A 226,413-nucleotide genomic window follows, 5' to 3' on the forward strand; every position below is an offset into this window, starting at 1 on the left:
ACCAGGAAGCGGCCGTCGTCGGACCAATGCAGCGCCGGTGCGCCCTCGGGCAGCCTGGGCTCGTAGGGCGTGGCGGGGCGCGCCGGCAGCGGCATCGGTTTGGCCGGATTGGTCTTGATGATCGCGTAGACCACCAGGCCGGTGACGGCGATGATCAGCAGGGAGATGGCGAGTTCCATGGCGGGCTTGTTTATCTAAAGGCCGACATCTTAACGCATGCCCTTGGCCTGATACACAATTTTGCCGCCCACCATAGTCTGCAGCACCTTGATGTTGGCGATATCCTCGGCCGGGATGGTGAAGAAGTTCCGGTCCAATACGATCATGTCGGCCAGCTTGCCCGGCTCCAGCGATCCGGTCAGCGCCTCCTGGCGCAGCGTGTAGGCGGCGTTGAGCGTGATCGCGCGCAGCACGGCGGCGCGCGGCATGCCGGGTTGCGTGCCCAGCGTGCCGGCGTATTCCTTGCCGGCGTTGGGCGCGGCGGTGCGGGTCACGCCGACCTTCAGCGCGAACCATTCGTCCAGTGGATCGACGGGCCAGTCGCTGCCGAAGGCGATGCGCGCGCCGGCGTCGAGCAGCGGCGCCTGCGGCTCGACGAGGGCGTAGCGCTGTGGGCCCATGTAGTCCTTCAGCGCACCCACGGTGTCCGGCGCCGGCTTCGCCCACTGGAAGGACAGCACCGGCGTCACATCCAGTTTGGCGAAGCGCGGGTAGTCGGCAGGAGCGACGATTTCGTCGTGCGCCAGCGCGGGACGCACGTCCTTGCCGGCCGCTGTGGAGCGCAGGTATTCGATGGCGTCCAGCGATTCGCGCACCGCGCGGTCGCCGTCGACGTGGATGTGCGGATCGATGTGGGCATTGGCCAGTTCGGCCAGCGTGGCCTTCAACGCGTCGGGCGCGAAGTAGCTGGCCGGGCCGGTGCTGGGGCCGGGCTGCCAGTCCGGCTTGTCCGCCGTGCCCTTGTTGACCAGGTAGGGCTCCAGCATGGCGCCGGTGAAGGCCGGCGCCGAGATCACGCCGTCCATGAACAGCTTGGCGTGGCGCACCTGCATCGACGGCGCCGCCGTCGTCGGGCCCTGGTCGAACTGCTTCTGCTGCTTGAGCAGATCGGCCACCGCGCTTTGCGGCGTGGCGCCTTTATCCAGATCGATCAGCACCGCGAAGTGCGCGCGCGCTGTCAGCTTGCCCTGCTTGTGCAGGTCGGCGAAGGCGGTCATGGTTTCGGGATCGGTGTAGGCGTCGAGGAAGCTGGTGATGCCCTGCTTGCGCATCGCCGCCAGCGCCGCCTTGGACGCGGCCAGGTTCTCGGCCACCGTCAGCGGCGGCAGCAGGTTCATCGCCATGTCCTGCGCGGCGTCCTCCAGCAGGCCGGTGGCGTCGCCCTTGGCGTCGCGGGTGATCTTGCCGCCGGCGGGATCGGGCGTGTCGCGCTTGATGCCGGCCAGCTGCACGGCCTTGGAGTTCAACAGCGCCGAGTGGCCGAAGGAGGAGCGCACGATGACGGGGCGTTCGGTCTTCAGCGCGTCGAGCGTGGCGGCGGTGGTCTCTACGCCGTCGGGCAGCATCCCTTGCTGGAACCAGTTCACCACCACCAGCCAGCGCTTGGCGTCGGACTTCTTGTCCTTGTCCAGGCAGGCCTGGATGCGCGACTGGAACTGGGCCACCGTCAGCGCCTCGTAATCGAGGCTGCAGTTGAGCAGGCGGCTGCCGCCCGATTGCGGATGCATATGGCCGTCGATCAGGCCGGGCATCAGCATGCGGCCGTGCAGGTCGATGACCTTGGTTTTACTGCCGGTGAGCGGCTTGGCGCCGGCGTTGTCGCCCACGTAGACGATGCGGCCGGCGCGCACGGCCAGCGCCTGCCGCACGCTGTCTTTTGCGTCGACGGTGTAGACGTAGCCGTTGCGGTAGATGGTGTCGGCCGGCGCTTCGGCGCCCTGCGCGGATGCCGCCAATGTCAGCGCCACTGCGGCGACGTATCTGTTCATGCGTTCCCCTGTTTTATGCGGCTCCCATCACTTTGGCGCGCGGCGCCAGCGGCAGGAACGCCAGCAGGTTCCCCGCCAGGACCAGCGCCAGCCCGGCCAGGGCCGTCGGCGTCCAATGGTAGCCTTCGTAGATCGTTGAAATGGTCAGTGCCACGATGGGGAATAATACCGTGGAATAGGCCGCGCGGTCCGGCCCGATGCGGCCGACCAGCAACAGGTAGGCGGTGAAGCCGATCACCGAGCCGGGGATCGCCAGGTACAGCAGGGCGCCGACATAGCGCGCGCTGGGGGCCAGCGCGAACGGCATGCCCAGCGCCAGCGCCGCCACGCCCAGCGTGGTGGAGCCGATCAGCATGGCCCAGGTGTTGGTCAGCCACGGCGTCAGGCCCAGCGACTGCATGCGGCTCGACAGCAGGTTCCCGCAGGAGAAGCACAGCGTGCCGCCCAGCGTCAGCGCGAGGCCCATCATCACCTTGCTGTCGTTCCAGTGGCCGGCCATCTGCGGCGAAAACAGCAGCACGATGCCGGTCAGGCCGAGCAGGGCGCCCGTCATCACCTGCCGGCGTATCGGCCGGCCGAGGAAGATGCGGCCGTTGATGGCGTTCCAGATCGGCGCGGTGGAGAACACCACCGCTTCCAGGCCGCTGGTGATCCACTGGCTGGCGTAGTAGAAGCACAGGAAGTTCAGGCAAAACAGCGCCAGGCCCTGGGCGAACAGGTAGCGCCACGCCTGGCGCGGCGGCCACCACGGCTTGCGGGTGACCAGCAAAAATCCCATCAGCACGGCGGCGGCCAGCCAGAAGCGGTAGGCGATCGACACCGGCGCCGGCACCACGCCGATCTGGAAGGTGATGGCGATCCAGGTCGTACCCCAGATCAGGACAGTGAGCAGGTAGAGGAAGATATTCATGCCGCCAGCATGCCGCGCGCGCGGCGCGGGCGCTTGTCTGGAATTGCGCAAATCGGCGGGCCGCCGGCGGAGAGGGCGTGCTCCATGCTAGACTTTATGCATGTCAGCCAACCCGCCCAACGCCGCCGCCGATGCCAACGGCGGCTTCCCCGTGCACGCTCGCGGCAGCGCCGGCGCCACGGCCGCGCCCCTGGTCCGGCCGCCGGACGGGCTGATTTCGCACGCCGTGTTCCGTACCATGTCCGAAACCGATGCGGTGCTGGAGCGCTTCGCGTGGCTGGGCGACGAGCTGGCGGTGGCGATCTGGCGCCGCGACACCGAGGTCGCCGAGACCAGCTACAGCAAGCCTGGCCACCACACGCTGTCCTACTACATGGGCGGCGGCTACCGCACGGAGCGCGACGAGCTGCCCGGCCTGTACGGCGCGCCGGAGCGTCTGTGCACGCTGCCGGACTGGCACGAGTCCAGCTGGACGGTGCGCGGGCCGCTGCGCTTCCTGCATGTCTACTTCCTGCCCGAGCATTTCACGCGCCGCGCCGTGGTGGAGCTGGATCGCGAACCGCGCGAGATCACGCTGGCCGACCGCACCTACTTCGAGGATGAACGCATCGGCCGCCTGTGCGCGGGGCTGGCGAACATGTCGTGGGAAGGCGCGGACGGCCAGCTGCGCGCCAACGAGACGGCGCACGAGACCCTGAGCCACCTGCTGCTGTCGCAATCGATGCCGCAGCACCAGCAGCGCGTGCGCGGCGGCCTGGCGCCGGTGGTGCGGCGCCGGCTGGCCGACTACATCGAGGCGAATCTGGCGCGGAACATCTCGCTGGGCATGCTGGCGCAGCTGGCGTGCATGTCGGAGTACCACCTGGCGCGCATGTTCAGGATCTCGTTCGGCATGCCGCCGTCGGCGTGGATCGCCGCGCGCCGCGTGGAACATGCGCGCCGGCTGCTGAAGACCACCGATCAGCCCTTGCAGCAGATCGCCGACGCCTGCGGCTACGCGGACCTGAGCCACTTCAGCCACCGTTTCCGCGACGCGGTCGGCGCGCCGCCCAGCCGTTATCGCGTCATCGTTACGGCCTAGGCTGTTCGAACGAGAAACCGGGCGCGTACAGATGGTAGCCGTCGAAGTCCTGCTTGCCGATGTCCGCCCCCTGGCCGCGCGCGATCGCGTAGGCCATGCTGAAGTGGAAGTAGAAGTTGGGCAGGATGTACAGGTTCAGATATTCGTCCGCCGGCAGCTCGATGTCGGCGAAGCCCGCGCGGTCGCGGCACTGGCGGTCGGCCGGGCCTTCGAACCGCCGCGGCGGAATCGCGGCGATGTAGGCCATGGTCTCCTCGACCTGCCTGGCCAGCGCCGCGAAGGACGGCTCCGCGCCATCGAAGCTGACCGGCGGCAGGCCGGCCAACGGGCAGCAGCCGCGCAGCGCGAAGTTGCAGGTGGCCCGCACCTGCGAGGCGAACGGCAGCATCCCGGCGTGCAGCCGGGCGCCGAGGATTTCCGGCCGGCCCTTCACTTTCTCGATGATGCCAGCCAGCTGGCCGAGATAGCGTATAAAAATAGTTGATGCGTGCATGGCGTGTCCTGGATGGGGGCGGAAAAGATGCCGCCGAGTTTAACTCAGCTGTTCAATCATCCCCGCGCGTGGCCCGAGCACAATGGAAATGCGCGTCGATATTGATTTCGCTTATACGTCGCGGCGTCCGATTGCGCTAGTCTGGCGGCTCGTCCTGTAGCGGGAGGTCCGTCATGTCCACCAAAAAGAAACACACCAAGCTTCCACTTAAACCGACCGACAAAGCCAACCCTGGCTTGCTGGATGCGATATTCGCGTCGGCGACTGAATATGCGATTATCACCACCGATCCCCAAGGGGCTATCGTCTCCTGGAACAGAGGGGCGGAACTGGTGTTTGGCTATATGCCCGAGGAGATTGTCGGCAAGCCGCTGGCGCTCCTCTTTACGTCGGAAGACAACGCCAACGGCGTGCCCATGCGGGAGCTGGAAAACGCCCGCGATATCGGCCGAAGCGACGATGTCCGCTGGCACCGCCGCAAGGATGGCACCGTTTTTTGGGCCGATGGCGTGATGACCCCTATCCTGAATTTCAACGGCGAGATCACGGGATACCTGAAAATTCTTCGTGACGAAACCGAGCGCAGGCGCGTTGAAACGGAGCGCGCGCAAATGGCGCGGATCGATCTGTTGACCGGTGTCGGCAACCGCGCGGAACTGGAGGAGCGCCTGAGCGAAATGTCGGCGGCGGCGCTTCGCAACGGCAATCTGCTGCTGATTCATATGATGGACCTGAACAACTTCAAGCAGATCAACGACCGCTGGGGCCATCAGGCCGGGGACAGGCTGTTGCAGCGGGTGGCGCGCTCGGTGCGCGAGGTCATCCGCGACTCCGACTTCGTCGCGCGCCTGGGCGGTGACGAATTTGTCGTGTTGCAGGCCAATGTGCAGACACCAGAAACCGGCGCCAGCCTGGCGACCAAACTGATCGAGACGCTGTCCAATCCCATTCAAATCGACGGCCATGAAGTGGTCATCGGCGTCAGCATTGGCATCTCGGTCTTTCCGGACGACGCCAGCGATCAGGATGAACTGATGCGCAAGGCTGATCTCGCCCTTTACAAAATCAAGAATGAACGCAGCCACGGGGGCTACCATTATTACTCCAGGCAGCTCGACGCCGAGGCGCACAACAAGGCCCAGCTGATCGCCAGCCTGAAGCGGTCGGTGAAGGCGCGCGCGTTCCGGCTGGACTACCAGCCGCAAGTCGATACGCGCAGCGAGAACATCGTGGGGGTCGAGGCCTTGCTGCGTTGCCAGGACGCGGCGCTGGCGAGCCATCCCATCGAGGAGATCATCGCGCTGGCGATCGACTCGGGCCAGATGTTGGAGCTCAGCTTGTGGATCTTGACGGAGGCGTGCGCGCAGTCCGCAAAATGGCAGGCTCAAGGCCTGACCGACTTTAAAATGTGCGTCAACCTGTGTCCGCGCGAGCTGCTCTATGCCGAACTGTCCGATCATATCGAGCGCCTCCTGAGGGATAACAAGCTGGACGGTGAAAACATCGAGATCGAGATCACGGAGAATCAGGCCGTCGAGAGCGATGGGCCGGGATCGACGATGCTGGCGCGCTTGCGCTCGTTGGGCGTCACGATCGCCATCGATGATTTCGGAACCGGCTATTCGTCCCTCAGCAAACTGCGCGGGCTGCCGATAGACAGGGTCAAACTTGACCGTTCCTTCCTGGAGCGCATTCCCGCGGACCAGGACAGCTGCGCGGTCGTCAGCGCCATCATCGCGCTGGCCCATACGCTGCGGCTGAAGATCGTCGTCGAAGGGGTGGAGTCGCCGGAGCAGGTATCGTTTTTCAGGCGCGAAGGCTGCGAGATCTTGCAGGGTAATTTTTTCAGCAAGCCGCTGCCGGCCGAGGCCATGTCGAAACTGCTGAAATTCCCGGCCCGGGATTGATGCTATTTGGCGGAGAGCAGTCGCGCGATGTTCTGCGCGCGGAACGCCTCGACCACAAAATCGATAAAGACCCGGGTCTTCGCCGGCAGCAGCTTCTGGCTGGTGAAGTACAGGGAGACCGCTCCGACGTCGCCGTACCAGTTCGGCAGCAGGCGCACCAGCGCGCCGCTTTCCAGGTGCGGCGCGGCGTGCGGCACCGGTATCAGCCCGACCCCGAGGCCCAGCACCACGGCGCGGCTGAGCGCATCCGGATCGTTGACCAGCATGATGGCCCGCTGCTTCGCCGCGACCTCGGCGCCGGCGTGGTTGCGCATGACCTGCGTGCGCAAACGGCCCGTCAGCGGCGAACGTATCACCACGTTGGGGAACTCGGCAAGTCCGGATGGATCCTTGGGACTGCGCTTGCCCTGCAATAGCGCCGGCGCGGCCACCGCGATCAAATGGATGCGCGCCAGTTCGCGCGCCACCATCCCCGGCGGCAGCTCGAAGCCGGCGCCGATGGCGGCGTCGAAGCCGCCGGCGATCAGGTCCAGCGGACGGCTGTCGAACACCCAGTCCGGCACCACGCCCGGATACCGTTCGAGGAACGCCGGCATCAGCGGCAGCAGGTAGTCCATGCCGAACCCCGGCGCGGCGCTCAGCTTCAACACGCCGGCCGGTTGCCCGGCGTTGACCTTGATGTCGGCGATCGCGCCCTGGATGCTGTCGAGGCCACCCTGCACCGATTGCTGAAAACGTTCGCCCGCTTCGCTCAGCGTCAGGCCGCGCGTGCTGCGCATGAACAGCTGCACGCCCAGATTACGCTCCAGCAGGGCGACGTTGCGGCTCACCGCCGCCGGCGTCAAACCGAGACGGCGGGCCGCCGCCGAAAAGCTTCCGCTCTCGGCGCTGCGCACGAACGATTCCAGGTTGGCCAGGGTTTCCATGACTTCGCCTTCAAGTGTTGATTGAAACTGATTATAGCTGGTTGTGACTAACGCTAGAAGCTGACCAGCCCTACACTTCAACTCAGCAAACAGTTTATACACTTAACCTTTAAAGGAAACATCATGTCTACTATCGGCATCATTGGCTCGGGCGCCCTCGGCTCCAACTTCGCTCGCATCCTCGCCAAACAGGGCATCCCCGCCACCATCTCCAACAGCCGCGGGCCGGCCTCGCTGGCCGACCTGGTGAAGGAGCTGGGACCGTCCATCAAGGCGGGTACGGTGGAAGAGGCGGCAAGCGCGGACATCGTGCTGGTCGCGGTGCGCTGGGTCGACGCGGAGAAGGTGCTGGGCAGCCTGCCGGCGTGGAATGGCCGCATCGTGATCGACGGCACCAACCCGGTGGAGTTCTTCGATCCCGCGACGTCGCCTGACGCGAACGACACCAGCAATCCGCTGGCGGCCTACGGGATCAAGGCGGTCGACCTGGGCGGCAAGCACTCCAGCCAGGTGATCCAGCAGTTCGTGCCCGGCGCGCGCGTGGTGAAGGCCTTCAACCATAACGACGTCAACGTGCTGAAGGAGCCGGAGACGGCCGGCGGCAAGCGCGTGCTGTTCTACTCGGGCGACGACGCAGGCGCCAAGGCTGAGGTGCGCGCCATCATGGACGGCGCCGGCTTCTTCCCGGTCGACCTGGGCGCGCTGGATGTGGGTGGCCCGCTGGCATCGCTGCCTTTCGGCCCGCTGTCGACGCACAACCTCGTGCGCGTCTAGGCGCTTACTCCATCTCGCTGATCATGGCGACGATCTCGTCGCCGTAGGAGGCGAGCTTCTTCTCGCCGACGCCGGAGATGCCGCGCAGGTCGGACAAGGTGGTGGGACGCGCCTTGGCGATCTCGCGCAGCGTGGCGTCGTTGAAGATGATGTAGGCCGCCACGTCGTGCGCGCGCGCGGTCTCCACGCGCCACCAGCGCAGCTTGTCGAAGATGGCCTGCTCGCGCGGCGACAGGTCGCTCTCCACATAGCCTTTCGAGGCGCGGCTGGCGCTCTTTTGCTTGACCGGCTTCTGGTATTGGCGCAGCTGCACTTTCTGCCCGCCCTTGAGCACCGGACGCGCGGCGTCGGTCAGCTTCAGCGAGCTGTATTGTTCATGGTCCACCGTCACCAGCCCGAGCGCGATCACCTGGCGCAGGATGGCGCGCCATTCCTGCTCGCTGCGGTCGGCGCCGATGCCGAACACCGACAGCGAATCGTGGTGCCAGGTCTTGATGCGGTCCGTCTCCACGCCGCGCAGCACCTCGATCACGTGGCCGGCCGCGAAGCGCTGGTCGACGCGGTACACCGCCGACAGCAGCTTCTGCACCGGCACCGTGCCGTCGAAGGACACCGGCGGGATCAAACAGGTGTCGCAATTGCCGCAAGGGCCGGAGGCTTCGCCGAAGTAGTCCAGCAGGCGCACGCGCCGGCAGCTCAGCGTCTCGCACAGGCCCAGCATCGCATCGAGCTTGTTGCCCAGCACCCGCTTGAAGGTCTCGTCGGCTTCCGACTCGTCGATCATCCGGCGCTGCAGCACCACGTCCTGCAGGCCGTAGGCCATCCAGGCGCTGGACGGCTCGCCGTCGCGGCCCGCGCGGCCGGTCTCCTGGTAGTAGCCCTCGATGCTCTTGGGGAGGTCCAGGTGGCAGACGAAGCGCACATTGGGTTTGTCGATGCCCATGCCGAAGGCGATGGTGGCGCACATGACGATGTTCTCTTCGCGCAGGAACTTGGCCTGGTTGGCCGCGCGCTTGGCGTGGTCCATGCCGGCGTGGTAGGCCATGGCGCGCACGCCGTTCTCGTTGAGGAACTCGGCGGTCTCCTCGACCTTCTTGCGCGACAGGCAGTAGACGATGCCGCAGTCGCCGCCATGCTCGGTGGTGATGAAGTCCAGCAGCTGCTTGCGGCCGTTGGCCTTCTCGACGATCTGGTAGCGGATGTTGGGCCGGTCGAACGAGGACACGAACTGCATCGCGTCGCCCAGCTGCAGGCGGTGGATGATTTCGGCGCGGGTCTGCGGATCGGCGGTCGCGGTCAGCGCGATGCGCGGCACGTTGGGGAACTGCTCGTGCAGCACCGACAGCTTGATGTACTCGGGCCGGAAGTCGTGGCCCCATTGCGACACGCAGTGCGCCTCGTCGATAGCGAACAGCGCGATCTTCGACGCCTGGAACAGGTTCAGGCAGCGTTCCGTCATCAGGCGCTCGGGCGCCACGTAGACCAGGTCGATCTCGCCGGTGCGTACCAGGCGCTCGATGCGGCTCGCTTCCTCGTAAGTCTGGGTGGAGTTGAGGAAGGCGGCGCGCACGCCCACCTCGGCCAGCGCGTCCACCTGGTCCTGCATCAGCGCGATCAGCGGCGAGACGACCACGCCGACCCCGTCGCGCACCAGCGCGGGAATCTGGTAGCACAGCGACTTGCCGCCGCCGGTGGGCATCAGGACCAGCGCGTCGCCGCCACCGCTGACATGGCCGACGATCTCCGCCTGCTGGCCGCGGAAGGCTGGGTAGCCGAACACGGTCTGCAGCAGATGAAGGGCGCGCTCGTTATTTTCCTGATGATCCATTTCTACTACTCGTTTCTACTGCAAAGTTGTTAGTCGGCCCAGACGATCATACCGGTGTAGCCGGTGACCAGCACCATCAGGCCGAAGGCGATGCGATACCACGCGAACGCGGTGAAGGTGTGCGAGCTGATATAGCGCAGCAGCCAGCGCACGCACAGGAAGGCGGACACGAAGGCCGCCACGGTGCCGATCGAGAACAGCGGCAGGTCGGAGGCCGACAGCAGCGCGCGTTCCTTGTACAGCGAATACACGGTGGCGCCCAGCAGCGTGGGGATCGCCAGGAAGAACGAGAACTCGGTCGCCACCTTGCGCGACAGGCCGAAGATCATGCTGCCCATGATGGTGGCGCCGGAGCGGCTGGTGCCGGGGATCAGCGCGAACGCCTGGGCGATGCCGATCTTGAGCGCGTCCGCCGGCGTGATGTCGTCCACCGAGTTGATGCGGGCCATGGCCGGATTGGCCTTCTCGCGCTTCTCCACCCACAGGATCACCAAGGCGCCGACGATGAAGGCCAGCGCCACCGGCACCGGCGCGAACAGCTTGGCCTTGATGGCCTTGTTGAACAGCACGCCCAGCACGGCGGCCGGCATGAAGGCGATCAACACGTTGATGGCGAAGCGCTGCTGCTTCGGGTCGCCCAGGCCGGTCAGCACGGCGGCGATGCGCGCGCGGTACTCCCAGCAGACGGCGAAGATGGCGCCCGCCTGGATGACGATCTCGAACACTTTCATCTTTTCTTCCATGCCGTGGAAGCCCAGCAGGTGTTCGGCCAGAATCAAATGGCCGGTCGACGAAATCGGCAGGAATTCCGTGAAACCTTCAACCAGGCCCATGATCAGGGCTTTGAGAGCGAGAACGATATCCATGAAGTAAGTAGTTAGTTGGTGGGAAAAGGGGGCGCTGTCATAGCGCCGGGGTCGAAGCTTACCATGTTCGCCGGCTCCGATTCTGAATCTCACTCAAGCGTAATGCGGTTTTCGGCGGCCCAACGAAAAAACGCCCCGGAGCGGGGCGTTGAAAGGAAGGTATTTCGACCCGGCTTACCAGCTGGCCTTGAGCGTGTATTTGCCGCTGGTGGCGCCGGTGCCGCCGCCGTAGTAGATGACCTTGGCGTACAGCGTGCCGGCGGTGCCGTAGCTGACGCTGTCGGCGGCGCCGGTGCCGTTGACGCTGGACGCGACCTTGGTGCCGGCGCTGTTGTACAGCTCCAGGTCGTAGTCCGAGCTGGCGTTCGGCGCCAGCGTCAGGGCCAGCGTTTTGCCGGTCGGCAGCACGATCTTGTAGTAGTCGACGTCGGTCGAGGCGCTCATCGTGCCGTTGACGGTGGTGCCGGTGGTGGTGATGGCCTGCGCGGTGGCGGTGGTGTTGTTGCTCTCGACCTCGCTGATGGTCGGGCCGCTGACCACCGACGACAGGATGTTCTGCGCCTCGAACTTGGCCTGGAAGGTGTTGGCGTAGCTCAGGTCGGACGGGAACAAGGTCTTGGCCGCGTTGACGATGGCGGTGGCCATGGCCGGCATCTTGATGTTGCTGCCCAGGCCGAAGTGCGCCTCCAGGATGATCTGGTCGATGTTGGCGCGCGGCTTGCCGGCGGCGATCAGCGCCACCATGGACTGGTACAGCGGCGCCGACCACAATTCATCGGACTGGAAGCTCACGCCGCCCTCGGTCACCGACTGGTGCGCGCCGTAGGTCTTGCTGGCGTTGTACTTGGCGTCGGTGCGGTTGAGCAGGCGGCCGTCCCAGCAGGCGCCGTGGCCGTCCCAGCTGAAGGCCCACTCGGGGTGGTAGATCTTGCCGTTCGGCGTGCTGTAGGAGTAGGACGCGGCCCAGTAGTCGCCGAAGCCTTCGCCCATGGCGCCGGTGTCGCCGCCGCTCCAGCTGCTGTCGATGTTGGCCTGGATGCCGTGGCCGTACTCGTGCAGGATCACGTCGGCGTCCTCGCTGTCGTTGACGCAGCCGTGGCCGAAGGCCAGGTAGTCCGAGCCGGCCGCGCCGCCGCTGTAGTGCGAGTTGTCGTCGCCGTTGACGCCGTTGGTGTCCACGTCCAGCGGGCGGTTGATGATGGACTTGGTGCCGGTGAAGCCCAGCGACTGGATGTAGCGCTGGCTCTGGTCCAGGTGGAAGTAGACGTTGGTGTCGTCGAAGGCATCGTTGCCGCGCTTGGCCGTCCACACGCCGTTGCTGGTGGTGCTGGGCGCGGTGTTCGGGGCTTCGATGTCCTTGATGTTGACGAACGGGCCGCTCAGTTTGTAGACGCCGCTGGTCACCGTCAGGTCGCGCAGGGTCTTGGTCGAGTAGGCGGCGTCGAAGGCGGAGGCGGGCGAGGTGTCGGTCAGGGCGTCGGTGTTGAGCACGGTGCGCGGATCGGGATCGAAGGCGTAGCCGGAACCGTTGATGCCGGACGGCGTGGCGGTGGCCACGGCGCCGGCCTGCGCGCTCAGGCGCGGACGCGCGGCCAGGTTGTCGTTGACGGCCTTGGTGGCGGCGCGGCGGTCCAGCACCGGGCCGGCCAGTTCGGCGCGCGCGTCCAGCGAGCGCTTGCCGCGGCGCGGCAGCGAGGTGGAATAGGAACCGATCACCGTGCCGTCGTGCGCGTTCAGGAACTGCACGAAGCCGCCGGTCGGCATCTGCGCCTCGATACGCACCTTGCGCGCCAGCTGCACGCCGTCCTTGGTGGGCACCCACACCAGCTCGGACGACGGCGCGGCCACCAGCGGATGCTGCACCTTCATGTTGGTCCAGGCCTTGTCCAGCGCTTGGTCCTCGCTAATCTGGGCCTGGTTGTACAGCTGGTTGACGGCGCTGGCGTCCACCTTGTCGGAGATGTGGCGGGTCTCGTTGAAGATCTTTTGCAACTGGCCGTTCTTGCCGATGGAGACGATGATCTCGGCCCGGTCCACGGGCAGGCCGCGCAGCATCTGCTGGTAGTGGTAGTGCTTGCCGGTGAGCGACTCCTGCACCTTCACCAGCCCCAGGTTGTTCAACGAGGCGGGCAGGCCGTAGCGGCTGGCGTTCTGGCGCAGCACCTCGTCGGCCGAGGTGGCGGCGGTGGCGGAGAACAGCGTGAGGTTGTCAACGGAATAGCTGTCGGCGTGCGCGGAACCCGCGTAGGCCAGCACGATCAGGGATGCAAGTAGGGGACGGGCGAATGGGCGCATGCTGCATGGACTCCTGTAAAGATCGGGTTGATGGGTCTGCCAGACGAGTATAGCCACGGCTTTTTGCCGTTTGTAAAATCACGCCTTTTTAGACATTTTGCGGAGTTCTGTTAAAAATGAGACATGGCGGCGCGGCGCGGGCGGCGCTAAGATGGCTCCCAAATATCCGACGAAAGGAAGCGCATGGCCAGGTTGTTTATTTCGCTGTTGACGGTTGTACTGGCCGCGTTGGCGTCCGGCTGCGCGCTGGCGCAGGTGCCCGGGCCGATCGAGGATGTGGAGCCGGAAGTGACGCGGCAGGTGGCCGCCGCCGTCGCGGCGATGGCGGCCGATCCTGCGGCGGCGGAGGCGCCGCTGCTGCGCGCCTGTCCGGCGAAGGCAGCGCCGCCGTTGGAGCTGCTGCAACGCACGGTCGACGGCGAGGAGCGCAGCTACCTGTACCGCGTGCGCTGCGGCAAGGCGCTGCTGGTGTCGGCCACCATCGGAAAAAACCGCGCCATCAAGCACTTGCATTTGAAAACTGAATAAACTGTTTACCAAACCAGCGGGCCGACGAGGCCGTCTTGGACTGTGATATCTTTAATGCAAAGAAATGGTTTGCGTTGGCTGCGAGCCAATCTGGCAGTGGTCGTTTGCGCCAGCAAGCTATCCGCGCTGCGCGCTCCGGCCGGCGCTTACTTTTTGAGTTAGGTCTGCTCCATGCCCCCACGCTCTTTTTCATCTTTGGTAATCTGCGCTGTCCTGGCGGTTGCCGGATGTGCGCCTGCGCCGCACCGGGTTACCTTGGTTCCTGAAATTCGCGGCACATTGATAGTCGGGACGTCGCCTGTGCCAAACGTGGCGGTTCTCGTCGGCACAAGCTCAGAATCCTCGGCTCCCTGCAAAGATGCATCCGTGGTGACCACAACCAACGAGCGGGGAGAGTTCGTTGTCCCCACCAGGCAGGACACCGAACTGTTCTATTCTTTTCTGAACCCGCCAAGCACCATGCGGCGACTTACCAATCTTTGCTTTCAGACGCAAGGAGAACCGGTCTTCTTTGGCGGACAGTTCGTCACCCAACTCAGCGCACCTTCCCAACTTGCCATCGTGTGCAATCCTGCTTTACCTAAACAGCGTTCTCCCATGTTTGTCGAACAAATATGCCGATAGTCCGCCGATGGCGCTATGGGTTGGTTTAGACTTTTTCCTTCCAAAATAAGATCAGTTTAGACTTTGTCCTGAATTTCATGGACTGGTTTAGATCGCGCCTGCAGAATTTCAGACTCATTTGGACCCAGGCGGACTTATTTAGACTGAATTAGACGGAGTTGGGATTTGGAATACCCCAGCAGGCATTCGCCTTCGTTATTTGTACATCGGCCCGGCGGTGACGAACGGGCCGCCCTGGTAGATGGTCGGGGCGTCGTCCGGCAAGGGGTAGGCCGCGCTGTCGGGGAAGTTGGCGGCGAATTCGCTGGAGCTGTGCTTGGGCACATAGCCCAGGTGCGCGGCGTGCTTGTTGTCCCACCATTTGGTCGGATTGTCCGAGGTGCCGAAGGTGATCGTGTGGCCCACGCGCGGCGTGAACAGCGAGCAGCGTATCAGTTCCACCAGATCGTCGTAGGCCAGGTAGGTGACCATCATGCGGCTGTTCTTCGGCTCCGGGAAGGAGGAGCCGATGCGCAGGCACACGGTCTCGGTGCCGAAGCGGTCGTAGTAGTAGCGCGACAGCGCCTCGCCGAACGCTTTCGACACGCCATAGAAGCCGTCGGGCCGCAGCGGCATGCCGGCGTCCACCAGCTGCGTGGTCTCGTAGAAGCCCACCACGTGGCTGGAGCTGGCGTAGATCACGCGCTTGACGCCGCACTTGTGCACCGCCTCGTACAGGTGGTGCAGGCCGAGGATGTTGGCGTTCATGATCGGCTCGAACTTGTCCTCGACCGAGATGCCGCCGAAGTGCAGCACCGCGTCCACGCCTTCCATCATCGCCAGCACGGCGTCGCGGTCGCCCAGGTCGCCGATGACGATTTCCTCGCCCTCGCGCGCCGGGCCGAGGTCCTTGACGTCGTTCAGGCGCACCACGTCGGCCCAGGCCTTGGCGCGCTCGCGCAGAATGGTGCCCAGGCCGCCGCCGGCGCCGGTGAGGAGTAAACGTTTGAAAGGCTTTGCGTGGGAGGTCTCGGTCATTTTTTTTCAGAAATGTAGTTAAACGTTTAACCTGAAGTATAGCGGATATATTGGCAGGCTCAAACATGAACGCTGAAATTTAAACAGGAAGGCACAATGACCATGATGAAGACCTCGCTGGCCCTGGCCGCGGCGCTGCTGCCGCTGCTGGCCGGCGCGCAGGATGCGCAGATCGAAAGCAAAGTCGCCGCGCTGATGCGGCGGATGACCGTGGCCGAGAAGGTCGGCCAATTGCACCAGATATCCGGCAGCCTGAACACCGGCCCGGCCAGCGGCGAGGACGCCCGGACGCAGGCCGATATCCGCAGCGGCAAGGTCGGCTCCATGCTCAACGTGAAAGGCGTGGCCGATACGTGCGCGATGCAGGCGCTGGCGCTGCAATCGCGCCTGCACATTCCGCTGCTGTTCGGGCAGGACGTGATCCACGGCTACCACACCGTGTTCCCGGTGCCGCTGGGCGAGTCGGCGTCGTGGGACATGGAGGCGATCGAGCAGTCGGCCCGCATCGCCGCGCGCGAGGCTTCCGCAGCCGGCATCCACTGGACCTTCGCGCCGATGGTCGACATCGCACGCGATCCGCGCTGGGGGCGCGTGATGGAAGGGGCCGGCGAGGATGCCTTCCTCGGCTCGGCCATCGCGCGCGCGCGGGTGCACGGCTTCCAGGGCAAGCGGTTGGGCGCGACCGATGCCGTGATGGCCACCGCCAAGCACTTCGCCGCCTATGGCGCGGCGATCGCGGGCCGCGACTACAACGCGGTCGACATGAGCCAGCAGCAGCTGTTCGAGGTCTACCTGCCGCCGTTCAAGGCCGCGCTGGACGCGGGCGCGGCGACGTTCATGAACTCCTTCAATACGCTCAACGGCGTGCCGGCCACCGGCAACAGCTTCCTGCAGCGCGATGTCCTCAAGGGCCGCTGGAACTTCAAGGGCTTCGTGGTCAGCGACTGGGGCTCGGTGCGCGAGATGGTGGCGCACGGCTACGCCGCCGACCTGGCCGACGCCTCGGTCAAAGCCATCAACGCCGGCAGCGACATGGACATGGAGAGCTACGCCCACCTCAATCACCTTGAGCAGTCGATCAAATCCGGCAAGGTGAAAATGAAGACGCTGGACGACGCCGTGCGTCGCATCCTGTACAAGAAGTTCGAGCTTGGCCTGTTCGACGATCCCTACCGCTTCGCTGACGCCGCGCGCGAGAAGGCCGTGCTGGCCGATCCGTCGCACCGCGCCGTCGCGCTGGACGTGGCGCAGAAATCGCTGGTGCTGCTGAAGAACCAGGGCGGCACACTGCCGCTGTCGCGCGACGCGCAGCGCATCGCGGTCATCGGCCCGCTGGCCGACGCGCAGCGCGACCTGGAAGGCGGCTGGGTGGTGGAGGGCGACCGCGCGCGCGTGGTCAGCATCCTCGAAGGCATCCGCGACCACGCGGGCAAGGCGCAGGTCAGCTACGCGCAGGCTTGCGGCGCGGGCTGCACCGGCACCGAGGGCTTTGCCGAAGCCGTCGCCACGGCGGCCATGGCGGACGTGGTCGTGCTGGCCGTCGGCGAGACCTGGGACCTGAGCGGCGAGGCCAAGTCCCGCACCGACATCACGCTGCCCGGCCATCAGGAGCAGCTGTTCGCCGCGCTCAAGGCCACCGGCAAGCCGGTCGTGGTGGTGATGCTGGCCGGCCGTCCGCTGGTGTTCAACACCATCGCCGACCAGGCGGACGCCATCGTCTACGCCTGGTTCCCCGGCAGCGAGGGCGGCAACGCGGTCGCCAATGTGCTGTTCGGCGACTACAACCCGTCCGGCAAACTGCCGATCACCTTCCCGCGCAGCGTCGGCCAGATTCCGCTGTCGTACGCGCAGCCCAGCACCGGCCGGCCCGTCACCGACGAGAAGGATGTGGTCTACAAATCGGGCTATATCGATTCGGTCAACAGCCCGCGCTACGCCTTCGGGCATGGCCTCAGCTACACGACGTTCAAATATTCGGGCCTGACGATCAGCAGCGCGGAGATGTCGCCGTCGCAGAAGGTCACGCTGTCGTTCGACCTGGCCAACACCGGCAAGGCCGAGGGCACCGAGATCGTGCAGCTGTACCTGCGCGACATGGTGGCCTCGGTGGCGCGGCCGATGAAGGAGTTGAAGGGCTTCCAGAAGATCCATCTGCGGCCGGGCGAGCAGCGCCGCGTGAGCTTCACCATCGACCGCGAGCTGCTGTCGTTCTTCAACAGCCAGCTGGTGTGGGGCGCCGAAGCGGGCGACTTCAAGCTGATGGTCGGCGGCGCCTCCGACGATATCCGCCTGGAGGGTGCGCTCAAGCTGCTGCGATAAGCGGCGTCAATCCAGCGAGCGGCGCATCTCGTCGATTTCGTCCTTCAGCCAGGCGCGCAGGCGGGCGATCTTGGCCGTGCCCTCCTTGCTGCGGTTGACCACCAGCCGGTAGCCGCGCGGGTAGGGCGCGCAGCGGCAGGCGAGCATCTTCAGCGCGCCGGTGCGGAGGTCTTCGTAGGCGATGGCGTAGGACACGAGGCTGATGCCCTGTCCCGCCAGCGCCGCCTGCGCCAGCACGGCGAAGTTGCTGTAGCTGCGGGAGAAGTCGTATTTCCCCTTTAGGATATGGTTCTCGCGCAGCAGATGTATCCACTCCTCGGTGCTGTGCTCATGCAGCAGCGGGAAGCGCTGCAGGTCGGCCAAGGTCAGCGCCTGCTGGCCGGGCGCCAGCAACGACGGGCTGTAGACCGCCACCAGCCGTTCGCGGAACAGCAGCTCCGGGTCGCCGTCCTCGATGGCATGGAAGCGCAGCGCGGCGTCGGTGCTGCCGTCCTCCATGTCGGCCAGGCGGTCGCTGGAATCGATGCGGATGTCGAGCTCCGGATACAGCTTGGTGAAGCGGTGGATGCGCGGCACCAGCCACTTGATCGCCAGCGAATGGGTGGTGGAGATGCGCAGGATTTTTTCCTCGTCGCCGTCCTGCAGCGCCGTCACCTTGGCGCGCAGCTCGCCCAGCACGCGCGCCACCGTCACCGCCAGTTCCTGTCCCTTGTCGGTCAGCGCGATGTGGCGCGGGTGGCGCGTGAACAGTTCGAAGCCGACCGCCGCCTCCAGCTGCTTGACCTGCAGGCTGATGGCCGCCGGCGTCTTGTGCAGCTCCTGGGCGGCCAGCTTGAAGCTGCCCCAGCGGGCGGCGCAATCGAAGTCGATCAGGCCGGAGAGTGAGCGCAGCGGTTTGGTCATAGGCTAAGTTTTCCTTATGCATGGTTCGAAAATTACTCGTTTGATCACGAGCGCATGCGGGAGGAAAATATACCTCATGCGCTGATAAAACTCCATGCACAAGAATTTATCGACATCGGCGCGCCATTCGACAAGGAGGTTGCCATGTTCCAGACCCACGCCATCACCCCGTTATGCATCCGCAAGCCGGCCACGCCACGCAGCGTGTCGGCGCCGGAATTCTGGGCGGAGCTGAAGCGCATGCTGGCGCAGATGGCGCTGCGGCGCTGATCCGGCCGGGCGCGGCGGCCGCGCAACAGCCAGCGACGATGGCAGCAGCTTTGTACAAGTTGCGCGGCATTGCGCAATTGTGTGGCCGGCGCCGGCGTGACAATCGGTGTTCCACTACAAAAACCAAGGGGACACCATGAACCACCTACGCATCACGGCGGCGCTGGCAGCGCTGCTGGCAGCGGGCGCCGCCAGCGCCGACAATATCTCGCTGCGCCTGTCCTATGCCGATGGCCGCAACGGCGCCGTGTTCAGCGCGCGCCACGCGGAAATCGGCAGCTTCGCCCTGACGCCGGACGTGCGCAGCCAAGCGGCCGGCGCGCAGTGGCGCGTGGTCGCGCGCGATGCGCAGGGCGCCATCCTGCACGAGGTCACGGTGGCGGGCAGCCAGCAGCGCCACGTCGAGGTCTTCAACCCGCGCACCGGCGCCATCGACATTTCCGAAACCGTGCGCCAGCCAACCGGCTCGTTCGAAGTCTCGATGCCCTTCGACAGCGCCACCGCCACCATCGAGGTGCTGCCGGCGCAGGGCGCCAGCGCCAAGGGCATGAGCGCCGCCGTAGCCGCCGCGCCGCTGGCGAGCTTCGACCGCGCCGCGCTGGCGAAGCTGGCTGGCGCATCGCGCAGCGCGCGCGCCGCCGCCCTGACGCCGGCGGCCACCGCCACCACCATCGTCAGCACCGGCCCCGCCGCCGCGCGCATGGACTACGTGTTCGTCGGCGACGGCTACACGGCGGCGGAAATGGACAAGTGGCATACGGATGCGCAGAAGGTCATCGACGGCTTCCTGGCCGATCCGCTGTTCGCCGCCAACCGCGCCAACATGAACGTGCGGCGGGTGGATGTGGCCAGCAACCAGTCCGGCGTGGATGAACCGGACAAGGGCATCTACCGCGACACCGCGATGGACGCCGCCTTCAACTGCTACAACATCGACCGCCTGCTGTGCGTGGACAACGACAAGGTGCAGGACATCGTCGGCTCGGTGCTGGCGCCGGACGAACGGGACGTGATCATCGTGGTCGCCAACTCCACGCGCTACGGCGGCTCCGGCGGGCAGGTCGCCACGCTGTCGATGGCGACGCAATCGATCGAGATCGCGCTGCACGAGATCGGCCACACGGCGTTCGGGCTGGCCGACGAATACGACTACGGCACCTGCAGCCTGAATGGCGAGCCGGCCGAGCCGGACGTGACGATGAACGGCACCCGCAGCGTCAAGTGGCGCGGCCTGATCGCGGCCAGCACGCCGGTGCCGACCAGCGCGGGCGCGTACCCGAACGGCACGGTGGGCGTGTTCCAGGGCGCGCAATACTGCGCCAGCGGCAAATACCGTCCGACCGAGAACTCGCGCATGCGGATGCTGGGTTATCCGTGGCACGCGGTCAACGAAGGGGCGGCGACCAAGGTGTTCGCGCAGTACACCGGCGGGGGCGGCATCACGCAGACCGGCGTGCTCGCCAACGGCGGCACCGCCTACGCGCCGAGCGCCTCGCCCGGGTGGGTGCAGGCGGCGGCCGGCGCCTTCACGCTGAACCTGAGCGGGAAGGTGGGCACCAACTTCCAGGTCTCGCTGTATCAGTGGGGCGCCAACGGCTGGGCGCAAGTGGCCGCCAGCCAGGGCACGTCGCCGAACAAGACGCTGACCTACAACGCCCCGGCCGGCTACTACTACGCGATGATCAGCGCCGTGACCGGCAGCGGCGCCTACTCGCTGACCTATAGCTACGCCAAGCCTTAGCGAGGGGTGGTAGCGTCCGCCGGGTCGCCCAGCGATGGAGTGGTCGACTCGGCGGGCGTTCCACAAAACTATCGCTGCTTAAATTTGCGGCACTTTGAGCGTTGTGCGAAAATGAAGCATGGTTACCTCGAAATCAAAAGCCAAGCCAGCGCATGAGCTTGTCCCCGATGTCAAGCGCAACGGGGTGAGTTCTTCCGCCCCCGCGAAAGCGGCGAATCCTTACGCGATATCGGATAAGGCCGCCGCCCGGGCTGTGCGTCGCTCGGGCATCGTTACAGCCGGTGGCAAACTCTCTCGTGTCTACAAATGATTGAAGGTCGTTTGCTCGTCGCGTATCACGGTTGCGATATCACGACGAGAGACGATTTAGTCAGCGGCAAGCTTGCACATCTCGACCTCAGCAAGAATCCCTATGATTGGTTGGGACCGGGGGCCTATTTCTTTGAAGGGGACGCCGAGCGAGCATTAATGTTTGCCAACGCATCTCACAACAATCCCATGAAGATGTACACCGCAAGACCAATTGGCACGCCTGCGGTTGTGGGCGCAGTTCTTAGCGTTCAGCGCTGGCTGGATATGACGACTCAAGAAGGCATTCATGAGTTCACCCTTGCGTATCCGGCGTTACTTTCCGGTTTGGCGGCGACAGGTAGTCCTGTGCCGAAGAACGCCGCCGCAAGTGAAGACGACGCTGACATCATTCTGCGAAAACTCGACAATGCGGTATTCACTTTCATCCACGACATCCGGGAAAATAGTTCGCCCCCTTCGCCATCATTTCAAGCGGTACGTGGAGCTTTTTATCAGGGCGCCGAGGTAGCACCGAAGTCAGGTTTTCGCGTTGGCACTCATGTTCAGATAGCTCTGCGTGACAACGACTGCGTGGAAGGCTGGTTTCTCGCCAGAGGAGACAGGTTGCTGACCGAAGCGCAATACCTTGAGGCGGTGGAAAGGCGTGAGCAAATGGCGAGGACTCGCAAGCCCAGGGGGCGCGTGTAAAGCAGTTAAATTATTTCTGGACTGTTGGCTTCGACTTGGGCTGGGGGGATCGCGCTCCAACTCATCCAGCCAGCGGATCGCCTGTTCGCCGTTGGCGTCGCATATTTTGGCCGGCATATGCGGCACTGGAAGAGAGGGAGTTAGAAAAGCACGAAGGCGTTGCGTTAGCTCGCTGGTTTTGCGGTCCAGATGGCCTCTTCGACGATGAAGTTCGGGCTTCCGGTCTTGAATAGCTCTGGCTTCCCTCGAACGGAAATGCGGGGACGATGGGTTTCTTCGATGTCGAATATTAGCAAGCTGCCAAATACACTGGTAGCGCGCAAGGCGGCTAGCGATGTGCGTGTCGACAGCTCTTGAGTGAATCGTGTAGCCGCAGCTTTCTTTGACCGAGCATTAAATTTTCGAGCTATCGTATCTGGCCCAAGCAACCAGTTGTGCTCATCCCCAGGTTGTAGAGTTTCGCTGCCGTCTTCATACTGCCTCAATACGGCGCTAAACAACTGAAGCTGCGAGTGGCCCATATCTTCAACGCTGCCAGGATATGGGTAGGGATTCGGAGCCTTGCCCGCATACCGTTTCAACGTGCCGTGCACCCGACATTCGGCATCGAGTGCGTGTCTAGGGGGGACATTCCTGCTTGGCCAGACGGTTCCCTCGACTTCCTGGAGTGCATATGCACCATTCCGGCTGTCGCCGCTCGAATAGAATTCGTAGGCCATCCGAAGAAGCTCTCGAAGTATCGCCGCGAGGTACTCGTCTTTAAGCTTTTTTTCCACCAACGGGAAGGTTTTCTGCAGTCCTTCAAACGCTTCTCTAAGGGCTTCCTTCTGGTCTACATTAGAGTCGTCGAAAGATTTGAACCGATTGGGACTCTGTAATAGGACAGACACGAGAGTATCGTGATATTCAGAAAAGCGCGTGGGGCGGTAACGAAAACTCATAGTCAGATGTGCGTGTTAGCTTAAGGCATCGGGAAGCGTAGCGCACTCCAGTTCTTCAAGCCAGCGAATGGCATATTCTCGATGCGATCCACACATATCTTCAGACGGTTGCAGTCCACCGCAAAACGCCGGCCGCTCCGGCTTGCCGAAGACGCCGCATCGATTGTCGTCGCCGAGCTGGATACACCGGACACCGGCGGGCTTCCCGTTTGGCATACCCGGTATCGGACTCGTAATCGAAGGAGCGATGCAGCACGCTCCGCAGTTGTCGCGGCAGTTCATGACGGTGGTTTTCATAGGGGCGTTATTTTACGCCCCTTTTTCCGCCGCCAGCCATTTCGCGATCACCGCCGCCACCCACGGGCCGTCGTCCAGCGGCAGGTCGTGGCCGGCGCTGGGGTGCACCATCAGCGGCGCGTCCCATGCCTGCGCCAGCCGCAGCGAGCAGCCATGGTCCACCAGCTGGTCGCCGGCGCCGGCCAGGATCAGCAGCGGCACCGCAGGCCGGGCGGACGGCGCGCGGAAGCGGGCGGCGGACCACAGCTGCCGCAGCGCGTTGGCGCGCGTGACCGGGAACTCGCGCTGGTAGGCCAGCCAGCGTTGCAGCAGTTCCTCGCGTCCGGCGTCGTCGCCGCCACGGCTGGTCAGGCGCAGGATCAGGCGCTCCTGCCGCTCGACGCCGCCGCGCAGCATCAGGTTGACGATGGCCGGATAGTTCCGCCAGCGCAGCCGCTGGTGGAAGCGGCTGTACGGCCGCATGCTGGTGTTGATCAGCACGCAACGCTCCACTTCGTCGGGATAGCGGCTGCACCACTCCACCGCCGCCATGCCGCCCAGCGACAGCGCCAGCAGCGAGTAGGGCGGTTCGACGCCGCGCGCGCGCAGGTCGCGCCGGCAGAACTCCACCATCTGCGCCACCCGCGTGGCGCTGCGCAGCGCGTGGCGCTCGCCGTTGCCGGGCAGGTCGGGCGTGACGATGGCGGCGTCCGGCAGCGCGGCGGCCAGTTGGCCGGGGAAGCCGCCCCAGTGGCGCTGTTCGCGCATCAGGCCGCGCAGCAGGACCCAGCGGCTCATGCGTCGTACCACTGCGCCAGCGCGCGCCGGTGCTGGACCTTGCGCGCCATCCCCTCCGGCATCCAGCGCCCGTGGCTGTTGGCCGCGCGCATCAGGAAGTCGAACCAGATCAGGTGGCGCCGCAGCACCCGCTGCAGCCGGTGCCGGGCGGTCGGGTTGAAGATGGCGATGCGGTCGAAGATCTGGCGCGGATTCTTCTTCACCCACAGCCACGAGCCCATCTCCAGCGTCAGCGGCAGGAACACGCGCTCGCTGTAGCTGGTGCCGTTCAGGTACAGGTAGTCCCACAGGTCGCCGTGCGTGCGGTACTGGCGGCTCTGCGGCTCGAACACGTAGTTGTGGTTGGGGTAGCTCTGGCTGAACAGCTGCTCCAGCGCGCCAATGTCGGCCAGGTGCGGGATGGGCGCGGTGGTGTGCGCGTGCGGGAACCAGATGCGGTCGCGCAGGCCGAAGCCGGAGTGGCAGTCGAGCGCCATGCTGAACTGGCGCGACAGCAGTTCGCGCTCGACCAGTTCGCACACGGCCTGGCTTTCCGCCTCCATCGGCGCGCCGGCCTTGCCGCGATACCACGGCAGGTGGTGGCTGATGCGCTGCCCGCCCAGCATGAACGGCACCTTGTCGACCGCGCTCAAGGGCGCGTTGCGCATCAGGTCCACGCCCTGCGGATTGCAGCGCGTGGCCTGCCACATGCCGCCCGGGTTCACCAGCGGCATGAACACCAGCCGCATCGATTCGAGCTGCTGGTGCAGCGTGTTGTCCCAGCGCAGCCGCGCCAGCAGGCTTTCCATGAACGACAGGATGACCTGGGTGCCGATGCGCTCGAGGCCGTGGATGCCGCCGAAGAAGCCCAGCGCCGGCACGTCCGGACTGGGGTTGCCGAGCGCGATGGTGTAGACCGGGAACTGGCGGCCATCCATCGCCACCGTGCAGGAGGTGCCGACCTCCAGATGCCGCCCGCCTTCGTCGATCAGGCGTTTCAGGGTGATCAGCTCAGGCAGGTTCTTCTCGGGCATGGAGGCGGACGCGGATGGGTGTGACCGACAGTGTAGCCCACTCCCACACGGTTGGCGACGAGTTAAAAGTTGTTTTGTATTTAATGTTATGCTCTTGGGAACATCGTGGCATCAGATCGAATCGGGAGACTTACGCATGACAGCAGGTACAGCATTTCGCAACACCGTCGCCGGCGCCGTGCTGGCGCTGGCCAGCGCCGCGGCGATGGCCGCAGGCGGCATCTCCAACTTCACGCCGTCCGAGCAAATCTCGGTCGGCACCATGTCCATCCTGGCCGCGCCGGTGGTCAGCGTGGCCGCTTCGGCCAAGGGCGATTCCGGGCCGGCCGCCGGGTCGATGGCGGTGGTGATCGGCGGCGCCTACGTCGTCAGCGGCGTCGGGCAGAGCGTGGCGGACGGCGTCGAGGTCGTGCTGACGTCGGTCAGCTCGGCGGGCAAGCTGTCGGTCAAGCTGGCCGGCAAGACGGTCGACGCGATCGGCCTGTCGGTGGGCACCGCGGTGCAGGTGGTGTCGGAAACCACCGGCACCCTGCTGGTCGCCTCGGGCAAGGTGGTGGCCTTCATTCCGAACGCGTTGGGCGAGGCGCTGCTGTCGCAAAAACGCCTGCCGCCGCAATGAGCGCGCGGGCCTTGTTGGGCGCGGCCGGCGTGATCGCCATGCTGGCCGCCGCGCCGGCGCACGCCGGGCGCTCGTGCGAGGAGCATCCGGTGACGCAGGCCGCGCTGACCGACGCGCTGGTCACCGGCCAGTCGCTGCAGGCCGCGCTGGACGCCACCGGCAGCGAGGTGGCGATGATCGCGCGCCAGGGCCAGGACCTGTCCAAGTACGGCTTGAAGTACAGCCACGCCGGCCTGGCCTTCCGCAGCGCGCCGGGACAGCCGTGGCGCGTGTACGAACTGCTCAACGAATGCGGCACCGCCGATTCCGCGCTGTGGGTCGACGGCCTGGCGAACTTCTTCCTGGAGAATCCGTTCACGCTGGACGCGCTGGTGATCGTGCCGCCGCCGAAGATCGCCGCCAAGCTGGGCGAGATCCTGCGCGACCCGGCCACGCTGCACGGCTTCCACGGCAGCCATTACAGCATGGTGGCCTATCCGTTCTCGACCAAGTACCAGAACTCCAACCAGTGGGTGCTGGAGGTGATGGCCTCGGCCGAGGCCACGGACTTCCGCATCCGCACGCGCGAGCAGGCGCAGTCGTGGCTGAAGATGGCCGGCTACACGCCGACCGAGATGCACATCGGCCCGCTGACGCGGCTGGGCGGGCGCGTGTTCAAGGCCAACATCGCCTTCGACGACCATCCGAACGCGCTGCGCTTCTCCGACCGCATCAACGCGGTGACGGTCGATTCGATGCTGGCCTTCCTGCGCGGGCGCGAGGACGGCTGGCGGGTGCAGGAGCTCAAGGGCCGCCGCTGACGCCATACAGGTCGCGGCACACCAGCGCGACCTGGTCGCGCAGCCAGCGCTGGGCCGGATGCGCGTCGTTGCGGCGGTGCCAGTGCAGCACGAAGGGCACCGGCTCCAGGTCGAGCTCCGGCGGCAGCGGCAGCACCGCCAGCGCGCGGGCCATGCCGCTGGCGCGCACCACGCCCTCCATCAATGTCGCCAGCAGGTCGCCGCCGGCGACGACGGCCGGCGCCGCGTACATCTGCGGCAGCGTCACGGCGACCTGGCGCCGGCGCCGCAACTGCGCCAGCTTGACGTCGACGTGGCCGACGCCATCGCCCTCGGGCGACACCAGCAGGTGCCGGCAGTCCAGGAAGCGCTTGAGCGTCAGCTTCTTGTCCGCCAGCGGATGGCCCTTGCGCGCCACGCACACGAAGCGCTCCTCGAACAGCGGCAGGGTGGGGATGCGCGGCGTGCTGCCGCCCGGCACACCAACCGCGGCGTCGGCCTCGCCGGCGTCGAGCAACGCCAGCGCGTCCTCGCGCGCGCTGAAGGACTTGATCCGCAGCGTGACGCCGGGCGCCTTGTGCGCCAGGCGCGCCAGCAACGCCGGCAGCATGACGACGGCCGGATGGTCGGACAGCGCCAGCGTGAAGCGCACCGCCGCGCGCGACGGCTCGAAGGCCTGCGTGAACGCCAGCGTGCGCTGGATGCTGGCCAGCGCCTCGCCCAGCGGCGCCGCCAGTTCCAGTGCGCGCGGCGTCGGCTGCAGTCCGCTGGCGCTGCGCACGAACAGATCGTCCTTCAGCAGCAGGCGCAGGCGCGCCAGCGCCGCGCTCATGGCGGGCTGGGTGCGGCCGATCCGCACGCCGGCGCGCGTGACGTTGCGCTCGCAGATCAGCGCGTCGAAGGCCACCAGCAGGTTGAGGTCTATGCCATGTAAATCCATGCGGTGGATGATACTGCATATCCATTATCGATTGGACTTGCGTGGGGGCGGATTGCTACAGTGGCCGGGTCATCCACCGATACGAAAGCCCACCATGACCATGCAGGACAACGGCCTGACCACGGCCCAGCAGCAAGCCATCGAAACGCTGTACCGCGCCTTCAACGAGCGCAATCCCGACCTGCTCGACCAGGCGCTGACGCCGGACTGGCAGGACACGCCGCTCGGCCCCGGCCAGCAGCCCGGCCTGGCCGGCATGAAGCCGGTGGTCGCGATGTTCGGCGCCGCCTTCCCGGACGTGCACATCGCCATTCTCGACATCTTCGGCCGCGACGGCCGCGCCGCCGTGCGCGCGCGGATCACCGGCACCCACCGCGGCGAGTTTTTCGGCATCGCCCCTACCAATCAGCCTATTGCAATTGCGATCCATGAGTTTCATTATCTGGGGGCGGACCGCATTACGCACACCTGGCACCTGGAAGACTGGTTCGGCATGTTGAACCAGATCGGCGCCTGGCCCCCTGTTCAATAACTTTTTTAGGGAATTTTATGACCACTATCGCGATCGTGTACTTCAGCGGCTACGGCCACACCGTCAAACAGGCAGAAGCCGTGCAGGCTGGCGCGGCCGGCGTCTCCGGCGCGGAGGCGACGCTGTACCGCATCGACCAGAACGGCGATTTGACCGAGGATGCGATGGCCGCCATCGCCAAGGCCGATGCCGTCATCTACGGCAGCCCGACCTACATGGGCGGCCCGGCATGGCAGTTCAAGAAGTTCGCCGACAAGTCGTCGGCCGCGTGGTTCGGCCAGAACTGGAAGAACAAGGTGGCCGCCGGCTTCACCAACTCGGCCTCGACCAACGGCGACAAGTTCTCCACCATCCAGTATTTCTGGACGCTGGCCATGCAGCACAGCCAGATCTGGATCGGCACCGGCGTGCTGCCGTCGAACAAGAAGGAGCACGGCCCGGCCGACGTCAACTGGACCGCCGGCTTTGCCGGCGCGCTGGCGATTTCGCCGTCGGACGCCTCGCCCGAGGAAGCGCCGCGCAGCGGCGACCTGGAGACCGCCCGCCTGCTGGGCAAGCGCGTGGCCGAACTGGCGGCGCGCCTGGCCTGACCGGCCGGCTCGGTTTATTGCTTGTAGATCCCGGCACCAACCAGGTAGTCGTCGACTTTTTCGACGTAGCTCGATTTCTCTTCGATGCCCTTGGTGACCGGGTTGGGCCACTTGTAGTCGAACCATCCCTGGTTCTTCGCCTTGGCGGTCTGGATCAGGCCCTTGATGATGTAGGTGCCTTCGGCGTCGCGCATGTCGATCAGGTTCTTGCCGACCATCTTGGAGGCGTTGCCGTTGCCGATGGCCAGGCTGACGCCGTTCAGATCGTAGACGAAGATGTACAGGTTGCGGTCGACGAACTGGCCTTTGGAATTGTTGAATTCGGCGAACGCCTTTTCCTTGCCGTTGGCCTTGATGTAGGCGACGGCCTTCTTGACCAGCGCGACGCAGTCTTCCGCGTTGGCGCGGTCGTTGGCGGCATAGGCGCTGGTGGCCAGCAGCGCGGTCATCACCAGCAGCAAAATTTTGGAAATAAACTGTTTCATGGTGGTCTCCGTTATGGGTTTCTGTCAGGAACGATACTATGAATTGCGATCCGAAAAACCCTTGATCTGGATCAAAAACAACTTCATCTATTCAAGTTAGTCCTTCAGAACCACTTCTTTTGCAGCGCAGCAAACGTGCCATTGGCCTTGATGGCCTCCAGCCCCTTGCGGAAACGCTCGACCAGCACATCGTCGGTCTGCGGGCCGAAGGCCATGTAGCTGCCGCCGCTGCCCAGCTCGGTCAACTGCAGCGCCCGCACCAGGGTCTTGGACAGTTCGCCGCCATCGCGCCGCACGATGTCCGCCGCCACCAAGTCGCTCATCGCCCACAGGTCGACGCGTCCCAGCTTCAGTTTTTCGTAGTTGGTTTTTGGCTGGGCGTTGCCATGCAGCTGGCGGCCCTTGACGAAGCCCTTCGACTCCAGATATTGCTCGCGCGCGTCGCCGTTGATGGTGGCGATCTTGTAGCGCAGGGCGTCGCCGAGATTGTCGAGCTTGATGTGGCGTTCGCGCAAGGCGTACAGATAGGAGCTGTCGGGCGGGGAAACCACGCCGACCCATTTGAACAGGTGCTCGCGCTCGGGCGTGCGCATGATCGAGAAGATCAGTACGTTTTCCTTGTGCAAGGCCGTCGCGTAGGCGCGCGCCCAGGGCATGACCTGGATGTCGGCCGGCACGTCGATTTCCTTGAGGACGGCCTCGACGACCTCGGTGCTGAAGCCGGTGACCTTGCCGTTCTCCCAAAAATTGACGGGGCGGTTTTCCTCGGTGACGCAGGTGACCGTGGTGGTGGCGTGCGCGATGGCCGACGCCCATATCAGCCCCATCCACAGCAGCAAGCGCAGCATCTTCATTCCCTGGTGGTCCCCCCGGTCCGGCGTCAAGGACTTGTGCGCCTGGAGGCCATTATACGCAGGTTTAATTGCCGCAACATGCGACGGCAACCCGCTCGCGCAGCCTCACAACAGCCACGCGCCTTGACGTTGCCCGCCCTTGCGCTTATATTAATGACTTATAAGTAAGTTAAATCGGGTACACCCATGCAAGCCCCTCAAGACACGAAGCCACGCTGGGAGCGGCGCAAGGATGCGCGGCCGCAGGAATTGCTGGCGGCGGCGCTGGACCAGTTCGTCGAGCGCGGCTATGCCGGCACGCGCCTGGAGGACGTGGCCAAGCGCGCCGGCGTGTCCAAGGGCACGCTGTACCTGTATTTCGCCAACAAGGAAGAACTGTTCAAGGCCGTGGTGCGCGAGAACATCGTGCACGCCATCGGCGAGGCCGAGCAGGAGGCGGCCGGCTTCGACGGCCCCAGCGCCGCGCTGCTGCGCGCCATCCTGATGAAGTGGTGGCACCAGATCTGCGCCACCCACCTGGCCGGCATCACCAAGCTGATGCTTGCCGAAGGCAACAACTTCCCCGAGCTGGCGCAGTTCTACAACAACGACGTGGTCGCCCGCGGCAACGCCCTGATCGCCAGCGTGCTGGTGCGCGGCATCGCGCGCGGCGAGTTCCGCCCGGTCGACCCGGCCGTCATGACGCCGGTGCTGGTGGCGCCGGTGCTGATGCTGATGATGTGGACCCACTCCTTCATGCCCACCTGCGAGATGCCGCCGATCGACCCGGCCGCCTTCATGGACACGCTGATCGACGTCACCCTGCGCGGCCTGGAAGTGCCCGCGCCGTGAGCCGTCCGCCCCATGCACTGCGTCAAACTTGCCAATTTGGTAGGTTCAACCCCCTTAAACTGCAGACTGTCGCAATTTCCCGCGAACCCGCCGTCATATCGTTAATATGTGCCTCGATGCCAGTTCAACGATAAAATGACGGATTATTTAATCCCGACCCGAGTCATAAGATGAATATCGAACAAGCCCGCTTCAACATGATCGAACAGCAAATCCGCCCTTGGGACGTCCTCGACACGAGTGTGCTGGACCTGCTGCTGGTGGTCAAACGCGAGAATTTCGTGCCGGCCGCCCACAAGGCGCTGGCGTTTGCCGACACCGAAATCCCGCTGCCGGGCGGCGTCGCCATGCTGAACCCGAAGGTGGAGGCGCGCCTGCTGCAGGACGTCAACGTCAAGAAGCATGAGAACGTGCTGGAAATCGGCGCCGGCTCCGGCTACATGGCGGCGCTGCTGGCCCACAAGGGCCGCCACGTGACGGCGGTGGAAGTGTCGCCCGAGCTCAAGGCGCTGGCGGAAAAGAATTTGGCCGACAACGGCGTCACCAACGTGACGGTGGAACTGGGCAACGGCGCCCAGGGCTGGAGCCAGGGCGCGCCGTTCGACGTCATCGTCGTGACCGGTTCGCTGCCGGTGCTGCCGGAAGCGCTGTTGCAACAATTGAAAGTGGGCGGCCGTCTGGCGGCCATCATCGGCCAGTCGCCGGCGATGAAGGCGCAGCTGATCACCCGCACCGGCGAGGCGGGCTACGACACGCGCACGCTGTTTGAAACCGACGTCAAGCCGCTGGCCTCGGCCGTGCAGCCGTCGCAGTTCAAGTTTTAAGCGGACCGGCCATGCAGCAGATCACCGCTCTGGAACTGGCCGACTGGCTGGCGGACGATGCGCGGCCCAGCCCGATGTTGCTGGACGTGCGCGAGAACTGGGAATTCGAGACCTGCCGCATCGACGGTTCGGTGCAGATCCCGATGAACACCATACCGGCGCGCATCGACGACCTGGATGAGGATGCGGCCATCGTCTGCATCTGCCACCACGGCGCGCGCAGCCTGCAGGTGGCCGCCTTCCTGGAGCGTAACGGCTTCGGCAAGATGATCAACCTGACCGGCGGCATCCACGCCTGGGCGCTGCAAGTCGACGGCACGATGGCCAAGTATTGAGTGTCGCGAAGTTCAAGACCAGCGCGGCGCCAAGGTAGTGTGTTTTTGATTTGATCAACTTTTTTGATGACTCCAACGGAGAATGCAATGCAGAGACCCCTTATCGCCGTGCTGATCACCAGCGCCTTCTTGACGCTCAACGCACAGGCGGCCGACCTGATCCAGGTATATCAGCAAGCGCTGGCCAACGACGCCACGTACGCCGGCGCGCGCTCGTCGCTGACCGCGGGCCAGGAACGGATCACTCAGGGGCGCTCCGGCCTGCTGCCGAACATCGCGGCCAGCGGCAGCAACACGCGCAACAGCGGCGATGTCTCCCAGTTTCTGGGCGGTAGCTACACGCCGAAGGCCGACGTCGACAGCCACAGCAACTCCTACACCGTGCAACTGAGCCAGCCGCTGTTCAACTGGGGCAACTGGCAGACCTACCAGCAAAGCAAGCTGGCGCAGGCCACCGCCGAAGCCACCTTCGCCCAGGCCCAGCAGGACCTGATCACGCGCGTGGCGCAAGCCTACTTCGACGTGCTGACCGCGCAGGACAACCTGACCTCGACCCAGGCGCAGAAGGTGGCCACCACCGAACAGCTGGCCTCGGCCAAGCGCAACTTCGAGGTCGGCACCCAGACCATCACCGACACCCACGAGGCGCAGGCCGCGTACGACCTGGTGGTGGCGCAGGAGTTCGCCGCCATCAACGACCTGGACAACAAGCGCACCGCGCTGCAGGTGATCATCGGCCAGGCGCCGGGCGAACTGGCGCCGCTGCGCACCGGCGTGACCATCAGCGCGCCGTCGCCGGCCGCGGTGGAGCCGTGGGTCAGCTCGGCCGAGAACCAGAACTACGCCGTCGTGGCCGCCAAGCTGAACGTGGAGATCGCCAAGCGCGAAATCGAGCGCAACCGCGCCGGCCACATGCCGACCGCCAACCTGATCGCCAGCACCACGCACCAGACCACCACCGGCCAGCAGCGCACCAACAACAACGCCATCGGCGTCAGCTGGAACGTGCCGATCTTCAGCGGCTTCGCCGTCACCAGCAAGGTGCGCGAAACCATCGCGCTGGAGGACAAGGCCCGCAACGACCTGGAGGCGACCAAGCGCGCCGCCTCGCAGAACGCCCGCTCGGCCTACCTGGGCATGAACAGCGGCCTGGCGCAGGTCAAGGCGCTGGAGGCGGCCGAGGTGTCGAGCAAATCCTCGCTCGATTCGAACAAGCTGGGCTACCAGGTCGGCGTGCGTATCAACATCGACGTGCTGAATGCCCAGAAGCTGCTGTACTCGACCCAGAAGGACCTGGCCAAGGCCCGCTACGACACCATCATGAACGGCCTGCGCCTGAAGTCGGCCGCCGGCTCGCTGAAGGAAGACGACCTGGCGCCGATCAACGCCCTGCTGGCGCACTAAGCCGCGCCGGGCTCGACGCACAGACGCCGGCGATGCGCCGGCGTTTTTTTTCGTCCTATCGCGTGGACGGGAATGGCGGGAGCTTGTACCATCCGGCACATCGTTATTAAATAAATAAAACACCGCCGCCATGTCGACCGCCCCCCTTGCCCTGCGCAGCGCCGCAGGCACCATACTGACCTTGCTCATCGCGTTTGCCGCGTCGGTCGGCATCGCCGGCGCCATCGCCTATTTCGCGGTGAGCACCATGCCCTGCGAGTGGTTCGGCTCGTCGTTCGAGGGCGGCTGCGGCTACGGCGCGCTGTGGATGTGCATAGCCGGCGGCCTGGCGCTGAGCGTGGTGTTGTTCCTGGGTTTTGTGGTGGTGTACTTCAGGCGGCGCAGCGCGCCCGCGGTGGTGTTGTCCGAGCAGGAGCGGGCGGATGCGCCGCGCCTGCTGGCGTGGTGGCGCGCGGTGTTCGCGTTGATGCTGGTGGCCCATGTGCTGCCACTGCTGCCCATGCTGGGGAGCGGCTATTCGGCGTCGCTCGATTTGGTTCTGTGGTGGCTGGGCATGCCTCTGCTGTTGGCCAACGCCGTGTTGGTGTACCTGGTCGCCAAACTGTACAACCAGCAGCCGGCCGTGCTGGCGCTGGCGTGCGGGCGGGTGGGCGGATCGGCGCCGTCGGCGTGTTCATCTTCCTGCACACCGCCGGCGCACGCAAGCCGGCCAGCACGGTTCGGGGTTAAAGCCCCGCGCCCTGGCCGTCGAAACTGCGTTCGATCAGTTCGATCTTGTAGCCGTCCGGATCGGTGACGAAGGCGATCACCGTCTTGCCGCCCTTGACCGGGCCCGGCTCGCGCGTGACGGCGCCGCCGTTGGCCTTGACCGCGTTGCAGGCGCCGACGATGTCGTCGGCCGAGATGGCGATGTGGCCGTAGGCCGTGCCCAGCTCGTAGCTGGTCTGGCCGTAGTTGTAGGTCAGCTCCAGCTCGGCGTGCTCCGGGTTGGCGCCGTAGCCGAGGAAGGCCAGCGTGTACTGGTACTCGGGATTGTCGCTGGTGCGCAGCAGCTTCATGCCGAGCACCTTGGTGTAGAAATCGATCGAGCGCTGGAGGTCGCCGACTCGCAGCATGGTGTGCAGAATACGCATCGTGGTCTTTCGTGGGAACGGAGAAACCCGAATTCTATGCGTTTTGCCGCAACCCTGCTCAGCTCTCGAGCCGCGCGTCCAGCGTGATGTGGGTGTTGAGCAGCTTGGACACCGGACAGTTCTGCTTGGCCTTGAGGGCCGCCTCCTCGAATTTCCGCTGGTCGGCGCCGGCGATTCTGGCCACCAGGTTCAGGTGGACTTCGGTGATGGCGAAGTTGCCGTCCACCTTATCCAACGTGACGGTGGCCGTGGTGCTCAGATTCTGCGCGGTCATGCCCGCTTCGGCCAGGATGCCGGACAGGGCCATGGTGAAGCAGCCCGCGTGCGCTGCGCCGATCAGCTCCTCCGGATTGGTGCCGGGGCCGTCCTCGAAGCGCGCGTGGAAGCCGTACTGGACGTTGTCCATGGCGCCGCTCTGCGTGGAAATCTTGCCGCCGCCGTCCTTCAGGCCGCCGCTCCATACTGCCGAACCCGTGTGTTTGCTGCTCATGATGTTGACTCCTTGTTTGCCTGCGGTTGTGGTGGCGGAAGGCGCCGCGCGCCAGATGATGTTGCCGGCGTCGTCCGCCACCAGCGGCGCGCCTGGTTGGTTGACCGGCGCCTGGGGGCGGCGGCATGCGTGCGTGGTTCCCGCTCAGTCGCGCTTGCTGCCCGGCTGCGGCTGGGCGGTGCCGGCGCGCGGACCGGGCGCGCGCGCCTGCTGCACGCCGGGCTGGTTGTGCAGGTCGGTGTCGACCAGGCCGCGCTCGATGTCGCTGGCGGCCTGCCGCATGACGCTGCGCGGCTTGGGGGGCTGGGCGTCCGGCGCCTCGTCGCGCTCGTGCGGCATGCGCTTGGCGCCGTCGTTCCTGACCTGGGCTTTGGTGTTGACGTGAGCGTCTTTCATGGCGGCCTCCTGTTCCTGTGGCTGCAACCATCTTAACCAGTTGTTTTTACCACGGTCGCCACATTGAATTTTGACAACTACCAGGCGAAGTCGTTTATCATTTGGACACTTTTTCCACGCCATTAACGATCAGGATGTTTGCATGAGCACTGCCGTGAACCAGGAACACGACGCCCACGCGCCGTCGGCCAACTGCCCCAATTGCGAGGCGGTGGTCAGCGGCCACTTCTGCGCCAACTGCGGCCAGGAAGCCATCCTGCACCACGCCAGCACGCGCGAATTCCTGCATGAGTTCATCGGCCACTACGTGGCGCTGGAGGGCAAGCTGTGGGGCACGGTGATGCGCCTGCTGTTCCGGCCCGGGGCGCTGACCCTGGAATACATCCGCGGCCGCCGCGTGCGCTTCGTGCAGCCGCTGCGCCTGTACCTCACGCTGAGCCTGGTGTTCTTCGCGCTGATGAAGCTCACCAGCGGCTTCGATCCGGGCACGGAGGACAAGGAAAGCGAGCCCGAGACCGAGGTGGCCTCGGCGACGGCGGAGGCGGCGCCGCCGCTCAAGCCGCTCACGAAGGAAGAACAGCGCGGCAAGGCCGCCGCCGAAGCGGCGATCGGCGCGATGCAGGAAGACTTCAAGCAGGAGGAAGCCGCCGTTGCCGCGGAGCGCAGCAAGAGCAAGAACAATCTCAACTTCGGCATGTTGGACAAGGACGGCGACTTCCTCAACCGCTGGCCCACGCTCAAGCATAAATGGCAGGCCTTCGAAGACCTGCCCGGCGACCAGAAGGGCACGGTCTTCACGGCGGGCTTCTACCACTACGCGCCGTATGCGATCTTCTGCCTGATGCCGGTGTTCGCGCTGATGCTCAAGGTGCTGTACCTCGGCTCGGGCAAGCGCTTCGGCGAGCACCTGCTGTTCGCGCTGCACAGCAACGCCTTCGCCTTCTTCATCTACAGCGTGATCCTGGTGATGCCGTTCGGCTTCGTCAATTTCGTGCTGTGGTGCTGGCTGCTGGGCTACCTGCCGTGGGCCATGCGGCGCGTGTACGGCGGCAGCCGCTGGGGCGTGTTCCTGCGCTGGGGTACCCTGATGACGTTCTACTCGATCGCCATCGGCGTGGCGGTGCTCCTGTCGATGATGGCGGGGATCATGAGCGTCGGCGCCCACTGAGCCGCCACCGGGGTCCTTGCAGTCTGGCGGCGCGCACACTATACTGCGCAAAATACTGTTTAAACGTACAGTCGTGAGGCGGGCGGGCGATGGCACAAGCCTGCGTTATGGGTTACCCTGCTGCGTGTCGCCGACCTCACCCCTTAGCCGAGATTTTTATGACCGCCACGCACGCCGTATATCAAACCATCGCACTGGTCGTGCGCCAGAACACCGACGGCATCGCCGAATCGGTGCGCAGCGTGGTCGACCTGCTGCAGCGGGACGGCTACACGGCGGTGTTCGAGGAGCAGACCGCCGCCCATCTCGGCTTCGCGATGGACCGGGTGCGGGTGATGAGCGCCACCGAAATCGGCGCCCACTGCGACGCCGCCATCGTCATGGGCGGCGACGGCACCATGCTCGGCATCGCGCGCCAGCTGGCGCCGTTCGACGTGCCGCTGATCGGCGTCAACCAGGGCCGCCTGGGCTTCATGACCGACATCCCGCTCGACGCCATGCTCGACGTGCTGCCCAAGATCCTGGCCGGCCGCTACAAGGCCGAGCGCCGCACGCTGCTCGAAGGGCGCGTGGTGCGCAACGGCGAAACCATCCACGTCGGGCTGGCCGTCAACGACGTCGTGGTCTCGCGCGGCGCCGGCGCCGGCATGGCCGAGCTGCGGGTCGACGTCGACGGCCACTTCATGTACAACCAGCGCTCCGACGGCTTGATCATCTCCACGCCCACCGGCTCCACCGCCTACGCGCTGTCGGCCGGCGGTCCGCTGCTGCATCCGAGCCTGGGCGGCGTGGTGCTGGTGCCGATCGCGCCGCACGCGCTGTCGAACCGGCCCATCGTGCTGCCCGAGTCCAGCGAGATCGTGGTGGAGATCGTGCGCGGGCGCGACATCAGCGTCAACTTCGACATGCAGACCTTCGCCAGCCTGACGGCGCAGGACCAGATCTTCATCCAGCGTTCGCCGCACTCGATCACCTTCCTGCACCCGGAAGGCTGGAGCTACTACAACACGCTGCGCGAAAAGCTGCACTGGAACGAACATCCTTCCGTTGAAGGCAAACTCAATTAACCTCACCAGGCTTCCATGCTCCGCACCTTGTCCATCCGCGATTTCGTCATCGTCGACACCATCGAACTGGAATTCTCCGCAGGCTTCACCGTCTTCACCGGCGAGACCGGCGCCGGCAAATCGATCCTGATCGACGCGCTGACGCTGGCGCTGGGCGGGCGCGGCGACGCCAGCGTGGTGCGCGAGGGCGCGGCCAAGGCCGACATCACGGCGGACTTCGCGCCCAGCGAGCAGGCGCGCGACTGGCTGGCCGCCAACGAGTTCGCGGCGGAGGAGGGCGGCGCGCTGCTGCGCCGCGTGATCGACAACGCCGGCCGCAGCAAGGCCTACATCAACGGCATCGCGGCGACGGCGGCGCAGCTGCGCGAGATCGGCGACATGCTGGTCGACATCCACGGCCAGCACGCGCACCAGTCGCTGATGAAGACCGAGGCGCAGCGCGTGCTGCTCGACGGCCAGGCCGGCGCCGGCGGCGACGTCAAGGCGGTGACGCTGGCCTACAAGGCATGGCGCGCGCTGGCGCGGCAGCTGGAGGAGTTCGAGACCAACGCCGCCAACGTGCTGTATGAGCGCGAGCGGCTGGAGTGGCAGGTCAACGAGCTGGAAAAGCTGGCGGTCAAGCCGGGCGAGTGGGCCGAGGTGACCAATGAGCAGAGCCGCCTGTCGCACGCGGCCAGCCTGCTGGAGGGCGCGCAGGAGGCGCTGGCGGTGATCTCGGAGGCGGAGGAGCATCCGATCCTGTCGCAGCTGTCGTCGCTGAATCAGAAGCTGGGCAAGCTGGCCGGCATCGACACCGGCCTGCAGGCCATCGTCGACTTGATCGAGCCGGCGCGCATCCAGCTGCAGGAGGCCGTGTATGCGCTCAACGATTATCTCGACCGGGTCGACCTCGATCCCGCGCGCCTGCGCAGCGTGGAGGCGCGGATGGACGCGATCCATTCGGCGGCGCGCAAGTTCCGCGTCACCGAGGAGCAGCTGCCGGAGGAGCATGCCAAGCTGGCCGAGCGCCTGTCGCGGATCGCCGACGCCAGCGATATCGAAGGCTTGCGCAAGCAGGAGGAAAAACTCAAGGCCGCGTACATGGAGCAGGCGCGGCGCCTGTCCGCCACGCGCGCCACGGCGGCCCGCCAGCTGAGCGACGCCGTCACCAAGGCGATGCAGGAACTGAACATGACGGGCGGCCGTTTCGAAGTCGCGCTCAACGCCGGCGAGCCTGGCGCGCATGGGCTGGAGCAGGTCGAGTTCCTGGTGGCCGGCCACGCGGGCGTGGCGCCTCGCTCGCTGGCCAAGGTGGCGTCGGGCGGCGAGCTGGCGCGCATCTCGCTGGCCATTTCCGTGATCACCTCGAACGCCACCACCACGCCGACACTGATCTTCGATGAAGTCGACAGCGGCATCGGCGGCGGCGTGGCCGAGGTGGTGGGGCGCCTGCTGCGCCGCCTGGGCCAGGAGCGACAGGTGCTGTGCGTGACGCACTTGCCGCAGGTGGCCAGCCAGGCCGGCCAGCACTTCCAGGTGGCCAAGGGCACGCTGGAAAACGGCAAGACCGCCTCGCGCATCGACGTGCTGGACGCCAAGGCCCGCGTCGAGGAAGTGGCGCGCATGCTGGGCGGCCTGGAAATCACCGCCACCACCCGCAAGCACGCGCGCGAGCTGCTGGCCTCATGACGATGCCCTGGTGGGCGTCATTGTTCATCGTCGCGCCGCTGGGCATGGCCTGGTACGGTGTGCTGCTGGCGACAAAGCGGGCCAGGTTGGAGCGGGACGGCGTCGCCGCGGAGGCAACCGTCACCCGCCTGTACCAAACCGATGACGGCTGGAGGGTGGATTTCAGCTATACGCCGGCGGGCGCCACGAAGGCGATCAAATGCAGCGACGACATCGTGTTCTATCATCCGGATCCCGGCCCCGCCGTCGGCTCCCGCGTCAAGATCCTGTATTTGGCCGCCAGGCCGCGCGCAGCCTGCCTGACCATTCCCTGGGCGCCGGCCTGACTATAATGGCGGCATGACCTCATTCAACCTCTCTTGCAAACGCGCGGCGCGACAGTTCATCCTGCTGGCCGCAGCCAGCCAATGCGCGCTGGCGACCGAACCAATCCAGCCGGCGGCCACCGCGCCATCGGACGAATCGGCGGCGATACGCCACCATCATTTCAAGCGCCTCAACGAGCGCCTGACCGTGGAGCCGGCGGTGCTGGAAGGCCGCTGCCGCTACGAGTCCGACATCGCCACGCCGCCGCCGTTGAACCGCGTCGCGCTGACCTTCGACGACGGCCCCACCGCGCCCGGCACCGAGAACATCCTGGAAGTGCTGAAGAAGTACAAGATCCACGCGACCTTCTTCATGATCGGCGAGAAGGCGCAGCAGTACCCCGAGCTGGTGGCCAAGGTGCGCGCGGCCGGGCATGACGTGGTGGCCAATCATTCGTGGAGCCATCCCAACTTCCACGACATCGACCCCGCCCGTCAGGCCGGCGAAGTGCTGCGCACCGACAGCCTGACCGGCGCGGAAGGCCCCAAGCTGTTCCGCTACCCCTACGGCAATTCGACCTGCGAGACCAACCAGCTGGTGCGCGAGCATGGCTACAAGATCGTCGGCTGGCACATCGACTCCTGCGACTGGGCCTACGACCGCACCGGCGCCATCGACGCGCGCGAGGCGATTTCCTGCGGCGTGCCGCGCCAGTTCCAGAACGACTACGTGGGCCACGTGCTGGCGGCGGCCAGGGCGCGCCGCGGCGGCATCATCCTGATGCACGAGATCCACCCGAACACGCTCAAGAGCCTGGACGCCATCGTGGCCGGCCTGCTGGCGGGCGGCTTCGAGTTCGGCATGGTCACCGACGCCGATTTCCAACCATCGCTGCGCTAGGCTATCTATAATGGCAAGCTGTCCTATACACGCTGCCATCGGCCGACATGACCTTCTTAAAAGAACCTCCCCACAAGCACGGCACCGTTGGCCGTAGCGCCATCGTGCTGGTCAACCTGGGCACGCCCGACGCGCCCACCCGCCCGGCGGTGCGCCGCTACCTGAAGGAATTCCTGTCCGATCCGCGCGTGGTGGAGATCCCGCGCGCCGTGTGGTGGTTCATCCTCAACCTGATCATCCTGCCGTTCCGCTCCGGCCAGTCGGCGAAAAAATACGCGTCGATCTGGACCCGCGACGGCTCGCCGCTGAAGGTGCACACCGCCGCCCAGGCCCTGCTGCTGCGCGGCGCGCTCGGCGAACGCGGCCACCAGAACCTGACCGTGGCCATGGCCATGCGCTACGGCTCGCCGTCGCTGCCCGAGGTGCTGGCCAAGCTCAAGGCCGACGGCGTCGGGCGCATCGTCGTGCTGCCCGCTTATCCGCAGTATTCCGGCACCACCACCGGCTCCATCTACGACGCCGTGTTCGACCACTACCGCGCGGTGCGCAACATCCCCGAGCTGCGCTTCGTGCGCAACTACCACGACCACGACGGCTACATCCGCGCGCTGCGCGATTCGGTGCAGGCGCACTGGGACGCCCACGGCCGCCCGGACAAGCTGGTGCTGAGCTTCCACGGCGTGCCCAAGCGCACGCTGATGCTGGGCGACCCCTACCACTGCGAATGCCTGAAGACCGCGCGCCTGCTGGCCGCCGCGCTGAAGCTGACGCCGGATCAATACCTGGTCACCTTCCAGTCGCGCTTCGGCAAGGCCGAGTGGCTGCAGCCCTACACCGCGCCCACCATCGCCCAGCTGGCGCGCGACGGCGTCCAGCGCGTGGATGTGCTGTGCCCCGGCTTCACCAGCGACTGCCTGGAAACGCTGGAGGAAATCGCGATGGAGGTGCGGCACGACTTCGAGCAGGCCGGCGGCAAAGAGTTCCACTACATCCCCTGCCTGAACGAAACCCCGGCCTGGATCGCCGCCATGGCGGAGATTGCCGAGCAGCACATGATCGGCTGGCCCACCCAGATGGCGCCGGCGCAGCACGATGAATTGAGGAAAGACGCGGAAACCGGCCGCGCAGCCGCCCTCAAACTGGGCGCCGCCGACTGAAAAGAGGCAAACTTGCCACAACTACCCGCTTACGCCATCATCAGCACTTGCGGTCGGTGAGTGCCAGCCTGTTAAAATAGCCGATTGACGGGATCGGCTGCGTAGCAGATCCATGCCGTCGCCAGGACGATGTAGACCAGGATGGATGCTGCGATCAGTGGCAACTTCATGATGGATGCACTCCCTGAAAACCTGCCGCGACGGTTGTCTTTAGTACATCTTAGACGCTGCGCTGCAAAAGAGTAGAGCCTGCACAGACGAAGTTTTGTAACGCTTGATACATCAGGCCGCTTGCGGGGCAGCGGCGGCAAATGGCGCTCGGAATAACCCTTGAAAACGTAGGTTATCGCCCCATTTGCTGCTGGTGCAGTAAGAAAAGTAATGTCAAACAAATACGATAGTAGGAGTCTATAGATGCAAGATCAGGAAAACCAAGCCGTACCTAATCCAGAGGCGGCCGCAGCCGCTGCGTCGGCCCCGCCATCGAATCCTGACCAGCCTACGCTGGAGGAGCAGCTGTCGGCCACCGAAGCGAAACTGGCCGAGATGCACGACGCCTTCATGCGCGCCAAGGCCGACGGCGAGAACATCCGTCGCCGCGCCCAGGAAGACGTGGCCAAGGCCCACAAATTCGCCGTCGAGAGCTTCGCCGAGGCCATGGTGCCGGTCAAGGACAGCCTGGAAATGGCGCTCAAGGTGGAAACCCCGTCGGTCGAGTCGCTGAAGGAAGGCGTGGAAATGACGCTCAAGCAGCTGTCCTCGGCGTTCGAGAAGAACCGTCTGCTGGAAATCTTGCCGGCCCAGGGCGAGAAGCTGGACCCGAACAAGCACCAGGCCGTCGCCGTGGTGCCTGCCGACCAGGAAGCCAATACGGTAGTTTCCGTACTGCAAAAAGGCTATATGATCGCGGACCGCCTGCTGCGTCCCGCCATCGTGACCGCGGCACAGGCAAAGTAAATTTCGCCGAACTAAGCACTTGAAAACATACAGCTTTTCCACATATTAGTACCATCTGAACTTTAGCAAATAAGGAAGAAAAATCATGGGTAGAATTATCGGTATCGATCTGGGAACCACGAATTCCTGCGTTTCCATCATGGAAAATGGTCAGCCAAAGGTAATCGAAAACGCCGAAGGCGCGCGCACGACGCCCTCGATCATTGCTTACCAAGAAGATGGTGAAATCCTCGTCGGCTCGCCGGCCAAGCGCCAGGCGGTGACCAATCCGAAAAACACGCTGTTCGCCGTCAAGCGCCTCATCGGCCGCAAGTTCGACGAAAAAGAAGTGCAGAAGGACATCGGCCTGATGCCTTACTCGATCATGAAAGCCGACAACGGCGACGCATGGATCGGCGTACGCGACAAGAAACTGGCTCCGCCGCAAATCTCGGCTGAAGTGCTGCGCAAGATGAAGAAGACGGCGGAAGACTACCTCGGCGAGGAAGTCACCGAAGCCGTCATCACCGTGCCTGCGTACTTCAACGACTCGCAGCGCCAGGCGACCAAGGACGCCGGCCGCATCGCGGGCCTGGACGTCAAGCGCATCATCAACGAACCAACCGCCGCCGCGCTGGCATTCGGCCTGGACAAGACCGACAAGGGCGACCGCAAGATCGCCGTGTATGACCTGGGCGGCGGTACCTTCGACGTGTCGATCATCGAGATCGCCGACGTCGATGGCGAAAAACAATTCGAAGTGCTGTCGACCAACGGCGACACCTTCCTGGGCGGCGAAGACTTCGACCAGCGCATCATCGATTACATCATCGACGAGTTCAAGAAGATCAACGGCCTGGACCTGAAAAAAGATCCGATCGCCCTGCAGCGCATCAAGGCTTCGGCCGAGCGCGCGAAGATCGAACTGTCGTCGTCGCAGCAGACCGAGATCAACGAGCCGTACATCGCCATGGCGAACGGCGCGCCGGTCCACCTGACGCTGAAGATGACCCGCGCCAAGCTGGAATCGCTGGTGGAAGAGCTGATCAACGCCACCATCGAGCCATGCCGCACCGCGATCAAGGACGCCGGCGTCAAGGTCTCCGACATCGACGACATCATCCTGGTCGGCGGTATGACCCGTATGCCGAAGGTGCAGGAAAAAGTGAAGGAGTTCTTCGGCAAGGACCCGCGCAAGGACGTGAACCCGGACGAAGCCGTCGCCGTGGGCGCCGCGATCCAGGGCTCCGTGCTGTCGGGCGAGCGCAAGGACTTGCTGCTGCTGGACGTGACGCCTCTGTCGCTGGGTATCGAAACCCTGGGTGGCGTGATGACCAAGATGATCCACAAGAACACCACGATTCCTACCAAGTTCTCGCAAGTGTTCTCGACCGCCGACGACAACCAGCCTGCGGTGACCATCAAGGTCTACCAGGGCGAGCGTGAAATCGCGGCCGGCAACAAGGGCCTGGGCGAATTCAATCTGGAAGGCATCCCGCCGGCGGCACGCGGCACGCCACAGATCGAAGTGACCTTCGACATCGACGCCAACGGCATTCTGCACGTCGGCGCGAAAGACAAGGCCACCGGCAAAGAGAACAAGATCACGATCAAGGCCAACTCCGGCCTGACCGAAGCCGAGATCCAGAAGATGGTGAAGGACGCCGAAGTCAACGCCGAGGAAGACAAGAAAGTGAAAGAGCTGGCCGAGTCGCGCAACCAGGCCGACGCGCTGGTGCACTCGACCCGCAAGTCGCTGACCGAATACGGCGACAAGCTGGAAGCGGGCGAGAAGGAAAAGATCGAAGCGGCGATCACCGACCTGGAAGGTTCGATCAAGGCCGGCGACAAGGCCGAGATCGACGCCAAGGTGGCCGCGCTGTCGACCGCTTCGCAGAAGCTGGGCGAGAAGATGTACGCTGACATGCAGGCGCAGCAAGCCGCTGCCGGTGGTGGCGCCGAAGGCGGCGCTGGCCACCAGGGCGCGGGCGCCGAGCAGGCCAAGCCACAGGACGACGTGGTGGACGCCGACTTCAAAGAAGTCAAAGACAGCAAGTAATCCGGTGTCGTTCCCGCAGGCGCGGGAATGGCCAGCCGAGCCGTGCGGCCGTGCAAACGGCACCGGCTCGGCTTTTTAGCATAAACAGTACATCAGTATAAATACAGCAAGGTGCCGACAATATGGCAAAGCGAGATTTCTACGAGACACTTGGTGTCGCCAAAAACGCGTCGGAAGACGAGATCAAGAAGTCGTATCGCAAACTGGCGATGAAATACCATCCGGACCGCAATCCGGATAGCAAAGAGTCGGAAGAAAAATTCAAGGAAGTCAAAGAAGCCTACGAGATGCTGACCAATCCGGAGAAGCGCGAGGCGTATGACCGCTACGGTCACGCCGGCGTCGATCCGAACATGGGCGGAGGCGGCGGCTTCGGTGGCGGCGCGGGCGGCTTCGGCGACGCCTTCGGCGACATCTTCGGCGACATCTTCGGTGGCGGCCGCGGCCGCAGCCAGGGCCCGCAGGTGTACCGCGGCGCAGACTTGCGCTACAACCTGGAGATCACGCTGGAGCAGGCCGCGCACGGCTTCGACACCACCATCCGCGTGCCGTCCTGGGACAAGTGCGACACCTGCCACGGTACCGGCGCCAAGCCCGGCACCTCGCCGGTGACGTGCTCGACCTGCGCCGGCCACGGCCAGGTGCGTATGCAGCAGGGCTTCTTCAGCATCCAGCAGACCTGCCCGAAGTGCCACGGCACCGGCAAGATCATTCCGGAGCCATGCGCCGCATGCTCGGGCCAGGGCCGCATCAAGCGCAACAAGACGCTGGAAGTGAAGATCCCGGTCGGCATCGACAACGGCATGCGTATCCGCTCGTCGGGCAACGGCGAGCCGGGCACCAACGGCGGGCCGTCGGGCGATTTGTATGTGGAGATCCACATCAAGCCGCACAGCGTGTTCCAGCGCGAGGGCGACGACCTGCATTGCGAGATGCCGATCTCCTTCGCCAAGGCGGCCTTGGGCGGCGACATCGAGGTGCCGACATTGTCTGGTAAAGTGTCGTTCACGATCCCCGAAGGCACCCAGTCGGGCAAGACCTTCCGCCTCAAGGGCAAGGGCATCAAGGGCGTGCGTTCCGGCTTCGCGGGCGACCTGTTCTGCCACGTGGCGGTCGAGACCCCGGTCAAGCTGACCGAGAAGCAGAAGGACATGCTGCGCGATTTCGAGAAGCTGACCACCGAGGGCGGCGCCAAGCACAGCCCGCAAAGCAAGACCTGGCGCGACAAGGTGAAGGATTTTTTTGAGTAGCCAGTTGAGTAACTGCGACGTCACGCAGTCTTGGTAATATCGGACCGCCGCGCCACCTTTCCGGGTGGACCGGCGGTCTTCTTATGTACGAGAGGAGCATCATGAGTGATCTGGACAACAGCAATTCCCCGTTGCGCGACCTGCTGGACAACAACCGCCGCTGGGCCGAATCGGAAGTCGAGCGCGACCCGGACTTCTTCAACCGCCTGGCGCAGCAAGCCTCGCCGGAATACCTGTGGATAGGCTGCTCGGACAGCCGGGTGCCGGCGAACGAGCTGCTGGGCCTGGCGCCTGGCGACGTTTTCGTCCACCGCAACATCGCCAACGTGGTGGTGCATTCGGACCTGAACGCGCTGTCGGTGCTGCAGTTCGCGATCGACGTGCTGAAGGTGAAGCACGTGATCATCGTCGGCCACTACGGCTGCAAGGGCGTGCACGCGGCGATGACCGGCACGCGCGTCGGCCTGGCCGACAACTGGCTGCGCCACGTGCAGGACGTGCATCAGAAGCACGAGCGCTACCTGGGCGACGTCCTGACCAGCAAGCTGCGCGCCGAGCGCATGTGCGAGCTCAACGTGGTGGAGCAGGTCTCCAACGTCTGCCAGACCACCATCGTGCAGGACGCATGGGACCGTGGCCAGGATGTCACGGTGCACGGCTGGGTCTACGGCCTGAAGGACGGCAAGCTGCACGACCTGGAAATGACCGTCGCCGCCGCCCACGAACTGGCGCCACGCGTGGCCAAGCGCCTGGGCGTGTACGAGGCGGACCTGGGCTGACCAGCGTTGCCGCTGGCGGAGAGGCCGCTTTGTGCCGTAGAATGGATTGATTCTTGCTTGCAGTAAGGCCATGAACTCTCTTCCATACTCCGCATGACGACCATGAAACACCTACGTATCGTGGTCGTCAACACCATCATCCTCGCCGGCGACGAGGATGACGAGGCGCTGCGCGCGCAGGCCGAGCGGGCCCGCGCGCTGCGCATCGGCCTGCTGGAGGCGGGCTACGACATCGTCGCCTCGCTGCCGCCGGACATGTACCTGCCCGAGCGCATCGCCCAGCTGCAGCCCGACATGATCATCGTCGACGCCGAATCCGACGCGCGCGACGTGCTGGAGCACATCGTCATCGCCACCCGCGACGAGCGCCGCCCCATCGTCATGTTCACCGAGAGCGACGACACCGAGAGCATGGAGGCCGCCATGGCGGCCGGCGTGTCGGCCTACATCGTGGCCGGCCTGCAGAGCGACCGCATCAAGCCGGTGCTGCAGGTGGCGCTGGCGCGCTTCAAGCGCGAGCAGAAGCTGCTGGACGAACTGTCCGACACCAAGAGCAAGCTGGCCGAGCGCAAGATCATCGAGCGCGCCAAGGGCCTGTTAATGGAGCGCCAACGTTTCAGCGAAGAGCAGGCCTACCAAAAGCTGCGCAGCATGGCCATGAGCAAGAACCTCAAGCTGTCCGAGGTGGCCCAGCGCATCATCGACGTCGAAGATTTATTGGGCTGACGCCCGTCCAAAATGATGCACCGCGCAATCGCGGTGCGTTTTCTGCGCCATCACACGGCGCTCCGATCCGCCCCATCCCCCTGGCTTTCCCCTGCAAACTTGCTGGCATGGACATTGCATAGCCTGTAAGCAAGCGCAACGGTGCGCTTGATGTACCTCGCCAACGGCGGTGAGGTCCACCAGACAACGACGTCTACACACGTGAATCCGTTCACGCTGGGTAGACTTTTTTTTTGCCGTTTTGTTCTGCTGACTACATAAGGGATTTGCGATGGAATATGAAAAGCCACGAGCAGGGAACGACCTGCCATCCGATGCGAACGTTGTGAACACCAAGCGTCGGCAGATCATTCATGGCGCAGGTCTTGTAGCGGGGGGAAGCATGTTGGGATTGGCAACGGGTGGCGTGTGGGCGGCGGGTTCGGACAAGCCGGAGAAGGAAGAAATCAAGATCGGCTTCATTCCGCTGACCGACTGCGCGTCGGTGGTGATGGCCTCGGTGCTGGGCTTCGACAAGAAGTACGGCGTCAAGTTCGTGCTGAGCAAGGAGGCCTCGTGGGCCGGCGTGCGCGACAAGCTGGCCAACGGCGACCTGGACGCGGCCCATGTGCTGTACGGCCTGCTGTACGGCGTGCAGATGGGGATCGGCGGCCAGAAGAAGGACATGGCGGTGCTCATGGGCCTGAACAACAACGGCCAGGCCATCACGCTGTCGAAGAAGCTGGCCGACAAGGGCGCGGTGGACGGCGCCTCGCTGGCCAAGCTGATGCAGACCGACAAGCGCGAATACACCTTCGCCCAGACCTTCCCGACCGGCACCCACGCGATGTGGCTGTACTACTGGCTGGCCGCCAACGGCATCAACCCGATGAAGGACGCCAAGGTCATCACCGTGCCGCCGCCGCAGATGGTGGCCAATATGCGGGTCGGGAACATGGACGGCTTCTGCGTGGGCGAGCCGTGGGGCCACCGCGCCATCATGGACGGCGTGGGCATCACCGCCACCACCACCCAGGACATCTGGAAGGACCACCCGGAGAAGGTGCTCGGCTCGACGCTGGAATTCGCCAAGAAGCACCCGAACACCTGCCGCGCGATGATGGCCGCCATCCTCGACGCCGGCAAATGGATCGACGCCTCGCTGGCCAACAAGAACAAGATGGCCGAGGTGATCGCCGACAAATCCTACGTCAACACCAGCAAGGACGCGATCGACCAGCGCATCATGGGCCGCTACCAGAATGGCTTGGGCAAGACCTGGGACGACCAGAACTACATGAAGTTCTACAACGACGGCGCGGTCAACTTCCCGTATCTGTCGGACGGCATGTGGTTCATGACGCAGCACCGCCGCTGGGGCCTGCTGAAGGACGATCCGGATTACCTGGCCGTGGCCACCGCGGTCAACCAGATCGATTTGTACAAGGACGCCGCGGCGATGACCAAGACACCGGTGCCGAAAAGCCCGCTGCGCACGTCGAAGCTGATGGATGGTTCCGTTTGGGACGGCAAGAACCCGAAAGCGTTCGCCGCCTCGTTCAAGATCAAAGCCTGATGAGGGAATGCCATGAACGCCATGCTCCAACCTGAAAGCGCCGCGCCGGTCGCGGCACCGGCACCGGGCGCGGTGCGCCGTCCGCGCCGCCCGCTGGCCGCCAACGCGTCGACGCGCGCGCGGCAGCAGGTATCGGCCACCGCGATGAAGATCGTCGCGCCATTGCTGGGCGCCGCGCTGCTGGTGCTGGTCTGGCAGATCATCACCATCAACAACAGCAGCTTTCCGACTCCGCTGGTGACCCTGCAGGAAGCGGTCAAGCTGTTCTCCGATCCGTTCTACAGCAAAAGCCCGAACGACCAGGGCATAGGCTGGAACGTGCTCGCCTCGCTGCAGCGCGTTGCGGTGGGCTTCGGGCTGGCCGCGCTGGTCGGCATCCCGCTGGGCTTCGTGATCGGCCGCGTGCAGTTCATCGGCAGCATGTTCGGACCGATCATCAGTTTGCTCAAGCCGGTGTCGCCGCTGGCCTGGCTGCCTATCGGCCTGCTGGTGTTCAAGTCCGCCAACCCGGCCGCCATCTGGTCGATTTTCATCTGCTCGATCTGGCCGATGATCATCAACACCGCCGTCGGTGTGCAGCGCGTGCCGCAGGATTACATGAACGTGGCGCGGGTGCTCAATCTGACGGAGTGGAAGGTGCTGACCAAGATCCTGCTGCCGTCCGCGCTGCCCTACATCCTGACCGGCGTGCGGCTGTCGATCGGCACCGCGTGGCTGGTGATCGTCGCGGCCGAGATGCTGACCGGCGGCGTGGGCATCGGCTTCTGGGTGTGGGACGAGTGGAACAACCTCAATGTCCCGCACATCATCATCGCCATCGTCGCCATCGGCGTGGTCGGGCTGCTGCTGGAGCAGGCGCTGATGGCGCTGGCCCGGGCCTTCACCTACGAACAAGTATCCAACTAAAGGAGCGCGATCATGGACGAGCCAAAATTCATCGATATCGAAGGCGTGGAGATGGTGTTCCACACCCGGAAGGGCGTATTCCACGCGCTGCGCGAGATCGACCTGACGGTGCGCAAGGGAGAGTTCATCACGCTGATCGGCCACTCGGGCTGCGGCAAGTCGACCTTGCTCAACCTGATCGCCGGCCTGCTCAAGCCCACCGACGGCGTGCTGTTGTGCGCCAACCGCGAGATCGCCGGGCCGTCGCCGGAGCGCTCGGTGGTGTTCCAGAACCACTCGCTGCTGCCCTGGCTGACCTGCTACGAGAACATCCACCTCGGCGTGGAGCGCGTGTTCGGCAAGACCGAAACGCGCAACCAGCTGCGCGAGCGCACCTTGCAGGCCTTGGCGCTGGTCGGGTTGACGGCGGCGGAGGGCAAGCGTCCGCATGAGATCTCGGGCGGCATGAAGCAGCGCGTCGGCATCGCCCGCGCGCTGGCGATGGAGCCGAAGGTGCTGCTGATGGACGAGCCGTTCGGCGCGCTCGACGCGCTGACGCGCGCGCACCTGCAGGACGAGCTGCTGAAGATCGTCGCCGCCACCAAGTCGACCGTGGTGATGGTCACGCACGACGTGGACGAGGCGGTGCTGCTGTCCGACCGCATCGTGATGATGACCAACGGCCCGGCCGCCACCATCGGCGAAATCGTCGACGTGCGGCTGGATCGTCCGCGCGACCGCGTGGCGCTGGCGCAGGACGCGCGCTACGGCGAGTACCGTACGGCGGTGCTGGAGTTCTTGTACCGCAAACAGGCGCATCCCGCGAAGGAAGCCGCTTGATGGATATGACCACGCCCCCACTGGCGCCGGAGAGCGCCGCCAACAAAGCGCTGTCCGGTGAAGTGTTCGGCGCGTTGATCAATCTGTCGGGCCGCCGGCGTTTTCTCTCGCAGCGCATCGTGCTGTATGCGCTGCTGGCGTCGCAAGGGCAGGAGGACGCCGCCGCCATCGCGCAGGAGGCGCTGGCGGTGTTCCGTGGCGCGAACAAGTCCCTGCTGGCCGAGAAGGATGGGCTGCCGGGCGTGTTCTGTTCCGAGCTGAGGGAGGCTTACTTCGGCAAGCTGGATGGCGACCGGCAGATCACCGCCTTCGCCGACCTGGGCGAGCGCACCCTGAAGTCGATCGCACTGGGATCGCCGCAGACGCCGGAGCTGCTGGCGGAGCTGGTGCGCATCACCACGCCGACGCTGGCGATCCTCAACACCATCACCAGCATCTACGAAGAGCAGGCAAAGAAGCACGCCCGCATGGTGCGCAAGCAGCTGCGCGGCGTGATCACCGATATCGATACCATCAATCGCCAGGCGCGGATGGTGGCCTTCAACGCGCGCATCGTCGCGGCGAGGGCTGGGCACGCGGGCAAGGAATTCTCGGTGGTGGCGGGCGTGCTATCCAACATCACCGGCGAGATTGATGAAATGGTCAACGCGGCGCTGGCCGCGGCAGGATAAGGAGAACATCATGGGCAGCGTAACCCTGGTAGGCGCCGGTCCCGGCGACCCGGAACTGTTGACGTTGAAGGCCGTCCGCGCCATCGAGCGGGCCGACGTGGTGCTGATCGACGACCTGGTCAACCCGGAGATACTCGGCTTCGCGCCATCGACGGCGCGGGTGATCCAGGTCGGCAAGCGAGGCGGCTGTGCATCCACGCCGCAGGAATTCATCGAACGGCTGATGATCGCCGAAGCGCGCGCGGGGAATCGTGTGGTGCGCCTGAAGGGCGGCGATCCGTACATGTTCGGCCGGGGAGGCGAGGAGCGGGCATCGTTGCGTGCGCACGGCATCGAGGTCGACGTGGTGCCGGGCATCAGCAGCGGCCTGGCCGCGCCGGCCAGCATCGGCATCCCGCTGACGCACCGCTCGTGGAGCCAGGGCGTGACCTTCGTCACAGGCCACGGCAAGGACGCGGAATCCGAGCCCGAATGGAAAGCGCTGGCGCAGAGTGGCCTGACATTGGTGATCTACATGGGTGTGGCGCGCGTGGACGCGATCCAGGCCGGCCTGCTGGCGGGTGGCGCGGCGCCCGATACGCCGGTGGCGGTGGTGCAATCGGCCACGCGCGACAACCAGCGCCAGTTGATCACCACCCTGGGCCAGCTGCCGCAAGCGCTGCGCGCTAGCGGCTTGGGCAGCCCAAGCATCATCGTCGTCGGCGACGTGGTGCGCTGCGCGGACGACTACGCTGGGGCAGACCTCGATGGAGGCCAGTCATTTGCCGTCGTATATGGCTCTTAAAATATTGACGAAATATCGGTGTGAGCCCATCGGCCCAACACTAGTCATCAGCGTTTCAATGTGTGGACCATCGTAGGCCAGGATGACTACTTTGTTCTTTAACTCCGCCCTGGTGCTGCCGTCTAAAACAGAATTGAAGGAGACACTGCGAGCCAATGGCGGCTGGATGCGCCCTGCGGCAGCCTGGTTCCTGCTATCGACCTTGATGATATGACCACCGACCTGTATCCAATGCTCCGCGCGGAGAATGGCTCTCTTTTTCGCTGCCATCTCAATCGCGCAGAGGATCAGTGATTTGACGGGGCGCGATTGGTACTGTTCCACCATCGGCACAAGGGTGGAGTTGAAGTCTACAAATCCAATATCCGTGGCGTGCTTTGCGAACAGCGGCAGAGGAATCCAGCCGCGCGAGCCGGCGGCCGCCACGTTGAACGAGCCGTTGAGCGAGAATCTTTCGTCAAGCCGATTCGAACTACCCTGCTGGTTATCCAACCGCGCTTGTAGAGCGCCAGGGATGCGCGCCAGCGCCTTGGCCAGGCGCTCGTCGCCCGGGCCATCCTTCGGCTTATCGAGAAAGAACTTCAGCACCAGGCCACGGGCGCCGGCGTCGGCGATGGCGTTAATTCCATTCGCCAGTACGTTTCGATCCAGCGGTATGGCCCCGAACTTTGCTTCGCTCTGTGCATCGATGAATACGACGATAAAGTCCTCGTCAAATGAATGAGGCTTCGCCATCGCTGGCGCCAAAGCCGCCATGAAAACCAGGCAGCCCAGCATTCGGATGGCAAATGGACGGGTAGGAGTCATGGCCCAGCATATGTCAGTGTTGAAAAATCGTCAACGCACCGTTGGCGCGCACCGATAGCGTGCAATCGTGCACCGCAACATGGCGTGGTGGCGGCGCAGTCCCGGTCCGCTGCGGCCTTCTCCCCCTGTAAACACGTGGCGAAGGGCCTGGCACAGCTCTTGCAATACAGAGGCTAAGGGATCAACGGCGATCCCCCCGAATACATCAGCCGACCCAATGACGGGTTGGCAGGACAACGGCGTCCGCCCAACCCGGTCTTAGGTGACCTTGGTTGCGCGGGCGCCTTTTTGTTTTCTGAACGGGATAAAAAAATGGCCACCAAAGCTACCAGCATCAAGCTCTTTTCGATCTCAACGCCGCAGATGCGGGCGTTCCACCTGACCTGGATGGCGTTCTTCGTCTGCTTCTTCGCGTGGTTCGCCTGCGCGCCGCTGATGCCGGTGATTAAAGGTGAATTCGGCCTGAGCGTCGCTCAGATCGCGAACATCAATATCGCCGCAGTCGCCATCACCATCCTCGTGCGGCTGGTGGTCGGCCCGCTGTGCGATCACTTCGGTCCGCGCAAAACCTATACCGGCTTGCTGCTGCTCGGTTCCATCCCGGTGATCGGCGTGGCCTTCGCGCAGAGCTACGAGAGCTTCCTGTTCTTCCGCCTCGGGATCGGCGCGGCCGGCGCCAGCTTCGTCATCACGCAGTACCACACGTCGGTGATGTTCGCGCCTAAAGTGGTGGGCACCGCCAACGCCGCAGCAGCAGGTTGGGGCAATGCCGGCGGCGGCGTGGCGCAAGCCACCATGCCGCTGCTGATGACCGCCATGATCATGCTGGGCGTGAGCGAAACCTACGGCTGGCGCGCCGCGCTGATCGTACCGGGCGTACTGATGATCATCATGGCCGGCGTCTACTACCGCTTTACGCAGGACTGCCCGCAAGGGAACTTCACCGAACTGCGCGCAGCCGGCATCGCCATCGACGGCGGCGCAAAAAAAGGCGGCTGGGAGAGCTTCAAGCTGGCATCGATCAACTACCGCGTGTGGATGCTGTTCATCACCTACGGCGCCTGCTTCGGCATCGAGATCTTCATCCACAACATCGCCGCGATCTACTACGTCGACCACTTCAAATTGACGCTGCCGCAGGCCGGCATGGCGGCGGGCAGCTTCGGCCTGCTGGCGTTGTTCGCCCGTGCGCTGGGCGGCTGGGTGTCGGACAAATTCGCCGCCGCCGGCAACCTGAATAACCGCGTCACGCTGCTGTTCGTGCTGATGCTGGGCGAAGGCGCCGGCCTGCTGATGTTCGCCAACGCCGGCACCGCCGCGCTGGCGATCGGCGCCATGCTGGTGTTCGGCCTGTTCACCCACATGGCCTGCGGCGCCACCTACGCCATCGTGCCGTTCGTCGACAAGCGCGCCCTGGGCGGCGTGGCAGGCATCATCGGCGCGGGCGGCAACGTCGGCGCCGTGGCCGCGGGCTTCCTGATGAAGGGCCTGGGCAATGTGCAGCAAACCCTGAGCATCCTGGGCATCGTTGTCGCCGCATCCGCGCTGTGTGCACTGGCCGCCCGCTTTAGCAGCAGCGCCGTCGAAGAAACCGCAACCGCCGCCAAGCTGGCCGCCTAAGAGGACATCATGAAGATCATCGTTATCGGCCACGGCATGGTTGGCCACAAATTCCTGGAAAGCCTGGCCAACAGCGGCGCCCCCAACCTGCAGGTGACGGTGCTGTGCGAAGAGCCGCGTCCCGCCTACGACCGCGTGCACCTGTCCGAATTCTTCTCCGGTAAATCGGCGGAAGACCTGTCGCTGGTGAAGCCTGGCTTCTTCGAGCGCGACGACATGGTGCTGCGCCTGAACACCCGCGCCACCCAGATCGACACCGCCGCCAAGACCGTCACCACGGCCGACGGCAATGTGCTGGACTACGACAAGCTGGTGATCGCCACCGGCTCCTTCCCGTTCGTGCCGCCGCTGCCAGGCAAGGAGCGCAAGGACTGCTTCGTCTACCGCACCATCGAAGACCTGGAAGCGATGCTCGAATGCGGCAAGCGCTCCAAGACCGGCGTCGTCATCGGCGGCGGCCTGCTGGGCCTCGAATGCGCCAAGGCGCTGCGCGACATGAACCTGGACACCCACGTGGTCGAATTCTCGCCGCGCCTGATGGCGGTGCAGGTGGACGACGGCGGCGCGCGCGTGCTGCGCCGGAAGATCGAAGAACTGGGCGTGACCGTCCACACGGGTAAAAACACCACCGCCATCGTCGACGGCGTCGACGGCACCCACCGCATGGAGTTCGCCGACGGCGGCCACCTGGACGCCGACATGATTGTGTTCTCGGCAGGTATCCGCCCGCGCGACATGCTGGCCCGCGAGAGCGGCCTGGCCATCGGCCCGCGCGGCGGCATCGAGATCAACAACAACTGCGTCACCTCCAACCCGGACGTCTACGCCATCGGCGAATGCGCGCTGTGGGGCGGCTTGATCTTCGGCCTGGTGGCGCCGGGCTACGAGATGGCGCGCGTCGCGGCCAAGCACATACTGGGCGAGGTGGCGGAATTCTCCGGCGCCGACATGAGCACCAAGCTGAAACTGATGGGCGTGGACGTGGCCAGCATCGGCGACCCGCACGGCAAGGTCGAAGGCAGCCGCTCCTACCAGTTCACCGATGAGCGCAAGCAGATCTACAAGAAGATCGTGGTCTCCGACTGCGGCAAGTACCTGCTGGGCGGCGTGATGGTGGGCGACGCCAGCGAATACGGCACGCTGCTGCAGATGATGCTGAACAAAATCGAGCTGCCGGAATCGCCGGAGTTCCTGATCCTGCCGCAGTCGGACGGCGCGGCCAAGCCTGGCCTGGGCGTGGACGCGCTGCCTGAGAGCGCGCAGATCTGCTCCTGCAACGACGTGTCGAAAGGCGCGTTGTGCGGCGCGGTGGCCGGTGGCGCCACCACCATCGGCGAACTGAAAAGCTGCACCAACGCCGGCACCTCCTGCGGCGGCTGCGTGCCGCTGGTGACGCAGGTGATGAAGGCCGAGATGAAGAAGCTCGGCATGGCCGTCAACAACCACGTGTGCGAACACTTCGCTTACTCGCGCCAGGAGCTGTTCCACCTGATCAAAGTCGGCCAGATCAAGACCTTCGGCGACCTGCTGGCCAAGCATGGCAAGGGCCTGGGCTGCGATGTCTGCAAACCGCTGGCTGCCAGCATCCTGGCCTCGGTGTGGAACGACTTCGTGCTGAAGAAGGAGCACGCCAGCCTGCAGGACACCAATGACTACTTCCTCGGCAATATCCAGAAGGACGGCACCTACTCGGTGGTGCCGCGCATGCCGGGCGGCGAAGTCACCGCCGATGGCTTGATCGCGGTCGGCATGGTGGCCAAGAAGTACCAGCTGTATACCAAGATCACCGGCGGCGCCCGCGTCGATTTGTTCGGCGCGCGCGTCGAGCAGCTGCCGCTGATCTGGGAAGAGCTGATCGCCGCCGGCTTCGAATCCGGCCACGCCTACGGCAAGTCGCTACGCACGGTGAAGTCGTGCGTCGGTTCCACCTGGTGCCGTTACGGCGTCGACGACTCCATCGGCCTGGCGATCGAACTGGAAAACCGTTACAAGGGCCTGCGCACGCCGCACAAGATCAAGTTCGGCGTATCCGGCTGCACCCGCGAGTGCGCCGAGGCGCAGGGCAAGGACGTCGGCGTGATCGCCACCGAAAAGGGCTGGAACCTTTACGTATGCGGCAACGGCGGCATGAAGCCACGCCACGCCGAACTGCTGGCGACGGACCTGGACAAGGCCACGCTGGTCAAGTACATCGACCGCTTCCTGATGTTCTACACCCGCACCGGCGACCGCCTGCAGCGCACCAGCGTGTGGCGCGAGAACCTGGAAGGCGGTTTGGATTACCTGAAGCAGGTCGTCGTCAACGACAAGCTGGGCATCGGCGCCGAACTGGAAGCCGACATGCAGCACGTGGTCGACACCTATGCGTGCGAGTGGAAGGAAGCAGTCGAGAATCCTGAAACCCGCAAGCGCTTCCGCCACTTCGTCAACAGCGAGAAGGGCGACGAGAACGTGTTGTTCATGGAAGAACGCGGACAGATTCGTCCGGCCACCGTGGAAGAGCGCAAGCGCGTGATTCCGATCGTAGTCAAGGCAGCTTGAGGAGAACATTATGCATCGCGATATTCAAACCGATAACTGGATCGCCGTCTGCAACCTGGACGAGATCGTGCCCAACACCGGCGTATGCGCCCTGTTGAACCAGCAGCAGGTCGCCGTGTTCCATGTGGACGACGGCAGCGCGCGCGTGTTCGCCATCGATAACTACGATCCGAATTCCGAGGCGGCCGTGCTGTCGCGCGGCCTGGTGGGCAACCTGGGTGAGCGCATCGTGGTCGCCTCGCCGATCTACAAGCAGCACTTCGACCTGCAAACGGGCGAGTGCCTGGAGGCGCCGCACCATTCGGTCGGCACCTATCCCGCCCGCATCGACGGCGGCAAAGTCTGGGTCGGCCTGTGAAACCCGCGCTGGTCGTGATCGGCAACGGCATGGCCGGCATGCGTACGGTGGAGGAGCTGTACAAGCTGGCGCCGGACATGTACGACATCACCGTGTTCGGCGCCGAGCCGCATGGTAACTACAACCGCATCCTGCTGTCGCCTGTACTGGCGGGCGAGAAGAGCATGGAAGACATCATGCTCAACACGCGCGAGTGGTACGTCCAGCATGGCATCACGCTGCACGCGGGCGATCCGGTCGAGCACATCGACCGCCGCAAGCGCATCGTGCGCGCCCGTTCCGGGCTCGAAGTGCGCTACGACCGGCTGCTGATCGCCACCGGCTCCAAGCCCTTCATCATTCCCGTGCCGGGCCACCTGCTTCCCGGCGTGTTGGCATTCCGCGACATCCAGGACGTGGAGAGCATGCTGGCGATGGCCCGCAATCACCGCCACGCGGTGGTGATCGGCGGCGGCCTGCTGGGCCTTGAGGCGGCCAACGGCCTGCAACGGCAAGGCATGTCCGTCACCGTGGTTCACGTGACCGACGCGCTGATGAACCAGCAGCTCGACAAGCCCGCCGCGCTGCTGCTGCAAAAGGCGCTGGAAGCGAAGGGCCTGAAGTTCATGATGAACGCGCAGACCGCCGAAATCGTCGGCCCGGACCGCGCGCGCGCGGTGCGCTTCAAGGACGGCAGCGAGATCCCGGCCGACCTGGTGGTGATGACCGCCGGCGTGCGTCCCAACATCGACCTGGCCAAGTCCGCGGGCCTGCACTGCGAACGCGCCATCGTGGTTGACGACACGCTGCAAACCTACGATCCGCGCGTGTACGCCGTCGGCGAATGCGTGCAGCACCGCAGCGCCACCTTCGGCCTGGTGGCGCCGATCTGGGACCAGGCGCGCGTCTGCGGCGCCCACCTGGCCGGCGCCGGCGTGCGCCGCTATGTGCAGCAAACGTCGCCCACCCGTCTGAAAGTGACCGGCGTGGACCTGTACTCGGTCGGTGACTTCATCGGCGGCGAGGGCAGCGAAGACCTGGTGCTGCGCGACGCGCGGCGCGGCGTCTACAAGCGGCTGGTGCTGAAGGATGGCCGTGTCACCGGCGCCGTGCTGTATGGCGACGTGAAGGACGGCCCGTGGTACTTCAACCTGATTCAAAACCGCACCGACATTACGCCGATCCGGCAAAACCTGTTGTTTGGCGAAGCGCTGTCCGCGCGCGCCGCATGATTTGAGCGAGAAGCATCTTGAACCTGTCCACCGACCATCTTGCAGTACGCACCACCTGCGCCTATTGCGGCGTAGGTTGCGGTGTGCAGGCCACGCCCAAGGCCGACGGCACGATCGCCATCGCCGGCGACAAGCTGCATCCCGCGAACAAGGGACGCCTGTGCGTCAAGGGTTCCGCGCTGGGCGAGACGATCGGCCTCGAAGGCCGCCTGCTGTATCCGCAGGTGCGCGATGCGGACGGCCTGCGCCGCGTGTCGTGGGACGCCGCGCTGGACAAGGTCGCCGGCGCCTGGCGCTCCATCATCGCCGAGCATGGCCCGGACGCGGTGGCGCTGTACGTCTCCGGCCAGCTGCTGACCGAGGACTACTACGTCGCCAACAAACTGATGAAGGGCTACATCGGCAGCGCCAACATCGACACCAACTCGCGCCTGTGCATGTCGTCGGCGGTGGCCGGCTACAAGCGCGCCTTCGGCGAGGATCTGGTGCCGCTCTGCTACGACGACCTGGAATTGGCGGACATGGTGGTGCTGGTCGGCTCCAACACCGCGTGGTGCCATCCCATCCTGTTCCAGCGCATCCTCAAGGCCAAGGAAAGCCGGCCGGAGATGAAGATCGTGGTCATCGATCCGCGCCGCACCGCCACCTGCGAGCTGGCCGACCTGCACCTGCCGGTCAAGGCGGGCACCGACGTGTGGCTGTTTAATGGCTTGCTGAGCTACCTGGCGCGCATCGGCGCGGTCGATCCTGAGTTCATCGGCCATCACACCAACGGCCTGGATGCGGCGCTGGACACGGCCAACATCGATTGCAGCGATCCCGCCGCCGTGGCGAAGATCTGCCGCATCGAACTGCCGGTGCTGATGGAGTTCTACGAATCCTTCGCCACCACGCGCAAGACCATCACCGCTTTCTCGATGGGCGTGAACCAGTCGTCGGCAGGCACCGACAAGGTCAACGCCATCATCAACTGCCATTTGATCGGTGGCCGTATCGGCAAGCCGGGCATGGGGCCGTTCTCGATCACCGGCCAGCCCAACGCCATGGGCGGGCGCGAAGTGGGCGGCCTGGCCAACATGCTGGCCGCGCATATGGACCTGGACCGCGCCGACCACCGCGAGGTGGTGCAGACCTTCTGGGACTCTCCTTCCATCGCCGCCAGGCCTGGGCTGAAGGCGGTCGACCTGTTCCGGGCGATCGAAGAGGGCAAGGTCAAGGCGGTGTGGGTGATCGCCACCAATCCGATGGTCAGCCTGCCGGATGCGGACCAGGTACGGCGCGCGCTGGAGAAGTGCGAGCTGGTGGTCGCCACCGACATCATGCAGAACACCGACACCAACGCCTACGCCGACGTGCTGCTGCCGGCGCTGGGCTGGGGCGAGAAGGACGGCACCGTCACCAATTCCGAACGCCGCGTATCGCGCCAGCGCGCTTTCCTGCCCGCGCCGGGCGAGACGCTGCCCGACTGGAAGATCCTGTCGCTGTTCGCGCAGCGCATGGGTTTCGGCGGTTTCGACTTCAGCGGCGCCCAGGACGTGTTCGACGAACATGCGCGCCTGAGCGGCTTCCGCAACGCCGTCGGCGATGTGCCGCGCGCGTTCGACATGTCCGGCCTGGCCGGCCTCGATCAGCGCGCGTACGACGAACTGGAACCGACCCAGTGGCCGGTGCGCCGCGCCGCTTCCGGCGAACTGCAGGTCGAAGCGCGCCTGTTCAAGGACAACGTCTTCGCGCACGCCGACGGCAAGGCGCGCTTCATCGCCACCGCCACGCGCGCGCCGGCCAACGCCGTCTGCGAGGACTTCCCGCTTTCGCTCAACACCGGCCGCGTGCGCGACCAGTGGCACACCATGACGCGCACCGGCAAATCCGCCACGCTGGCCGACCACATCGCCGAATCCTTCGTCGATATCCATCCGCAGGACGCGCTGCTGCACGGCGTGCGCGAGGGCGAACTGGCGCGCGTGAGCTCCCAGTGGGGCGCGATGGTGGCGCGCGTGCAGCACGGCGGCGGCATCCCGCGCGGCAGCGTGTTCATTCCCATCCACTGGTCGGGCCAGACCTCGTCCGACGCGCGCGTGGGCGCGCTGGTCAATCCGGTGGTCGATCCCGTCTCCGGCGAGCCGGAGTTCAAGCACACGCCGGTACGCATCGAGCAGTTCCGCGTGAACTGGCATGGCTTCATCCTGAGCCGCACCGAGATGAGCCTCGACAGCGTGGCCCACTGGACCCGCATCCAGGGCCGCGAATTCGCCCGCTACGAACTGGCCGGCCGCAACACCATCAGGGACTTCGGCGCCTGGGCGCGCGAGCTGCTGGGCGTGGCCGACCTGGACGCCGACTGGCTCGAATACGAGGACCGCACCGCCGGCGTGTATCGCGCCGTGCACGTGGTGAACGACCGCATCGAGCAATGCATCTTCCTGTCGCCGCGCCAGGACATGCCGTCGCGCGCCTGGCTGGCCAGCCTGTTCGTCAAGGCGGAGCTCAGCGAGATCGATCGCGTCGGCCTGCTGGTCGGCATGCCGGTCGAGAAGGGCGCGGACACCGGCCCCACCGTGTGCTCCTGCTTCGGCGTGGGCCGCAACACGATCTGCGGCGCCATCGTCGAAAAAGACCTGAAGACGGTGGCCGAGGTGACGGCCTGCCTGAAGGCCGGCGGCAATTGCGGCTCTTGTGTACCGGAAATCAAAAAGATTCTTGTGCAAACCCGTGTGGAGGCTGAGGAAGAAAGGTTGTAAACATGGTAAATTAGACTATCGATCGCTTGATCATGACCACAGAGAGCGAACATGTCTATCCGTGAAAACTTCTCCGATGCCGATATGGACCAGTGGCTCAACGAGAACCGAGTCACTGAAATCGAATGCCTGGTGCCCGACCTGACGGGTGTGGCGCGCGGGAAGATCCTGCCGCGCGCCAAATTCACCCAGGAGCGCGGCATGCGCATCCCCGAGGCGGTGCTGGGCATGACCGTCACCGGCAACTACCCGACCGAGAACGCGGCCTACGACCGCGCCATCTCCTCCACCGACCGCGACATGATCCTGCGCGCGGACCCCGGCAGCATCACCAAGGTCCCCTGGGCCATCGACCCCACCGCGCAGGTCATCCACGACTGCTACTTCGCGGACGGCACGTTGGTCGATTTCGCGCCACGCTCGGTGCTGCGGCGCGTGCTCAAGCTGTACGCGGAGCGCGGCTGGAAGCCGGTGGTGGGGCCGGAACTGGAGTTCTACCTGACCGAAAAGAACATCGATCCCGACCTGCCGCTGAAGGCGCCGGTGGGCCGCAGCGGCCGCGCGGAGACCAGCCGCCAGGTCTACAGCATCGACGCCGTCAACGAATTCGATCCGCTGTTCGAGGATATCTACGACTACTGCGCGCTGATGAACCTCGACGTCGACACGCTGATCCACGAAACCGGCGCCGGCCAGATGGGCCTGAACTTCCAGCACGGCGACCCGCTGGCGCTGGCCGACAACGTCTTCTACTTCAAGCGCACCTTGCGCGAGGCGGCGCTCAAGCACGACATGTACGCCACCTTCATGGCCAAGCCGATGGCGGGCGAGCCGGGATCGGCGATGCATGTGCACCAGAGCGTGAGCGACGCCGCCACCGGCCGCAACATCTTCAGCGCGGCGGACGGTTCGCCGTCGGCCCACTTCCGCCACTACATCGGCGGCCTGCAGCGCTACACGCCGGCGGTGATGGCGATCATGGCGCCGTATGTGAATTCCTACCGACGCATCGTGCGCCACACGGCCGCGCCGATCAACATCCAGTGGGGCATCGACAACCGCACCGTGGGCTTCCGCATTCCGATCTCCGGCGTCGAGCAGCGGCGGGTGGAGAACCGCATCATCGGCGCGGACGCCAATCCCTACCTGGCGATGGCGGTCACGCTGGCCTGCGGCTATCTCGGCCTGGTGGACCAACTGGAGCCGACGCCGATGACCACCGCCAGCGCCTACGACCATGTGTTCGAGCTGCCGCAAGGGCTGCCGCAGGCGCTGGAGCTGCTGCGGCGCGAGGACCGGCTGCGCGATGTGCTGGGCGAGCGCTTCATCGACGTCTACACGGCCATCAAGGAACTGGAGCACCAGGAGTTCATGACCGTCATCAGCCCGTGGGAGCGGGAACACCTGCTGTTGCATGTGTGATTTCGTCATTTATAATCACGGGTTCGACTAAGCGCGCGGCCTGCGGTCGGCCCGTATCCCAGTATATTATTAATATCATTTATATTTTAATAACATGACCCAAGAGCGAGAACCCTTTCTGCTGATCCGCAACCTGGTGAAGGAATTCGACGGCGTCCGTGCCGTCAACGATGTGTCGGTGGCGATCAACAAGGGCGAGATCTTCGCGCTGCTGGGGAGTTCCGGCTGCGGCAAGTCCACGCTGCTGCGGATGCTGGCCGGTTTCGAAACGCCGACCCAGGGCCAGATCACGCTGGGAGGCAAGGACATCGTCGGCGTGCCGCCGTACGAGCGCCCGATCAACATGATGTTCCAGTCGTATGCGTTGTTCCCGCACTTGTCTGTTTGGGACAACATCGCCTTCGGCCTGCGCCGCGACGGCCTGCATCGGGACGAAATCGCCGCGCGCGTGGAGCAGATGCTGTCGCTGGTGCAGCTCACCGCCTACGGCAAGCGCAAGCCGCACCAGCTGTCCGGCGGCCAGCAGCAGCGCGTGGCGCTGGCGCGCAGCCTGGCCAAGCGTCCGCAGTTGCTGCTGCTGGACGAGCCGCTGGGCGCATTGGACAAGAAGCTGCGCGAACGCACGCAGATGGAACTGGTCGGCATCATCGAGGAAGTGGGCGTGACCTGCGTGATGGTCACGCACGACCAGGACGAGGCGATGAGCATGGCGACCCGCATCGCCGTGATGAGCGAAGGCCGCATCCTGCAGGTGGGCGCGCCGGGCGAAATCTACGAAACGCCGAACTGCCGCTTCGTGGCGGACTTCATCGGCAGCGTCAACATGTTCGAGGGCAGCGTGACGGTCGATGAGCCGGACCACGTCATCATCGACTCGCCTGAATGCCGCCACTACGTCACCCACGGCATCACCGGCACGGTGGGCATGCCGGTGTCGGTGGCGGTGCGGCCCGAGAAAATCGCCGTGCAGGCCGAGGCGCCGACTGCGGCGCAGCGCGCCAAGGCCAGCGAGGACGGCTACAACTGCGTGCAGGGCGTGATCACGGCCATGGCGTACTTCGGCAACGAGACGCTGTACCACGTGCGCCTCGACAGCGGCGCGACGCTCAAGGTCTCGCGCACCAACGCCGCGCGCCACGAGGAATCGGCGCTCAAGCGCGACCAGCGCGTCCACGCCTGGTGGGACGGCGCCGACGTCGTCGTGCTGACCAGCTAAGGCGGAGCGCAGCCATGAAAATTCTCAAGTACCTGCTGGGCGGGCGTTGGCTCTCCGGCCGCAATCTGGTGATCGCCGTGCCTTTCCTGTGGCTGACGATGGCCTTCCTGGTGCCGTTCCTGATCGTGATGCGCATCAGCTTCACCGAGGCCGACGCCGGCGGCAATCCCTTCGGCACGCTGATGACGATAGTGGACGGCGCCGTCACGTTCAAGATCAAGGTGGCCAACTACCTGTTCATCGCTCAGGACGACCTGTATGCGATCACCTACCTGAACTCCCTCAAGTTCGCCGCCATCACGGCATCGCTGTGCCTCATCATCGGCTACCCGTTCGCCTACTTCATGGCGCGCGCCAGGCCGACGGTGCGCCCGGTCCTGCTGATGCTGGTGATGATGCCGTTCTGGACCTCCTTCCTGCTGCGGATCTACGCGTGGAAGGGCATCCTGGCCAACAACGGCATCCTGAACCACTTCCTGATCAGCATAGGCGCGATCAGCGAGCCGCTGCACCTGATGAACACGCAGTTCTCGCTCATCATCGGCATGGTGTACGCCTACCTGCCGTTCATGATCCTGCCGCTGTACGCCAACCTGGTGAAGATGGACCTGCGCTTCCTGGAGGCTGCGGCCGATTTGGGCGCGACGCCGATGCAGGCGTTCTGGCGCGTCACGGTGCCGCTGTCGAAGTCGGGCATCGTCGCCGGCACCATGCTGGTGTTCATCCCTGCGGTGGGCGAGTATGTGATCCCGGAGCTGCTGGGCGGCCCGGAAACGCTGATGATCGGCCGCCAGCTGTGGGACGAATTCTTCACCAATAACGACTGGCCGCTGGCGTCCGCAGTGACGGTGGTGGTGATCCTGTTGATCCTGGTGCCTATGGCGATCTTCAATAAATACAAGGCAGAGCAGGAGGCCCGTCCATGAAAGGACATACCAATTTCGTGCAGCGCTGGTTCGGGCGCGGCTGGCTGTCGATGGGTTACCTGTTCCTCTACCTGCCCATCGTGGTGCTGGTGGTGTTCTCGTTTAACAGCTCGCGCCAGGACATGGTGTGGAGCGGCTTCTCGACGCAGTGGTACGAGGCGCTGATGAACGATTCGGAGATCATCAGCGGCTTCGGCCTGTCGCTGCGCATCGCGCTGCTGACCGCCTGCAGCTCGGTGATACTGGGGACGTTCGCCGCGTTTGTGCTGAACCGCTACCAGCGCTTCGCCGGCCGCACGCTGTTCTCGGGCATGGTCAGCGCGCCGCTGGTGATGCCGGAGGTGATCATCGGCCTGTCGCTGCTGCTGATGCTGGTGTCGGTGCAGAAGGCGTTCGGCTTCCCGGAGCGCGGCCTGATGACGATCTGGCTGGGCCACACGCTGCTCGGCATGGCCTACGCGGCGGTGGTGGTGCAGTCGCGCCTCCAGGAGATGAACAAGTCGCTGGAGGAAGCGGCGATGGACCTCGGCTGCCGTCCCTTCCAGGTGTTCTTCCTGGTGACGCTGCCGAACATCACGCAGGCATTGGGCTCCGCGTGGCTGCTGACGTTTACGCTGTCGCTGGATGACGTGGTGCTGTCGGCCTTCCTGTCCGGCCCCGGCTCGTCGACGATGCCGATCGTGATCTTCTCGCGCGCCCGCCTGGGCCTGGACCCGCGCGTGAACGCGGTGGCCGCGTTGACCATCCTGGTGGTGTCGATCGGCGTGATCGGATCGAGCCTCTACATGGCGCGCAACGAGCGCCTGCGCCAGAAGCAGGTCGCCGCCGCAGCCAAGGGTTAATCCACGTAGCCCTGTTTGTACTCCCACCAGGCGCAGGCGACGAAGATCGCCGCGCCGCACCACAGCACCGCCGGTAGCGCATTGATGCCGGCGGTCTGCATCAACAGGCCTGTCAAGAGCGGCCCGCCGCTGCTGGTGATCCCCCAGCTTGCATTGACCACCGCGCTCGCCGCGACCAGCGATTGCCCCTGGAAGCGCGCGCCGCACGCCACCAGCGACAGCATGTAGATCGCCCCCGCCGCCGCGCCCAGCATCAGCAGCAGTATCCACCACAGCCACGGCGTGCCCGCCGCGAAAGGCAGCAGCGGCAGCAGCACGCACACCGCGATGCCGCAGCCGGTGTGCACACGCCGCCGTCCCACATGGTCGGCCAGCCAGCCGAAGGCGAATTGCAGCGCGGTGTCGCCGACCAGCACCACGGTGGCCGATAGCAGCGCCAGTTCCGTGACGATGCCCTGCCGGATCGCGTACAGCGGCAGCAGGCTCAATGCCAGCGTGTCGAACAGCGCGAAGAAGGCCGCGCCGACGGCGATCATCGGCATGCGCGGCAGCACCGCGCGCCAGGAGACGTGCGGCTCGTCCTCCTCAACCTGGCCGTCGTTGGAGATCAGCGCCATGCCGGGCAGCGCAAGCAGGAACAGCGCGCCGCAGGCGGCGAACGGCCACGCCACCTTGCCTTCCAGCCCGGCCACCAGCGCGGGGCCTATCAGCTGGAACAGCGTGAACGCCGTGGTGTACATGGCCACCACGCGGCCGCGCGAATTGACCGGCGCAAGGTGGTTGACCCACGCCTCGCCGATGGTGAACAGCACGCCCATGCAGGCGCCGAACACGAAGCGCAGCACGCCCCATAGCAGCACGTTGTCCGTCGCCTCCATCAAGCCGGTGGACAGCGCGCCGATGGCGATGGCACCAATCATGCAGCCACGCGGCCCGTGGCGCGCCACCCAGCGCGAGACGAACGGCGTCGCGGCCAGGATGCCGAAGGCGCTGGCGGCGGTGACGATGCCGATGATGTCGGTGCCGATGCCGCGCTGGTCCAGCCGCAGCGCCGTCAACGGAATGGTGGCGCCCAGTCCCAGCCCGACCACGCCGATGCTGCTCACCAGCGCGCAGAAGTCCTTCCATGGCATGTGCTTCATGCAGGGACTCCCGCCGCGATCAGGTCCGCCAGGATGCGGCCGTAGTGCGCGATCTTCTCCGGCGTGCAGTAGGCATAGCCGACCAGCAGGCCGCGCCGCACCGGCTGCGCGAGGTAGTAGGTGGACAGCGCCTTGACGCGGATCTCCGCCGCTGCGGCAGCCGCCTCCAGCGCCACGTCGTCGGCGTCGTCGGGCAGCTGCACCACCAGATGCAGGCCCGATTCCTCGCTGGAGATGGTCACCCGGCCGCCCAGTCGTGGCGCGAGCTGCGGCACCAGCGGGCGGCGCAGCAGCTCGCGGCGGGCGCCGTAGGTCTGGCGTATCTTGCGGATGTGGGTGGTGAAGTGGCCCAGCGCGATGAAGTCCGCCAGCACCGCCTGCACCGTCAGCTGGCCGGGCCGCTGCAGGTCGTACAGCGCGCTCTTGAAGCCGTCGACCAGCGCCGGCGGCACCACCAGGTAGCCAACCTTGATGCCGGGGTAGAGCACCTTGGAGAAGGTGCCCATGTAAAGCACGCGGTCGTCGATGTCCAGCCCCTGCAGCGCCGCCAGCGGGCGGCCGGTGTAGCGGAATTCGCTATCGTAGTCGTCCTCCAGTATCCACGCGTCCTTGCGCACGGCGACGTCGAGCAGCTCGCGCCGGCGGGCCAGGCTCATGACGGAGCCGGTCGGATACTGGTGCGACGGCGTGGCGTAGATCAGGCGCGGCCTGGTCGCCAGGTCGGCTGCCGTCAGCACCATGCCGTCGTTGTCCACCGCGACCGGATGCAGTTTCAGCTCGCGCGACTGGAACACGCGGCGCGCGCCCCAGTAGCCGGGGTCCTCGACCCAGGCGGTGTCGCCGGCGTCGGCCAGCAGCATCGCGCACAGGTCCAGCGATTGCTGCGTGCCGGCCGTGATCATCACCTGTTCCACCGTCACCTTCACGGAGCGCGACAGGCGCAGATACTCGGTGATGGCCTGGCGCAGCGGCAGGTGGCCGCCGGACTGGCCGTAGTCCAGCAGGTCGGCGCGACCCTCGCGCCAGATGCGGTTCTGCAGCCGCTGCCACAGCTTGAACGGAAAGGACGAGAAGTCGTCCTCGCCCGGCGCGAACGGCTGGATCTCGAAGCGCGGGCCGGCGCCAAAGGCGGTCAGTTCGCGCCCGCGCCGCGACAGCCGCGCCGCGCGGCCCTGCGGCGAACCGCGCGGCGCCGGTCCCGTGCCGCGCATGCTGGCGCGCTGCGCCTGCAGGTCCGCCACATAGGTGCCGCTGCCCAACTGGCTGGTGACGTAGCCCTCCGCCGCCAGCTGCTCGAACGCGGCGATCACCGTGTTGCGCGAGATGCCCAGGTCGCGCGCCAGGTCGCGGCTGGACGGCAGCTTGCTGCCCGCGCCCAGCTGCTGGCGGTGGATCGCGCCCTTGGCCGCCTCGTACAGGCGGCGCTGCTGCGGCAGGCGCGGATGGAAGCCAGATTGGGCCAGGGTCTGGGCCAGCAGATCGGAAGTGGGCGACAGGGGATGCGGCATGGTACTCAAAGTGGTTCCATCAAATTTAAACAAGTGGCACTCACAATGATACCAAAATAGGCATATGATAAAGACATGCGTAGCCCAATTGTCATCGTTCCCGCCTGTGTGAACCAGATCGGCGCCCATGCCAATCACACGGCCCAGTTCAAATATGTCGCCGCCGTGGCCGACGGGGCGGGCTGCACGCCGCTCATCATGCCGGCCCTGGGCGCGGCCACCGATTTCGAAGCGCTGCTGGCGCTGGCCGACGGCGTCATGCTGACCGGCTCACCGTCCAATGTGCACGCCGGCCTGTATGGGCAGGAAGTGCTGGAGCCGTCGCTGCCGCAGGACGCGGCGCGCGACGCCACCACGCTGCCCTTCATCCGGGCGGCGCTCAAGCGCGGCATACCGCTGCTGGCGATCTGCCGCGGCTTCCAGGAGGTGAACGTGGCGCTGGGCGGCACGCTGCACCAGGCGGTGCACAACGTGGCCGGCATGGCCGATCACCGCGAGCGCAAGGACCAGCCGCTGGAGCAGCAATACGCCGCCTCGCATCGCGTGCTGCTGGAGCCTGGCGGAGAACTGGCGCGCATCCTGGGCGGCGCCACCGAAATCATGGTCAATTCGCTGCACGGCCAGGGCATCGCCCAACTGGCGCCGTCGCTGGCGGTGGAAGCCCGCGCCGACGACGGCCTGGTGGAAGCCTACCGCGTAGCAAACGCCAGCGGTTTCGCGCTCGCGGTACAGTGGCATCCAGAGTGGCGCCTGGCGGAGAATCCAGACGCCGTCAGATTATTCAAGGCTTTCGGCGAGGCCTGCCGCACATATAAAAATCAACGCTAAAAAGAGAGAGAACCATGGCAATCCGCGAAAATTTTACCTATACCGACATGGACCTGTGGCTCAACGAGAAGCACGTCACCGAAATCGAATGCCTGGTGCCCGACTTGACCGGCGTGGCACGCGGGAAGATCCTCCCGCGCGGTAAGTTCACCCAGGAGCGCGGCATGCGCATCCCCGAAGCGGTGCTGGGCATGACCGTGACCGGCAACTATCCGGTGGAAGACGCGGGCTACGACCGCGCCATCTCCACCACCGACCGCGACATGATCCTGAAGGCCGATCCGACCACCATCACCATGGTGCCGTGGGCCACCGACCCCACCGCGCAGGTCATCCACGACTGCTATTTTTCCGACGGCCGCCTGGTCGATTTCGCGCCGCGCTCCGTGCTGCGCCGCGTGCTGAAACTGTATGCCGACAAAGGCTGGAAGCCCGTCGTGGCGCCGGAACTGGAGTTCTACCTGACCGCCAAGAACAGCGATCCCGATCTGCCATTGAAACCGCCCATCGGCCGCAGCGGCCGCGCGGAGACCAGCCGCCAGGTCTACAGCATCGACGCCGTGAATGAATTCGATCCGCTGTTCGAAGACATCTACGATTACTGCGACATGATGAACCTCGACGTCGACACGCTGATTCACGAAATCGGCGCCGGCCAGATGGAGATCAACTTCCTGCATGGCGATCCGCTTGGCCTGGCCGACAAGGTGTTCTTCTTCAAGCGCACCTTGCGCGAGGCGGCGCTCAAGCACGACATGTACGCCACCTTCATGGCCAAGCCGATGGCGGGCGAGCCGGGATCGGCGATGCACGTGCACCAGAGCGTGGTCGACATCAAGACCGGCAAGAACATCTTCAGCTCCGAGGATGGTTCGGCCGCGCCGATCTTCAAGCACTACATCGGCGGCCTGCAGCGCTACATGCCGTCGGCGATGGCGATCGTCGCGCCGTATGTGAATTCGTATCGCCGCATCGTGCGCCACACGGCCGCGCCGATCAACATCCAGTGGGGCATGGACAACCGCACCGTCGGCTTCCGCGTGCCCGAATCGGGCGTGCAGGACCGCCGCGTGGAGAACCGCATCATCGGCGCGGACGCCAATCCCTATCTGGCGCTGGCGGTCACGCTGGCCTGCGGCTACCTCGGCATGACCGAGCAGCTGGAGCCGACGCCGATGACCGTCGGCAGCGCGTACGACCTGATGGTCGAACTGCCGCAAGGCCTGCCGGAAGCGCTGCAACTGCTGCGCGGCGAGGACAAGCTGCGCAGCGTGCTGGGCGACCGCTTCATCGACGTCTACGCCGCCATCAAGGATCTGGAGCATCAGGAATTCATGACCGTCATCAGCCCGTGGGAGCGCGAGCACCTGCTGCTGCACGTCTGATCATTTTGAGATAGGAACCATCATGTCGAACAACCCATTGGCGCCCAGCGCCGCATTGGTCGCGTCGGTGAAGGCCGCCGCGCGTCCGGAAGTGTATGACACCGCCGCCATCCAGAAGCTGGACACGGCCCACTACATGCACCCCTTCACCGACCACAAGGCGCTCGGCGAAAAGGGCGCGCGCGTGATGGTGCGCGGCGAGGGCATCTACCTGTGGGATTCGCAGGGCAAGAAGGTATTGGACGGCATGTCCGGCCTGTGGTGCGTCAACGTCGGCTACGGCCGCACCACCATCTCCGAGGCGGTCTACAGGCAGATGGAGACGCTGCCGTTCTATAACAGCTTCTTCAACACCACCAACATCCCGGCGGTGGAGCTGGCGGCCAAGCTGGTGAAGATATCGCCGCCGCAGTTCAACCACGTCTACTTCACCGGCTCCGGCTCGGAAGGCAACGACACCAATCTGCGCATGGTGCGCCGCTATTGGGACGTGTTGGGCTACAAGGAGCGCCACACCATCATCAGCCGCCACAACGCCTACCACGGCAGCACGGTGGCCGGCGCCTCGCTGGGCGGCATGGACGGCATGCACGCGCAGGGCGGCTTGCCGATTCCCGGCATCGTGCATATCGGCCAGCCGAACTACCTGGAATCCGGGCGTGGCATGACGGAGGACGAATTCGGCATCGAGGCCGCGTCGTGGCTGGAGAAGAAAATACTGGAGGTCGGCCCGGACAAGGTCGCGGCCTTCATCGGCGAGCCGGTACAGGGAGCGGGCGGCGTGGTGATTCCGCCGGCCACCTATTGGCCGGAGATCCAGCGCATCTGCGACAAGTACGGCATCCTGCTGATCGCCGATGAGGTGATCTGCGGCTTCGGACGGCTGGGCACCTGGTTCGCGTCCGAGCTGTTCGGCATCAAGCCGGACCTGATCACTTTCGCCAAGGGCGTCACCTCCGGCTACGTGCCGCTGGGCGGCGTGCTCGTTGGCGATCGCGTGGCAAATGTGCTGATCGAGAAGGGCGGCGAGTTCAATCACGGCTTCACCTACTCCGGCCATCCGGTCGCTTGCGCGGCGGCGCTGGAGAACATCCGCATCATCGAGGACGAGAAGCTGGTCGAGCGCGTCGGCAGCGAGACCGGGCCGTACCTGAAAAAGCGTTTTGCCGAGCTGGCGGATCATCCGTTGGTTGGCTATGCCGACAGCTGCGGCTTCGTCGCGGGCCTGAACCTGGTGCGCGTCAAAGGCGCGACCGTGCACGACAACGTGCCGTTCGACGAAGAGCTGGCGGTGGGCATGGTCTGCCGTGGCTACATGTTCAACAACGGCATGATCATGCGCGCCGTCGGCGACCGCATGATCATCGCGCCGCCGCTGGTGATGACCTGCGCGCAGATCGATGAGATGGTGGCGCTGATCCGCCACTGCCTCGACCTGACGTACGCGGACCTCCAGCAGCGCGGCTGGCTGTAAATCCTGAAGGAGGAGACGAATATGACGACAACATCCTGGCACGAGCGGGCGAACAGCCTGCAAATAGACGGCCGCGCCTTCATCGGCGGAGAGCGCGTCTGGGCCAAATCCGAACAGCAGTTCGAGAACCTGTCGCCAATCGACGGCCGCAAGCTGGGCATGGTGGCCCGCTGCGACGGCGCCGATGTGGATCTGGCGGTGGCCGCCGCGCGCGCCGCCTTCGAAGACCGCCGCTGGGCCGGAAAATCGCCGGCGCAGCGCAAGCGCACGCTGATCAAGTTCGCGGACCTGGTGCAGAAATACGGTCCCGAACTGGCGCTGCTTGAAACGCTCGACATGGGCAAGCCGATCAAATACAGCCAGAGCGTGGACGTGGGCGCGACCGCCAACTGCCTGCGCTGGTACGGCGAGGCGATCGACAAGATCTACGACGAGATCGCGCCGACGGCGGCCAACAGCCTGGCGCTGATCACGCGCGAGCCGGTCGGCGTGGTGGCCGCCATCGTGCCGTGGAACTACCCGATGATCATGGCCGCGTGGAAGATCGCGCCGGCGCTGGCCGCCGGGAACAGCGTGGTGCTCAAGCCGTCCGAGAAGTCGCCGCTGACGGCGCTGCGGCTGGCGGAGATCGCGCTGGAGGCGGGCATTCCGCCGGGCGTGTTCAATGTGCTGCCGGGTTACGGCCACGAGGCCGGCGCCGCGCTCGGCCTGCACATGGACGTGGACTGCATCGGCTTCACCGGTTCCACTCGCGTCGGCAAGCAGATCTTGCAGATGGCCGGGCAGTCCAACCTGAAGCGGGCGTGGACCGAGTTGGGCGGCAAGTCGGCCAACATCGTCTGCGCCGATTGCCCGGATCTGGACAAGGCGGTGCAGGCGGCCATCGGCTCCATCTACTTCAACCAGGGCGAGAGCTGCAACGCGCCATCGCGCTTGTTCGTGGAAGCGTCGATCAAGGACCGGTTCCTCGAAAAGGCGATGGCGATGATGCCGGCATTCCAGCCCGGCGATCCGCTCGACGAGAACACCGTCATGGGCGCCATCGTCGATGCCACGCAATTGAAGACCGTGATGGGCTACATCGAAGCCGGCAAGTCGGGCGGCGCCAAGCTGCTGTCCGGCGGCCGCCAGGCGCGCACTGACACCGGCGGCTACTACGTCGAGCCAACGTTGTTCGACCAGGTCGACAGCGGCATGACCATCGCGCGTGAAGAGATCTTCGGGCCGGTGCTGTCGGTGCTGAGCTTCACCGACGTGAAGGACGCCGTCAAGCAGGCCAACGCCACGCCCTACGGCCTGCAGGCCGCCGTGTGGACGGCCGACATCAGCAAGGCGATCCAGACCTCGCGCGCGCTGCGTGCCGGCACCGTGCACGTCAACCAGTACGACGGCGACGACATCACCGTGCCGTTCGGCGGCTACAAGCAGTCCGGCAATGGCCGCGACAAGTCGCTGCACGCTTTCGACAAATACACCGAGCTGAAAACCACATGGATACAAATCGGCTAGACGGCACGACCTCCCGTTCGACGGAGGAATTGCAGCGCGAGCTGGCGGCGAAGGGCGTGAACTTCGTCTTCGCGCAGTTCACGGACATACACGGCGCCGCGAAAGGCAAGCTGATACCGCTGGCGCATCTGGACGATATCGTGTCGCCGGGCGCGGGCTTTTCGGGGCCGTCGATCTGGGGCACGGGCTTGCCGCGCAACGGCCCGCGCTCCGAGTACTATGGCCGCGCCGATCTCTCCACCTTGAAGATCATGCCCTGGCTGCCCGGCTACGCGCGCGTGGCGCTGGACGGCCATGTGGCCGGCGAGCCGTTCGACGCCTGCCCACGTCAGGTGCTGCGCAAGCAGGTGGAGCGGCTGGCGCAGCGCGGCTGGACCCTGAACGCGGGACTGGAACCGGAATTCTTCCTGCTGCAAAAAGGCGCCAATGGCTACGACGCAGAAGCCGCCGACGCACTGGAAAAGCCATCCTACGACACCAAAAGCCTGCTGCGCCGGCGCGGCTTCATCGAAAAACTGACGGCGTCGCTGGACCAGTGCGGCCTTGGCGTGTTCCAGGTCGACCACGAGGACGCGACCGGCCAGTTCGAAGTCAACTACAAGTACGCCGACGCGCTCAAGGCGGCGGACAATTTCATGCTCTTCAAGATGGCGGGCCAGCACATCGCCGAAGAGGAGGGCATGCTGTTCTCGATGATGCCCAAGCCGTTCGCCGAGCGGCCCGGCAGCGGGCTGCATTTCCACTTGTCGCTGGCGAATGTCGCCGGCAAACCCTTGTTCGCGCTGGGCGAAGAGAAAGAGCAGGGCGGGCGCAATCTGGGCCTCTCTTCGCTGGCCTACCACTTCCTGGCCGGCCTGCTGCGTCACGCGCCCGCGCTGACGGCCTTGTGCGCGCCGACGGTCAATTCGTATAAACGATTAATGTGCGGGCAGTCGCTGTCCGGCACCAGCTGGGCACCGGCCTTCATCGGCTACGGCGACAACAACCGCACCACGGTCGCGCGCGTGGTCTACCGGCGCATCGAATGGCGCTTGCCCGACAGTTCGGCCAATCCCTACCTGGCGCTGGCCGGCGTGATCGCGGCGGGGCTGGACGGCATCGATCACGCGCTGGAGGTGGGAGCGCCGGTCAACCAGGACGTGTATGAAATGTCCGACGCGGCGCGCGCGGAAGCGGGCCTGAAGCTGCTGCCGCAGAACCTGGGCGAAGCCGCCGCCGCGCTGAAGGCGGACACCGTGCTGGCCGCCGCGCTGGGCACGAACGTCGTCAACGAGTTTGCGGCGCTGAAGAGCGCCGAATGGATCGAATACAGCCAACACGTCAGCGCATGGGAAACCAGGCGCTATCTCGACCGCTTCTAGGAGCAACGATGAGCCAGGCCATGAAAGACTTCCTGCGCGAGCGCAGCATCCACGAGGTGGAGTGCGTCATCGCCGACATGACCGGCATCGCGCGCGGGAAGATACTGCCCAAGGATCTCTTCCTCAGCGAGGGCGAGATGCGCCTGCCCAAGAGCGTGCTGCTCAACACCGTCAACGGCGAGCAGCCCAACAACATGCCCTACGTCGGCGCCACCGATCCCGACATGATCTGCGTGCCGGACCTGAACACGCTGCGGCAGGTGCCGTGGGCGGCCGAGAATGTCGCGCTGGTGATTCACGATTGCCAGAACTTCGACGGCTCGCCGGTCGGCCTGTCGCCGCGCGCGGTGCTGCGCAAGGTGCTCAAGCTGTATGCGGAGCGCGGCTGGCAACCGGTGGTGGCGCCGGAGATGGAGTTCTACCTGGTCGCGCGCAGCAGCAATCCGCACGAGCCGCTCACGCCTCCGCTGGGCCGCAGCGGCAAGACGGAGTCCGGCCGTCAGTCGTATTCGATCGACGCCGTCAACGATTTCGACCCCTTCTTCCTTGAGCTTTCCACCTTCTGCAAGCAGCACGAACTGGGCGTGGAGACGCTGATCCACGAAGCCGGCGCTGGGCAGATGGAAATCAACTTCACGCATGGCGAGGCGCTGGAGCTGGCCGACCGCGTCTTCCTGTTCAAGCGCGCGGTGCGCGAGACGGCGCTGCGGCACGGGATCTTCGCCACCTTCATGGCCAAGCCGATGGAGACGGAGCCAGGCAGCGCGATGCACATCCACCAAAGCGTGCTCGATACGGCGACCGGACAGAATATCTTCAGCGGCGCCGACGGCCAGGCAAGCGATTTGTTCTTCAACTATATCGCCGGACTGGAACAGTACACGGCGGCGGCCACGCTGCTGTTTGCGCCGCATGTGAATTCGTATCGCCGGCTGTCGCGCTTCATGTCGGCGCCGACCAATGTCCACTGGGGTTACGACAACCGCACCTGCGGCATTCGCATTCCGAACTCCGCGCCGGTCAACCGGCGCGTCGAGAACCGCGTGCCGGGCGTGGACGTCAATCCCTACCTGGCGATGGCGGCCACGCTGGCCTGCGGCTATCTGGGCATGACGCAAGGGCTGACGCCATCGCCGCCAACCGCCGACAGCGCCGAGCATGTGCACGACCAGCTGCCGCGCAATCTGGAGGATGCCATCCTGCGCCTGCGCGAATGCAGGCCGCTGGGCGAGATCCTGGGCGAGTTGTTCGTGCAGGCCTTCTGCGAAGTGAAGGAGCTCGAATTCGCCACCTACAGCCGCGTGATCAGTTCCTGGGAGCGCGAGCACTTGATGCTGCTGGTGTGACCATGGCAAGCACCCGCGACGGAGTGAACTGGCCGCGCGCGCAAGCGCTGGCCGCCGCCGAACGCGCCAGCTACATCGCGCGCAATCCCGAGTCGGCGCGATTGGCGGGGCAGGCCGCGCAACATCTGCTGTTCGGCGTGCCGATGCACTGGATGAACGACTGGTCCACGCCATTCGCGCTGACGGTGAGCGAAGCCTCCGGCGCGCGCTTCCGCGACACCGACGGCCACGAATACATCGACTTCTGCCTCGGTGACACCGGCGCCATGTTCGGCCACGCGCCGCAGCCGGTGGCGCAGGCGATAGCGCGCCAGGCCACGCGCGGCTACACGGCCATGCTGCCGTCGGAGGATGCCGCGCCGGTGGCGGCGGAACTGGCGCGGCGTTTCGGGCTACCGTACTGGCAGTTCGCCCTGTCCGCGTCGGACGCCAACCGCTTCGTGCTGCGCTGGCTGCGCGCCGCCACGGGGCGCGGCAAGGTCCTGGTGTTCAACGGCTGCTACCACGGCACGGTGGACGACGTGTTCGTCGATCTGGTCGACGGCGTGCCGACGCAGCGCGACAGCCTGCTCGGCCAGGTGCACAAGCTGACGGATCATACGGTGGTGGTGGAGTTCAACGACCTGCCGGCGTTGGAGGCGGCGCTGAAGCAGGGCGACATCGCCTGCGTGCTGGCCGAGCCGGTGATGACCAACATCGGCATGGTGCTGCCGCAGCCGGGCTACTGGGAAGCCGCGCAGCAGCTCATCAAGCGCCACGGCAGCCTGCTGGTGATCGACGAGACGCACACCATCAGCAGCGGTCCCGGAGGCTACGCGCAGGCGCACGGCATGCAGCCGGACGCGCTGGTGGTCGGCAAACCGATCGGCGGCGGCATTCCCTGCGCGGTGTATGGATTTACCGAGGAGCTGGCGCGGCGCGTGGAGCAGGCCAAGCGCAGTGCACCGCCAGGCCACTCCGGCGTCGGCACCACGCTAAGCGCCAACATGTTCGCCATGGCCGCGATGCGCGCCAACCTGGAACAGGTGATGACGGAGGACGCCTACCGCCACATGTTCGCGCTGGCGGCCCAATTGGCGGAAGGCTTGCGCGCCGTGATTGCGCGGCACAAGCTGCCGTGGTGCGTGACCCAGATCGGCGCCCGCACCGAATTCCAGTTCACGCCCACCGCGCCGCAAAACGGCACGCAGGCACAAGCGATACTGGACGGCGACCTTGAGCAGATCATCCACCTCTACCTGCTCAACCGCGGCCTGCTGATCACGCCGTTCCACAACATGCTGCTGGTGTGCCCGGCCACCGCCGAAAGCGATGTGACACGCCTGCTGCATGCATTCGAAGACTGCATCAGACAATTGTTATTTGGCTGACCAAGTCTTCCAAAAAAATCCAACACTTGTACAATGATTTATCGTGTTGTTGGTGGCGCACGCCACAGTTCCGAAGGAAAGGTAGCTGTTACCATGCACATCTTAACTTTTGGCGAGGCACGGGCCGGACTGAACGAAGCCATGGACCGCGTTTGTGCGGACCACACGCCGACAGTCATCACTCACCGAGGCGGCGAACCTGTGGTGATGATGTCGTTGGCCGATTTCAACAGCATTCAGGAAACGCTGTACCTCCTTCGCTCTCCGAAGAACAGCCGCCGGCTGACCGAGTCGTTCGAGCAGCTTAAAGCTGGCAAGCGTAGCCGCACCCGCCTGTTTTAGAAGCAGTGCTCCAGCGCCGGGAAGCTGCCGTCCTTGACGGCGGTGACGTAGGCGGTGACGGCGGCGTCGATGCTGGTCTGGCCTTCCATGAAGTTCTTCACGAAGCGCGCTTTCCGGCCTGGGAACACGCCCAGCAGGTCGTGCATCACCAGCACCTGGCCCGAACAATCAGGACCCGCGCCGATGCCGATCGTCGGCACCGCCAGCAGCTCGGTCACTTCCTTGCCCAACTGCGCCGGGATCGCCTCCAGCAGCACCATCGCGGCGCCGGCCGCCTGCATCTTCAACGCGTCCGCCTTCAACAGGTCGGCGCTTTCGGTGGTCTTGCCCTGCACCTTGTAGCCGCCCAGCTGATGCACCGACTGCGGCGTCAGGCCGAGGTGGGCGCAGACCGGCACCGCGCGGTCCGTCAGGAAGCGTACCGTCTCGGCCAGCCACGCGCCGCCTTCCAGCTTGACCATGTGCGCGCCGGCCTGCATCAGTTGCACGGCGTTGGCGTACGCGGTTTCCGGCGTGCCGTAGGCGCCGAACGGCAGGTCGGCCATGATCATCGCGGACTTGCTGCCGCGCGCCACGGCCGCCGTGTGGTAGGCCACTTCCGCCACCGTCACCGGCAGCGTCGACTGGTGGCCGTTGCAGACCATGCCCAGCGAATCGCCGATCAGCAGGATCTCGACGCCGCAGCGGTCCATCAGCGAGGCGAAGCTGGCGTCGTAGCAGGTCAGCATGGTGATCTTTTCACCGGCCGCGCGCAGGGTTGCCAGCGTGGGGATGGTGACTGCCTTGTTGGCGACCGCTTTGGCCGGTGCAGGTGCGGTGGTGGCGGCAGGCTTGTGGCTCGCGGCCATTTCGTTTCCTTGCAAATAACCAGACATGGGAAATCCTTTAAAGATGTGATGGCAACTCGATAGTGTAGTCCCGAATACTATCGCGTGCAGGGGAGTCAAATAATGGGGCTGATGCCTTGGTCGGTGACCGACGCGGCATACTGCTGCGCCGCGCCCTTGCCGGGGATGTGGATGGCCGGCGCCAGTTCCAGCAGCGGCACCAGCACGAAGGCGCGCTCGGTCATGCGCGGATGCGGCACGGTCAGCGTGGCGCTGGCGATCCGCTGGTCGCCGTACAGCAGCAGGTCCAGGTCCAGCGTGCGCGGGGCGTTGCGGTAGGGCCGTTCGCGGCCATGCGCCTGCTCGATGCCGTGCAGCGCTTGCAGCAGCGCCTCGGCGTCGAGCGTGGTGGCGATGCGGGCCACGGCGTTGATGTAGTCGTCGCCGCTGGAGTCGATCGGCGCGGTGCGGTACAGGCCCGACGCCGCCATCAGCGTGCAGCCGGGCAGGCGTTGCAGGCGCTCCAGCGCGTCCGCCACGTTGGCGCGCGCGTCGCCCAGGTTGGCGCCGATGCCGATGTAGGCGATGGTGAAGGCGAACGGCGCGCCGTCATCCGGCTGCGCGGTGAGCGCGGCCGAAGGGCTGCCGTTGGTGCTGATGTCGTTCATGATGCGATGGCGATGCTCAGTCGCCGCCGCCCTGGCCGCCGTCGCCGGAACCGCCAGCGTTGCCGCCCTCGGCGCCGCCCTTGCTGCGGTTGCCGCGGCGCGGTGCGCGTTTGCGCTTGGCGCCGCCGCCTGCCGGCTGGTTGGCCGATGCGATCAGGTCTTCGCGGGTGGCTTCGTCGCCTTCATAGAACGCGGTCCACCATTCGCCCAGCTCTGCGTCGATCTCGCCCGAGGCGCAGCGCAGCAGCAGGAAGTCGTAGCCGGCGCGGAAGCGCAGGTGCTCCAGCAGCTTGTGCGGCGACTTGCCGGTGCGGCGCTCGAAGCGCGGCTGCATCGACCAGATGTCTCGCATGTCGGAGCCGATCTTGCGCTGCAAGGCCAACTTCTCGGTCTGCGAATCGAGCACGTCGTCGGCCGCCAGGTGCAGCGCGGGAATGGTCTGCTCGCCGGCGGCGCGGTAGGCGGTCCACTTCTCCAGCACCTGGTGCCACAGCAGCGACGCAAACAGGAAGCCCGGCGACACCGTCTTGCCGGCGTGGATGCGGGCGTCGGTCGAATCGAGCGCCAGCGTCACGAACTTGGCGCCCAGCGGCTGCTCCAGCACCACGTCCAGCAGCGGCAGCAGGCCGTGGTGCAGGCCTTCCTTGCGCAGCTGCTGCAGGCAGGCCAGCGCCTGGCCGCTCATCAGGAGCTTGAGCATCTCGTCGAACACGCGCGCCGCAGGCACGTTGTCGATCAGCGACGCCATCACCGGAATCGGTGCGCCGGTGTTCGGCTCGATGGTGAATTTGAGCTTGGCCGCGAAGCGCACCACGCGCAGCATGCGTACCGGGTCTTCGCGGTAGCGCGCCTCCGGCTGGCCGATGATGCGCAGCGTCTTGGCGCGGATGTCCTCGATGCCGCCGTGGTAGTCCAGCACCTGCTGGTTGGCCGGGTTGTAGTACATGGCGTTGATGGTGAAGTCGCGCCGCACCGCGTCCTCCGCCTGCGAGCCGAAGGTGTTGTCGCGCAGGACGCGGCCATGTTCGTCCTTGGGCGCGTTGTCCAGCGTGGTGCCGCGGAAGGTGGTCACCTCCAGCAGGTCCTGGCCGAACATCACGTGCACGATCTGGAAGCGCTTGCCGATGATGAAGGCGCGGCGGAACAGGCGCTTGACCTGCTCCGGCGTGGCGTTGGTGGCGATGTCGAAGTCTTTCGGCTTCACGCCCAGCAGCAGGTCGCGCACGGCGCCGCCGACCACGAAGGCTTCGTAGCCGGCTTCCTGCAGGGTGCTGGTGACGCGCACCGCGTTCGACGACAGCAGGCGCGGGTCGATGCCGTGGGCTTCGGGGCCCAGCACCACCGGCGTGCTGGTGTCGCGGGCCTTGCTCTTGGTGCCGAGGATTTTGCGGATCAGTTTCTTAATCATTGAATAGGTCAATTAATGGCCAGCCTTGGGCTGTGGCGTGCGTTTTCAGTGCGGCGTTGGGGTTGGTCGCCACCGGGTGGCTGACGATGGACATCAGCGGCAGGTCGTTGTGCGAATCGCTGTAGAAGTGGACGGTGCCGAAGTCTTCCAGCTTCTTGTCCATCTTCGCCAGCCAGGCCTTGGTGTGCGTGACCTTGCCCGCGCCCTGGGTCGGGGTGCCGAGCAGTTTGCCGGTCGGCTTGCCGTCGGCATCCACCTCCGGCATGGCCGCGATCAGGTGCTCCACGCCCAGCGCCTTGGCGATCGGCGCGGTGACGAAGTGGTTGGTGGCGGTGACGATGGCCACCAGGTCGCCGGCGTCGATGTGCTTTTGCAGCAGCGCGCGCGCCGACGGGCGGATCGCCGGCAGCACCACTTCGGCCATGTACTGCTCCTGCATGGCCTTCAGGCGCTCCTGCGGGAACGAGGCCAGGGTGCCGAGCGAGAACTCCAGGTATTCCACCGGGTCCAGCGTGCCGGCCTGGTACTGGGCGAAGAATTCATCGTTGCGGCGGGCGAATTCGGCGGCGTCCACGGCGCCGATGCGGACCAAAAACTGCCCCCACTCGTAGTCGGAGTCGATCGGCAGCAGCGTGTGGTCGAGGTCAAATAAGGCTAAGTTCATGCAGGATTTCGTCATTCTTTAGCTTCCGCCTGCAACCACTCGCGCAGCAGCGGCAGGGTGATCGGGCGTTGGGTTTCCAGGGAATATTGGTCCAGCGAGTCCAGCATCGTCGACAGCGACCGCATGTCGCGCTGAAAATGGGACAGCAAGTAGGGTATCACGCCGGGCGACAGCGTCAAGCCGCGGGCGGTGGCGGCGGCCGTCAGCGCGGCCACCTTTTCGTCATCGGTCAGGCCGTGGATCTGGTAGATCAGGCCCCAGCCCATGCGGGTGCGCAGGTCCTCGCGCACCGGCAGCACCGCCGGCGCCAACGCGCCGCTGCACACCATGAAGGCGTGGTTGGCGCGGATTTCATTGAACAGGGCGAAGGCGTCGATCTGCGCCAGCGGCGACAGCTTCTCGCAGTCGTCCAGCAGGTACAGGTCCACCTCCGGCGAGTAGACGAATTCGGACTCGATGGAAAACGGCGAGATGTAGCGCGCGCGCAGCTGCTCGGCCTCGCCGCCGGCGCTGGCCAGGGCCTTGAGCAGGTGGGTCTTGCCGACGCCGCCCGCGCCCCACAGGTAGGCGAAGTGCTCGCGCGACGTGCGGTCGGCGAACTGCGCCATCAGCGCCGCCGCCTCGGCGTTCTGTCCCACCTCGAACGAAGCGAGGCTGTGCGCCTGGTCCGCGCCTAAATCGAGCACCAGCTGTTTCATGGCGTTCGCCTGTTTATGATCTTTTGCATAACGTTTTTCTGTTTCACGTCATGCATTATAGAAGCTGCTGCTCAGGTAGTGGCGGCGGAGATGCTTAAATGCCACCATCAGCACCGCCGAAGCGGGCAAGGCGAGCAGCACGCCGACAAAGCCGAACAGCTGGCCGAAGGCCAATAACGCGAAGATCACCGCCAGCGGATTGAGGCCGATGCGCTCGCCCACCAGGCGCGGCGTGAGGAAGAAGCCCTCCAGCACTTGGCCGGCGCCGTAGATCACGGCCACCGCGATCACCCCGCTCCAGTCGGTAAATTGCAGCACGGCGGAAATCAGCGCCAGCACCAGGCCCAAGCCGAAGCCCAGGTAGGGGATGAACACCAGCAGGCCGGTGATGATGCCGACCGGCAGGGCGACGTCGAAGCCGGCGATGGCCAGCGCCACCGAGTAGTACACCGCCAGCACGAACATCACCAGCAGCTGGCCGCGCAGGTACTGGGCCAGCAGGGTGTCGACTTCCTCGGCCATGTTCATCGTGGCGCCGATCCAGCGGCGCGGCACGCAGCCGGCGATGCGGGCCAGCATCGGGTGCCAGTCCAGCAGCAGGTAGAACAGCACCACCGGGATCAGCACCAGCGTGGCGATCCAGCCCAGCACCGCGGTGCCGCCCACGCGCGCCGAATTGAGCACGGCGGTCCAGATCTCCTCGCCGCTGCTGGCCATCTGCTGCGACACCAGTTTCTTGATCCCGGCGCTGTCGAGGCGCACCTTGACGCCCATTTCCTGCAGCTTGGGGCCGAGCAGGTCGTTGGCCTTGGCCAGGAAGGCGGGGATCTGCGCCTGCAGCAGCGGGATTTCCTTCTGCAGCACCGGCACCACGATCAGCACCAGCGCGCCGATGGCGCCAAAGAACAGCACCACCACCACCAGCACGGCCAGCGCGCGCGGCACCCGCATCTTCAGGCGGCCGAGGCGCAGATGGTCGAGGAAGTCGACGCCCGGATTGAGCGCGTAGGCGATGATGGCGGCGGCCAGGAAGGGCGTCAGCACCGGTCCCAAAGTGACCAGCAGGAGGAAGAATGCCGCCCAGATCGCTACCCAGAATGCCGTTTGCTTTTGCTCTACCGAGAGGGGAAATGGCATGGAAAGTGATTTAGATGGTTAAAAACGGCTGTTGGACGGGGCATTTTGATAAAATAGCGGATTGACCGGGTTGTTGCGTCGCTTTTTGCGCATTTTCGTGGTTTTTTACTACGAAACAGGTCTCCGCCTTCTATTTTACCGCCTCCGCTGCGAAATACACCATGAGCCAAACTTCTAATGTTTCCCTGTCCTACCGTGACGCCGGCGTCGATATCGACGCGGGCGACGCTTTAGTCGAAGCGATCAAGCCTTTTGCCAAGCGCACCATGCGCGAAGGCGTGATGGGCGGCTTGGGCGGTTTCGGCGCCATGTTCGAGATCAGCAAGAAGTACAAGGAGCCGGTGCTGGTCTCCGGTACCGACGGCGTGGGTACCAAGCTGAAGCTGGCGTTCGAGCTGAACCGCCACGACACGGTCGGCATCGACCTGGTCGCCATGAGCGTCAACGACATCCTGGTGCAGGGCGCCGAGCCGCTGTTCTTCCTCGACTACTTCGCCTGCGGCAAGCTGGACGTGGCCACCGCGACCGACGTCATCAAGGGCATCGCCCAGGGTTGCGAACAGGCCGGCTGCGCGCTGATCGGCGGCGAGACGGCGGAAATGCCGTCCATGTACCCGGCCGGCGAATACGACCTGGCCGGCTTCGCGGTCGGCGCGGTGGAGAAATCCAAGATCATCGACGGCACCAAGATCGCCCCGGGCGACGTGGTGCTGGGCCTGGCCTCGTCGGGCGTGCACTCCAACGGCTACTCGCTGGTGCGCAAGATCATCGAAGTGGCCAAGCCGGACCTGGAAGGCGACTTCCACGGACGCAAGCTGGCCGACGTGCTGATGCAGCCTACGCGCATCTACGTCAAACCGCTGCTGGCGCTGATGGCCTCGATGGAAGTCAAAGGCATGGTGCACATCACCGGTGGCGGCCTGGTCGAGAACATCCCGCGCGTGCTGCAGCCTGGCCTGGTGGCCGAGCTGGACTCGAAGGGCTGGACCATGCCTCCGCTGTTCACCTGGCTGCAACAGCACGGCGGCGTGGCCGACGCTGAGATGCACCGCGTGTTCAACTGCGGCATCGGCATGACCGTGATCGTGTCGAAGGACAACGCCGCGGCCGCCATCGCCCAGCTGGAAGCGGCCGGCGAGACCGTCTACACCATTGGCGCCATCCGCGCCCGCGTCGGCGACGAACACCAGACCATCGTCGTTTAATCGATAGCCTTTTCAGGAAAGCGGACCTCGCCCCGGCGTCGTCCGCTTTTTTTACGCCCGGACCACGGAACCATGAAACTGACTTTGAAAAAACTGGCTGGCCTGTTGATGCTGGCCGTGAGCTGCGGCACGACGGCGCACGCCGCACCGTTGACGATCCTGGTGTCGATCGACGGCATGCGGCCCGACTATCTTGAGCGCGGCGTCACGCCCAACCTGAACCGGCTGGCGGCCGGCGGCGCGCGGGCGGTGGCGATGCGGCCCTCGTTCCCCTCGATCACCTTCCCCAACCACTACACGTTGGTGACCGGGCTGCGGCCCGACCATCACGGCATCGTCGACAACAATATGGACGACGCGGCGATCCCCGGCGTGCGCTTCAGTCTGGACAATGCCGCCGCCGTCACCGACCGCCGCTGGTGGGACCAGGCCGAGCCGATATGGGTGACGGCCGAGCTGCATGGCATCCGATCCGGCACCATGTTCTGGCCCGGTTCGGAGGCGGCGATCCACAGTGTGCGGCCGACGGTGGCGCCGCAGTTCGACGGCAAGCTGCCGGCGGCCGCGCGCACCGAGCGGCTGCTGTCATGGCTGGGACGTCCGGGCGTCGAACCGCTGGGCTTCGCCACCTTGTACTTTGACGATGTCGACCATGCCGGCCACACCTACGGCCCCGCCGCCGGGCAGACCACGGCCGCCGTGGCGCTGGTGGACCAGGCCGTCGGCCAGATGCTGGACGGGCTGGCCAAGCGCCACCTGGACGCCAACATCGTCATCGTTTCCGATCACGGCATGGCGCCGGTGAGCCTTGAACGCGTGGTGCGCATGGACCGGCTGCTACCGGAGGGCAGCTACCGCAAGGTGGTCAGCGGTCCGTACGCCGGCATGGAAGCGATGCCCGGCCGCGAGGAGCAGCTGGCCGCCGCGCTGCTCAAGCCGCAGGAGCACATGCAGTGCTGGCGCAAGGGCGAGCTGCCGGCGCGGCTGGCGTACGGACGCAACGCGCGCGTGCCGGCCTTCATCTGCCTGGCTGAAACCGGCTGGATGCTGACGTTCGCCGACATGGCGCGCATGAAGGGCGGCGCGCACGGCTACGACAACGCGGCGCCGGAGATGGCCGCCATCTTCATCGCGGCCGGCCCGGCCTTCAAGCCGGGCGTGGTGCTGCCAGCGTTCGACAACGTCGACGTCTACCCGCTGCTGATGCGCCTGCTGAACCTGGAGCCGCTGCCGTCCGACGGCGACCTCACGCCGCTGCTGCCGGCGCTGGCGCCATAGTGTAAGCTGTAGCCACACACCGACAGTGGGAGTGGCGATGAGTGCGAGTATTTCCGAGCAGGCTATCGTGTCCGCGTTGCGCCAGCAGCTGCCCGCGCTGCTGGCCGTTTACCTGTTCGGCAGCCGCGCAACGGGGCAGGCGGGGAGGGATAGTGATCTTGATCTGGCGGTGCTGGTCGAAGGCAAGCTTGAGCCGCTGGCGACATGGGAGTTGGCGCAGTCTCTGGCCGATATGGTCGGTTGCGACGTCGACCTGATCGATTTTCGTACCGCGTCCACGGTCATGCAATATCAAATCCTTACCACGGGTTCCCGTCTGTGGAGCAAGGACGTGCAGGCATCCCTGTATGAGTGCGCCATCCTGAGTCAAAAGACCGAACTCGATGCCGCCCGCGCTGGTCTGTTGGAAGACATTGAGCGCGAAGGACGGATATATGGCCGATGATGTCGTCCTGAACAAAGCAGCCACGATAGAGCGCTGCGTGGCCCGCGCTCGCGAGGAGTATCTGAAGAATCCTGCGACGTTCGCGACCGATCACACGCGGCAGGACGCTGCGATCCTGAATATTCAGCGGGCATGTGAAGCCGCGCTGGATATGGGCCAGCATTTGATACGCCGGGAGCGGCTGGGTATTCCTCAAAGCGCACGGGATGTATTCAGCTTATTGGCGGACGCCGCATGGATAGATGTGGGACTTGCGGACGTCATGAAGCGTATGGTTGGTTTTCGCAACGTCGCCGTGCATAACTATCAGGCACTTCAACTGTCGATCACAGTCGCCATCATCGAAACGCATCTCGACGATTTTCTTGAATTTAGCCGAAAAATCATTCTGCACGACGTTTAGGCAAAGTCACAAATCGCGCGCGGCTATGACAACGTGGCCACCGAGATGGCTGTCATCTTCATCGCCGCCGGCCCGGTTCTTAATGATTTTCTTTCGAACCAAGCTGTGAGGGATCGAGCCCGATTTTCCGGATGCTGCCATCCGATGCATACTCCAGAGGAGCGGTTGTGATCGAGCGACGAAATGAACTCCCGCCGGGCAGTAGGCTGTCGTGATAGAACACCAGACTTTTCCCATCGTGCTCGACGATCGAGTGGTGATTGGTCGAGATTTTCAGATAATCGATGATCACGCCCCGGTAGGTGAATGGTCCCAATGGCGACCCGCCAGTCGCATAGGCTATCTGTCCTGGCCACCCCGTTGAGAAACTGAAGTAATAAACGCCGGCGTGCTCGTGCAAAAACGGCGCTTCGCCGTATTGGCTACCTTCCGGCATATTCTGAATGACCACATTCTTGATCGCTCCATCGGTACTTGTCATATCCGATCCGAGTTTGACCACCTTGGGAACACGCGTGCCAAAGTACATGTACGCTTGTCCGGCATTGTCGACGAACACAGCAGGATCGATCGGTTCATCCCCGGCGTTTGAATCGCGTGCCTTGTCGACCAGCGGGGTCGTTCTCGCATCGCTGTATCCGCCATCAGGACGGTCTGAAACTGCCACACCGATCTTGTCCCCTCCAACCGGGGCATAAAAATAATACTTTCCATTGCGATGGGCTACTTCGGGAGCCCATGCCTTGGCATCCGGCCGGGCCCATTTGAACACCGTCACGGATAAAGGAACGCCGGCATCTGTCCAGCTCGAACTGTCCGGCGACGTGTACAAGCGCCAACTGGTCGAGTCCCAATATTTTCCGGAGTTGGACGCATCGTCCGTGGCGTACACGTAGAACTGGCCCCGGTCTTTATCGCTGAAAAAATGCGCGGACGGATCGGCGCTGAAGCGAGGCGATATAGGCTGTGCTGCGATCGCAACCGCCGGGATCGCACACATGAGCATCAAAATAGCGGAATACCTCATTCAATTCCTCCCCGGGACGTTAGGCGTCACGACGACAGTCACCACTGACATCGGGCGCGAATGGATGGTCAACCTGGCGCCGCATGACGCAGGTTTCGAAGTCGCGAGGCTGTCTTCTGCCTGCGTGATAAAAGTTTGGCATGTCAATTTGCCGCGTTTTGGATCGGGCAGCCGGATGTCCAGCATCCGCGAAACGATACCTGGATTGATTACCACTATGGCGACTTCATTCGTCTTCGGATTCTCAGCCACCAACGTATCCGGGTGATCAGATTTCAAGAACCGATATCCTGGCCTGATGAATTTGGTGAAGTTGGCAAACGCCCAGAATTTCTTCGTGATCTGATATTCCGGTCGCTCCAGATTTGAATAGTCAGCCTTGATCAATCCCCAGTTCGAGCTGTTCTTGGGATCGGAAGACCTGTTTTCTATCGCTTGCCATAGAACCCAGGCGCGGGGGCTCATACTGTTAATGTCGGTAATGATCTGCTGCGCCAGCGCGATGGCTGGACGCATGTCGTTGATGTCTTCACGTACATTGGCGGGCGATAAATCGGTTTCAGACATCCACAATCGTTTCCCGGAAGTTTCCGCGATATCCCTGACTCCACTTTTTCCTATCCATTCGTAGCTGTGGACGTTGATCTGTTGGATGACCGCTTTCGCCTCGGCGGACATGCCAGCCCAATCGACAAACAGCGTTTGAGGATTTGTTTCGTCCGGCCCGGAGATTTCTGTCCGCATTCCGTTTTCCCGCAACACCTGGGCCAGCGCAATGTACATGCGCGACTGCGCTTCCGGCGACCAGTGAGCGCCTTCCTGCGTGTTCGTGGAAAACCAATAGGGCGTATTGGGCTCGTTGATCGGAGACAGTGTTCTGAAATGAATACCATGCCGCCGCTCGAGTTCAGCGGTTACTCGCGCCAAGTACCTTGAAAATTGAGTTTCAAAACCTGGAGCAAGATTGTCCTCCAACGCATTGATGTGCCCCGAAACCCTGCCGCTGCGTGTCATGAAATATGGCGGAGAGTTTGAAAACGCCTCCAGAATCAAGTCCGGTGACGCTACGCGAGCTTTGATCGCATCAAGCCACCAGCGCTGCCCTGCATCGGCAGACCAGTCCCAGGCATCTTCGGAGTCCGGATTCCACCCATCTGTTCCGGTTCGCTCGCCCGGCTTGCGCCAGAATCCAGGAACGTCCGCACCGAGCCGCAAATACGAAGGTGTCTCGGGCGCATTGCCGCCGCCAATGTTGTATCGCGCGATATTGAGTGCAAGACCGTCCCGTCCATACAGCAAATCGGCCAACTGGGTGCGATGTGGCTCGGCGAATCTCCCGCTTACATGGGCAAACCAGGCCAGAGCGGTTCCCCATCCTTCGAACGGAAGACCCGGATGCCGCCAGTCGACGTTAACCACGGCGGATACCTTCACCAACTGTTCGTCCTTGTTTTCGGCATGCACACCGCTTCGAAGGAGACACAGTCCCATGAAAACCATACACGGTAACGATAGCGAACGGGACTTCATAAGCGAGTTTCCATTTCCGAGGTAAGCTTGTTTTCTTTTATGTAGGCGGCATGATCCGAAAGCCGCGAAACGATTTGTTTAAAGTTGCGCTCAAGTTTGCTGTACGCAGCTGCGAGCACCGCGTCATCTTGCAGGGCCATCGTCGGCATGTAGGTTCTTGGTCGAATTCCTTGCCCCAAAAGGACGGCATGCCATGACGTGCTTGGGAATAGTTCTTCGGCCGCCAGGTTCAGCTGTCCACGCTCGCGGAACAGCTCAATTCTTTCCCGCAGGCTGTCCGGTATCCGCATGGCTTTTACGTAGCGCCATAATTCCGAGTCTTCGCGTTCAGTGGCGTGGTAGTGCAAGATGAGGAAGTCCCTGACATCTTCGATTTCCCGCATGGCGTCTTTGTTGAAAGCCTGTGCACACAACGGAGAAAACCCCGCGTCCGGAAAATATCGAATGAGTCGCTGGATGCTGGATTGAATCAAATGAATGCTGGTGGACTCCAGCGGCTCGAGAAAGCCGCTGGCAAGTCCGATAGATACCACGTTCTTATGCCAAGGCGTTCTACGCCTTCCTGCCGTGAACTTGAGGCGATTGACGGGGGCCAGTGGCGTCCCCTCCAGCCCATCCAGCAGACACCGCTCTGCCGCTTCATCGGTGCCAAATTCGCTCGAATACACAACGCCGTTTCCAACGCGATGTTGCAAAGGTATCCGCCATTGCCAACCAAAAGGTCGGGCCGTGGAGATCGTATAGGGCGTCAGTGCCGACTTCAGTTCACAAGGCACCGCACACGCGCGATTCATCGGCAGCCAACGCGACCAGTCTTCATATTCGACACCCAACTCCTGTCCAATAAGCATTGCACGCATTCCGGAGCAGTCGATAAACAAGTCGCCGGAAAGCAGCTCGCCCGACTTGAGCTTCAGGCTGGTGACATGCCCATTTTCGGCGTCACGTTCCGCCGTCAGCATGTCGCCAATCTTGTGCGACACTCCGCGCTCCAGGCAGAGCCCCTTCAAATATTTCGCATAGCGGCCAGCGTCGAAGTGATAGGCGGACTGCAGATGCTGCAGCGGATCGCCCGGCTGTTCAGACGGGGGCGCAAATACATTGCTTCGCGCCGCCAAGGTACAGAGCGAGAATTCGGAAAAGTCGGGAACCTGCCCCTTGTCCTTCAAGCGCAGCCAGTATTGGAAGAAGTAGCCGATGTCGCGTTCCACCCCATACGAGCCGAACGGGTGGAAGTACTTTGAACCTTCCTTCAGCCAGCCGCGAAATTCGATGCCCAGTTTGAACGTCGCTCCGGTGGCGCGCATGAACTCGGCTTCATTAACGCCTATCATTTGATGGAACATGCGGATCGGCGGTATCGTCGCCTCTCCAACACCCACCGTGCCTATGGCGTCCGACTCGACCAGAACGATCTCGACGGCCCGGCCAAATGTGTGGGACAACGCGGCCGCTGTCATCCATCCGGCGGTACCACCGCCGAGTATCACAACCTTAGAAATCCATCTACCCTTGACCATCACACTCCTTCACGCGGAAAAACGCGCCGCGGAAAGGCGTGCGGCGCGTTGGTTCATGTCAGTCTTGCGTGGACGTTAGAAGCTTGCTTTCAGGGTCACGCTATACCGGCGGTCGTTGAGTTGCCACAGCAAGCCGCCCGAAGGACGCTCGACATACGTCTGGTACATCGAGTTTCTCAGATTGACGGCATCCGCTGAAAGCGTGAAGGTCTTGTTGATCTGATAGCTCACCGAGGCATCGAGCGACGAATAGGGCGTTGCATATTGGTTTGCACCGGAAACCCCACTGCCATTGATTTGGTCAAGGTAAGCGGAACGCCAGTTGTACGCAATCCGCGCTTGCACGGGGCCACGTTCATAGAGTGCGATCAGGTTGTAGCTGTTCTTGGACAACTTCGGCAAGGGAATGAGGACCCCAGGGGTGAGCTCAACTTTTGAATCGACATACGTGTAGTTGGCCTGTACGCCAAACCCTTTGAACGGATCTGGCAGGAAGTCAAAGAATTGCGTAAAGCCGGCTTCAAGGCCTTTTACCGAACCCTTACCCAGATTGATGTTGGTTCCGATATCGTAGATGACTCCACCGAAGTTCATCGGTTCGATGCCGCCGGCGAGGTAGCCCTTGATATCCTTCTTGAACGCACCCAGGAACGCCATGTTGGACGTGCCCCAATAGTCCTCCGCCGTCACATCGTACGAAGTCGCGGTCATCGGCTCCAGGAACGGATTACCGGAACTACCGGTAGGACGTCCGTTGGCGTTGAGCTGCGAGGGGATGTTCGGATTCAGCTGAACATGGGCGGCCATATCGCCAAAGTTTGGCCGCGTCATCGTCTTGCCATAGCCGAAGCGGATCTGCAAATCTTCGTTCAGATGCAGACGTGTGTTGAGGCTGGGGAGAATATTCGAGTAGCGATTATTCAGGGAGACCGCATGGGACCCGGTGCTGTCCTGGATAAAGCCTATCGATGTCTGATCGGTCCTCACAGCCCGGACACCGGCGGTGCCATCGAGTGCGTAACCGAATACCTCTGTGGCGAAGTCGCCCGTCAAGAACAGGGACTGCGTTTTTTCGTGTTGCTCATTGATGTCCCCAGGAGCAAACGATGTATCAAACGTATAGGAGTTTGGCTTGCCGGCGAATAATTGCGCGTAAGTCGCGACCGTTCGATCGAAAACGCTTGAGTTCGGATTGGCGTACTCGGGGAACACCGCAACAGGGAAACCAATACCCGGCTTCATGAAGTTGCTGGCGGGCCCGGCGTAGGCGAGATCCGGATGCTGCGCCACTGGAATCAGCGGGCATGCGCCCCAGCTGGGATTGGTGCCCGTATCGTTACAGGCGCCGGTGCTGTTCCAGTTGCCCCGCAAGATCACCTTGGTGTCCGCCAGGCGTACGCCGGCGTGCAGCTTGGTGAAGAAGTGATCGCCAATGTCGTAGTCGAAATCCTGGCTGAGAGCCGACATTTTCAGATTGTCGCGGTCCACCCCATTGGCAAGCCACTCGTAATTCCAATTCTTCGGATTGCCAAAATAGGCGTAGGGGTTGCTCGGGTTGGCGGGATCGACGATGGAGAATTTGGGAATCTTGCCGCGCACATCGAAGGCCAGATTGAGATTGGGAATATTGGCGACGCTTCTGCTTTCGTTATCGTAAAGCTTGATGGAGTCGCCATTGCGCTCAGTGTCATAGTGGGCGGTTTCATAGGCGAAATCAGTCTTCGACTTGAGCCTGTCAGAGATGCGCCACTTCAGGTTCACGGCGGATAAGTTCGTGCGATTGCGAACCTCCTGGTCGAACCGGGAGGACGAGAAGATTTGCGATCCCAACGTGCCGCTCGTGGCGCTGCCATCCGCTCCCCAAGTCCAGGTGGAACCCGTCGCTGCGCGTGGGTCGCTGTTCTTGTCGTCGCCGTAGATGTATTCTCCGCGACGGATAAATTTATAGTTCGAATAGAGATTTTGGGCCGTGAAAAGCATGTCGTCGTTCACCTGCCATTGGTAGGCGACCGACAGGCCCTCGCGCTTTCGGCTCCCCGAGTCCTGGTACATCTCAAAGGAAGTCGGCACATAGACTTCCGAGAGCGTCCCCTTGTTTGGCATCGAATTAAACGCCGCGGCCTTTGCCGCCGAGGGAGCTTTCGTCGGGTCGTTCGAGCATTTCCCAACCGTTGCGGTAAGACAGTGCTGCTGTTGCTGAAGAACGGCATCCTGGCGATAGTAGGTCTCGCTTCCCGTTGCATTCACCAGGATGCCCATGCGGCCAGCACCCGTATTGAATTGCCGGCTCAACAGGCCGGAAACCGACGGTGAAGACTTACGAATCCGGTCATAGTAATTCGACTTGAGTGTAATGACGTTGAGGTCTTCTTTCGAATCGAATGGCAGTCGCGTGCGAATGTTGACTACGCCGCCGACCCCGCCTTCGATCAGGTTGGACGCCGCGTTCTTATAGACGTCAACGCCGGCCATGAGTTCAGATGGCAGCCCTTCCAGGTCCGGTGCGCGGCCACCGTTGGCCGTAAAGAAGTCTCGTCCATCGATCAGGTTGCGCACTTGGGTAATGCCACGGATGGTGATCGCGGGTTCGGTGCGATGGTCGTAATCGGTGCCGCCCTCGCCATACCGGCGCTGGATCTGCACCCCGGCGACCCGCTGCAGCGACTCGACCGTATTCACGTCCGGCAGCTTGCCGATATCGGTTGCCTGGATCGAGTCGACGATCTGATTGGAGTCCTGCTTGAGATCGCGCGCCGACTTCAACGCCGCTCGCTGGCCGGTGACGACCACGGCGATCGGGGTGTCCGTGTCCTTGCCTGCAACGGCAGTGCTGGCCTCCTGCGCATAAGCGGCCATTGGCCCGGCCATTAAAAGTGCGCAAGCTTGGGCCACCATGGTTTTTCTAATCGTTTTTGTATTTCCGTGTCTCATCTAACTGTCCCCTTAATCGTTTTTTTGGGAAGTGCTCCTCCAATGCTGCCGGCCCGATATCTTCGGGTCCAACAGGTCTCCGACGCCCGTTTCAACGGGATCGCCATATTTCTTCTTCTCGCCTGCCTCCTCCAGACGATGAAGTAGTGCAATAAAGTCTATTACTGTCAACCATTAAACTGGTATAAGGTTTTTGACGCCAGCTATGGCGTTTTCGCATAGCGAAGGGTTTTAGCGGAATGGACGCATCCCTCCTGAAACGGGATCGGAACGATCCGCTTTGGAAAAAAACAGACGGAAAGTGATGTGATTTTCTCGGCGCGATTATCTGGCGACAGGAGGTGTGCCATGAAACGGAAACATTATTCGGTGGGACAGATCTGGGTTATGCGCCGGCTTTATGCGCCCTCGGCGGGTCCGGCTGACGCGGGTGGGCGCCGTCTTCACCGGTTTCATTTCGCCGGACGGCGTGAACTGGCGGGTGGTGGGCAGCGTCAGCCTCAACCTGCCGGCCGCGCTGTTCAGCGGGCTTGGGGGGCCTGTGGCACGACAACCGGCTGTTGAACAGCGCCACCTTCGATAACCTGTCGTTCGCCTGACCAGCGCTGTTGTCGCGCGCGCCTGTGGCAAGGCCAATCCCGCCACAGGTGCTTAGCCGAACGGCCTGGCATCGGGCTGGCGGCGCAGGGCTTCGAAGGCTTGCGGTTCCCACGGCTTGACCGCCATCAGCAGACTGGTGCCGAAGCGTTGGGCGTCGGGAGCGCTCTTGCTGTCCTCGTGTAGTTCGGCGAATTCACGCAGCAGGCGCTGCATGCGCTGTTGCAGGCGGGCGCTGGCTTCCGCGGTCAACATCGCGTGATGGAAGCGCAGCTGCTGGCCTGGCTGGTCGAAGCGGCCGTTGAGAAAATCGGATTGGATGCGGTCCTGGAAGAAGCGCTGGATCGGGCCGTCCGGCAGCCAGGCGAAGTCGCGCGCGATACGCAGCCTGACACGGTTTTCCGGCATCAGATGGATCAGTCCCAGGCGGTCCAACTGCGCCAGGTGGCTGACGCATTGCGCCTTGCTGATCCGGTAGGTCTCGACGATGCGCGCGGCGCTCCAGTGGTTCAGCACGCAGACGGCGGTCAGCAGGCGGCCGGGATCGGCCACCAATTCCTTTTCCTGCGCCGCGCTCAGGTTGTGCAGCGTGGACTGGCTCTGCGCGGCGGCCTGCACCAGCTCGGACAGTTCGATGTGCAGCAGGTCGCAGATCGCTTCCAATGTCCGCAGCGAGAAGCTCTGCAGCGAAAATTGGCGCTTGACGGTGGCCTCGCTCAGTTGCAGGTGGGTGGCGACGCGGGCGTAGGTGATGCCGTCCGCTTTCAGCAGCCGCTTCAGCGTGGCGATCAGGTGATGGGTCTGGGACATGGCGATTGGTATCGAAATTTGATACGCATGAGCTTAAATGACGTTCATTGAAACGGCAATGTGTTTATTTCAGCTACTTGCAGGCAGACTGCAGCCTTTCTCATCAAACAAGGAGAACGACATGCTGCCTGTGATACTGCTGGTGTTTGCCGGATGTTTTGTGCTGGAGCGGCTGCGGCCGGGATGGCGTTTGCCGAGCGTCAGGACCTGGCCGCTGCGCGTGCTGTTGGTGAATGCCGCGCAGCTTGGCATCGTGGTGCTGGCCGGATTCAGCTGGGAGCGCTGGCTGTCGGCGGCATCGCTCTTTCACCTGTCGTACTACCTGCATCCAGCTGCCGGCGGGCTGCTGGCCTATTTCGTCGCCACCTTCGTGTTTTACTGGTGGCATCGCTGGCGCCATGAGTCGGATTGGCTGTGGCGCATCTTCCACCAGATTCACCACAGCCCGCAGCGGATTGAAGTGATCACGTCGTTCTACAAGCATCCGGGCGAAATGCTGGTGAATTCGTTGTTGGGCAGTGTGTTGGTGTACACGCTGTTGGGGTTGTCGCCGGAAGCGGGCGCGGTCTACACTTTGTGCACCGCGCTGGGTGAGTTCTTTTATCACACCAGCGTGTGCACGCCGCGCTGGATCGGCTACGTCTTCCAGCGGCCCGAGATGCACCGCATTCACCATCAGTACGGGCGCCACCGCAATAACTACGGGGACATCGTCTGGTGGGACATGCTGTTCGGCACCTACGAAAACCCCGCACGCTTTGAGGCCACCTGCGGCTTCGATGCGGACAAGGAAGAGCGCCTGCTCGATATGCTCGTCTATCGTGATGTGCACGCCGATTAGCATCGCAAAATGGCGTCGCAATCTTCGATACGGATCGCGGCGAAAATCCCAGCTGGGCTGGCAGATGGTTCAAGACGCTGCGAATGAACATGTGGAGGACGCAAAGGAATTCATTCTGAACTTCGCGCCTCCACAAAGAACATAAAGTCTCTACTTGCGCTGGTCCGGCGGTGGCGGCGGCATGCCGCCTTCGGGTACGGCCACCACGCCTTCACGCATCTTCTTGCACACGCCCTTGACGTCCTCGCCGCGCCGGCCCTTGAAGGTGACCTTGACGCCCTCGGCCTTGCCCTTGCAGGCGTCGATCGCTTCCTGCGGCGGGCCGCGCTTGCCGTCGGGCGGCGGCGGTGGCTGGTTGGCGTTCTGCGCAGAGGCGCCCGCTGCGGCGCCGGCCAGCATGGCCAGCAGCAGGCTGCGTGGGAATATGCTCATCTTCATCTCCTATTTCTTCAGAATTTTTTCCACCGGCGACGGCCGCAGGCGGAAGGCATCCGGCATGCCGGAACCCAGCAACGGGCGCAGGTACAGCCTGAACGCGTCGGTCACGTCGGTGCCGCTGGCGCTGATGAACTCGTCCTCCATCACCCGCGTCTTGCCGGCCACGTCGGCCAGCGCCATCAGCTCGTAGTCGACCGAGTAAAAGCCGGTGCGCTTGATCGCCACCGAGCCGTCGCGCCCGCCCCACATGGCGAACTGTACCGCCTTTTCGCCGACCTCGCGAGCCTCCCGCTGGTCCACGTCCGACACGCAGCCGATGAAGGACCGCTGCAGATAGCCGAAGGTGTCGCCGCGCACGCGCTTGATGCCCAGCCTGGCCTTGATCTCGTCGCACAGCAGGTCGGCCAGCGCGCCCGTGCCCGACAGCTGCACGTTGCCGTGCGCGTCGCGCTCGACCTCCTTGGCCAGCAGGCTGGCGATCGGCTCGCCCGACGCGTCGTGGATGCCCTCGGACACGGCGATCACGCAGCGGCCGTAGCGCGCGTAGGTGGCCTTAACGTCGGCCAGGAACTGCTCCAGCGAGAACACGCGCTCGGGCAGGTAGATCAGGTGCGGGCCGTCGTCCGGGAACTTCTTGCCCAGCGCCGAGGCGGCCGTGAGGAAGCCGGCGTGGCGGCCCATCACCACGCCCACGTAGACGCCGGGCAGCGAGGCGTTGTCCAGGTTGGCGCCGGCGAACGCCTGCGCGACAAAGCGCGCCGCCGACGGGAAGCCCGGCGTGTGGTCGCTGCCGACCAGGTCGTTGTCGATGGTCTTGGGGATGTGGATGCTGCGCAGCGGATAGCCGGCCTGCTGCGCCTGCTCGCTGACGATGCGTACCGTGTCGGACGAGTCGTTGCCGCCGATGTAGTAGAACTGCTCGATCTCGTGCGCGCGCAGGACCTTGAAGATCTCGGTGCAATAGGCCAGGTCCGGCTTGTCGCGCGTCGAGCCCAGCGCCGACGACGGCGTGGCCGCCACCAGCTCCAGGTTGTGGCTGGTCTCGCGGGTCAGGTCGACCAGGTCCTCGTTGATGATGCCGCGCACGCCGTGCAGCGCGCCGTAGACGCGGTTGACGTCGCGGAAGCGGCGCGCCTCCAGCACCACCCCCGCCAGCGACTGGTTGATGACGGCGGTGGGACCGCCTCCCTGTGCGACCAGAATTTTTCCCGACGACATGCGCGCTCCTCCGTGTAGGTTGAACCGGTATGCTGCACCGAGACTATAGCGCGACTTTCAGCGCGCGCCGATATTCTTGTCGAGGAATTTCTCCACCCGGGTCCAGAAGTCGATGCGGTTCTTCGGCAGCGCCCAGCCGTGGCCTTCCTCTCCGTACTTGAGCCATTCGACGTTACGATTGCCGGCCTTGACGGCCTGATAGAATTTTTCGCCGTGCACCAGCGGCACGCGCAGGTCGGCGCCGCCGTAGGCCATCAGCAATGGCTGCTTGAGGCGCGCGGCCTGCAGCAGCGGCGACGTGGCGCGCAGCTGCTCGGCGTCCTTGACGGCGTCGCCGATCAGCTCGGGCATGCCGAAGCGCTTCCAGCTGGCCGGCAGGTCGGACTCGGAGAACCAGCCGCTGTCGTACAGCAGGTGGATGTCGGTCACACCCGCCCATTCGATGCCGCAGCGGTACAGGTCGGGATCGTTGATCAGGCCCATCAGCGTGGCATAGCCCCCATAGCTGGCGCCGGCGATGCAGATGCGCTGCGGGTCGGCGGTGCCTTGCGCGATGGCCCAGCGGGCGCCGTCGGCGATATCGTCCTGCATCTTCAGGCCCCACTGCTTCCAGCCGGCGCTGGCGTGGGCGGCGCCGTAGCCTGTGCTGCCGCGAAACTCCGGTTCCAGCACGGCGTAGCCGCGCGACGTCAGGAACTGGGTTTCCGCATTCCAGGACCAGTCGCCGCCGCGCACAAAGGGGCCGCCGTGCACCAGCACCACCATCGGCCGGTTCTTGTCGGGGGCGCCGGCCGGCAGCGACAACCATGCCGGGATGCGCAGGCCGTCGCGTGCCTTGTAGTACACCAGCTCCTTGCTGCCCATGCGCGCCGGATCGATGGCCGGCGCTTCGCTGCCGAGTTCGGCCAGGCGCCCGCTGGCCGTGTTGAACACCTGATAGGTGTGCGGTTGGCGCGCCGAGTAGGAGGTGACCAGCACCCACGGCGATGCCGGCCGCAGCGGCGGCGTGAGCAGGTTGACGGTGTGCGGCAGCAGCGCGTCTATCTTGTCCTGCAGGGCCTGCATGGCGGGGTCGAACCACACCGTGCCCCAGGCGTCGCTGTGCACGCGCGCTCCCAGCAGCTTGTTGTTGCTGACGATCAGGCTGCCCTCGAAGTCGAAGCCATCCAGGTCCACCAGCGGCTGGGTGTCCATTTTCTGGGTGGCCGGATCGTAGCGGTACAGCGCGCTCGTGTCGCGGCCTGCGTAGCTGACCACATACAGCTTGCCGTCCGGGCCGAAGGCCAGCGGCGAGAAATCGCCGGCCTGGGCGAGATAGCGGCCCTTCGTCGCCAGCTGGCGCCATTGCTGGCTGGCCGCATCCCTGTACCAGGTCGTGGTGTCGTTGTCGTTGTCGGCCAGGGTGTCGAGCAGGCGCGGCGCGCCGTTCTGGTCCAGCAGCCAGTCGCTGCCCTGTCCGGGATGGGGTACGGCTTGCGTCTTGCCGGTCACCGTATCGAGCTGCAGCAGGTCGATGTACTGCGGCTCGCCGGGGCGCCCCATGTTGACGTCGTAGACGTAGACCGAGTCGCTGTCCTGGGCGCCGTCCTGCGTCATCATGTAGGTGTGCCAGGGCAGCGGCTCGACCGCGAGATCGCCGTCCTCCAGCAGCGGCTGCGACCGGTTGGCGAGACGGCGGAAGCCCTTGCCGTCGCGGTTGACCGCGTACAGGCCGGGGGCATAGCGGCGGTCGCGCTCGCCCACGCTCTGGTCGGTGACGTTGTAGATCAGGCGTTCGTTGTTCACCCAGCGGAAGCGGCCGATGTCGGCGTCCTTGAACTGTGCGACCACCTTGGCCTGGCGGTCGTCGAGGGTGATCACCATGAGCCGGTCGCGCTTGCCTTCAGTGCTGCTCTTGACGGCCAGATATTTTCCGTCGGGCGACAGCTGCGGTGTGCCGAAGGCCGGGTTGGCAAAGAAGTGTTCGGCCGGCGGCATCGCCGCGGCGGCCAGGCTGCACGCGGCCAGAACCAGCGCGGCCGACAGGCGGAGCGGCGACTTCAATGCTGCGCTCCCGCGCCGATATTCTTGTCGAGGAATTTCTCCACCCGGGTCCAGAAGTCGAAGCGGGTCTTGGGCAGCGCCCAGCCGTGGCCCTCGTCCGGGTACTCGATCCACTCGACGTCGGGGTTGGTCTGCTTGACCGCCTTGTAGAACTTGGTCCCGTGCGGCAGCGGCACGCGCTGGTCGGCGCCGCCGTAGGCCAGCAGCAGCGGCTGCTTGATGCGCGCCGCCTGCAGCAGCGGCGACGTGGCCTTCAGCTGCTCGGCATCCTTGACCGGGTCGCCCACCAGTTCCGGGATGCCGTACTGCTTCCAGCCTTCCGAAAAGTCCGACACATAGGCCCAGTGGCCGTCGTGCATCAGGTTGATGTCGGTGACGCCGGCCCAGTCGATGCCGCACCGGTACAGGTCGTGATCGTTGATCAGGCCCATCAGCGTGGCGTAGCCGCCGTAGCTGGCGCCGGCGATGCAGATGCGCTTGGCGTCGGCCGTGCCCCGGGCGATGGCCCAGCGCGCGCCGTCGGCGAGATCGTCCTGCATCTTCAAGCCCCATTGCTTCCAGCCGGCGCGGTAGTGGCGCACGCCGAAGCCGGTGCTGCCGCGGTATTCGGGCTCCAGCACCGCGTAGCCGCGCGAGGCCAGGAACTGCGCCTCCGGTTCCCACTCCAGGTCGCCGCCGCGGACATACGGGCCGCCGTGCACCAGCACCACCATCGGCAGGTTCTTGCCGCCGCCCTGCGGCACGGTCAGCCAGGCCGGGATGTCGAGGCCGTCGCGCGCCTTGTAGTGCACCATGACCTTGTGCGCCATCTGCATCGGATTGATGGACGGATAGCTGGCGCCGACGGCGTTGAGCTGCTGGGTGTCGCGGTTGTACAGGAAGCTGCGCGACGGCCACACGTCGCTGAACGCGCGCACCAGCACCCACGGCGCCTGCGGCTGGGTCGGCGGCGTCAGCAGGTTGATGGTGTTGGGCAGCAGGGTGTCGACCTTGTCCTGCATCGCCTTCATGGCCGGGTCGAACCAGACCGTGCCGGCGGCGTCGGTCTGGTAGCGCACGCCGAGGATCTTGTTGCGCTCCATGATCAGGCGGCCGCGGAAGTCGTAGCCGTCCAGCTTGACGATGGGCTTCTCGGAGATGGTGTTGGTGGCCAGGTCGTAGCTGTGGACCGCCATGAGGTCGCTGTGCTGGTTCATGATCACGTACAGCGTGCCGTCCGGCCCGAACGCCAGCGGCGTGAAGGCGTTCTTGCCGCCGGTGTAGCTGTCGAAGGCGGTCAGCTTGCGCCATTCGTTGGTGGCCGGTTCGCGGTACCAGACCTCGCTGGTGCGGTCCTTCTCGGTTTCCGTCAGGCGCGGCTCGCCCTTGCTGTCGAGCAGCCAGCTCATGCTGTCGCCGGGACGGGGGATGGTGGCCGCCACGCGCCCGGTCAGGGTGTTGATGCGCTGCAGGTCGACACGGTCCACCTGGCCGGGGCCGCTGATGCTCATGTTGAGCACGTACATGTATTCCGAGTCCTGTGCGCCGGGCTGGTCCAGCATATAGGTGTGCCACGGCAGCAGCTCGCGCGTCAGCAAGCCGCCCGAGCCGCCGGTGATGAAGGGCTGGCCGTTGCGCTTGGCCAGCTGGCGGAAATTGCTGCCGTCGCGGTTGATCGCGTACAGGCCGGGCGCGTAGAGCTGGTCGCCCTGGGCCAGCTGGTGGTCGGCGGCGGTGAAGGCCAGGCGCTCGTCGTTGATCCACTGGAAGCGGCCGATGTCGGCGTCGCTGAAGTTGCCCACCACCTTGACCGTATTGGCCGCCAGTTCCACCACGGCCAGGCGGTCGCGCTTGTCCTTGGAGCCGACCTTGACGGCCAGGAATTTGCCGCTGGGCGAGAGCTGCGCCTCGTTGAATTCCGGATTGCCGAAGAAGTCTTCGACCGATGGGCGGGGCGGCGGCGCGTCGGCGGCCAGGACGGGGTGGAAAGCCTGGCTGGCGGCGAAGGCCAGCAACAGGAGAGGGCGCAGGTTCATAGGCGGATTTGAAATGGACGGTGCCGGCACAATAGCACCAAGTTATCAAATCCGCCACAGCGGCCGTGTATTTTACAGTTCCGGCGCCCGGATGTAGTCGACCAGCGCGCCGGTCTGGGGCGCCGGCGGCGGCGTCAGCAGGCTGACCGCGACCATCGTCAGCAGGCCGGCCGGCACGCCGAAGATGCCGGCCGAGATCGGCGCGATGTGGAACCATTGCCCGGCCACGCTGCCGCCCAGCGTCGGATTGGCGTGCAACATGTAGTACAGGCAGACCGCGAAGCCGGTCGTCATGCCGGCCAGCGCGCCCTGGTAGTTGGCGCGCTTCCAGAACACGGCCAGCACCAGCGCCGGGAACAGCGCCGACGCCGCCAGCGAGAACGCCGCGCCCACCAGCGACAGGATGTCGCCCGGCTTCTGCGAGGCGGCGTAGGCGGCGATGAAGGCCACGCCCAGCAGCAGCAGCTTGGAGATGGTCACCCGCTTCTGGGTCGAGGCGCCGCGGTCGACGATCTTGTAGTAGACGTCGTGCGACAGCGCGTTGGAGATGGCCAGCAGCAAACCGTCGGCGGTCGACAGCGCGGCGGCCAGGCCGCCCGCCGCCACCAGGCCGGACACCACGTAGGGCAGGCCGGCGATCTCCGGCGTGGCCAGCACCAGCACGTCGGCGTCGATGGTGATCTCGGCCAGCTGCACCACGCCGTCGTGGTTGATGTCGCTGATGCTGAACAGCGGATTGGCCTTGTCCACGTTGGCCCAGTACGACACCCAGTTGGGCAGGTGCGCGTAGTCGCTGCCGACCAGCGCGCTGTAGATGTCGTACTTGACCAGCACCGCCAGCGCCGGGATGGTCAGGTAGATCAGCAGGATGAAGAACAGCGTCCAGAACACCGACACGCGCGTCTCGTGCACCGACGGCGTGGTGTAGGCGCGCATCAGGATGTGCGGCAGCGCGGCCGTGCCCAGCATCAGGCAGAACACCAGCGCCAGGAAGTTGTTGCGCTTGATGTCCGAGGTCTCGGCGTCGCCGGGGTAGGGCGTGGCGTGCGGCGTGATCGGCTCGGCGCGCGCCAGGTTCTGGTCGCGCGCCTCGCTCCAGCTGCGCGCGGCCTCGTCGGCGTTTTTCGGATAGGCGATCAGCGCCCGCTCGGCGTTGCGGATCTCCAGCAGCGAGGCGTTGCGCAGCTTGACGCGGTCGAGCTTGCGCTGCAGCTCGATGCGGCCCGCCTCCCACGAGGCCGGCAGCGGGCGCAGGCGGGCGTCGAGCTCGCCTGCGCGCTGGCGGAAGATGGCGCGCACCTCGGCCTCCTTCGGATCGTTCTGCAGCACGTACTCGCGCGCGCTCAGCTTGGGCAGCAGCTTGCCGTAGGCCAGTTGCGGGATGGGGTTGTCGGTGTGCTTGCCGGACAGCCAGACCGCCGGCATCAGGAAGGCCACCAGGATGATGATGTACTGCGCCACCTGGGTCCAGGTGATGGCGCGCATGCCGCCGAGGAAGGAGCACACCAGGATGCTGGCCAGGCCGAGGAAGATGCCGACCGAGAAATCGACGCCGGTGAAGCGCGAGGCGATCAGCCCGACCGCGTAGATCTGCGCCACCACGTAGGTGAAGGAGACGATGATGGTGGCCGCCACCGCCAGCAGGCGCACCGCGCGCCCGCCGCGGCCGTCGCCGTCGCCGCCGCCGTAGCGCGCGGCCAGGAAGTCGGGGATGGTGTACTGGCTGAACTTGCGCAGGTAGGGCGCGATCAGCAGCGCCACCAGGCAGTAGCCGCCGGTCCAGCCCATGATGTAGGCCAGGCCGTCGAAGCCGTGCAGGTACAGGCCGCCGGCCAGGCTGATGAAGCTGGCGGCGGAGATCCAGTCGGCGGCGGTGGCCATGCCGTTGAACATGGCCGGCACGCGGCGTCCGGCGACGTAGTATTCGAGCACGTTGGAGGTGCGGCTGAGCACGCCGATCGACGCGTACAGCACGATGGTGGCGAACATGAACAGGTAGCCGATCCAGGTGCGCGACATGCCCTCCTGCTCCAGCACCGACAGCGCCACCAGGAAGCAGGCGAAGCCGCCGGTGAACAGCAGGTAGTAGCTGCGCAGGCGCTGGAAGAAGGTGCGGGAGCTTTTCACGCGCGCGGCTCCGTTGCGGCCGCCGCCGCGCGGTCCAGCTTGCGCATGCGCCAGGCGTACACGGCCAGGATGGTCAGGTAGACCAGCGACGCGCCCTGCGCCGCCAGGTAGAACGACAGCGGCCAGCCGAACACGCTCAGCCCGGCCAGCTCGCGGGCGAAGAAGGCGGCGCAGAAGCCGGTCGCCAGCCAGGCCAGCAGCAGGATCGCGGTCAGGCGGCGCGTGCGCTCCCAGTGCCGGGCGCGGATCTGGGTCTTATCCATAGTACGGCGGCTCGCTTTCCGGTTCCTGCGGACGCGGCGGCAACGGGAAGGTCAGCCGGAACAGGGCGCCCGGCAGCTTCGATTGCTGCGCGCGCGGGTTGTTGTAGATGTCGACCTCGGCGCCGTGCTGCTGGGCGATCTCGCGCACGATGGCCAGGCCCAGGCCGCTGCCCTCGGCCTTGTTGCCGAGGATGCGGTAGAAGCGTTCGAACACCCGCCCGCGCTCGGCCTGGGCGATGCCGGGGCCGGTGTCTTCGACCTCCAGGAAGCCGTGCTCGGTGTCGCCGCGCACGCGCACGGTGACGCTGCCGCCGGCCGGCGTGTAGCGCAGCGCGTTGTCGATCAGGTTGGACAGCAGCTCGCGCAGCATGGTCGGGTTGCCGACGATGTGCACCGGCTCGGCCGGCGCCTCGTAGCCCAGGTCGATGCGCTGCGCGAACGAGGCCGGCACCCAGTCCTGCACCGCGCTGCGCGCCAGCTCGGACAATTCCAGCGGCAGCATGGCGGTACCGGCCTGCGGCTGGTTCTCGGCGCGGGCCAGGGCCAGCAGCTGGTTGACCAGGCGGGTGGCGGCCTCCGAGCTCTTGGCCAGCTGCTCCAGCGAGCGGTGGATCTCGCCGCTGTCGGTCTGGCGCAGCGCCAGCTCGGACTGCATGCGCATGCCCGCCAGCGGCGTGCGCATCTGGTGCGCGGCGTCGGCGATGAAGCGCTTCTGCATCTCGATTGACAGCGACAGCCGCGCCAGCATGTCGTTGAGCGAATTGACCAGCGGCGAGATCTCCTCCGGCACCTGGTTGGAGGCGATGGGGCTGAGGTCATCCGAGCTGCGCGCGCGGATGCGCTCCTGCAGCTGTGCCAGCGGCGACAGCCCGCGCGCCAGCGCGAACCACACCAGGGCCAGCACGATGGGCAGGATGATGAACTGCGGCAGGATCACGCCCTTGATGATGGCGTTGGCCAGCTGGCCGCGCTTCTCCAGCGTCTCGGCCACCTGCACCAGCGCCAGCTGCGGGTCGTCGACGGCGTCGCGCTCGAGCCGCACGTAGGCGTAGGCCACGCGCACCGGCGTGCCGTGCATGGTGTCGTTGCGGAAGCGCACGCTGCTGCGCGGCTTGTCGTCCTCGTCGATGACCGGCGGCGGCAGGTCGCGGTCGCCGTCCACGTGTTCGCCGTGCGGGCCCTGGATCTGGAAGTAGACGCTGTCGACGTCGTCGGCGCGCAGGATGTCGCGCGCCGGGCCGGACAGGCCCTTGATGACCTTGCCGTCCACCGCGCGCACCTGCTGCGCCAGCACGGTCACGCTGTCCTCCAGCGCGTGGTCGAACGGCTGGTTGGCGATGGACTTGGCCACCAGGTAGGTGATCGCGATGCTCATCGGCCACAGCAACAGCAGCGGCGCCAGCATCCAGTCCAGGATCTCGCCGAACAGCGAGTGCTGGATGTCGTCCGTCTCGGCCGCCGGCGGCTGGTACTCCAGATCCTGCTGCGGTGGCGAGGCCGGCGGCGTCACTTGGCGGCGTCCGAGAATTTCTCCAGGCAGTAGCCCAGTCCGCGCACGGTGGCGATGCGGATGCCGCCCACCTCGATCTTCTTGCGCAGCCGGTGCACATAGACCTCGATGGCGTTGTTGCTGACCTCCTCGCCCCATTCGCACAGGTGGTCGACCAGCTGTTCCTTGGACACCAGGCGGCCGCTGCGCGCCAGCAGGATTTCCAGCAGGCCCAGCTCACGCGCCGACAGGTCCAGCATCTGGTCGTTGATGTAGGCGCTGCGGCCGACCTGGTCGTAGCTCAGCGGCCCGTGCCTGACCACGGTGGCGCCGCCGCCGGCGCCGCGCCGGGTCAGCGCGCGCACCCGCGCCTCCAGCTCGGACAGCGCGAAGGGCTTGGCCATGTAGTCGTCGGCGCCCAGGTCGAGGCCGTTGACGCGCTGCTCGATCGAATCGGCCGCCGTCAGGATCAGCACCGGCAGCAGCGAGGCGCGCGCGCGCAGGCGGCGCAGCACCTCCAGCCCGGACAGCTTGGGCAGGCCCAGGTCGAGGATCAGCAGGTCGAATTCCTGGGTCGACAGGGCGGTGTCGGCCTCCTGGCCGTTGCCGACGCAATCGATGGCGTAGCCGGACTGGCGTAGCGAGCGGGTCAGGCCGTCGGCCAGTACGCTGTCATCCTCGGCAAGTAAAATACGCATGTGAAGCACTCCGGCTGCAGAAGCTTGTATTGTGTTGCATTTCGCGCAGGGTGGCGAGTTTTTGTGCTATCTCAAAATTGTTTAAAAATCGTGCTTGCATTAAGCACTGTTTTTTTATACAGTGCTGCCTGTACCGACGAATTCAGCGAATTTGCACCCACTCACTGGTTGAAAGAACATTATGGACGATAAAAAAGCTGTTGTACCTGCATCTGAAAAGGCTAAGGCGCTCGCTGCCGCGCTGGCCCAGATTGAAAAGCAATTCGGCAAAGGCTCCGTAATGCGCATGGACGCCAACGCGCCGATCGAGGACGTGCAGGTGGTGTCGACCGGCTCGCTGGGCCTGGACATTGCCCTGGGCGTCGGCGGCCTGCCGCGCGGCCGCGTGGTGGAGATCTACGGTCCTGAATCGTCCGGTAAAACCACGCTGACGCTGCAAACCATCGCGGAAATGCAAAAACTGGGCGGCACCTGCGCCTTCATCGACGCCGAGCACGCGCTGGACGTGGGCTACGCGCAGAAGCTGGGCGTCAACCTGCACGAGCTGCTGATCTCGCAGCCGGACACCGGCGAACAGGCGTTGGAAATCTGCGACGCGCTGGTGCGCTCCGGCTCGGTGGACATGGTCGTGGTCGACTCCGTCGCGGCGCTGACGCCGCGCGCCGAGATCGAGGGCGACATGGGCGATTCGCTGCCGGGCCTGCAAGCCCGTTTGATGTCCCAGGCGCTGCGCAAGCTGACCGGTTCGATCAACCGCACCAACACCCTGGTCATCTTCATCAACCAGATCCGCATGAAGATCGGCGTCATGTTCGGCAGCCCGGAGACCACCACCGGCGGCAACGCGCTGAAGTTCTACGCCTCCGTGCGCCTGGACATCCGCCGCACCGGCTCGATCAAATCGGGCGACGAGGTGATCGGCAACGAAACCAAGGTCAAGGTCGTCAAGAACAAGATCGCGCCGCCGTTCAAGGAAGCGCACTTCGACATCCTGTACGGCGCGGGCACCTCGCGCGAGGGCGAGATTCTTGATCTGGGCGTGGAAGCGAAGATCGTCGAGAAGTCCGGCTCGTGGTACAGCTACAACGGCGAGCGCGTCGGCCAGGGCAAGGACAACGCCCGCATCTTCCTGCAGGAGCGTCCGGAGCTGGCGTGGGAAATCGAAAACAAGGTGCGCGAATCGCTGGGCGTGCGCCCGCTGCCGCCGCTCAACACCGACAAGGGCGACACCGTCGTCAAGCTGAAATCCGTCGACAAGGCGGACAAGGGCGACAAGGCCGACGCGGCGTAAGCGGCGGCCGCTTCATCCCGAACCACCGCGCTGTTAGTTCAGCCGGTGGTTTTCTCATTGCGCAGAGGGTTTTATGGCAGCACCGCAACTGAGCCTGAAGGCACGCGCCCTACGCTTCCTGTCGATGCGCGAGCACAGCCGCATGGAGCTGGGCCGCAAGCTGGCGCGCTACGCGGAGGAGGGCGACGACGTCGAAGCCCTGCTCGACCTGCTGGAAAAGAACAACTGGCTGTCGCAGGAGCGCTTCTCGGAGGCGCTGATCCACCGCCGCTCGGCCCGCTTCGGCAACAGCCGCATCGTCGCCGAGCTGCAAAGCCACGGCATCAAGGGCGAGGAGCTGCAGGAACTCAAGGCCGGCCTGGCCGAGGGCGAGACCGAACGCTGCGTGGAAGTGTGGAACCGCAAGTTCGGCGCCGTGGCCGCCGATCCGCAGGAACGCAACAAGCAGATGCGCTTCCTGCTGCAGCGGGGCTTTTCCCAGCGCGCCGTGCAGACCGCGCTCAAGGGTGCGCCGGAAGACGATTAGCGGCCGACCCGGCCGCTGCCGCGCCGCACCATGTAATGTTTCCATGACTGAAATAAGACCTATGAATTTCTTGTAATAAAATCCTCAAAACATCCATATTTCCGTCCAAAAGCTATGTTCTGACGCAACTGGCGGTCTTGATGTGCTACACTTTTGGGGTTTTTGCAGCGCCGCAGGTGCGGTAGTTGTCCGTAGAAGCTGCGGACACGTGCGATTCAGCACATGGCTGCTTACTAAATTTCTGTCGCGAGAGCGGCATCGGTCTTATGTCCCTGTCAACCCCAGTTACCCGACGTGCGCTGCGGCACACGCGTGCAATTGCCGTCCAAGCGTACGCGCGCGATGACGGCCTGTGGGATCTTGACGCCCATATCACCGACATCAAAGTCATCGACACCATGCTGGCCTCCGGCCCGCGCGCTGCCGGCACGCCCCTGCACGACCTGCACCTGCGTTTGACCGTCGATCTGCAACTGACCATCGTCGATGCCGAAGCCGCATCCGATGCCGTGCCGTATCCCGGTTACTGCGACACCATCGCCCCCGATTACAAGAAACAGCTCGTCGGCCTGAACCTGATGAAGGGTTTCCGCCACGAGCTCAAGCAACGCCTGGCCGGCACCGCCGGCTGCACCCACCTGACCGAACTGGCGCAGATCCTGCCCACGGCCGCGGTGCAGGCGTTCGCCAACGATGTCTGGTCGACCAACGACGCGGCCACCGAAGACCAAGGCGTGCCGCGCCACAAGCCGTTTCAACTCGACAAATGCCATGCCCTGCGCACCGACGGTGGGGCAGTGGCGCAGTTTTACCCGCGCTGGGTGGCCAAAGCAGCACCAGGTGGCGCGTAGCAATCCCTGCTTACCAGTTTCACACATTTCGCAGTATCAACCGATTTTTACACATCAGCATCAGAAGGGAAGCCAGCATGAAAATCCATGAGTATCAAGGCAAAGAAATCCTCCGAAAATACGGAGTGACGGTTCCGCGCGGTATTCCGTGCATGTCCGTTGAAGAAGCAGTCAAAGCTGCTGAAACCTTGGGCGGCCCGGTCTGGGTTGTGAAAGCACAGATCCACGCCGGTGGCCGTGGTAAAGGCGGCGGCGTGAAAGTCGCCAAGTCGCTGGAACAAGTCAAGGAATACGCCGAGCAAATCATGGGCATGCAGCTGGTCACGCACCAGACCGGCCCTGAAGGCCAGAAAGTACGCCGCCTGCTGATCGAAGAAGGCGCGGACATCAAGAAAGAACTGTACGTGTCGATGGTTACCGACCGCGTATCGCAGCGCGTCGTGCTGATGGCTTCCTCCGAAGGCGGCATGGACATCGAAGAAGTCGCTGAAAAGCACCCAGAGCTGATCCACTCGATCGCCATCGACCCATCGGTCGGCCTGACCGACGCTGAAGCGGCCGGCATCGCCGCCAAGATCGGCGTGCCGGAAGCTTCGATCGCCGACGCCGTCGCCAACCTGAAGGGCCTGTACAAAGCCTACTGGGAAACCGACTCGTCGCTGGCCGAAATCAACCCGCTGATCCTGACCGGTTCGGGCAAGGTCATCGCTCTGGACGCCAAGTTCAACTTCGACGCCAACTCGCTGTTCCGTCAACCGGAAATCGTCGCCTACCGCGACCTGGACGAAGAAGATCCAGCCGAAGTCGAAGCATCGAAATTCGACCTGGCCTACATCTCCCTGGACGGCAACATCGGCTGCCTGGTGAACGGCGCCGGCCTGGCCATGGCCACCATGGACACCATCAAGCTGTTCGGCGGCGAGCCAGCCAACTTCCTGGACGTCGGCGGCGGCGCCACGGCTGAGAAAGTAACCGAAGCCTTCAAGATCATGCTGAAAAACCCAGGCCTGAAAGCCATCCTGGTCAACATCTTCGGCGGCATCATGCGCTGCGACGTGATCGCCGAAGGCGTGATCACCGCGGTCAAGGCCGTGTCGCTGAACGTGCCGCTGGTGGTCCGCATGAAGGGCACCAACGAAGACCTGGGCAAGAAGATGCTGGCCGATTCCGGTCTGCCTATCATCGCAGCCGACACCATGGAAGATGCAGCGAAGAGCGTAGTCGCCGCCGCTGCCGGTCAAGCTTAATTAAGGAATCAACATGTCCATTCTGATCAATAAAGATACCAAAGTCGTTACCCAAGGTATTACCGGCAAGACCGGTCAATTCCACACCCGCGGTTGCCGCGACTACGCGAACGGCAAAGCTGCCTTCGTCGCAGGCGTGAACCCGAAGAAAGCCGGCGAAGATTTCGAAGGCATCCCTATTTTCGCTAACGTCACCGAAGCGAAAAAAGAAACCGGCGCCAACGTGTCCGTGATCTACGTCCCGCCAGCAGGCGCGGCCGCCGCGATCTGGGAAGCTGTCGAAGCCGAAATGGATCTGGCCATCTGCATCACCGAAGGCATCCCTGTCCGCGACATGATGGCCCTGAAGGACCGCATGGCCAAAGCAGGTTCCAAGACCCTGCTGCTGGGCCCTAACTGCCCAGGCCTGATCACCCCTGACGAAATCAAGATCGGCATCATGCCAGGCCACATCCACAAGAAGGGCCGTATCGGCGTGGTCTCGCGTTCGGGCACCCTGACCTATGAAGCAGTCGGTCAGCTGACCGCACTGGGCCTGGGCCAATCGTCGGCAGTCGGCATCGGCGGCGACCCGATCAACGGTCTGAAGCACATCGACGTCATGAAGATGTTCAACGACGATCCTGATACCGACGCGGTCATCATGATCGGCGAAATCGGCGGTCCCGACGAAGCCAACGCGGCTTACTGGATCAAAGACAACATGAAAAAACCGGTCGTCGGCTTCATCGCCGGTGTGACCGCTCCTCCGGGCAAGCGCATGGGCCACGCCGGCGCGCTGATCTCCGGCGGCGCCGACACCGCACAAGCCAAACTGGAAATCATGGAAGCTTGCGGCATCACCGTCACCAAGAACCCGTCCGAAATGGCGCGTCTGCTGAAAGCCATGCTGTAATTACAGCCGGCTTGATTGTGGAATAATGAAGGGGAGCCCAGCGCTCCCCTTTTTTGTTTTTGGAGACCAGATTGGCGAAGATCATCATCTCGCGGGATGGGCAAGTCGAACAGCAAATACAACTGAGCAAAGAGCGGATGACCATCGGCCGTCACCCGCGCAACGACATCGTGCTGACGCATCCGGCCGTCAGCGGCGACCATGCGGTCATCGTCACCATCCTGGACGACTCCTTCCTGGAAGACCTGCACAGCACCAACGGCACCTTCGTCAACGGCCACCGCATCGGCAAGCATTTCCTGCAACACCAGGACGTGATCAAAATGGCCAAGTTCCAGATCGAATTCATCGCCGACGGCGTGCGGCCGATGATGGCGGCGGCGCCGCTGCTGGCGCAGATCGAAGTATTAAATGGCAACAATGCCGGCAAACAAATGGCGCTGACCAAGCCGCAGACCACGCTCGGCCGCGCCGGTGGGCAGGTGGTGGTGATCCACCGCCATCCGGATGCCTACACCATCACGCATCAGGAAGGCGCGCAGCCGCCGCTGGTCAACGGCATCGCGCTAGGCAGGCAGGCGCAACGCCTGAACCATGGCGACGTGATCGAGCTCGGCGGAACGCAGATGGCCTTCCGCATCGCCTGACAATAATTGTCAGGACCTCGCCGGCTGACAAATTGCGGCGCAGCGAGTGACAAAAAACGGCAGTCCGGAGAGCCCAAAGCGACAGTTTTTGGCAGGTTTCGACGGTTTCGGGGTCAAAAATGGGGTGGCACACCAATTGCACTTAGCTCAGTGTCCCACCCAATTTTGTCGTTCAACACACCCCAGGAGTCGAAAATGAAATCCATGAAAATGCTGAAGAAACAAGCCCAGGCCGGCTTCACCCTGATCGAACTGATGATCGTGGTTGCCATTATCGGCATCCTGGCCGCGGTCGCGATTCCTGCGTACAGCGACTACACCGTGAAAGCCAAGGTCGCCAACGCCCTGGGCGCTGTCGACTCGCTGAAAACGGCCGTGGCGCTGTGCGCTCAAGAAGCCGGTGGTACGCTGACCACTTGCTCGGATGGCGCAGCAGGCATTCCAACCTTTACCGCAACCAAGGAAGTGGCTACCGCAACCGTCACCGGCGGCACTATCCTGATGACCTTCGCCACCGGCGTGGGCAAGGACGTTGATAGCTCCACCGTCACCTTTGTGCCAGTGATTGCTGCCGGTGGTACCAATGTACGCTGGACCGCTACCGCATCGACCGCGAACACCGCTGCCAAGGCCGCGATCGAAAAGAACAACTAATCAGTTGATCACGTAGAAAACCCGGCAGCCGCCGGGTTTTTTTTCGTCCACAGAAACGCGGGTCAGACGATCTTCTGACGGTCGGCGATCAGCGCTTCGTAGGTCAGGTTTTGCAGCATCGTGTAGTGGACCGGGTCCAAGTCGATGAACTGGACGCCGTAGGTGAACACCTCGGGCTTGTCGCCGGCGGCGGGCTTGACCACGTTGATGTTGCGGATGGTCGCATTCGGATTGATCCGCACCTGGCGGTTGCCGGGCTGGGCGATCAGGTAGAACGACAGGCCGACCTGGGTCTCATCGTCCGACAGCTTCTTGGACGACTCGATCAGCGCGCCGGACACGCTCAGGTTCACCAGGAACACCGAGGTGGTGCCGATGGGCGAGGTGACCTGGGCCGGGATATCGACCTTGACCCGCATCGCCGCGCGCAGGCTGGTGCCCTGGATGGACACCGGGAAAGACAAGTGGACATAAAACAACGGACGCGGGAAAACCCGCTGCACCACGCAAGAGAACGAGCACACATTCACGCCGGAAAACACGCGGATGGTCAGCTTGTCGCCATCGTTGAGGGCGATCGGCGCGCCGTTCTCGAAGGGGACCTTGACGATCATATACTCGTCCTTCATCCAACCGATCAGCGTGGAGAAGTGCTGGATCGGCTTGATGGTACGGTGAGTAATGAACTGAATCCTGCCGCCTACCTGCAGGTTCATCTGCTCGAATTCGTATTCCTGAGTCTTGGCTTCGCTCGGTGGAGGGTTGCTGCTCATTCAAATTCTTTCTCGTATGCGCGAGGCGGGTACGGTGAGGCCTACGTCAAAAATTACTTCTGCGACATTGATTATATACGCGCCAATCAAAGGTAACAATCAGACAATACGATGGGTTGCTATTCGGTGGCAGACGTGCCGTATGGCGGCGGCGCAACGCGGAAAACCGTTGCATTTTGGAGTTCACGGGACGCGTGAGCTTGCTGGCTCTGGCGACGGACGCCGTAAGCGCGCTGTCAATTTTCCCTATCCTGACGCGATGGAATGGTCAAAACGGGATTTTTGTAACACGTGGGTTTTCAAGAGAATTGCGCTGGAGCTATGTGCCATACTCGATTGAAATTTCCGTGAGGAATTATTTGTGTGATTCCGATTTCAGTGGATGAATTGAATGTGAATATGCAAACTCAGACCCGAAAACCTCAATCGCCACTGCGCTTCACCCGTCATTGCGACCGGGCTCTCTTCCGTTACATATGATGGGCAGGCTCATACAATCACTGTCAAAGGCAGCTTTGGGCAGACGGTTGCGACCTGCTCAGCAAATAACCGAACAACAACAACCAGTGGTGGTCTTTGGCCGAATGGTACATACAATTATTCGCACTCAAATGCCCATCCGGAAAGTAACGCCAACGGAGCCTACGGATCACATGGAAATTTTGTTTTCAATGTTCCAGGGCATCCCGGTATGAGTCTTCACTCAGGTAGGGCGAACAGCGGCGCGCAGAATTACCCGACTTTGGGTTGCGTACGCACGACCGATTCAGCCATGAGTTACCTGCGAGATTTTGTTCAAAACGATCCGATCACGTCTATAACGGTCGTGAACAACGATCCGAACGCGCCCCAGCAGGGAACGAGTCAATAAGAACGGAGAACATATTTATCATGCCCTATTCGAAACCAGCCGAAAGATTTCATGCGCGGTTTTTGTCGGCGATTTTTGTGCTTGGGTGTCTTGCAATTCCGGCCTCCTACGCGTGGGCGGGGACGGCTTGCAGCTCTCAGACGAGCGCAAAAGCCGAGCGTACCCTTGTGGATGCCCGTGTCGACTGGACTTCACTTTATAAGCACTGGCATGTATATGCAACTTGCGACGATGGGGGCATTGGCGAAGGATATTCCGACGCAGTGGTCTCGTTGTTAGTGGACCAATGGAGCCAGCTGCACGTGTTTATGTCCATTTCGAAGGCGGACCCAGCATTCCAACGTTGGGCTTTGCACCACGTCGACGCTACTTCTTCTAACAAGGACCTGACAAAAATTATATTGAATTCTAAAAAAAGCTGTCCACATGACGTTTCTGCGCAGCGTATCTGTGCGCGAATTGGGCGAGCTGCCTTGGCAGCCCTAAAAGATTTACGTTCTGGGGCTAATCAATAGCCGCTGAAACCAACAAATCAACCACTTAAGAGGCCGCGCTCCAATCCCCCGACTTGCCGCCATGCTTCTCCATCACGCGGATATCGGTCATCACCATGCCCCGGTCCACTGCCTTGCACATGTCGTACACGGTCAGCAGGCCGACTTGCACGGCGGTCAGCGCTTCCATTTCCACGCCGGTCTTGCCGTAGGTTTCGACCTGGGCCTTGCAATGCACGCTGGAATTGGCCTCATCCGTCTCGAAATCCACCGCCACGCGCGTCAGCGCCAGCGGGTGGCACAACGGCACCAGGTCGCTGGTGCGCTTGGACGCCATGATCGCCGCGATGCGCGCGATGCCCAGCACGTCGCCCTTCTTGGCCGTGCCGCCCATGATGATGGCCAACGTCTCCGGCTTCATGCGGATGGTGCCGCTGGCCACGGCGATGCGGTGTGTCTCGGTCTTGGCGCCGACGTCGACCATGTGGGCCTGGCCGGAGCCGTCGAAGTGGGTCAGTTGGTCGGCGGGCGCGGTGTTTTCGGTGGTCATGGTGTGGGCGAACGTAACAAAATAATTCATTGGCGGGCGCCGTGCGTCGGCGCCCAAGTTGCGGGTATCATATCACCGTGAATGCAAAACGATGCCCCCGCTCCCTGCGCCTGCGCGTAGTCGCCGCCGCGCTGCTGATCGCCATGCCGCTGGCCATGGCCCAGGACGTGCTGGCGCCCGCCAGGATCCCGAACCTGCCCGCGCTCGGCGATACCGAACGCCAGGACCTGTCGCCGCTGATGGAACGCAAGCTGGGCGAGGAGATCATGCGCGATATCCGCCGCGACCACGATTTCCTCGACGACGGCCCCATCCTCGAATACCTGAACAGCTTCGGCAACGCGCTGGTGGCGGCCCGCCCCGGCGCACGCGGCGAGGCCAATTTCGATTACTACTTCTTCGCCGTGCGCGATCCGCAGCTGAACGCGTTCGCGCTGCCGGGCGGCTTCATCGCCGTGCACTCGGCGCTGCTGCTGGCGGCGCAGTCCGAGTCCGAGCTGGCCTCGGTGCTGGGTCACGAGATCGGCCACGTGGCCCAGCGCCACATCGCCCGCTCGATCGGCCAGCAGAAACAGGACGCGTTGATCCCGCTGGCGGCCATGATCCTGGCGGCGCTTGCCTCCAAGGCCGGCGGCGACGCGGCCATCGGCGTGTTCTCGGCCGGGCAGGGCCTGGCGATCCAGCGCCAACTCAATTTTGGCCGCGACGCCGAACGCGAGGCCGACCGCATCGGCTTCCAGATCATGGGCGCGGCCGGGTTCGATACCTCGGGCATGGTGGCCTTCTTCCAGCGTATGCAGACGGCCACGCGCAACTACAGCGACCTGGTGCCAGCCTATCTGCAAAGCCACCCGCTGACCACCGAGCGCATCGCCGACATCCAGGCCCGCATCCGCGAGCAGCCGTACAAGCAGCGCCAGGACAGCCTGGACTTCTACCTGGTGCGTTCGCGCGCGCGCGTGCTGCAAGACCCGAGCACGTCCGGGCTGGCCGAGGCGAAGACTTTTTTTGAAACCCAGATGCAGCAGGAAAACCGCCAGCAAGTCACGGCAGGCCAGTACGGCATGGCCTTCCTGTCGCTGAAAAAAGGCGATACCGTCCAGGCCCAGGTCTGGCTCGACAAGGCGCGCGCGACCTTCGACAAGCCGCTTGCCGCAGGCACCTTCGGCGTGGCCGCGCGGCCGGCGCCGGATTCGATCTTCGTCAGCACGTCGATAGAAATCAAGCTGGCGCAGCCGGACAACAAGGCCATGATCGCCAAGGGATTGGCCGAGGCGGAAGCGGCGCACCTGCAGTTCCCGCTGTCGCGCGGCATCGCGCATCAGTATGGCGAGGCGTTGATCGCGGCGGGCAAGCTGGAGGAGGCGGCCGTCTATCTGCGCGACCAGGTGCAGCTGTACCGCGAGGATCCCGATGCCTACGACCTGCTGGCGCAAGCGTATTCCAAGCAGGGCAAGCTGGCCTTGCAGCATATCGCGCTGGCGGAATCGTATGTGCTGCAGGGCGGCGTGCTGTCGGCGCTGGACCAGCTGAACTACGCGCGCAAGGCGCCCGACGCCTCCTTCTACGACCAGGCCGTGATCGACGCGCGCGAGCGCGAGTTGCAGGCGCGCCGCCGCGAGGAAATGGGCGACAAGGGCAAGAAGGATTTACGCGAGGCGGAAGCGCGCCCGGCGTTCAAGGCGGAGATGCGCAGCGGACCGGAAGGCGCGCCGTCGGCCAATCCCTTCGACCGGTTGCGCCAGAATACCGATCCTACTGCGCAGGGGCGGACGGTTCGCTGACGTAGCCGAAGCGCGCCGGCAGTTCGGCGGCATCCGCGCGCTGCACGGCCGCGCCGTCCAGCGTCAGCGCGCCCGACATCGATCCTTCGATCCACGCCAGCAGCGTTTCGTCTGCCACGGCTTCCCCGTTCATTTTCAGCCGCGGCAGCACGTGCGCGAAGTCGCGGTCGTCCAGCTGCGCCACCACATCGCCGCTGCGCAGGACCAGCGCGCCAATCTCCGTCAGCACCGCTTCCTCGACCGGCCCCAGCGCCGCGTCCGTGTGCAGCACCCAGCCCTGCGTCGGATCGGTGCGGACGATGTAGGGCGTGGCCTCCAGCCGCACATACACGCGCTGCGGACCGTTCTGGAAATACCAGCAGCCGCGCTCGTCGGCCGCGTAGTTGCGGACGATGAAGGCCACCAGCGCCGCATGGTGTAGTTTGTCGCCGGGCAGGTTCAGGTGCTGGGCGCGCTCGTCGCGCATGCGCCAGTTGCCGCGCGCGTCCAGTGCCAGCCAGCCGTAGCAGTGGGGTACGTTGGGCCACTTGGCCAGCGCTTGCTTGACGATGTCATCCATGTTGTTCGGCCAATGCGTGATGGGTGGCGCCTTGCAGGAAGTGAATCAGGCGTTGCGGCAGCCAGGGACGCTTGCCCGGCAGGCCGTTGGCGACGAAGCCCGCGTGGCCTCCGTGCTCAGGATAGTCCAATACCACGTTCGATGCCGCACGCTGCGGCAGGTGGCGGCCGGGCAGGAAGGGATCGTTGCGGGCGTTGAGCACCAGCGTTGGCACGGTGATGTCGTTCAACACATGCTTGGCGCTGGCGCGGTCCCAGTAGTCGTCGGTGTTGCGGTAGCCGTGCAGCGGCGCCGTCACCACGTTGTCGAAGGCGTACAGGTCGCGCACGGCGCGCAGCGCGTCGAGGTCATACAGGCCGGGGAACTGCTTGAGCTTGGCCTCGCACTTGGGTTTGAGCGTTTGCAGGAACATGCGCGTGTAAAACATGTTGAGGCCGCTCGACAGCGAGATGCCGCCCTGCGCCAGGTCCAGCGGCGCCGATATCGCGCAGGCGGCGTCGACGAAGTCGGCCTGGTGCTGCGATTCGCCCAGCCAGCGCAGCAGCGCGTTGCCGCCCAGCGAGACGCCGGTGGTGTAGAACTTGCCGCTGCTGCGCGCATGCAGGCGGCGCACGATCCAGTCGATCTCGGCGGAGTCGCCGGAGTGGTAGAAGCGCGGCGCGCGGTTGGGCTCGCCGGAGCAGCCGCGGAAATGCGGCACCGCGCCGGACCAGCCGCGCGCGGCCAGCTCGGCCATCAGCGCCCGCGCGTAGTGGCTGTCCGACGAACCCTCCAGGCCGTGGAACAGCACCACGAAGGGCTGGCCCGGCTGGCCGTCGACGAAATCGACATCGATGAAGTCGCCATCCGGCGTGTCCCAGCGTTCGCGCCGGAACGGCACCGCCTGCTTGGCGAGGCAGGTGGCCGGGTAGATGGTTTGCAGGTGGCCGCTGGGCAGCCAGATGGGCGCGCTGTACTTCACGGCGAAACTTAATGCAGGATCTGGCTGTGCGTGTCGGACGGCGCCGGCCCCGGCGCCACCGACACATGGTGCAGCACGATGCGCCAGCCGCGCGGCGTCTTGACATAGACGTTGGTGGCGACCAGGTGCGCGGCCTCGCCGCCGGCCGCCGTGCCCTCGACCACGGTGTGCACGGAACTCATCAGGTTGTGCGTCTCGTGCAGCTGCGACGGCATGATGTGCAGGCCGCCGTGCTCCAGGACCGCCGCCCACGAGCTGCGGATCGCCGCGTGCCCGATCAGGCGCGGCCCGCCCGGATGCACGCAGACGATCTCGTCGTCGTCGGCCCACAGGGCCATCAGGGCATCGAGGTCGGCGCGGTTGAGCGCGTCGTAAAAGGCCGATTCGGTCTCGGCGGCACTGCCGTTCAACTGCTTGACTCGCTTGGTGGGCATGCTGGCTCCGTGGCGCTGGCTGGCGGTTGTTTTAGTGGTGGCCGACGACGGTGCCCGGCTTCAGGCGGTAGGCGGTGCCGCAGTACGGGCACTTGGCGATGCCGTCGTGGTTGAACTCCAGGAACACGCGCGGGTGGGACGACCACAGCGGCATGGCCGGATTCGGGCAGTGGGCCGGCAGGTCCTTGCCTTCGAGCTCGACTGCGTTGGTGGCGGCGGACGTGTGGGCGTTGGTCATATTCGTGTGCTCCGGAAGGCTGAGGAAAACCACGATTTTAACGGATTCGCGCATTGAGCAAAAATCATCGGTAAAATAGCGCCTCTACAACCCCGGTGCGGCCTGCTATGTGGCAGGAATGCCACACGATGACGCACATGACCGAATTGAGCAGCGCACCCCCTCCACCGTACGTCGCGGAGCACCACGAACCCTCGTGGCGCGAAGGCCTCAAGACCGGCACCCCCACCTTGTTCGGCATCGGCGCCTGGGGCCTGGTGGTCGGCATCGCCATGGTCAAGAGCGGCCTGACGGTGCCGCAGGCGCTGGGCATGACCCTGCTGGTGTTCGCCGGATCGGCCCAGCTGGCGGCCTTGCCGCTGATCGCCTCGCACTCGCCGATCTGGGTCATCTTCGCCACCGCCGTCGTGGTCAACCTGCGTTTCGTGATCTTTTCGGCCCTGCTGGCGCCGCACTTCGCCCAGCTGCCGTGGCGCAAGCGCTTCGTGCTCGGCTACGTGGCCGGCGACATGACGGTCGCCATGTTCCTGCAAAAATACCCCAGCGAGGCGCCGCAGGTCGGCAAGCTGTCCTACCTGAAGGGTCTGCTGTACCCGAACTGGGGCGCCTGGCAGGTCGGCTCCATCGCCGGCATCTTCCTCGGCAGCACCGTGCCCGCCGAATGGGGGCTGGGCTTCGCCGGCACGCTGGCCATCATCTGCGTGATGATCCCGCTGGTGGCGGGCCGGCCGGCGCTGTGCGGCGTGCTGGTGGCCGGCCTGGTGTCGGTGCTGGCGGCCGGGCTGCCATACAAGCTGGGCCTGCTGCTGGCCGTGCTGGTCGGCATGCTGACGTCGATGGCGATCGAAGAGGGCATCGACAAATGGAGGAAAACCCGTGGCTGACTGGGAAATCTGGCTCATCATCGGCGTGCTGGCGCTGGCCACCGCCGCCACCCGCAGCTCGTTCTGGCTGGTCGGCCAGCACATCACCATTCCCAAGCGGGTGCAGGAAATGCTGCGCTACGCGCCGGCCTGCGCGCTGGCCGCCATCGTCGCGCCCGACCTGGTGCTGGCCGACGGCCACGCGCTGCTGGACCTGAGCAACCTCAAACTGGTGTCCGGAATTGTCGCCACGATCTTTTATTTGCTGCGACGCAATATGTTGCAAACCATCGTGTTCGGCATGGCGTTTTACACGGCTTTGCGGCTGATCCATGTATTTTAATAACAGATGAATCACGCCGCGCTTGCGGTAAAATAGCGCACTTTCTTCAACTCGACCCTTGGGTAGCCATGTCAGCTGTTTTGAACTTCATCCGTCTGCAAGATCTCATCGCCCAGAACGCGCTGCAAGGCAAGCGCGTCTTCATCCGCGCCGACTTGAACGTGCCGCAGGATGATGCCGGCAATATCACCGAAGATACGCGCATCCGCGCCTCCGTTCCCGCCATTAAGGCTGCCGCGGCCGCCGGCGCCAAGGTCATGGTCACGTCCCACCTGGGCCGTCCGACCGAGGGCGAGTTCAAGCCGGAAGACAGCCTGGCGCCGGTCGCCGCGCGCCTGGCCGAGCTGCTGGGCCAGCCGGTCGAGCTGAAACAGAACTGGGTCGACGGCGCCGGCCTGGAAGGCCTGCAGGCCGGCCAGGTGGTGTTGCTGGAAAACGTCCGCGTCAACAAGGGTGAAAAGAAGAACAGCGACGAACTGGCGCAGAAAATGGCCGCTTTGTGCGACATCTACGTCAATGACGCCTTCGGCACCGCGCACCGCGCGGAAGCCTCGACGCATGGTATCGCCAAGTTCGCGCCGGTCGCCTGCGCCGGCCCGCTGCTGGCCGCCGAGCTCGACGCGCTGGGCAAGGCGCTGGGCGCCCCGGCCCGTCCGTTGCTGGCCATCGTGGCCGGTTCCAAGGTCTCGTCCAAGCTGTCCATCCTCAAGGCGCTGGCCGACAAGGTCGACAACCTGATCGTCGGCGGCGGCATCGCCAACACCTTCATGAAGGCCGTCGGCCTGAACATCGGCAAGTCGCTGGTGGAAAACGATCTGGTCGATGAAGCCAAGGCCATCATCGAGATCATGGCCAAGCGCGGCGCCCAGGTGCCGATTCCGGTCGACGTGGTGTGCGCCAAGGAATTCTCGCCGACCGCCGCCGCCACCATCAAGGCCGTGGCCGACGTGGCGGACGACGACATGATCCTGGACATCGGCCCGCAAACCGCCGCCACGCTGGCCGCGCAGATCGGCGCGGCTGGCACCATCGTCTGGAACGGCCCGGTCGGCGTGTTCGAGTTCGACCAGTTCGGCGAGGGCACCAAGACGCTGGCGCTGGCGATCGCCAACTCCAAGGCGTTCTCGATCGCCGGCGGCGGCGACACGCTGGCGGCCATCGCCAAGTACGACATCACCGCGCAGATCGGCTATATCTCGACCGGCGGCGGCGCCTTCCTGGAGTTCTTGGAAGGTAAAACCTTGCCGGCCGTGGAGATCCTGACCCAGCGCGCCGCGAAGTAAGTGAAAAAGCACGGTCGTGCGTTGTAGCAAATTGACAGTAAAATCCAGGTAATGCCTGGGAATGGCCCGATTTTTGTAGCTTTGCTACATTTTTCGGGCCGCCACACAAACAGCGCAGCTTTTCCTGGTCCCCGCCTGGCGGGGACTGTTCGCTAGCCCAAACGCTCAAGGATTACTATGTCCCGTGGTACTAAAATTGTCGCAACGATCGGCCCAGCCTCCACTGATTTCAATGTCCTGGTCAAAATGATACGTGCCGGCGTCGACGTCGTGCGCTTGAATTTCTCGCACGGCAAGGCGCAGGATCACATCGACCGCGCCCGCCTGGTGCGCGAGGCGGCGGCCGAATGCGGCCGCGAAGTGGCGATCATGGCGGACATGCAGGGTCCTAAAATCCGTGTCGGCAAGTTTGAAAATGGTAAGATTGACCTCGCGAACGGCGATAAATTCATCCTGGACGCGAAATGGGGCGAAAACGGCGAACTGGGCAACCAGGACCGCGTCGGCCTGGATTACAAGGCGCTGCCGCAGGATTTGCGCGCCGACGACAAGCTGTTGCTCAACGACGGCCTGATCGTGCTGGTGGTCGACAAGATCGTCGGCCATGAGATTTACACCACCGTGAAAATCGGCGGTGAGCTGTCCAACAACAAGGGCATCAATCGCCAGGGCGGCGGCCTGACCGCGCCGGCGCTGACCGCCAAGGACATGGAAGACATCAAGACGGCAATGAGTTTCCAGTGCGATTACCTGGCGATCTCGTTCCCGAAAAGCGCGACCGACATGGAGATGGCGCGCCAGCTGGCCAATATCGCCGGCGAGCCGTTCGGCCACAAGCCGATGATGATCGCCAAGATCGAGCGCGCCGAAGCGATCCCTGTGCTGCAGGAGATCCTTGACGCCTCGGACGGCATCATGGTCGCGCGTGGCGACCTGGCGGTGGAAGTGGGCAACGCGGCGGTGCCGGCGCTGCAGAAGCGCATGATCAAGATGGCGCGCGAGTCGAACAAGCTGGCGATCACCGCGACCCAGATGATGGAGTCGATGATCTTCAACGCCGTGCCGACCCGCGCCGAAGTATCGGACGTGGCCAACGCGGTGCTGGACGGCACGGACGCGGTGATGACCTCGGCGGAAACGGCCTCGGGCCGCTATCCGATCGAGACGGTGGAAATGATGGCCGCCATTTGCGTGGAAGCCGAGCAGTCCGAGTACAACAAGCTCGACGCCGACTTCCTCAACGCGACCTTCACCCGGATCGACCAGTCGATCGCCTATGCCGCGCTGTTCACCGCGCACCACCTGGCGGTGAAGGCCATCGTGGCGCTGACCGAGTCCGGTTCGACCGCGTTGTGGATGAGCCGTCACAACATCGATACGCCGATCTTCGCGCTGACGCCGAGCGTGACGACCCAGCGCAAGGTGGCGCTGTATCGCAATGTGAAGGCCTACAATTTGCTGCAGAAGGCCGGCAGCGCGGAAGTGTTGAAACAGGCCGAGGATCTGCTGGTCGAGTACGGCATCGCGAAGAAGGGTGACATGATCGTCGTCACCTGGGGCGAGCCGATGGGCCAGGTCGGCGGCACCAATGCGCTGAAGATCGTCAAGGTTGGAGAATTTACCAAGTAAGTCCGGTAGCGCCGTCCTCGCGGAACGAGGACGGCATTGCTCCGGCAACCAGGTTTTTTTATTGTTTGGAGTATTACCATGTCCCTCGTATCCATGCGTCAACTGCTGGACCACGCCGCTGAAAACGGCTATGGCATCCCTGCGTTCAACGTCAACAACCTGGAGCAGGTGCAGGCCATCATGGCCGCCGCCGACGCCCTGAACGCCCCGGTCATCATGCAGGCCTCGGCCGGCGCCCGCAAATATGCCGGCGAAGCCTTCCTGCGCCACCTGATCGACGCCGCCGTCGAAGCCTACCCGCACATCCCGGTCGTCATGCACCAGGACCACGGCCAGTCGCCGGCCGTCTGCATGGCCGCGATCCGCTCCGGCTTCACCTCGGTGATGATGGACGGCTCGCTGGAAGCGGACGGCAAGTCGGTCGCCTCGTACGACTACAACGTCGAAGTGTCGCGCGAAGTGGTCAAGTTCTCGCACGCCATCGGCGTGACCGTCGAGGCGGAACTGGGCGTGCTCGGTTCGCTGGAAACCATGAAGGGCGACAAGGAAGACGGCCACGGCGCCGACGGCACCATGACCCGCGAACAGCTGCTGACCGACGTGGCCCAGGCCGCCGACTTCGTGCAGCGCACCCAGTGCGACGCGCTGGCCATCGCCATCGGCACCTCGCACGGCGCCTACAAGTTCACCCGCAAGCCGACCGGCGACATCCTGGCCATCGACCGCATCAAGGAAATCCACGCCCGCATCCCCAACACCCACCTGGTGATGCACGGTTCGTCGTCGGTGCCGCAGGAACTGCTGGCCATCATCCGCGAATTCGGCGGCGACATGAAGGAAACCTACGGCGTGCCGGTCGAAGAGATCCAGGAAGGCATCCGTCACGGCGTGCGCAAGATCAACATCGACACCGACATCCGCCTGGCCATGACCGCCGCCGTGCGTCAGTTCATGTTCCAGAACCCATCGAAATTCGATCCACGCGACTTCCTCAAGCCGGCCCGCGCCGCCGCCGAGCAGGTCGTGCGCGCCCGCTTCCAGGCCTTCGGCTGCGAAGGCCAGGCGTCGAAGATCAAGGTCATCCCGATGGAAAAAATGGCCGAGCGCTACAAGGCCGGCGAGCTGTCCCAGATTGTGAAGTAAAATTCTGTTTTGGAACGGACTGGTTCTCTCGGGAACCGGTCCATCTCTCTTGACCGGCTAGCAAGGTTTTCCCTGCGCCGGTTTTCGCTTTTCTATACCGCTAGTCTATCCACCTCCCGCTATGAACAGCCTTTACCAGACCTCCATCAAGTCCCTGCCACTCCTCGGCCACGGCAAAGTCCGCGACAACTACGCTGTTGGCGACGACAAAATTTTGATCGTCACCACCGACCGCCTGTCGGCCTTCGACGTCGTCATGAACGAGCCGATTCCCGGCAAGGGCATGGTCCTGAACCAGATGAGCGATTTCTGGTTCGAGAAGCTCGGCCACATCGTGCCGAACCACCTGACCGGCGTGGCGCCGGAATCCGTGGTGGCCGCCGACGAAGTCGAGCAGGTCAAGGGCCGCGCCGTGGTCGCCAAGCGCCTGAAGCCGATCATGGTCGAGGCGGTGGTGCGCGGCTACATCATCGGTTCGGGCTGGAAGGATTACCAGGACACCGGCAGCATCTGCGGCATCAAGCTGCCAGCCGGCCTGCAACAGGCCGAGAAGCTGCCCGAGCCGCTGTTCACCCCGGCCGCCAAGGCCGACCTGGGCGAGCACGACGAGAACATCAGCTTCGCTGAAATGGAAAAGCGCATCGGCGCCGAGCTGGCCGCCAAGATGCGCGACGTCAGCATCGCGCTGTACAAGGCCGCCGCCGACTACGCCGCCACGCGCGGCATCATCATCGCCGACACCAAGTTCGAATTCGGCCTGGACGAAAACGGCGTCATGCACCTGATGGACGAAGTGCTGACCGCCGACTCGTCGCGCTTCTGGCCTGCCGATTCGTACAAGCCCGGCATGTCGCCGCCGTCGTTCGACAAGCAGTTCGTGCGCGACTACCTGGAAACCCTGACCTGGGGCAAAACCGCGCCGGCGCCGGCGCTGCCCGCCGACGTGATCGACAAAACCCAGGCCAAGTATTTCGAAGCCATCGAGCGCCTGACCGGCCAGAAGCTGAAGGCCTGATATGAGCGAGCAGAACAAGCCACTGGTCGGCGTCATCATGGGTTCGTCGTCGGACTGGGACGTGATGCAGAACGCGGTCGCCATCCTCAAGCAGTTCGGCGTGCCGTTTGAAGCGCAGGTCATTTCCGCGCACCGCATGCCGGACGAAATGTACGCCTACGCCAAGAGCGCCCGCGCGCGCGGCCTGCGCGCCATCATCGCCGGCGCCGGCGGCGCCGCCCACCTGCCTGGCATGGTGGCCGCGATGACCATCGTGCCGGTGCTGGGCGTGCCCGTGCCGTCCAAGTATTTGCGCGGCGAGGATTCGCTGCTGTCCATCGTGCAGATGCCCAAGGGCGTGCCGGTGTCGACCTTCGCCATCGGCGAAGCCGGCGCCGCCAACGCCGCGCTGACGGCGGTCGCCATGATCGCCGCCACCGACGGCGCGCTGGCCGACCGGCTGGAAGCGTTCCGCGTCTCGCAAACCGATGCCGCCAAGGCCATGACTTTACCGCTTGAATAAATGAGTAAACAGTATTCACCATTTCTGCCCGCCGCCAATCCGCCAGCCTGGCTGGGCGTGATGGGCGGCGGCCAGCTCGGCCGCATGTTCGCCCAGGCCGCGCAAAGCATGGGCTACCAGGTGGCCGTGCTGGAACCGGCCGACGATTGTCCGGCCGGCCAGGTCGCGCAACGCCTGGTCAACGCCGGCTACAGCGATGCCGCCGGCCTCGACGCGCTGGCCGCGCAATGCCTGGCCGTCACCACCGAATTCGAGAACGTGCCGGCCGACAGCCTGTCGCGCCTGGCGCAGCGGGTGTTCGTCGCGCCGAACGCGCATGGCGTGTCGGTGGCGCAGGACCGCATCGCCGAGAAACGCTTCTTCGTCGACTGCGCGCCCAAGTCCGGCGTGATGCCGGCGCCGCACAAGGTGATCGCCTCGCATGCGGACATCGACGCCATTGGCGACGACCTGCTGCCCGGCATTCTGAAGACCGTTCGCATGGGCTACGACGGCAAGGGCCAGGTGCGCGTGCGCAGCCGCGAGGATGTGCGCGCCGCCTTCGACAGCATGGACGGCGTGACCTGCCTGCTGGAGAAGATGCTGCCGCTGGCCTACGAGGTCTCGGTGCTGACCGCGCGCGGCGCCGACGGCGAATCGGTGGTGTATCCGATTGCCGAGAACGTCCACCGCGACGGCATCCTGTTCACCACCACCGTGCCCGGCCCGAACGTGTCCGACGCCAGCGCCAAAAAAGCGCAGCAGGCGGCGCAAGCCATCGTTGCCGAGCTGGGTTATGTCGGCGTGCTGTGCATCGAATTCTTCGTGCTCACCGACGGCAGCCTGGTGGTCAACGAGATGGCGCCGCGTCCGCACAACAGCGGCCACTACACGATGGACGCCTGCGTCACCAGTCAGTTCGCGCAGCAGGTGCGGGCGATGGCGCGCCTGCCGCTGGGCGACGTGCGCCAGCATTCGCCGGCCGTCATGCTCAACATCCTCGGCGATGTCTGGTTCACCGACGACACGGATGCCACGCGCGAACCGGCCTGGGACCAGGTGCTGGCGCTGCCGGGCGCCTGCCTGCACCTATACGGCAAGGACGATCCGCGCCGCGCCCGCAAGATGGGCCACTTGACCTTCATCGCGCCGACCTTGGCGCAGGCGCAGCAGCAGCTCGACGCCGCTTGCGTGATCCTGGGGATCGAGAAGGCGGCACCGTGAAGCACCAGCCCGCAACGGTAGCCGACCACGCCGCCATCGCGGCGGCGGCGGCGATCCTGGAGGAGGGCGGCCTGGTGGCCTTCCCCACCGAGACCGTCTACGGCCTGGGCGCGGACGCCGAGAACCCGGCGGCCGTGGCCCGCATCTACGAAGCCAAGGGCCGACCCAACGACCATCCGGTGATCGTGCACGTCGCCCCCGGCGCCGACTTGGACTACTGGGTCACCGACATCCCGCCGGAGGCGCGCCAGCTGGTGGCGGCCTTCTGGCCGGGGCCGCTGACGCTGATCCTCAAACGCGCCAGCCACATTCCCGACGCCGTCTCCGGCGGCCAGGACACGGTCGGCATCCGCTGCCCGTCGCATCCGGTCGCGGTCGCCTTGCTGAGCGCCTTCAAGGGCGGCAAGGGCGGCGTGGCCGCGCCATCCGCCAACAAGTTCGGCAACGTCAGTCCGACCACCGCGCAGCACGTGCGCGACGAGTTCGGCCTGGACGAGCACGACGACGGCGCCACCGACGGCGACGCCTGCAGCGGCGCGCTGCTGACGACGGTGTTGGAAGGCGGCGCCAGCCAGGTCGGCATCGAATCGACCATCGTCGACCTGTCGCGCCTGGCCACGCACGGCCCGGTGCTGCTGCGTCCCGGCCACATCAGCGCGCAGCAGATCGCCGACGTGATCGGCGCCATGCCGGCCGCGCCGGACCAGGCCGCGCCGCGCGCGTCCGGCACGCTGGAGTCGCATTACGCGCCGCGCACCCCTGTCACCATGCTGGAGCAGGCCGAGCTGGCCGCCGCGCTGGCGCAGTTGCGGGCGCGCGGCGTCAAGGTCGCGGTGATCAGCCACGCCTTGCCGGCGCTGCCGGGCGAGGTGCCGCAGCAAAGGCTGCCCGCCGACCCGGCCGGCTACGCCTACGGCCTGTACGCCGCGCTGCGCGACATGGACCAGACCGGCTCCGGCCTGATCCTGGTGGAGACCCCGCCGCAGGGCGCGGAGTGGCTCGGCGTCAACGACCGCCTGCGCCGCTCGGTGTTCGGCTCGGCCGGCGTGATCGCCTCGCTGCTGAAAAAATAGGCGACGCGGCATCGCAACAGACTGATGCGATGAGGGGCGCTCCCTGCTAAGATTGAGTGTTGCCGGCCGCTATGAAACGCCCGGCAACCTTGACCTTCCAGCAGCGGCCGCCCCGGCGCCCTGCATCTTCCTCAAGGATGCGCTATGCACCACGCCGCCCGCTACCCATGGATTTCCCTCGCCGTCCTGCTCGCTTCCTGCGGCGGCGGAGGCGGTTCGCCCGCCAGCCACACCGGCGGCGATATCGTGGTCCAGCCGCCGGTCACCCAGTTGCGCGGCATCGCCATCGGCGGCGCCACGCTGGTGCCGGCCGTGCTGGACGGCGGCGCCACGGCCGGCACGGTCGAACCGGCCGCCATGCAGAAACTGGTGGAGTCCTCCGTCACCCTCGGCACCGCCGTCACCGGCACGCCGACCTGCGCCGTGACCACCTACACGCTCAAGTACCATACCATCGATTCGGTGGCGGCCGACACCGACGCCAGCACCGCCATCATGGTGCCGTCCGGCGGCAACGCGGCGTGCCAGGGCGGCCGCCCGGTGATGCTGTACGCGCACGGCACCTCGGCGCTCAAGACCACCGACATGGCCAACCTGTCCGGCACCGAGGCGCGGCTGGTGGCGGCCATGTACGCGGCCCAGGGCTACATCGTGGTGGCGCCGAACTACGCCGGCTACGCCGGTTCCTCGTTGGCCTACCACGCCTACCTCGACGCCGGCCAGCAGGCCGACGACATGATCGACGCCCTGCGCGCCGCCCGTAGCGTGTTCGCCAGCATCGGCGCGGGCGCGTCCAGCCGGCTGATGGTGAGTGGTTACTCTCAGGGCGGCTTCGTGGCGCTGGCCACCCAGCGGGCCATGCAGACCAAATACGCGGGGGAATTCACGGTCACGGCGGCGGCGCCGATGTCCGGCCCCTACGCCTTGCTGCAATTTGGCGACGCCATCTTCAACGGCGCGCCGACGCTTGGCTCCAGCGGCTTCCTGCCGATGCTGATCAACGCCGGCCAGCGCGCCGGCGCCGGCATCTACGCCAGCCTGGGCGACGTCTACGAGGCCAAGTACGCCACCGGCATCGACACGCTGCTGCCGGGCACGCAAAGCCTGGGCGCGCTGGTGAGCGCCGGCAAGCTGCCGGACGACGTGCTGTTCGCCCAGGATTCGCTGCCGCAGGCCGCCGGCTACGGCGCCTACTTCGGCGTCGACCACCTGCTCAAGACCAGCTACCGCAACACCTACCTGGCCGACCTCAAGGACCACCCCTGCAACCTCAGCGACAGCGCGCCGCTGGGCTGCGCGCCGGTCCAGCCGCTGCGCAAATGGCTGCTGAAGAACGACCTGCGCACCTACACGCCGACCGCGCCGCTGTTCCTCTGCGGCGGCAACCGGGATCCGGTGGTGCCGTTTTCCAACACCGACGCCGCCGGCGCCTATTTCCGCGCCCAGTCCATGGCGCCGGGCCTGTTGACGGTGCTGGACCTGGACGACTCGTCGCTGTTGGGCGCCTACCGCGACACCCGCCTGGAATTCGGCCTGGCCAAGCAGGTCTTGCGCCTGAGCGTGCTGCACGACACCGGCTCGGGCGGGGAGGCCGACAAGGCGGTCAACGACGCCTATCACGCCGGCCTGGTGGCGCCGTTCTGCCTGCGCGAGGCGCGCAAATTTTTCGATTCTGCACCATCGAGGTGAGAACCATTTGACGTAGATTAACTCCTAAGATAATACGTCCGAGCAAACGTTCTTTTTTGCCACAAAGTTGTACGATTTCTCGTGCTGCGCTATACAGCCGGGAATAACGCTGGCATATTAGTTGGGTTGCGAATAGCACGGCCGTTCGTATCAAATAAATAAAAATTTCTTAGGAGACAACATGCGTCATACCAAATTTGCACTTGCTGCAATGACCCTGGCCGTCCTTGCGGGTTGCGGCGGAACCGATCCCAAACCCGGCGATCAAACCCTCAAAGTCAAATACAGCAGCCAGGTATCGTTTGGCGACAGCCTGTCCGACGTCGGCTCCTACGCCGTCGGCACGGTGGCCCTGCTCAAGGGCGGCAAATTTACCATCAACGGTGACAACACCGCGGTCGCGTCCACGCTGACCGGCAAGAACTGGACCGAACTGGTCGCCGCCCAGCTGGGCGTGGCCGCCCCGTGCGCGGCCGTGACCGGTCTCGACGGCGACGCCAGCAAGGGTTTCTCGGTGCCGCAGGTGGCCCACGCCGGCTGCTACGGCTACGCCCAGGGCGGCGCGCGCGTGACCAACCCGGTCGGCCCCGGCAACAAGCTGACCGGCAACCCGCTGGGCGCGCTGACCATCCCCGTGGTGACCCAGGTCGCCAACCACCTGAAAGCGGTCGGCGGCAAGTTCAAGGGCGATGAAATGGTGTTCGTCATGGCCGGCGGCAACGACCTGTTGTTCCTCCTCACCAAGCTGGGCAACGACGCCACGGCCGCCGGCACCGCCGCCGGCGGCGCCGCCTATGTGACCAGCCTGGTCGGCCAGCTGGCCGCCGGCGCCACCGATCCGGCCAGCGCCGCCGCCGCCATCGGCCTGGCCGCGCAGACCGAAGCGGCCAAGCCAGCAGCACCCAGACCACGATCACGATGGCGGCGGTCGGCGCCACCGCCATCCAGCCGGGTAACTCGGCCGTGGCGTCGCAAGCCGTGTGAGGACCGATGACCGTCAAGGCCGGCGCCGACGCCACCGCCGCCGGCGCCAAGGCCGGCGCCGACTATGCCGCCGCCCATGGCCCCGAACTGGTCGCCGCCATGACCACCGCCGGCACCGAGCTGGCCAACCTGGTCAAGACGCAGATCGTCGCCAACGGCGCCAATTACGTCACCGTCAACAACCTGCCGGATGTGGCCACCACGCCGAAGGGCCGCAGCCAGCCGTCGAGCCAGGCGCTGATCAACGCCATGGTGAGCGCCTTCAACGGCGCGCTGACCAGCGGCCTGGCGTCGGAGTCCAAGGTGCTGGTCGTCGACGTGTTCGCCGTCAGCCACGACCAGGCCACCAACCCCGGCCCGTACGGCCTGACCAACGTGGAGGAACCGGCTTGCGACCTGAGCACGGCCAAGAACCCGCTGGCCTCGGCGCTGACCTGCAACGGCGGCAACCTCAAGACGGGCGACGTCAGCCACTGGTCCTTCGCCGACGACGTCCATCCGTCGCCGTTCAACAACCTGCTGCTGGCGCGCTACGTGGCCGAGAAGCTGGTGGTCAAGGCCAGCTGTAATTCCGGAAGTCGTCGCAGGCGGCCGCCTGGGCGGGCGGCCGCCGGACTCCTAACATAAAACATCGGGAGACGATATGAAGACACGGTAAAACTGCTGGCGCTGGCCGCCGCACTGACGGTGGCGTCGGCCGCATCGGCGCAACAAAGCGCCGGCACCTGGCTCGGCACGCTGGGCATCAACAAGATCACGCCCAAGGTGGATTCGGGCGACGTCTCGGCGCCGGCGCTGCCGGGCACCAAGGCCGACGTCAACTCGGACACCAAGCCGCGCTTCGCGATCGCCTACATGGTGACCGACAACGTCGCCGCCGAGCTGGACCTGGGCCTGCCGTACAAGCACGACCTGATCGGCTCGGGCGCCATCCAGGGCACGGGCAAGGTGGGCTCCGCCGAGGCGCTGCCGCCGACCGCCTTCGTGCAGTACCGCTTCCTGCCGGCCAACTCGAAGTTCCGTCCGTACGTGGGCCTGGGCCTGACCTACGCGATGTTCCAGAAGGAGACCGGCTCCGGCCAGCTGACCGCGCTGCTCAACACCGGCGGCCCCGGCACCACCTTCAAGCTGGACGACAAGTGGGCCATGAGCTACCAGATCGGCGGCACCATGAAGATCAACGAGAAGTGGTTCATCGACGCCACCGTCATCAAGACCAAGCTCAAGACCGTGGTGCACTTCTCGACCGGCCAGGTGCAGGATGTGCGGCTCGATCCGCTGGCCGTCAGCGTCAGCGTCGGCTACAACTTCAAGGGCTTCTAGTCCCTCCGGACGTAAAAAAACCGCTGCGGCCGCAAGGCCCAGCGGTTTTTTTCATGCCCGCCGTGCTTACTGGAAGGCCTGGATGCCGGTCTGTGCGCGGCCCAGGATCAGCGCGTGGATGTCGTGCGTGCCCTCGTAGGTGTTGACCACCTCCAGGTTGACCATGTGGCGGATGATGCCGAACTCGTCCGAGATGCCGTTGCCGCCCAACATGTCGCGCGCGACGCGGGCGATGTCCAGCGACTTGCCGCAGGAGTTACGCTTCATCATCGAGGTGATTTCCACCGCCGCCGTGCCGGCGTCTTTCATGCGGCCCAGCTGCAGGCAGCCCTGCAGGCCCAAGGTGATCTCGGTCTGCATGTCGGCCAGCTTCTTCTGCACCAGCTGGTTGGCGGCCAGCGGACGGCCGAACTGGTGGCGGTCCAGCACGTACTGGCGCGCGGTGTGCCAGCAGGCCTCGGCCGCGCCCAGCGCGCCCCAGGCGATGCCGTAGCGCGCCGAATTCAGGCAGGTGAACGGGCCCTTCAGGCCGCGCACGTCCGGGAAGGCGTTCTCTTCCGGGCAGAACACGTTGTCCATCACGATCTCGCCCGTCACCGAGGCGCGCAGGCCGAACTTGCCGTGGATGGCGGGCGCGCTCAGGCCGGCCATGCCTTTTTCCAGCACGAAGCCGCGGATCGCGCCCTCGTCGTCCTTGGCCCAGACCACGAACACGTCGGCCACCGGCGAATTGGTGATCCACATCTTGGCGCCGGTCAGCGCGTAGCCGCCCGGCACCTTCTTGGCGCGGGTGATCATCGAGCCCGGGTCGGAGCCGTGGTTGGGTTCGGTCAGGCCGAAGCAGCCGATCCACTCGCCGGTGGCCAGCTTGGGCAGGTACTTCTGTTTCTGCGCCTCGGTGCCGAACTCGTAGATCGGCACCATCACCAGCGACGACTGCACGCTCATCATCGAGCGGTAGCCGGAGTCGACGCGCTCGACTTCGCGCGCGATCAGGCCGTAGGCCACGTAGTTCAGGCCGGGACCGCCGTACTGTTCCGGGATGGTCGGGCCCAGCAGGCCCAGTTCGCCCATCTCGCGGAAGATCGAGGTGTCCATCTTCTCGTGGCGGAACGCCTCCAGGATGCGCGGCGCCAGCTTGTCCTGGCAATACGCGGCGGCGGCATCGCGCACCATGCGTTCGTCGTCGGTCAGTTGCTGGTCCAGCAGCAGGGGATCGTCCCAGTGGAATTGCGCGCGGGCTTGGCTCATGTGTGGTCTCTCATTATGAAAATGTGGGAAGTCTGCCCGGCATTCTATGCCGCGGCCGCCGTCACGGCTTTTCAAATGGCGACACCAATTTCCGTTTTTAGCCCAGGCCGCCGAACTGGCCGCCGTGGAAAATCAGCGGCGGCGACGGCGAGAACTCGCACAGCTCGACCTCGCCGACGAAGATCACGTGGTCGCCCTCCGGGTAGCGGCTGCGGTTGTGGCATTCGAACCAGGCCGAGGCGCCCTTGAGGATGGGCTGGCCGGTGCGCGAGAGCTCGTATTCGGTGTTTTCCCACGGATCGATGCCGCGCGTGGCGAACTGCTTGGCCAGGTGCGCCTGGCCGGCCGACAGCACGTTGATGACGTAGTGCGAATTGCCGGTGAAGATGGGCATGCTGTTGGCCGTGGTGGCCAGGCTCCACAACACCAGCGGCGGATCGAGCGACACCGAATTGAAGGAACTGGCCGTCAGGCCACGGAAGCTGCCGTCCGCCAGCCGGGTGGTGATGACGGTGACGCCGGTGGCGAACTGGCCCAGCGCCTGGCGAAAATGGCTGGTGTCGAAGGGGCGCTGGTCGGCGCGGGGGGAACGAGTGTGCATGGTGGACCTGTGAACTTTCAGCCATTATGCCAAAGTTTACCGCGCCATAGCGGATTGCCCCGGTTTGCGTTACAGTGACCCCATGGGCATTCTTCTACGCGGGGGAATCATGACGAGTCAGTCCGCGCCGGGCACGGCGCTTGAAACAGCGTATCTGGGCGGCGGCTGCTTCTGGTGCACCGAGGCCGTGTTTGCGCGGGTCAAGGGCGTTGTTCATGTCGAGTCCGGCTATGCCGGCGGCCACCAGCCCGACCCCACCTACGAGCAAGTCTGCGCCGGCGGCACCGGCCACGCCGAAGTGGTGAAATTGCAATTTGATCCTTCCGTCATCGGCTTCCGCGACCTGCTGGAAATCTTCTTCACCATCCACGACCCGACCACGCCCAACCGTCAGGGCAACGACGTCGGCACCCAGTACCGCTCGGTCATCTTCCACCAGTCGCCGCAGCAGGAAGCCACCGCGCGCCAGGTGATCGCACAGATGGCCGGGGTGTGGGACGCGCCCATCGTCACCGAGCTGGCGCCGCTCACCACCTATTATCCGGCCGAGCCCTACCACCAGGACTACTTCAGCCAGCACCCGCTGCAGAGCTATTGCGCCTTCGTGGTGGCGCCCAAGGTGGCCAAGTTCAAGAGCACCTACGCGCAGCGCCTGAAATGACGACGAGGAGACGCGGATGAAGGTGGTGCTGGTCGACGATACCCACATCAACCTGGTGCTGATGTCGCGCCTGGTCGACAAGCTGCAGGGCGTGAGCACGATCGGCTTCCAGTCGGCGCGCGAGGCGCTGGCCTGGTGCAACGCCCATCCCTACGACCTGCTGATCGTCGACTACATGATGCCGGACCTGAACGGCCTGGAGTTCATCGCCCGGCTGCAGGCGCCGCCCGACCAGCGCCCGCCGGTGCTGATGGTCACCGCCAGCGTCGACCTCGACGTGCGCCACCGCGCGCTGGAGAACGGCGCCAGCGATTTCCTCATCAAGCCGATCGACAAGGTCGAGTTCCTGGCGCGCACCCGCAACATGCTGGCGCTGCGCAGCGCCACGCTGAGCCTGCAGCACCGCGCCAGCTGGCTGGCCGACGAGGTGGCCAAGGCCACCGCCGAGCTGTGCGCGCGCGAGCAGGAGACCATCATGCTGCTGTGCCGCGCCTCCGAGTACCGCGACCCCGAGACCGGCGCCCACATCCAGCGCATGGCGCGCTACTCGCGGCTGATCGCGGCCGGGCTGGGCCTGTCCGACGAGCAGCAGAGCGACCTGCTGAACGCCGCGCCGATGCACGACATCGGCAAGGTCGGCACGCCCGACCACATCCTGCTCAAGCCCGGCCGCCTCACCGCCGAGGAGATGGCGGTGATGCGCCAGCACGCGGAGATCGGCTACAACATCCTCAAGGATTGCAAGGCGCGCATGCACAAGCTGGCGGCCGAGATCGCGCTGACCCACCACGAGCGCTACGACGGCCAGGGCTATCCGCGCGGCCTGGCGGGCGAGGCCATTCCGCAGGCCGGCCGCATCGTCGCCGTGGCCGACGTGTTCGACGCGCTGACCAGCGTGCGCCCGTACAAGCCGGCGTGGAGCATGGAGGCCGCGCGCCAGCACCTGCTGGACCACAGCGGCGCGCATTTCGATCCGCGCTGCGTCGACGCGCTGCTGCGGCGCTGGGACGAGGTGCTCGACATCCGCGCCCGCTACCAGGACGAGCAGGGCGGCCCCGCCGCCGTCACGGCCTGAGCCCGCCATGGACCAGGATAGCCAGGTCGACCAGATCCGCCTCGCGCTGGCGGCGCAGGGCGCGCACGAGCTGGCGCGACTGCTGGAGCCGCAGCTGGCCGCGCTGGCCGAGCTGGAGGCCGAGGCGCGCCAGCTGCGCTCGGCCAACGCGCTCCTGCGCAAGGAGAACCGCCAGCAGCGCGGCGAACGCCGGCACCTGGCGCGATCCGCACACCGCGCGCTGGCCGGCCTGCAGCTGGCTGCGCCGACCTGCGGCGCGGCCAGCCGAGGGCGCCGGCCGGCGAGCGCGCCGCGCGCGACCAGCAGGAGCTCACCGAGCAGATCCTCGACCAGCTGCCCATCCCGATTTTTCTCAAGGACCGCGACGGCCGCTTCCTGCGCTTCAACAGCCGCTTCGAGGAATTCACCCAGCGCTCGCGGGCGGAGATCCTCGGCCGCACGGTGGACGACTTCGCCTCGCCGCGCTGGGCCGCCGCCACCCATGAGGAAGACGAGCAGGCCTGGACCACCGGCCGCATGATCACCACCGAGCGCCGCATGGCCACCTTCGATCCGCCGCTCGACGTGCTGGTCAGCCGCAAGGTGATCCGCACCGGCGGCCTGTCCTACATGCTGGGCTACTTCATCGACATCAGCGAGCAGCGCGCGGCGCGCGCCGCCATGCAGCACGCGGTCGAATCGGCCGAGGCGGCCAGCCGCGCCAAGAGCGAATTCCTGGCCAACATGAGCCACGAGATCCGCACGCCGATGAACGGCATCCTCGGCATGACCGAGCTGGTGCTCGAATCGAACATCGACGCCGGCCAGCGCGCCGACCTGGCGCTGGTGAAGGCCTCGGCCGACGCGCTGCTGCACATCGTCGACGACATCCTGGATTTTTCCAAGATCGAGGCGGGCAAGCTGGAGATCGAGGAAGTGCCGTTCGACCTGCGCCAGCTGGTGGCCGACACGCTGCGCGCCATGAGCCTGCGGGCGCGGCAGAAGGGACTGGCGCTGGCGGCCGAGATCCCGCCGGCCGTGCCGCGCCTGATGAAGGGCGATCCGGGCCGGCTGCGCCAGGTGCTGCTCAACCTGGTCGGCAACGCCATCAAGTTCACCGACGCCGGCGGGGTGACGGTGGCGCTGTCGGTCGGCGCCGAGCGCGACGGCCGCAGCGAGATCGCCTTCGCGGTGCGCGACACCGGCATCGGCGTGCCGCCGGAAAAGCAGCACCTGATCTTCGAGGCCTTCGCCCAAGTCGACGGCTCGACCACGCGCGAGTACGGCGGCACCGGCTTGGGACTGGCGATCTGCCGCCGGCTGGTGATCCTGATGCAGGGCCGCATCGAGGTGCGCAGCGTGCCGGGGCGGGGCAGCGTGTTCAGCTTCACCGTGCCGCTGCAGCACACCGGCGCCGCCCAGGCCGCGCCGCTGCCGCCGCTGGCGGTGCTGGCGCCCGGCCAGGGCATGAACCTGAGCGCCGGCGACAACGGCCTGCTGGCCGGCGCCGACGAATCCATGGCCGCCACGCCCACGGCCGGCGGCCTGCCGGCGGGCGTCGGCGAGCCCGCGTCCGCCGCGTCCGCGACTGGCGGCCTGCGCGTGCTGCTGGCCGAGGACAATCCGGTCAACCAGCGGCTGGCGGTGCGGCTGCTGGAGAAGCTGGGCCACCGCGTCACGCTGGTCGACAGCGGCTTGGCCGTGCTGGAGCGCGCCGGCCATGGCGACCACGACCTGATCCTGATGGACGTGCAGATGCCGGGCCTGGACGGCCTGGCCGCCACCCGCCAGATCCGCCAGCGCGAGGCGGCGCAGGGCGGCCACGTGCCCATCATCGCGATGACCGCGCGCGCCATGGCGGGCGACCGCGAGCGCTGCCTGGAGGCCGGCATGGACGACTACCTGGCCAAGCCGGTCGACAGCCAGCAGCTGCGCGCGATGCTGTTGCGCTACCAGCCCGACAGCGGCCACCTGCTGCTGGACTGGCGCGGCGCGCTGAAGCGGCTGGACGGCGACGCCGAGCTGCTGCTGGAGCTGGCCGCGCTGTTCCTGCAGGATGGCCCGCAGCTGTGGCGGGAGCTGGGCGAGGCGCTGGACGCCGGCGACGTGCCGCGCAGCACGCGCGCGGTGCACAGCCTGAAGGGCGTGCTGGCCAACTTCGGCGCGGCGCGCGCGCTGGCGCTGGCCGAGCAGCTGTCGGCCGCGCTGCGCGCCGGCCAGCCGTGCCAGCTGGCGGCCGGTCGGCTGGAGGCGGCGCTGCGCCAGGTCTACGTGGCGTTGAAGGAGTTGATCGACGCCGGCGCCGGCGCCATGAGCGCGCCGCCATCCTCCTGAATCAGCGAGAACGCGGGCACGCCATCGTCGGTCTGCGCGTAGTGCGCGCCGGCGTGGTTGGCGCTGGCCGGATACATGTGCCGGCGCGACCACGGCAGCGCCGCGCTGCGCTGGCCCGCCTTGCGGCCGACCACCTGGTACAGGCTGATCCAGTCCTGCTCGAAGGCGTAGCAGCAGCCGGCCAGGTAGACGTGCCAGATGCGGTAGCGCTTGTCGCCGGCCAGCGTGCGTACCCGCTCGGTGTGGGCCTCGAAATTGTCGGTCCAGATGGCGCAGGTGCGGGCGTAGTGGCGGCGCAGGTTTTCCACGTCGCACACCTCCAGCTTCCCTTGTTGCATGGCCTTGAGCACGTGGCCGATGTGCGCCAGCTCGCCCTGCGGGAACACGTACTTGTCGATGAACTCGCCGCCGCCGTACGGCGTCTCGCCGTTGTCCGGGTCGGTGGTGGTGATGCCGTGGTTCATCACCACGCCGTCCGGCGCCAGCAGCTTGTGGATGGCGGCGAAATACTCCGGCAGGTGCTTGATGCCCACGTGCTCGAACATGCCGACGCTGGTGATGCGGTCGAACTGGCCGCGCACGTCGCGGTAGTCCTGCAGGCGGATCTCGACCAGATGCTCCAGCCCGGCCTGGCGCACGCGCTCCTTGGCCAGCGCGAACTGGTTCTCCGACAGCGTGACGCCGACGCAGCGCGCCCGGTACTGCTGCGCCGCGCGGATCACCAGCGCGCCCCAACCGCAGCCGATGTCGAGCAGCGTCTGGTTCGGCTTGAGCTCGATCTTGCGCAGGATGTGGTCGATCTTCTTGGTTTGCGCGGTGGCCAGGTCCTCGTCGCCGTGCTCGAAGTAGGCGCAGGAATACACCATGGCCGGGTCGAGGAACTGCTGGTAGAACTCGTTGGAGACGTCGTAGTGGTAGCGGATCGCCTCGGCGTCCTGGCGCTTGCTGTGGGCCATGCCGCGCACGATGCGGGCGAACTTGCCCTCGGCCTTGAGCGTGGTGCGCGCCAGCGCGTTGACCACGGCGATCATGTCGTGCGCGCGGCCCTTGACCTCGATCGCGCCCTCGACATAGGCCGCGCCCAGGTTGGACAGCGACGGCGTGAGCAGGTAGCGCGCGGCCGACACATTGGGCAGCCGTATCGTCACGCGCGGCGCCTCGCCGGAAAAGTCGACATGCTGGCCGTTCCACAGTTCGATGCGCAGGGGCAGGGCGATTTGCCGGCGGATGCCGTCGATCCAGCTGCTGAGACGGTTTTGTACAAACACGATCACACCTCCGAGTCCACAAAAAAAAGACCACCGCATGCGATGGTCTGGTGTGTGCCTCGTGGCGCTCCGCTTACGGCTGCAGGCGCTCCTTCACCCAGCTACCATCTGCTTGTTTCAGATACACGATCCGGTCGTGGAAGCGCGAACGGCGCCCCTGCCAGAACTCGATGCGCACCGGATCGAGGCGATAGCCGCCCCAGTGTTCCGGCCGCACCGGATGCTCGCCGCTGACGGCGGCCGCCGCATCGTAGTTCGCTTCCAGTTGCTCCCGGTTGGCGATGCGCGCGCTCTGTTGCGAAGCGATCGCGGCGATCTGGCTCTTCACCGGCCGGCTGTAAAAATATGTGTCGCTTTCCTCGGCGGAAGTCTTGACCACCGTGCCCTCGATGCGTACCTGGCGTTCCAACTCGCTCCAGAAGAATAGCAGCGCGGCGTGCGGATTGTCGCCCAGTTGCCGGCCCTTCTGGCTGTCGTAGTTGGTGTACCAGGTGAAGCCGCGCGCGTCGTACTGCTTGATCAGCACGATGCGCGAACTGGGCTTGCCCTGCGCGTCCACCGTGGCCACGCTCATCGCGTTCGGCTCGTTGACCTTGGCGCGCAGCGCCTCCTCGAACCATTTGCCGAACTGGGCGATCGGGTCGTCCAGCACATCGTGTTCCGTCAAACTGGCGCGGCCGTAGTCGAGGCGCAGGTCCGCCAGCACCACGCCGTCGGCCACCGTGTCCGACACCGCCACCTGTTTCTGTTCCGGCACCTGGCTTTGCGGCAGGCCGGGGACGATGCCGCGCCGCGCCTGCATCGCGCTGCCCAATTGCGCCATCTGCTCGGGGCTGAACAGGCGCTTGGCCATCGGCGCGATGTCGCCTTCCTCGATCGCCATGTGGGTGGCGTAGACCGCGCCGAAACGCTGGACATCGTCGGCCGACAGCTCGCTGCCTTGTCCATTTGCAATTTTATCAAGTTGTGCATTAATTATATTCCAGTCCCGTTCCATTTGCTGGTGGTCGGCCAGGATGCCGGGCACCAGCCCGGCCAGCAGCACGGCGTCGGCGTCGCGCGCGGTGGCCTGCAGCATCGGCATCAGGTTTTGCTCCTCGTCCTCGTGGTGCAGCGGCGCCGCCGTGTTGAAATATTTCTGCACCGCCTGGGCGGCCTTGCGGGCGTCGTCGTCGGCGCCGTGCTGGGGCAGGTGGGCCAGCAGCTTTTGCAGCGTCTGCAGCTGCTTGCGGATGCGCTCGTGGCAGTGTTTGAGGACGGCCAGCGGCTGGCTGAAATCGGGGGCGGTGTCGAACAGGGGAAGGCTCATGGCGGTCGCTCGGGCTAGGGGGAAAGTCATTCTAAAATAATTTTTGCCGTGGCGTCCGTTAAAATGTCGGGATGAACTCCCTTGCACCCACCCCATTCGACGATGTCGACTTCGAGCGCCGCTTCGGCGGCATCGGCCGCCTCTATGGCGAACGCGCGCTGGCGCGCTTCCGGGCCGCCCACGGGTGCGTGGTCGGCGTCGGCGGCGTCGGCTCGTGGATCGTCGAGGCGCTGGCCCGCAGCGCCATCGGCCGGCTCACGCTTATTGATCTGGATAACGTCGCCGAGTCCAACATCAACCGCCAGATCCAGGCCCTGAGCGGCACCGTCGGCCAGGCGAAGATCACCGCGCTGGCCGAGCGCATCGCCCAGATCAACCCGTTCTGCGTGGTCGACCAGGTCGAGGACTTCGTCAGCCCGGACAACCTGGAGCAGATGCTGGGCGGCGGCCGGTTCGATTTCGTGGTCGACGCCATCGACAGCGTGGCGGCCAAGGCGGCCATGATCGCCTGGTGCCGCCAGCACGCCATGCCCCTGATCATCATCGGCAGCGCCGGCGGCCAGACCGACCCCACCCAGATCGCCGTGCGCGACTTGGCCCGCACCGAGCAGGAACCGCTGCTGAAGAAGGTGCGCAAGGTCCTGCGCAGCCAGTACGGCTACCCGCGCGGCGAGAAGACCAAGTTCCACGTCGACGCGGTGTTCTCGATGGAACGGCTGCGCCTGCCGGAAACGGCCGAAGTGTGCGCGGTGGACGGCGATCCGGGCGCCGGCGGCGTGACCGGCCTCAATTGCGCCGGCTTCGGTTCGGCCATGGTGGTCACGGCCAGCTTCGGCATGGTGGCGGCCAGCCGCGTGCTGCGCCACCTGGCCGACGACGCGCAACCGGCAGTGGCGCCAGTCGAAACGATTTAGATTTTATCCAGCGCGCGGGGCGGTTTTGCTATCATGGTGCGCGCTGGCACGGGGACCGTGCTCTCCACAGACCTGATCGAAAGAAAAAAACATGACCCGTAGTTCCGTACTCGTAGCAATGTTGTGCGCGCTGGCGGCCTCCGCGGCCCAGGCGCAGACCCCGGTGGCCCCGGCCGACGTGCCGCCGCCGCCACCGCTGGTGGTGGGCTCGGCCACGCCCGGCCCGGCCGCCGAGCAGCTGATCGTCACCGACACCAAGATCGGCACCGGCAAGGAAGCGACCACCGGCGCCACCGTCTACATGCACTACTCGGGCTGGCTGTACCGCCCGCTGGCCAAGAATATGCACGGCAAGCTGTTCGACTCGTCGATTCCGCGCGGCGAGCCGCTGGACTTCGTGCTGGGCGCAGGCCGCGTCATCAAGGGCTGGGACCAGGGCATCCAGGGCATGAAGGTGGGCGGCAAGCGCACGCTGATTATTCCGTCGGAGCTCGCATACGGCTCACGTCCGACGCCGGGCAGCGGCATTCCGCCGAATTCCGCGCTGATCTTCGACGTCGAGCTGGTGGACGTGAAATAATCGGCGCAAATCAGCGTAGACTGGAACCTCCGTCCCACCTCGGAGGTTTTCCATGAAGATTGCCAACGACGTCACCGAACTGATAGGCCGCACCCCGCTGGTGCGCCTGAACCGCTTGAACAAAGGCAGCACCGCCCAGGTGCTGGTCAAGCTGGAGTACTGCAACCCGGCCCACAGCGTGAAAGACCGCATCGGCCTGTCGATGATCGAGGCGGCCGAGGCGGCCGGCCAGATCCGACCCGACACCGTCATCCTCGAACCGACCAGCGGCAACACCGGCATCGCGCTGGCGATGGTGTGCGCCGCGCGCGGCTACCGCTGCACCCTGGTCATGCCCGACACCATGAGCCGCGAGCGGCGCATGCTGCTGCGCGCCTACGGCGCCGAGCTGGTGCTCACGCCGGGCGCCGAGGGCATGCTGGGCGCGATCCGCAAGGCCGAGGAGCTGGCCGCCAGCGACCCGCGCTACCTGATGCCGCAGCAGTTCAACAACCCCGCCAATCCCGAGGTGCACCGCCGCACCACGGCCGAGGAGATCTGGGCCGACACCGACGGCCGGGTGGACATCCTGGTGGCCGGCGTCGGCACCGGCGGCACGATCACCGGCGTGGGCGAGGTGATCAAGGCGCGCAAGCCGGCGTTCCGCTGCATCGCGGTGGAGCCGGAGGCGTCGCCGATGCTGGCCAAGGGCATCAAGGGGCCGCACCCGATCCAGGGCATAGGGGCGGGCTTCGTTCCGGCCGTGCTCAACACCAAGGTGTACGACGAGATCATCGGCGTGAAGAACGACGACGCGTTCGCGACCGCGAGGCTGGCGGCCAGCCAGGAGGGGCTGCTGGTGGGGATCTCCTCCGGCGCCGCGCTGTGGGCCGCGCTACAGGTGGCGCGGCGGCCGGAGAACGCGGACAAGATCATCGTGACCATCATCCCGTCCTTCGGCGAGCGCTATCTGAGTACGCCGCTGTATGCCAATCTGGCGGATTGAAACTGCTTTGCTTCGGGATAGAGATGCGTAAACTTTCCGCGATTTTCCTGCTGGTCTGCGCTTCAGCACGCGCGGAGACTTGTCAAAAATATGACGTGACCAATGCCGAGCTCACCGGTCGGGTTCGGGTCGAGACGTTTTTCGGCCCACCCAACTTTGGCGAGTCGCCGGAAACCGATTCTAAAGAGCGGCAGGCGATTCTTCATTTGGACCGGCCGATTTGCACTGTTGCCTCGGCCGATAGTCCTGCGGAGGAACGTCAAATCGATGTGACGCTGGTTCCGATGGGGGACTTCAGTCTTGCGTCGTTTGTTGGCAAGCAGGTGACCGTAAAGGGAAAGCTCTTCCACGCGATCACTGGCCATCATCACACCAATGTCCTGATATCGATTGATACCGCTCCACAAATAGCCGGAAAATAATTGAAAGCGGTCCGGAGCGCCTAGGCGTCCCCTACGTGCATGGCCTAGTGCGCCGGCTCCTGCAGGCTGCACTCGTGCGCGGTGGTGCCCAGGCGCACCTGCAGCGTGCTGTGGTCGATCGAGAACTGCTCCTTGAGCTGCGCGCTGATGGCGTCCATCGCGGCGTCGCCCGGATGGCCGGCCGGCGTGACCAGCTGCGCCGTCAGCGCGTTCTCGGTGGTGCTCATCGACCAGATGTGGACGTCGTGCACGTCGGTCACGCCGGGCTGGGCGCGCAGGAATTGTTCGACTTCGGCGTGGTCCAGGTTGTCCGGCACGGCGGCCAGCATCATACGCATCGATTGCTTGAGCAGCGACCAGGTGCTGTAGACGATGATGGCGACGATGACCGCGCTGACCAGCGGATCGAGCCAATTCCAGCCCGTGTAGCGCACGATCACGCCGGCCACCAGCACGCCCAGCGAGATGGCGGCGTCGGCCGCCATGTGCAGGTAGGCGCCGCGCACGTTGATGTCGTCCTTGCTGCCGGACATGAACAGCCAGGCCGAGAAGCCGTTGACCAGGATGCCCACGCCCGCCACCACCGACACGGTCAGGCCGGCCACCGGTTCGGGATGCACCAGCTGCTGCACCGCTTCCCACGCGATGGCGCCGCAGGCGGCCATCAGCAGCATGGAGTTGAACAGCGCGGCCAGCATCGAGGTGCTGCGCAGGCCGTAGGTGTAGCGGCCGTTCGGCACGCGCTTGGCCAGGATCGCCGCGCCCCAGGCCAGCATCAGGCCCAGCACGTCCGACAGGTTGTGGCCGGCGTCGGCCATCAGCGCGGTGGAGTTGGCCAGGAAGCCGTAGAAGAATTCGATCGCCACGAACGCCGTGTTGAGCACGATGGCGACCGCGAATGCGCGGCCCATGGTGTTCGGATCGCCGTGGTGGTGATGGTGGCCGCCGTGGCCGTGGTCATGCCCGTGGTCGTGGCCGCACGACTTGGTTTTGGCCTCGGCCTTGGCCGGCGCGTGGTCATGGCCGTGGTGATCGTGGCCGTGATCGTGGTCGTGATGGTCGTGGTGCTTGCTCATGCTTCGTGTCCGTTGGAAGGTTCGGCGATATGTTCGAGCATATCGTTGAGTACGCCGCTGATGTGGGCGTCGGCGGCGGAATAGAACACTTGCTTGCCCTGGCGCTCAGACTTCACAATGCGCGCCGCGCGCAGCAAACGCAAGTGGTGGCTGACCAGCGAACTGCTCAGCTCCAACGAGGAAGCGATGTCGCTGACGGCGATCGGCGCCGTCACGCAGGCCAGCACGATGCGCAGGCGCGTCGGATCGCCCAGCAGATGGAACAGGTCGGCCAGCTGGGCAATCGCGGGATCGCAGTCGGAATAGTCGTGTTGGCAGCTCATAATGCTAACAAGTGAATAGGTGTTCACATGTTAGCATGGATTGGCGGACCGGGCTACGGCGCGATTTGCACCACGGCCTTGCCCAGTCCGGCCCCGGCGTCGAGCCAGGCGTGGGCGTGGACGATGTCGTCGAAGGCGAACACCTTGGCCGGCCGGGCGTGGTACCGGCCTTGCTCGACCCGCTCGACGATCTCCTGCCACGGCAGCCGGTCCAGCTCGTACCCCGGCGTGCCGAAGGCGAAGCTGCCGAAAAAGCTCAGCTGCACGCCGGGCGGCAACTGCTGCAGCGGCAGGAAACCTGCCAGCGGCTCCAGCCCGCCGAGGAAGCCGGCCTGGCACACCCGCCCGCCCGGCCGCGCCGCGCAGGCCAGCGAGTCGAGCAGGGTGGTGTTGCCGATCAGGTCCAGCACCGCGTCGACGCCGCCGGGCGCGATGCCGCGCACCACGCCGGCCATCGCGGGCCGCTCTTCGACGATGTGGCGCGCGCCGTTCCTCGTCAGCACATCCGCGAGTTCCACCGGGCGGCGCGTGGTCGCGATCACCTGCGCGCCCAGCTGGGCCGCGATATTGCTGGCAGCCTGGCCCAGCGCGGAACTGGCTCCGCGCACCAGCAGCGTCTGGCCGGGACGCAGCGCCAGGTTGTCGTGCAGGCAGGCCCAGGCGGTCGCGTACGACTCCGGGATCGCGGCCAGCTCGGCCCACGGCAGCGTCGAGCGCAGCGGCACCACGTTGGTGGCCGGCACGCACACATACTCGGCGTAGCTGCCGTTGATGCTGCGGCCCATGCCGCCCATGATGGCGGCCACCGCCTGCCCCGGCAGCAAACCGGTGCCGGGCGCCTCGGCCACCTCGCCGACGCATTCGATGCCCGTCACCTGGGCCACCTCGCCCCACAAGCCACGGCGCATATAGCTCTCCGCTCGGTTGAGGCCGAACGCCTTGACGCGGATGAGGACCTGGCCGCCGGCCGGTACCGGTATCGGCAGCTCAACCAGTTGTAATTGTTCCGGACCGCCGAATCGGGTGATGTGTATGGCACGCATGGGATTCTCCTGTAAATGATGGAGACACCACTGTAGTGACAAACACATTCGGATAAAATTGAATAATTCAGTCTATCTCTGTAGATTTTATGAACACAGTCGGCTTCACCCTGCATGAACTGGCGTGCTTCCTGGCGGTGGCCGAGCTTGGCAGCTTCCAGAAGGCCGCCGTGCGGCTGCACCGCTCGCATCCCAGCGTGTTCGCCGCCGTCGCCAGCCTGGAGCGACAACTGGGGCTGGCGCTGCTGGACCGCAGCGGCTATCGCGTCGCCGTCTCGGCCGCCGGCCAGGCCTTCGTCGAGCAGGCCCGGCAGCTGCTCGACAGCGCCGGCCAGATGGCGATGCAGGCCCGCCAGATCGCACAGGGCGAGGAGGTCAAGCTGGCCGTGGTGATCGGCGACCTGTGCCCGCTGCCGGCCACGCTGGGCCTGCTGCGGCAGTTTTTTGCCCAGTGCCCCGGCACCCGGCTGGACCTGCATTTCGAAGCCTTGTCCGGGCCGTGGGAGCGGCTGCACAACGGCGAGGCCGACCTGATCGTCCACCATCTCGAACAGGCCGACCTGCGCTTCGAGGCGCGGCCGTGGCGGCGCGTGCGGCTGGTGCCGGTGGTCGCGCCCGGCTTCCTGGACTTCCCGCTGCACGCCGGCATCACGCCCGAGATGATGCGGCCCTATGTGCAATGCGTCATCCGCGACAGCGCGCGCGACAGCCCGCCGCGCGACTACTTCGTGGTGGACGGCGCGCGCCGCTGCACCGTGGCCGACCAGTTCATGAAGCGCGAGGTGATCCTGCAGGGCATGGGCTGGGGCCACATGCCCGGCTATCTGGTGGACGAGGACCTGGCGCAGGGCCGCTTGCTGTCGCTGGCCGGCGATCACTTCCGCGAAAGCGAACTGGAGCTGGTGATCGCGCGCCGCCGCGACACCGCCCCCGGCCGGGGCGCCAGCCGGCTGTGGGAGCATCTGCTGGCCGGCCTGGCCTAGCCGCAGCGGCCCTGGCGGATGCTGGACGCGATCAGCTTTTCGTACAGATCGTATTGACCGGAAGGCAGCACCGGCCGCAGCGTCTCCATGCTTTTTTCCGCATCGAACAGCCGCTCGACCATCCAGCCGACCAGGTACAGCGCGGCCAGGCAGCCGCCCGCCGTCGCCACGTTGCCGATGCTCATGAGCGGCCGCTCGTCCGGCGCCACGCCGGCCGCGCTGAGCGCGCCGCGCGCATCGGGATGGGTGGATGCACGCCGACCCGGCAGCAAGCCCAGCGCCGCCAGGATCAGCGCGCCGGCGCACATGGAGCCGATCAGCTGCCGGCCCGGATCCAGCTGGAACGCGCCCATGAAGCCGGGGTCCGCGAGCGCGGCCGGCACGCCCTCCCTGCCGCTGGCGAACAGCACCACGTCGGCCCGGTTCGCCTCGTCCAGCGGGCCATGCGTGGCGACCCGCAGACCGTGGGCCGAGCGCAGCTCGCGCTGCTGGCCGACGATGTGCACCTGCCAGTCGTGGCGGTTGCGGCCGAGGATGTCCCACATCAGGAACAGGTCGATGTCGGTGAATTGGTCGAAGGCGACCAGCGCGATGGTCTTCATTGCGGCTCCATGGTTGAGGACAGGAAGCCGCAGTCTAGCGAGGCCGGTGCTACCATACACAGTCTGTATGTTTTCAAGGTGAGACGAGTGCTGACGCGTGACCACTGGATAGCCGCGGGCTTCGACGCCCTGGACCACGACGGCGACGCCGGCATCTCGGCCGAGCGCCTGGCGCGCCGCCTGAACGTGACGCGCGGATCGTTCTACCACCACTTCCGCAACCGCGAGGATTTCGTCCACGCGCTGCTGTCGGCGTGGGAAGCGGACTACGCGGACCGCATGCTGGCCCACGCCGCCGCCGGCCGCAGCCTGGAGGACGTGCTGCAGCGCTACCTGGCGATCGCCGCCGAAAAACAGCCGGGCCGCGAAACCGCGATCCGCGCGTGGGCGCGCCACGATCCGCTTGTGGCGGTGTACCAGCGGCGCGTCGACCAGACCCGGCTGACGTTCGCCATCACCACCTGCCGCACGCGCGCCGGCGGCCTGGTCGATGCGGAGCTGGTGGGCCGTCTCGCCCACCTGTGCCTGATCGGCGGCCAGGAGTCCGGCGACCGCCTCCAGCCGGCCGCCTTTGCGCGGCGCATCCAGGATGCGCTGGCCTTGCTGAACCATCGCGCGTAAGCCCATGCCGCACAACTGTGAAATTTCATTTCGACATTTGACAGTTTTCGTAAGTGGTACGGCCTCCCCCAGCGGATAAGATGCATGCGGACCTCATCCAAAAATAACGCGTAAGCCGGTCCAAGCACCGGTGCCGCAAAACCGGGCGCCGGCTCATCTAAATGGTTTTTCTGGAGGAGAACCGCATGAATCGGAAGTACAAAATTGTCATCCCATCCTTGTTGGCGGGCCTGCTTGCCGCCTGCGGCGGCAGCCAGTCCGACAGCGCCGCCGGCAATAGTCCCAAGCTTCTGGCCACCAGCCTGACGTCCGCCGCGTCGACTTCGGCCGCCTTGCCGGCCAGCTGGACCAGCGTGAAGTGGGGCGGCGGCGGCTATGTCACCGGCCTCGTCTACCATCCGACCAGCGCGAACGTCATGTACGCGCGCACCGACATCGGCGGCGCTTACCGCTGGAACAATTCGAACGGCTCGTGGACGCCCATCACCGACGGCATCGGCTTCAACGCGGGCGAGGGTGGCTTCCACGGCGTCGAAAGCATCGCCCTGGATCCGGCCAACGACAACAAGGTGTACCTGGTCACGGGCATGTACTCGCACAGCTGGGACGGCACCCCGATCAACGGCCGCATCTATGCCTCGGGAGACCGCGGCGCCAGCTGGACGCACTACGACCTGCCGTTCCCGGTGGGCGGCAACGAGGACGCCCGCGCCATCGGCGAACGCCTGAAGGCCGACCCCACCAATCCGTCGACGCTGTTCTACGCCTCGCGCACGGCCGGCCTGTGGAAGAGCACGAACTCGGGCCAGACCTGGACCCAGACCGGCTTGTCGGGCAAGGTGTTGACGGCCGCCGAGATCCAGGGGCTGGGCACGGCGCCGGTGGGCGTCGAGCAGATCGTCTTCGACAACTCGAACGTGGGCGGCGGCGCGACGACGTGGATCATGTACGCCGCCATCGCGCCGGACTACGTGCAGAAGGCGGGCCTGAGCTCGACCATGTACAAGTCCACCAACGGCGGCTTCTCGTGGACGCCGGTGTCGGTGCCGTCCAACGTGTCCGGCTACTTCGTCCCGCACATGCTGCGCACCGGCGACGGCAACTACTACGTGGTGTTCAACAAGAACGCCGGGCAGGGCGCCCAGGGGCCGGGCTACCTCTACCGGTTCGGCGGCGTTGCCAACGGCGAGACCTGGGCCCAGCTCGCCACCACCACGCAGGGCGGCTACGGCGGCGTGTCCGTCTACGGCACCGGCGCGACGGCCCGCATCGCGCTGGCCGTGACCGGCACATGGAGCGCCGGCCAACCGGTGGTCCAGCTGTCCGACAACGGCGGCAACACCTGGCACGAAATCGCCGACGGCATGCAGCATTGGGGCGGAGGCTACCGGGGCTGGGTGGACGACATCGAGATCGATCCGGCCAACAAGGATCACATCATGCACGTGCACGGCGGCGGCGTCTGGGAAACCTGGAACGCGTCGGCGGCCAGCCCGAGCTGGGATGTGCCGCTCAATAACTTCGAGGAAACCGCCACCCTGGCGCTGGTCACGCCGCCGGCCGGCGCGCCGTACAAGTTCGTCAACAGCGCGGGCGATATCGGCACCTGGGTCCAGACCGACCTCGCGGCGACGCCGACCAGGGCGCCCACCAGCGCATGGAGCAACGGCAACGCCGCCGACGTGTTGTGGTCCGATCCGAGCTACATCGTCAGCGCCGGCGCCCTCAACGGCTCGCCCTCGGTCGCGTTCGGCTCCTGGTCCGGCGACGGCGGCAACACGTGGTCGAACTTCGCGACCCTGCCCGCCGGCGCCGCCGCCAACACCGCCGAATCGGCGAGCATCGCGACCGCGTTCCGCAACAACGCGATCTGGGCGCCGGCCAACTCGGTGCCGTCGTACACCACGAACAATGGCGCGAGCTGGACCTCGACCAACCTGCCGGCGCTGTCCGCCGTCGGTATCAATCGCGGCTACCGCCTGGCGGTCGACCGCAAGAATCCGAACAAGGTCTATGCCTACGATTCGGGCGGCGCTTCCTGGAGCAACCTGGCGGGCAAGGTCTACGTCTCGACCGATGGCGGCCACACCTTCACGCTGAGCCAGGGTTCGGTGTCGGCCAACCTGGCGCCGAACGGCTGGAATGCCACGTCGCTGGCGGTCAACCCGAACGTCGAGGGCGACCTCTGGCTGGCCGACGGCAATGCCGTGTACCACTCGACCAATTCGGGCGCGAGCTGGACCAAGCTGAACGGCTTCGCGACGATACCGGCCAACGGTTCCACCGGCCAGATGCAGGGCGCCAGCGTGATCGCCCTGGGCAAGGCGCAGGCCGGTGCGTCGTACCCGGCGGCGGTCTACGTGGTGGGGGCGATGAATGGCGTGTGGGGCGTCTACCACTCCGACGATGGCGGTGCGACCTGGGCGCGCTTCAACGACGACGCGCATCAGTACGGCGGCATCGGCGTGATGGCGGCCGACTGGAACACCTACGGCCGCATCTACTTCAGCGGTGTTGGCCGCGGCCTGGTGTACACCAACTAAGCGGCGCGATCGTCCGGCGCGGTCCGATCACGGGCCGCGCGCGGCGGCCCTGGTCTCCCGGGCGCGGCTCAGGCATGCGGGGCTTCCTTGGCCGACTTGGCCAGGTTGTCCCGCAGCGCCTGCAGGTTGCCGTCCGTGCTGGCGTAGGCGCTGATCATCTGCGACAGCATGCGGTAGACGGCCTTGGCGTCGCCGTCGCCCATCTGGATGTCGCTGATGATGTTCAGCATGCCGGCGCCGTCGAGGAAGTTGTTGGCGCCGCTGGCGCTGATCGATTGCACGTCGCGCATGTTGGCGTAGATGCCGGAGTAGCGCTCCAGCTGGTCCTGCGGCATCCAGCTGACCGCCTGGCTGGCGACCGCCACCTCCCAGGCCTCGCGCCGCAGCGACGGCGTCATGATGCTCAGTCCCAGCTTGTTGTGCTGCTGCTCCGTCAGCTGCTTGAGCAGGACCTTGCCGTCGACCTTGTCCCTGATGCCGGCCAGCAGCTGCTCGCGCGTCGCCTGGACGATTTTCAGCTGATCGTTGTTGTGCTTGAGCGCCTCGTCGAGCTCGTGGACGTTGACCTGGATCTCGGCGTCGATCTTGTCGGCGGCCTCGTGCGCCAGATGGCGGTGGTGCAGCGTCTGCACGCCATGCTCCAGCGCCAGCGCGGTGGCGATACTGATCACGATCATCAAGTATTCGCCGCCGAATTCCTTCAGGGTCTTGGCCTTGGGTACTTCAAAGTGCATGCGTTGTCCTTATTTTTGCAGTTCGGCTTGCAGCTGTTCGCGGACCTTCGGGTCCAGCTTCTGGATCGCCTTGTTCAGTTTGTCGGCCTGGGCCAGCGCGGCGCTTTGCTCGGCCGTCAGCCCCGGCTTGAGGAAGGCCGCCTGGCCGCCGAGCACCAGCAACGCGCTGAGGACGGCCACGCCGGCCGCCGCGCCCAGCAGCCGCAGCTCGCGCGGCGTGACGGCGGCCGATTGCGTGGCGATCGGCCGCACCGGGCCGGAGGCGGGTGCCGGCGCGTAGGCGGAGGGCGCGTCGGCGCCGGCCGGCTCGTTGGTGGCGTCCAGCACCACCGGCTTGCGGACGCCGCCGGGCTGCGCGGCCAGTCCGCCGGCCAGCCGCGCCTGCTGCGCCAGCTCCTGCGAGGCGGCGTCGATCAGCGCGATGTGGCGCTCGACCGTCTCGGCCAGCACCGCCTCGTTCAGCGCCACCAGCGCGAACACGGGGTCGTCGATGTCGATCCTGACGCCGGTTTTTTCAAAGACCAGGCTGCGCAGCTTGTGCTGATCCATGGCGGCTTACCACTCGACCTTGTCGAGCTGCTCGAACAGGTCGCGGAACACCACCTTGATGCGCTGCTTCTCCATCAGGTTGAACTTGTCGCTCTCCCTGACCTCCTGGGCGGTCAGGCGGGCCGTGTTCATCTTCTTGATGTCGGCGCCGAAGGTGTCGGCGTTGCGGGCCGACAGCACCACGCGGCCCTTCACGCGGGCCGAGTTGTCGGCGTAGGTCTGCGATTCGGTGAACTGCTTGCCGGACGCCGATTGCAGCAGGCCGAAGTGCTCGTTCTCCCACAGCACCAGCGGCACGTTGGTGGACTTTGCGGTGGAGACGAAACCCATGGCGGTGTCGTGCAGCGTGTCGCCGCCGCCGACGATGGTGTGGATGTAGACCTTGCGTCCCGATTCCTCCAGCAGCGAGAAGCAGTCGTTCTCGATCAGGTAGCCCATCAGCGGCGAGAAGGTGTTGGCGCCGTTGTCGATGACGCAGTTGCCGTCCTCCTCCAGGATGTCGATCATCAGCGCGTCGAAGCGCTTGGGGTCGATGGTGCGGCTGTCGGTCATCACCGGCACATGCTTGACGTCCATCGCCTTGTAGCGCGAGAAGGTCGCGTTCTCCTGGTCGGTGTCGTAGCAGCGCAGCGGCGTCTCGTCCTTGGCGGCGATCCATTGCGCCAAAATGGTGGACACCAGGGTCTTGCCGATACCGCCTTTACCTTGGAGAATAAAATGTACCGAATTTTGCATCAATCACTCCAGAATCGCTCGAATGCGTCGAGAGTAATTGTTTTGCGGCGGTATGGCAACCGCCGGCCTGCATTCAGTCGCGCATTCAGTCGATGAACCGCAGCAGCCCCTGCAACGCGTGGATCACGGTCTGCTCGCGCACCGCCCGGCGGTCGCCGGCGAACACCAGGCGCTCGGTGTGCACGGTGTCGGCGTTGGCCCAGCCGAAGCACACGGTGCCGACCGGCTTGCCCGGCACGGCGCCGGTGGGGCCGGCGATGCCGGTGGTCGAGACCGCCAGATGGGCGTTGCTGGCGCCCAGCGCGCCGGTGGCCATGGCCGCCGCCACCTCCTCGGACACGCTGCCCATCTGCGCGATCAGCGCGGCCGACACGTCCAGCATCTCGGTCTTGGAGGCGTTGGAATAGGTGACGAAGCCGCAATCGAACCAGGCGGTCGAGCCGGCGATCTCGGTGATGGCCTGGGCCACGCCGCCGCCGGTGCACGACTCGGCCGTGGCCAGGATCAGGCCCTTCGCCTGCAGGGACTTGCCCACTTGCGCGGCCAGGTCAAGAATGGTGTCTGTGGAATTCATGGAGCTCTCCGTCTGTTGCGGCACGCTGCGGCCTGGCTTCCACTCTACCATGCAGTGTGCAATCGATGCCAGCGACGCACGGCTGATTTGCCTGAACCGCAACATGCCAGAAAACATTAGACCGCCGATTTGAACTTGCGTACACTCGGACGGATAAGCCGGCCGACGCTGCCCAGCCATTGCAGCCGTGCGCCGCCGAACGGGCAAACTGTTAAGCTTGCCTGGTGGTAGTCAGCGGTCCGCACCGGCCACGACGCCGGTTCTCCACGGGACCATACGGAGGCGCATCTCATGATCAGCCAGACCGACATCTTCAACGCCAGCATCCTGATCGTCGACGATCAGCCGGTGAACGTGGAACTGCTGGAATTCCTGCTCAAGTCCACCGGCTACACGGCGGTCAGCTCCACCACCGATCCGCGCGTGGTGGCCGGCTGGCACGCCGAGCACCAGTACGACCTGATCATCCTCGACATGCAGATGCCCGGCATGACCGGCTTCGACGTGATGGAGGCGATCCGCCCGCTGGAGACCGGGGCCTGGCTGCCGGTGCTGGTGGTCACGGCCCAGCCGGACCACAAGATCAAGGCGCTGGAGCTGGGCGCGCGCGACTTCGTCAGTAAGCCCTTCGACCCGGTCGAGGTGCTCACCCGCATCCGCAACCTGCTGGAGGTGCGCCTGCTGCACCGCGAGGCGCGCGGCTACAACACGCGGCTCGAGCAGACCGTGCGCGAGCGCACCGCCGAGCTGCAGCGCTTCCGCAGCGCGATGGACGCCACCGCCGACGCCATCTTCCTGCTCGACGCCGGCAGCGCCGAGCTGGTCGACGTCAACGACGGCGCCTGCCGCATGCTGGGCTATCCGCGCGCCGAGATGCTGGGCCAGACCGCCAGCCGCATCGGCCTGGGCGCGCCGGCCGCGCTGAGCGAGCGGGCCGCCGGGCTGGCCGCCTACGCCGCCGCGCTGGGGCCGGCGCGCGCGCCCGAGATGATCGAGCTCGAGCTGATGCGGCGCGACCTGATCGCGGTGCCGGTCGAGCTGTACTGGCAGCTGCTGCGGCGCGCCGGCCAGCCCGACATCCTGCTGGGCGTGGCGCGCGACATCAGCGAGCGCCGCCAGGCCGAGGAGCTGCTGCAGCACATGGCCCACTACGACAGCCTGACCGGCCTGCCCAACCGCACCCTGTTCTTCCAGACGCTGGCCGACGCCGTCGCGCTGGCGCAGGAAAAGTCGTGGCGCATCGTGGTGCTGTTCATTGCGCTGGACCGCTTCAAGAACGTCAACGATTCGCTGGGCGCGGCGGCCGGCGACGAGCTGCTGCGCCAGTTCAGCAACCGGCTGGTGCAGTGCGTGCGCATCCGCGACACGGTCGGGCGCCTGGGCGGCGACGAGTTCGCGCTGATCCTGACCATGACGCGCGACCAGCAGGACGCGGTGCACACCGCCAACGAGGTGCGCGAGGCGCTGCGCCAGCCGTTCGACCTGGGCGGCCATCCGGCCGCGCTCAGCGCCAGCATCGGCATCGCCATGTACCCGGACGACGCCACCGATCCGCACACCCTGGTCAAGTACGCCGACACCGCGATGGAGCGCGCCAAGCAGGCCGGGCGCGACGGCTACCGCTTCTTCACCGCCGGCATGAACGTGCAGGTGCTGGCGCGGCTGGACATGGAGATGGCGCTGCGCCGCGCGCTCGAGCACAACGAGCTGCTGCTGTACTACCAGCCCAAGGTCAACCTGCACAGCGGCCAGATGGCCGGCGCCGAGGCGCTGCTGCGCTGGCAGCGGCCCGGCTGCGGCATGGTGTATCCGGCCGAGTTCGTGCCGGTGCTGGAGGACACCGGCCTGATCGTGCGGGTCGGCGCCTGGATCATCGACGCCGCCTGCCGCCAGATCGGCGCCTGGCTGCGCAGCGACGTCGGGCCGGTGCGGGTGGCGGTCAACGTCGCCAGCCGCCAGTTCGTCGAGGGCGACCTGGAGCTGGTGGTGCGCAGCGCGCTGCTGCGCCACGACGTCCCGCCCGAGCTGCTGGAGCTGGAGCTGACCGAGACCGCGCTGATGTCCAACACCGAGCGCACCATCAGCGTGCTGTCCAACCTGAAGGCGCTGGGCCTGAAGGTGGCGATCGACGACTTCGGCACCGGCTATTCGTCGCTGGCCTACCTGCAGCGCTTCCCGATCGACAAGCTCAAGATCGACATCGCCTTCGTGCGCGACATCACCACCAACCCCAACGACGCGGCCATCGCCCAGGCCATCATCAGCATGGCGCACAGCCTGAAGCTGCGGGTGATCGCGGAAGGGGTGGAGACGCGCGCCCAGCTCGAATACCTGCGGCGCAGCCGCTGCGACGAGATCCAGGGCTTCCTGTTCAGCCGGCCGGTGGCGCCGGCCGAGATGGCGGCGCTGGTGCAGGCCGGCCACAGCCTGCCGCCCGACGTGGCCAAGCCGGGCCAGCCGGCGCAGACCCTGCTCATCGTCGACGACGACGTCAACGTGCTGTCCTCGCTGCACCGGCTGTTCCGGCGCGACGGCTACCAGATCCTGACGGCGGCCACGCCGGGCGAGGGGTTCGAGCTGCTGGCGCTGCACGCGGTGCAGGTGATCGTGTGCGACCAGCGCATGCAGGGCATGAGCGGCACCGAGTTCCTCAGCAAGGTCAAGGAGATGTATCCGGAGACGATACGCATCATCCTGTCCGGCTACACCGGGCTGGACGCGGTGATCGACTCGATCAACCGCGGCGCCATCTACCGCTTCTACACCAAGCCGTGGGACGACACCCAGCTGCGCGACAACATCCGGCTGGCCTTCCACCACTACTGGCTGTTGCACGGCAGCGGACGCCGCGCGGGCGAGCCGGGCGAGGACGTGACCGCGCTTCAGGAAGTGAAGTGATCGAAGCCTTGTAGCTGCAGGCCGAGCGGGGCGCCGGCCGCGTCCACCAGGCGCAGGCCGGGGGCGGCCTCGATGCGGCCCACGCGCGTGACCGGCGTGGCCACGCTGGCCGCCGCCGCCAGCACCGCCGCGCGCGCCGAGGCCGGCGCGGTGAAGCACAGTTCGTAGTCGTCGCCGCCGGCCGCCGCGAAGGCGCGCCGCAGCGCCGTCTCGCGCGTGGCCAGCACGGCGCCGGCCGGCAGCGCGTCCACGTCCAGCGTGGCGCCCAGCCGCGATTGCTTGAGGATGTGGCCGAGGTCGCCGACCAGGCCGTCCGAGATGTCGATCGCCGCGTGGGCGATGCCCTGTTCGGCCAGCAGCATGCCCAGCGCCACGCGCGGCGTCGGCGTGTGCATGCGCACGGCGGCCGCCAGCAGGCTGGCCGCGTCCATCGATTGCTCGAGCCGGTAGCCGGCCAGCGCCAGGCGGGCGTCGCCCAGCGTGCCGGAGATCCAGATGTCGTCGTCGGCAAGGGCCGCGTTGCGGCGCAGCGCCTGACCCGGCCGCACCTCGCCGAACACGGTGATGCAGATGTTGAGCGGGCCCTTGGTGGTGTCGCCGCCGATCAGCTCGATGTTGTAGGCGTCGGCCAGCGCGAACAGGCCCTTGGAAAAGCCGGCCAGCCAGTCGCGGTCGGCGGACGGCAACGCCAAAGCCAGCGTGAAACCGACCGGGCGCGCGCCCATCGCCGCCAGGTCCGACAGGTTGACCGCCAGCGCCTTGTGGCCGAGGCGGGCCGCGTCCTCGCCGGCGAAGAAGTGGCGGCCCTCGACCAGCATGTCCGACGAGATCGCCGTCTGCATGCCGGGCGTGGGCGTGAGCAGGGCGCAATCGTCGCCGATGCCGAGCGTGGCGCGGGCCGCATGCTGCGGGCGCTGGAAGTATTCCTGGATGAGGTCGAATTCGGAGAGCATGGCGCTATTGTACTGAAGACCGCCGGGGCCGGCGGTTGGCGTCGCCCTTGGTTAATTGATATTTTCAATCAATTTTCATCGGGTGATGCAAAAAAGTTATAACTGCGGAAAATTGATTATGTTGGAGCTATTGATAGGTTATTGCCGTTAAAAACGACAAAAATTCGGTCTTTGTTGCCTTGAATCATAAATAATGCTGATATCCGTCATAGCTGTTGGTGAAAATACCTACTTAATTGAAAGAATTGGTCTGATAAAATCGGAAGCTTTCCGACAGTACAAACAGGAAGGCCGCACAGCATGGATTCGTCATCTGATAAAAAAGAAGAACTTCGTCAACAATTGCGCCTCGCGGCGCTCGAATACCACGAGTGCCCGACGCCCGGCAAGATCAGCGTCACGCCGACCAAGCAACTGACCAACCAGCGCGACCTGGCGCTGGCCTACTCGCCGGGCGTGGCCGCGCCGTGCGAGGAGATCGTCATCGATCCGGCCAACGCCTACAAATACACGGCGCGCGGCAACCTGGTGGCCGTGATCACCAACGGCACCGCCGTGCTGGGCCTGGGCAACATCGGCCCGCTGGCGGCCAAGCCTGTGATGGAAGGCAAGGGCGTGCTGTTCAAGAAGTTCGCCGGCATCGACGTGTTCGACATCGAGATCAACGAATCCGACCCCGACAAGCTGGTCGACATCATCGCCTCGCTGGAGCCGACCTTCGGCGGCGTCAACCTGGAAGACATCAAGGCGCCCGAGTGCTTCTACATCGAGCGCCAGCTGCGCGACCGCATGAAGATCCCGGTCTTCCACGACGACCAGCACGGCACCGCCATCATCGTCGGCGCGGCCATCATGAACGGCATCCAGTATGTGGGTAAAGATATCGCCAACTGCAAGCTGGTGGTGTCGGGCGCCGGCGCGGCCGCGCTGGCCTGCCTGGACCTCATCGTCGACCTCGGCTTCCCGCTGGAAAACATCTACGTCACCGACCTGGCCGGCGTGGTCTACAAGGGCCGCAAGGAACTGATGGACCCGGACAAGGAACGCTTCGCGCGCGACACCACGGCCCGCACCCTGGCCGAGGTGATCAACGACGCCGACATCTTCCTGGGCCTGTCCGCCGGCGGCGTGCTCAAGCAGGACATGGTCAAGGCCATGGCGCCCAATCCGCTGATCCTGGCGCTGGCCAATCCGAACCCGGAGATTTTGCCGGAGGACGTCAAGGCCGTGCGCGGCGACGCCATCATCTGCACCGGCCGCTCGGACTATCCGAACCAGGTCAACAACGTGCTGTGCTTCCCGTACATCTTCCGCGGCGCGCTCGACTGCGGCGCCACCACCATCACGCGCGAGATGGAAATCGCCGTGGTGCACGCGATCGCCGAGCTGGCGCACGCCGAGCAATCGGACATCGTCGCCACCACCTACGGCTTCACCAACCTGTCGTTCGGCCCCGAGTACCTGATCCCGATGCCGTTCGACCCGCGCCTCTTGATCAAGATCGCGCCGGCCGTGGCCAAGGCGGCCGAGGATTCCGGCGTCGCCACCCGTCCGATCAAGGACCTGCAGGCGTACGCCGACAGCCTGCAGCAATTCGTCTACCGCAGCGGCACCTTCATGAAGCCGCTGTTCCAGGTGGCCAAGAAGACCGCGTCCGACCTTAAGCGCATCGTCTACGCCGAGGGCGAGGAAGAGCGCATCCTGCGCGCGGTGCAGGTGATCGTCGACGAGAAGCTGGCGCGGCCTATCCTGGTGGGCCGTCCGGCCGTGCTGGAAACGCGCATCAACAAATTCGGCCTGCGCCTGAAGCAGGGCGTGGACTTCGACGTCATCAACCCCGACCACGACGAGCGCTACCGCGACTACTGGCAGGCCTACTACGAGCTGACCGCGCGCAAGGGCGTCACGCAGGAGTACGCCAAGCTGGAGATGCGCCGCCGCCACTCGCTGATCGGCGCCATGATGATCAAGAAGGGCGACGCCGACGGCATGATCTGCGGCACCTTCGGCACCACCCAGCTGCACCTGCACTACATCGACCAGGTGCTGGGCAAGCGCGACGGCGCCTGCGTGTACGCCGCGATGAACGTGCTGATTATGCCTGAGCGCCAACTGGTGATGGTCGACACCCACGTCAACGAGAACCCGAACGCGAAAGAGCTGGCGGCGATCACCGTGATGGCGGCCGAAGAGATGCGCCGTTTCGGCCTGTCGCCGCGCGCGGCCCTGCTGTCGCACTCGAACTTCGGCTCGTCCAACAGCGAATCGGCGCAGAAGATGCGCGCCGCGCTGGAGCTGGTCAAGCAGCTCGACCCGGCGCTGGAAGTGGACGGCGAGATGCACGGCGACACCGCGCTGGACTCCAAGCTGCGCAACTCCATCATGCCCGGCACCAGCCTGAAGGGCGACGCCAACCTGCTGGTGATGCCGAACATCGACGCCGCCAACATCGCCTACAACCTGGTGAAGACGGCGGCCGGCAACGGCATCGCGGTCGGTCCGATCCTGCTGGGCTGCGCCAAGCCGGTGCACATCCTGACGCCGTCGGCCACGGTGCGCCGCATCGTCAACATGACAGCGCTGTGCGTGGTCGACGCGGTCGCCCAGCGCAAAGTCTAAAAAGCAATTTGGGGTCAAGTCTGACATTCGGACACGAGCACAACCGTAGCGCGCTGCTACGGTTGTGCTCGTGTCCGAATGTCAGACTTGACCCCAATGTTTTAAAATGCAACACCTGCCGTAGATACTGCTTGCCGTAAAAAACCACGCGGGGATAATCAGTCCTCATGCCGCGTCATCCCGCCTTCCCACCTTCGCTGCTTGCCTGCCTGCTCATGGGCTGCCTGGCCTTGCAGGCCGCCCGCGCCGGCGATGCGCCGGTCGCCGTCGCCATCTACGGCGACGACGCCTATCCGCCTTATTCCTACCTGGAGAACGGCCGGATGAAGGGGATCTACGCCAGCATCATCCGGCAGGCGCTGAAGAAGATGCCGGAGTACGAGGTCACCCTGTTGCCGATCCCGTGGAAGCGCGGCCTGGTGCTGCTGGAAACGGGCGCCGCCTTCGCGCTCTATCCGCCGTATCTGCGCCCGGACGAGCGCCCCTACATGAGCTATTCCGAGCCCCTCATCGCCGAGCAGCTGGTGGTGCTGTGCACCCAGGCGATCAGCCAGCGGCATGCGCTGAAGACCTGGCCGGACGACTACCTGGGCCTGCGCATCGGCATCAACGCCGGCTTCCTGAGCGGCGGCAAGCGCTTCGACCAGGCCGTCCACGACGGCAGGCTGCGCGCCGAACCCGCGCGCAGCAGCCGCACCAACCTCCTCAAGCTGATGAAAGGCCGCATCGATTGCTACCTGAACGACCGCCTGTCGATCGCCTGGGAACTGGGCCGCATCCGCATCGACGGCGCGGCCGATCCGAACGCGCAGGCCCTGGTCGAGGTGGCCGAGTTGAGCGCCGAGCAGGGCTACCTGGGCTTCACCACCCGCGACCCCGCGCGCTTCCCCTACCGCGATGATTTCATCCGCAAATTCAACGCCGTCATCAAGGCCATGAAGCACGACGGCGAGATCCGCGAGACGGTGGAGCGCTTCCTGCGCGCGCCGGATTGAGGCGGTTTTGTTGCCCAGGCTTCAATGAAACTTAGTCATCACTGCCAATGATGGTAACAAGATGTAAGGGATGTAATTGACATAATTGGTGAGAAGTGTGGCTCAGGCGCTCTGTTACAATACCGGGTTGTAAAGTCACCCATGATTTGGATTGCTATTCACCATGAATAAAATAAAAAGAGCCCTGGTTACGGGCATCACCGGCCAGGACGGCGCTTATCTGGCCGAGTTGTTGCTGGAAAAAGGTTACGAGGTCACCGGCACCTATCGCCGCACCAGCTCGGTGAATTTCTGGCGTATCGAGGAACTGGGCATCCAGTCGCATCCGAATCTCAAGCTGGTGGAATACGACCTGACCGACCTGGGCTCCAACATCCGCCTGCTGCAATCCGCGCAGCCGGACGAGGTCTACAACCTGGCCGCGCAAAGCTTCGTCGGCGTGTCCTTCGAACAGCCGGTCACCACGGCGGAAATCACCGGCGTCGGCCCGGTCAACCTGCTCGAGGCCATCCGCATCGTCAATCCGAAGATCCGCTTCTACCAGGCGTCGACCTCGGAAATGTTCGGCAAGGTGCAGGCCGTGCCGCAGAAGGAAGACACGCCGTTCTACCCGCGCAGCCCGTACGGCGTGGCCAAGCTGTATGCCCACTGGATGACCGTGAACTACCGCGAATCCTATGGCATCTTCGGCTGCTCCGGCATCCTGTTCAACCACGAGTCGCCGCTGCGCGGCCGCGAGTTCGTCACCCGCAAGATCACCGACTCGGTCGCCAAGATCCACCTGGGCCAGCTCGACGTGCTGGAACTGGGCAACCTGGACGCCAAGCGCGACTGGGGCTACGCCAAGGAATACGTCGAAGGCATGTGGCGCATCCTGCAGGCCGATGAGCCGGACACCTATGTGCTGGCCACCAACCGTACCGAAACCGTGCGCGACTTCGTCAGCATGGCGTTCAAGGCGGTCGACGTGGCGCTGGAGTGGAGCGGCGCGGCCGACCACGAGATCGGCACCTGCAAGAAAACCGGCAAGGTGCTGGTGCGCGTCAATCCGAAGTTCTACCGTCCGGCCGAGGTGGAGCTGCTGATCGGCGATCCGGCCAAGGCCCTCAAGGAACTGGGCTGGAAGCCGAAGACCACGCTGGAGCAGCTGTGCCAGATGATGGTCGAGGCCGACCTGCGCCGCAACAAAGCCGGCTTCTCCTTCTAAGGAAACCGCTATGGCTGCTGAAGGCATGGAGGGCGCGGGCAAGCGCGCGCTGGTCACGGGGCTGTCCGGGTTCACCGGCCGCTACGTCGAGCAGGAGCTGCGCGCGGCCGGCTACGAAGTCTACGGCACCATCACCCCCGGCCACGCGCCCGGCGAGCGCCAGTTCGCCGTCGACCTGAACGACCGCGCCGGCCTGGCCGACGTGGTGGCCCAGGTGCGCCCGGACGTGGTGGCCCACCTGGCCGCGATCGCCTTTGTCGGCCATGGCGACGTCGAGCAGATCTACCGCGTCAACGTGGCCGGCACCCGCAACCTGCTGGAGGCGCTGGCCGCCGCCGAGCACAAGCCGTCGGCCGTGCTGCTGGCCTCCAGCGCCAACATCTACGGCAACACCGACGCCGGCGTGATCGGCGAGGACGTGCCGCCGGCGCCGGCCAACGACTACGCGGTCAGCAAGCTTGCCATGGAATACATGGCGCGCCTGTGGCAGGACAAGCTGCCGCTGATCGTGGTGCGTCCCTTCAACTACACCGGCGTCGGCCAGCACGAGAACTTCCTGCTGCCGAAGATCGTCTCGCACTTCCGCCGCCGCGCCGCCGACATCGAGCTGGGCAACCTGCACGTGTGGCGCGATTTCTCCGATGTGCGGATGGTGGCGCACAGCTACCGCCGCCTGCTGGCCGCCGGTCCCTCGGTGGCCGGCCAGGCCTTCAACATCTGCTCCGGCCACGCGTACTCGCTGGGCGAGGCGCTGGCCATGATGGCCGACATCGCCGGCTACCCAATCAACGTCCACGTCAACCCGGCCTTCGTGCGCGCCAACGAGGTGGTGCGCCTGGTCGGCGACAACCGCCGCCTGCTGGCCGCCATCGGCCCGCTGGCCACGGTGCCGCTGGCCGACACGCTGCGCTGGATGTACGCGGCGTGAGCATGGCCGACACCAAGGCCGCCCGCCCGGTGCGGGTGGGCCTGTCCACCACCACCGCCGAGACCACGCTGACCGGCGGCCGCCTCGACGGCCTGGGCGTGTACAGCCGCGCGCTGCTCGAACACCTGCCGCATGCCGGCGCCGAGGTGCTGCCGCTGTCGTTCGCGCCCGGCGGCGACGCCAGCCGCGTCCACGTCGGTCGCGCGCTGCCGCGCTCCTTCCGCGGCGCGACGCTGGCCGACCTGGTGCTGCCGTCGTCGGTGCGGATGCGCGTCAGCGGCCTGGCGGGCCAGGGCGCGGCGCCGCTCGACCTGTTCCACGCCACCGACTACCGCATCGTACGCATGGACTGCCCGGTGGTGGCGACCCTGCACGACGCCGTGCCGATCGCCCATCCCGAGTGGTGCACGCCGCGCCTGCGCGGCCTGAAGAACTGGCTGCAGGTCAAGGCCGCGCGCAAGGCCCAGCATGTGATCACCGGCTCGCACTATTCGATCCGCGAGCTGGTCGAGCACTTCGGCGTCGACGAGCGCAGGATCAGCGTGGTGCACCACGGCGTGCGTCCCGAATGGTTCGACGCGCCGCCGGCCGAGGCGCGCGACGCCACGCTGGCGCTGCACGGCTTGCGCGCCGGCTACTTCCTGTTCGTCGGCACGCTGCAGCCGCGCAAGAACGTCGGCCGCCTGCTGGAGGCCTACCTGGCGCTGCCGCCGGTGCTGCGCGCCGCGCGCCAGCTGGTGATCGTCGGCGCGCCCGGCTGGCTCAGCGACGAGCTGGTGGCGCAGGTCAAGGCCGCCGGCCAGCGCGGCGAGAACGTGGTCTGGCTCAGCCGCCTGACCGACGACGCCCAGCTGCACCACATCTACGCCGGCGCCGGCGCCTTCATCTTCCCGTCGCTGCACGAGGGCTTCGGCCTGCCGCTGGTGGAGGCCTTCGCCAGCGGCGTGCCGGTGGCCACCTCCAACGCCACCTCGCTGCCGGAAGTGGCGCAGGGCGCGGCGCTGGAATTCGATCCGCTGTCGGTGCCGGAGATCACGGCCGCGATGACCGCGCTGGCGCGCGACGATGCGCTGCGCCAGCGCTGCATCGCCGCCGGCCGCCGCCGCGCGCTGGAGCTGACCTGGGACGCCGCCGCCCGCCGCACCGTCGAGGTGTACCGCGACGTCCTGTCCAATTGAAGCATCACTGAAGCTGCCATGCGCGTCCTCCATTTCTACAAGACCTACTACCCGGACACCTGGGGCGGCATCGAGCAGGTGATCCGCCAGCTGTGCGTGGGCACTGGCCGCCTCGGCGTGCGCAACGAGGTGCTCACGCTCACGCGCGACACCGGCCCGGCGCGGATCGAGTTCGAGGGCCACACCGTGCACCGCGCGCGGCTCGACTTCGAGATCGCCTCCACCGGCTTCTCGGCCGGGGCGATCCGCCAGCTGGCGCGCCTGGCGCGCGACGCCGACGTGATCCACTACCACTTCCCGTGGCCGTTCATGGACCTGGCCCACTTCCTGGCGCGCATCGACAAGCCCAGCGTGGTGACCTACCACTCGGACATCGTGCGCCAGAAGAACCTGCTGCGCGTGTACGGCCCGCTCAAGCGCGGCTTCCTGCGCAGCGTCGACACCATCGTCGCCACCTCGCCCAACTACCTGGCCTCGTCGCCGGTGCTCAAGCGCTTCGAGCACAAGACGCGCACCATCACCTACGGCCTGGACAAGACCATCTATCCGCAGCCGCCGCAGTCGCTCAAGGACCAGTGGCGCGCCCGTTGCGGCGAACGCTTCTTCCTGTTCGTCGGCGTGCTGCGCTACTACAAGGGCCTGCACATCCTGCTCGACGCCATGGCCAACCTCGACTACCCGGTGGTGATCGTCGGCGCCGGCCCGGTCGAGCAGGAGCTCAAGGAACACGCGCGCCGCCTCGGCCTGACGCACGTGATCTTCGTCGGCGCGGTCGAGGAGCTGGACAAGGTGGCGCTGCTGGAGCTGTGCTACGCGATGGTGTTCCCGTCGCACCTGCGCTCGGAGGCGTTCGGCATCTCGCTGCTGGAGGGGGCGATGTACGGCAAGCCGATGATCTCCAGCGAGATCGGCACCGGCACCACCTACATCAACATCGACAACGAGACCGGGCTGGTGGTGCCGCCGGACGACCCGGCCGCCTTCGGCGCCGCCATGCGCACGCTGTGGAGCAGCCCGAGCGCGCCGCCTAGTGGGGCCGGCCGGCCGCGGCCCGCTACTGGGAGCTGTTCACCGCCGAGACCATGGCGCGCAACTACCACGCGCTGTACACCGAGCTGGCCGCAGGCCGCGGCCGGTCCCGGGCTTGATCTGGCGCAAGGCCGCCGCCGGCGGGCGCGGCTATGATGGCGGTCGAACTCCGCGCCCCGCCGATGGTCCTCAAAGTCGGCGCCGCCAAGCCGGCGCCACCCCCTGTGCGACGCAACGACGTCGTCCGGGCGGGAGTTCACCAGCGCGCTCCGCTACGGCCGCGCGCCACGGGGTAGAATACCGCACCATCCTGAATCCCGGAGATCCGCGTGCGCTGCCTGGTTATTGAAGACGAAGCCGAAACGGCCAACTACATCTGCAAGGGCCTGCGCGAGGCCGGCTACCTGGTCAGCGCCTGCGACAACGGCCCGGACGGCCTCGACCTCGCGGTGGGCAGCGACTGGGACATCATCATCCTCGACCGCATGCTGCCCGGCCGCATCGACGGCCTGTCCATCGTCGACAAGCTGCGCGCGCTGGGCAAGCAGACCCCGGTCATCATCGTCTCCGCGCTGACCTCGATCGACGCCCGCGTCAGCGGCCTGCGCGGCGGCGCCGACGATTATTTATCCAAACCGTTCGCCTTTTCCGAGCTGCTGGCGCGCATCGAGGCGCTGCAGCGGCGCAGCGCGCCCGGCGCCGACAGCTCGACGCTGCAGGTGGCCGACCTCAAGCTGGACCTGCGCACGCTGCGCGTGACGCGCGGCGCCAAGGTCATCACGCTGCAGCCGCGCGAGTACCGGCTGCTGGAGTACCTGATGCGTAACGTCAACCAGGTGGTGACCCGCACCATGCTGCTCGAATCGGTGTGGGACTACCACTTCGACCCGCAAACCAACGTCATCGACGTCCAGATCAGCCGCCTGCGCGCCAAGGTCGACAAGGACTTCCCCGTCATGCTGATCCACACGCTGCGCGGGGTCGGCTACCGCATGGGCCCGACCCCGCCCGAGGACGCCGATCCGGCCGGGGGCGGCGCCCAGTGATCGACCTGCGCGCCTCGATCGCGGCCCGGCTGGTGCTGGGCTACGGCCTGCTGGGCACGGCCTCGATCGTGCTGGTGTCGGCGGTGTTCTACCGCGGCACCGTGGGCGTGCTGGACCAGGACATCGACGGCCGCATCATGGCGCAGTCGGACCGCCTGGTGGCGCGCGCCGGCGGCCAGCCGCACGGCGCGCTGTCGGCCGAGGTGCGGCGCCTGCTGGACGACGGCATCGACAGCGACCGCGAGATCTTCGAACTGCTGGCGGCCGACGGCACGCCGCTGGCCGGCAACCTCGGCCCCTTGCCGGCCGCGGCCGCGCGTGCCGACGACGGCCCCGAGCTGCTCAGCACCGTGGTTGCGCGCGACCGCCACCAGGCGCCGGCGCGGCTGTACCTGCGGCCGCTGGACGGCGGCGGCCTGCTGATCGTCGGGCGCGACCTGAGCGAACAGGAGGCGGTGCGCGGCGTGATCTGGCGCGCGCTGCTGGCCGGCGCCGGCGTGTCGCTGCTGCTGACGGTGGCCGGCGCGCTGCTGTTCCGGCGCCTGGTCGAGCGGCGGCTGGGCACGATCCGCCGCACCGCCGCCCACATCGAGGCGGGCGACCTCAGTTCGCGCATCCCGGTGCGCGGGCGCGACGAGTTCGCGCTGCTGGGGCGCGACATCAACCGCATGCTCGACCGCATCGAGCTGCTGATGGACGGCATCCGCCACGTCTCGAACGCCATCGCGCACGACCTGCGCACGCCGCTGGGCCGCGTGCGCAGCAAGCTCGACGACGCGCTGCGCTCCGAGGCCACGGTGCCGCGCCTGTCCGGCGCCGCGCGCGACGCCATCGAGGAGATCGACGACCTGATCCGGCTGTTCGAGCGCCTGCTGCAGATCGCCGAGGCCGAATCGGGCATGCGCAGCCGGCTGTTCGAGCGCCTCGACCTGGGCCACATCGCCCGCGACATCGGCGAGATGTACGAGGCCAGCGCCGAGGACGGCGGCGTGACCCTGACGGTGGACGCGCCCGAGCACCTGTACGTGGACGGCGACCGCAACCTGCTGGCCAGCGCGGTGGCCAGCCTGCTGGACAACGCCATCAAGTACGCCGGGCCGGGCCACGCGGTGCGGGTGCGGGCCGGCGTGTACCGCGGCGGCCTGGCGTCGATCGCGGTGCAGGACGACGGCCCCGGCATCCCCGAGGCCGAGCGCGGCAAGGTGACGCGGCGCTTCTACCGGCTCGACGACAGCCGCCACCTGCCGGGCAACGGCCTGGGGCTGGCCATCGTCAGCGCCACCGCGCTGGCCCACGGCGGCGAGCTGGTGCTGGAGGACGGCGCGCCGGGCCTGGTGGCGCGCATCCTGCTGCCGCTGGCGCCGTCCCACTAGCTATCCGATCGGTAATGCGGCCGCAAGCGTGCCGCAAGCCGGCCCGCGCTAGCATGGACGGTTACTCACGGAAGCCCTCTCCACCATGCACGACTTGCACGACATCGCCGACTGGCTCAAGCAGCACCCGGTCCATCCCGACCGCCAGCTGCCCGGCACCCTGCCGGACCCGGTGTTCGTCGCCGGCGGCGAGCCGGTGGTGTCGTTCAGCAGCAACAACTACCTGGGGCTGGCCAACCATCCGCGCGTGACGGCGGCGGCCAGGGACGGCCTGCAGCGGCACGGCGCGGGCAACTGCGAATCGCGCCTGCACGGCGGCGACCTGGCGATCTACCGCGAGCTGGAGGAGCGCCTGGCGGCGCTGCAGCGCAAGGGCGACGCGGTGCTGTTCGCCTCCGGCTACATGGCCAACCTGGGCGTGCTGTCGTCGATCGTCAAGGCCGCCACGCTGGCGCGCCTGCACGGCTACCGCGCCCGCAAGCGCCACAAGTACGCCTACTATTCGGACGAGTGCAACCACGTCAGCATCCGCGAGGGCATCCAGCTGTCGGGCGCGCTGCGCTACAACTACCGCCACGGCGACATGGACCACCTGGCCTCGCTGCTGACGGCGGGGGCGGAGGAGGGGGCGACGCCGGTCATCGTCAGCGACGGCGTGTTCGGCATGGAGGGGACGATCGCGCCGCTGCCGGCGCTGGTGGAACTGGCCGAGCGCCACGGCGCGCTACTGTACCTGGACGACGCCCACGCCACCGGCGTGCTGGGCGCGCACGGCGGCGGCACGGCCGAGCACTTCGGCTGCCACAGCCCCTGCCTGATGCAGATGGGGACGCTGGGCAAGGCGCTGGGCGCGGGCGGCGGCTTCGTCGCGGTCGAGCGCGAGATGGCGGAGGTGATCCGGCTCACCAGCGCCGCGTATGGCTACAGCCGTCCGCCGCCGCCCAGCCAGGCGGCCGCGCTGCTGGCGGCGCTCGATGTGCTGGCGCAGGAGCCGCAGCGGCGCCAGCGCCTGTGGGACAACCAGCGCTACTTCATCGAGCGGATGGCGCCGTTGGGTTACACCCTGCTGTCGACCCAGACGCCGATCCTGCCGGTGCTGGTCGGCGAGGCCGAGACCTGCCAGCGCTACGCGATCGCGCTGCGCAAGGAAGGCATCCAGGTCGAGGCGGTCCAGTTCCCGGCGGCGCCGGTGGGCCAGGCGCGGCTGCGCTTCGTGATGAACGCCGGCCACACCGGCGCGCAGATCGACCAGGTGGTGCGGGTGATGGCGCAGCTGGCCGGACGGGCGTCGCGGCTGGCCTGAGCTGTTCCCGCCTCAGGCGGCGGCCTGCTCCGCCCAGCGCTGCTTGATCTCCAGCAGCGCCGGCATCTGTTCCAGGAACAGGTCGACCAGCTGGCCGTCGAAGTGCTTGCCGCGCTGCTGCCGCAGGTGCTCGACCGCCTTCTCCAGCGGCCACTCCGGCTTGTAGGGCCGGGCCGAGGTCAGCGCGTCGAACACGTCGGCGATGGCGACGATGCGCCCGACCAGCGGAATCTGCTCGCCGGCCAGGCCGTGCGGATAGCCGCTGCCGTCCCATTTCTCGTGGTGCGTCATCGCCACCTGGTGCGCCATCGCCAGCATGCCGCGCGCGTGGCTGCCGATGATGTCGCCGCCGATGGTGGCGTGGGTCTGCATCACCCTCCACTCGTCCGGATCCAGCGGGCCGGGCTTGCGCAGGATGCTGTCGGGGATGCCGATCTTGCCGACGTCGTGCATCGGCGCCGCGTGCAGCAGGTCGTCGGCCTCGGCCTCGCTCATGCCGGCCGCGCGCGCGAGGATGCGCGAGTAGTGGCTCATGCGGATCACGTGCAGGCCGGTCTCGTTGTCCTTGTACTCGGCCGCCAGGCCCAGGCGCTGGACGATCTCCAGCCGCGAGCGCGCCAGCTCGTCCACCCGCACCAGCGACAGGTGGGTACGCACGCGCGCACGCACGATGGGCGGGCTGACCGGCTTGGTGATGTAGTCGACCGCGCCGGCCTCGAAGCCGACCACCTCGTCGCTGGCGTCGCTGAGCGCGGTGACGAAGATCACCGGGATGGCGGCGGTGGCCTCGTCGGCCTTGAGCTGGCGGCACACCTCGTAGCCGGTCATGCCGGGCATCATGACGTCGAGCAGGATCAGCTGCGGCTGCTCCTGGCGCGCCAGTTCCAGCGCGCGCGGGCCGTCCTTGGCGAACAGCAGGCGGTACTGGTCCTGCAGGATGTGGCGCAGCAGCTGCAGGTTGCCGGCCTCGTCGTCGACGGCGAGGATCAGCGGCTGGTGGGGGGCGGGTGGGGCGATCATGGGTTCTCCGAGGCCAGGCGTTCAGCCAATGCCCGCAGCGTAGCATGCGCCTGCGGGAAATCGAAATCGTTCAGTGCGGTGTGCAGCTCGTCCAGCTGCCGCGCCAGCGCGGCCGACACGCCGGCGCCGCTCAGCGCGGCCGACAGCGCGTCCAGCGCGGCGTCGTCCAGCTCGCCGCGCCGCAGCGGCGGCAGCAGCGCCTGCGCCGCCGCCTGCGCGCGCGCCGGGTCGCAGGCCGCCGGCGCAGCAGCGCCAGTTCCCGCCCCGGCCGTCCCGCCCGCATTGGCGGCATTCGCCATATCGGCCGCGCCGGCCGCACCGCCCGCGCCGCCTGCACCGCCCGCGCCGGCCACACCGCCAGTGCCTCCGGCCGACCTGCGCGTGGCGCGCGGCGGTTCGATGGCGTGGATGGCGCTGAGCGCCGCGTCCAGCTGGGCCGTCAGCGCCAGCGTAATTTGGGCGCCAGCTCGGCCGGCAGCGCGGTCGCGCCGGCCTTCGCGCTGCGGCGAGCCGCACAGTTGCTCGGCCTGCGCCAGCGGGGCCGCCAGCTGCTCCAGACCCAGGTTGGCGGCCACGCCGCGCACCTTGTGGCAGCAGGCTTGCGCGTCGGCCAGGCGGGGCGCGCTGTCGCTGGCGAACAGCCGCGCCAGCGCGGTGGCGGCGCTGCCGTAGTCGGTGGCGAAGCGGTGCAGCGCCTGGTGGTACGCGGCCTCGTCGCCGGACCAGCGCAGCAGCCCGGTCTTCTGGTTCAGCACGCGCGCCCGCGCCGGCGCCTCGGCCTCGGCCGGCGCGTGCTCCAGCGGCGGCTGCCCCAGCACGCGGGCGATCTCGTGCGACAGCGCGTGCCAGTCCACCGGCTTGGCGGCGAAGCCGTTCATGCCGGCCGTGGCCGCCGCCTCGCGGTGCGCCGCCAGCACGCTGGCCGTCATCGCGACGATCGGCATGGCCGGCGCCCCGGCCGCCTGCTCGCGGGCGCGGATCGCGCGCGTGGCCTCCAGCCCGTCCATCACCGGCATCTGCATGTCCATCAGGATCAGGTCGTAGTGCCGCTCGGCCGACAGGCGCAGCGCGGCGGCGCCGTCGCCGGCCCGCTCCAGCGTGTGGCCGCGCTTGGTCAGCAGCAGCGTCAACAGCTCCAGGTTCTGCGGCACGTCGTCGGCCGCCAGCACCCGCAGCGGCGGCAGCGGATAGGCGGTGCGCTCGGCGGCCTGGCTGCTGTCGTTGCGGGCCGGCTCGAGCGGCAGGCACAGGTGGAAGGTGCTGCCCTGGCCCGGCGTGCTCTCGGCCCACAGCTTGCCGCCCATCAGCGCCACCAGCTGGCGGCTGATGGTGGTGCCCAGGCCGGTGCCGCCGAAGCGCCGCGTCATCGAGGCGTCGGCCTGCGTGAATGGGTCGAAGATCGCCTCCAGCCGCTCGGGCGCGATGCCGATGCCGGTGTCGCGCACGGTGATGGCCAGCTGGCCGTGCTCCGCGCTGGCGCGCAGGCTGACGCTGCCGGCGGCGGTGAACTTGATGGCGTTGTCGAGCAGGTTGCCGAGGATCTGGCGCATGCGCAGCTCGTCGCCGTGCAGCCAGGCCGGCAGCGACGGGTCGTACACGATGTCGATGGCCAGCCCCTTGCTGCGGGCGTTGCTGCCGAAGGTCGAGGCCAGCTCGTCGATCAGGCCCAACAGGCTGTAGTCGTCCGGCTCCAGCTCCACCGCGCCCTTGTCCAGCTTGGCCGTGTCGAGGATTTCGTTGAGCAGGCGCAGCAGCGAGCGGCCCTCCTTGCGCACCGTGTCCAGGTGGCGCCGCTGGCTCTCGTCGAGCTCGGTGTCCAGCAGCACGTCGGTGAAGCCGAGGATGGCGTTCATCGGCGTGCGGATCTCGTGGCTCATGTTGGCCACGAAGCTGGCGCGCGCGGCGGCCGCCTGCTCGGCCGTCTCCTTGGCCTTGCGCAGCTCCTGCTCCATCTGGCGCCGCTCGTCGATGTCGAGGATGACGCCGTCGATCCAGCGCAGTTCGGGATCGCTCTCGTCCTGGGTGACGGCGCCGTGCTCCCACATCCAGCTGCTGCGGCCGTCGGCGTGGCGCAGCCGGTATTCGACCTGGTAGGCGCTCAGCTCGGCGACCGCGCGGTTGATCTCGGCCTCGACGCCGGCGCGGTCCTCCGGCACGATCAGGCTGCTCAGCGTGCGGCTGCGGCCCTCGCCGACGAAGTCGCTGGCCGGATAGCCGGCCAGGCGCTCGATGCCGTCGCTGACGAACACCGGCGGCGCGTCGAAGCGCATGCTGCTGCGGAAGGAGATGCCGGGGATGTTGCCGATCAGCGAACGGAACTGCTGCTCGCTGTCGCGCAGCGCCTGCATGATGGCGCGCCGTTCGCTGATGTCGGTGACGAACAGCACGAACAGGTCGCGCTCGGCCAGCCGCGCGTGGCCCAGCGCGCGCCGGATCGGCACCGTGGAGCCGTCCTTGCGCACGGCGATCACCTCGCTGCCCTTGCCGGGGATGGCGGCGTTCTCGGTGCGCAGGTAGGCCAGCAGGCCGTCCCGCTCGGAGCGCTGGGTGTCGTCCATCAGCAGGCGGATGTTGCGGCCGACGATCTCGTCGCGGCGCCAACCGAAGATGCGCTCGGCCGAGGCGTTGAATTCGAGGATCACGCCCTGGCGGTCGACCGTGACCACGCCGTCCACGGTGGTGGTGAGCAGGGCGCGCATCCAGGCCTCGCTCTCGCTCTTCTGGCGGAACAGCTCGCGGTAGCGCAGCAGGCCGTTGGCCGACATGATGAAGATGGTGATGGCGACCGTGATCAGGGTGATGGCCAGCGCCACGAAGGTGCTGTTCTGCTCGGCCGCGGCGCCGGGATCGGGCCGTCCCGCGAAGCGCGCGGCCGCCATGCCGGTGTAGTGCATGCCGGCGATGGCGCAGCCCATGACGGTGGCGCTGGCCAGGCCCACCAGGCCGGGCGGCAGCGGCCGGCGCAGGCTGCGCAGGCCGAAGCGGATCCAGATCGCCAGCGTGGCCAGCACCACGGCCACCACGATGGACAGGCCGAACATCAAAGGATCGTAGTACAGGTCGAAGCCCATGCGCAGCGCGGCCATGCCGGCGTAGTGCATGGCGCCGATGCCGGCGCCCACCAGCACGCCGCCGGTCAGCAGCGAGCCGAGGCCGAGCCGGCGCCGGCTGATGATGGACAGCGCGATGGCCGACGCGCCCAGGCTGGGCAGGATGGACAGCAGGGTGACGACGTGGTCGTAGTCGACCGTGGTGCACAGGTTGAAGGCCAGCATGCCGATGAAGTGCATGGCCCATACGCCGCAGCCCAGCGCCAGGCTGCCGGTGGCCAGCATGATGGCGCGCAGGCCGGGCGTGCGGCTGGACTGGGCCTGGGCCGCCACCTGCAGCGCCATCCAGGAGGAAAAGATCGCCACCAGGATGGACAGCAGCACCAGCGACGGGGTGTAGCTGCCGTACTGGATCAGGGTGGGGTCGGTGGGCGGTGCGAACAGCCGCAGGAGTGTGTCGATATTCATAAGGTTTCCGCCGCTGCGAACTGTGCTCAGCGGAAACCTTATCACATAATGCCGCGCCGCTGGATCAGGACTTGGCGAAGGCCAGGAAATCGGCGTTGAACTTGTCCTTGTGGGTGTCGGTCAGGCCGTGCGGCGCGCCGGGGTAGGTGATCAGCTTGGCGTGCTTGACGATGGCGGCCGAGGCGCGGCCGGCGGCGTTGATCGGCACGATCTGGTCGTCCTCGCCGTGGATGATCAGGGTCGGCTTGTCGAACTTTTTCAGGTCGTCGCGGAAGTCGGTTTCCGAGAACGCCTTGATCGAATCGTAGGTGTTCTTGTGGCCGGCCTGCATGCCCTGCGCGTACCAGGCGTCGATGATGCCCTGCGACGGCTTGGCGCCCGGACGGTTGTAGTTGTAGAACGGGCCGGAGGCCAGGTCCAGGTACAGCTGCGCGCGGTTGGCGACCGAGGCGGCGCGGATGCCGTCGAACACTTCCATCGGCAGGCCGCCGGGATTGGTGTCGGTCTTGAGCATCAGCGGCGGCACGGCCGAGATCAGGCCCAGCTTGGCGATGCGCTTGGTGCCGTGGCGGCCCACATACCGCGCCACCTCGCCGCCGCCGGTCGAGAAGCCGGCCAGGATGATGTTCTTCAGGTCCAGCGCTTCGATCAGCTGGGACAGGTCGTCGGCGTAGTGGTCCATGTCGTTGCCGTCCCACGGCTGGCTCGAGCGGCCGTGGCCGCGGCGGTCGTGGGTGATCACGCGGAAGCCGTTGTTGGCCAGGTGGAAGGCGGCCGATTCCCAGCTGTCGGCGTTCAGCGGCCAGCCATGGCTCAGGATCACCGGCTGGCCGCCGCGCGGACCCCAGTCCTTGTAGTAGATCTCGACGCCGTCGCGGGTGGTGATGGTGCTGACCGATTTCTGCACCTTGCCGGTGGCGGCCTGGCTGTCGCCGCTGGCGGCGGCCAGCGGCAGGGCGACCGCGGCGGCGGCGAGCGCGGCGCCGGTCATGGCGGAACGGCGGGAGGTATCGAGGGTTTTGCTGGACATGATGTGCTTCCTTTTTGAGTGGTGATGCGCTTCATGGTAGGCAGGTCCGGCCGGCTTGGAAACGCCCATACGTGCAGGATGGGACTGCAACTTTGCACATACCCCGATCTGGTTGGCGTGACCCCGGCCTTTGGGGAGAGGGATCAAACCTTGCCTAGTTGCATTCCTTGCAAAACTCCATATACTTGGCGGGCTGATCCGCATACCGACGGATCTCACCTATGGGATGTGTAGAGACGATGGCTTTCCTGACCAAGAAGAAGATAGCGCTGGCCGTGGGCCTGCTGGTGATCGGCGGCGCCAGCGCCGCCTGGTATTCGAAGAGCAAGGCCCCGGTGGTCGAGCCGCCGCGCTTCCGCGTGGCCGCCGCCGACACCGGCAACATCACGCAGACGGTGACCGCCACCGGCACCATCAACCCGGTGGCGCTGATCAACATCGGCTCGCAGGTGTCGGGCACGGTGAGCGAGCTGAAGGCGGACTTCAACGACCGCGTACAGAAGGGCCAGGTGCTGCTCAAGCTCGACCCGACCATCTTCAACGCCCAGATCCGCCAGGTGGAGGCGCAGCTGGCGTCGGCGCGGGCCAGCCTGCGGCTGGCGCAGGCCACCCACCAGCGCAACCAGACGCTGGTGACGCAGAGCTTCATCTCGCCGCTGGCGCTGGACCAGTCCAAGCGCGAGGTCGACGTGGCGCAGGCCAACATCCAGCTGGCGCAGGCGCAGCTGGCGCGCGCCCAGGCCGACCTGGACAACAGCGTGATCCGCTCGCCGATCGACGGCGTGGTCATCAAGCGCACCGTGGACCTGGGCCAGACCGTGGCGGCCTCGTTCACCACGCCGACGCTGTTCCAGATCGCCCGCGACCTGACCAAGATGCAGATCGACACCAGCGTCTCCGAGGCCGACGTCGGCGCGCTGAAGGAGGGGCAGGCGGCCCGCTTCGTGGTGGACGCCTATCCCGACAAGGAATTCGACGCGCGCATGCGCCAGTTCCGGCTGGCGGCCAACGTGGTGCAGAACGTGGTCACCTACAACGTGGTGCTGGACGTGGACAACAAGGAAGAGCTGCTCAAGCCGGGCATGACGGCGCAGGTGCGCCTGTTGGTGGGCAACCGCCAGCAGGTGCTGCGCATCCCGACCGCCGCGCTGCGCTTCCGCCTGAGCGACGAGGAAGTCGAGAAGCAGGCCAAGAGGGACAAGGCGCTGGCCGCCAAGGCCGGCAGCGCCGGTGCCTCGGCCAGCGCGTCCGCCAGCGCCGTGGCCGAGGCGCCGCAGGAGGACGACGCCGCCTTCCGCAGCAAGAGCGAGCTGGCGCGCTCGTTCAAGATCTACACCATGGACGACAAGAACAACCCGGTGGCCAGGGACATCAAGATCGGCCTGTCCAACTTCCGCTACACCGAGGTGGTGGGCGGCGAGCTGAAAAAAGGCGACAAGGTGATCACGCGCGCCATCAACGAGAAGCAGGGTGAGCTGTGACGGCGCCGCAACCGCTGATCGATATCCGCCAGGTCACCAAGAGCTACTTCTCCGGCAACGTCGAAACCCAGGTGCTGTTCGGCATCGACCTGGCCGTGCCGCGCGGCGACTTCCTGGCGGTGATGGGGCAGTCCGGCTCGGGCAAGTCGACCCTGATGAATATCTTCGGCTGCCTGGACCAGGCCACCGGCGGCAGCTACCACCTCAACGGCGTCGACACGCTGACCTTGTCGCGCGCCGAGCTGGCGACCATCCGCAACCGCACCATCGGTTTCGTGTTCCAGAGCTTTAACCTGATCAAGCGCATGAGCGTGGCCGAGAACGTGGCGCTGCCGCTGATCTACGCCGGCGTGTCGCGCTCGAAGGCGCACGCCAAGGCGCTGGTGGAGCTGGAGCGGGTCGGCCTGAAGGACTACGCCAAGCGCACGCCGAACCAGCTGTCCGGCGGCCAGCAGCAGCGGGTGGCGATCGCCCGCGCGCTGGTGGGCGACCCGCCGCTGATCCTGGCCGACGAGCCGACCGGCAACCTCGACACGCAGACCAGCATCGAGATCATGCGCTCCTTCCAGCAGCTCAACGAGGAGCGCGGCATCACCATCCTGCTGGTCACGCACGAGCCGGACATCGCGGCCTACAGCAAGCGGCTGATGCGGCTCAAGGACGGCCATGTGCTGTACGACGGACCGGCCGCCGAGGGCCTGCGCCTGCTGGCGCAGAGCCACGAAACCATAACCGTATAAACGATATGAATCCTTTACAGATAGTGGTCGAGGCGTTCCGCTCGATGATGGCGAACCGCCTGCGCACGCTGTTGACCATGCTGGGCATCATCATCGGCATCACCTCGGTGGTGCTGCTGCTGGCGGTGGGCGACAGCATGAAGCGCTTCATCGCCAAGGAGCTGGAGCAGCTGGGCACCAACATGCTGTTCGTCTCGCCCGGCGGCGACCGCGCGCAGCAGCAGCGCATGCGCACCGGCGCGGCCCCGGCCCTGACCATGGCCGACGCCGCCGCGCTGAACGCGCTGCCGTCGCTGGCCGGCGCGGCCGGTGTGCTGCAGGGCGGCTTCAACCTGGCGGTCGGCAACGAGAACGCCTCGAAGACGGTGCACGGCGTGACGCCGGCCATGTTCAAGATCCGCGGCTGGAAGATCGACAAGGGCAGCGCCTTCAGCGACGCCGACGTGCGCGCCGCCTCGCGCATGGTGGTGATCGGCAAGAAGATCGCCGACCAGTTCTTCTACAAGGTCGACCCGCTGGGCAAGTACATCCGCATCGAGAACGTCTCGTTCCAGGTGGTGGGCGTGCTGTACGGCGAGGGCAAGCAGGTCGACGGCGGCGACCTGGCCGACTACGTGCTGGTGCCGATCACGGCGTCGGCGGCCAACCTGGTGCGGCTGCCGTTCCCCGGCAACGTGCATTACGTGGTGGCGCAGGGCAAGTCCGGCGGCAACCTGCAGGACGCCATCCAGGACATCAACGAAACGCTGCGCGACCGCCACCACATCAAGTTCGAACAGCCGGACGATTTCCGCATCGACAACCTGGCCTCGTTCGCCGAGACCGCGCAGAAGATCAGCGCCGGCCTGGCCGCGCTGCTGGGCTTGATCGGCGCGATTTCGCTGGTGGTGGGCGGCATCGGCATCATGAACATCATGCTGGTGTCGGTGACCGAGCGCACGCGCGAGATCGGCATCCGCATGGCGATCGGCGCCAAGCCGCGCGACGTGCTGCTGCAGTTCCTGACCGAGGCGGTGGTGATCTGCCTGGTGGGCGGCGTGTTCGGCATCCTGCTGGCGACCGGCGCGGCGGCGGCCATCACCTCCACCGGCAAGTTCGACGTGTTCATCACGCTGCAGGCGGTGGTGGTGGCGTGCGGCTTCTCCAGCCTGGTGGGGGTGTTCTTCGGCTTCTACCCGGCGCGGCGGGCGTCCAAGCTGCTGCCGGTCGACTGCCTGCGCTACGAATAGTTCAGTAGTCGAACTTGCCGCTGCGGGCGGAGGTCTTGAAGAAGGAGGGTGCGGTCTCGCGCTCCAGGCGTTCCTGCTCGCGGCGCTCCTTCGCCTCCAGTTTTTTCTGGGCGATGCGCTCGTTGTGCTCGTCGATGCGGCGCTGCATGTCGCGGCCCTGCTTGCTGTTGCGCAGCAGGCTGAACTTTTGCAGCATGGCGGCCGACCAGATCAGGAACACCACCACCAGCGCCAGCAGATAGCCGGCCTGCCACAGGCCGTAGTTCTGGCTGATGATGGGGAACAGCGGACTGGCGTCCTCCAGCCAGCCCTGGCCCAGCACGCCGCACACGGCCGCGAGCAGGCCCAGCGTCAGCGTCTTTACGATCAGCCACCGGCTGGCCTTGACGCGCTGGTTCCAGAATTGCTGCAGGTCTTCTTGGTGGTCGGTAGGAGTGGTCATGACGTTCGGAATGCGTGGCGGTAGTGCAGCAAGCATTATGTCATATTTTCCACCGGGAAACTAACCTCCGGCCTTGATCCGGCGCAAACGACGCGGCCCGGTCCCCTGTGCGGGGCCGGGCCGTGGTTTGCCGTGATGGGCTTAGTTCTTCTTGGCGATCTCGTTGCCGACATAGGCGCCGCCGACCGCGCCGGCGATGGTGGCCGCCGTCTTGCCCTTGCCGCCGCCGACCTGGTTGCCGATCAAGCCGCCAACCACCGCGCCGATGCCCATGCCGAGCGGGCTGTTCTGCGCCGCCGGTGCCGGGGCGGGGGCCTGCGGCTGAGGCTGAGGCTGAGCGGCAGGCGCCTGGGCGACATAGTCGTCATTGTTCACATGGCGCACTTGCGGGGTCACATGGTGCACGGTGCGGTGCTCGGCCACGACGGGACGGCTTTCCGGCATCGGCTGGTTGGCCGCCTGCTGGCCGGCCTGGGGCGCGGCGTTGGCGACCACTGGCGTGGTGTCCTGCGTGGCGTGCGAGCTGGGCAGCAGGCCGGCGATCGACGCGGCGCCGACCAGGCTTACCAGCGTCAGCGATACGGCCGCTACGGCCATCAGAGGGTGGATACGGCTACGGGTGGTTGGGGTGGTCGTCATTTTATTCTCCTGTATTGCGCCACGGTGGCGCTTGCTCATATAACGAGCCGGAGGACAAAGGCGGTGACGCAGAAAGTGTTTCCAGAGTAAGCAGATGTTACGGCGCGCTACGGGCCGCGTGGCGCCGTTCCAGCCATTCGTGGCCGCCGCTGGCCAGCGCCTTGGCGATGACGGCCGGCGGCAGGCTGTAGACGGTGGCCCAGCTGGCGCGGCCGTCGCCGGTGTTGGACGGGAAGCTGCTGATCTCCACCGGCCAGTTGTATTTGCGCTTGAGCGTCTTGACGATGGCGGCCAGCGAGGTGCGCCCTTGCAGCGGCGGCGCGCCGGTCTGGTCGGCGTCGGACAGCAGCACGGCGAGCACGGCGCCGCGCGCGGTCAGCGGGCCGGGGAATTTGGGGAGTTTGGCGGGAGGCATGCCGCCATTCTAGCGGAACGGGCCGGCGGGGCGGAGGCCGCTGCGGCCCAGCCCGCCGGCATGCGCGGCGCTTGCCGCTTAAGCCGCCTTGGCCTTGCGCTTGCGCGCCAGGCCGATCAGGCCCAGGCCGGCGCCCAGCATCAGGTAGGTTTCCGGCTCCGGCACGGCGGAGATCGACAGGGTGTCGATGCCGATGTAGTTGGAGCGGGTGCCGGACGGGCCGCCATCGTCGACCGCGTAGCGGAAGGCGAACGCGCCGCTGGTGGCGCCGGACAAGCCGTTGAGGGTCACGCTGTATTTGGTCCAGGCTTCCGGATAGCCGGCCTTGTCCTGGTTGGGATTGACCGACAGCAGCAGCGTGCTGAACGAGCCGACGCTGTCGGCCGAGTGGCCGACGTCGGCGCCGCCGCCATTGCTGAAGCGTACTTCCAGGCGATCAGGGAAGATGGATTTGTCGGCGGTGCGGGTGAAGAAGGACAGGGTATCGCCGTTGTGATAGGTCGAGGTGGGCAGGATCAGCCAGCTGCTGATGGCGGCCACGTCGGCCCCGCTGTTGTAGTCGGCGCCGATATAGGAGCCTGGCGCGCCCTGGTGCGCGCTGAACGCGGCTGCGCTGCCCTGGAACCAGCCGATCGAGCCTTGCGGGGCGCTGTTGTTGACCACGGTCCAGCCGGTCGGCACGCCGCCGTCGAAGTTCTCGTTGAGCGCGTCTGCCGACGCGGCGCCGGCGCTCAAGGCCATGGCCAGCAGCAGGGTGGACATCACAGCAGGTTTAAACGATACAGCCATTTTCTACACCTCCATCAATCTATCGAAAGAATACCGGCGGGCGCCGCCGCACCGGGCCGTGCAACCTTGTAAAGATGAGATTGCAGGAAATTACGATAGCATGCGTGCAACGGAAATATGGACGTTGTATTAATGTTATATACGGTTTATGCCGCTTTAGCGGGAAACTACAAGGAGATGGCACAATGGCTGTTGTTTCGCGAGCGATGCGGTGGCATCGCCGCCGCATCGCTCCAACCCTGCAATCACCATGACCGAAATAATGCCCCACGTAGCCGCCGAGACGACGACGGTTGAAAAGCAGGACAGCAAGATCGATCACTTGGATGCCAAGATTGACCGTCTGGATGCCAAGATCGACAGGGTGGCTGCTGAACTGAGCGCGCAGATCGACCGCAACGCGAAGGAGAGCACACGCTGGCTGATGGGTGTGGTGATGTCGGTCGGCATCCTCCAGTCAGCCCTTGTCATAGGGCTGGTGTTCAAGCTGATTCCCTGACCCGCTAGCCAGAACCGGAAGGCCTAAAACATGAATGCGACAGAAGAAGGAGACCGTATTACGGCCAGAGTTTCTACCTCAATGGCAGAGAAACTCCAAAAGGCAGCAGATTTAATGGGAATTACGTTGAATCAGTTCTTGGTTCAAGCCGCATTAAAAGAAGCGGATAGGATGATCGAACGAGAGCATACGATCCGCTACACCCGTGAAGACGCTGCCATGTTAATGAATTTACTCGACTCCCCGCCATCGCCTAACCCGGCGCTAGCGAAAGCGTTTGCGCGGTATAAAACCAAAGTGGAAAACGGCATGCTCACTATCCGCGCTGGAAGCGGCACGTGAAGTACTGGGCTTGATAGCTGTCCAGTCCCGTCTGTTCATAAACGCGTTTTACAAATAGATCGGGTTTCTGTCGTTGCCATTCTTTGAGCGCCTGGATCGGTGTTCTTGAACCGATAGCACGCTGTGGTATGTGGTGGTTGTACAGTTTGAGGTAGTTGTGCAGCGTCTTCTCCAAGTCAGCCTGGCTGTCGAAACGGGTTTGCTGAAGGAGCTCGCTGATACGGCCATTGAAGCGCTCGACCATGCCATTGGTCTGTGGATGACGTGGCGGGGCCAGGCGGTGTTCGATGCCCATGCCGGCGCAGACTTTGTCGAATACATGTCGGCCGCTAGGCTTCTTATCCTTGTTCGTGAAACGGTCCGTGAACTGCAAGCCGTTGTCGGTCAGGATCTTGCTGATTTTAATGGGCGAAGCCTCTTTGAGACGACGCAGGAAATCGATGCTGCTAGTGTCGCTCATGTCATGGTAAATATGCAGGAAGACCCAGCGCGTAGCGCGGTCGATGGCCACGAACAGATAGCGGCGGAAAGTCTCGTCGGGCATCTGCGGCAGGTACTTGATGTCGATGTGAACAAAACCTGGCTCGTAGTCCTTGAAGGTCTTCTTGGTTTGGATGGTTTCACCCTCTGTTGTGGGGATGACGTCCTCCAGGCGCGCCATGCCTTCGCGTATGAGCAGGTGGGCGAGGCCCGAACGTGACACGTCGGCATTGATGTATTGCCGGGTGATATAAAGCAGGTCGTCCAGTGGCAGATACAGCGTTTGACGCAGCGAGAATACGATGGCTTCCTGGCCGGCGTTCAAGGTCGTATGCAAGGTGTGAGCCCGATGGAGCGGTCTTGGACGTCGTCGCGCTTGAGCCATTTGGGCGGCCGTGGCGCGCGTGATGTTGAAGACTTTCGACGCCTCGCGGTCGGACAGCCCGGAGTCCTTGATCTCTTGGCGGATTTTCGGGGTAGTACGGGCTTGTGGATGAATGCGCGTGCTCATGTTCTGGACGGTTCCGGTGCGGTCTTGTGTTGGTTCGGCGATCGTGGCGCCAAGTCCGCGATCAACTCGTCCAGCATAGCCTTAGCGCGAAACAAAGGCCAGCTGCGACGGGGAATATGATCGCATGGAACTAAACATATAATGCCTTACCATTATCGATCAGTTGAGAAATTATTCACGAAAAGGCTTGTCGGTTATTTTTTTATAACTAGGCAATTTTCTTTAATTGTAATATCGTCTGCTGAGCCGATATTTCTATATTCGTAAAATATTTCGGAATTGGGGAAGCTGGATGAGAATTTCACCTTTAAAACATTTAATAAAGTTTTCGGGTGGTCGTCTGATTCAGGAAGAATTTTTCCAATCCAGTCTTTTAGGCCGAAATCAAAACGATTCGTTGAATTGCAATCCGACAAATCAACAATTTCATCAAAATATCCAAATTCCTCGAAGGTGTCGACTGACATGTCTGATGGACATTCTGGCTGATCCATTGAAAACACAAGCTCCTCGATGCTGTCATCTTTGAAATGTTCAATTAAATCCGAAATCGACATGCTACTTCCAGAGAGTTTTCCAACAATTAAACTACTATCTGACACCCCTAAACTTGCAACACGTTCAGAGAGACGGGGGACTTTATTTTTTCCTGAACTTTCCAGTTGTTCGTGGGCCCACAATGTTAGCGCAGATGCAGAAACTACCGGATTGGCATTACCCCGTGCTAGATCGGAATTGTTATCAGATAAAAGCACTCCCAAGATCCCCTTGCACTGGCCTGCAACAATCCCCTGATGAACAAGAACTCCATCTAGCTCACTTGAAATGCTGCGGCTTTCAATAGAAATACTTGCTCTACCTATTATATCTCCGCCAGTTTCATAAATATTTCTAACACTACTACTGTACTTCTCAATGATTGCGGCACTTGACTGCGGATATAATCGTTTTAACAGCGCACCGGGGGGCAATTCCTTCCAATCGTTTGCCCTTATGACACATATATCTTCTTCCGTCGATGACACAAAGATATCGATATCTAGCGTTGGTGCTAGATAGGCGACTAACTCTTCTATCGACTCGGTTTTTTCTATCGAAGCAAACTTTTTATTTACTAATCCGTACGACGTGAACGTCCGAAGGAGAGATTTTTTACCCTCAGCCAGTCTAATGGAGATCCTTGTTCCAGGTTCCGTTAATCGATCCTTGGCTACAGGGGTTAAAAGGATGGGGCGCTCCAAAACCCTATTTCTTAGATGTAGGACTACTTGTTTTTCAATATCGGTGCCATAACGCCAACTCGTCACTTTTATTTCATCACCTAACATAAATACGGAAAAAAATCCTATCCCGAATTGGCCGTTGGGAGTAAACCCCTTACTTGCGAGCCCGCTCCATTGCTGCCTAAAAGCAGGGTCTTTCCATAGTGAGCGCCCAAAATCTAACAATATATCCGTCAGAACGTACTCGCTCATGCCAATTCCATCATCTTGGACGTTCAACCAAACATCGCCATCAGTCTCACTTAGGCTAATATCAATACGACCGTGAGTTTTTTTTGCTGCGTGCAATCTTCGCGCACGTATTGCATCCGATGAGTTTTGAATTAATTCCTTAAGGGCGAGATATTTCTTATCTCCGTATAATTTGGCGCCACCAAATTTTTCTATTACACTTCCTACTTGACTTACTTGAAAACCAAAATCGATCGGTTGCCAACCTTCAACTGGAACATTCTTAATGAATTCTGATATATCTCCGGCTCCCATCACGCCTGTCGCAGACAAAACCGGGCGTCCGTGATTCGATAGCATTCTATTTGCGACACGCACTTCTTTGTCTACCATCTTTGCAGTCTCGAAGCAACGCCACCATGCTGCCGATTGATTTACACTAAATGTCGATCCACTCCAATAGAGCTCTCTTTTGTTATTAAGGGCCACGACACTTAACTTATTCTGGAAAACCCAATGGTTTTTTGACTCTCCGGAAGGGTTGGTAAGCGCCGCCTGCATATCAGGAGCTCTCAGACTATCGATGTGGGCAGCATCAATGCATCTTAAAAGCAAGGCCAGTTTCAAACAATCAACACTCCAATTTGCCCCTTCAACTTGAAGAGAACTATGCGGAGGGATTGGTGGAACATAGCCCCATGTGCTTTCAACAGCTGCGGCATCGATGCCATGGCTAGCAGATATTCTGCCGATTTCTCGACCATAATGATTTCTGAGCTCTAAGTCCTCCAAAAGATATCGTGGATGTCCGTCAAGGCCGGGCCATGACTGCACTAAAAGCTCGGCCGCTTGTTCCGAATGCAACAGACGAAGAGTTTCAAATAATGCAAGTTGATATCCCTCCTCTCCCCGTTGCATTTGGTGCTCAGAAAAATTATTTTGCGCAACAAAATCTTTCCACTGAACTGTCTCGAATAATCCGTGGAGGCCATTAGGAAATGCAAAAGAGGAGGTTGCGGAATCGTGCAGCAAGAATGTAATACCAAGGACGTATACTTCGATAGGATTTATTTGAAAATCCGCACCAAGAAGTACATCAGCAACAGCCCACAAAGCGTCCACGTGAGTAACATCGTGCATGGTGAGACTCGGGAGCTCCTGAGATATATGCGCTACCAGGGGAACAATAGCTGTGTGTGTTTTTTCAAAAGAAGAACTGAGCCTCGCTCTAGCATATTTATGTTTATCATCAGCTCCTTGGGGCGATAAGTATTTCTGCCAAAGATTTGAATCTCTATAGGTGTAGTTTGCGCTCATATATGAATTAGTATCGTTCTTCAGTCATAGAGAAAATGAGTTTAAGCCCCAGTCCGCTCCGGATGGTTGACTGTAGACTATCATTAATTTTTGGCAATTACTACGAATGTTGCGCAATAGCACAGCACTGAGCACGGAATTAGTCGCGTTGCCATTTCAACGCTAGGAATTAGCCGATCAGATTCTCGTCCGGCCGGATGAGCGTGCCTTGTTCTCGCTCCCCAACCGCAAGGCGTCGGACGACCAAGATTGACCTGACTGATTCTTCGCTGGCAATGAAAAAAATCAGCCTTTCCCAATCGCAGCATTGAGCCAGCTCAGCATTCCGCGATCTATTTGGCGCGGAAAAGGTGTTCTTGTCGTCGTCCTGAGGCGCGGGGGGAGCTCCGACTTGCTTGGATTCGGATCGATGCCTTGGCGAAGAAGCTTGTGTGCCTCGGTGCAGCCCTCGCGGGCGATCGCCAGGGGAACTTCGGGGTAAATACCGATCGCCAGAGTCTTTTGCTTGCCGGCAAATCGGTAGTTCATCCGCCAGTATTTGTTGGCGGCCTTGACCAGCAGATAGAGGGCGCGGCCATCGCCATACCGTTCGCCGGTGGGCGAACCCTGGAATTTGACTCGGCGCACGAACAAATCGGTGAGTGCCATGGCTGACTCCGGTGATGGACCTGGCCTAGCAAAATGATGGACCTGGTCCAAAAGTCCATCATTTGTCCGAGATTTGATGCTACTCCCCGAGAAAAATTTAGACAACAAAAAACCCGCTTCTCCTATGAAGAAAGCGGGTTTTGAGCTCTTATGAGATTTCTTAATGCTGAGTTCTGGTGCCTCGGGCCGGAATCGAACCGGCACGCCTTGCGGCGGGGGATTTTGAGTCCCCTGCGTCTACCAATTTCACCACCGAGGCCGGTGTGTCGTCCTGAACTTCAACGACTTGCCAGGGAGCTCAACCACTACGCCATCCCGGCAACGCGACCCGCATTATCACTGATTTGACCGCATGCCGCAAGCGACGGGGTGCAAATTTTATATTTTTGCAAGTGCCATGGCCGGCGCGGCGCTCAGCTGCCGTTGCTCCAGCAGCGAGAAGATGGCGTCCTTCGACAGCACGTACTGCTCCATCAGCACCTCCTTGAGCTCGTCAATCGCCACCCGGTAGTCGGCGATCGCGCCCAGCGTGTACGAGTAGAGCTCGTCCGCCTTGGCCTGCACCTGGTCGAGGTCGCGCTCCTGGTTCTTGAACTGCCTGTAGTCCAGCTTGGAGCGCGAGTACATCGACAGCTGGTTGACCATCATGTCCAGCATCGACGTGGCTTTCTGGATATCGTTCTGGCTGCCCACCGAGATCCCGCGCGCGCCGTAGAACAGCTCCTCGGCCGCGACCCCGCCGTACAGCTGGATCACGTCGCGCTCCAGCTCCTCCAGCGTGCGCAGCGCGACATCGTCCGAGGCCGACAGCACATAGCCCAGCGCGCCCAGCTTGGACACCGACTCCGTGCTGATCTTGAGCAGCGGCGAGCGCTCCTTGATCTGCGCCAGCGTCAGGCCCTGGCGCAGCCACGGGTCGATCTGCATGAAGAAGTGGCCCAGCTCGTGCAGCGCCACGCGCTCGCGCTGGCGCGTCTTCTCGGCGCTGGTGGCGCGGTCGGTCAGGCCGATGGTGGCGCGCTCGAAGGCGCGGAACATCAGCCCGGTGTCGATGGCCGCCTGTTCCTGGATGGCGATCATGCTGGCGCGGTCGACCACGGTCTGCAGCAGCGCCGGGCTGAGGTTGGCGGTGATCTCGGCCACCTGGTCGAGGTCGAGCCGCTCCCAGGCCACGCAGCCCTCGGCCTTGCGCGCCAGGAAGGCGCGCAGCAGTTCGCGCCGCTCGGCCTTGTTGGGCAGGCGGAAGTTGATCTTGACCGAGAAGCGGCGCAGCATGGCCTCGTCCATCGCCGAGCTGGCGTCGTCGAAGTTGGAGGCCACCACCCAGATCACGCCCGCGCCCTGGTCGCTGCGCACGCCGTCGAGCAGGCCCAGCAGCGCGTTGGCGGTGTCGTCCTCCCATTTCTTGTCGCCGCGTCCGCGCGGCATGAACAGGCCCTGGGCCTCGTCGAGGAAAATGATACAGCTGCCGCGCGCGCACGCCTTGCGGTGTAACGCGTGCAGCGCCTTGGCGCCGCCGCCGATGTAGCCGGACTCCAGCGCCGAGGCCGAGGCCTGGATCAGCGGCACGTTCAGGCGCTTGGCCAGGTAGCCGGCCAGCTTGGTCTTGCCGGTGCCCGCCGGCCCGGTCAGCATGACGTTGAAGGGCTTGTCGATATCGTGCTGGCGGTACACCGCGCGGTTGCGGATCATGTCCTCCAGGTGCAGCACTTCCTGCTTGATGTCGTCCATGCCGATCAGGTCGTCCATGCTGCCGGCCAGCTGGTCCGGCGTGAGCACGGTGGCCGACACGCCGGTGCCCGGCAGGCCGTGGCGCAGCACGAACAGCACCAGGCCCACCAGCAGCAGGTCGACCGCGTGGCGCCGCAGCCAGCCGCCGGCGCGCGCCATGGTGCTGTCGTCCTCGTCCTGCAGCACCGCGCGGTGCGAGGCCAGGTAGTCGTCGCGCGCGATCGCGTACGGCAGGTTGTGCTTCAGCAGCACCTCGCGCTCCAGGCTCAGGTGCGTGGTGGCCGGCACCTTGACCACGTACAGCAGCGGATCGCCGCGCAGCTTGAACACGTAGCGCGGCGCCTCCGACAGCGGCGCCGCCACCAGCAGGTATTCCAGCCGCTGGCGCTGGGCCGGCAGCGCGGTGATCTGCGCGATGTCCTGCGAGCGCAGCACGGGTTGCGGGTCTTGCGGCACGTCGGCGCGCCAGCCGAGCAGGGCCGCGATGGCAAGGGCCAGCAGGGCCAGGCCGGCGCGCACATAGTTGTTGCGCAGCGCGGCCTGCAATTTGTACAAGGTGAACATGGTGCTATCCAGATTAAGACTGTGCGGCTGGGATCGGATTTGGGCGCGGGGTTGGGGCGCAGCAGCCGGGGCCGCGATGGCCGGCGCGCGAGCTTGGGCGCTGCCGGGTGTTGCGCTCAATATAGCTGGACTGTGGCGCTTTGTATCGGCTGAGCTAAAAGAAAGACGCGCCGTGCAACAGCGTCGCCGGGGCTTCCGTTCGTCGCGTTTTTTTACACTTGGCGCACGCCGATCGACCGCCCGTCGCATACGCCGGATCTGGCGCGCGGCCTTTGCTAATCTGTACATGTCTACCGCTGATTTGAAAATACAGCGGTGGCTCCCGGTAGTTTGCAGGTCCCGAAAATCTTACGGAGCACACCATGAAAACCACTCTCTTCGGCGTTGTTGCCGCCTTGGCCTTTGCGGCCATGCCGGCCGCCCATGCGGACGAGGCCAGCGTGCAGATCAAAGGCGGCCTCAGCCGCCTTCACCTGCAGCAGGGCGACTTCGCCAACTTCAAAAACACGTATCAGTTGACCAATGGTCAGACCCTGACCTTCAGCCAGCGCATGGCGCGCTACTACACCCAGCTCGACGACGGCCAGCGCGTGGAGATCTACGCGGTCGCCCCGGACAAGTTCGTGACCGCCAACGGCACCCGCTTCGAATTCAGCGACGTGGGCGAGAGCGTGGGCGTGGCCAACTTCGCCCGCCTGCCGCTGGCCAAGGCCAACGGCGAAACCATCGTCGTCGCACGCCGTTAAACACTTCGGGGCCAGCCGCCCCAACCTTTTACATATTGGAGCAATACCATGAAGACCACTCTGTTGAGCCTGGCTGTAGCCGCTGCTTTGTCCTTCGCCGCCACCGCCGGTGCGGCGCCCGACGCCACCGCCACCAATGCCGCCAGCGAAAGCGTCAAGATCAGCGCCAGCCGCTACCACATGGAGCCGCAGGAGTTCCAGGATTACCAGTCCGCGTACCGCCTCAGCAATGGCGAGACGATGCGCTTCACGCGCCAGGTCGGTCACTTCTACACCGAGATCAAGGGGCAGCCGCGGGTGGAAATCTATGCGGTGGGACCGGCGGAATTCATCACGCGCACCGGCGCGCACATGAGCTTTACCGACAATGGCGACACGCTCACCGTCAGCAACTACGAGCGCCTGCCGATGCTGGCCAAACTGCCGGCCAACACCACCATCATGGCAAAGCGCTGAGCGCGCGCGGGCAGGGGCCGCGCGGCATCGTCACGGCCCCGTCGACCGGGGCCGTTTTTCATTCGGGGCTCAGCCGCCCCGGCGGTACAGGCGGAAGCGCTCGTCGCGGTCGGCCGGACGGCGGCCTTCCCACAGCAGCTTCCATTGCTGGTCGCGGTAGCGCGCCGGAATCTCGCGCTCGTCGCGCAGCTTGATGCTGTCCTGGAGCAGCAACAGGTCGCAATGGTCGCCCTCGACGCCGGCGAACGGCAGCTGGGCGTAGTAGGCGAACGAGGCGCGCTGGGCCGGGCCGACGTTGCTCTCGATGCAGCGCGCGCCGGCCGGCAGCTTGTCGGCGATCTGGCGCGCCACGCTGGCGTAGCTCTTGCTGTAGTTGACGTCCGGCAGGAACAAGGTCATCAGCAAAATCCAGATCAGGATCAGGCCGCCGGACGACAGCACCACGGCGCGCCACAGCACGGCCGGCTGGCGCGAGATGCGCCAGTGGACCAGCGCGAACCAGCCGGCGGTGGCGGCCAGCGCCACCAGCAGCGCGATCCAGCCCAGCTCGGGATGGAAGCCGGGCACCAGCTTGAGCGCGTTCTTGGCGGCCTTGGCCGGCCAGCCGGTCAGCTTGGCGATCCAGAACACCCAGATCACGGCCGCGCACAGCGTCAGCGCCATCACCGAGAACCAGTCGATGGCGTTGATGGCGCCGCGCTTCATGGTCAGCAGGCCGAACGCGGCCATGATGGCCAGCGGCGGCAGCAGCACCAGCAGCTGGCCCTGCTCGGGCTGGCCGCTGAACAGCGTCAGCAGCGCGCCCATGGTGACGAAGGCCAGCGGCACCACGATGTGCAGCGCGCGACGCTGGCGCCGCCAGGCCCACACGGCCCAGCCGGCGAACGGCCACGCCGGCCAGAAGAACCAGACGCCGACGCGGAAGAAGAATTTGAGCGAGACCATGCCCGGCATGCCGAGCTGGTCCAGGTTCCAGGCCAGCCAGGCGTTCAGCGGCAGCTGGTGGTAGGGTTGCAGCAGTTGCGCCGGCAGCAGCCACAGCGCGGCCACCGCGCCGCCGACGGCGATGGTGGCGCCCAGGTCGCGCGCCGCGCGGATGGCGGGCTGGTCGAGGAAGCGGGTGCAGGCGAACAGGGCCAGCATCAGGCACACCGGCGTGACCCAGCCGCGCGTCAGGGTCAGCAGGCCGACCGCCAGGCCGCTGAGGGCGGCGTTGCGCAGCGACGGGCCCTCCACGTAGCGCACGGTGCGGTACAGCAGCAGCGCCACCAGCGACACCTGCAGCGCCTCCGAGGTGGTCTCGTGGCTGTGCAGCAGCAGGCCCAGGCAGCCGAGGTAGATCAGCACGGCGGCGTCGGCCAGCGTGCGGCCGAAGTCGTCCGGCTCGGGCTGGCCGCCGAAGGCCAGGCGCAGCGGTTGCGCGTCCTGGCGGCGGCCCAGGTTGAAGGTGGCGTACCACAGCGACAGCACGCCCAGCAGGAAGATGCCGACCGTGCCAACGCGGGCCGCCAGCACATCGCCCATCAGCCAGCCGAACAGCTTGATGCCGAACGCGCCCAGCCAGAACGCCAGCGGGCCCTCGTCCGGCATCGACAGGCCGGCGATGTTGGGCCACAGCCAGTCCTGCCAGCTGCCGTGGGCCATGGTCCACATGATGCCGAAGCTGGCGGCGTCATCGTTCTTCCACGGGTCGCGGCCGATCAGGCCAGGCAGGATGTACAACAGGCCCAGGGCGAACAGCGCCCAGCGCGGCAATGCCAGGGTAGCGGCGGCGGGAAGACGGACTGGCTTCATCGATCGGTGTGCAAGTAAGAGGTGAACGGGAGTATGAAGGAAAACCGGTGGCTGGCGGGGCCGACAAACAAAAAAAGCAGCCAGAGGCTGCTTTTTTGTTCATCGCGGCGAAAATCAGCCTTGTGCGACTTGGGTCTTCGAACCCACTGCGCCGAACTTCTGGCGGAACTTCTCAACGCGGCCGGCGGTGTCGACGATTTTGTGCTTGCCGGTGTAGAACGGGTGCGATTCAGCCGACACCTCGATCTTGACCAACGGGTATTCTTTACCGTTGTGCTCGATCTTTTCGCGGGTCTGGATGGTCGAACGGGTGATGAATTTGAAGTCGCACGACAGGTCGTGGAACACCACTTCGCGGTAATCTGGATGGATTTCTGGTTTCATTTTGAAGCCTTCGGTTAGTTAGGTAGCCAAACAGCACTTCGTCGGTCGATACCACTTCGTGACCCGATTGCCGCTCACTTGCCAGAGTTAAAATTGATGCGATCGGGGATTATACCGGCGTTAACGCAAACAGGCAACCACGCGGGTTGCCTGTTTATCATGATTGCGTTAAGGGGAATTAACCGCCGCGCCTCATCATGTCGAAGAACTCACCGTTGTTCTTGGTGGCCTTCATCTTGTCGAGGATGAACTCCATCGCCTCGATCTCGTCCATCGAGTACAACAGCTTGCGCAGGATCCAGATCTTCTGCAGCTGGTCCGGCTTGATCAGCAGTTCCTCGCGGCGGGTGCCCGATTTGTTCAGGTTGATCGCCGGGTAGACGCGCTTCTCGGCCAGGCGGCGCTCCAGGTGCACCTCCATGTTGCCGGTGCCCTTGAATTCCTCGTAGATCACGTCGTCCATGCGCGAGCCGGTTTCGATCAGCGCGGTGGCGATGATGGTCAGCGAGCCGCCTTCCTCGATATTGCGGGCGGCGCCGAAGAAGCGTTTCGGGCGTTGCAGCGCGTTGGCGTCCACACCGCCGGTCAGCACCTTGCCGGAGGCAGGGATCACGGTGTTGTAGGCGCGCGCCAGGCGGGTGATCGAGTCCAGCAGGATGATCACGTCCTTCTTCATCTCGACCAGGCGCTTGGCTTTTTCCAGCACCATCTCGGCGACCTGCACGTGGCGGGTGGCCGGCTCGTCGAAGGTCGAGGCGACCACTTCGCCGCGCACGGAGCGCTGCATCTCGGTCACTTCCTCCGGACGCTCGTCGATCAGCAGCACGATCAGCGTGCAGTCCGGATGGTTGGCGGTAATCGCGTGCGCGATGTGCTGCAGGATCACCGACTTGCCGGATTTCGGCGAGGCCACCAGCAGGCCGCGCTGGCCCTTGCCGATCGGCGCGATCAGGTCGATGATGCGGCCGGTGATGTTCTCGGTGCCGTTGATGTCACGTTCCAGGCGCAGCGGCTCGTTCGGGTGCAGCGGCGTCAGGTTCTCAAACAATATGCGGTGCTTCGAGGCTTCCGGCGATTCGCCGTTGACCTTGTCGACCTTGACCAGCGCGAAGTAGCGCTCGCCATCCTTGGGGGTACGCACCTCGCCCTCGATCGAATCGCCGGTGTGCAGGTTGAAGCGGCGGATCTGCGATGGGGAGATGTAGATGTCGTCGGTGGACGCCATGTAGCTGGCGTCGGGCGAGCGCAGGAAGCCGAAGCCGTCCGGCAGCACTTCCAGGGCGCCGTCGCCGAAGATCTGTTCACCGGATTTCGCGCGCTTTTTCAGGATCGCAAACATCAACTCCTGTTTGCGCAGACGCGCCGCGTTGTCGATATCAAGACCGATGGCCATCTCCAGCAATGCCGAGACGTGTAGGGCCTTTAATTCAGATAGATGCATATGTGTTGAGTGTCCCGTGACGGGAAAGTAAAGGTAGGGGAGGGAACTGCGTGGTGTTGTCTATTTAGTTATTAAACGGCGCCGCGGGCGCGGCACCGTTTTGGTCCAGCGACATACTATCGTACTTAGATATTGCTGTCGATGAAAGAGGTCAGCTGGCCCTTGGCCATGGCGCCAACCTTTTGCGCGGCGGCCACGCCGTTCTTGAACAGGATCAGGGTCGGGATGCCACGGATGCCGAACTTGGCCGGCACGGCCTGGTTGGCGTCGACGTCCATCTTGGCGATCAGGATCTTGCCGTCGTATTCCTTGGCCACTTCTTCCAGGATCGGGGCGATGCTCTTGCAGGGACCGCACCATTCGGCCCAGAAGTCGACCAGCACAGGGCGGTCGGACTTGAGCACGTCGGCGTCAAAAGAAGTATCGGTGATGTGTTTGATATTTTCGCTCATATATTCCTCAATCGAGGTCTGTGGGGTCAATAACGCCTGGGGATTATGCCATGTTGTCCGCAATCGCCTTCAACGTTGCCGGTTACAGGCAGCAGGTGGTGGCCAATTGCGCGAATTCAATGTCTTGGAATGGGATGGCAACAAGGTCGGCAGGCGGGGATGGCGTAAATAATAACCCATTTTTTAGAAATGTGCGGCAGATTGTAGAAACCATCTAAACTATTTGCCATGGTTGCCCGGCGCCGGGCCCGGATGGGGCGGGCAGCGCCCGGCGGCGCGCTCCATCAGGCCGGCCAGCGTCTCGGCCGCCAGCGGCTTGGCGCAGGCGTCCAGGATGGCCAGCCCCTGCGCCTCGGCCAGCCGGGCGGCGGTGCGCAGCACGGCGCCGTCCACGCCCGACAACAGCACCACGCAGCCGCCGTATTGCTGCGCGGCGGCGGCGCGCAGGAAGTCGATGCCGTCCATCGCCGGCATGCTCAGGTCGCAGATCAGCAGGTCGGGCGGGCGCAGCCGCAGCGCCACCAGCGCGCGCCGGCCGTCGGTCTCGGCCACCACCTCGTGCGGGCCGAGCTCGACGATCATATCGGCCAGCAGTTCCAGCATGAACTTGTCGTCATCGAGCAGCATTACCCGCATGGTGTGTCACCTGGTCTAGTTGTCGTCGGCGAAAGTGGTGTTGGTCATGATTTGTTCGGTGATCTGTTCCAGCAGCACCCACAGCTGCGCCAGGATGGCCGCCGCCGCGCGCTCCGGCATGCCCTCGGCCGGCAGCTGCTCCAGCTGCAGCATCAGCTCGCCCATGCCCAGCGCGCCGACGGTGCGCGCGGGCGACTTCAGGCGGTGGCCCAGCTCGCGCACCCCGGCCAGGTCGCCCTTCTGCAGCGCCCGCTCCATCTGGGCCAGGCCGTCCTGGGCGTTGTGCAGGAACTTGAAGGCGAACTTGCGCACCTTGTGCGGATGATAGCCCAGCAGCTTGGCCAGGATCGACAAATCGATCACCGCCGGGTCGCCGCCCAGCGTGGCCTTGAAGGCCGGACGCGGCGGCGCGGGCGGCGTCTCGCGCGGCGCCGCCTCGCCGCGCTCGGGCAGCCAGTTGGCGATGGTCTGGTACATCAGCGCCGGCTGGATCGGCTTGGAAATGAAGTCGTCCATGCCGGCCTCGATGCAGCGCACCCGGTCCTCGTTGGTGGCGGTGGCGGTCATGGCCAGCACCCGCATGTCGGCCAGGCTGGGGTCGGCGCGGATGCGGCGCGTGGTCTCCAGGCCGTCCATCAGCGGCATCTGCACGTCCATCAGCACGCAGTCGAAGGCGGTCTGGCGCAGCAGCTCCAGCGCCTCCATGCCGTTGGCCGCCAGGCACACCGACGAGCCGACCTCCTCCAGCATCTCCAGCGCGATCTGCTGGTTGAAGGTGTTGTCCTCGACCAGCAGGATGCGCGCATGCTTGAGCGTGGCCATCACCGCCGCGCTGCGCGAGGAGGCCAGCAGCTCGGCGGCGGCGTCCTTGACGCGGTCGATCAGCGCCGGCAGCGTGGCGCTGGAGATGCCCAGCCGCGCGGTGAACCAGAAGGTGCTGCCCTGGCCCGGCCGGCTGCGCACGCCCACCTCGCCGCCCATCAGCTGCGCCAGCTGCTTGCAGATCGACAGGCCCAGGCCGGTGCCGCCGTACTCGCGCGTGGTCGAGGTGTCGGCCTGCTGGAACGACTGGAACAGCTTGCCGATCTCGGCCTCCGACAGGCCGATGCCGCAGTCGCTGACCTCGAAGCGCAGCAGGCAGCCGTTGGCGTCGCCCACCACCTGGCGCACCCGCACCTCGATCCGGCCCTTCTCGCTGAACTTGATGGCGTTGTTGGTGTAGTTGATCAGTACCTGGCCCAGGCGCAGCGGATCGCCGCGCAGCACCTTGGGCAGGTTGGGGTCGAGGTTGAACACCAGCTCCAGCTCGCGGCTGGCGGCCTTGGGCGCGACCACCGTGGTCAGGGTCTGGATCACATGGTCGATCGAGAAGTCGACCTGCTCGATCTCCAGCTTGCCCGCCTCGATCTTGGAGATGTCGAGGATGTCGTCGATGATGCCCAGCAGGTGCTCGCCGGCGAAGCGGATCTTCTCCAGGTAGTCGCGCTGGCGCGGATCGAGGTCGGTCTTGAGCGCCAGGTAGGCCATGCCGATCACGCCGTTCATCGGCGTGCGGATCTCGTGGCTCATGTTGGCCAGGAACTGGCCCTTGGTCTGGCTGGCCTCCTCGGCCAGCATGCGCGCCTGGTTCAGCTCCTCGGTGCGGACCGCCACCCGCTCCTCCAGGTGTTCGTTCAGTTCGCGCAGCTGGTCCTCGCCGCGCTTGCGGTCGGTGATGTCGGTCAGGCTGGCCACCACCAGCGGCACCACGCCGCGCTCGTCGGGGATGGGCTCGGCGTTCACCGACAGCCAGTGCACCTCGCCGTTGGCCTGGCGCACGCCCATCACCACGTCGCGCACCGACACGCCGGTGACGATGGCCTGCTGCACCGGATGGCTGGCGACATCGAACGGCGTGCCGTCCTCGCGCACGCCGCGCCACAGCATGCCGCCATCGACCGCCAGCGAGTGCGCCAGCATGCGCGCGGCGGCGGCGTTGCTCTCGAGGATGCGGCCGGCGCCGTCGACCATCACCAGGCCGTTGGTGACGGCGTTGAAGATCGACGCCAGCCGCTGGCTGGAGCTGCGCAGCGCGCTGTCGGCGGCGCGCCGCGCGGTGATGTCGGTCAGCATGGCCAGCGTGCCGGCGTAGTGGCCGGCGTCGGAGTTGATCACGGTGGTCGACAGCAGGCACCACACCACGGCGCCGTCGCGCCGGCGGAAGCAGACGTCGCCCTGGCAGGCCTCGCCGGCCAGGCGGCGCTGCAGGTGCTGCTTGAGCAGGGCCTGGCCGTCGTCGTCCATGAAGTCGGTCATGGCGCGGCCCAGCATCTGCTCGATGTCGTAGTCCAGCATGCGCGCCATGGTGGGGTTGACCAGGGTGGTGCGGTCGTCGGCGCCAGTCATCCAGATGCCCTCGGCGGCGGTCTGCACGATCAGGCGGTAGCGTTCGGAGCTGGCGTGCAGCGCCTCCTCGGCGCGCTGGCGCTGGGTCATGTCGCGCAGCGCCATCACCACCAGCTCCTGCCCGCCCAGCATCACCGGGGCGATGTGCACCATCGCCGGGAAGCTGCCGCCGTCGGCGCGGATCGCGCTCAGCACCCGGCCCGGCAGGTTGGGGCGCGAGAACAGCTCGCGCGCGCGGCCGGTGCTGCGCATGGCCTCCGGCGCCAGCTGCTCGACCGAGCAGCCGGCCATCGTGCCCTCGTAGCCGAAGCTGCGCGCGCAGGCCGGGTTGGCGTAGCGCACCCGCCCGCTCTTGTCGGCGATCAGCATGGCGCCCGGCGTGGCGTCGACCACCGCGCACAGGCGCGCCTCCTCGGCGGCGGCGCGCTCGCTGATGTCGGCCATGGTGCCGGTGGCGCGCAGCGGCCGGCCGGCGGCGTCGCGCTCGACGATCATGCCGCGCGCCAGCACCCAGATCCAGCCGCCGTCGCGGGTCCGCATGCGGTGTTCGCTGACGATCTGGTTGTCCAGGTCCGAGGTGCTGGCCTGGTGGTCTCGGATGCTGCGTTCGACGCGCGCCTGGTCGTCCGGGTGCACGTGGTCCAGCCACTGTTCCAGCGTCGGCGCGAACTCGCCGTCGCCATAGCCCAGCAGCGCGCCGTAGCGCGGCGACAGCGTCAGCGTGCCGGTGTCGAGCCGCCACTCCCACATGCCCTCGCCGGTGCTGTCCAGCGCACCGCTGGCGCGGCGTTCGGCCTCGCCCAGTTCCGCGCGCGCCGCCCGCAGCGCCGCCGCCTGCCGCCGCAATTGCCACAGCGCGGCCGCCGTCAGCAGCAGCACCAGCGCGGCCGCCAGCGGGCCGGCGTAGCGCAGCAGGCGGTCGCCGGCCTGCGGCTGGTACAGGAAGCCGTCCAGCTTGAAGTCGGCCGGCAGCATGCCCTGCTCGATGTAGGTGCGGGCGATGGCGCGCCAGCGTTCGGGATTGCTGTATCCCAGTTCGATCAGGCCCTGCTCCAGCAGCGGCGCGATGTGCTGGGCCTCGTACATCAGGTGCTCGCGGCTGTGGCGCTCGGGGTAGCGGGCCCGTATCAGGTCGGCGATCTCGCCCTGGTGTGCCATCGCGTAGCGCCAGCCGCGCAGCGTGGCCTCGCGCAGCGCCTGCGCGCGCATCGGGTGCTCGCGCAGTTCGCTCTCGGTGGTGTACAGCGTGTCGCCGTAAAAATCGTCGCCCAGCATGCGCGCCGACAGCAGCTCGTAGCCGACGTTGCTGCGTTCGAGCTGGTAGGGCGCCTCGGTCAGGTAGACCGACATGGCGTCGACCCGGCCTTCGAGCAGGTCGTCGGTGTTGTAGCTGTGCGGGACTTGCGTCAGGCTGTCGGGGCGCACGCCGTACTTCTTGAGCAGGATGAGCAGCTCCTCGTTGTTCGGCGCCAGCATCACGCGCGAGCCGGCCCAGGGGCGCGCCTTGCCGCCGGCGTCGTGGCGCACCAGCAGCGCGCTGGCCGAGTGCTGGAAGATCGAGGCCAGCGCCACCACCGGCTGGCCGCGTCCGCGCGCCACCAGCAGCGAGGTGTTGCCGATGCCGTACTGCGCGCGGCCCTCCAGCACCGACAGGGTGGGATCGACGCCGGGACGGGCCTCGATCAGCGTGACGTCGAGGCCGACGTCGCGGTAGTAGCCCTGGTCCTGGGCCGCGTAGTAGCCGGCGAACTGGAACTGGTGCATCCACTTGAGCTGGATGCTGACCTTCTCGGCCGCCAGCGCGCCGCCGCACGCCAGCGCGAACGCAACCGCCGTCAGGCTGCGTGGCAGCCGACGCCAGAAGAGGGTCCGGCCGGACCTGGGACGGCGGTGCGACAAAAGCTTCCCTTTCAATCCGCAAGGCATTGCTGGTATTTATGCTGTAGCCGGGCAACTATAGCATCGAAGATTGCGGCTTAGTCGAGAAAGTTGTAAGCGCCGGCGCCGGCGCCCGGGCTACTGCGCGAAGCTGCCGGCGAACTGGTAGCGGTGGCCCGGATGCCACATGGTGGCGATGGAGGCGACTTGGCCGTTGGAGCGGGTCTGGCGCTTGAGCACCAGGCAGGGCTGACGGGTGTCGATGGCCAGCATGTCGGCGATGTCGCGCGGCGCGGCCAGCGCCTCGATGCTGTAGGTGGCGCCTTGCAGCGGCGCGGCCTTCATCAGGTATTCGTTGGGGGTGATGGTGGAGTAGTCCTGCTCCATGTAGTCCGGCGCGCACAATGGATTGGCCCAGCGGTCCTCGACCTGGATCGGCACGCCGTTCTCGAAGTGCACGATCACCGAGTGGAACAGCGGATGGCCGGCCGGCAGGTCGAACTGCTTGGCCATCAACTCGCTGGCCTTGACGCGCTCGAGCTGCTGCAGGCTGCTGCGGTGGGCGTGGCCGCGCGCGCGGATCTCGTCGGCGATGGATTTGATCTCCAGCAGCGTGGCCTGGTACTTCTGCTGCGCGACGTAGGTGCCGGAACCCTGGCGGCGGGTGAGGATCTGGTCGGCGGTGAGCTCGCGCACGGCGCGGTTGACGGTCATGCGGGAGACGCCGAACTGCTTGACCAGCGCCTGTTCGGACGGGATCACATCGCCTTCCTTCCAGGTGCCGGCAGCGATCTGCGCCACCAAGTAGTCCTTGATGCGCTGGAATATGGGGGTGCTCTCTGGCAGGGTTGGTTCGTCGTCCAAACGGTTTCTCCGGGGCGCGCGCCTGGGTGGCGGCAAGCGGACATTTTAGCATCGCGTGCTTGTCCGACGTACAATCTGCAATTCAAAAGCAAGAGCCGGAGTGCGTCGCCGCGCAGCGCTGGATAGGATGGTGGCATTCCTTATCCGATCATGGAGTCCGAGATGGGCAAGACCGCAAACAAAGAATTGATCCAGGCCGCCTACCAGGGCGACGAGCAGCGCTGGGCCGCCGTGACGCGGCGCGACGCCGGCGCCGACGGCGTGTTCTGGTACTCGGTGCGCAGCACCGGGGTGTATTGCCGTCCGTCGTGCGGCGCGCGGCCGGCGCTGCGCAAGAACGTAGCCTTCCACGACAGCCGCGAGGCGGCCGAGCAGGCGGGCTTCCGTCCCTGCCTGCGCTGCAAGCCGGACCAGCCGCCGCTGGCCGAGCGCCAGGCCGCCATCGTGGCGCAGGCCTGCCGCCTGATCGACACGGCCGCCGCCGACGATGGCGCCGCGCCGGACCTCGACAGCCTGGCGGCGGCGGTGGGCGTGAGCCGTTTCCACTTCCACCGCATGTTCAAGGCGGTGACGGGGATCACGCCCAAGGCCTACGCCAACGCGCAACGGGCGCGCCGTGTGCAGGCCGGGCTGGCGCAGCAGGCCACGGTGACGGACGCGATGTACGCGGCCGGCTTCAATTCGAGCGGACGGTTTTATGCGCAGTCGCCGGCGGTGCTGGGCATGACGCCGGGCGCCTTCCGTGCCGGCGGACGCGGTGCGCGGATCCGCTTCGCCATCGGCGCGTGCTCGCTGGGCGCGATCCTGGTGGCCAGCACGGAGCAGGGCATCTGCGCGATTTTGATGGACGACGATCCCGATGTGCTGGTCCGCGACCTGCAGGACCGCTTCCCCAAGGCGGAGCTGATCGGCGCGGAGCCGGAGTATGAGCAGGTGGTGTCGCGCGTGGTGGGCATGGTGGAGCGGCCGGAGCTGGGCCTGGACCTGCCGCTCGACGTGCGCGGCACGGCCTTCCAGCAGCGCGTGTGGCAGGTGCTGCGCGGGATACCGGCCGGGCGCACGGTCAGCTATGCCGAGCTGGCGGAGCTGGTGGGTTCGCCCAAGGGCGCGCGGGCGGTGGCGGGGGCGTGCGCGGCCAACGCGTTGGCGGTGGCGATCCCTTGCCATCGCGTGGTGCGCAACGACGGGTCGATTTCCGGCTACCGCTGGGGCGTGGACCGCAAGGCCGCGCTGCTGGACCGGGAGGCGGGCAAATGAAGAACGGCGAGTTCGATTTCGGCGGCGGCGCGGCCGAGCGCAAGCCGCGCAAGACGCCGCCGGTGAGCGTGTCGCCGGCCGCACCGGCAGCACCGCCGGCTGGCAGCGCTGTCCCGGCGGGCGCGGACGCCGCAGCCAACGCGCTGGCGCTGGCCAACGCCCGCAAGGCGGTCGGCGCGGCGGCGGGCATCGCGGTGCACGTGGCGGGGCTGGAATGGCAAGCCATCGCCGATGAGCTCAACGCCCACGGCTACGCCATCGTCCCCGGCATGCTGACCGCCGACGAATGCATCGTCATGGCCGCGCAGTACCAACAAGCGTCGCTGTTCCGCAGCCGGGTGGTGATGTCGCAGCACGGCTTCGGCAGCGGCGAGTACCAGTACTTCCGCTACCCGCTGCCGTCGATGATCTCGGCGCTGCGCCAGTCGCTGTATGGCCCGCTGGCCGACATCGCCAACCGCTGGCACGAGTTGATGGACATGGAAGCCCGCTTCCCGCCCGACCACGCCGACTTCCTGGCGCGCTGCCACGCCGCCGGCCAGCAGCGCCCCACGCCGTTGATGCTGCAATACGGTCCCGGCGACTACAACTGCTTGCACCAGGACCTGTACGGCGAACACGTGTTCCCGCTGCAGGCCGCGATACTGCTAAGCCAACCGGGCAAGGATTTCGAAGGAGGGGAGTTCGTGCTGACCGAGCAGCGCCCGCGCATGCAGTCGCGGGTGGAGGTGGTGCCGCTCAAGCGCGGCGACATGGTGATCTTCCCGGTCAACCACCGGCCGGCGCAGGGCGCGCGCGGCGTCTACCGGGTGGCGATGCGGCACGGCGTAAGCCGCATCCGCTCAGGCTCGCGCCACACACTGGGACTGATTTTTCACGACGCCACCTGAACGCTTTTCTGCGTCTGATACAGGCGGGCGTAGATGCCTTGCTGCGCCAGCAGCGTCTCGTGGCTGCCGATTTCCGCGATGCGGCCACCGTCCAGCACCACGATGCGGTCGGCGTTCTCGATGGTCGACAGGCGGTGCGCGATGACCACCGTGGTGCGGCCGCGCATCAGCACTTCCAGCGCCGCCTGCACCAGCCGTTCCGATTCCGTATCGAGCGCGCTGGTGGCCTCGTCCAGGATCAGGATCGGCGCGTTCTTGTACAGCGCGCGCGCGATCGCCAGGCGCTGGCGCTGGCCGCCCGACAAGCGCAAGCCATTCTCGCCGACCGAAGTCTGGTAGCCGTCCGGCTGGCGCTCGATGAACTCGTGCGCGTGGGCCGCACGCGCCGCCGCCTCGATGCGCTCCATCGACGGCTCGGGGTCGCCGTAGGCGATGTTGGCGGCCAGCGTGTCGTTGAACAGCACCACATCCTGGCTCACCAGCGCGATCTGCCTGCGCAGCGAGGCCATGGTGTAGTCGCGCAGGTCGACGCCATCGAGCTTGATGCTGCCGGCGCCGACCTCGTAGAAGCGCGGCAGCAGGCCGGCCAGCGTGGTCTTGCCGCTGCCCGAGCTGCCCACCAGGGCCACCGTCTCGCCGGCGGCGATGTCGAGCGACACGTGGTCCAGCGCCGGCCTGGCGTCCGGGTCGGCGCTGTAGCGGAAGCTCACGTCCTCCAGCGCCAGGCGGCCGACGGCGCGGTCCACCGTGCGGGTGCCGGTGTCGGCCTCGGACTCGGTGTCGATCAGCCCGAACACCGATTCGGCGGCGGCCAGGCCGCGCTGCAATGGTTCGTTAATCTTGGTCAGGTTCTTGATCGGCGACTGCATCGCCATCAGCGACGACATGAAGGCCACGAAGGCGCCCGGCGTCAGCGCGCCGGCGTGCGCGCGCAGCAGCGCGAAGTAGATCACCGACGACAGCGTGATCCCGATCAGCAGCATGATGATGCCGGAGTTGAGCGCCGACGTCGCCGCGTGCTTGACCGCCAGCTGGCGGTTGACCTTGACCACGCCGTCGAAGCGGGCCTGCTCGTACTTCTGGCCGCCGAAGATCTTCACCACGCGCTGGCCGCTGATGCTCTCGTCGAGCACATTGGTCAGGTCGCCCATGGCGGCCTGCGCGCTCTTGCTCAGGTGGCGCATGCGGCGCCCGGCGAAGGTGACGATGACGGCCACCAGCGGCAGCAGGCCAAGGCAGAACAGGGCCAGCTGCCAGTCGACGATGAACAACGTGGCCAGATAACCAACGGCTGCGACCGAATCGCGCACCGCGACGTTCAACACGGTCAGGACGGCCTGCGCCACCTGGGCGGCGTCGAAGGCCACGCGCGACAGCGTGGTGCCGGTGGACGATTGATCGAAATAACCGTTCGGCAGGCGCATGACGCGCGCGAACATCAGCTCGCGCAGGTTGGCCTGCACCCGGCTGCTGAGCCACGCGGCGCCGTATTCGGCCACGAAGCTGGAACACATGCGCATCACGGCCAGGCCCAGGATCACCGCCGGAATCGACCACAGCGCCGCGTTGGCCGGATCGTTGGGCAGCAGGCGGCCCAGCCATTGCTGCACCTCGGCCAGCAGGCCGGCGGCCGGGCGCGCACCCAGGCTGTGCGTGGGGGCCAGCGCGTCGACCACGTTTTGCAATTGGCGGATCAATAGCACATCGGCGGCGGCGGCCATGCCGACCGCGAACAGGGTGAGGGCGCCGAGCCACATGTAGGGACGGAACTGCTGGAGCAGGCGCAGGTAGAGTAATCGGCTGGACACGTGATGTGGTAATCGGGCTACAAAGACTGCATTGTAACCGGCTTGCCCCGCCCGGCATGCAAGCCCTCGCGTTGCGCAATCGAAACAGCAGCGGAGAGGAAAACCTTTACCTGTCCAAAAATTACTTTGGCGCAAAAGCGGGTGGACTAGAATGAATTCGCACGGTGATAGTTTCCTTCTGTACTTTCCAGAGAGGTGATATGGATCTGCAATTGCTCTTTACGCGACGGCGCCTGGCGTTGTTGCTCGCCGCGGCGGCGCTGGGCGGCGCGACGCTGACGGCGCGGGCCGAACTGGCCATCATCGTCAATCCGCAAAACCCGGCCACCCGCATGTTCCCCTCGCAGGCCGCGCAGTTCTTCCTCGGCGGCTCGGTGCAGTTCACGCCGGTGGAGCAGGCCGAAAGCTCGCCGCTGCGCGCCGAGTTCTGCAAGAAGGTGCTGGAGAAGTCGCCGGCCCAGGTCGAGGCCATCTGGTCCAAGATCGTCTTCACCGGCAAGGGCAAGCCGCCCAAGGAATACAAGAGCAGTGCCGAGGTCAAGAAGGCGGTGGCCGAGAACGTCAGCGCCATCGGCTACATCGAAAAATCGGCGGTGGACGACACCGTCAAGGTCGTGGCGATCGTCCCTTGACCCGCGTGTCCCCCTTACTGGAGTCTGCTCGATGAAAAAAACACTGATAGCGATGGCGTTGGCCGCGCTGGCCGGCGCGGCCGGCGCCACCGACCTGACCGACGACGGCACGCTCAAGCTGACCGGCTTCTACAACCTCACCGGCGCCCGCGTGTTGAGCGGCAAGGCGCAGGGCAGCGGCGCGCCGTGGGACTACATGCAGTGGAAATGTCCCTGCACGGTGCAGAACTGGGAGTACGCGGCCGTCTACGAACGCAGCGAGGGCTGGCAGGTCAACCAGGAGTCGCTGGTCGGCTTCCAGCTGAAGAAGGAGTTCTCGCCGACGCTGTCGGCCACGGCCCAGGTGGTGGTGCGCGCGCACAACCCCGGCCACGGCCTGACGCCGACGCTGGACTGGGCCTACCTGACCTGGCAGCCGTCCGCCGATTCGGCCTGGACCTTCCAGGCCGGCCAGTTCCGCATCCCGCTGTACTACTACAGCGACTACCTGTACATCGGCTACGCCTACCCGTGGGTGCGGCCGGCGCCCGACGTCTACGGCTGGCCGATCTACGCCTACCAGGGCGCCAACGCCAGCTACCGCACGCAGCTGGGCCAGTCCGACTGGGCCGCCACCTTCCACATGTGGGCCGGCGGCTACACCCAGCACAACGACACCTACGACACCAAGATCTACTACGCCACGCCGACCCACGAATCGTGGAAGAGCATGGTGGGCGGCTATGTGTCGGCCAACAACGGCATCTTCGACGTGCGCGCCATGCTGATGCACTACAAGGACACCACCTGGCAGGACACGCCGGCGGGGCGGGTCTCCTTCGTCGACGGCCAGAGCACGCGCATCGCCGGGCTGTCGGCCAACGTCGACTACAAGAACTGGCTGGTCAAGTCCGAGCTGGACCGCTACGAGCAGGTCGACGCCGGCAAGGGGCTCAACAACGTCTACAAGTACGCGCTGGTCGGCGTCGGCTACCAGTACGAGGCGTGGACGCCGATGTACACCTTCTCGCGCTACACCACCGTCAACGAGCCGATCGAGGCGCGCAACACGCAGTACCTGTCGCTGCGCTGGGACTTCCGCAAGAACACGGCGCTGAAGGTGCAGTACGACGTGAGCAAGGACAAGTCGCACTACAGCTACCCGTTCTTCGGCGATTCGCGCCTGTTGTCGGTCTCGCTGCAAGGCGTGTTCTAGACGTTGTATTTGGCGGGTTGTGCGCTACACTCTGTTCTTGCTTCCGAATGGAGAGTATCGATGCGCACAAACCCGTTTTCGCCCGTCCCGCTGGCCGCCGCCGTCAGCCTGGCCCTGTCCGCCGTCCTGCCGCTGGCGCGGGCCGACACCATCATCGACCATGCCAACGGCTACACGCTGAACGCGGCCGGCACCCTGCAGCGATTCAGTTCGCTCGCCTTCGATGACCTGGGCCGCATCGTCGCGGTGGGCAGCGAGCGCGAGACGGCGATCCGGCTGCCGAAGGCCGAGCACATCGACGCGCAGGGCAAGACCCTGCTGCCGGGCCTGATCGACGCCCACGGCCACGTGTTCGAGCTGGGCGAGATCGCCTCCGGCGTGGAGCTGTTCAGCGCCACCTCGCTGGGCGGTGCGGTGCGGGCGGTGGCGGAGTTCAGCCGCACGCACCCGAAGCGCGCGTGGGTGGTGGGCTTCGGCTGGAACCAGGAAGTGTGGAAGCTGGGCCGCTTCCCCACCGCCGCCGAGCTGGACGCGGTGGTGAGCGACCGTCCGGTGCTGCTGCGCCGCGTCGACGGCCACGCCATCTGGGTCAACACCAATGCGCTGGAAATGGCCGGCATCACCAAGGAAACCCCGGACCCGAAGGGCGGGCGCATCGAGCGCGACGCCTCCGGCAAGCCGAGCGGCGTGCTGGTGGACGCCGCCATGGAGCTGGTCGACAAGGTGGTGCCGCTGCCGACGCCGGTGGAGGCGCGCGCGCGGCTGGACAACGCGCTGGCGGCGCTGGCCAAGGTCGGCCTGACCAGCGTGCACGACGCCGGCATCCGCGTGGTGCAGGACGACCTGTATCGCGACTACGCGGACCACGGCAAGCTGACCACGCGCGTGTACGCGATGATCGGCGACACCACGGCCGATTTCGACGAGCTGTCCAAGGAGGGGCCGCTCAAATCCTACGGCAACGACGTGTACGCGCTGGCGGCGGTCAAGCTGTACGCGGACGGCGCGCTGGGCAGCCGCGGCGCGGCCCTGCTGGCGCCGTACAGCGACATGCCGTCAACCAGCGGCCTGCTGTTCTATCCGAACGCGGAGATGCTGGCCAAGATGAACAAGGCCATGAAGGCGGGCTATCAGGTCAATATCCACGCCATCGGCGACGCCGGCAACCGCCAGATCCTCGACGCCTACGCGCAGCTGATCCCGAAATATAACAACGTCGAACTGCGCCATCGCGTCGAGCATGCGCAGGTGGTGGCGCTGGAGGACATCCCGCGCTTCAAGGCGCTGGGCATCATCCCGTCGATGCAGCCGACGCACGCGACCTCGGACCAGAACATGGCCGAGCAGCGCGTGGGACATGAGCGCATCAAGGGCGCGTATGCGTGGCGCACTTTCCTCGACCAGGGTTCGCGGATCGCGTGCGGCTCGGACTTCCCGGTGGAGTCGCCGAATCCGTTCGAGGGCTTGCATGCGGCGGTGACGCGGCAGAACAACGCCGGCGTGCCGGCGGGCGGCTGGTACAAGAACCAGGCGATGACGCTGACCGAAGCGTTCCGCTGCTTCACGCTGGACGCGGCCTACGCGGCGCACCAGGAAAACGTCATCGGCACGCTGGAGCCGGGCAAGTGGGCCGACTTCATCCTGATCGACCGCGACCTGTTCAAGGTGCCGGCCGAGCAGATCGGCAAGACGCAGGTGCTGCAGACCTGGATGGGCGGCAAGCGGGTGTACAAGAAGGAGAAGCGGCAGGATTAATTCGGCAGTTTTTGGGCGCGATTCGCTTCAAAAATCGGTTGACTTGGTTGTATATACAACTTATCCTTTGAGGATGCGCTGGCTGCGCGCGTGTTGTTGCGCGCGTGGCCGGTCCCACTCACTCAGGAGCAGGAGCCACCATGACGACCCATTTAGACAGCGATCCACGTTTCGACGCCAGCCGCGAAATCCGCGCCCCACGCGGACCGGAGCGCACCTGTAAAAACTGGGGCGCCGAGGCGGCCTACCGCATGATCCAGAATAATCTGGACAAGGAAGTGGCCGAGAATCCGAAACACCTGGTGGTCTACGGCGGCATCGGCCGCGCGGCCCGCAACTGGGAATGCTACGACCAGATCCTGGCCTCGCTGCGCGAGCTGGAAGATAATCAAACCCTGCTCATCCAGTCCGGCAAACCTGTCGGCGTGTTCGAAACCCATGCGGACGCGCCGCGCGTGCTGATCGCGAACTCGAACCTGGTGCCGAAGTGGGCCAACTGGGAACACTTCAATGAACTGGACCGCAAAGGCCTGTTCATGTACGGCCAGATGACGGCCGGTTCGTGGATTTACATCGGCACGCAGGGCATCGTGCAAGGCACCTTCGAGACCTTCGCTGAGGCGGGCCGCCAGCATTTCGGCGGCGACCTCAAAGGCCGCTGGGTGCTGACCGCGGGCCTGGGCGGCATGGGCGGCGCGCAGCCGCTGGCCGCGACCATGGCCGGCGCGGTGTCGCTGACCGTCGAGTGCCAGCAGAGCAGCATCGACTTCCGCCTGCGCACCCGCTACCTCGACAAGCAGGCCGCCAGCATCGACGAGGCGCTGGAGATGATCAAGCTGCACAAGGCCAATGGCGACGCCATCTCCATCGGCCTGCTGGGCAACGCGGCCGACGTGCTGCCGGAGCTGGTGCGCCGCGCCAAGGCCGGCGGCATCGTGCCGGACATCGTCACCGACCAGACCTCGGCGCATGACCTGATCAACGGCTACCTGCCGCAGGGCTGGACCGTCGAGCAGTGGAAGGCCGCGCAGCACGACGCCGCGCGCCACGAGGAACTGAAGGCCGCCGCCACCGCCTCCTGCGCGGTGCACGTGCAGGCGATGCTGGACTTCCAGGCGCTGGGCGCGAAGGTGGTCGACTACGGCAACAACATCCGCCAGGTGGCGTTCGACCACGGCGTCAAGAACGCCTTCGATTTCCCCGGCTTCGTGCCGGCCTATATCCGTCCGCAGTTCTGCGAGGGACGCGGCCCGTTCCGCTGGGTGGCCCTGTCCGGCGACCCGGAGGACATCTACAAGACCGACGCCAAGATCAAGGAGCTGTTCCCGCACCACGCCAACGTGCACCGCTGGCTGGACATGGCGCGCGAGCGCATCGCCTTCCAGGGCCTGCCGGCGCGCATCTGCTGGCTGGGACTGGGCGAGCGCCACATCGCCGGCCTGGCCTTCAACGAGATGGTGCGCAACGGCGAGCTGAAAGCGCCCATCGTCATCGGCCGCGACCACCTCGACACCGGCTCCGTCGCCAGCCCCAACCGCGAAACCGAAAGCATGAAGGACGGCACCGACGCCGTCTCCGACTGGCCGCTGCTGAACGCATTGCTCAACACCGCCGGCGGCGCGACCTGGGTGTCGCTGCACCACGGCGGCGGCGTGGGTATGGGCTATTCGCAGCACTCCGGCGTGGTGATCGTGGCCGACGGCACCGACGCCGCAGCCAAGCGCCTGGCGCGCGTGCTGGTCAACGACAGCGGTTCGGGCGTGATGCGTCACGCCGATGCGGGATACGAGACGGCCATCGCCTGCGCCAAGCGCAACGGCTTGAACCTCCCAATGATCAAATAATCCGAGAGTACCCATGAAAAATGCACTGACCCTGAAACCGGGCGCGATGACCCTGACCGAACTGCGCGCCGTGTGGACCGCCGCCGGCCCGCTGTCGCTGGCCGCCGAAGCCTACCCCGTCATCGAAGCATCCGCCGCCGCCGTGCGCGCCATCGTCGCCAAGGGTGACGCGGCCTACGGCATCAACACCGGCTTCGGCCTGCTGGCCAAGACCCGCATCCCGGACGACAAGCTGGAACAACTGCAGCGCAACCTGATCCTGTCGCACTCGGTCGGCACCGGCGAGCTGCTGTCGGACGCGGTCTGCCGCCTGATCCTGCTGATGAAGATCGGCAGCCTGGCGCGCGGCTACTCGGGCGTGCGTCCGCTGATCATCGACACGCTGATCGCGCTGTACAACGCCGGCATCATGCCGGCCATTCCGGCCAAGGGTTCGGTCGGCGCCTCGGGCGACCTGGCGCCGCTGTCGCACATGACGCTGGCGATGCTGGGCGTGGGCGACGTGCGCGTCCACGGCGAGATCATGCCTGCCGCCGACGCGCTCAAAGCCGCCAACATCGCCCCGGTGGTGCTGGCCGCGAAAGAGGGCCTGGCGCTGATCAACGGCACCCAGGTCTCGACCGCGCTGGCGCTGCACGGCCTGTTCATGGCCGAGCGCCTGCTGGAGGCGGGCATGGTGTCCGGCGCGCTGTCGCTGGACGCGGCCAAGGGTTCCGATTCGCCGTTCGACGCCCGCGTGCACGAGGTGCGCGGCCAGCCGGGCCAGATCGCCGCCGCGTCGATCTACCGTCAACTGGTGAGCAACAGCGCGATCCGCGCCTCGCACCTGATCGGCGACGAGCGCGTGCAAGACCCGTACTGCCTGCGCTGCCAGCCGCAGGTGATGGGCGCCTGCTGGGACATCATCGGCAACGCCGCCCGCACGCTGCTGATCGAAGCCAACGCCGTCACCGACAATCCGCTGCTGTTCAAGGACGGCGAGCTGTCGGTGGTGGTCTCGGGCGGTAACTTCCACGCCGAGCCGGTGGCCTTCGCCGCCGACACGCTGGCGCTGGCCATCGCCGAAATCGGCGCGATCTCCGAGCGCCGCATCGCGCTGCTGATCGACGCCACCTTGTCCGGCCTGCCGCCGTTCCTGGTGCGCGATCCGGGCGTGAACTCGGGCTTCATGATCGCCCACGTCACCGCTGCCGCGCTGGCGTCGGAGAACAAGTCGCTGGCCCATCCGGGCAGCGTCGATTCGATCCCGACCTCGGCCAACCAGGAAGACCACGTCAGCATGGCGACCTACGCGGCGCGCCGCCTGGACGACATGGCGCACAATACCGCTGTCATCATCGGCATCGAGCTGCTGGCGGCGGCGCAGGGCATCGACTTCCATCGTCCACTGAAAACCTCGCCGCACCTGGAGCACGTGCATGCGCAGCTGCGCCAGAAGGTGCCGTTCTTCGACGCCGACCGCTTCTTCGCGCCGGACATCGAGGCGGCCAAGGGCATGGTCATGCGCGGCGAGTTGAGCGCGTCGTGTAAGGGTTTGTTCACGGCCGTGCATCCATAAGAGGAGGCGTCATGGACTATCAGTTCAAAGCAGGCAGCATTCCCTTGCTGGTGTCCATGCCGCACGTGGGCACCGATATCCCGGACGACGTGGCGGCGGCGATGACGCCGGCCGCCGTCGACAAGCAGGACACCGACTGGCACCTGGTGCGGCTGTACGAGTTCCTCGGCGAGATGGGGGCGTCGACGCTGTCGGCGCGCTGGTCGCGCTACGTCATCGATTTGAACCGGCCGCCGGAAAACACCAACCTGTATCCAGGCCAGGACACGACCGGCCTGTGCCCGGTCGACACCTTCCATCGCGAGCCGCTGTACCGCGAGGGCCATACGCCAAGCGAGGCCGAAGTGCGGCGCCGCCTGGCCGCCTACTGGAAGCCGTATCACGATCAACTGCGCGCCGAGCTGGATCGCCTGCTGGCGCTGCACGGCCGCGTGGTGCTGTGGGACGCGCATTCGATCGCGTCGGTGGTGCCGCGCTTCTTCGAGGGCAAGCTGCCGGACCTGAACTTCGGCACCGCCGACGGCAAGAGCTGCGCGCAGGGCCTGAGCGACGCCATCGTGGCGCAAGCGCTGGCGCAGGAGCGCTACAGCGTGGCCGTCAACGGCCGCTTCAAGGGCGGGCATATCACCCGCCATTACGGCCAGCCGGCCAACAACGTGCACGCGATCCAGCTGGAGATGTGCCAGTCCACGTATATGGATGAGGAAGCGCCGTACGGCTACCGCGCGGACCGCGCGCAGCACGTGCAAGGCCTGCTGCGTCAGATGACGCAGGCCGCCGCCGACTGGAGCCGCGCATGAACCGGCTGTACGCGCGCAACGCGCTGCTGCCGGAGGGCTGGCGCAAGGATGTGCTGGTCGAGTGGGATGCGAACGGCACCATCGTCCGCGTCGACACCGGCGTGGCCGTGCCGGCCGGCGCGCAGCTGATCGCGCCGGTGGTGGAGTACGCGCTGCCGGGCATGATCAACCTGCATTCGCACAGCTTCCAGCGGGCGTTGGGCGGACGCACGGAAAAGGCCGGCGAAACCAAGGACAGCTTCTGGACCTGGCGCGACCTGATGTACCGCTTCGCGCGCAACATCACGCCCGGGCACATCGAGGCCATCGCGGCCCAGCTGTTCTCCGAGTGCCTGCGCCACGGCTACACGTCGATGTGCGAGTTCCATTACGTGCAGCGCGCGCCGGACGGCGCCATGTATCCGCGTCCGGCGGAAACGGCGGAGCGCGTCATCGCGGCCGCACGTTTGGCGGGAATCGGCATCACCATGCTGCCAGTGTTGTATAGTTATTCCGGCTTTGGCGAAAGCGCCTTGAAGCCGGAGCAACAGCGCTTCAAGACCGATGCACAGGATGTGCTGCGCATCGTCGAGGCGCTGGAGCCCCTGCGCGATGCGCGGACCGAGGTGGGCGTGGCGCCGCATTCGCTGCGCGCGGCGTCGGTGGCGCAGATCAACGAGGTGCTGGCGGCGCTGCCGGGTGAGCGTCCGGTGCACATCCACATCGCGGAGCAGACGCAGGAAGTGCAGCAATCGCTGGACTGGAGCGGCAGCCGCCCGGTGCAGTGGCTGCTGGACCAGGTGGACGTGAATGAACGCTGGTGCCTGATCCACGCCACGCATCTGGTGCGCGACGAGGTGGACCGGATGGCGCGCAGTGGCGCGGTGGCGGGCCTGTGCCCGACCACGGAGGCCAATCTGGGCGACGGCCTGTTCCCGCTGGAGGAGTTCCTCGCGGCGGGCGGCCGGTTCGGCATCGGCAGCGACAGCCATATTTCGCAGAGCGCGGTGGAGGAACTGCGCTGGCTGGAATACGGCCAGCGCCTGCAGCACCAGCGCCGCAACATCGCGGTGTCGGCCGGGGAGCGCAACGTCGGCGACTTCCTCTGGCAGGGCGCCTTGCGGGGCGGCGCGCAGGCCAGCGGCAGGCCGGTGGGCGCGTTGGCGCCGGGCCGCCGCGCCGATATGATCGTGCTGGACGACCAGCACCCGAACCTGTACGGATTGGCGCTGGACGAGGTACTCGGCAGCTTCGTCTTCTGCGGCAATGACAACCTGGTCAAGGACGTGATGGTCGGCGGCCAGTGGGTAGTTCGCAATCAGCAGCACGTTGCGCAGCAGGCGATCGCTGCGCGCTTCAAGCAGACGTTGGCCGAACTGAGGGAGTTCCGATGACCCAGCTGATCCAGTATGCAAGCCTGCGGCCCGCGCCGTGGAAGAACGGCGGCGGCAGCACGACGGAAATCGCCGTCTCGCCCGCCGGCGCCGGCTTCGATGATTTCGACTGGCGCGTCAGCCTGGCGACCATCTCGCAAAGCGGCCCCTTTTCCTGCTTCCCCGGCATAGACCGTTCGCTGGCGCTGGTCGATGGCGACGGCGTGCTGCTGGACTTCGGCGACGAGCGCTATGTGCTCAGCCCCAGCGAGCCGTTGATCGAATTCGACGGCGAGGCGGCGGTGCACGCCACCGTCACCGGCAGCCTGACCACCGATTTCAACGTGATGACGCGGCGCGGCCGCTGCCGCCACCGGCTGGAGTCGCGCGTGGTGCGCGGCGTCGAGCCGCTGCAGCGCCGCAGCGTCACCACGCTGCTGTTCCTGGCCGATGGCGAGAGCCTGACCGTGAGCAGCGCGCGCGAGCGTATCGCCATGGTGCGCTACGACGTGCTGGTGATGGAGGCGGAGGAGGCGTGGTCGATGGAGGCCCAACTGGCGACGGTGTTCGTGGTCGACATCATCAACAATTAAAGAAAGTACCAAGCATGTGGGATGTGTTGTTTACGAACGTGCATCTGGCCACGATGGCCAAGGCGGCCGGTGGCTACGGTGAGATCCGAGATGCCGCCATCGCCGTCAAGGATGGCCGGATCGCGTGGCTGGGGCCACGGGACCAGATGCCGCAAGGCGCGCTGGCCGTCACCGTGCACGATGGCGGCGGCTGCTGGCTCACGCCCGGCCTGATCGACTGCCACACCCACATCGTCCACGCGGGCAACCGCAGCGACGAATTCGAGGCCCGTCTCAACGGCGCCACCTACGAGGACATCGCACGCGCCGGCGGCGGCATCATGTCCACCGTGCGCGCCACCCGCGCCGCATCGGAGGACGAGCTGCTGCGGCAAAGCCTGCCGCGCGTGTGCAGCCTGCTGGCCGAAGGCGTGACCACGCTGGAGATCAAATCCGGCTACGGCCTGACGCTGGAATCGGAAGCGAATATGCTGCGCGTGGCGCGCCGCATCGGCCGCGAGCTGCCGGTCGATGTCGCCGCCACCTTCCTCGGCGCGCACGCCCTTCCGCCGGAGTTCGCGGGCCGCGCCGACGACTACATCACCGAAGTGTGCGCGATGATCGCGCCGCTGGCGGCCGAAGGGCTGGTCGACGCGGTGGACGCGTTCTGCGAACGGATCGGCTTCTCGCACGAGCAGACGGAGCGCGTGTTCCAGGCGGCGCGTGCACAGGGCCTGCCGGTCAAGCTGCACGCGGAGCAGCTGTCCGACCAGCGCGGCGCCGAGCTGGTGGCGCGCTACCACGGCCTGTCCGCCGACCATCTCGAACACCTGACCGACGCCGGCATCGCCGCGATGGCCGCCGCCGGCACCGTGGCGGTGCTGCTGCCCGGCGCCTACTACTTCCTGCGCGATACCACGCCGCCGCCGGTGGCCGCGTTGCGCGCGGCCGGCGTGCCGATGGCGGTGTCCACCGACTGCAATCCCGGCACCTCGCCGATGACCTCCCTGCTGCTGGCGATGAACATGGTCTGCACCCTGTGGCGACTGACGCCGCTGGAGGCGCTGGCCGGCTGCACGCTGCACGCGGCGCGCGCGCTTGGCCGCGAACAGCAGATCGGCAGTCTGGAAGTGGGCAAGCGCGCCGATTTCGCGCTGTGGCGCATCGCCCGCCCGGCGGATCTGTCATACGCCATCGGCCTCAATCCGTGCCGGGGCGTGGTCAATGGCGGCGTGTTGCGTTCGCCGCAGGTTTAGAGGGCGGCCTCGGGAAATTCTGTTTCGCTGGTTGTTGTTTCGGTTACAGTACCGGATGCCTCTTCCAACGTAACAGGATACCCATGTTTGTCATGAATTCTCTCCGCGCCGCCGTCCTGCTGACGCTCGGCGCGCAGGCGCTGGCCCAGGAGCCGGTGCCGCCCACGCCCGTTCCCCATGCGCCGGAAGTCCCGGTGGTCGCCACCACGCCTTTGCAGCCGGCCACCGCGCCGACGCCAGCCGCGGCGGCCGCCGCCGCGCCCAAGCCGTTCGCGGACCTGGTGCGCGGCGCGGCGCATCTGCAGGGCTTCCTGAACCTGTACCAGAAAGAGGAGAAGGTCTGGATCGAGCTGCGGCCCGACCAGTTCGACCGTCCCATCTTCATGACCGTGAACATGCCGAACGGGATAGGCGAGCGCGGTATCTACGGCAGCCAGATGGGGATTAGCCAGGTGGTGGTGTTCCACCGTATCGGCAACCTGGTGCAGATGATCGCCAAGAATACCGAGTACGGCGCCAAGGCCGGCACGCCGCAGGCGCTGGCGGTGTCGCAGGCGTTCTCCGACAGCCTGGTGGCGATCGCGCCGGTGGCCAGCGGCCCGAATCCGCAGAACCACGCGATCCTGGTGGAGGCGAATATCCTGCTGTTCGGCGATATTCCCAGTTTCACCACGCGGCTGGAGGCGGCCTTCCGCATGCCGTATGCGATGGACGCGCGCAACAGCAGCTTCCTGACCATCCGCTCCGACGAGACGATGACCGGCTTCCAGGTCAACGCGCACTTCTTCGTGCCGCGCATCGCGGCGCCGCCGGCGGTGATGCCGACCACGCCGGTGCCTATCCCCATGCCGCCGACCACGCTGCCGGACCCGCGCAGCATGTTCCTGGGCTTCTACTACAGCTTCATGCCGCTGCCGGCGCAGCCCATGCATGGCCGCGTGGCGGATGACCGGATCGGCCATTTCGTCAACACGACCTACGACTATTCGGACGACGTGACGCCGACCACCTCGCGCCACGTCATCCAGCGCTGGCGCCTGGAGAAGCAGGACCCTGCGCAGGCGCTGTCGGAACCCAAACAGCCCATCGTGTACTGGCTGGACGCGAACATTCCGGAGAAGTACCGCGAGTCGGTCAGGCAGGGCATCCTGGCCTGGAACGAGGCCTTCGAACGCATCGGCTTCAAGAACGCCATCGTGGTCAGGCAGCAGACGGAGAAGGACCGCTTCGACACGATGGATGCGCGGCATGCGTCGGTGCGCTGGTTTGTCGGCAGCGATGTGGGCTTCGCCATCGGGCCGCGCCAGGTCGATCCGCGCAGCGGCGAGATTCTCGATGCGGACATCGGCATGTCCGACATCTTCGCGCGCGGCGCGCGCCGCATGATCGGCGAGGACAGCATGCCCTTGCAGCAGCCGTCGGCCATGCCGGGGCAGGAGGAGCGCTGCGACTACATGCAGGAGTCGGCATCCGAGATGGGCTTCGCCATGGGCCTGCTGGAGGCGCGCGGCGAACTGGAAATGGGCAGTCCCGAGGCGGACGCTGTGGCGCAAGCCTATGTGCGCTCGGTGGTGATGCACGAGATCGGGCACACGCTGGGCCTGCGCCACAACTTCCGCTCGTCGACCATCTACAGTTTGAAGCAGTTGCAGGATCCCGAGTTCACCAAGAAGAACGGCCTGGCCGGATCGGTGATGGACTACACGCCGTTCAACCTGTCGCTGAAGGGTGAGAAGCAGGGCGAGTATGTGGCGTCGACGCTGGGGCCTTACGATTACTGGGCCATCGAGTACGCCTACAAGCCGTTCGAGCCGGCGCAGGAGAAGGAGGAGCTGGCGAAGATCGCCTCGCGCTCCAACGAGCCGCTGCTGGCCTTCGGCACCGACCAGGATGCGGGCGGTTTCAATTCCGATCCGGACGTGAACGTGTTCGACCTGGGCAACGATCCGCTGGCCTACTTCCAGCGCCGCCTGACGATCTCGCGCGAGCTGTGGGACCGTCTGCAAAGCCGCACGCTGAAGCCCGGCGAGAGCTATGAAACGCTGCGCCGCAGCTTCGACTACGGCTTTCAACAGTTCGCGCGCACCATGCCGGTGGTGGTGAAGTACGTGGGCGGCGTGACCTATCTGCGCGACCACGCAGGCACGGGCCGCGCGACCTTCACGCCGGTGCCGCTGCCGCGCCAGCGGGCCGCCTTGCAGATGCTGACCACCAGCTTGTTCAAGTCGGACAGCTTCCAGTTCTCGCCGGCGATGATCAGCCGCCTCGGCGCCGATCATTTCGAATGGCATGGACGGGCCGACGTGTCGGTCAGCGGCCGCGTGCTGTTCCTGCAGGCGGGCGCGCTGGACCAGCTGATGTCGGACGCGGTGGCGGTGCGCCTGCTCGACTCGCAGGAGAAGCTGGACGACCGCAAGCAGGCGCTCAGCCTCGACGAGTTGTACACCACCGTGCAGGATGCGGTGTGGAGCGAGCTGAAAACCGGCAAGGACATCAACGGCATGCGCCGCAACCTGCAACGCGAGCACCTGAAGCGGGTGACGACGATACTGCTGCGCGCATCGCCGCTCACGCCGGCCGACGCCCGCAGCCTGCAGCGTGAGAACGCGCTGGCGCTGCAACGCGATATCCGTGGCGCGATGGCGAAGCCGATGAGCCGCGAGGCCAAGGCCCACCTGTCGGAATCGTACGAGACGCTGAGCCAGGCCTTGAAGGCGGCCATGTTGCGCGCGGGCGCTTGATGGTAAGCTCTCTGGATTGACTATCATTTCGGAGAGCGTGTGCAAGGACGATTGCTTGTTTGGCTGGCCCTGTTGTTCGGCGGCGCGGGTGGCCGCGCCGGGCGATACGCTGCATGTGGGCTCGAAGCGCTTCACCGAGTCCTACGTCTTGGGCGAGGTGTTGACGCAGGCCGCCGCGCCGCACGCAAAGGTCGAGCACCTGCAGGGCATGGGTAACACCGCGATCGTCCTGGCGGCGCTGCAGGCCGGCCGCATCGACGTCTATCCCGAATACCTCGGTACCATCGACCTGGAAATCCTCAAACACGCGCAGGCCGCGCCGCTGGAGCAGATCCGCCGCGAGCTGGCGGCCATGGGGCTGGGCGTGGCGGTGCCGCTGGGCTTCAACAACACCTACGCGCTGGCGGTGCGCGGCGGCGCCGACGGCCCGACAAAACTCAGCGAGCTGGCGGCGCTGCCGGCGCTGCGCTTCGGTCTGTCGCACGAATTCATCGGCCGCGCGGACGGCTGGCCGGGACTGTCCAAGCGCTACGGCCTGCCGCAGCGGCCGGAGGGCCTGGACCACGGCATCGCCTACGAGGCCCTGATGCAGCGCCAGGTCGACGTGATCGACATCTACTCCACCGACGCCAAGATCCGCCAGTACGGCCTGCGCGTGCTGGACGACGACCGCGCCTACTTCCCGCGCTACGACGCGATGCTGCTGTACCGGCTCGACGCACCGGCGCGCTTCCCGGCCGCGTGGAAGGCGATCGCGCAGCTGGAGGGGCGGATCAGCGCCACCGACATGATCGCGATGAACGCCGCCGCCGAAATCGACGGCCAGAGTTTCGCCAACGTGGCGCGCGGCTGGCTGGCCGCGCACATGCCGCAGGCCGGGACGGCCGCCGTGCCGGCATCGGCGCCGGTGCGCGACGGCCTGCTGGCCAAGATCTTCGACAAGAACCTGTGGCCGCTGACGCGCCAGCATCTGACGCTGGTGCTGGCGGCGGTGCTGCTGGCGTGCGTGGTCGGCATTCCACTGGGCGTGCTGGCGGCGGAGTTTCCGCGTCTGCGGCAGGTGGTGCTGGGATTGACGGGCGTGCTGCAGACGGTGCCCTCGCTGGCCTTGCTGGCGCTGCTGATTCCCTTGCTGGGCATGATAGGCACGGTGCCGGCGCTGGCTGCGCTGGTGGTGTACGCGCTGCTGCCCATCGTGCGCAACACCTGCACCGGCTTGCTGCAGGTGCCGGCCGGCTTGCGGCTGGCGGCGCAGGCGCTGGGCCTGCGGCCGATGCAGCGGCTGGTCCATATCGAATTGCCGCTGGCCTTGCCGGTGATTTTGGCCGGCGTGAAAACGGCGGCGGTGATGAGTGTGGGGACGGCGACCATCGCCGCCTTCATCGGCGCCGGCGGCTATGGTGAGCGCATCACCATCGGCCTGGCGCTGAACGATAACGACATGCTGCTGGCCGGTGCGATTCCGGCGGCGCTGCTGGCCTTGCTGACGCAGGCCGCGTTCGAGCTGCTGGAGCGGCTGGCCAGCCGCGCGCCGTCACAGCGAGTGTAGCTTGGAGCGCAGCAGCACCATTTCCTTGTGCAGCAAGCGCTCGGCGTGGAAATCGTTCTCGCGTTGGGCGGCGATGGCCTCCAGCGCGCGCGTGTAGCGCTCCAGCCGGGCGCGCAGCCAGGCTTTGTAGACGGTGTTGATTAAGGGCGGCAATTTCGGCATGGCGGTCTCCTGCGAATGAATGTCGACATTCATTCTGCAAGCTGGGTGCCGCCGGGCCTTGTGCGATATCAAGCGCCTTGAGACATGTGCGTCAGCGCGTCGCCGGTGACGCGGCAGATGCGCCACTCCGGCAGCAGCGAGGCGCCCATGCTTTCGTACAGCTTGATGGCGTTGCTGTTCCAGTCCAGCACCGACCATTCGAAGCGGCCGCAGTCGCGCTCCACCGCCAGCTGCGCCAGCGCCACCAGCATCTGCTTGCCGTAGCCTCTGCCGCGATGGCTCTGCTTGACGTACAGGTCCTCCAGGTACAGGCCCTTCTTGCACAGGAAGGTGGAAAAGTTGTGGAAGAACAGCGTGAAGGTGACGACTTCGCCGTCGGCTTCGCCGACCAGCGCTTCGCACACCGGCTTGTCGCAGAACAGGCTGTCGTGCAGCATGGCTTCGTTGGCGACGACCATGTGTTCGAGTTTTTCAAACACGGCCAGTTCGTAAATCATGCCGAAAATCGCGGCGACGTCTGCCGGCTGGGCCGGGCGTATGGTCAGGTCGGAGGTAGTCATCAGGCTTCCACGGTGCTTTCTTTGAGGATGGGGGTATCGGGTTGCAGCGCCCAGGCGACGCTGGACAGGCACAGTATCATGCCGGCCCATTCCAGCGCGCCGGGGCGGAAGTGTTCCAGCTGGATCGACAGCAGCACGGAGATGACGGGCGTGACCACGCCGATGTACACCGCCTTGTGCGAGCCGATGCGGTGGATCAGCGTGAAGTAGGCGGCGAAGGCGATCACCGAGCCGAACAGCGACAGGTAGAGCAGTCCGCCCCAGTAGGGCAGGCCGGACGGCATGCTGAACGACTGGCCGCTGACGAGCACCCACAGCGCCACCAGCAGACTGCCCCACAGCATCGACCAGGCCATGGTCAGCAGCACGTTGGACGATTGCTCGCGCACCTTGATCACGACCACGTTGCCGACCGAGCTGGCGATGGTGGCGGTCAGCGCCAGGCCGAGGCCGAGCAGGAAGTGGCCGTTGCCGCCGGATAGGATCTCGCTCCAGGCGCCACGGATCGACTGGAGGAACAGCAGCGACACGCCGCAGATGGCGAGCCCGCCGGCGGCCCAGGTGCGCCAGCGCAGCGGCGTGCCGAAGGCCAGGTGGTTGAGGATGGGGTTCCAGAACACCATCAGCGCGAACAGCACGGCGACCAGGCCGGAGACCAGGTATTGCTCGGAGCTGTAGGTGCAGATGTAGCTCAGGCCGAAGGTGGCGCAGCCCTGCAGGAACATCCAGCGCTGGGTGCGCCACGGCATCAGCAGCTTGTCGCCGCGCGCCAGGCACCAGGCGAACAGCACCGCCGCCGACAGCGCGAAGCGGTACACGACGGACACGGCGGGCGCGACCTCGCCCAGTTGCAGCGTGATGGCGAAAAAGGTGGAGCCCCAGATCAGGCAGGCAATGGCGAACAGGAGTGGAGAGGACATCGAACGAGTATAGCCGCCCGCGCCAGTTCTTGCCTAGCGGCCACGTTTTTGTTGCGGCGCAACAGCGTATGGTTTAATTTGTTTCTGCTGTGTAAATTTTGAGCATTTTGTTGAAAATGCAAGTAAGATGGAATCACACATCACACACGGGGAGGGCGGCATGAGCACCGCGCTGCAGATCAAAGTTGTCGGCTTGTTGGGCTATGTCGCGGTCAGCACCGCGCTGGTGCTGATGCTGGCCGGCGACGACATGCAGAGCGCCGCCCAGACCCTGTTCGCCTACGCCGGATTCCACTAGTACGCCAGCTTCAGCCTGCGGTACAAAAAGCCCAGCACAAACAGCGGTCCGATCAGCAGGAAGCGCAGGTCGTCGAAGAACGACGGCTTCTTGCCCTCGATCTTGTGGCCGATGAACTGGCCTATCCAAGCCAGCACGAAGATCGCCAGCGACAGCGGCAGGATGGCCTTGTCCGGCAGGGCGGCCAGCAGGGCCAGCATCAGCGTGCTCATCATCAGCATGCCCACCGCGAACGGCTTCGACAGCTTGAAGTAGTAGACCAGCGAAGCCAGCGTGACCGCCACCGCCAGCAGCGGATGCGCGGCCCACAGCAGCCCCAGCAGCGTGAAGACGATGATGGGCACGCAGATGAAGTGGATCACCTCGTTGGTGGGGTTGAGATGGCTCTCGCTGTACTTGGCCAGCAGGGTATCGATGGTGCGCGCTTGCGACATGGGTGTCTCCCGGGTTTTTTAGTACGGTCGTGCCGTCGGCAAATTCTACACCCGAATCGTTGGGTACAATGCGGCCATGACCGAGTGGCAGAGGGAAATTTCAAATATGGTGAACACGCAGTATCCCGCAGGCCGGATAGTCCTGGACACGATCGACAGCCGCCTGTTGGCGGGCAACGCGGCGGGCGATTCGGCGCGCCGGCAACTGGCCATCTACCTGCCGCCGGGCTATGACGAGGGCGTCGCGCGCTATCCCTCCGTCTACGTGCTGGCCGGATTTGGCGGACGCGGCGTCTCCCTGCTGAACGATTCCGCCTGGGACGTGAACCTGCCCCAGCGCTTGGACCGGCTGATCGGGAGCGGACACATGCGCCCGATGATCGTGGTGATGCCGGATTGTTTGACGCGCTACGGCGGCAGCCAGTACATCAACTCCAGCGCGACCGGGCGTTACGAAGACTATGTCGCCGACGAAATCGTGGCCCATGTGGATGCGCGTTATCGCACCGTCGCCGCGCGCGACTGGCGTGCCGTGTCCGGCAAGAGCTCGGGTGGCTATGGCGCGCTGATGTTCGCGATGCGGCGTCCGGAGGTGTTCGGCATGGCCGCGTCGCACAGCGGCGACCTGTACTTCGAGCTGTGCTACAAGCCGGCCTTTGCGCGCTGCCTGCCGGTGCTGGAGCGCCACGGCGGACTGGCCGGTTTCGTGGAGCGGCTGCGGGACATTCGTCCGCGCGATCCCGGCTTTCACGCCACCCTCAATACCGTTGCGATGGCGGCCTGCTATTCGCCGGATCCTGCCATGTCGCCGGGCTTCGTGCTGCCGTTCGATACGCACACCGGTGAATTGCATGAGGCCGTATGGCAGCGCTGGCTGTCGTGGGATCCGGTGCACCTCGCCGAGCGCCACGTCGACGCGCTGCGCAGCTTGCGGCTGCTCTACCTCGACGCCGGCACGCTGGATGAGTTCAACCTGCAATATGGGGCGCGCATCTTCACGCAGCGCTTGCGCGGCTTGGGGGTTCCGTTCATGTACGAGGAATTCGTCGATAGCCACCTGAACATCCCGTATCGGTTTGACCGCTCCTTCCGCGCGATTTCCGAGGCGCTGCCGGACGGCGCGTGATGGCCCACGATCCGGCATCCCCCGCGCTGGCCGGCCTGGCGCCGGTGATCGACGCGCGCACGCGCATCCTGGTGCTGGGCAGCTTTCCCGGCGCCGCCTCACTTGCGGCGCAGCAGTACTACGCGCATCCGCGCAATCTGCTGTGGCCGATCCTGTCGGCCTTGACGGGGGAGCCGCTGGCGCAGTTGCCGTACGACGAGCGCCTGCCGCGCCTGCTGGCGCACGGCTTCGGCCTGTGGGATGTGCTGGGCGCCTGCGAGCGCGAGGGCAGCCTCGACTCGGCCATCCGCAAGCCCGCCGCCAACGACTTCGCCCGCCTGCGCGAGCTGTGCCCGCTGCTGGAGACGGTGGGCTTCAACGGCCAGACGTCCGGCAAGTTCGCCCCGCAGTTCGCGGCGGAAGGTTATCGGACGGTGGTGCTGCCATCGACATCCCCCGCCCACGCCTCGCTCACATTGGCGCAAAAGCTGGAGCAATGGAAAATGCTGCTGGAGTTCCGTGGCCACTTGAAAGGGATAATTGAACCATGAAGATAGGCATGCTGACCTGGGGTTCGCACGGCGACATCCGCCCCTTCCTTGCCCTGGCCGATGGCCTGCAAGCGGCGGGGCACGAGGTGCATCTCGTTATCTACTGCCTGCAGGCGGGCGTCTACGAAGCAGTCCGGTCGGCGCAAGGCGCGAAGATCACCGTGCATACGCTGGCGCTCAGCGCCGAGGAGGCGGAGCAGGTCGGCCATGCCGCGTACCAGATCCGCGATCCGATGAAGCAGATAGCGGCCCTGCTGCGCATGGCCTTCGCGCCGGCCGAGGACGCGATGTTCGCATCGGCGCGCCGCCTCGGTGCCGAATCGGATCTCCTGATCGGCCACTACTTCGTGCACCCTTTGCAGATCGCGGCGGAGCATGCGGGCCTGCCTTACGTGAGCGTGCTGTTGACGCACGCGGCCGTTCCCAGCGACCACCAGCATCCACTCGGCTTGCGGGTGCTGGGCAAGCCGGGCAATCGCCTGCTCTGGTGGTTGACGAGGACCGTGCTCACCCGAACGCTGCGGCATTATCCGGACCGGCTACGCAAGCAGCTTGGCATGCCGCCGTTGCGCGATCTCGTTTCCGAAGTCTGGGTGTCGCGCGATCTTGCGCTGGTCGCGGTCAGTCCGCAAATCTGCGCGCGCCAGCCGGACTGGCCCGATTCGATCCAGGTCTGCGGTTTTCTGGACCGGCCAAACTGCGAGCTGGAGGGCGCCTTGCCCGCGTCGTTGTCCAGCTTCCTGGGCGCCGGCGAGGCGCCGGTCTACATGACGCTCGGTAGCTGGATGCCCGCGGACCTGCCTGGCCAGACCGAGGCGCTGCGTTTGCTGACGGAGGCCGCGCGCCTGGCCGGCAGTCGCGCGATCATCCAGTGCCACAACTGGGAGGCCTGCGGTTTTCAATCCGACCTTCAGATTCTCTACATCGCGAGCGCGCCGCACCAGCAGATCTTTCCGCATTGCTGCGCCGTGCTGCACCACGGCGGCGCGGGCACGACGCAGTCCGCCACGCTGGCCGGCGTACCGTCGCTGGTGATCGCCCACATCAGCGAACAGGAACACTGGGGACGCGAGCTGCGGCGACTGGGCATCGCCGGCAAGCCGTTCAAGCGCCGCAGCGTGAGCCCGGCCAGACTGGCGGCCCAGATCCGCCGGCTGCGCGGAACGCCCGCCATGACCGTCCGCGCGCAAGCCATCGCCCAAGCCATGAAGCACGAGGATGGCGTCGCCGAAGCGGTACGCCAAATCGGCCTGCGCTGGAGCGCGCCCGCCGGCGCGAACATCGTCACCGCCAGGGAGCACGCCTCTTAAAAACGGTTCAATGGGCAAAGATACGAAATTCGGTGGCTTTGGCCACGGGACGTACCTGATTCCGCGCGCGTTCCAGTGCTTTCTTATCTCCTGCACTACGCTGCCGAGGTGTAGCCGGTCATCAGCGCGACCGCCCAATCCTCGCGGCCGTGGGCGCGGGCCAGTTCGGCCATGGCGCGGTGGTCGTAGGGCACGGTGAGCAGTTGCGCGTGCCACCGCTGTTCGCGCCGCTCGACGATGGCGTAGCGGGCGTCGGGCGAGCCGGTTTCGACGGCGTGCGGGTAGGGATGGTCGTCGGTATAGGCCGGCTGGCCGACGCTGCCGGGATTGACGATCAGCTGCCCGCGCGCGCCGCGCACGCTGCGCGCCACGTGCGTGTGGCCGCAGGCGATCAGGCCGGCCTCGACCCGGCCCAGGCGCTGTTCGATCTCGGCGGCGCTGGCGTGGCGCTCGGCCGTTTCCAGCAGGCCGGTGATGTCGCTGGCAGGCGTGCCGTGGCACAGGAAGACCTCGTCGCTCCATTGCAGCGCCGGCTTCAGCGTGGCGATCCAGGCCAGTTTGCGCGGCGTCAATTGCGCGTGGGCGTAGGCGTCGGCCGCGCCGGAGCCGGGGTGCAATTCGAGGATCTGCCGTTCGTGGTTGCCGGCCAGGTGGGTCCAGTCCCGCGCCATCAGGAAGCGCGCGGTCTCCAGCGGCAGCAGCGGGCCGGACAGGCTGTCGCCCAGGTTGACCACCGCGTCCACCCGCTGGCGGACGATGTCGGCCGCCACCGCTTCCAGCGCGGCCAGGTTGCCGTGGATGTCGGAGACGATGGCGATGCGCATGACGATGGATCCTTAAACGTCAATCCTCGAGCGTGGCCAGCACGGAGGCGGTGTCGACGATGGCGGCATATTCGCCATCGAGGTTGGATAATGCCATGTAGTGTACATCGTCGGCGCTGCGCGGCACGCCCGCGTAGTCGGTCTTGGCGTAGGCGTAGCAGGCGTCGGCCACCACCTGGGTGGCGAAGCCGAGGTTGCCGGCGCTGCGGGCGCTGGCCTCCACCGAGTTGTTGGTGCTCACGCCCGCCAGCACCACCGCGTCGATGCCGCGCACCCGCAGCCAGCGCTCCAGCCCGCTGTTGACGAAGCAGTCCGGGACGTTCTTCTCCACCACGTGTTCGCGCGCCAGCGGCGCCAGCCGGGGCTGGAACTCGGCGCCGGGCTGGCCCGGCCAGAACGGCGAGCCCGGCGTGCGCGACATGTGGCGCACGTGGACCACCGGGGCGCCGGCCGCGCGCCAGGCGTCCAGCAGGGCGGCGAGGTGGCGCTCGGCGTCGGGGTTGTTGCGCACGCCGGCGGCGGGGCCGGCCATTCCTTGTTGCATGTCAATGATGATCAATGCCCGCATGATGTTTCCTTGTGTAAAAACAACCCTTCGCCGGGGCGGCCGTGCCATGCGGCTTGCCTTGCCGGGGGAGCGTGGTTATGCTTGCCTTTAATATACTTTCTTTTAACACAGGTGTACCGGGGTATCGATCGCAGTTCAACTTAGCTGGGGAAAACATGGACAATCAAAAAATCGCCATCATCGGACTGGGCCGTATCGGTTCGGCCTTCTTGCGCAACATGCTGGGCCGCCGCGAGCGCGGCGTGGAGTTGGTGGCGGTGGCCGAAAGCGGCGACACGCCGGGCCGCCAGCTGGCGCTGGACGCCGGCCTGGCGGTCCGCACGCTGGACCAGATCGTCGCGCTGGGCGACGGCGTCGACATCCTGTTCGACCTGACCGGCATCCCGGCCGTGCGGCGCGAGATCCGCGAAAAATTGATGGCGATGGGCAACCACCACACGGTGATCGCCTCGGAAACCATCGCCCGCCTGATCTGGGCCATGACCACCGACGACGACCTGCCGGTGATCGCCGGCCGCAGCACCGGCTACTGAGCCGTCACGGCCCCACCGGCACGATGGTGGCCACGCCGTCGTCGGTGATGCCGATCAAAATCGTGCCGTCGCCCGACACCGCCAGCTGGCGCGGCAGCAACTGCCTGCCGGTGCCGGCCAGCTTGAACTGGTTGAGCAGCTTGCCGCTGGTGTCGTACATCCACACATCGCTGGTGGCGGTCTTGACCGCGGCGCCGCAATAGATGCGGCCGTCGCTGCCCAGCTTGACGTTGTTGGGCGTGCCGTCGCCGGCCGCCAGGTAGCCCAGCACCCCCAGATCGACCGGATTGAGAATGCTGCACAGCTTGGGCGTGCTGCTGGCGGTGTAGATGCGCGTGCCGTCCGGGCTGACGGCGATGTCCTGGCCCAGCGTGCCGGTGTTGGCGTGGCTGGCGGCCGCGATCCGGGCCGGGTACAGGGTGCCGCCGTTGAGCGCGCTGTAGTCGACGCTGAGCGTGGTGATCTGCACGGTGGCGCTGTTTTCCTGCTGCTGCAGCAGGCTCTTGCCGTCGCCGCTGGCGGCCAGCGGGCCGCCGCCGCTGAGCGGCAGGGTCAGGCGGCCGCCGTTCGAGGTCAGGTAGGCCGCGCCGGTGCTGAGCACCAGCATTTCCACGCCGTTCGGCCGGATCACCTTGAGGCGGGTGGCGGCGTCGGCGTCGACCGGCAGCTGGCTCACCACCGCCAGGGTGTTGAGGTCGATCGTGGCCAGCGAGCGGCTGCTCAGGTTCAGCAGGAACAGGTAGTCGCCGTTGGCGCTGGTGGTCATGTCGCCCAGGCTGGCGCCCAGGCCGGTGATCGAGCCGGTCTTCTGGCCGCTGTAGAGGTTGTAGATGTCGACGTAGGCGCCGCCGTTGTGCACGTAGGCGTAGGGCCGGATCGGGTCGGTGATCACGTTGCTGTAGGTGAGCACCGTGCTGACGTTGGCCACCGGCGTGTGCGTCCCCTTCCACATGGCCACGCGGATCGGTTCGGGCGCGCTGGCGTCGGTGTCGAGCGGGGTCAGCGTGACGGTGGCGATGTTCAGCGTGTCCGTGCCCAGCGGCGTCGGGTCGGCCGTCAGGGTCAGCTTGTTGCCGCTGACGCCGGCCACCAGCCAGGGCTGGCTGGAGGCGGCGCTCATGCCGCCGAAGCTGCCGTAGTTGTCCTGCACGGTCAGGGTGCGGGTCAGGCGGGTCCAGCCCGGCGAGCCGCTGAAGGCCACCCCGGTCTCGGACGGCAGCAGCTTGTGCTTGTCGCGGTTGATGTTGAGCAGCACCGGCGCGACCAGCTGGTCGCCGTTGACGCGGGCGGTGGCGTTGACCAGCACGGAGCTGGCGCCGACCGGCGCGCCGATCGGCAGCGCCTTGAAGGCGGTCTTGCTGCCGGCCTGGTTGACGCTGCCGCTGGCGACGGTGGCGCTGGCCCAGGCCGGCAGCGCGCCCAGCGTCCACGGCCAGGCGTTGGTGGAGGTGTTCAGGCTCAGCGTCACGCTTGGGCTGGCGCTGAAGTCGCGGCCGTAGGTGCCGCCCAGGGTGATGCTGTTGACCGAGGCGCTCAACGTGGCCGGCGTCAGGTTCAGCGTGACCGGCAGCTCGCGCGCGGGCAGGCCGGTGGCGCTGAGCGTGACGCTGCTGTTGTAGCTGGCGCTGGCCAGCGCGCCGACGCTGGGATCGACCGTCAGCACGGCGGTGGCCGGCGTCTTGCCGCTGGTCGGCGAGATGCGCAGCCAGCCGGCGTTGGCCACCGCGCTCCAGCTGGCGCTGCTCTTGTCGTCGGTGTCGAGCGGGACCACCTGGGTGGCGATCGGCGCGCCGTTGACGGCGTTGAAGACGACGCCGTTGGCGGTGACCAGGCCGCTCGGCTGCACCGA

The 226,413-nt window shown here is 65.5% G+C and carries 209 protein-coding genes and 1 tRNA gene (2 of these 210 running past the window's edge); 121 read left to right on the top strand and 89 right to left on the bottom strand.

Features of this window, described 5'->3' with window-relative positions:
• The 3 genes in view from HUX88_RS00280 to HUX88_RS00290 are tightly spaced (at most 30 nt apart) and all read right to left on the bottom strand, a layout consistent with a single transcriptional unit that may run on beyond the window.
• Nucleotides 1-179: the beginning of a hypothetical protein gene (locus HUX88_RS00280; RefSeq protein WP_117014088.1), read on the bottom strand. The gene continues 331 nt to the left of window position 1, outside the view; 179 of the gene's 510 nt are visible here — the first part of the coding sequence; it begins with the start codon at nt 177-179; its stop codon lies beyond the left edge, outside the window.
• A 30-nt stretch (nt 180-209) separates the two neighbouring features.
• Nucleotides 210-1,988 carry an amidohydrolase gene (locus tag HUX88_RS00285; protein ID WP_176360437.1) on the bottom strand — a complete coding sequence of 593 codons (1,779 nt, stop codon included), beginning with the start codon at nt 1,986-1,988 and terminating at the stop codon, nt 210-212.
• A gap of 13 nt (nt 1,989-2,001) precedes the next feature.
• A complete protein-coding gene (locus tag HUX88_RS00290; protein WP_176360438.1) occupies nt 2,002-2,898 on the bottom strand; it encodes a DMT family transporter in 897 nt (298 codons plus the stop codon).
• Nucleotides 2,899-2,998: 100 nt separating this feature from the next.
• Between HUX88_RS00290 and HUX88_RS00295 the strand changes: the two genes are divergently transcribed.
• Nucleotides 2,999-3,979, top strand: a complete 981-nt coding sequence (locus tag HUX88_RS00295; RefSeq protein WP_229219135.1) for an AraC family transcriptional regulator — start codon at nt 2,999-3,001, stop codon at nt 3,977-3,979.
• Here the strand turns inward: HUX88_RS00295 and HUX88_RS00300 are convergent.
• Complete coding sequence (locus tag HUX88_RS00300) at nt 3,969-4,472, bottom strand: DUF1993 domain-containing protein (RefSeq protein WP_176360439.1); 504 nt, start codon at nt 4,470-4,472, stop codon at nt 3,969-3,971. The two genes, HUX88_RS00295 and HUX88_RS00300, sit on opposite strands and share 11 nt — an antisense overlap.
• Nucleotides 4,473-4,645: 173 nt before the next feature.
• Here HUX88_RS00300 and HUX88_RS00305 point away from each other — a divergent pair, with 173 nt between their 5' ends.
• Complete coding sequence (locus HUX88_RS00305) at nt 4,646-6,379, top strand: bifunctional diguanylate cyclase/phosphodiesterase (RefSeq protein ID WP_176360440.1); 1,734 nt, start codon at nt 4,646-4,648, stop codon at nt 6,377-6,379.
• A gap of 2 nt (nt 6,380-6,381) precedes the next feature.
• Here HUX88_RS00305 and HUX88_RS00310 read toward each other — a convergent pair whose 3' ends face one another.
• The gene (locus HUX88_RS00310) at nt 6,382-7,305 is read right to left on the bottom strand and encodes a LysR family transcriptional regulator (protein ID WP_117014083.1); all 924 of its coding nucleotides are present in this window, start codon (nt 7,303-7,305) and stop codon (nt 6,382-6,384) included.
• Nucleotides 7,306-7,428: 123 nt separating this feature from the next.
• Between HUX88_RS00310 and HUX88_RS00315 the strand changes: the two genes are divergently transcribed.
• Nucleotides 7,429-8,079, top strand: coding sequence for an NADPH-dependent F420 reductase (locus HUX88_RS00315; protein ID WP_176360441.1), 651 nt, complete (start codon nt 7,429-7,431; stop codon nt 8,077-8,079).
• Nucleotides 8,080-8,083: 4 nt separating this feature from the next.
• On the opposite strand, the gene recQ is transcribed toward HUX88_RS00315, so the two are convergent.
• The 3 genes from recQ to HUX88_RS00330 form a co-directional block, all read right to left on the bottom strand.
• Entirely contained in the window at nt 8,084-9,907 is a 1,824-nt protein-coding gene (gene recQ / locus HUX88_RS00320; protein ID WP_117014081.1) for a DNA helicase RecQ, read from the bottom strand.
• 29 nt (nt 9,908-9,936) lie between these two features.
• Nucleotides 9,937-10,773, bottom strand: coding sequence for an undecaprenyl-diphosphate phosphatase (locus HUX88_RS00325; RefSeq protein ID WP_176360442.1), 837 nt, complete (start codon nt 10,771-10,773; stop codon nt 9,937-9,939).
• Between the two features lie 174 nt (nt 10,774-10,947).
• Nucleotides 10,948-13,068: a M36 family metallopeptidase gene (locus HUX88_RS00330; RefSeq protein ID WP_176360443.1), complete on the bottom strand. Its 2,121-nt coding sequence runs from the start codon at nt 13,066-13,068 to the stop codon at nt 10,948-10,950.
• Between the two features lie 183 nt (nt 13,069-13,251).
• Here HUX88_RS00330 and HUX88_RS00335 point away from each other — a divergent pair, with 183 nt between their 5' ends.
• Nucleotides 13,252-13,596 (top strand): hypothetical protein, encoded by a 345-nt coding sequence (locus HUX88_RS00335; RefSeq protein ID WP_176360444.1) that lies wholly within the window; start codon nt 13,252-13,254, stop codon nt 13,594-13,596.
• Nucleotides 13,597-14,415: 819 nt separating this feature from the next.
• Here the strand turns inward: HUX88_RS00335 and HUX88_RS00340 are convergent.
• Nucleotides 14,416-15,237, bottom strand: coding sequence for an NAD(P)-dependent oxidoreductase (locus tag HUX88_RS00340; RefSeq protein WP_176360445.1), 822 nt, complete (start codon nt 15,235-15,237; stop codon nt 14,416-14,418).
• 96 nt (nt 15,238-15,333) lie between these two features.
• Here HUX88_RS00340 and HUX88_RS00345 point away from each other — a divergent pair, with 96 nt between their 5' ends.
• On the top strand, nt 15,334-17,556 hold the full coding sequence (locus HUX88_RS00345) for a glycoside hydrolase family 3 N-terminal domain-containing protein (protein WP_176360446.1): 2,223 nt from the start codon (nt 15,334-15,336) through the stop codon (nt 17,554-17,556).
• A 6-nt stretch (nt 17,557-17,562) separates the two neighbouring features.
• Here HUX88_RS00345 and HUX88_RS00350 read toward each other — a convergent pair whose 3' ends face one another.
• Nucleotides 17,563-18,459, bottom strand: coding sequence for a LysR substrate-binding domain-containing protein (locus HUX88_RS00350; RefSeq protein WP_176360447.1), 897 nt, complete (start codon nt 18,457-18,459; stop codon nt 17,563-17,565).
• Nucleotides 18,460-18,603: 144 nt separating this feature from the next.
• On the opposite strand from HUX88_RS00350, the gene HUX88_RS32890 reads away from it, so the two are divergent.
• From HUX88_RS32890 to HUX88_RS00360, 3 genes are all read left to right on the top strand, one after another.
• Nucleotides 18,604-18,729, top strand: coding sequence for a hypothetical protein (locus tag HUX88_RS32890; RefSeq protein WP_301547068.1), 126 nt, complete (start codon nt 18,604-18,606; stop codon nt 18,727-18,729).
• A gap of 136 nt (nt 18,730-18,865) precedes the next feature.
• Nucleotides 18,866-20,470 carry a M64 family metallopeptidase gene (locus HUX88_RS00355; RefSeq protein WP_176360448.1) on the top strand — a complete coding sequence of 535 codons (1,605 nt, stop codon included), beginning with the start codon at nt 18,866-18,868 and terminating at the stop codon, nt 20,468-20,470.
• Nucleotides 20,471-20,776: 306 nt separating this feature from the next.
• Nucleotides 20,777-21,469: a hypothetical protein gene (locus HUX88_RS00360; protein ID WP_117014073.1), complete on the top strand. Its 693-nt coding sequence runs from the start codon at nt 20,777-20,779 to the stop codon at nt 21,467-21,469.
• Nucleotides 21,470-21,633: 164 nt separating this feature from the next.
• Here HUX88_RS00360 and HUX88_RS00365 read toward each other — a convergent pair whose 3' ends face one another.
• The 4 genes from HUX88_RS00365 to HUX88_RS00380 are packed head-to-tail and all read right to left on the bottom strand — an operon-like array spanning nt 21,634 to nt 24,497.
• Nucleotides 21,634-22,410 (bottom strand): hypothetical protein, encoded by a 777-nt coding sequence (locus HUX88_RS00365; RefSeq protein WP_176360449.1) that lies wholly within the window; start codon nt 22,408-22,410, stop codon nt 21,634-21,636.
• 15 nt (nt 22,411-22,425) lie between these two features.
• A complete protein-coding gene (locus HUX88_RS00370) occupies nt 22,426-22,707 on the bottom strand; it encodes a YkgJ family cysteine cluster protein (RefSeq protein ID WP_229213555.1) in 282 nt (93 codons plus the stop codon).
• Nucleotides 22,708-22,719: 12 nt separating this feature from the next.
• Nucleotides 22,720-23,484, bottom strand: a complete 765-nt coding sequence (locus HUX88_RS00375; RefSeq protein ID WP_176360450.1) for an alpha/beta fold hydrolase — start codon at nt 23,482-23,484, stop codon at nt 22,720-22,722.
• Entirely contained in the window at nt 23,481-24,497 is a 1,017-nt protein-coding gene (locus tag HUX88_RS00380; RefSeq protein ID WP_176360451.1) for a M14 family zinc carboxypeptidase, read from the bottom strand. The genes HUX88_RS00375 and HUX88_RS00380 overlap by 4 nt, the downstream gene beginning before the upstream one ends.
• Nucleotides 24,498-24,633: 136 nt before the next feature.
• Between HUX88_RS00380 and HUX88_RS00385 the strand changes: the two genes are divergently transcribed.
• Together HUX88_RS00385 and HUX88_RS00390 are read left to right on the top strand one after the other, a co-directional pair.
• Nucleotides 24,634-25,116 carry a hypothetical protein gene (locus HUX88_RS00385; RefSeq protein ID WP_117014069.1) on the top strand — a complete coding sequence of 161 codons (483 nt, stop codon included), beginning with the start codon at nt 24,634-24,636 and terminating at the stop codon, nt 25,114-25,116.
• Nucleotides 25,113-25,916 (top strand): DUF2145 domain-containing protein, encoded by an 804-nt coding sequence (locus HUX88_RS00390; RefSeq protein ID WP_176360452.1) that lies wholly within the window; start codon nt 25,113-25,115, stop codon nt 25,914-25,916. The genes HUX88_RS00385 and HUX88_RS00390 overlap by 4 nt, the downstream gene beginning before the upstream one ends.
• Here HUX88_RS00390 and HUX88_RS00395 read toward each other — a convergent pair.
• Nucleotides 25,900-26,835 carry a LysR family transcriptional regulator gene (locus tag HUX88_RS00395; RefSeq protein ID WP_176360453.1) on the bottom strand — a complete coding sequence of 312 codons (936 nt, stop codon included), beginning with the start codon at nt 26,833-26,835 and terminating at the stop codon, nt 25,900-25,902. The two genes, HUX88_RS00390 and HUX88_RS00395, sit on opposite strands and share 17 nt — an antisense overlap.
• A 94-nt stretch (nt 26,836-26,929) precedes the next feature.
• Here HUX88_RS00395 and HUX88_RS00400 point away from each other — a divergent pair, with 94 nt between their 5' ends.
• Nucleotides 26,930-27,367, top strand: coding sequence for an ester cyclase (locus HUX88_RS00400; protein WP_161089046.1), 438 nt, complete (start codon nt 26,930-26,932; stop codon nt 27,365-27,367).
• 17 nt (nt 27,368-27,384) lie between these two features.
• Entirely contained in the window at nt 27,385-27,957 is a 573-nt protein-coding gene (locus tag HUX88_RS00405) for a flavodoxin family protein (protein WP_117014065.1), read from the top strand.
• A gap of 14 nt (nt 27,958-27,971) precedes the next feature.
• Here the strand turns inward: HUX88_RS00405 and HUX88_RS00410 are convergent, their stop codons facing one another.
• Both HUX88_RS00410 and HUX88_RS00415 read right to left on the bottom strand, forming a co-directional pair.
• Nucleotides 27,972-28,442, bottom strand: a complete 471-nt coding sequence (locus tag HUX88_RS00410; RefSeq protein WP_176360454.1) for a cache domain-containing protein — start codon at nt 28,440-28,442, stop codon at nt 27,972-27,974.
• A gap of 104 nt (nt 28,443-28,546) precedes the next feature.
• A complete protein-coding gene (locus tag HUX88_RS00415) occupies nt 28,547-29,290 on the bottom strand; it encodes an ABC transporter substrate-binding protein (protein WP_158568854.1) in 744 nt (247 codons plus the stop codon).
• 192 nt (nt 29,291-29,482) lie between these two features.
• On the opposite strand from HUX88_RS00415, the gene HUX88_RS00420 reads away from it, so the two are divergent.
• From HUX88_RS00420 to HUX88_RS00440, 5 genes are all read left to right on the top strand, one after another.
• Nucleotides 29,483-30,127, top strand: a complete 645-nt coding sequence (locus HUX88_RS00420) for a TetR/AcrR family transcriptional regulator (RefSeq protein WP_117014062.1) — start codon at nt 29,483-29,485, stop codon at nt 30,125-30,127.
• A gap of 170 nt (nt 30,128-30,297) precedes the next feature.
• On the top strand, nt 30,298-30,951 hold the full coding sequence (locus HUX88_RS00425) for a protein-L-isoaspartate O-methyltransferase (RefSeq protein ID WP_117014061.1): 654 nt from the start codon (nt 30,298-30,300) through the stop codon (nt 30,949-30,951).
• 11 nt (nt 30,952-30,962) lie between these two features.
• A complete protein-coding gene (locus HUX88_RS00430; protein WP_117014060.1) occupies nt 30,963-31,286 on the top strand; it encodes a rhodanese-like domain-containing protein in 324 nt (107 codons plus the stop codon).
• Nucleotides 31,287-31,373: 87 nt separating this feature from the next.
• Complete coding sequence (locus HUX88_RS00435) at nt 31,374-32,690, top strand: TolC family outer membrane protein (RefSeq protein WP_117014059.1); 1,317 nt, start codon at nt 31,374-31,376, stop codon at nt 32,688-32,690.
• Between the two features lie 130 nt (nt 32,691-32,820).
• Nucleotides 32,821-33,486, top strand: a complete 666-nt coding sequence (locus HUX88_RS00440; protein WP_176360455.1) for a hypothetical protein — start codon at nt 32,821-32,823, stop codon at nt 33,484-33,486.
• Here HUX88_RS00440 and gloA read toward each other — a convergent pair.
• The 3 genes from gloA to HUX88_RS00455 all read right to left on the bottom strand — a co-directional run bounded on the left by gloA (nt 33,416) and on the right by HUX88_RS00455 (nt 34,709).
• Nucleotides 33,416-33,823 (bottom strand): lactoylglutathione lyase, encoded by a 408-nt coding sequence (gloA, locus tag HUX88_RS00445; RefSeq protein WP_117014057.1) that lies wholly within the window; start codon nt 33,821-33,823, stop codon nt 33,416-33,418. The genes HUX88_RS00440 and gloA overlap by 71 nt on opposite strands.
• A 58-nt stretch (nt 33,824-33,881) precedes the next feature.
• Nucleotides 33,882-34,313, bottom strand: a complete 432-nt coding sequence (locus tag HUX88_RS00450) for an OsmC family protein (RefSeq protein ID WP_117014235.1) — start codon at nt 34,311-34,313, stop codon at nt 33,882-33,884.
• Nucleotides 34,314-34,457: 144 nt separating this feature from the next.
• Complete coding sequence (locus HUX88_RS00455; protein WP_176360456.1) at nt 34,458-34,709, bottom strand: hypothetical protein; 252 nt, start codon at nt 34,707-34,709, stop codon at nt 34,458-34,460.
• Nucleotides 34,710-34,851: 142 nt separating this feature from the next.
• Between HUX88_RS00455 and HUX88_RS00460 the strand changes: the two genes are divergently transcribed.
• The 16 genes from HUX88_RS00460 to cobA all read left to right on the top strand — a co-directional run bounded on the left by HUX88_RS00460 (nt 34,852) and on the right by cobA (nt 51,460).
• Nucleotides 34,852-35,877 (top strand): DUF3667 domain-containing protein, encoded by a 1,026-nt coding sequence (locus tag HUX88_RS00460; protein ID WP_176360457.1) that lies wholly within the window; start codon nt 34,852-34,854, stop codon nt 35,875-35,877.
• 158 nt (nt 35,878-36,035) lie between these two features.
• On the top strand, nt 36,036-36,944 hold the full coding sequence (locus tag HUX88_RS00465) for an NAD kinase (protein WP_176360458.1): 909 nt from the start codon (nt 36,036-36,038) through the stop codon (nt 36,942-36,944).
• Between the two features lie 15 nt (nt 36,945-36,959).
• On the top strand, nt 36,960-38,612 hold the full coding sequence (gene recN / locus HUX88_RS00470) for a DNA repair protein RecN (RefSeq protein ID WP_176360459.1): 1,653 nt from the start codon (nt 36,960-36,962) through the stop codon (nt 38,610-38,612).
• A gap of 20 nt (nt 38,613-38,632) precedes the next feature.
• On the top strand, nt 38,633-38,938 hold the full coding sequence (locus HUX88_RS00475) for a DUF3592 domain-containing protein (protein ID WP_217916181.1): 306 nt from the start codon (nt 38,633-38,635) through the stop codon (nt 38,936-38,938).
• Between the two features lie 13 nt (nt 38,939-38,951).
• Complete coding sequence (locus HUX88_RS00480; RefSeq protein WP_176360461.1) at nt 38,952-39,818, top strand: polysaccharide deacetylase family protein; 867 nt, start codon at nt 38,952-38,954, stop codon at nt 39,816-39,818.
• Nucleotides 39,819-39,865: 47 nt separating this feature from the next.
• Entirely contained in the window at nt 39,866-40,975 is a 1,110-nt protein-coding gene (hemH, locus tag HUX88_RS00485; RefSeq protein WP_176360462.1) for a ferrochelatase, read from the top strand.
• A 414-nt stretch (nt 40,976-41,389) separates the two neighbouring features.
• Entirely contained in the window at nt 41,390-41,932 is a 543-nt protein-coding gene (gene grpE / locus HUX88_RS00490; RefSeq protein ID WP_117014049.1) for a nucleotide exchange factor GrpE, read from the top strand.
• Between the two features lie 85 nt (nt 41,933-42,017).
• A complete protein-coding gene (dnaK, locus tag HUX88_RS00495; protein WP_117014048.1) occupies nt 42,018-43,970 on the top strand; it encodes a molecular chaperone DnaK in 1,953 nt (650 codons plus the stop codon).
• Nucleotides 43,971-44,092: 122 nt separating this feature from the next.
• Nucleotides 44,093-45,220, top strand: coding sequence for a molecular chaperone DnaJ (gene dnaJ, locus HUX88_RS00500; RefSeq protein ID WP_117014047.1), 1,128 nt, complete (start codon nt 44,093-44,095; stop codon nt 45,218-45,220).
• Between the two features lie 101 nt (nt 45,221-45,321).
• The gene (can, locus tag HUX88_RS00505; protein WP_117014046.1) at nt 45,322-45,999 is read left to right on the top strand and encodes a carbonate dehydratase; all 678 of its coding nucleotides are present in this window, start codon (nt 45,322-45,324) and stop codon (nt 45,997-45,999) included.
• A 102-nt stretch (nt 46,000-46,101) separates the two neighbouring features.
• The gene (locus tag HUX88_RS00510) at nt 46,102-46,725 is read left to right on the top strand and encodes an ANTAR domain-containing response regulator (protein ID WP_117014234.1); all 624 of its coding nucleotides are present in this window, start codon (nt 46,102-46,104) and stop codon (nt 46,723-46,725) included.
• Nucleotides 46,726-47,107: 382 nt separating this feature from the next.
• The gene (locus tag HUX88_RS00515; protein WP_176360463.1) at nt 47,108-48,280 is read left to right on the top strand and encodes a CmpA/NrtA family ABC transporter substrate-binding protein; all 1,173 of its coding nucleotides are present in this window, start codon (nt 47,108-47,110) and stop codon (nt 48,278-48,280) included.
• 12 nt (nt 48,281-48,292) lie between these two features.
• Nucleotides 48,293-49,186 carry a nitrate ABC transporter permease gene (gene ntrB, locus HUX88_RS00520; RefSeq protein WP_176360464.1) on the top strand — a complete coding sequence of 298 codons (894 nt, stop codon included), beginning with the start codon at nt 48,293-48,295 and terminating at the stop codon, nt 49,184-49,186.
• A gap of 12 nt (nt 49,187-49,198) precedes the next feature.
• Complete coding sequence (locus HUX88_RS00525) at nt 49,199-50,005, top strand: ABC transporter ATP-binding protein (RefSeq protein ID WP_176360465.1); 807 nt, start codon at nt 49,199-49,201, stop codon at nt 50,003-50,005.
• Nucleotides 50,005-50,676, top strand: coding sequence for a methyl-accepting chemotaxis protein (locus HUX88_RS00530; RefSeq protein WP_176360466.1), 672 nt, complete (start codon nt 50,005-50,007; stop codon nt 50,674-50,676). The genes HUX88_RS00525 and HUX88_RS00530 overlap by 1 nt, the downstream gene beginning before the upstream one ends.
• Nucleotides 50,677-50,686: 10 nt before the next feature.
• Nucleotides 50,687-51,460, top strand: coding sequence for a uroporphyrinogen-III C-methyltransferase (cobA, locus tag HUX88_RS00535; protein ID WP_176360467.1), 774 nt, complete (start codon nt 50,687-50,689; stop codon nt 51,458-51,460).
• Here cobA and HUX88_RS00540 read toward each other — a convergent pair.
• Nucleotides 51,434-52,267, bottom strand: coding sequence for a CHASE2 domain-containing protein (locus HUX88_RS00540; protein WP_176360468.1), 834 nt, complete (start codon nt 52,265-52,267; stop codon nt 51,434-51,436). The genes cobA and HUX88_RS00540 overlap by 27 nt on opposite strands.
• Before the next feature lie 312 nt (nt 52,268-52,579).
• Here HUX88_RS00540 and HUX88_RS00545 point away from each other — a divergent pair, with 312 nt between their 5' ends.
• From HUX88_RS00545 to HUX88_RS00585, 9 genes are all read left to right on the top strand, one after another.
• Nucleotides 52,580-53,887 carry an MFS transporter gene (locus HUX88_RS00545; RefSeq protein WP_117014039.1) on the top strand — a complete coding sequence of 436 codons (1,308 nt, stop codon included), beginning with the start codon at nt 52,580-52,582 and terminating at the stop codon, nt 53,885-53,887.
• A gap of 9 nt (nt 53,888-53,896) precedes the next feature.
• Nucleotides 53,897-56,428, top strand: a complete 2,532-nt coding sequence (gene nirB, locus HUX88_RS00550; protein ID WP_176360469.1) for a nitrite reductase large subunit NirB — start codon at nt 53,897-53,899, stop codon at nt 56,426-56,428.
• Between the two features lie 10 nt (nt 56,429-56,438).
• Nucleotides 56,439-56,786 carry a nitrite reductase small subunit NirD gene (gene nirD, locus HUX88_RS00555; protein WP_176360470.1) on the top strand — a complete coding sequence of 116 codons (348 nt, stop codon included), beginning with the start codon at nt 56,439-56,441 and terminating at the stop codon, nt 56,784-56,786.
• Entirely contained in the window at nt 56,783-57,997 is a 1,215-nt protein-coding gene (locus HUX88_RS00560; protein WP_117014036.1) for an NAD(P)/FAD-dependent oxidoreductase, read from the top strand. Before nirD ends, HUX88_RS00560 begins: the two co-directional genes overlap by 4 nt.
• A gap of 17 nt (nt 57,998-58,014) precedes the next feature.
• Entirely contained in the window at nt 58,015-60,738 is a 2,724-nt protein-coding gene (locus HUX88_RS00565; RefSeq protein WP_176360471.1) for a nitrate reductase, read from the top strand.
• A gap of 51 nt (nt 60,739-60,789) precedes the next feature.
• Nucleotides 60,790-62,160, top strand: a complete 1,371-nt coding sequence (locus HUX88_RS00570; RefSeq protein WP_176360472.1) for a glutamine synthetase family protein — start codon at nt 60,790-60,792, stop codon at nt 62,158-62,160.
• A gap of 94 nt (nt 62,161-62,254) precedes the next feature.
• On the top strand, nt 62,255-63,376 hold the full coding sequence (locus HUX88_RS00575; protein WP_117014033.1) for an ABC transporter ATP-binding protein: 1,122 nt from the start codon (nt 62,255-62,257) through the stop codon (nt 63,374-63,376).
• Between the two features lie 14 nt (nt 63,377-63,390).
• On the top strand, nt 63,391-64,302 hold the full coding sequence (locus HUX88_RS00580; RefSeq protein WP_117014032.1) for an ABC transporter permease subunit: 912 nt from the start codon (nt 63,391-63,393) through the stop codon (nt 64,300-64,302).
• The gene (locus HUX88_RS00585; protein WP_176360473.1) at nt 64,299-65,144 is read left to right on the top strand and encodes an ABC transporter permease; all 846 of its coding nucleotides are present in this window, start codon (nt 64,299-64,301) and stop codon (nt 65,142-65,144) included. The genes HUX88_RS00580 and HUX88_RS00585 overlap by 4 nt, the downstream gene beginning before the upstream one ends.
• Here HUX88_RS00585 and HUX88_RS00590 read toward each other — a convergent pair.
• Nucleotides 65,141-66,286 carry an MFS transporter gene (locus tag HUX88_RS00590; protein WP_117014030.1) on the bottom strand — a complete coding sequence of 382 codons (1,146 nt, stop codon included), beginning with the start codon at nt 66,284-66,286 and terminating at the stop codon, nt 65,141-65,143. The two genes, HUX88_RS00585 and HUX88_RS00590, sit on opposite strands and share 4 nt — an antisense overlap.
• Nucleotides 66,283-67,794 (bottom strand): PLP-dependent aminotransferase family protein, encoded by a 1,512-nt coding sequence (locus HUX88_RS00595; RefSeq protein WP_176360474.1) that lies wholly within the window; start codon nt 67,792-67,794, stop codon nt 66,283-66,285. Before HUX88_RS00595 ends, HUX88_RS00590 begins: the two co-directional genes overlap by 4 nt.
• 75 nt (nt 67,795-67,869) lie before the next feature.
• Here HUX88_RS00595 and HUX88_RS00600 point away from each other — a divergent pair, with 75 nt between their 5' ends.
• The 8 genes from HUX88_RS00600 to HUX88_RS00635 all read left to right on the top strand — a co-directional run bounded on the left by HUX88_RS00600 (nt 67,870) and on the right by HUX88_RS00635 (nt 77,409).
• Nucleotides 67,870-68,622, top strand: coding sequence for a gamma-glutamyl-gamma-aminobutyrate hydrolase family protein (locus tag HUX88_RS00600; RefSeq protein ID WP_176360475.1), 753 nt, complete (start codon nt 67,870-67,872; stop codon nt 68,620-68,622).
• Nucleotides 68,623-68,636: 14 nt separating this feature from the next.
• The gene (locus tag HUX88_RS00605) at nt 68,637-70,007 is read left to right on the top strand and encodes a glutamine synthetase family protein (RefSeq protein WP_117014027.1); all 1,371 of its coding nucleotides are present in this window, start codon (nt 68,637-68,639) and stop codon (nt 70,005-70,007) included.
• A gap of 22 nt (nt 70,008-70,029) precedes the next feature.
• A complete protein-coding gene (locus tag HUX88_RS00610) occupies nt 70,030-71,481 on the top strand; it encodes an aspartate aminotransferase family protein (RefSeq protein ID WP_176360476.1) in 1,452 nt (483 codons plus the stop codon).
• Nucleotides 71,482-71,502: 21 nt separating this feature from the next.
• On the top strand, nt 71,503-72,990 hold the full coding sequence (locus HUX88_RS00615; RefSeq protein WP_176360477.1) for an aldehyde dehydrogenase: 1,488 nt from the start codon (nt 71,503-71,505) through the stop codon (nt 72,988-72,990).
• Complete coding sequence (glnT, locus tag HUX88_RS00620; protein ID WP_176360478.1) at nt 72,972-74,351, top strand: type III glutamate--ammonia ligase; 1,380 nt, start codon at nt 72,972-72,974, stop codon at nt 74,349-74,351. Before HUX88_RS00615 ends, glnT begins: the two co-directional genes overlap by 19 nt.
• Nucleotides 74,352-74,359: 8 nt before the next feature.
• The gene (locus HUX88_RS00625; protein ID WP_176360479.1) at nt 74,360-75,697 is read left to right on the top strand and encodes a glutamine synthetase family protein; all 1,338 of its coding nucleotides are present in this window, start codon (nt 74,360-74,362) and stop codon (nt 75,695-75,697) included.
• Nucleotides 75,698-75,699: 2 nt separating this feature from the next.
• Nucleotides 75,700-77,067 carry an aspartate aminotransferase family protein gene (locus tag HUX88_RS00630; RefSeq protein WP_176360480.1) on the top strand — a complete coding sequence of 456 codons (1,368 nt, stop codon included), beginning with the start codon at nt 75,700-75,702 and terminating at the stop codon, nt 77,065-77,067.
• 93 nt (nt 77,068-77,160) lie between these two features.
• Nucleotides 77,161-77,409, top strand: coding sequence for a type II toxin-antitoxin system Phd/YefM family antitoxin (locus HUX88_RS00635; RefSeq protein WP_176360481.1), 249 nt, complete (start codon nt 77,161-77,163; stop codon nt 77,407-77,409).
• Here the strand turns inward: HUX88_RS00635 and panB are convergent.
• The 6 genes from panB to HUX88_RS00665 all read right to left on the bottom strand — a co-directional run bounded on the left by panB (nt 77,406) and on the right by HUX88_RS00665 (nt 82,811).
• On the bottom strand, nt 77,406-78,257 hold the full coding sequence (gene panB / locus HUX88_RS00640; protein WP_229219136.1) for a 3-methyl-2-oxobutanoate hydroxymethyltransferase: 852 nt from the start codon (nt 78,255-78,257) through the stop codon (nt 77,406-77,408). The genes HUX88_RS00635 and panB overlap by 4 nt on opposite strands.
• A 95-nt stretch (nt 78,258-78,352) precedes the next feature.
• Complete coding sequence (gene folK, locus HUX88_RS00645) at nt 78,353-78,904, bottom strand: 2-amino-4-hydroxy-6-hydroxymethyldihydropteridine diphosphokinase (protein ID WP_217916182.1); 552 nt, start codon at nt 78,902-78,904, stop codon at nt 78,353-78,355.
• Nucleotides 78,905-78,920: 16 nt separating this feature from the next.
• Nucleotides 78,921-80,312 (bottom strand): polynucleotide adenylyltransferase PcnB, encoded by a 1,392-nt coding sequence (gene pcnB / locus HUX88_RS00650; RefSeq protein ID WP_176360483.1) that lies wholly within the window; start codon nt 80,310-80,312, stop codon nt 78,921-78,923.
• The gene (locus HUX88_RS00655) at nt 80,305-80,976 is read right to left on the bottom strand and encodes an HAD family phosphatase (RefSeq protein WP_176360484.1); all 672 of its coding nucleotides are present in this window, start codon (nt 80,974-80,976) and stop codon (nt 80,305-80,307) included. The genes pcnB and HUX88_RS00655 overlap by 8 nt, the downstream gene beginning before the upstream one ends.
• An 11-nt stretch (nt 80,977-80,987) precedes the next feature.
• Nucleotides 80,988-81,674, bottom strand: a complete 687-nt coding sequence (hda, locus tag HUX88_RS00660; protein ID WP_176360485.1) for a DnaA regulatory inactivator Hda — start codon at nt 81,672-81,674, stop codon at nt 80,988-80,990.
• Between the two features lie 48 nt (nt 81,675-81,722).
• Nucleotides 81,723-82,811 carry an AI-2E family transporter gene (locus tag HUX88_RS00665; RefSeq protein ID WP_117014017.1) on the bottom strand — a complete coding sequence of 363 codons (1,089 nt, stop codon included), beginning with the start codon at nt 82,809-82,811 and terminating at the stop codon, nt 81,723-81,725.
• Nucleotides 82,812-82,972: 161 nt separating this feature from the next.
• Between HUX88_RS00665 and purM the strand changes: the two genes are divergently transcribed.
• From purM to HUX88_RS00685, 4 genes are all read left to right on the top strand, one after another.
• The gene (gene purM, locus HUX88_RS00670; RefSeq protein ID WP_176360486.1) at nt 82,973-84,016 is read left to right on the top strand and encodes a phosphoribosylformylglycinamidine cyclo-ligase; all 1,044 of its coding nucleotides are present in this window, start codon (nt 82,973-82,975) and stop codon (nt 84,014-84,016) included.
• Between the two features lie 72 nt (nt 84,017-84,088).
• A complete protein-coding gene (locus HUX88_RS00675) occupies nt 84,089-85,294 on the top strand; it encodes an ectonucleotide pyrophosphatase/phosphodiesterase (RefSeq protein WP_117014015.1) in 1,206 nt (401 codons plus the stop codon).
• Nucleotides 85,295-85,331: 37 nt separating this feature from the next.
• Nucleotides 85,332-85,739 carry a nucleotidyltransferase domain-containing protein gene (locus HUX88_RS00680; RefSeq protein WP_199538776.1) on the top strand — a complete coding sequence of 136 codons (408 nt, stop codon included), beginning with the start codon at nt 85,332-85,334 and terminating at the stop codon, nt 85,737-85,739.
• Nucleotides 85,729-86,142 (top strand): DUF86 domain-containing protein, encoded by a 414-nt coding sequence (locus HUX88_RS00685; protein WP_176360487.1) that lies wholly within the window; start codon nt 85,729-85,731, stop codon nt 86,140-86,142. Before HUX88_RS00680 ends, HUX88_RS00685 begins: the two co-directional genes overlap by 11 nt.
• Nucleotides 86,143-86,221: 79 nt before the next feature.
• On the opposite strand, the gene HUX88_RS00690 is transcribed toward HUX88_RS00685, so the two are convergent.
• The 5 genes from HUX88_RS00690 to HUX88_RS00710 all read right to left on the bottom strand — a co-directional run bounded on the left by HUX88_RS00690 (nt 86,222) and on the right by HUX88_RS00710 (nt 94,557).
• Nucleotides 86,222-87,169: a family 43 glycosylhydrolase gene (locus tag HUX88_RS00690; protein ID WP_176360488.1), complete on the bottom strand. Its 948-nt coding sequence runs from the start codon at nt 87,167-87,169 to the stop codon at nt 86,222-86,224.
• On the bottom strand, nt 87,170-88,633 hold the full coding sequence (locus HUX88_RS00695; RefSeq protein WP_217916183.1) for a glycoside hydrolase: 1,464 nt from the start codon (nt 88,631-88,633) through the stop codon (nt 87,170-87,172). It lies immediately after the preceding gene.
• Nucleotides 88,634-88,695: 62 nt separating this feature from the next.
• A complete protein-coding gene (locus HUX88_RS00700; RefSeq protein WP_117014012.1) occupies nt 88,696-90,219 on the bottom strand; it encodes a tryptophan halogenase family protein in 1,524 nt (507 codons plus the stop codon).
• Between the two features lie 75 nt (nt 90,220-90,294).
• Entirely contained in the window at nt 90,295-93,114 is a 2,820-nt protein-coding gene (locus HUX88_RS00705; RefSeq protein WP_176360489.1) for a TonB-dependent receptor, read from the bottom strand.
• A 687-nt stretch (nt 93,115-93,801) separates the two neighbouring features.
• Nucleotides 93,802-94,557: a helix-turn-helix transcriptional regulator gene (locus HUX88_RS00710; RefSeq protein ID WP_176360490.1), complete on the bottom strand. Its 756-nt coding sequence runs from the start codon at nt 94,555-94,557 to the stop codon at nt 93,802-93,804.
• Nucleotides 94,558-94,594: 37 nt separating this feature from the next.
• Here HUX88_RS00710 and HUX88_RS00715 point away from each other — a divergent pair, with 37 nt between their 5' ends.
• Complete coding sequence (locus HUX88_RS00715; protein ID WP_229219137.1) at nt 94,595-95,398, top strand: sterol desaturase family protein; 804 nt, start codon at nt 94,595-94,597, stop codon at nt 95,396-95,398.
• 150 nt (nt 95,399-95,548) lie between these two features.
• Here the strand turns inward: HUX88_RS00715 and HUX88_RS00720 are convergent, their stop codons facing one another.
• The 8 genes from HUX88_RS00720 to HUX88_RS00755 all read right to left on the bottom strand — a co-directional run bounded on the left by HUX88_RS00720 (nt 95,549) and on the right by HUX88_RS00755 (nt 105,689).
• A complete protein-coding gene (locus HUX88_RS00720; protein ID WP_176360491.1) occupies nt 95,549-95,830 on the bottom strand; it encodes a hypothetical protein in 282 nt (93 codons plus the stop codon).
• A gap of 9 nt (nt 95,831-95,839) precedes the next feature.
• Entirely contained in the window at nt 95,840-97,054 is a 1,215-nt protein-coding gene (locus HUX88_RS00725) for a 6-phosphofructokinase (protein WP_176360492.1), read from the bottom strand.
• Nucleotides 97,055-97,111: 57 nt separating this feature from the next.
• Nucleotides 97,112-99,097: an alpha/beta fold hydrolase gene (locus HUX88_RS00730; RefSeq protein ID WP_229219138.1), complete on the bottom strand. Its 1,986-nt coding sequence runs from the start codon at nt 99,095-99,097 to the stop codon at nt 97,112-97,114.
• A complete protein-coding gene (locus HUX88_RS00735) occupies nt 99,094-101,112 on the bottom strand; it encodes a S9 family peptidase (protein ID WP_176360493.1) in 2,019 nt (672 codons plus the stop codon). The genes HUX88_RS00730 and HUX88_RS00735 overlap by 4 nt, the downstream gene beginning before the upstream one ends.
• 72 nt (nt 101,113-101,184) lie before the next feature.
• Nucleotides 101,185-103,239, bottom strand: a complete 2,055-nt coding sequence (locus HUX88_RS00740) for a sodium:solute symporter family protein (RefSeq protein WP_176360494.1) — start codon at nt 103,237-103,239, stop codon at nt 101,185-101,187.
• Complete coding sequence (locus HUX88_RS00745) at nt 103,236-103,502, bottom strand: DUF4212 domain-containing protein (RefSeq protein ID WP_176360495.1); 267 nt, start codon at nt 103,500-103,502, stop codon at nt 103,236-103,238. The genes HUX88_RS00740 and HUX88_RS00745 overlap by 4 nt, the downstream gene beginning before the upstream one ends.
• Entirely contained in the window at nt 103,495-105,012 is a 1,518-nt protein-coding gene (locus HUX88_RS00750) for a sensor histidine kinase (protein ID WP_176360496.1), read from the bottom strand. Before HUX88_RS00750 ends, HUX88_RS00745 begins: the two co-directional genes overlap by 8 nt.
• The gene (locus tag HUX88_RS00755) at nt 105,009-105,689 is read right to left on the bottom strand and encodes a response regulator transcription factor (protein WP_176360497.1); all 681 of its coding nucleotides are present in this window, start codon (nt 105,687-105,689) and stop codon (nt 105,009-105,011) included. Before HUX88_RS00755 ends, HUX88_RS00750 begins: the two co-directional genes overlap by 4 nt.
• Nucleotides 105,690-105,870: 181 nt before the next feature.
• Here HUX88_RS00755 and recA point away from each other — a divergent pair, with 181 nt between their 5' ends.
• The 7 genes from recA to HUX88_RS00790 all read left to right on the top strand — a co-directional run bounded on the left by recA (nt 105,871) and on the right by HUX88_RS00790 (nt 111,800).
• Entirely contained in the window at nt 105,871-106,980 is a 1,110-nt protein-coding gene (recA, locus tag HUX88_RS00760; protein ID WP_176360498.1) for a recombinase RecA, read from the top strand.
• A gap of 73 nt (nt 106,981-107,053) precedes the next feature.
• Nucleotides 107,054-107,506 carry a recombination regulator RecX gene (gene recX / locus HUX88_RS00765; protein ID WP_176360499.1) on the top strand — a complete coding sequence of 151 codons (453 nt, stop codon included), beginning with the start codon at nt 107,054-107,056 and terminating at the stop codon, nt 107,504-107,506.
• A 266-nt stretch (nt 107,507-107,772) separates the two neighbouring features.
• Nucleotides 107,773-108,357 carry a DUF2889 domain-containing protein gene (locus tag HUX88_RS00770; protein WP_117014001.1) on the top strand — a complete coding sequence of 195 codons (585 nt, stop codon included), beginning with the start codon at nt 107,773-107,775 and terminating at the stop codon, nt 108,355-108,357.
• A gap of 77 nt (nt 108,358-108,434) precedes the next feature.
• Entirely contained in the window at nt 108,435-109,604 is a 1,170-nt protein-coding gene (gene sucC, locus HUX88_RS00775; RefSeq protein WP_161083978.1) for an ADP-forming succinate--CoA ligase subunit beta, read from the top strand.
• A 13-nt stretch (nt 109,605-109,617) separates the two neighbouring features.
• Entirely contained in the window at nt 109,618-110,499 is an 882-nt protein-coding gene (gene sucD, locus HUX88_RS00780; protein WP_008452531.1) for a succinate--CoA ligase subunit alpha, read from the top strand.
• A 71-nt stretch (nt 110,500-110,570) separates the two neighbouring features.
• Complete coding sequence (locus HUX88_RS00785; protein ID WP_117013999.1) at nt 110,571-111,146, top strand: FHA domain-containing protein; 576 nt, start codon at nt 110,571-110,573, stop codon at nt 111,144-111,146.
• Nucleotides 111,147-111,341: 195 nt separating this feature from the next.
• Entirely contained in the window at nt 111,342-111,800 is a 459-nt protein-coding gene (locus HUX88_RS00790; RefSeq protein WP_117013998.1) for a pilin, read from the top strand.
• Nucleotides 111,801-111,862: 62 nt separating this feature from the next.
• On the opposite strand, the gene HUX88_RS00795 is transcribed toward HUX88_RS00790, so the two are convergent.
• Nucleotides 111,863-112,573: a flagellar brake protein gene (locus HUX88_RS00795; RefSeq protein WP_117013997.1), complete on the bottom strand. Its 711-nt coding sequence runs from the start codon at nt 112,571-112,573 to the stop codon at nt 111,863-111,865.
• A 1,411-nt stretch (nt 112,574-113,984) separates the two neighbouring features.
• Nucleotides 113,985-114,488, bottom strand: coding sequence for a cyclic pyranopterin monophosphate synthase MoaC (gene moaC, locus HUX88_RS00800; RefSeq protein WP_176360778.1), 504 nt, complete (start codon nt 114,486-114,488; stop codon nt 113,985-113,987).
• Between the two features lie 155 nt (nt 114,489-114,643).
• Here moaC and HUX88_RS00805 point away from each other — a divergent pair, with 155 nt between their 5' ends.
• Nucleotides 114,644-116,272, top strand: coding sequence for a M48 family metalloprotease (locus tag HUX88_RS00805; protein WP_373886743.1), 1,629 nt, complete (start codon nt 114,644-114,646; stop codon nt 116,270-116,272).
• On the opposite strand, the gene HUX88_RS00810 is transcribed toward HUX88_RS00805, so the two are convergent.
• The 4 genes from HUX88_RS00810 to HUX88_RS00825 are packed head-to-tail and all read right to left on the bottom strand — an operon-like array spanning nt 116,244 to nt 118,464.
• The gene (locus HUX88_RS00810) at nt 116,244-116,831 is read right to left on the bottom strand and encodes a DUF2946 family protein (protein WP_176360500.1); all 588 of its coding nucleotides are present in this window, start codon (nt 116,829-116,831) and stop codon (nt 116,244-116,246) included. The two genes, HUX88_RS00805 and HUX88_RS00810, sit on opposite strands and share 29 nt — an antisense overlap.
• Nucleotides 116,824-117,792: an alpha/beta fold hydrolase gene (locus HUX88_RS00815; protein WP_176360501.1), complete on the bottom strand. Its 969-nt coding sequence runs from the start codon at nt 117,790-117,792 to the stop codon at nt 116,824-116,826. Before HUX88_RS00815 ends, HUX88_RS00810 begins: the two co-directional genes overlap by 8 nt.
• An 8-nt stretch (nt 117,793-117,800) precedes the next feature.
• Complete coding sequence (locus tag HUX88_RS00820; RefSeq protein ID WP_117013993.1) at nt 117,801-118,226, bottom strand: nuclear transport factor 2 family protein; 426 nt, start codon at nt 118,224-118,226, stop codon at nt 117,801-117,803.
• Nucleotides 118,227-118,257: 31 nt separating this feature from the next.
• A complete protein-coding gene (locus HUX88_RS00825; RefSeq protein WP_117014229.1) occupies nt 118,258-118,464 on the bottom strand; it encodes a zinc-finger domain-containing protein in 207 nt (68 codons plus the stop codon).
• 137 nt (nt 118,465-118,601) lie between these two features.
• Here HUX88_RS00825 and HUX88_RS00830 point away from each other — a divergent pair, with 137 nt between their 5' ends.
• From HUX88_RS00830 to HUX88_RS00885, 13 genes are all read left to right on the top strand, one after another.
• Nucleotides 118,602-119,348, top strand: a complete 747-nt coding sequence (locus HUX88_RS00830) for an AzlC family ABC transporter permease (protein ID WP_117014228.1) — start codon at nt 118,602-118,604, stop codon at nt 119,346-119,348.
• Complete coding sequence (locus HUX88_RS00835) at nt 119,341-119,670, top strand: AzlD domain-containing protein (protein WP_117013992.1); 330 nt, start codon at nt 119,341-119,343, stop codon at nt 119,668-119,670. Before HUX88_RS00830 ends, HUX88_RS00835 begins: the two co-directional genes overlap by 8 nt.
• Before the next feature lie 68 nt (nt 119,671-119,738).
• Nucleotides 119,739-120,953 carry a phosphoglycerate kinase gene (locus HUX88_RS00840; protein WP_301549454.1) on the top strand — a complete coding sequence of 405 codons (1,215 nt, stop codon included), beginning with the start codon at nt 119,739-119,741 and terminating at the stop codon, nt 120,951-120,953.
• Nucleotides 120,954-121,130: 177 nt separating this feature from the next.
• Nucleotides 121,131-122,582 (top strand): pyruvate kinase, encoded by a 1,452-nt coding sequence (gene pyk / locus HUX88_RS00845; RefSeq protein ID WP_117013990.1) that lies wholly within the window; start codon nt 121,131-121,133, stop codon nt 122,580-122,582.
• A gap of 78 nt (nt 122,583-122,660) precedes the next feature.
• Nucleotides 122,661-123,725, top strand: coding sequence for a class II fructose-bisphosphate aldolase (gene fba, locus HUX88_RS00850; RefSeq protein ID WP_117013989.1), 1,065 nt, complete (start codon nt 122,661-122,663; stop codon nt 123,723-123,725).
• A 121-nt stretch (nt 123,726-123,846) separates the two neighbouring features.
• Nucleotides 123,847-124,740, top strand: a complete 894-nt coding sequence (locus HUX88_RS00855; protein WP_117013988.1) for a phosphoribosylaminoimidazolesuccinocarboxamide synthase — start codon at nt 123,847-123,849, stop codon at nt 124,738-124,740.
• Between the two features lies 1 nt (nt 124,741).
• Nucleotides 124,742-125,242, top strand: a complete 501-nt coding sequence (gene purE, locus HUX88_RS00860) for a 5-(carboxyamino)imidazole ribonucleotide mutase (protein WP_117013987.1) — start codon at nt 124,742-124,744, stop codon at nt 125,240-125,242.
• Nucleotides 125,243-126,445 carry a 5-(carboxyamino)imidazole ribonucleotide synthase gene (locus tag HUX88_RS00865; protein ID WP_176360502.1) on the top strand — a complete coding sequence of 401 codons (1,203 nt, stop codon included), beginning with the start codon at nt 125,243-125,245 and terminating at the stop codon, nt 126,443-126,445.
• Complete coding sequence (locus HUX88_RS00870; protein ID WP_176360503.1) at nt 126,442-127,518, top strand: L-threonylcarbamoyladenylate synthase; 1,077 nt, start codon at nt 126,442-126,444, stop codon at nt 127,516-127,518. The genes HUX88_RS00865 and HUX88_RS00870 overlap by 4 nt, the downstream gene beginning before the upstream one ends.
• Nucleotides 127,519-127,662: 144 nt before the next feature.
• Nucleotides 127,663-129,207 carry a S9 family peptidase gene (locus HUX88_RS00875; protein ID WP_176360504.1) on the top strand — a complete coding sequence of 515 codons (1,545 nt, stop codon included), beginning with the start codon at nt 127,663-127,665 and terminating at the stop codon, nt 129,205-129,207.
• 181 nt (nt 129,208-129,388) lie between these two features.
• Nucleotides 129,389-130,201 carry an SGNH/GDSL hydrolase family protein gene (locus HUX88_RS33065; protein WP_229219139.1) on the top strand — a complete coding sequence of 271 codons (813 nt, stop codon included), beginning with the start codon at nt 129,389-129,391 and terminating at the stop codon, nt 130,199-130,201.
• On the top strand, nt 130,198-130,818 hold the full coding sequence (locus tag HUX88_RS33070; protein ID WP_229219140.1) for a hypothetical protein: 621 nt from the start codon (nt 130,198-130,200) through the stop codon (nt 130,816-130,818). Before HUX88_RS33065 ends, HUX88_RS33070 begins: the two co-directional genes overlap by 4 nt.
• 3 nt (nt 130,819-130,821) lie before the next feature.
• Nucleotides 130,822-131,514 carry an OmpW family outer membrane protein gene (locus HUX88_RS00885; protein ID WP_176360781.1) on the top strand — a complete coding sequence of 231 codons (693 nt, stop codon included), beginning with the start codon at nt 130,822-130,824 and terminating at the stop codon, nt 131,512-131,514.
• A gap of 66 nt (nt 131,515-131,580) precedes the next feature.
• On the opposite strand, the gene HUX88_RS00890 is transcribed toward HUX88_RS00885, so the two are convergent.
• Both HUX88_RS00890 and HUX88_RS00895 read right to left on the bottom strand, forming a co-directional pair.
• Nucleotides 131,581-132,765 carry an acyl-CoA dehydrogenase gene (locus HUX88_RS00890; protein ID WP_117013981.1) on the bottom strand — a complete coding sequence of 395 codons (1,185 nt, stop codon included), beginning with the start codon at nt 132,763-132,765 and terminating at the stop codon, nt 131,581-131,583.
• Between the two features lie 97 nt (nt 132,766-132,862).
• Nucleotides 132,863-133,366 carry a flavin reductase family protein gene (locus HUX88_RS00895; RefSeq protein WP_117013980.1) on the bottom strand — a complete coding sequence of 168 codons (504 nt, stop codon included), beginning with the start codon at nt 133,364-133,366 and terminating at the stop codon, nt 132,863-132,865.
• A gap of 109 nt (nt 133,367-133,475) precedes the next feature.
• On the opposite strand from HUX88_RS00895, the gene msrA reads away from it, so the two are divergent.
• Nucleotides 133,476-134,027 carry a peptide-methionine (S)-S-oxide reductase MsrA gene (gene msrA / locus HUX88_RS00900; RefSeq protein WP_117013979.1) on the top strand — a complete coding sequence of 184 codons (552 nt, stop codon included), beginning with the start codon at nt 133,476-133,478 and terminating at the stop codon, nt 134,025-134,027.
• Nucleotides 134,028-134,043: 16 nt separating this feature from the next.
• Nucleotides 134,044-135,102 carry an HD-GYP domain-containing protein gene (locus tag HUX88_RS00905; RefSeq protein WP_176360505.1) on the top strand — a complete coding sequence of 353 codons (1,059 nt, stop codon included), beginning with the start codon at nt 134,044-134,046 and terminating at the stop codon, nt 135,100-135,102.
• Here HUX88_RS00905 and HUX88_RS32025 read toward each other — a convergent pair.
• The gene (locus HUX88_RS32025; RefSeq protein ID WP_229219141.1) at nt 135,092-135,298 is read right to left on the bottom strand and encodes a hypothetical protein; all 207 of its coding nucleotides are present in this window, start codon (nt 135,296-135,298) and stop codon (nt 135,092-135,094) included. The genes HUX88_RS00905 and HUX88_RS32025 overlap by 11 nt on opposite strands.
• A 149-nt stretch (nt 135,299-135,447) precedes the next feature.
• Here HUX88_RS32025 and HUX88_RS00910 point away from each other — a divergent pair, with 149 nt between their 5' ends.
• Nucleotides 135,448-137,415 carry an ATP-binding protein gene (locus HUX88_RS00910; RefSeq protein ID WP_373886744.1) on the top strand — a complete coding sequence of 656 codons (1,968 nt, stop codon included), beginning with the start codon at nt 135,448-135,450 and terminating at the stop codon, nt 137,413-137,415.
• Here the strand turns inward: HUX88_RS00910 and HUX88_RS00915 are convergent.
• Nucleotides 137,349-138,683 carry a class I SAM-dependent methyltransferase gene (locus tag HUX88_RS00915; protein WP_373886734.1) on the bottom strand — a complete coding sequence of 445 codons (1,335 nt, stop codon included), beginning with the start codon at nt 138,681-138,683 and terminating at the stop codon, nt 137,349-137,351. The two genes, HUX88_RS00910 and HUX88_RS00915, sit on opposite strands and share 67 nt — an antisense overlap.
• A 73-nt stretch (nt 138,684-138,756) precedes the next feature.
• Entirely contained in the window at nt 138,757-139,992 is a 1,236-nt protein-coding gene (pdxH, locus tag HUX88_RS00920) for a pyridoxamine 5'-phosphate oxidase (protein ID WP_117013976.1), read from the bottom strand.
• Nucleotides 139,993-140,063: 71 nt separating this feature from the next.
• Between pdxH and HUX88_RS00925 the strand changes: the two genes are divergently transcribed.
• The 4 genes from HUX88_RS00925 (at nt 140,064) to HUX88_RS00940 (ending at nt 142,893) form a co-directional block, all read left to right on the top strand.
• A complete protein-coding gene (locus tag HUX88_RS00925; RefSeq protein WP_176360506.1) occupies nt 140,064-140,906 on the top strand; it encodes a ThiF family adenylyltransferase in 843 nt (280 codons plus the stop codon).
• 118 nt (nt 140,907-141,024) lie between these two features.
• Nucleotides 141,025-141,486 carry an FKBP-type peptidyl-prolyl cis-trans isomerase gene (locus HUX88_RS00930; protein ID WP_161093092.1) on the top strand — a complete coding sequence of 154 codons (462 nt, stop codon included), beginning with the start codon at nt 141,025-141,027 and terminating at the stop codon, nt 141,484-141,486.
• A 52-nt stretch (nt 141,487-141,538) separates the two neighbouring features.
• A complete protein-coding gene (gene cysK / locus HUX88_RS00935; protein ID WP_117013973.1) occupies nt 141,539-142,471 on the top strand; it encodes a cysteine synthase A in 933 nt (310 codons plus the stop codon).
• A gap of 23 nt (nt 142,472-142,494) precedes the next feature.
• Nucleotides 142,495-142,893, top strand: coding sequence for a DUF4431 domain-containing protein (locus HUX88_RS00940; protein WP_176360507.1), 399 nt, complete (start codon nt 142,495-142,497; stop codon nt 142,891-142,893).
• 44 nt (nt 142,894-142,937) lie between these two features.
• Here the strand turns inward: HUX88_RS00940 and HUX88_RS00945 are convergent, their stop codons facing one another.
• From HUX88_RS00945 to HUX88_RS00955, 3 genes are read right to left on the bottom strand one after another with little or no spacing between them, the layout of a single operon-like run.
• The gene (locus HUX88_RS00945) at nt 142,938-143,969 is read right to left on the bottom strand and encodes a cation diffusion facilitator family transporter (RefSeq protein ID WP_117013971.1); all 1,032 of its coding nucleotides are present in this window, start codon (nt 143,967-143,969) and stop codon (nt 142,938-142,940) included.
• Nucleotides 143,966-144,292 carry a helix-turn-helix transcriptional regulator gene (locus HUX88_RS00950; protein WP_117013970.1) on the bottom strand — a complete coding sequence of 109 codons (327 nt, stop codon included), beginning with the start codon at nt 144,290-144,292 and terminating at the stop codon, nt 143,966-143,968. Before HUX88_RS00950 ends, HUX88_RS00945 begins: the two co-directional genes overlap by 4 nt.
• Before the next feature lie 53 nt (nt 144,293-144,345).
• Nucleotides 144,346-145,335, bottom strand: coding sequence for a zinc-binding dehydrogenase (locus HUX88_RS00955; RefSeq protein WP_176360508.1), 990 nt, complete (start codon nt 145,333-145,335; stop codon nt 144,346-144,348).
• Nucleotides 145,336-145,424: 89 nt separating this feature from the next.
• Here HUX88_RS00955 and HUX88_RS00960 point away from each other — a divergent pair, with 89 nt between their 5' ends.
• Nucleotides 145,425-146,318: a LysR family transcriptional regulator gene (locus HUX88_RS00960; RefSeq protein WP_176360509.1), complete on the top strand. Its 894-nt coding sequence runs from the start codon at nt 145,425-145,427 to the stop codon at nt 146,316-146,318.
• Here HUX88_RS00960 and HUX88_RS00965 read toward each other — a convergent pair.
• Nucleotides 146,315-146,920 carry a DJ-1/PfpI family protein gene (locus tag HUX88_RS00965; RefSeq protein WP_176360510.1) on the bottom strand — a complete coding sequence of 202 codons (606 nt, stop codon included), beginning with the start codon at nt 146,918-146,920 and terminating at the stop codon, nt 146,315-146,317. The genes HUX88_RS00960 and HUX88_RS00965 overlap by 4 nt on opposite strands.
• A gap of 87 nt (nt 146,921-147,007) precedes the next feature.
• Here HUX88_RS00965 and HUX88_RS00970 point away from each other — a divergent pair, with 87 nt between their 5' ends.
• On the top strand, nt 147,008-147,541 hold the full coding sequence (locus tag HUX88_RS00970; protein WP_373886735.1) for a TetR/AcrR family transcriptional regulator: 534 nt from the start codon (nt 147,008-147,010) through the stop codon (nt 147,539-147,541).
• A 185-nt stretch (nt 147,542-147,726) separates the two neighbouring features.
• Nucleotides 147,727-150,084 (top strand): sialidase family protein, encoded by a 2,358-nt coding sequence (locus HUX88_RS00975; protein ID WP_229219143.1) that lies wholly within the window; start codon nt 147,727-147,729, stop codon nt 150,082-150,084.
• Nucleotides 150,085-150,152: 68 nt separating this feature from the next.
• Here the strand turns inward: HUX88_RS00975 and HUX88_RS00980 are convergent, their stop codons facing one another.
• The 4 genes from HUX88_RS00980 to HUX88_RS00995 form a co-directional block, all read right to left on the bottom strand.
• Nucleotides 150,153-150,818, bottom strand: coding sequence for a hypothetical protein (locus HUX88_RS00980; protein ID WP_176360513.1), 666 nt, complete (start codon nt 150,816-150,818; stop codon nt 150,153-150,155).
• A 9-nt stretch (nt 150,819-150,827) separates the two neighbouring features.
• Entirely contained in the window at nt 150,828-151,367 is a 540-nt protein-coding gene (locus tag HUX88_RS00985) for a hypothetical protein (protein WP_176360514.1), read from the bottom strand.
• A gap of 6 nt (nt 151,368-151,373) precedes the next feature.
• Nucleotides 151,374-152,102, bottom strand: a complete 729-nt coding sequence (locus HUX88_RS00990; protein ID WP_117013962.1) for a hypothetical protein — start codon at nt 152,100-152,102, stop codon at nt 151,374-151,376.
• Nucleotides 152,103-152,187: 85 nt separating this feature from the next.
• Nucleotides 152,188-152,676 carry a CinA family protein gene (locus HUX88_RS00995; RefSeq protein WP_117013961.1) on the bottom strand — a complete coding sequence of 163 codons (489 nt, stop codon included), beginning with the start codon at nt 152,674-152,676 and terminating at the stop codon, nt 152,188-152,190.
• 291 nt (nt 152,677-152,967) lie between these two features.
• On the opposite strand from HUX88_RS00995, the gene HUX88_RS01000 reads away from it, so the two are divergent.
• Entirely contained in the window at nt 152,968-155,574 is a 2,607-nt protein-coding gene (locus tag HUX88_RS01000; protein WP_176360515.1) for an EAL domain-containing protein, read from the top strand.
• Here the strand turns inward: HUX88_RS01000 and thiL are convergent.
• Complete coding sequence (gene thiL, locus HUX88_RS01005) at nt 155,559-156,527, bottom strand: thiamine-phosphate kinase (protein WP_176360516.1); 969 nt, start codon at nt 156,525-156,527, stop codon at nt 155,559-155,561. The genes HUX88_RS01000 and thiL overlap by 16 nt on opposite strands.
• A gap of 300 nt (nt 156,528-156,827) precedes the next feature.
• On the opposite strand from thiL, the gene HUX88_RS01010 reads away from it, so the two are divergent.
• From HUX88_RS01010 to HUX88_RS01050, 9 genes are all read left to right on the top strand, one after another.
• A complete protein-coding gene (locus HUX88_RS01010) occupies nt 156,828-159,146 on the top strand; it encodes an NADP-dependent malic enzyme (protein ID WP_161093203.1) in 2,319 nt (772 codons plus the stop codon).
• Between the two features lie 167 nt (nt 159,147-159,313).
• On the top strand, nt 159,314-160,141 hold the full coding sequence (locus HUX88_RS01015) for an ABC transporter substrate-binding protein (protein ID WP_176360517.1): 828 nt from the start codon (nt 159,314-159,316) through the stop codon (nt 160,139-160,141).
• A 163-nt stretch (nt 160,142-160,304) separates the two neighbouring features.
• Nucleotides 160,305-161,348 carry a GDP-mannose 4,6-dehydratase gene (gene gmd, locus HUX88_RS01020; protein WP_176360518.1) on the top strand — a complete coding sequence of 348 codons (1,044 nt, stop codon included), beginning with the start codon at nt 160,305-160,307 and terminating at the stop codon, nt 161,346-161,348.
• Nucleotides 161,349-161,358: 10 nt separating this feature from the next.
• On the top strand, nt 161,359-162,276 hold the full coding sequence (locus HUX88_RS01025; RefSeq protein ID WP_117013955.1) for an NAD-dependent epimerase/dehydratase family protein: 918 nt from the start codon (nt 161,359-161,361) through the stop codon (nt 162,274-162,276).
• Between the two features lie 2 nt (nt 162,277-162,278).
• Nucleotides 162,279-163,454: a glycosyltransferase family 1 protein gene (locus HUX88_RS01030; protein WP_176360519.1), complete on the top strand. Its 1,176-nt coding sequence runs from the start codon at nt 162,279-162,281 to the stop codon at nt 163,452-163,454.
• Nucleotides 163,455-163,472: 18 nt separating this feature from the next.
• Complete coding sequence (locus HUX88_RS01035; protein WP_373886736.1) at nt 163,473-164,639, top strand: glycosyltransferase family 4 protein; 1,167 nt, start codon at nt 163,473-163,475, stop codon at nt 164,637-164,639.
• A 173-nt stretch (nt 164,640-164,812) separates the two neighbouring features.
• Nucleotides 164,813-165,529: a response regulator transcription factor gene (locus HUX88_RS01040; protein WP_176360520.1), complete on the top strand. Its 717-nt coding sequence runs from the start codon at nt 164,813-164,815 to the stop codon at nt 165,527-165,529.
• Entirely contained in the window at nt 165,526-166,902 is a 1,377-nt protein-coding gene (locus tag HUX88_RS01045; protein WP_176360521.1) for a HAMP domain-containing sensor histidine kinase, read from the top strand. Before HUX88_RS01040 ends, HUX88_RS01045 begins: the two co-directional genes overlap by 4 nt.
• An 85-nt stretch (nt 166,903-166,987) precedes the next feature.
• Nucleotides 166,988-168,205 carry a pyridoxal phosphate-dependent aminotransferase family protein gene (locus HUX88_RS01050; RefSeq protein WP_117013951.1) on the top strand — a complete coding sequence of 406 codons (1,218 nt, stop codon included), beginning with the start codon at nt 166,988-166,990 and terminating at the stop codon, nt 168,203-168,205.
• Between the two features lie 12 nt (nt 168,206-168,217).
• Here HUX88_RS01050 and HUX88_RS01055 read toward each other — a convergent pair whose 3' ends face one another.
• From HUX88_RS01055 to HUX88_RS01065, 3 genes are all read right to left on the bottom strand, one after another.
• The gene (locus HUX88_RS01055) at nt 168,218-169,225 is read right to left on the bottom strand and encodes a two-component system response regulator (protein ID WP_176360522.1); all 1,008 of its coding nucleotides are present in this window, start codon (nt 169,223-169,225) and stop codon (nt 168,218-168,220) included.
• Nucleotides 169,222-172,743, bottom strand: a complete 3,522-nt coding sequence (locus HUX88_RS01060) for an MHYT domain-containing protein (RefSeq protein ID WP_176360523.1) — start codon at nt 172,741-172,743, stop codon at nt 169,222-169,224. Before HUX88_RS01060 ends, HUX88_RS01055 begins: the two co-directional genes overlap by 4 nt.
• 64 nt (nt 172,744-172,807) lie before the next feature.
• Nucleotides 172,808-173,773, bottom strand: a complete 966-nt coding sequence (locus HUX88_RS01065) for an alpha/beta fold hydrolase (protein ID WP_176360524.1) — start codon at nt 173,771-173,773, stop codon at nt 172,808-172,810.
• Between the two features lie 239 nt (nt 173,774-174,012).
• Between HUX88_RS01065 and HUX88_RS01070 the strand changes: the two genes are divergently transcribed.
• The 3 genes from HUX88_RS01070 to HUX88_RS01080 are packed head-to-tail and all read left to right on the top strand — an operon-like array spanning nt 174,013 to nt 177,223.
• On the top strand, nt 174,013-175,254 hold the full coding sequence (locus HUX88_RS01070; RefSeq protein WP_176360525.1) for an efflux RND transporter periplasmic adaptor subunit: 1,242 nt from the start codon (nt 174,013-174,015) through the stop codon (nt 175,252-175,254).
• On the top strand, nt 175,251-175,994 hold the full coding sequence (locus HUX88_RS01075) for an ABC transporter ATP-binding protein (RefSeq protein WP_117013946.1): 744 nt from the start codon (nt 175,251-175,253) through the stop codon (nt 175,992-175,994). Before HUX88_RS01070 ends, HUX88_RS01075 begins: the two co-directional genes overlap by 4 nt.
• 5 nt (nt 175,995-175,999) lie before the next feature.
• Nucleotides 176,000-177,223 (top strand): ABC transporter permease, encoded by a 1,224-nt coding sequence (locus HUX88_RS01080; protein ID WP_229213288.1) that lies wholly within the window; start codon nt 176,000-176,002, stop codon nt 177,221-177,223.
• A 1-nt stretch (nt 177,224) separates the two neighbouring features.
• Here the strand turns inward: HUX88_RS01080 and HUX88_RS01085 are convergent, their stop codons facing one another.
• The 4 genes from HUX88_RS01085 to HUX88_RS01100 all read right to left on the bottom strand — a co-directional run bounded on the left by HUX88_RS01085 (nt 177,225) and on the right by HUX88_RS01100 (nt 179,508).
• Nucleotides 177,225-177,665 (bottom strand): hypothetical protein, encoded by a 441-nt coding sequence (locus tag HUX88_RS01085; protein WP_117013945.1) that lies wholly within the window; start codon nt 177,663-177,665, stop codon nt 177,225-177,227.
• Nucleotides 177,666-177,806: 141 nt separating this feature from the next.
• On the bottom strand, nt 177,807-178,304 hold the full coding sequence (locus HUX88_RS01090) for a glycine zipper 2TM domain-containing protein (RefSeq protein ID WP_176360526.1): 498 nt from the start codon (nt 178,302-178,304) through the stop codon (nt 177,807-177,809).
• Nucleotides 178,305-178,401: 97 nt separating this feature from the next.
• Entirely contained in the window at nt 178,402-178,719 is a 318-nt protein-coding gene (locus tag HUX88_RS01095) for a hypothetical protein (protein WP_117013943.1), read from the bottom strand.
• A 78-nt stretch (nt 178,720-178,797) separates the two neighbouring features.
• Nucleotides 178,798-179,508 (bottom strand): choice-of-anchor J family PEP-CTERM protein, encoded by a 711-nt coding sequence (locus tag HUX88_RS01100; protein WP_176360527.1) that lies wholly within the window; start codon nt 179,506-179,508, stop codon nt 178,798-178,800.
• Between the two features lie 250 nt (nt 179,509-179,758).
• On the opposite strand from HUX88_RS01100, the gene HUX88_RS01105 reads away from it, so the two are divergent.
• A complete protein-coding gene (locus HUX88_RS01105; protein WP_176360528.1) occupies nt 179,759-180,007 on the top strand; it encodes a hypothetical protein in 249 nt (82 codons plus the stop codon).
• A gap of 30 nt (nt 180,008-180,037) precedes the next feature.
• A complete protein-coding gene (locus HUX88_RS01110) occupies nt 180,038-180,349 on the top strand; it encodes a DUF1778 domain-containing protein (protein ID WP_176360529.1) in 312 nt (103 codons plus the stop codon).
• Here HUX88_RS01110 and HUX88_RS01115 read toward each other — a convergent pair.
• From HUX88_RS01115 to HUX88_RS01135, 5 genes are all read right to left on the bottom strand, one after another.
• A complete protein-coding gene (locus HUX88_RS01115) occupies nt 180,324-181,340 on the bottom strand; it encodes an integrase core domain-containing protein (RefSeq protein WP_176360530.1) in 1,017 nt (338 codons plus the stop codon). The two genes, HUX88_RS01110 and HUX88_RS01115, sit on opposite strands and share 26 nt — an antisense overlap.
• A 194-nt stretch (nt 181,341-181,534) precedes the next feature.
• Complete coding sequence (locus HUX88_RS01120) at nt 181,535-184,111, bottom strand: ATP-binding protein (RefSeq protein ID WP_176360531.1); 2,577 nt, start codon at nt 184,109-184,111, stop codon at nt 181,535-181,537.
• Nucleotides 184,112-184,396: 285 nt separating this feature from the next.
• Entirely contained in the window at nt 184,397-184,759 is a 363-nt protein-coding gene (locus HUX88_RS01125; protein WP_176360532.1) for an Arm DNA-binding domain-containing protein, read from the bottom strand.
• A gap of 174 nt (nt 184,760-184,933) precedes the next feature.
• Nucleotides 184,934-185,018: transfer RNA gene (locus HUX88_RS01130), tRNA-Leu, on the bottom strand.
• A gap of 119 nt (nt 185,019-185,137) precedes the next feature.
• Nucleotides 185,138-187,054, bottom strand: coding sequence for an AAA family ATPase (locus HUX88_RS01135; RefSeq protein ID WP_176360533.1), 1,917 nt, complete (start codon nt 187,052-187,054; stop codon nt 185,138-185,140).
• A gap of 362 nt (nt 187,055-187,416) precedes the next feature.
• Here HUX88_RS01135 and HUX88_RS01140 point away from each other — a divergent pair, with 362 nt between their 5' ends.
• Both HUX88_RS01140 and HUX88_RS32900 read left to right on the top strand, forming a co-directional pair.
• Complete coding sequence (locus HUX88_RS01140; RefSeq protein WP_176360534.1) at nt 187,417-187,800, top strand: gel scht; 384 nt, start codon at nt 187,417-187,419, stop codon at nt 187,798-187,800.
• A gap of 48 nt (nt 187,801-187,848) precedes the next feature.
• Nucleotides 187,849-188,256, top strand: coding sequence for a hypothetical protein (locus HUX88_RS32900; RefSeq protein WP_147330458.1), 408 nt, complete (start codon nt 187,849-187,851; stop codon nt 188,254-188,256).
• Nucleotides 188,257-188,325: 69 nt separating this feature from the next.
• Here the strand turns inward: HUX88_RS32900 and HUX88_RS01150 are convergent, their stop codons facing one another.
• From HUX88_RS01150 to hutC, 7 genes are all read right to left on the bottom strand, one after another.
• Entirely contained in the window at nt 188,326-190,050 is a 1,725-nt protein-coding gene (locus HUX88_RS01150) for a glycosyltransferase family 39 protein (RefSeq protein WP_176360535.1), read from the bottom strand.
• Between the two features lie 114 nt (nt 190,051-190,164).
• The gene (locus HUX88_RS01155; protein WP_117013937.1) at nt 190,165-190,434 is read right to left on the bottom strand and encodes a type B 50S ribosomal protein L31; all 270 of its coding nucleotides are present in this window, start codon (nt 190,432-190,434) and stop codon (nt 190,165-190,167) included.
• A gap of 178 nt (nt 190,435-190,612) precedes the next feature.
• A complete protein-coding gene (rho, locus tag HUX88_RS01160) occupies nt 190,613-191,875 on the bottom strand; it encodes a transcription termination factor Rho (protein ID WP_116991848.1) in 1,263 nt (420 codons plus the stop codon).
• Nucleotides 191,876-192,000: 125 nt separating this feature from the next.
• Complete coding sequence (gene trxA, locus HUX88_RS01165) at nt 192,001-192,390, bottom strand: thioredoxin TrxA (protein WP_161089898.1); 390 nt, start codon at nt 192,388-192,390, stop codon at nt 192,001-192,003.
• Between the two features lie 156 nt (nt 192,391-192,546).
• Nucleotides 192,547-192,963 (bottom strand): response regulator, encoded by a 417-nt coding sequence (locus tag HUX88_RS01170; RefSeq protein WP_176360536.1) that lies wholly within the window; start codon nt 192,961-192,963, stop codon nt 192,547-192,549.
• 15 nt (nt 192,964-192,978) lie between these two features.
• Nucleotides 192,979-197,247: a PAS domain S-box protein gene (locus HUX88_RS01175; RefSeq protein ID WP_229219144.1), complete on the bottom strand. Its 4,269-nt coding sequence runs from the start codon at nt 197,245-197,247 to the stop codon at nt 192,979-192,981.
• Between the two features lie 117 nt (nt 197,248-197,364).
• Nucleotides 197,365-198,090 carry a histidine utilization repressor gene (hutC, locus tag HUX88_RS01180; protein WP_117013934.1) on the bottom strand — a complete coding sequence of 242 codons (726 nt, stop codon included), beginning with the start codon at nt 198,088-198,090 and terminating at the stop codon, nt 197,365-197,367.
• 150 nt (nt 198,091-198,240) lie between these two features.
• On the opposite strand from hutC, the gene ada reads away from it, so the two are divergent.
• Together ada and HUX88_RS01190 are read left to right on the top strand one after the other, a co-directional pair.
• Nucleotides 198,241-199,347, top strand: a complete 1,107-nt coding sequence (gene ada, locus HUX88_RS01185; RefSeq protein WP_176360538.1) for a bifunctional DNA-binding transcriptional regulator/O6-methylguanine-DNA methyltransferase Ada — start codon at nt 198,241-198,243, stop codon at nt 199,345-199,347.
• A complete protein-coding gene (locus tag HUX88_RS01190; protein ID WP_217916185.1) occupies nt 199,344-200,237 on the top strand; it encodes a 2OG-Fe(II) oxygenase in 894 nt (297 codons plus the stop codon). Before ada ends, HUX88_RS01190 begins: the two co-directional genes overlap by 4 nt.
• Here HUX88_RS01190 and msbA read toward each other — a convergent pair.
• Complete coding sequence (gene msbA, locus HUX88_RS01195; RefSeq protein WP_117013932.1) at nt 200,222-202,045, bottom strand: lipid A export permease/ATP-binding protein MsbA; 1,824 nt, start codon at nt 202,043-202,045, stop codon at nt 200,222-200,224. The genes HUX88_RS01190 and msbA overlap by 16 nt on opposite strands.
• Before the next feature lie 200 nt (nt 202,046-202,245).
• Here msbA and HUX88_RS01200 point away from each other — a divergent pair, with 200 nt between their 5' ends.
• The 11 genes from HUX88_RS01200 to HUX88_RS01250 all read left to right on the top strand — a co-directional run bounded on the left by HUX88_RS01200 (nt 202,246) and on the right by HUX88_RS01250 (nt 217,299).
• On the top strand, nt 202,246-202,677 hold the full coding sequence (locus tag HUX88_RS01200; protein ID WP_117013931.1) for a hypothetical protein: 432 nt from the start codon (nt 202,246-202,248) through the stop codon (nt 202,675-202,677).
• 31 nt (nt 202,678-202,708) lie between these two features.
• Nucleotides 202,709-203,872 carry a hypothetical protein gene (locus tag HUX88_RS01205; RefSeq protein WP_176360539.1) on the top strand — a complete coding sequence of 388 codons (1,164 nt, stop codon included), beginning with the start codon at nt 202,709-202,711 and terminating at the stop codon, nt 203,870-203,872.
• A 60-nt stretch (nt 203,873-203,932) separates the two neighbouring features.
• On the top strand, nt 203,933-205,627 hold the full coding sequence (locus tag HUX88_RS01210) for an amidohydrolase (protein WP_176360540.1): 1,695 nt from the start codon (nt 203,933-203,935) through the stop codon (nt 205,625-205,627).
• 140 nt (nt 205,628-205,767) lie between these two features.
• Nucleotides 205,768-207,471, top strand: a complete 1,704-nt coding sequence (hutU, locus tag HUX88_RS01215) for a urocanate hydratase (RefSeq protein ID WP_176360541.1) — start codon at nt 205,768-205,770, stop codon at nt 207,469-207,471.
• A gap of 13 nt (nt 207,472-207,484) precedes the next feature.
• Nucleotides 207,485-209,029, top strand: coding sequence for a histidine ammonia-lyase (hutH, locus tag HUX88_RS01220; protein WP_176360542.1), 1,545 nt, complete (start codon nt 207,485-207,487; stop codon nt 209,027-209,029).
• 11 nt (nt 209,030-209,040) lie between these two features.
• Nucleotides 209,041-209,829: an N-formylglutamate deformylase gene (gene hutG, locus HUX88_RS01225; protein ID WP_176360543.1), complete on the top strand. Its 789-nt coding sequence runs from the start codon at nt 209,041-209,043 to the stop codon at nt 209,827-209,829.
• Nucleotides 209,826-211,202, top strand: a complete 1,377-nt coding sequence (locus tag HUX88_RS01230; protein WP_117013925.1) for a formimidoylglutamate deiminase — start codon at nt 209,826-209,828, stop codon at nt 211,200-211,202. Before hutG ends, HUX88_RS01230 begins: the two co-directional genes overlap by 4 nt.
• Nucleotides 211,199-211,774: a HutD family protein gene (locus tag HUX88_RS01235; protein ID WP_176360544.1), complete on the top strand. Its 576-nt coding sequence runs from the start codon at nt 211,199-211,201 to the stop codon at nt 211,772-211,774. Before HUX88_RS01230 ends, HUX88_RS01235 begins: the two co-directional genes overlap by 4 nt.
• 14 nt (nt 211,775-211,788) lie before the next feature.
• Nucleotides 211,789-213,009, top strand: coding sequence for an imidazolonepropionase (gene hutI / locus HUX88_RS01240; protein ID WP_176360545.1), 1,221 nt, complete (start codon nt 211,789-211,791; stop codon nt 213,007-213,009).
• A gap of 92 nt (nt 213,010-213,101) precedes the next feature.
• Nucleotides 213,102-215,750 carry a zinc-dependent metalloprotease gene (locus tag HUX88_RS01245; protein WP_229219145.1) on the top strand — a complete coding sequence of 883 codons (2,649 nt, stop codon included), beginning with the start codon at nt 213,102-213,104 and terminating at the stop codon, nt 215,748-215,750.
• Nucleotides 215,751-215,805: 55 nt separating this feature from the next.
• Nucleotides 215,806-217,299, top strand: a complete 1,494-nt coding sequence (locus HUX88_RS01250; protein ID WP_176360547.1) for a glycine betaine ABC transporter substrate-binding protein — start codon at nt 215,806-215,808, stop codon at nt 217,297-217,299.
• On the opposite strand, the gene HUX88_RS01255 is transcribed toward HUX88_RS01250, so the two are convergent.
• The 3 genes from HUX88_RS01255 to HUX88_RS01265 form a co-directional block, all read right to left on the bottom strand.
• Nucleotides 217,285-217,461 carry a hypothetical protein gene (locus HUX88_RS01255; RefSeq protein WP_175001146.1) on the bottom strand — a complete coding sequence of 59 codons (177 nt, stop codon included), beginning with the start codon at nt 217,459-217,461 and terminating at the stop codon, nt 217,285-217,287. The two genes, HUX88_RS01250 and HUX88_RS01255, sit on opposite strands and share 15 nt — an antisense overlap.
• A gap of 68 nt (nt 217,462-217,529) precedes the next feature.
• A complete protein-coding gene (locus HUX88_RS01260; protein ID WP_176360548.1) occupies nt 217,530-218,021 on the bottom strand; it encodes a GNAT family N-acetyltransferase in 492 nt (163 codons plus the stop codon).
• Nucleotides 218,021-218,941 (bottom strand): DMT family transporter, encoded by a 921-nt coding sequence (locus tag HUX88_RS01265; RefSeq protein ID WP_176360549.1) that lies wholly within the window; start codon nt 218,939-218,941, stop codon nt 218,021-218,023. Before HUX88_RS01265 ends, HUX88_RS01260 begins: the two co-directional genes overlap by 1 nt.
• A gap of 160 nt (nt 218,942-219,101) precedes the next feature.
• Here HUX88_RS01265 and HUX88_RS01270 point away from each other — a divergent pair, with 160 nt between their 5' ends.
• Nucleotides 219,102-219,239, top strand: a complete 138-nt coding sequence (locus HUX88_RS01270) for a hypothetical protein (RefSeq protein WP_175041905.1) — start codon at nt 219,102-219,104, stop codon at nt 219,237-219,239.
• On the opposite strand, the gene HUX88_RS01275 is transcribed toward HUX88_RS01270, so the two are convergent.
• Nucleotides 219,236-219,673, bottom strand: coding sequence for a DUF962 domain-containing protein (locus HUX88_RS01275; protein WP_117013917.1), 438 nt, complete (start codon nt 219,671-219,673; stop codon nt 219,236-219,238). The genes HUX88_RS01270 and HUX88_RS01275 overlap by 4 nt on opposite strands.
• 76 nt (nt 219,674-219,749) lie before the next feature.
• Here HUX88_RS01275 and HUX88_RS01280 point away from each other — a divergent pair, with 76 nt between their 5' ends.
• The 3 genes from HUX88_RS01280 to HUX88_RS01290 are packed head-to-tail and all read left to right on the top strand — an operon-like array spanning nt 219,750 to nt 222,639.
• Nucleotides 219,750-220,799, top strand: a complete 1,050-nt coding sequence (locus HUX88_RS01280) for an esterase family protein (protein WP_176360550.1) — start codon at nt 219,750-219,752, stop codon at nt 220,797-220,799.
• Entirely contained in the window at nt 220,799-221,329 is a 531-nt protein-coding gene (locus HUX88_RS01285) for a DNA-deoxyinosine glycosylase (RefSeq protein WP_176360551.1), read from the top strand. The genes HUX88_RS01280 and HUX88_RS01285 overlap by 1 nt, the downstream gene beginning before the upstream one ends.
• Complete coding sequence (locus tag HUX88_RS01290; RefSeq protein WP_217916186.1) at nt 221,326-222,639, top strand: glycosyltransferase; 1,314 nt, start codon at nt 221,326-221,328, stop codon at nt 222,637-222,639. The genes HUX88_RS01285 and HUX88_RS01290 overlap by 4 nt, the downstream gene beginning before the upstream one ends.
• A 95-nt stretch (nt 222,640-222,734) precedes the next feature.
• On the opposite strand, the gene HUX88_RS01295 is transcribed toward HUX88_RS01290, so the two are convergent.
• Nucleotides 222,735-223,463, bottom strand: a complete 729-nt coding sequence (locus tag HUX88_RS01295; RefSeq protein WP_176360553.1) for a metallophosphoesterase — start codon at nt 223,461-223,463, stop codon at nt 222,735-222,737.
• Nucleotides 223,464-223,482: 19 nt separating this feature from the next.
• Nucleotides 223,483-224,031, bottom strand: a complete 549-nt coding sequence (locus tag HUX88_RS01300) for a cysteine hydrolase family protein (RefSeq protein WP_117013912.1) — start codon at nt 224,029-224,031, stop codon at nt 223,483-223,485.
• Between the two features lie 155 nt (nt 224,032-224,186).
• Between HUX88_RS01300 and HUX88_RS01305 the strand changes: the two genes are divergently transcribed.
• On the top strand, nt 224,187-224,564 hold the full coding sequence (locus tag HUX88_RS01305) for a homoserine dehydrogenase (protein ID WP_117013911.1): 378 nt from the start codon (nt 224,187-224,189) through the stop codon (nt 224,562-224,564).
• Nucleotides 224,565-224,568: 4 nt separating this feature from the next.
• Here HUX88_RS01305 and HUX88_RS01310 read toward each other — a convergent pair whose 3' ends face one another.
• A protein-coding gene (locus HUX88_RS01310) for a quinoprotein amine dehydrogenase (RefSeq protein ID WP_229219146.1) crosses the window boundary here: on the bottom strand, nt 224,569-226,413 show its 3' portion. 351 nt of this gene lie beyond the right edge of the window; the window shows 1,845 of its 2,196 coding nt (coding positions 352-2,196); its start codon lies off the right edge, out of view; its stop codon occupies nt 224,569-224,571.

Source organism: Duganella sp. BJB1802 (genome assembly GCF_013369445.1).
Classification (GTDB): Bacteria; Pseudomonadota; Gammaproteobacteria; order Burkholderiales; family Burkholderiaceae_D; genus Rugamonas; species Rugamonas vulcania_A.

What these genes read in the sequence shown, in the direction of transcription:
- HUX88_RS00965 (WP_176360510.1), bottom strand. Translation starts at nt 146,920, where the DNA reads ATGAAGACCATCGCGCTGGTCGCCTTCGACCAATTCACCGACATCGAC.
- HUX88_RS00345 (WP_176360446.1), top strand. Translation starts at nt 15,334, where the DNA reads ATGACCATGATGAAGACCTCGCTGGCCCTGGCCGCGGCGCTGCTGCCG.
- HUX88_RS01060 (WP_176360523.1), bottom strand. Translation starts at nt 172,743, where the DNA reads ATGAATATCGACACACTCCTGCGGCTGTTCGCACCGCCCACCGACCCC.
- HUX88_RS01255 (WP_175001146.1), bottom strand. Translation starts at nt 217,461, where the DNA reads ATGCCGAAATTGCCGCCCTTAATCAACACCGTCTACAAAGCCTGGCTG.
- HUX88_RS00875 (WP_176360504.1), top strand. Translation starts at nt 127,663, where the DNA reads ATGCACCACGCCGCCCGCTACCCATGGATTTCCCTCGCCGTCCTGCTC.
- HUX88_RS01245 (WP_229219145.1), top strand. Translation starts at nt 213,102, where the DNA reads ATGAATTCTCTCCGCGCCGCCGTCCTGCTGACGCTCGGCGCGCAGGCG.
- HUX88_RS00590 (WP_117014030.1), bottom strand. Translation starts at nt 66,286, where the DNA reads ATGAAGCACATGCCATGGAAGGACTTCTGCGCGCTGGTGAGCAGCATC.
- HUX88_RS00330 (WP_176360443.1), bottom strand. Translation starts at nt 13,068, where the DNA reads ATGCGCCCATTCGCCCGTCCCCTACTTGCATCCCTGATCGTGCTGGCC.
- HUX88_RS00770 (WP_117014001.1), top strand. Translation starts at nt 107,773, where the DNA reads ATGTCCCTGTCAACCCCAGTTACCCGACGTGCGCTGCGGCACACGCGT.
- HUX88_RS00680 (WP_199538776.1), top strand. Translation starts at nt 85,332, where the DNA reads ATGAGTGCGAGTATTTCCGAGCAGGCTATCGTGTCCGCGTTGCGCCAG.
- HUX88_RS01050 (WP_117013951.1), top strand. Translation starts at nt 166,988, where the DNA reads ATGCACGACTTGCACGACATCGCCGACTGGCTCAAGCAGCACCCGGTC.
- HUX88_RS00365 (WP_176360449.1), bottom strand. Translation starts at nt 22,410, where the DNA reads ATGAGTTTTCGTTACCGCCCCACGCGCTTTTCTGAATATCACGATACT.
- HUX88_RS00665 (WP_117014017.1), bottom strand. Translation starts at nt 82,811, where the DNA reads ATGCCATTTCCCCTCTCGGTAGAGCAAAAGCAAACGGCATTCTGGGTA.
- pyk (WP_117013990.1), top strand. Translation starts at nt 121,131, where the DNA reads ATGTCCCGTGGTACTAAAATTGTCGCAACGATCGGCCCAGCCTCCACT.
- HUX88_RS00350 (WP_176360447.1), bottom strand. Translation starts at nt 18,459, where the DNA reads ATGACCAAACCGCTGCGCTCACTCTCCGGCCTGATCGACTTCGATTGC.
- HUX88_RS01285 (WP_176360551.1), top strand. Translation starts at nt 220,799, where the DNA reads ATGGCCCACGATCCGGCATCCCCCGCGCTGGCCGGCCTGGCGCCGGTG.
- HUX88_RS01265 (WP_176360549.1), bottom strand. Translation starts at nt 218,941, where the DNA reads ATGTCCTCTCCACTCCTGTTCGCCATTGCCTGCCTGATCTGGGGCTCC.
- HUX88_RS01260 (WP_176360548.1), bottom strand. Translation starts at nt 218,021, where the DNA reads ATGACTACCTCCGACCTGACCATACGCCCGGCCCAGCCGGCAGACGTC.
- HUX88_RS01095 (WP_117013943.1), bottom strand. Translation starts at nt 178,719, where the DNA reads ATGCCTCCCGCCAAACTCCCCAAATTCCCCGGCCCGCTGACCGCGCGC.
- panB (WP_229219136.1), bottom strand. Translation starts at nt 78,257, where the DNA reads ATGGCCGCGAGCCACAAGCCTGCCGCCACCACCGCACCTGCACCGGCC.
- HUX88_RS00725 (WP_176360492.1), bottom strand. Translation starts at nt 97,054, where the DNA reads ATGTCGTCGGGAAAAATTCTGGTCGCACAGGGAGGCGGTCCCACCGCC.
- HUX88_RS00340 (WP_176360445.1), bottom strand. Translation starts at nt 15,237, where the DNA reads ATGACCGAGACCTCCCACGCAAAGCCTTTCAAACGTTTACTCCTCACC.
- HUX88_RS00805 (WP_373886743.1), top strand. Translation starts at nt 114,644, where the DNA reads ATGGCCCAGGACGTGCTGGCGCCCGCCAGGATCCCGAACCTGCCCGCG.
- HUX88_RS01135 (WP_176360533.1), bottom strand. Translation starts at nt 187,054, where the DNA reads ATGTTCACCTTGTACAAATTGCAGGCCGCGCTGCGCAACAACTATGTG.
- ada (WP_176360538.1), top strand. Translation starts at nt 198,241, where the DNA reads ATGGAGTCCGAGATGGGCAAGACCGCAAACAAAGAATTGATCCAGGCC.
- HUX88_RS00975 (WP_229219143.1), top strand. Translation starts at nt 147,727, where the DNA reads ATGAATCGGAAGTACAAAATTGTCATCCCATCCTTGTTGGCGGGCCTG.
- HUX88_RS00380 (WP_176360451.1), bottom strand. Translation starts at nt 24,497, where the DNA reads ATGCCCGAGAAGAACCTGCCTGAGCTGATCACCCTGAAACGCCTGATC.
- HUX88_RS01105 (WP_176360528.1), top strand. Translation starts at nt 179,759, where the DNA reads ATGACCGAAATAATGCCCCACGTAGCCGCCGAGACGACGACGGTTGAA.
- HUX88_RS00945 (WP_117013971.1), bottom strand. Translation starts at nt 143,969, where the DNA reads ATGAGCAAGCACCACGACCATCACGACCACGATCACGGCCACGATCAC.
- HUX88_RS01110 (WP_176360529.1), top strand. Translation starts at nt 180,038, where the DNA reads ATGAATGCGACAGAAGAAGGAGACCGTATTACGGCCAGAGTTTCTACC.
- cysK (WP_117013973.1), top strand. Translation starts at nt 141,539, where the DNA reads ATGAAGATTGCCAACGACGTCACCGAACTGATAGGCCGCACCCCGCTG.
- HUX88_RS00745 (WP_176360495.1), bottom strand. Translation starts at nt 103,502, where the DNA reads ATGGATAAGACCCAGATCCGCGCCCGGCACTGGGAGCGCACGCGCCGC.
- HUX88_RS01015 (WP_176360517.1), top strand. Translation starts at nt 159,314, where the DNA reads ATGCCGCGTCATCCCGCCTTCCCACCTTCGCTGCTTGCCTGCCTGCTC.
- HUX88_RS00465 (WP_176360458.1), top strand. Translation starts at nt 36,036, where the DNA reads ATGACCGCCACGCACGCCGTATATCAAACCATCGCACTGGTCGTGCGC.
- HUX88_RS00825 (WP_117014229.1), bottom strand. Translation starts at nt 118,464, where the DNA reads ATGACCAACGCCCACACGTCCGCCGCCACCAACGCAGTCGAGCTCGAA.
- nirD (WP_176360470.1), top strand. Translation starts at nt 56,439, where the DNA reads ATGCATCGCGATATTCAAACCGATAACTGGATCGCCGTCTGCAACCTG.
- HUX88_RS00395 (WP_176360453.1), bottom strand. Translation starts at nt 26,835, where the DNA reads ATGGATTTACATGGCATAGACCTCAACCTGCTGGTGGCCTTCGACGCG.
- HUX88_RS00300 (WP_176360439.1), bottom strand. Translation starts at nt 4,472, where the DNA reads ATGCACGCATCAACTATTTTTATACGCTATCTCGGCCAGCTGGCTGGC.
- msrA (WP_117013979.1), top strand. Translation starts at nt 133,476, where the DNA reads ATGACGAGTCAGTCCGCGCCGGGCACGGCGCTTGAAACAGCGTATCTG.
- hutH (WP_176360542.1), top strand. Translation starts at nt 207,485, where the DNA reads ATGAAAAATGCACTGACCCTGAAACCGGGCGCGATGACCCTGACCGAA.
- HUX88_RS00950 (WP_117013970.1), bottom strand. Translation starts at nt 144,292, where the DNA reads ATGAGCTGCCAACACGACTATTCCGACTGCGATCCCGCGATTGCCCAG.
- HUX88_RS00405 (WP_117014065.1), top strand. Translation starts at nt 27,385, where the DNA reads ATGACCACTATCGCGATCGTGTACTTCAGCGGCTACGGCCACACCGTC.
- HUX88_RS01080 (WP_229213288.1), top strand. Translation starts at nt 176,000, where the DNA reads ATGAATCCTTTACAGATAGTGGTCGAGGCGTTCCGCTCGATGATGGCG.
- HUX88_RS01235 (WP_176360544.1), top strand. Translation starts at nt 211,199, where the DNA reads ATGACCCAGCTGATCCAGTATGCAAGCCTGCGGCCCGCGCCGTGGAAG.
- HUX88_RS00295 (WP_229219135.1), top strand. Translation starts at nt 2,999, where the DNA reads ATGTCAGCCAACCCGCCCAACGCCGCCGCCGATGCCAACGGCGGCTTC.
- HUX88_RS00515 (WP_176360463.1), top strand. Translation starts at nt 47,108, where the DNA reads ATGTTGGGATTGGCAACGGGTGGCGTGTGGGCGGCGGGTTCGGACAAG.
- HUX88_RS00425 (WP_117014061.1), top strand. Translation starts at nt 30,298, where the DNA reads ATGAATATCGAACAAGCCCGCTTCAACATGATCGAACAGCAAATCCGC.
- HUX88_RS00360 (WP_117014073.1), top strand. Translation starts at nt 20,777, where the DNA reads ATGATTGAAGGTCGTTTGCTCGTCGCGTATCACGGTTGCGATATCACG.
- hemH (WP_176360462.1), top strand. Translation starts at nt 39,866, where the DNA reads ATGACCTTCTTAAAAGAACCTCCCCACAAGCACGGCACCGTTGGCCGT.
- HUX88_RS01055 (WP_176360522.1), bottom strand. Translation starts at nt 169,225, where the DNA reads ATGATCGCCCCACCCGCCCCCCACCAGCCGCTGATCCTCGCCGTCGAC.
- HUX88_RS00400 (WP_161089046.1), top strand. Translation starts at nt 26,930, where the DNA reads ATGACCATGCAGGACAACGGCCTGACCACGGCCCAGCAGCAAGCCATC.
- HUX88_RS00675 (WP_117014015.1), top strand. Translation starts at nt 84,089, where the DNA reads ATGAAACTGACTTTGAAAAAACTGGCTGGCCTGTTGATGCTGGCCGTG.
- gmd (WP_176360518.1), top strand. Translation starts at nt 160,305, where the DNA reads ATGAATAAAATAAAAAGAGCCCTGGTTACGGGCATCACCGGCCAGGAC.
- purE (WP_117013987.1), top strand. Translation starts at nt 124,742, where the DNA reads ATGAGCGAGCAGAACAAGCCACTGGTCGGCGTCATCATGGGTTCGTCG.
- HUX88_RS00735 (WP_176360493.1), bottom strand. Translation starts at nt 101,112, where the DNA reads ATGAACCTGCGCCCTCTCCTGTTGCTGGCCTTCGCCGCCAGCCAGGCT.
- HUX88_RS01275 (WP_117013917.1), bottom strand. Translation starts at nt 219,673, where the DNA reads ATGTCGCAAGCGCGCACCATCGATACCCTGCTGGCCAAGTACAGCGAG.
- moaC (WP_176360778.1), bottom strand. Translation starts at nt 114,488, where the DNA reads ATGACCACCGAAAACACCGCGCCCGCCGACCAACTGACCCACTTCGAC.
- grpE (WP_117014049.1), top strand. Translation starts at nt 41,390, where the DNA reads ATGCAAGATCAGGAAAACCAAGCCGTACCTAATCCAGAGGCGGCCGCA.
- HUX88_RS00700 (WP_117014012.1), bottom strand. Translation starts at nt 90,219, where the DNA reads ATGGTCAAGGGTAGATGGATTTCTAAGGTTGTGATACTCGGCGGTGGT.
- HUX88_RS01205 (WP_176360539.1), top strand. Translation starts at nt 202,709, where the DNA reads ATGAAAAAAACACTGATAGCGATGGCGTTGGCCGCGCTGGCCGGCGCG.
- fba (WP_117013989.1), top strand. Translation starts at nt 122,661, where the DNA reads ATGTCCCTCGTATCCATGCGTCAACTGCTGGACCACGCCGCTGAAAAC.
- HUX88_RS00715 (WP_229219137.1), top strand. Translation starts at nt 94,595, where the DNA reads ATGACGTTCATTGAAACGGCAATGTGTTTATTTCAGCTACTTGCAGGC.
- HUX88_RS00840 (WP_301549454.1), top strand. Translation starts at nt 119,739, where the DNA reads ATGTCAGCTGTTTTGAACTTCATCCGTCTGCAAGATCTCATCGCCCAG.
- HUX88_RS00375 (WP_176360450.1), bottom strand. Translation starts at nt 23,484, where the DNA reads ATGAGCCGCTGGGTCCTGCTGCGCGGCCTGATGCGCGAACAGCGCCAC.
- HUX88_RS01010 (WP_161093203.1), top strand. Translation starts at nt 156,828, where the DNA reads ATGGATTCGTCATCTGATAAAAAAGAAGAACTTCGTCAACAATTGCGC.
- HUX88_RS01085 (WP_117013945.1), bottom strand. Translation starts at nt 177,665, where the DNA reads ATGACCACTCCTACCGACCACCAAGAAGACCTGCAGCAATTCTGGAAC.
- recA (WP_176360498.1), top strand. Translation starts at nt 105,871, where the DNA reads ATGGACGATAAAAAAGCTGTTGTACCTGCATCTGAAAAGGCTAAGGCG.
- HUX88_RS01190 (WP_217916185.1), top strand. Translation starts at nt 199,344, where the DNA reads ATGAAGAACGGCGAGTTCGATTTCGGCGGCGGCGCGGCCGAGCGCAAG.
- HUX88_RS00960 (WP_176360509.1), top strand. Translation starts at nt 145,425, where the DNA reads ATGAACACAGTCGGCTTCACCCTGCATGAACTGGCGTGCTTCCTGGCG.
- HUX88_RS00940 (WP_176360507.1), top strand. Translation starts at nt 142,495, where the DNA reads ATGCGTAAACTTTCCGCGATTTTCCTGCTGGTCTGCGCTTCAGCACGC.
- HUX88_RS00790 (WP_117013998.1), top strand. Translation starts at nt 111,342, where the DNA reads ATGAAATCCATGAAAATGCTGAAGAAACAAGCCCAGGCCGGCTTCACC.
- hutI (WP_176360545.1), top strand. Translation starts at nt 211,789, where the DNA reads ATGTGGGATGTGTTGTTTACGAACGTGCATCTGGCCACGATGGCCAAG.
- HUX88_RS00290 (WP_176360438.1), bottom strand. Translation starts at nt 2,898, where the DNA reads ATGAATATCTTCCTCTACCTGCTCACTGTCCTGATCTGGGGTACGACC.
- HUX88_RS00995 (WP_117013961.1), bottom strand. Translation starts at nt 152,676, where the DNA reads ATGAATTCCACAGACACCATTCTTGACCTGGCCGCGCAAGTGGGCAAG.
- HUX88_RS01280 (WP_176360550.1), top strand. Translation starts at nt 219,750, where the DNA reads ATGACCGAGTGGCAGAGGGAAATTTCAAATATGGTGAACACGCAGTAT.
- ntrB (WP_176360464.1), top strand. Translation starts at nt 48,293, where the DNA reads ATGAACGCCATGCTCCAACCTGAAAGCGCCGCGCCGGTCGCGGCACCG.
- sucD (WP_008452531.1), top strand. Translation starts at nt 109,618, where the DNA reads ATGTCCATTCTGATCAATAAAGATACCAAAGTCGTTACCCAAGGTATT.
- HUX88_RS01100 (WP_176360527.1), bottom strand. Translation starts at nt 179,508, where the DNA reads ATGGCTGTATCGTTTAAACCTGCTGTGATGTCCACCCTGCTGCTGGCC.
- rho (WP_116991848.1), bottom strand. Translation starts at nt 191,875, where the DNA reads ATGCATCTATCTGAATTAAAGGCCCTACACGTCTCGGCATTGCTGGAG.
- HUX88_RS00655 (WP_176360484.1), bottom strand. Translation starts at nt 80,976, where the DNA reads ATGAACTTAGCCTTATTTGACCTCGACCACACGCTGCTGCCGATCGAC.
- HUX88_RS00510 (WP_117014234.1), top strand. Translation starts at nt 46,102, where the DNA reads ATGAAACACCTACGTATCGTGGTCGTCAACACCATCATCCTCGCCGGC.
- HUX88_RS00595 (WP_176360474.1), bottom strand. Translation starts at nt 67,794, where the DNA reads ATGCCGCATCCCCTGTCGCCCACTTCCGATCTGCTGGCCCAGACCCTG.
- HUX88_RS01210 (WP_176360540.1), top strand. Translation starts at nt 203,933, where the DNA reads ATGCGCACAAACCCGTTTTCGCCCGTCCCGCTGGCCGCCGCCGTCAGC.
- HUX88_RS01270 (WP_175041905.1), top strand. Translation starts at nt 219,102, where the DNA reads ATGAGCACCGCGCTGCAGATCAAAGTTGTCGGCTTGTTGGGCTATGTC.
- HUX88_RS32890 (WP_301547068.1), top strand. Translation starts at nt 18,604, where the DNA reads ATGTTCCAGACCCACGCCATCACCCCGTTATGCATCCGCAAGCCGGCC.
- recX (WP_176360499.1), top strand. Translation starts at nt 107,054, where the DNA reads ATGGCAGCACCGCAACTGAGCCTGAAGGCACGCGCCCTACGCTTCCTG.
- gloA (WP_117014057.1), bottom strand. Translation starts at nt 33,823, where the DNA reads ATGCGTATTCTGCACACCATGCTGCGAGTCGGCGACCTCCAGCGCTCG.
- HUX88_RS00450 (WP_117014235.1), bottom strand. Translation starts at nt 34,313, where the DNA reads ATGAGCAGCAAACACACGGGTTCGGCAGTATGGAGCGGCGGCCTGAAG.
- thiL (WP_176360516.1), bottom strand. Translation starts at nt 156,527, where the DNA reads ATGCTCTCCGAATTCGACCTCATCCAGGAATACTTCCAGCGCCCGCAG.
- HUX88_RS00705 (WP_176360489.1), bottom strand. Translation starts at nt 93,114, where the DNA reads ATGGTGGCCCAAGCTTGCGCACTTTTAATGGCCGGGCCAATGGCCGCT.
- HUX88_RS00420 (WP_117014062.1), top strand. Translation starts at nt 29,483, where the DNA reads ATGCAAGCCCCTCAAGACACGAAGCCACGCTGGGAGCGGCGCAAGGAT.
- hutU (WP_176360541.1), top strand. Translation starts at nt 205,768, where the DNA reads ATGACGACCCATTTAGACAGCGATCCACGTTTCGACGCCAGCCGCGAA.
- HUX88_RS01065 (WP_176360524.1), bottom strand. Translation starts at nt 173,773, where the DNA reads ATGTCCAGCAAAACCCTCGATACCTCCCGCCGTTCCGCCATGACCGGC.
- HUX88_RS01120 (WP_176360531.1), bottom strand. Translation starts at nt 184,111, where the DNA reads ATGAGCGCAAACTACACCTATAGAGATTCAAATCTTTGGCAGAAATAC.
- HUX88_RS00600 (WP_176360475.1), top strand. Translation starts at nt 67,870, where the DNA reads ATGCGTAGCCCAATTGTCATCGTTCCCGCCTGTGTGAACCAGATCGGC.
- pcnB (WP_176360483.1), bottom strand. Translation starts at nt 80,312, where the DNA reads ATGATTAAGAAACTGATCCGCAAAATCCTCGGCACCAAGAGCAAGGCC.
- glnT (WP_176360478.1), top strand. Translation starts at nt 72,972, where the DNA reads ATGGATACAAATCGGCTAGACGGCACGACCTCCCGTTCGACGGAGGAA.
- HUX88_RS00795 (WP_117013997.1), bottom strand. Translation starts at nt 112,573, where the DNA reads ATGAGCAGCAACCCTCCACCGAGCGAAGCCAAGACTCAGGAATACGAA.
- HUX88_RS00625 (WP_176360479.1), top strand. Translation starts at nt 74,360, where the DNA reads ATGAGCCAGGCCATGAAAGACTTCCTGCGCGAGCGCAGCATCCACGAG.
- HUX88_RS00980 (WP_176360513.1), bottom strand. Translation starts at nt 150,818, where the DNA reads ATGCACTTTGAAGTACCCAAGGCCAAGACCCTGAAGGAATTCGGCGGC.
- HUX88_RS00830 (WP_117014228.1), top strand. Translation starts at nt 118,602, where the DNA reads ATGACCGAATTGAGCAGCGCACCCCCTCCACCGTACGTCGCGGAGCAC.
- nirB (WP_176360469.1), top strand. Translation starts at nt 53,897, where the DNA reads ATGAAGATCATCGTTATCGGCCACGGCATGGTTGGCCACAAATTCCTG.
- HUX88_RS00585 (WP_176360473.1), top strand. Translation starts at nt 64,299, where the DNA reads ATGAAAGGACATACCAATTTCGTGCAGCGCTGGTTCGGGCGCGGCTGG.
- HUX88_RS00990 (WP_117013962.1), bottom strand. Translation starts at nt 152,102, where the DNA reads ATGCAAAATTCGGTACATTTTATTCTCCAAGGTAAAGGCGGTATCGGC.
- HUX88_RS01170 (WP_176360536.1), bottom strand. Translation starts at nt 192,963, where the DNA reads ATGCGGGTAATGCTGCTCGATGACGACAAGTTCATGCTGGAACTGCTG.
- HUX88_RS01300 (WP_117013912.1), bottom strand. Translation starts at nt 224,031, where the DNA reads ATGCGGGCATTGATCATCATTGACATGCAACAAGGAATGGCCGGCCCC.
- HUX88_RS00540 (WP_176360468.1), bottom strand. Translation starts at nt 52,267, where the DNA reads ATGACTCCTACCCGTCCATTTGCCATCCGAATGCTGGGCTGCCTGGTT.
- HUX88_RS00895 (WP_117013980.1), bottom strand. Translation starts at nt 133,366, where the DNA reads ATGCACACTCGTTCCCCCCGCGCCGACCAGCGCCCCTTCGACACCAGC.
- hda (WP_176360485.1), bottom strand. Translation starts at nt 81,674, where the DNA reads ATGAAACAGCTGGTGCTCGATTTAGGCGCGGACCAGGCGCACAGCCTC.
- HUX88_RS00525 (WP_176360465.1), top strand. Translation starts at nt 49,199, where the DNA reads ATGGACGAGCCAAAATTCATCGATATCGAAGGCGTGGAGATGGTGTTC.
- HUX88_RS01090 (WP_176360526.1), bottom strand. Translation starts at nt 178,304, where the DNA reads ATGACGACCACCCCAACCACCCGTAGCCGTATCCACCCTCTGATGGCC.
- folK (WP_217916182.1), bottom strand. Translation starts at nt 78,904, where the DNA reads ATGAACGACATCAGCACCAACGGCAGCCCTTCGGCCGCGCTCACCGCG.
- recQ (WP_117014081.1), bottom strand. Translation starts at nt 9,907, where the DNA reads ATGGATCATCAGGAAAATAACGAGCGCGCCCTTCATCTGCTGCAGACC.
- HUX88_RS00435 (WP_117014059.1), top strand. Translation starts at nt 31,374, where the DNA reads ATGCAGAGACCCCTTATCGCCGTGCTGATCACCAGCGCCTTCTTGACG.
- sucC (WP_161083978.1), top strand. Translation starts at nt 108,435, where the DNA reads ATGAAAATCCATGAGTATCAAGGCAAAGAAATCCTCCGAAAATACGGA.
- dnaJ (WP_117014047.1), top strand. Translation starts at nt 44,093, where the DNA reads ATGGCAAAGCGAGATTTCTACGAGACACTTGGTGTCGCCAAAAACGCG.
- HUX88_RS33070 (WP_229219140.1), top strand. Translation starts at nt 130,198, where the DNA reads ATGACCGTCAAGGCCGGCGCCGACGCCACCGCCGCCGGCGCCAAGGCC.
- HUX88_RS00480 (WP_176360461.1), top strand. Translation starts at nt 38,952, where the DNA reads ATGACCTCATTCAACCTCTCTTGCAAACGCGCGGCGCGACAGTTCATC.
- HUX88_RS00385 (WP_117014069.1), top strand. Translation starts at nt 24,634, where the DNA reads ATGACAGCAGGTACAGCATTTCGCAACACCGTCGCCGGCGCCGTGCTG.
- HUX88_RS00710 (WP_176360490.1), bottom strand. Translation starts at nt 94,557, where the DNA reads ATGTCCCAGACCCATCACCTGATCGCCACGCTGAAGCGGCTGCTGAAA.
- dnaK (WP_117014048.1), top strand. Translation starts at nt 42,018, where the DNA reads ATGGGTAGAATTATCGGTATCGATCTGGGAACCACGAATTCCTGCGTT.
- HUX88_RS00580 (WP_117014032.1), top strand. Translation starts at nt 63,391, where the DNA reads ATGAAAATTCTCAAGTACCTGCTGGGCGGGCGTTGGCTCTCCGGCCGC.
- HUX88_RS00865 (WP_176360502.1), top strand. Translation starts at nt 125,243, where the DNA reads ATGAGTAAACAGTATTCACCATTTCTGCCCGCCGCCAATCCGCCAGCC.
- HUX88_RS00890 (WP_117013981.1), bottom strand. Translation starts at nt 132,765, where the DNA reads ATGAGCCAAGCCCGCGCGCAATTCCACTGGGACGATCCCCTGCTGCTG.
- HUX88_RS01305 (WP_117013911.1), top strand. Translation starts at nt 224,187, where the DNA reads ATGGACAATCAAAAAATCGCCATCATCGGACTGGGCCGTATCGGTTCG.
- HUX88_RS01155 (WP_117013937.1), bottom strand. Translation starts at nt 190,434, where the DNA reads ATGAAACCAGAAATCCATCCAGATTACCGCGAAGTGGTGTTCCACGAC.
- HUX88_RS00390 (WP_176360452.1), top strand. Translation starts at nt 25,113, where the DNA reads ATGAGCGCGCGGGCCTTGTTGGGCGCGGCCGGCGTGATCGCCATGCTG.
- HUX88_RS01140 (WP_176360534.1), top strand. Translation starts at nt 187,417, where the DNA reads ATGAAAACCACTCTCTTCGGCGTTGTTGCCGCCTTGGCCTTTGCGGCC.
- can (WP_117014046.1), top strand. Translation starts at nt 45,322, where the DNA reads ATGAGTGATCTGGACAACAGCAATTCCCCGTTGCGCGACCTGCTGGAC.
- HUX88_RS33065 (WP_229219139.1), top strand. Translation starts at nt 129,389, where the DNA reads ATGCGTCATACCAAATTTGCACTTGCTGCAATGACCCTGGCCGTCCTT.
- HUX88_RS01295 (WP_176360553.1), bottom strand. Translation starts at nt 223,463, where the DNA reads ATGCGCATCGCCATCGTCTCCGACATCCACGGCAACCTGGCCGCGCTG.
- HUX88_RS00355 (WP_176360448.1), top strand. Translation starts at nt 18,866, where the DNA reads ATGAACCACCTACGCATCACGGCGGCGCTGGCAGCGCTGCTGGCAGCG.
- HUX88_RS00315 (WP_176360441.1), top strand. Translation starts at nt 7,429, where the DNA reads ATGTCTACTATCGGCATCATTGGCTCGGGCGCCCTCGGCTCCAACTTC.
- HUX88_RS01200 (WP_117013931.1), top strand. Translation starts at nt 202,246, where the DNA reads ATGGATCTGCAATTGCTCTTTACGCGACGGCGCCTGGCGTTGTTGCTC.
- HUX88_RS00285 (WP_176360437.1), bottom strand. Translation starts at nt 1,988, where the DNA reads ATGAACAGATACGTCGCCGCAGTGGCGCTGACATTGGCGGCATCCGCG.
- HUX88_RS00930 (WP_161093092.1), top strand. Translation starts at nt 141,025, where the DNA reads ATGTTGTGCGCGCTGGCGGCCTCCGCGGCCCAGGCGCAGACCCCGGTG.
- HUX88_RS00305 (WP_176360440.1), top strand. Translation starts at nt 4,646, where the DNA reads ATGTCCACCAAAAAGAAACACACCAAGCTTCCACTTAAACCGACCGAC.
- HUX88_RS00755 (WP_176360497.1), bottom strand. Translation starts at nt 105,689, where the DNA reads ATGCGTATTTTACTTGCCGAGGATGACAGCGTACTGGCCGACGGCCTG.
- HUX88_RS00610 (WP_176360476.1), top strand. Translation starts at nt 70,030, where the DNA reads ATGTCGAACAACCCATTGGCGCCCAGCGCCGCATTGGTCGCGTCGGTG.
- recN (WP_176360459.1), top strand. Translation starts at nt 36,960, where the DNA reads ATGCTCCGCACCTTGTCCATCCGCGATTTCGTCATCGTCGACACCATC.
- HUX88_RS00690 (WP_176360488.1), bottom strand. Translation starts at nt 87,169, where the DNA reads ATGAGGTATTCCGCTATTTTGATGCTCATGTGTGCGATCCCGGCGGTT.
- HUX88_RS00310 (WP_117014083.1), bottom strand. Translation starts at nt 7,305, where the DNA reads ATGGAAACCCTGGCCAACCTGGAATCGTTCGTGCGCAGCGCCGAGAGC.
- HUX88_RS01025 (WP_117013955.1), top strand. Translation starts at nt 161,359, where the DNA reads ATGGCTGCTGAAGGCATGGAGGGCGCGGGCAAGCGCGCGCTGGTCACG.
- HUX88_RS00410 (WP_176360454.1), bottom strand. Translation starts at nt 28,442, where the DNA reads ATGAAACAGTTTATTTCCAAAATTTTGCTGCTGGTGATGACCGCGCTG.
- HUX88_RS00455 (WP_176360456.1), bottom strand. Translation starts at nt 34,709, where the DNA reads ATGAAAGACGCTCACGTCAACACCAAAGCCCAGGTCAGGAACGACGGC.
- HUX88_RS00545 (WP_117014039.1), top strand. Translation starts at nt 52,580, where the DNA reads ATGGCCACCAAAGCTACCAGCATCAAGCTCTTTTCGATCTCAACGCCG.
- HUX88_RS01230 (WP_117013925.1), top strand. Translation starts at nt 209,826, where the DNA reads ATGAACCGGCTGTACGCGCGCAACGCGCTGCTGCCGGAGGGCTGGCGC.
- HUX88_RS00325 (WP_176360442.1), bottom strand. Translation starts at nt 10,773, where the DNA reads ATGGATATCGTTCTCGCTCTCAAAGCCCTGATCATGGGCCTGGTTGAA.
- HUX88_RS00635 (WP_176360481.1), top strand. Translation starts at nt 77,161, where the DNA reads ATGCACATCTTAACTTTTGGCGAGGCACGGGCCGGACTGAACGAAGCC.
- HUX88_RS32900 (WP_147330458.1), top strand. Translation starts at nt 187,849, where the DNA reads ATGAAGACCACTCTGTTGAGCCTGGCTGTAGCCGCTGCTTTGTCCTTC.
- HUX88_RS01290 (WP_217916186.1), top strand. Translation starts at nt 221,326, where the DNA reads ATGAAGATAGGCATGCTGACCTGGGGTTCGCACGGCGACATCCGCCCC.
- HUX88_RS00440 (WP_176360455.1), top strand. Translation starts at nt 32,821, where the DNA reads ATGTCGACCGCCCCCCTTGCCCTGCGCAGCGCCGCAGGCACCATACTG.
- HUX88_RS01000 (WP_176360515.1), top strand. Translation starts at nt 152,968, where the DNA reads ATGATCAGCCAGACCGACATCTTCAACGCCAGCATCCTGATCGTCGAC.
- HUX88_RS01115 (WP_176360530.1), bottom strand. Translation starts at nt 181,340, where the DNA reads ATGAGCACGCGCATTCATCCACAAGCCCGTACTACCCCGAAAATCCGC.
- HUX88_RS00335 (WP_176360444.1), top strand. Translation starts at nt 13,252, where the DNA reads ATGGCCAGGTTGTTTATTTCGCTGTTGACGGTTGTACTGGCCGCGTTG.
- HUX88_RS00925 (WP_176360506.1), top strand. Translation starts at nt 140,064, where the DNA reads ATGAACTCCCTTGCACCCACCCCATTCGACGATGTCGACTTCGAGCGC.
- HUX88_RS00905 (WP_176360505.1), top strand. Translation starts at nt 134,044, where the DNA reads ATGAAGGTGGTGCTGGTCGACGATACCCACATCAACCTGGTGCTGATG.
- HUX88_RS00985 (WP_176360514.1), bottom strand. Translation starts at nt 151,367, where the DNA reads ATGGATCAGCACAAGCTGCGCAGCCTGGTCTTTGAAAAAACCGGCGTC.
- HUX88_RS01035 (WP_373886736.1), top strand. Translation starts at nt 163,473, where the DNA reads ATGCGCGTCCTCCATTTCTACAAGACCTACTACCCGGACACCTGGGGC.
- HUX88_RS00685 (WP_176360487.1), top strand. Translation starts at nt 85,729, where the DNA reads ATGGCCGATGATGTCGTCCTGAACAAAGCAGCCACGATAGAGCGCTGC.
- HUX88_RS00415 (WP_158568854.1), bottom strand. Translation starts at nt 29,290, where the DNA reads ATGCTGCGCTTGCTGCTGTGGATGGGGCTGATATGGGCGTCGGCCATC.
- HUX88_RS00460 (WP_176360457.1), top strand. Translation starts at nt 34,852, where the DNA reads ATGAGCACTGCCGTGAACCAGGAACACGACGCCCACGCGCCGTCGGCC.
- HUX88_RS00530 (WP_176360466.1), top strand. Translation starts at nt 50,005, where the DNA reads ATGGATATGACCACGCCCCCACTGGCGCCGGAGAGCGCCGCCAACAAA.
- HUX88_RS00570 (WP_176360472.1), top strand. Translation starts at nt 60,790, where the DNA reads ATGTCTATCCGTGAAAACTTCTCCGATGCCGATATGGACCAGTGGCTC.
- HUX88_RS00820 (WP_117013993.1), bottom strand. Translation starts at nt 118,226, where the DNA reads ATGCCCACCAAGCGAGTCAAGCAGTTGAACGGCAGTGCCGCCGAGACC.
- HUX88_RS00855 (WP_117013988.1), top strand. Translation starts at nt 123,847, where the DNA reads ATGAACAGCCTTTACCAGACCTCCATCAAGTCCCTGCCACTCCTCGGC.
- HUX88_RS01070 (WP_176360525.1), top strand. Translation starts at nt 174,013, where the DNA reads ATGGCTTTCCTGACCAAGAAGAAGATAGCGCTGGCCGTGGGCCTGCTG.
- HUX88_RS00370 (WP_229213555.1), bottom strand. Translation starts at nt 22,707, where the DNA reads ATGAAAACCACCGTCATGAACTGCCGCGACAACTGCGGAGCGTGCTGC.
- cobA (WP_176360467.1), top strand. Translation starts at nt 50,687, where the DNA reads ATGGGCAGCGTAACCCTGGTAGGCGCCGGTCCCGGCGACCCGGAACTG.
- purM (WP_176360486.1), top strand. Translation starts at nt 82,973, where the DNA reads ATGAGCCAAACTTCTAATGTTTCCCTGTCCTACCGTGACGCCGGCGTC.
- HUX88_RS01125 (WP_176360532.1), bottom strand. Translation starts at nt 184,759, where the DNA reads ATGGCACTCACCGATTTGTTCGTGCGCCGAGTCAAATTCCAGGGTTCG.
- HUX88_RS00575 (WP_117014033.1), top strand. Translation starts at nt 62,255, where the DNA reads ATGACCCAAGAGCGAGAACCCTTTCTGCTGATCCGCAACCTGGTGAAG.
- hutG (WP_176360543.1), top strand. Translation starts at nt 209,041, where the DNA reads ATGGACTATCAGTTCAAAGCAGGCAGCATTCCCTTGCTGGTGTCCATG.
- HUX88_RS00630 (WP_176360480.1), top strand. Translation starts at nt 75,700, where the DNA reads ATGGCAAGCACCCGCGACGGAGTGAACTGGCCGCGCGCGCAAGCGCTG.
- HUX88_RS01150 (WP_176360535.1), bottom strand. Translation starts at nt 190,050, where the DNA reads ATGAAGCCAGTCCGTCTTCCCGCCGCCGCTACCCTGGCATTGCCGCGC.
- HUX88_RS00955 (WP_176360508.1), bottom strand. Translation starts at nt 145,335, where the DNA reads ATGCGTGCCATACACATCACCCGATTCGGCGGTCCGGAACAATTACAA.
- HUX88_RS00810 (WP_176360500.1), bottom strand. Translation starts at nt 116,831, where the DNA reads ATGGATGACATCGTCAAGCAAGCGCTGGCCAAGTGGCCCAACGTACCC.
- HUX88_RS01030 (WP_176360519.1), top strand. Translation starts at nt 162,279, where the DNA reads ATGGCCGACACCAAGGCCGCCCGCCCGGTGCGGGTGGGCCTGTCCACC.
- HUX88_RS00605 (WP_117014027.1), top strand. Translation starts at nt 68,637, where the DNA reads ATGGCAATCCGCGAAAATTTTACCTATACCGACATGGACCTGTGGCTC.
- HUX88_RS00615 (WP_176360477.1), top strand. Translation starts at nt 71,503, where the DNA reads ATGACGACAACATCCTGGCACGAGCGGGCGAACAGCCTGCAAATAGAC.
- HUX88_RS00430 (WP_117014060.1), top strand. Translation starts at nt 30,963, where the DNA reads ATGCAGCAGATCACCGCTCTGGAACTGGCCGACTGGCTGGCGGACGAT.
- HUX88_RS00720 (WP_176360491.1), bottom strand. Translation starts at nt 95,830, where the DNA reads ATGAGCATATTCCCACGCAGCCTGCTGCTGGCCATGCTGGCCGGCGCC.
- pdxH (WP_117013976.1), bottom strand. Translation starts at nt 139,992, where the DNA reads ATGAGCCTTCCCCTGTTCGACACCGCCCCCGATTTCAGCCAGCCGCTG.